This is a genomic window from Pseudomonas shirazensis (assembly GCF_014268785.2).
Lineage (GTDB): Bacteria > Pseudomonadota > Gammaproteobacteria > Pseudomonadales > Pseudomonadaceae > Aquipseudomonas > Aquipseudomonas shirazensis.
Genome location: NZ_JABWRD020000003.1, coordinates 227,654 through 455,950 on the forward strand (window position 1 = coordinate 227,654; position 228,297 = coordinate 455,950).

The 228,297-nt window shown below is 61.1% G+C and carries 211 protein-coding genes, 7 tRNA genes, 3 rRNA genes and 2 pseudogenes (2 of these 223 only partly in view); 141 read left to right on the plus strand and 82 right to left on the minus strand.

The window, feature by feature from the left end; all coding sequences use genetic code 11:
- Positions 1–179, minus strand: the beginning of a protein-coding gene (locus HU736_RS16990) for a lysozyme inhibitor LprI family protein (protein ID WP_371411593.1). Its footprint begins 223 nt before the window's first position; only the first 179 of its 402 coding nucleotides appear in the window; it begins with the start codon at positions 177–179; its stop codon lies beyond the left edge, outside the window.
- A 233-nt stretch (positions 180–412) separates the two neighbouring features.
- Here HU736_RS16990 and HU736_RS16995 point away from each other — a divergent pair, with 233 nt between their 5' ends.
- The 6 genes from HU736_RS16995 to etfB all read left to right on the plus strand — a co-directional run bounded on the left by HU736_RS16995 (position 413) and on the right by etfB (position 8,246).
- Positions 413–1,390 (plus strand): dipeptidase, encoded by a 978-nt coding sequence (locus HU736_RS16995; RefSeq protein ID WP_086976918.1) that lies wholly within the window; start codon positions 413–415, stop codon positions 1,388–1,390.
- 75 nt (positions 1,391–1,465) lie between these two features.
- The gene (locus HU736_RS17000) at positions 1,466–1,996 is read left to right on the plus strand and encodes a DUF5943 domain-containing protein (RefSeq protein ID WP_101322482.1); all 531 of its coding nucleotides are present in this window, start codon (positions 1,466–1,468) and stop codon (positions 1,994–1,996) included.
- Positions 1,997–2,017: 21 nt separating this feature from the next.
- Positions 2,018–4,078, plus strand: coding sequence for a dimethylglycine demethylation protein DgcA (gene dgcA, locus HU736_RS17005; RefSeq protein ID WP_101322481.1), 2,061 nt, complete (start codon positions 2,018–2,020; stop codon positions 4,076–4,078).
- 202 nt (positions 4,079–4,280) lie between these two features.
- Entirely contained in the window at positions 4,281–6,233 is a 1,953-nt protein-coding gene (gene dgcB / locus HU736_RS17010) for a dimethylglycine demethylation protein DgcB (protein ID WP_186700493.1), read from the plus strand.
- On the plus strand, positions 6,233–7,465 hold the full coding sequence (etfA, locus tag HU736_RS17015; RefSeq protein ID WP_186700491.1) for an electron transfer flavoprotein subunit alpha: 1,233 nt from the start codon (positions 6,233–6,235) through the stop codon (positions 7,463–7,465). The genes dgcB and etfA overlap by 1 nt, the downstream gene beginning before the upstream one ends.
- A gap of 10 nt (positions 7,466–7,475) precedes the next feature.
- On the plus strand, positions 7,476–8,246 hold the full coding sequence (etfB, locus tag HU736_RS17020; RefSeq protein ID WP_103435266.1) for an electron transfer flavoprotein subunit beta: 771 nt from the start codon (positions 7,476–7,478) through the stop codon (positions 8,244–8,246).
- A 687-nt stretch (positions 8,247–8,933) separates the two neighbouring features.
- On the opposite strand, the gene gbca is transcribed toward etfB, so the two are convergent.
- Positions 8,934–10,226, minus strand: coding sequence for a glycine betaine monooxygenase oxygenase subunit (gbca, locus tag HU736_RS17025; protein WP_103435265.1), 1,293 nt, complete (start codon positions 10,224–10,226; stop codon positions 8,934–8,936).
- A 293-nt stretch (positions 10,227–10,519) separates the two neighbouring features.
- Between gbca and gbcB the strand changes: the two genes are divergently transcribed.
- Positions 10,520–11,620, plus strand: a complete 1,101-nt coding sequence (gene gbcB / locus HU736_RS17030; protein ID WP_101322475.1) for a glycine betaine monooxygenase reductase subunit — start codon at positions 10,520–10,522, stop codon at positions 11,618–11,620.
- Between the two features lie 30 nt (positions 11,621–11,650).
- Here the strand turns inward: gbcB and HU736_RS17035 are convergent, their stop codons facing one another.
- Positions 11,651–13,276 carry a methyl-accepting chemotaxis protein gene (locus HU736_RS17035; RefSeq protein ID WP_186700489.1) on the minus strand — a complete coding sequence of 542 codons (1,626 nt, stop codon included), beginning with the start codon at positions 13,274–13,276 and terminating at the stop codon, positions 11,651–11,653.
- Positions 13,277–13,558: 282 nt separating this feature from the next.
- Between HU736_RS17035 and HU736_RS17040 the strand changes: the two genes are divergently transcribed.
- From HU736_RS17040 to HU736_RS22285, 4 genes and pseudogenes are all read left to right on the plus strand, one after another.
- A complete protein-coding gene (locus tag HU736_RS17040) occupies positions 13,559–13,789 on the plus strand; it encodes a hypothetical protein (RefSeq protein ID WP_103435263.1) in 231 nt (76 codons plus the stop codon).
- Positions 13,786–14,088 carry a cell division protein ZapA gene (locus HU736_RS17045; protein ID WP_101322472.1) on the plus strand — a complete coding sequence of 101 codons (303 nt, stop codon included), beginning with the start codon at positions 13,786–13,788 and terminating at the stop codon, positions 14,086–14,088. Before HU736_RS17040 ends, HU736_RS17045 begins: the two co-directional genes overlap by 4 nt.
- Positions 14,089–14,292: 204 nt before the next feature.
- Positions 14,293–15,321 (plus strand): annotated as a pseudogene (locus tag HU736_RS22280) (HAMP domain-containing protein); the annotation flags it as partial.
- A gap of 135 nt (positions 15,322–15,456) precedes the next feature.
- Positions 15,457–16,185, plus strand: coding sequence for a methyl-accepting chemotaxis protein (locus HU736_RS22285; protein ID WP_411563164.1), 729 nt, complete (start codon positions 15,457–15,459; stop codon positions 16,183–16,185).
- Positions 16,186–16,352: 167 nt separating this feature from the next.
- Here the strand turns inward: HU736_RS22285 and HU736_RS17055 are convergent, their stop codons facing one another.
- A complete protein-coding gene (locus tag HU736_RS17055; RefSeq protein WP_181089467.1) occupies positions 16,353–17,402 on the minus strand; it encodes a threonine aldolase family protein in 1,050 nt (349 codons plus the stop codon).
- Positions 17,403–17,695: 293 nt separating this feature from the next.
- On the opposite strand from HU736_RS17055, the gene glyA reads away from it, so the two are divergent.
- The 8 genes from glyA (at position 17,696) to HU736_RS17095 (ending at position 27,337) form a co-directional block, all read left to right on the plus strand.
- On the plus strand, positions 17,696–18,949 hold the full coding sequence (gene glyA, locus HU736_RS17060) for a serine hydroxymethyltransferase (RefSeq protein WP_101322469.1): 1,254 nt from the start codon (positions 17,696–17,698) through the stop codon (positions 18,947–18,949).
- Between the two features lie 15 nt (positions 18,950–18,964).
- Positions 18,965–20,215 carry a sarcosine oxidase subunit beta family protein gene (locus HU736_RS17065; protein ID WP_101322468.1) on the plus strand — a complete coding sequence of 417 codons (1,251 nt, stop codon included), beginning with the start codon at positions 18,965–18,967 and terminating at the stop codon, positions 20,213–20,215.
- A gap of 15 nt (positions 20,216–20,230) precedes the next feature.
- Positions 20,231–20,566 (plus strand): sarcosine oxidase subunit delta, encoded by a 336-nt coding sequence (locus HU736_RS17070; protein WP_101322467.1) that lies wholly within the window; start codon positions 20,231–20,233, stop codon positions 20,564–20,566.
- Positions 20,563–23,577, plus strand: coding sequence for a sarcosine oxidase subunit alpha (locus HU736_RS17075; protein ID WP_101322466.1), 3,015 nt, complete (start codon positions 20,563–20,565; stop codon positions 23,575–23,577). Before HU736_RS17070 ends, HU736_RS17075 begins: the two co-directional genes overlap by 4 nt.
- An 81-nt stretch (positions 23,578–23,658) precedes the next feature.
- The gene (locus HU736_RS17080; RefSeq protein WP_186700485.1) at positions 23,659–24,291 is read left to right on the plus strand and encodes a sarcosine oxidase subunit gamma; all 633 of its coding nucleotides are present in this window, start codon (positions 23,659–23,661) and stop codon (positions 24,289–24,291) included.
- A gap of 10 nt (positions 24,292–24,301) precedes the next feature.
- Positions 24,302–25,159 (plus strand): formyltetrahydrofolate deformylase, encoded by an 858-nt coding sequence (gene purU / locus HU736_RS17085; protein ID WP_186700483.1) that lies wholly within the window; start codon positions 24,302–24,304, stop codon positions 25,157–25,159.
- 295 nt (positions 25,160–25,454) lie between these two features.
- The gene (gene fdhA / locus HU736_RS17090; RefSeq protein WP_103435251.1) at positions 25,455–26,654 is read left to right on the plus strand and encodes a formaldehyde dehydrogenase, glutathione-independent; all 1,200 of its coding nucleotides are present in this window, start codon (positions 25,455–25,457) and stop codon (positions 26,652–26,654) included.
- Positions 26,655–26,761: 107 nt separating this feature from the next.
- The gene (locus tag HU736_RS17095; protein ID WP_186700481.1) at positions 26,762–27,337 is read left to right on the plus strand and encodes a DUF2780 domain-containing protein; all 576 of its coding nucleotides are present in this window, start codon (positions 26,762–26,764) and stop codon (positions 27,335–27,337) included.
- 31 nt (positions 27,338–27,368) lie between these two features.
- Here HU736_RS17095 and yihG read toward each other — a convergent pair whose 3' ends face one another.
- A complete protein-coding gene (gene yihG, locus HU736_RS17100) occupies positions 27,369–28,256 on the minus strand; it encodes a 1-acylglycerol-3-phosphate O-acyltransferase, YihG family (protein WP_103435249.1) in 888 nt (295 codons plus the stop codon).
- A 182-nt stretch (positions 28,257–28,438) separates the two neighbouring features.
- Here yihG and rloA2 point away from each other — a divergent pair, with 182 nt between their 5' ends.
- The 4 genes from rloA2 (at position 28,439) to creD (ending at position 32,606) form a co-directional block, all read left to right on the plus strand.
- The gene (rloA2, locus tag HU736_RS17105) at positions 28,439–28,945 is read left to right on the plus strand and encodes a retropepsin-like aspartic peptidase RloA2 (protein ID WP_103435248.1); all 507 of its coding nucleotides are present in this window, start codon (positions 28,439–28,441) and stop codon (positions 28,943–28,945) included.
- Between the two features lie 110 nt (positions 28,946–29,055).
- Positions 29,056–29,736 (plus strand): two-component system response regulator CreB, encoded by a 681-nt coding sequence (creB, locus tag HU736_RS17110; protein ID WP_103435247.1) that lies wholly within the window; start codon positions 29,056–29,058, stop codon positions 29,734–29,736.
- Entirely contained in the window at positions 29,736–31,169 is a 1,434-nt protein-coding gene (creC, locus tag HU736_RS17115; protein ID WP_186700479.1) for a two-component system sensor histidine kinase CreC, read from the plus strand. Before creB ends, creC begins: the two co-directional genes overlap by 1 nt.
- A gap of 108 nt (positions 31,170–31,277) precedes the next feature.
- The gene (gene creD, locus HU736_RS17120; protein WP_186700477.1) at positions 31,278–32,606 is read left to right on the plus strand and encodes a cell envelope integrity protein CreD; all 1,329 of its coding nucleotides are present in this window, start codon (positions 31,278–31,280) and stop codon (positions 32,604–32,606) included.
- A gap of 106 nt (positions 32,607–32,712) precedes the next feature.
- Here creD and HU736_RS17125 read toward each other — a convergent pair whose 3' ends face one another.
- The 5 genes from HU736_RS17125 to aceE all read right to left on the minus strand — a co-directional run bounded on the left by HU736_RS17125 (position 32,713) and on the right by aceE (position 41,354).
- The gene (locus tag HU736_RS17125; RefSeq protein ID WP_186700475.1) at positions 32,713–33,336 is read right to left on the minus strand and encodes a glutathione S-transferase; all 624 of its coding nucleotides are present in this window, start codon (positions 33,334–33,336) and stop codon (positions 32,713–32,715) included.
- A 9-nt stretch (positions 33,337–33,345) separates the two neighbouring features.
- A complete protein-coding gene (gene msrA / locus HU736_RS17130) occupies positions 33,346–34,011 on the minus strand; it encodes a peptide-methionine (S)-S-oxide reductase MsrA (protein ID WP_101322452.1) in 666 nt (221 codons plus the stop codon).
- Positions 34,012–34,108: 97 nt separating this feature from the next.
- On the minus strand, positions 34,109–36,802 hold the full coding sequence (locus HU736_RS17135) for a putative bifunctional diguanylate cyclase/phosphodiesterase (protein WP_103435244.1): 2,694 nt from the start codon (positions 36,800–36,802) through the stop codon (positions 34,109–34,111).
- A gap of 252 nt (positions 36,803–37,054) precedes the next feature.
- Positions 37,055–38,695, minus strand: coding sequence for a dihydrolipoyllysine-residue acetyltransferase (gene aceF / locus HU736_RS17140; protein WP_186700473.1), 1,641 nt, complete (start codon positions 38,693–38,695; stop codon positions 37,055–37,057).
- Between the two features lie 13 nt (positions 38,696–38,708).
- Complete coding sequence (gene aceE / locus HU736_RS17145; RefSeq protein ID WP_103435242.1) at positions 38,709–41,354, minus strand: pyruvate dehydrogenase (acetyl-transferring), homodimeric type; 2,646 nt, start codon at positions 41,352–41,354, stop codon at positions 38,709–38,711.
- Between the two features lie 383 nt (positions 41,355–41,737).
- On the opposite strand from aceE, the gene glnE reads away from it, so the two are divergent.
- From glnE to HU736_RS17185, 8 genes are all read left to right on the plus strand, one after another.
- The gene (glnE, locus tag HU736_RS17150) at positions 41,738–44,671 is read left to right on the plus strand and encodes a bifunctional [glutamate--ammonia ligase]-adenylyl-L-tyrosine phosphorylase/[glutamate--ammonia-ligase] adenylyltransferase (RefSeq protein WP_186700471.1); all 2,934 of its coding nucleotides are present in this window, start codon (positions 41,738–41,740) and stop codon (positions 44,669–44,671) included.
- Positions 44,672–44,867: 196 nt separating this feature from the next.
- Positions 44,868–45,917, plus strand: coding sequence for a lipopolysaccharide heptosyltransferase II (gene waaF, locus HU736_RS17155; RefSeq protein WP_186700469.1), 1,050 nt, complete (start codon positions 44,868–44,870; stop codon positions 45,915–45,917).
- Positions 45,918–46,976: a lipopolysaccharide heptosyltransferase I gene (gene waaC / locus HU736_RS17160; protein WP_150573398.1), complete on the plus strand. Its 1,059-nt coding sequence runs from the start codon at positions 45,918–45,920 to the stop codon at positions 46,974–46,976. It begins immediately after the preceding gene.
- On the plus strand, positions 46,976–48,100 hold the full coding sequence (locus tag HU736_RS17165) for a glycosyltransferase family 4 protein (protein ID WP_103435238.1): 1,125 nt from the start codon (positions 46,976–46,978) through the stop codon (positions 48,098–48,100). The genes waaC and HU736_RS17165 overlap by 1 nt, the downstream gene beginning before the upstream one ends.
- Entirely contained in the window at positions 48,097–48,903 is an 807-nt protein-coding gene (rfaP, locus tag HU736_RS17170) for a lipopolysaccharide core heptose(I) kinase RfaP (RefSeq protein ID WP_103435237.1), read from the plus strand. The genes HU736_RS17165 and rfaP overlap by 4 nt, the downstream gene beginning before the upstream one ends.
- Complete coding sequence (locus HU736_RS17175; protein WP_103435236.1) at positions 48,903–49,637, plus strand: lipopolysaccharide kinase InaA family protein; 735 nt, start codon at positions 48,903–48,905, stop codon at positions 49,635–49,637. The genes rfaP and HU736_RS17175 overlap by 1 nt, the downstream gene beginning before the upstream one ends.
- Positions 49,634–50,386 carry a lipopolysaccharide kinase InaA family protein gene (locus HU736_RS17180; RefSeq protein WP_103435235.1) on the plus strand — a complete coding sequence of 251 codons (753 nt, stop codon included), beginning with the start codon at positions 49,634–49,636 and terminating at the stop codon, positions 50,384–50,386. The genes HU736_RS17175 and HU736_RS17180 overlap by 4 nt, the downstream gene beginning before the upstream one ends.
- A complete protein-coding gene (locus tag HU736_RS17185; RefSeq protein ID WP_186700467.1) occupies positions 50,386–51,828 on the plus strand; it encodes a lipopolysaccharide kinase InaA family protein in 1,443 nt (480 codons plus the stop codon). Before HU736_RS17180 ends, HU736_RS17185 begins: the two co-directional genes overlap by 1 nt.
- Here HU736_RS17185 and HU736_RS17190 read toward each other — a convergent pair.
- From HU736_RS17190 to HU736_RS17225, 8 genes are all read right to left on the minus strand, one after another.
- Entirely contained in the window at positions 51,801–54,611 is a 2,811-nt protein-coding gene (locus HU736_RS17190; RefSeq protein WP_186700465.1) for a dermonecrotic toxin domain-containing protein, read from the minus strand. The two genes, HU736_RS17185 and HU736_RS17190, sit on opposite strands and share 28 nt — an antisense overlap.
- A gap of 71 nt (positions 54,612–54,682) precedes the next feature.
- Positions 54,683–54,862 (minus strand): hypothetical protein, encoded by a 180-nt coding sequence (locus HU736_RS17195; protein ID WP_103435232.1) that lies wholly within the window; start codon positions 54,860–54,862, stop codon positions 54,683–54,685.
- Positions 54,859–55,971: a PepSY-associated TM helix domain-containing protein gene (locus tag HU736_RS17200; RefSeq protein WP_186700463.1), complete on the minus strand. Its 1,113-nt coding sequence runs from the start codon at positions 55,969–55,971 to the stop codon at positions 54,859–54,861. Before HU736_RS17200 ends, HU736_RS17195 begins: the two co-directional genes overlap by 4 nt.
- Positions 55,972–56,085: 114 nt before the next feature.
- Positions 56,086–58,491, minus strand: a complete 2,406-nt coding sequence (locus HU736_RS17205) for a TonB-dependent siderophore receptor (protein WP_186700461.1) — start codon at positions 58,489–58,491, stop codon at positions 56,086–56,088.
- Between the two features lie 106 nt (positions 58,492–58,597).
- A complete protein-coding gene (locus HU736_RS17210; RefSeq protein WP_103435229.1) occupies positions 58,598–59,554 on the minus strand; it encodes a FecR domain-containing protein in 957 nt (318 codons plus the stop codon).
- Positions 59,551–60,069, minus strand: a complete 519-nt coding sequence (locus HU736_RS17215) for an RNA polymerase sigma factor (protein ID WP_186700459.1) — start codon at positions 60,067–60,069, stop codon at positions 59,551–59,553. Before HU736_RS17215 ends, HU736_RS17210 begins: the two co-directional genes overlap by 4 nt.
- A 97-nt stretch (positions 60,070–60,166) precedes the next feature.
- The gene (locus HU736_RS17220; RefSeq protein WP_186700457.1) at positions 60,167–60,880 is read right to left on the minus strand and encodes a 3'-5' exonuclease; all 714 of its coding nucleotides are present in this window, start codon (positions 60,878–60,880) and stop codon (positions 60,167–60,169) included.
- Positions 60,877–62,814, minus strand: a complete 1,938-nt coding sequence (locus tag HU736_RS17225) for a DUF294 nucleotidyltransferase-like domain-containing protein (RefSeq protein ID WP_186700455.1) — start codon at positions 62,812–62,814, stop codon at positions 60,877–60,879. Before HU736_RS17225 ends, HU736_RS17220 begins: the two co-directional genes overlap by 4 nt.
- Before the next feature lie 226 nt (positions 62,815–63,040).
- Between HU736_RS17225 and HU736_RS17230 the strand changes: the two genes are divergently transcribed.
- Complete coding sequence (locus tag HU736_RS17230; RefSeq protein ID WP_103435226.1) at positions 63,041–63,484, plus strand: response regulator; 444 nt, start codon at positions 63,041–63,043, stop codon at positions 63,482–63,484.
- A gap of 36 nt (positions 63,485–63,520) precedes the next feature.
- Here the strand turns inward: HU736_RS17230 and HU736_RS17235 are convergent, their stop codons facing one another.
- The gene (locus HU736_RS17235) at positions 63,521–65,698 is read right to left on the minus strand and encodes a malate synthase G (protein WP_103435225.1); all 2,178 of its coding nucleotides are present in this window, start codon (positions 65,696–65,698) and stop codon (positions 63,521–63,523) included.
- Positions 65,699–66,147: 449 nt separating this feature from the next.
- Here HU736_RS17235 and HU736_RS17240 point away from each other — a divergent pair, with 449 nt between their 5' ends.
- Positions 66,148–66,666 carry a glycine cleavage system transcriptional repressor gene (locus HU736_RS17240; RefSeq protein WP_101322430.1) on the plus strand — a complete coding sequence of 173 codons (519 nt, stop codon included), beginning with the start codon at positions 66,148–66,150 and terminating at the stop codon, positions 66,664–66,666.
- A 363-nt stretch (positions 66,667–67,029) separates the two neighbouring features.
- On the opposite strand, the gene rarD is transcribed toward HU736_RS17240, so the two are convergent.
- The 4 genes from rarD to HU736_RS17260 all read right to left on the minus strand — a co-directional run bounded on the left by rarD (position 67,030) and on the right by HU736_RS17260 (position 70,593).
- Entirely contained in the window at positions 67,030–67,917 is an 888-nt protein-coding gene (gene rarD / locus HU736_RS17245) for an EamA family transporter RarD (RefSeq protein WP_186700453.1), read from the minus strand.
- A 62-nt stretch (positions 67,918–67,979) separates the two neighbouring features.
- Positions 67,980–68,954: a serine/threonine protein kinase gene (locus HU736_RS17250; protein ID WP_186700450.1), complete on the minus strand. Its 975-nt coding sequence runs from the start codon at positions 68,952–68,954 to the stop codon at positions 67,980–67,982.
- A 64-nt stretch (positions 68,955–69,018) separates the two neighbouring features.
- The gene (locus HU736_RS17255) at positions 69,019–69,783 is read right to left on the minus strand and encodes a TOBE domain-containing protein (RefSeq protein ID WP_103435223.1); all 765 of its coding nucleotides are present in this window, start codon (positions 69,781–69,783) and stop codon (positions 69,019–69,021) included.
- Positions 69,784–69,855: 72 nt separating this feature from the next.
- Complete coding sequence (locus HU736_RS17260) at positions 69,856–70,593, minus strand: ComFC family protein (RefSeq protein WP_186700448.1); 738 nt, start codon at positions 70,591–70,593, stop codon at positions 69,856–69,858.
- 89 nt (positions 70,594–70,682) lie between these two features.
- Here HU736_RS17260 and bioB point away from each other — a divergent pair, with 89 nt between their 5' ends.
- From bioB to HU736_RS17305, 9 genes are all read left to right on the plus strand, one after another.
- A complete protein-coding gene (bioB, locus tag HU736_RS17265) occupies positions 70,683–71,741 on the plus strand; it encodes a biotin synthase BioB (RefSeq protein WP_103435221.1) in 1,059 nt (352 codons plus the stop codon).
- 1 nt (position 71,742) lies between these two features.
- The gene (bioF, locus tag HU736_RS17270) at positions 71,743–72,915 is read left to right on the plus strand and encodes an 8-amino-7-oxononanoate synthase (protein WP_186700446.1); all 1,173 of its coding nucleotides are present in this window, start codon (positions 71,743–71,745) and stop codon (positions 72,913–72,915) included.
- A complete protein-coding gene (locus tag HU736_RS17275; protein ID WP_186700444.1) occupies positions 72,908–73,639 on the plus strand; it encodes an alpha/beta fold hydrolase in 732 nt (243 codons plus the stop codon). The genes bioF and HU736_RS17275 overlap by 8 nt, the downstream gene beginning before the upstream one ends.
- Positions 73,632–74,456 carry a malonyl-ACP O-methyltransferase BioC gene (gene bioC / locus HU736_RS17280; RefSeq protein ID WP_186700442.1) on the plus strand — a complete coding sequence of 275 codons (825 nt, stop codon included), beginning with the start codon at positions 73,632–73,634 and terminating at the stop codon, positions 74,454–74,456. The genes HU736_RS17275 and bioC overlap by 8 nt, the downstream gene beginning before the upstream one ends.
- A 1-nt stretch (position 74,457) precedes the next feature.
- Positions 74,458–75,138 carry a dethiobiotin synthase gene (gene bioD / locus HU736_RS17285; protein ID WP_186700440.1) on the plus strand — a complete coding sequence of 227 codons (681 nt, stop codon included), beginning with the start codon at positions 74,458–74,460 and terminating at the stop codon, positions 75,136–75,138.
- Between the two features lie 124 nt (positions 75,139–75,262).
- A complete protein-coding gene (locus HU736_RS17290; protein WP_101322420.1) occupies positions 75,263–75,559 on the plus strand; it encodes a pyrroloquinoline quinone biosynthesis protein PqqE in 297 nt (98 codons plus the stop codon).
- Positions 75,560–75,825: 266 nt separating this feature from the next.
- The gene (locus tag HU736_RS17295; RefSeq protein ID WP_186700438.1) at positions 75,826–77,631 is read left to right on the plus strand and encodes a phenylacyl-CoA dehydrogenase; all 1,806 of its coding nucleotides are present in this window, start codon (positions 75,826–75,828) and stop codon (positions 77,629–77,631) included.
- Between the two features lie 210 nt (positions 77,632–77,841).
- Complete coding sequence (locus tag HU736_RS17300; protein ID WP_103435215.1) at positions 77,842–79,125, plus strand: GGDEF domain-containing protein; 1,284 nt, start codon at positions 77,842–77,844, stop codon at positions 79,123–79,125.
- Positions 79,126–79,261: 136 nt separating this feature from the next.
- Positions 79,262–81,040 (plus strand): acyl-CoA dehydrogenase C-terminal domain-containing protein, encoded by a 1,779-nt coding sequence (locus HU736_RS17305; RefSeq protein WP_186700436.1) that lies wholly within the window; start codon positions 79,262–79,264, stop codon positions 81,038–81,040.
- Between the two features lie 256 nt (positions 81,041–81,296).
- Here HU736_RS17305 and HU736_RS17310 read toward each other — a convergent pair whose 3' ends face one another.
- Positions 81,297–82,220: a LysR family transcriptional regulator gene (locus HU736_RS17310; RefSeq protein ID WP_103435213.1), complete on the minus strand. Its 924-nt coding sequence runs from the start codon at positions 82,218–82,220 to the stop codon at positions 81,297–81,299.
- 167 nt (positions 82,221–82,387) lie between these two features.
- On the opposite strand from HU736_RS17310, the gene HU736_RS17315 reads away from it, so the two are divergent.
- Positions 82,388–83,611 (plus strand): aspartate aminotransferase family protein, encoded by a 1,224-nt coding sequence (locus HU736_RS17315; protein WP_186700434.1) that lies wholly within the window; start codon positions 82,388–82,390, stop codon positions 83,609–83,611.
- A 215-nt stretch (positions 83,612–83,826) separates the two neighbouring features.
- The gene (locus HU736_RS17320) at positions 83,827–83,985 is read left to right on the plus strand and encodes a YqaE/Pmp3 family membrane protein (protein WP_101322414.1); all 159 of its coding nucleotides are present in this window, start codon (positions 83,827–83,829) and stop codon (positions 83,983–83,985) included.
- A 51-nt stretch (positions 83,986–84,036) separates the two neighbouring features.
- Here the strand turns inward: HU736_RS17320 and HU736_RS17325 are convergent, their stop codons facing one another.
- The 10 genes from HU736_RS17325 to HU736_RS17370 form a co-directional block, all read right to left on the minus strand.
- Positions 84,037–85,869, minus strand: coding sequence for an alpha/beta hydrolase family protein (locus HU736_RS17325; RefSeq protein WP_186700432.1), 1,833 nt, complete (start codon positions 85,867–85,869; stop codon positions 84,037–84,039).
- Positions 85,835–86,995, minus strand: a complete 1,161-nt coding sequence (pqqE, locus tag HU736_RS17330; RefSeq protein ID WP_186700430.1) for a pyrroloquinoline quinone biosynthesis protein PqqE — start codon at positions 86,993–86,995, stop codon at positions 85,835–85,837. Before pqqE ends, HU736_RS17325 begins: the two co-directional genes overlap by 35 nt.
- Entirely contained in the window at positions 86,967–87,242 is a 276-nt protein-coding gene (gene pqqD, locus HU736_RS17335; protein ID WP_103435209.1) for a pyrroloquinoline quinone biosynthesis peptide chaperone PqqD, read from the minus strand. The genes pqqE and pqqD overlap by 29 nt, the downstream gene beginning before the upstream one ends.
- Complete coding sequence (pqqC, locus tag HU736_RS17340) at positions 87,239–87,994, minus strand: pyrroloquinoline-quinone synthase PqqC (protein WP_101322410.1); 756 nt, start codon at positions 87,992–87,994, stop codon at positions 87,239–87,241. Before pqqC ends, pqqD begins: the two co-directional genes overlap by 4 nt.
- Before the next feature lie 9 nt (positions 87,995–88,003).
- Positions 88,004–88,915 carry a pyrroloquinoline quinone biosynthesis protein PqqB gene (pqqB, locus tag HU736_RS17345; RefSeq protein WP_186700428.1) on the minus strand — a complete coding sequence of 304 codons (912 nt, stop codon included), beginning with the start codon at positions 88,913–88,915 and terminating at the stop codon, positions 88,004–88,006.
- Positions 88,916–88,994: 79 nt separating this feature from the next.
- Positions 88,995–89,066, minus strand: a complete 72-nt coding sequence (gene pqqA / locus HU736_RS17350; protein WP_003243383.1) for a pyrroloquinoline quinone precursor peptide PqqA — start codon at positions 89,064–89,066, stop codon at positions 88,995–88,997.
- A gap of 166 nt (positions 89,067–89,232) precedes the next feature.
- Entirely contained in the window at positions 89,233–91,557 is a 2,325-nt protein-coding gene (gene pqqF, locus HU736_RS17355; protein WP_186700426.1) for a pyrroloquinoline quinone biosynthesis protein PqqF, read from the minus strand.
- A 41-nt stretch (positions 91,558–91,598) separates the two neighbouring features.
- On the minus strand, positions 91,599–92,387 hold the full coding sequence (locus tag HU736_RS17360) for a carbon-nitrogen hydrolase family protein (protein ID WP_186700424.1): 789 nt from the start codon (positions 92,385–92,387) through the stop codon (positions 91,599–91,601).
- A gap of 12 nt (positions 92,388–92,399) precedes the next feature.
- Positions 92,400–94,079, minus strand: a complete 1,680-nt coding sequence (locus HU736_RS17365; protein ID WP_101322406.1) for a flavin monoamine oxidase family protein — start codon at positions 94,077–94,079, stop codon at positions 92,400–92,402.
- A 173-nt stretch (positions 94,080–94,252) separates the two neighbouring features.
- Positions 94,253–94,714, minus strand: coding sequence for an Lrp/AsnC family transcriptional regulator (locus HU736_RS17370; protein WP_101322405.1), 462 nt, complete (start codon positions 94,712–94,714; stop codon positions 94,253–94,255).
- A gap of 203 nt (positions 94,715–94,917) precedes the next feature.
- Here HU736_RS17370 and HU736_RS17375 point away from each other — a divergent pair, with 203 nt between their 5' ends.
- Positions 94,918–95,601: a glycosyltransferase family 25 protein gene (locus HU736_RS17375; protein ID WP_186700422.1), complete on the plus strand. Its 684-nt coding sequence runs from the start codon at positions 94,918–94,920 to the stop codon at positions 95,599–95,601.
- A gap of 16 nt (positions 95,602–95,617) precedes the next feature.
- Here HU736_RS17375 and HU736_RS17380 read toward each other — a convergent pair whose 3' ends face one another.
- The 6 genes from HU736_RS17380 to rpsU all read right to left on the minus strand — a co-directional run bounded on the left by HU736_RS17380 (position 95,618) and on the right by rpsU (position 105,532).
- The gene (locus HU736_RS17380; protein WP_186700420.1) at positions 95,618–96,760 is read right to left on the minus strand and encodes a Fic family protein; all 1,143 of its coding nucleotides are present in this window, start codon (positions 96,758–96,760) and stop codon (positions 95,618–95,620) included.
- A 341-nt stretch (positions 96,761–97,101) separates the two neighbouring features.
- Positions 97,102–97,178 (minus strand) — tRNA-Ile (locus HU736_RS17385).
- Between the two features lie 21 nt (positions 97,179–97,199).
- Positions 97,200–100,937, minus strand: coding sequence for a bifunctional diguanylate cyclase/phosphodiesterase (locus HU736_RS17390; RefSeq protein WP_186700418.1), 3,738 nt, complete (start codon positions 100,935–100,937; stop codon positions 97,200–97,202).
- Between the two features lie 183 nt (positions 100,938–101,120).
- A complete protein-coding gene (gene rpoD / locus HU736_RS17395; RefSeq protein ID WP_101322402.1) occupies positions 101,121–102,971 on the minus strand; it encodes an RNA polymerase sigma factor RpoD in 1,851 nt (616 codons plus the stop codon).
- A 68-nt stretch (positions 102,972–103,039) separates the two neighbouring features.
- Complete coding sequence (gene dnaG / locus HU736_RS17400; protein ID WP_150571166.1) at positions 103,040–105,019, minus strand: DNA primase; 1,980 nt, start codon at positions 105,017–105,019, stop codon at positions 103,040–103,042.
- A 297-nt stretch (positions 105,020–105,316) separates the two neighbouring features.
- Positions 105,317–105,532: a 30S ribosomal protein S21 gene (gene rpsU / locus HU736_RS17405; RefSeq protein ID WP_002551877.1), complete on the minus strand. Its 216-nt coding sequence runs from the start codon at positions 105,530–105,532 to the stop codon at positions 105,317–105,319.
- 205 nt (positions 105,533–105,737) lie between these two features.
- Between rpsU and tsaD the strand changes: the two genes are divergently transcribed.
- Positions 105,738–106,763 carry a tRNA (adenosine(37)-N6)-threonylcarbamoyltransferase complex transferase subunit TsaD gene (gene tsaD, locus HU736_RS17410; protein WP_186700416.1) on the plus strand — a complete coding sequence of 342 codons (1,026 nt, stop codon included), beginning with the start codon at positions 105,738–105,740 and terminating at the stop codon, positions 106,761–106,763.
- Positions 106,764–106,790: 27 nt separating this feature from the next.
- On the opposite strand, the gene plsY is transcribed toward tsaD, so the two are convergent.
- Entirely contained in the window at positions 106,791–107,360 is a 570-nt protein-coding gene (gene plsY, locus HU736_RS17415; protein WP_103435199.1) for a glycerol-3-phosphate 1-O-acyltransferase PlsY, read from the minus strand.
- 74 nt (positions 107,361–107,434) lie between these two features.
- On the opposite strand from plsY, the gene folB reads away from it, so the two are divergent.
- Both folB and folK read left to right on the plus strand, forming a co-directional pair.
- Positions 107,435–107,791 carry a dihydroneopterin aldolase gene (gene folB / locus HU736_RS17420; RefSeq protein WP_101322398.1) on the plus strand — a complete coding sequence of 119 codons (357 nt, stop codon included), beginning with the start codon at positions 107,435–107,437 and terminating at the stop codon, positions 107,789–107,791.
- Positions 107,782–108,291 (plus strand): 2-amino-4-hydroxy-6-hydroxymethyldihydropteridine diphosphokinase, encoded by a 510-nt coding sequence (gene folK / locus HU736_RS17425; protein WP_186700414.1) that lies wholly within the window; start codon positions 107,782–107,784, stop codon positions 108,289–108,291. The genes folB and folK overlap by 10 nt, the downstream gene beginning before the upstream one ends.
- Positions 108,292–108,310: 19 nt before the next feature.
- On the opposite strand, the gene HU736_RS17430 is transcribed toward folK, so the two are convergent.
- The 11 genes from HU736_RS17430 to HU736_RS17480 form a co-directional block, all read right to left on the minus strand.
- Complete coding sequence (locus HU736_RS17430) at positions 108,311–109,438, minus strand: multifunctional CCA addition/repair protein (protein ID WP_186700412.1); 1,128 nt, start codon at positions 109,436–109,438, stop codon at positions 108,311–108,313.
- A gap of 58 nt (positions 109,439–109,496) precedes the next feature.
- On the minus strand, positions 109,497–111,065 hold the full coding sequence (locus HU736_RS17435; RefSeq protein ID WP_101322395.1) for a SpoVR family protein: 1,569 nt from the start codon (positions 111,063–111,065) through the stop codon (positions 109,497–109,499).
- Positions 111,062–112,336 (minus strand): YeaH/YhbH family protein, encoded by a 1,275-nt coding sequence (locus HU736_RS17440; protein WP_101322394.1) that lies wholly within the window; start codon positions 112,334–112,336, stop codon positions 111,062–111,064. Before HU736_RS17440 ends, HU736_RS17435 begins: the two co-directional genes overlap by 4 nt.
- A 129-nt stretch (positions 112,337–112,465) precedes the next feature.
- Positions 112,466–114,388, minus strand: coding sequence for a PrkA family serine protein kinase (locus HU736_RS17445; RefSeq protein WP_103435196.1), 1,923 nt, complete (start codon positions 114,386–114,388; stop codon positions 112,466–112,468).
- A 280-nt stretch (positions 114,389–114,668) separates the two neighbouring features.
- Positions 114,669–114,998 (minus strand): thiosulfate sulfurtransferase GlpE, encoded by a 330-nt coding sequence (glpE, locus tag HU736_RS17450; RefSeq protein ID WP_101322392.1) that lies wholly within the window; start codon positions 114,996–114,998, stop codon positions 114,669–114,671.
- Positions 114,995–115,876 (minus strand): symmetrical bis(5'-nucleosyl)-tetraphosphatase, encoded by an 882-nt coding sequence (locus HU736_RS17455; RefSeq protein ID WP_103435195.1) that lies wholly within the window; start codon positions 115,874–115,876, stop codon positions 114,995–114,997. The genes glpE and HU736_RS17455 overlap by 4 nt, the downstream gene beginning before the upstream one ends.
- Positions 115,876–116,256 (minus strand): Co2+/Mg2+ efflux facilitator ApaG/CorD, encoded by a 381-nt coding sequence (gene apaG, locus HU736_RS17460; protein ID WP_103435194.1) that lies wholly within the window; start codon positions 116,254–116,256, stop codon positions 115,876–115,878. Before apaG ends, HU736_RS17455 begins: the two co-directional genes overlap by 1 nt.
- 152 nt (positions 116,257–116,408) lie before the next feature.
- Complete coding sequence (rsmA, locus tag HU736_RS17465; protein ID WP_186700410.1) at positions 116,409–117,212, minus strand: 16S rRNA (adenine(1518)-N(6)/adenine(1519)-N(6))-dimethyltransferase RsmA; 804 nt, start codon at positions 117,210–117,212, stop codon at positions 116,409–116,411.
- Positions 117,209–118,198, minus strand: coding sequence for a 4-hydroxythreonine-4-phosphate dehydrogenase PdxA (gene pdxA / locus HU736_RS17470; protein WP_186700408.1), 990 nt, complete (start codon positions 118,196–118,198; stop codon positions 117,209–117,211). The genes rsmA and pdxA overlap by 4 nt, the downstream gene beginning before the upstream one ends.
- Positions 118,195–119,514, minus strand: coding sequence for a peptidylprolyl isomerase SurA (gene surA / locus HU736_RS17475; protein WP_186700406.1), 1,320 nt, complete (start codon positions 119,512–119,514; stop codon positions 118,195–118,197). Before surA ends, pdxA begins: the two co-directional genes overlap by 4 nt.
- On the minus strand, positions 119,495–122,314 hold the full coding sequence (locus HU736_RS17480; RefSeq protein WP_186700404.1) for an LPS-assembly protein LptD: 2,820 nt from the start codon (positions 122,312–122,314) through the stop codon (positions 119,495–119,497). The genes surA and HU736_RS17480 overlap by 20 nt, the downstream gene beginning before the upstream one ends.
- Before the next feature lie 130 nt (positions 122,315–122,444).
- Between HU736_RS17480 and HU736_RS17485 the strand changes: the two genes are divergently transcribed.
- Genes HU736_RS17485 through HU736_RS17495 form a run of 3 tightly spaced genes read left to right on the plus strand, consistent with a single transcriptional unit; the run spans position 122,445 to position 124,892 of the window.
- Entirely contained in the window at positions 122,445–123,458 is a 1,014-nt protein-coding gene (locus HU736_RS17485) for an aminoglycoside phosphotransferase family protein (RefSeq protein WP_186700402.1), read from the plus strand.
- Complete coding sequence (gene murU, locus HU736_RS17490; protein ID WP_186700400.1) at positions 123,455–124,126, plus strand: N-acetylmuramate alpha-1-phosphate uridylyltransferase MurU; 672 nt, start codon at positions 123,455–123,457, stop codon at positions 124,124–124,126. Before HU736_RS17485 ends, murU begins: the two co-directional genes overlap by 4 nt.
- A gap of 1 nt (position 124,127) precedes the next feature.
- Positions 124,128–124,892 (plus strand): TerB family tellurite resistance protein, encoded by a 765-nt coding sequence (locus tag HU736_RS17495; protein WP_101322383.1) that lies wholly within the window; start codon positions 124,128–124,130, stop codon positions 124,890–124,892.
- A gap of 13 nt (positions 124,893–124,905) precedes the next feature.
- Here HU736_RS17495 and HU736_RS17500 read toward each other — a convergent pair whose 3' ends face one another.
- Positions 124,906–125,904 (minus strand): alpha/beta hydrolase family protein, encoded by a 999-nt coding sequence (locus HU736_RS17500; protein WP_186700398.1) that lies wholly within the window; start codon positions 125,902–125,904, stop codon positions 124,906–124,908.
- A 95-nt stretch (positions 125,905–125,999) separates the two neighbouring features.
- Between HU736_RS17500 and HU736_RS17505 the strand changes: the two genes are divergently transcribed.
- The 13 genes from HU736_RS17505 to HU736_RS17565 all read left to right on the plus strand — a co-directional run bounded on the left by HU736_RS17505 (position 126,000) and on the right by HU736_RS17565 (position 140,228).
- The gene (locus HU736_RS17505) at positions 126,000–128,387 is read left to right on the plus strand and encodes a PAS domain-containing sensor histidine kinase (RefSeq protein ID WP_186700396.1); all 2,388 of its coding nucleotides are present in this window, start codon (positions 126,000–126,002) and stop codon (positions 128,385–128,387) included.
- A 9-nt stretch (positions 128,388–128,396) separates the two neighbouring features.
- Positions 128,397–129,026: a response regulator gene (locus HU736_RS17510; protein ID WP_103435186.1), complete on the plus strand. Its 630-nt coding sequence runs from the start codon at positions 128,397–128,399 to the stop codon at positions 129,024–129,026.
- Between the two features lie 282 nt (positions 129,027–129,308).
- Positions 129,309–130,433, plus strand: coding sequence for an ABC transporter ATP-binding protein (locus HU736_RS17515; RefSeq protein WP_101322379.1), 1,125 nt, complete (start codon positions 129,309–129,311; stop codon positions 130,431–130,433).
- A gap of 40 nt (positions 130,434–130,473) precedes the next feature.
- The gene (locus tag HU736_RS17520) at positions 130,474–131,511 is read left to right on the plus strand and encodes an ABC transporter substrate-binding protein (RefSeq protein ID WP_186700394.1); all 1,038 of its coding nucleotides are present in this window, start codon (positions 130,474–130,476) and stop codon (positions 131,509–131,511) included.
- A 63-nt stretch (positions 131,512–131,574) separates the two neighbouring features.
- Positions 131,575–132,822, plus strand: coding sequence for an ABC transporter permease (locus tag HU736_RS17525; protein ID WP_101322377.1), 1,248 nt, complete (start codon positions 131,575–131,577; stop codon positions 132,820–132,822).
- 11 nt (positions 132,823–132,833) lie between these two features.
- Entirely contained in the window at positions 132,834–133,661 is an 828-nt protein-coding gene (locus HU736_RS17530) for an ABC transporter permease (RefSeq protein WP_101322376.1), read from the plus strand.
- A 123-nt stretch (positions 133,662–133,784) separates the two neighbouring features.
- Complete coding sequence (gene rpe, locus HU736_RS17535; protein ID WP_103438663.1) at positions 133,785–134,459, plus strand: ribulose-phosphate 3-epimerase; 675 nt, start codon at positions 133,785–133,787, stop codon at positions 134,457–134,459.
- Positions 134,456–135,274 (plus strand): phosphoglycolate phosphatase, encoded by an 819-nt coding sequence (locus HU736_RS17540; protein ID WP_103435184.1) that lies wholly within the window; start codon positions 134,456–134,458, stop codon positions 135,272–135,274. The genes rpe and HU736_RS17540 overlap by 4 nt, the downstream gene beginning before the upstream one ends.
- A 69-nt stretch (positions 135,275–135,343) precedes the next feature.
- A complete protein-coding gene (gene trpE / locus HU736_RS17545; protein WP_101322373.1) occupies positions 135,344–136,825 on the plus strand; it encodes an anthranilate synthase component I in 1,482 nt (493 codons plus the stop codon).
- A gap of 145 nt (positions 136,826–136,970) precedes the next feature.
- Entirely contained in the window at positions 136,971–137,564 is a 594-nt protein-coding gene (locus HU736_RS17550; RefSeq protein ID WP_103435182.1) for an aminodeoxychorismate/anthranilate synthase component II, read from the plus strand.
- Positions 137,565–137,574: 10 nt separating this feature from the next.
- Positions 137,575–138,624, plus strand: a complete 1,050-nt coding sequence (gene trpD / locus HU736_RS17555; protein ID WP_103435181.1) for an anthranilate phosphoribosyltransferase — start codon at positions 137,575–137,577, stop codon at positions 138,622–138,624.
- On the plus strand, positions 138,621–139,457 hold the full coding sequence (gene trpC / locus HU736_RS17560) for an indole-3-glycerol phosphate synthase TrpC (protein ID WP_186700392.1): 837 nt from the start codon (positions 138,621–138,623) through the stop codon (positions 139,455–139,457). The genes trpD and trpC overlap by 4 nt, the downstream gene beginning before the upstream one ends.
- 66 nt (positions 139,458–139,523) lie before the next feature.
- On the plus strand, positions 139,524–140,228 hold the full coding sequence (locus HU736_RS17565) for a lipoate--protein ligase family protein (RefSeq protein ID WP_103435179.1): 705 nt from the start codon (positions 139,524–139,526) through the stop codon (positions 140,226–140,228).
- On the opposite strand, the gene crp is transcribed toward HU736_RS17565, so the two are convergent.
- Entirely contained in the window at positions 140,225–140,869 is a 645-nt protein-coding gene (gene crp, locus HU736_RS17570; RefSeq protein WP_103435178.1) for a cAMP-activated global transcriptional regulator CRP, read from the minus strand. The genes HU736_RS17565 and crp overlap by 4 nt on opposite strands.
- Before the next feature lie 186 nt (positions 140,870–141,055).
- On the opposite strand from crp, the gene HU736_RS17575 reads away from it, so the two are divergent.
- Positions 141,056–141,478, plus strand: coding sequence for an OsmC family protein (locus HU736_RS17575; protein WP_101322368.1), 423 nt, complete (start codon positions 141,056–141,058; stop codon positions 141,476–141,478).
- On the opposite strand, the gene HU736_RS17580 is transcribed toward HU736_RS17575, so the two are convergent.
- From HU736_RS17580 to hemJ, 6 genes are all read right to left on the minus strand, one after another.
- Positions 141,454–141,885 carry a hypothetical protein gene (locus tag HU736_RS17580; RefSeq protein ID WP_103435177.1) on the minus strand — a complete coding sequence of 144 codons (432 nt, stop codon included), beginning with the start codon at positions 141,883–141,885 and terminating at the stop codon, positions 141,454–141,456. The two genes, HU736_RS17575 and HU736_RS17580, sit on opposite strands and share 25 nt — an antisense overlap.
- Positions 141,885–142,925 (minus strand): DUF2157 domain-containing protein, encoded by a 1,041-nt coding sequence (locus HU736_RS17585; protein ID WP_186700390.1) that lies wholly within the window; start codon positions 142,923–142,925, stop codon positions 141,885–141,887. Before HU736_RS17585 ends, HU736_RS17580 begins: the two co-directional genes overlap by 1 nt.
- Before the next feature lie 10 nt (positions 142,926–142,935).
- A complete protein-coding gene (coq7, locus tag HU736_RS17590) occupies positions 142,936–143,583 on the minus strand; it encodes a 2-polyprenyl-3-methyl-6-methoxy-1,4-benzoquinone monooxygenase (RefSeq protein ID WP_186700388.1) in 648 nt (215 codons plus the stop codon).
- A gap of 66 nt (positions 143,584–143,649) precedes the next feature.
- Positions 143,650–143,988 (minus strand): histidine triad nucleotide-binding protein, encoded by a 339-nt coding sequence (locus HU736_RS17595; protein WP_101322364.1) that lies wholly within the window; start codon positions 143,986–143,988, stop codon positions 143,650–143,652.
- 63 nt (positions 143,989–144,051) lie between these two features.
- Positions 144,052–144,834 (minus strand): SDR family NAD(P)-dependent oxidoreductase, encoded by a 783-nt coding sequence (locus tag HU736_RS17600; RefSeq protein WP_103435174.1) that lies wholly within the window; start codon positions 144,832–144,834, stop codon positions 144,052–144,054.
- A gap of 86 nt (positions 144,835–144,920) precedes the next feature.
- A complete protein-coding gene (hemJ, locus tag HU736_RS17605) occupies positions 144,921–145,346 on the minus strand; it encodes a protoporphyrinogen oxidase HemJ (RefSeq protein WP_101322362.1) in 426 nt (141 codons plus the stop codon).
- Between the two features lie 141 nt (positions 145,347–145,487).
- On the opposite strand from hemJ, the gene argC reads away from it, so the two are divergent.
- Both argC and erpA read left to right on the plus strand, forming a co-directional pair.
- Positions 145,488–146,522, plus strand: coding sequence for an N-acetyl-gamma-glutamyl-phosphate reductase (gene argC, locus HU736_RS17610; RefSeq protein WP_101322361.1), 1,035 nt, complete (start codon positions 145,488–145,490; stop codon positions 146,520–146,522).
- 133 nt (positions 146,523–146,655) lie between these two features.
- Entirely contained in the window at positions 146,656–147,006 is a 351-nt protein-coding gene (erpA, locus tag HU736_RS17615; RefSeq protein ID WP_103435172.1) for an iron-sulfur cluster insertion protein ErpA, read from the plus strand.
- 60 nt (positions 147,007–147,066) lie between these two features.
- Here erpA and HU736_RS17620 read toward each other — a convergent pair whose 3' ends face one another.
- Positions 147,067–148,158 carry an anhydro-N-acetylmuramic acid kinase gene (locus HU736_RS17620; protein WP_186700386.1) on the minus strand — a complete coding sequence of 364 codons (1,092 nt, stop codon included), beginning with the start codon at positions 148,156–148,158 and terminating at the stop codon, positions 147,067–147,069.
- A gap of 3 nt (positions 148,159–148,161) precedes the next feature.
- Positions 148,162–149,571: a peptidoglycan DD-metalloendopeptidase family protein gene (locus tag HU736_RS17625; RefSeq protein ID WP_150571184.1), complete on the minus strand. Its 1,410-nt coding sequence runs from the start codon at positions 149,569–149,571 to the stop codon at positions 148,162–148,164.
- A 223-nt stretch (positions 149,572–149,794) separates the two neighbouring features.
- On the opposite strand from HU736_RS17625, the gene tyrS reads away from it, so the two are divergent.
- The gene (tyrS, locus tag HU736_RS17630) at positions 149,795–150,994 is read left to right on the plus strand and encodes a tyrosine--tRNA ligase (RefSeq protein WP_101322357.1); all 1,200 of its coding nucleotides are present in this window, start codon (positions 149,795–149,797) and stop codon (positions 150,992–150,994) included.
- A gap of 179 nt (positions 150,995–151,173) precedes the next feature.
- Here tyrS and HU736_RS17635 read toward each other — a convergent pair whose 3' ends face one another.
- The gene (locus tag HU736_RS17635; protein ID WP_217862392.1) at positions 151,174–151,530 is read right to left on the minus strand and encodes a hypothetical protein; all 357 of its coding nucleotides are present in this window, start codon (positions 151,528–151,530) and stop codon (positions 151,174–151,176) included.
- 50 nt (positions 151,531–151,580) lie between these two features.
- Here HU736_RS17635 and HU736_RS17640 point away from each other — a divergent pair.
- The 55 genes from HU736_RS17640 (at position 151,581) to bfr (ending at position 193,467) form a co-directional block, all read left to right on the plus strand.
- A 16S ribosomal RNA gene (locus HU736_RS17640) occupies positions 151,581–153,117 on the plus strand.
- 87 nt (positions 153,118–153,204) lie between these two features.
- Positions 153,205–153,281, plus strand: a tRNA-Ile gene (locus tag HU736_RS17645).
- A 12-nt stretch (positions 153,282–153,293) separates the two neighbouring features.
- A tRNA-Ala gene (locus HU736_RS17650) sits at positions 153,294–153,369 on the plus strand.
- A 240-nt stretch (positions 153,370–153,609) separates the two neighbouring features.
- Positions 153,610–156,501, plus strand: a 23S ribosomal RNA gene (locus tag HU736_RS17655).
- A 126-nt stretch (positions 156,502–156,627) separates the two neighbouring features.
- Positions 156,628–156,743 (plus strand): 5S ribosomal RNA (gene rrf / locus HU736_RS17660).
- The 16S, 23S and 5S rRNA genes sit together here with 2 tRNA genes alongside, the layout of an rRNA operon.
- A 224-nt stretch (positions 156,744–156,967) precedes the next feature.
- Positions 156,968–157,927, plus strand: coding sequence for a bifunctional biotin--[acetyl-CoA-carboxylase] ligase/biotin operon repressor BirA (gene birA, locus HU736_RS17665; RefSeq protein ID WP_103438662.1), 960 nt, complete (start codon positions 156,968–156,970; stop codon positions 157,925–157,927).
- Positions 157,917–158,666 (plus strand): pantothenate kinase, encoded by a 750-nt coding sequence (locus HU736_RS17670; protein ID WP_186701595.1) that lies wholly within the window; start codon positions 157,917–157,919, stop codon positions 158,664–158,666. Before birA ends, HU736_RS17670 begins: the two co-directional genes overlap by 11 nt.
- Positions 158,667–158,673: 7 nt before the next feature.
- Positions 158,674–159,099, plus strand: coding sequence for a hypothetical protein (locus tag HU736_RS17675; RefSeq protein WP_101322355.1), 426 nt, complete (start codon positions 158,674–158,676; stop codon positions 159,097–159,099).
- Positions 159,100–159,243: 144 nt separating this feature from the next.
- A tRNA-Tyr gene (locus HU736_RS17680) sits at positions 159,244–159,328 on the plus strand.
- 23 nt (positions 159,329–159,351) lie between these two features.
- A tRNA-Gly gene (locus HU736_RS17685) sits at positions 159,352–159,425 on the plus strand.
- Positions 159,426–159,451: 26 nt separating this feature from the next.
- Positions 159,452–159,527 (plus strand) — tRNA-Thr (locus HU736_RS17690).
- 79 nt (positions 159,528–159,606) lie between these two features.
- Positions 159,607–160,800 carry an elongation factor Tu gene (gene tuf / locus HU736_RS17695; RefSeq protein WP_101322346.1) on the plus strand — a complete coding sequence of 398 codons (1,194 nt, stop codon included), beginning with the start codon at positions 159,607–159,609 and terminating at the stop codon, positions 160,798–160,800.
- Between the two features lie 55 nt (positions 160,801–160,855).
- A tRNA-Trp gene (locus HU736_RS17700) sits at positions 160,856–160,931 on the plus strand.
- Between the two features lie 44 nt (positions 160,932–160,975).
- Positions 160,976–161,344: a preprotein translocase subunit SecE gene (secE, locus tag HU736_RS17705; protein ID WP_186701596.1), complete on the plus strand. Its 369-nt coding sequence runs from the start codon at positions 160,976–160,978 to the stop codon at positions 161,342–161,344.
- A gap of 9 nt (positions 161,345–161,353) precedes the next feature.
- Complete coding sequence (nusG, locus tag HU736_RS17710) at positions 161,354–161,887, plus strand: transcription termination/antitermination protein NusG (protein WP_101322353.1); 534 nt, start codon at positions 161,354–161,356, stop codon at positions 161,885–161,887.
- Positions 161,888–162,006: 119 nt separating this feature from the next.
- A complete protein-coding gene (rplK, locus tag HU736_RS17715) occupies positions 162,007–162,438 on the plus strand; it encodes a 50S ribosomal protein L11 (RefSeq protein ID WP_103435168.1) in 432 nt (143 codons plus the stop codon).
- Positions 162,438–163,133, plus strand: coding sequence for a 50S ribosomal protein L1 (rplA, locus tag HU736_RS17720; protein WP_101322351.1), 696 nt, complete (start codon positions 162,438–162,440; stop codon positions 163,131–163,133). Before rplK ends, rplA begins: the two co-directional genes overlap by 1 nt.
- A gap of 198 nt (positions 163,134–163,331) precedes the next feature.
- On the plus strand, positions 163,332–163,832 hold the full coding sequence (gene rplJ, locus HU736_RS17725; RefSeq protein ID WP_103435167.1) for a 50S ribosomal protein L10: 501 nt from the start codon (positions 163,332–163,334) through the stop codon (positions 163,830–163,832).
- 78 nt (positions 163,833–163,910) lie between these two features.
- Positions 163,911–164,276: a 50S ribosomal protein L7/L12 gene (gene rplL, locus HU736_RS17730; RefSeq protein WP_033703494.1), complete on the plus strand. Its 366-nt coding sequence runs from the start codon at positions 163,911–163,913 to the stop codon at positions 164,274–164,276.
- 217 nt (positions 164,277–164,493) lie between these two features.
- Positions 164,494–168,567 carry a DNA-directed RNA polymerase subunit beta gene (gene rpoB, locus HU736_RS17735; protein ID WP_103435166.1) on the plus strand — a complete coding sequence of 1,358 codons (4,074 nt, stop codon included), beginning with the start codon at positions 164,494–164,496 and terminating at the stop codon, positions 168,565–168,567.
- A 64-nt stretch (positions 168,568–168,631) separates the two neighbouring features.
- A complete protein-coding gene (gene rpoC / locus HU736_RS17740) occupies positions 168,632–172,831 on the plus strand; it encodes a DNA-directed RNA polymerase subunit beta' (RefSeq protein ID WP_181089832.1) in 4,200 nt (1,399 codons plus the stop codon).
- Positions 172,832–173,042: 211 nt separating this feature from the next.
- A complete protein-coding gene (gene rpsL, locus HU736_RS17745; protein WP_003257088.1) occupies positions 173,043–173,414 on the plus strand; it encodes a 30S ribosomal protein S12 in 372 nt (123 codons plus the stop codon).
- A gap of 106 nt (positions 173,415–173,520) precedes the next feature.
- The gene (gene rpsG, locus HU736_RS17750; protein ID WP_008089143.1) at positions 173,521–173,991 is read left to right on the plus strand and encodes a 30S ribosomal protein S7; all 471 of its coding nucleotides are present in this window, start codon (positions 173,521–173,523) and stop codon (positions 173,989–173,991) included.
- A 30-nt stretch (positions 173,992–174,021) separates the two neighbouring features.
- Entirely contained in the window at positions 174,022–176,169 is a 2,148-nt protein-coding gene (gene fusA, locus HU736_RS17755; RefSeq protein WP_103435164.1) for an elongation factor G, read from the plus strand.
- 31 nt (positions 176,170–176,200) lie between these two features.
- The gene (gene tuf, locus HU736_RS17760; protein ID WP_101322346.1) at positions 176,201–177,394 is read left to right on the plus strand and encodes an elongation factor Tu; all 1,194 of its coding nucleotides are present in this window, start codon (positions 176,201–176,203) and stop codon (positions 177,392–177,394) included.
- Between the two features lie 142 nt (positions 177,395–177,536).
- Positions 177,537–177,848 carry a 30S ribosomal protein S10 gene (gene rpsJ, locus HU736_RS17765; protein WP_003186070.1) on the plus strand — a complete coding sequence of 104 codons (312 nt, stop codon included), beginning with the start codon at positions 177,537–177,539 and terminating at the stop codon, positions 177,846–177,848.
- 81 nt (positions 177,849–177,929) lie between these two features.
- Entirely contained in the window at positions 177,930–178,565 is a 636-nt protein-coding gene (rplC, locus tag HU736_RS17770) for a 50S ribosomal protein L3 (protein WP_101322345.1), read from the plus strand.
- Between the two features lie 12 nt (positions 178,566–178,577).
- Entirely contained in the window at positions 178,578–179,180 is a 603-nt protein-coding gene (gene rplD, locus HU736_RS17775; RefSeq protein ID WP_101322344.1) for a 50S ribosomal protein L4, read from the plus strand.
- Positions 179,177–179,476 carry a 50S ribosomal protein L23 gene (gene rplW / locus HU736_RS17780; protein WP_010220306.1) on the plus strand — a complete coding sequence of 100 codons (300 nt, stop codon included), beginning with the start codon at positions 179,177–179,179 and terminating at the stop codon, positions 179,474–179,476. The genes rplD and rplW overlap by 4 nt, the downstream gene beginning before the upstream one ends.
- 14 nt (positions 179,477–179,490) lie before the next feature.
- Positions 179,491–180,315: a 50S ribosomal protein L2 gene (gene rplB / locus HU736_RS17785; protein ID WP_103435163.1), complete on the plus strand. Its 825-nt coding sequence runs from the start codon at positions 179,491–179,493 to the stop codon at positions 180,313–180,315.
- Positions 180,316–180,331: 16 nt separating this feature from the next.
- On the plus strand, positions 180,332–180,607 hold the full coding sequence (gene rpsS / locus HU736_RS17790; protein ID WP_002555486.1) for a 30S ribosomal protein S19: 276 nt from the start codon (positions 180,332–180,334) through the stop codon (positions 180,605–180,607).
- A 10-nt stretch (positions 180,608–180,617) separates the two neighbouring features.
- Complete coding sequence (rplV, locus tag HU736_RS17795) at positions 180,618–180,950, plus strand: 50S ribosomal protein L22 (protein WP_003103908.1); 333 nt, start codon at positions 180,618–180,620, stop codon at positions 180,948–180,950.
- Between the two features lie 13 nt (positions 180,951–180,963).
- On the plus strand, positions 180,964–181,650 hold the full coding sequence (gene rpsC / locus HU736_RS17800) for a 30S ribosomal protein S3 (protein ID WP_003255481.1): 687 nt from the start codon (positions 180,964–180,966) through the stop codon (positions 181,648–181,650).
- 12 nt (positions 181,651–181,662) lie between these two features.
- Positions 181,663–182,076 carry a 50S ribosomal protein L16 gene (gene rplP, locus HU736_RS17805; protein ID WP_009397508.1) on the plus strand — a complete coding sequence of 138 codons (414 nt, stop codon included), beginning with the start codon at positions 181,663–181,665 and terminating at the stop codon, positions 182,074–182,076.
- Positions 182,076–182,267, plus strand: a complete 192-nt coding sequence (gene rpmC, locus HU736_RS17810; RefSeq protein WP_002555481.1) for a 50S ribosomal protein L29 — start codon at positions 182,076–182,078, stop codon at positions 182,265–182,267. The genes rplP and rpmC overlap by 1 nt, the downstream gene beginning before the upstream one ends.
- 2 nt (positions 182,268–182,269) lie before the next feature.
- Positions 182,270–182,536, plus strand: a complete 267-nt coding sequence (gene rpsQ / locus HU736_RS17815) for a 30S ribosomal protein S17 (RefSeq protein ID WP_101322342.1) — start codon at positions 182,270–182,272, stop codon at positions 182,534–182,536.
- 23 nt (positions 182,537–182,559) lie between these two features.
- On the plus strand, positions 182,560–182,928 hold the full coding sequence (gene rplN, locus HU736_RS17820) for a 50S ribosomal protein L14 (protein ID WP_011063774.1): 369 nt from the start codon (positions 182,560–182,562) through the stop codon (positions 182,926–182,928).
- Between the two features lie 11 nt (positions 182,929–182,939).
- Positions 182,940–183,254: a 50S ribosomal protein L24 gene (rplX, locus tag HU736_RS17825; RefSeq protein WP_003255476.1), complete on the plus strand. Its 315-nt coding sequence runs from the start codon at positions 182,940–182,942 to the stop codon at positions 183,252–183,254.
- A gap of 20 nt (positions 183,255–183,274) precedes the next feature.
- Positions 183,275–183,814 (plus strand): 50S ribosomal protein L5, encoded by a 540-nt coding sequence (rplE, locus tag HU736_RS17830; RefSeq protein WP_101322341.1) that lies wholly within the window; start codon positions 183,275–183,277, stop codon positions 183,812–183,814.
- 13 nt (positions 183,815–183,827) lie between these two features.
- Positions 183,828–184,133: a 30S ribosomal protein S14 gene (gene rpsN / locus HU736_RS17835; protein WP_101322340.1), complete on the plus strand. Its 306-nt coding sequence runs from the start codon at positions 183,828–183,830 to the stop codon at positions 184,131–184,133.
- A 203-nt stretch (positions 184,134–184,336) separates the two neighbouring features.
- Entirely contained in the window at positions 184,337–184,729 is a 393-nt protein-coding gene (rpsH, locus tag HU736_RS17840) for a 30S ribosomal protein S8 (RefSeq protein ID WP_101322339.1), read from the plus strand.
- A gap of 12 nt (positions 184,730–184,741) precedes the next feature.
- Positions 184,742–185,275, plus strand: a complete 534-nt coding sequence (gene rplF, locus HU736_RS17845) for a 50S ribosomal protein L6 (RefSeq protein WP_003255469.1) — start codon at positions 184,742–184,744, stop codon at positions 185,273–185,275.
- Positions 185,276–185,285: 10 nt separating this feature from the next.
- Positions 185,286–185,636 carry a 50S ribosomal protein L18 gene (rplR, locus tag HU736_RS17850; RefSeq protein ID WP_029614571.1) on the plus strand — a complete coding sequence of 117 codons (351 nt, stop codon included), beginning with the start codon at positions 185,286–185,288 and terminating at the stop codon, positions 185,634–185,636.
- 3 nt (positions 185,637–185,639) lie between these two features.
- A complete protein-coding gene (rpsE, locus tag HU736_RS17855; protein ID WP_003255465.1) occupies positions 185,640–186,140 on the plus strand; it encodes a 30S ribosomal protein S5 in 501 nt (166 codons plus the stop codon).
- Positions 186,140–186,319 (plus strand): 50S ribosomal protein L30, encoded by a 180-nt coding sequence (gene rpmD, locus HU736_RS17860; RefSeq protein WP_101322338.1) that lies wholly within the window; start codon positions 186,140–186,142, stop codon positions 186,317–186,319. Before rpsE ends, rpmD begins: the two co-directional genes overlap by 1 nt.
- 3 nt (positions 186,320–186,322) lie before the next feature.
- Complete coding sequence (gene rplO / locus HU736_RS17865; protein WP_010220318.1) at positions 186,323–186,757, plus strand: 50S ribosomal protein L15; 435 nt, start codon at positions 186,323–186,325, stop codon at positions 186,755–186,757.
- On the plus strand, positions 186,758–188,089 hold the full coding sequence (gene secY, locus HU736_RS17870; RefSeq protein WP_101322337.1) for a preprotein translocase subunit SecY: 1,332 nt from the start codon (positions 186,758–186,760) through the stop codon (positions 188,087–188,089).
- A gap of 28 nt (positions 188,090–188,117) precedes the next feature.
- The gene (gene rpmJ / locus HU736_RS17875; protein WP_011531897.1) at positions 188,118–188,234 is read left to right on the plus strand and encodes a 50S ribosomal protein L36; all 117 of its coding nucleotides are present in this window, start codon (positions 188,118–188,120) and stop codon (positions 188,232–188,234) included.
- Between the two features lie 131 nt (positions 188,235–188,365).
- Entirely contained in the window at positions 188,366–188,722 is a 357-nt protein-coding gene (gene rpsM / locus HU736_RS17880; protein ID WP_101322336.1) for a 30S ribosomal protein S13, read from the plus strand.
- 30 nt (positions 188,723–188,752) lie between these two features.
- On the plus strand, positions 188,753–189,142 hold the full coding sequence (gene rpsK / locus HU736_RS17885) for a 30S ribosomal protein S11 (RefSeq protein WP_012270237.1): 390 nt from the start codon (positions 188,753–188,755) through the stop codon (positions 189,140–189,142).
- 15 nt (positions 189,143–189,157) lie between these two features.
- Positions 189,158–189,778 (plus strand): 30S ribosomal protein S4, encoded by a 621-nt coding sequence (gene rpsD, locus HU736_RS17890; RefSeq protein WP_101322335.1) that lies wholly within the window; start codon positions 189,158–189,160, stop codon positions 189,776–189,778.
- Between the two features lie 22 nt (positions 189,779–189,800).
- On the plus strand, positions 189,801–190,802 hold the full coding sequence (locus tag HU736_RS17895; protein WP_003255452.1) for a DNA-directed RNA polymerase subunit alpha: 1,002 nt from the start codon (positions 189,801–189,803) through the stop codon (positions 190,800–190,802).
- A gap of 42 nt (positions 190,803–190,844) precedes the next feature.
- Positions 190,845–191,231: a 50S ribosomal protein L17 gene (gene rplQ, locus HU736_RS17900; protein ID WP_003255451.1), complete on the plus strand. Its 387-nt coding sequence runs from the start codon at positions 190,845–190,847 to the stop codon at positions 191,229–191,231.
- Between the two features lie 170 nt (positions 191,232–191,401).
- On the plus strand, positions 191,402–192,841 hold the full coding sequence (locus HU736_RS17905) for a catalase (RefSeq protein ID WP_186701597.1): 1,440 nt from the start codon (positions 191,402–191,404) through the stop codon (positions 192,839–192,841).
- Between the two features lie 161 nt (positions 192,842–193,002).
- On the plus strand, positions 193,003–193,467 hold the full coding sequence (gene bfr / locus HU736_RS17910) for a bacterioferritin (RefSeq protein WP_101322333.1): 465 nt from the start codon (positions 193,003–193,005) through the stop codon (positions 193,465–193,467).
- A 74-nt stretch (positions 193,468–193,541) separates the two neighbouring features.
- Here bfr and uvrA read toward each other — a convergent pair whose 3' ends face one another.
- A complete protein-coding gene (gene uvrA, locus HU736_RS17915) occupies positions 193,542–196,376 on the minus strand; it encodes an excinuclease ABC subunit UvrA (protein WP_181003753.1) in 2,835 nt (944 codons plus the stop codon).
- A gap of 129 nt (positions 196,377–196,505) precedes the next feature.
- Between uvrA and HU736_RS17920 the strand changes: the two genes are divergently transcribed.
- Positions 196,506–197,900, plus strand: a complete 1,395-nt coding sequence (locus HU736_RS17920; protein WP_186701598.1) for an MFS transporter — start codon at positions 196,506–196,508, stop codon at positions 197,898–197,900.
- A gap of 9 nt (positions 197,901–197,909) precedes the next feature.
- Positions 197,910–198,479 (plus strand): single-stranded DNA-binding protein, encoded by a 570-nt coding sequence (locus HU736_RS17925; RefSeq protein WP_103435158.1) that lies wholly within the window; start codon positions 197,910–197,912, stop codon positions 198,477–198,479.
- A 121-nt stretch (positions 198,480–198,600) separates the two neighbouring features.
- Here the strand turns inward: HU736_RS17925 and HU736_RS17930 are convergent, their stop codons facing one another.
- Genes HU736_RS17930 through HU736_RS17950 form a run of 5 tightly spaced genes read right to left on the minus strand, consistent with a single transcriptional unit; the run spans position 198,601 to position 204,036 of the window.
- Positions 198,601–199,803 (minus strand): MFS transporter, encoded by a 1,203-nt coding sequence (locus tag HU736_RS17930; RefSeq protein ID WP_186701599.1) that lies wholly within the window; start codon positions 199,801–199,803, stop codon positions 198,601–198,603.
- Between the two features lie 48 nt (positions 199,804–199,851).
- Positions 199,852–200,238, minus strand: a complete 387-nt coding sequence (locus HU736_RS17935; protein WP_186701600.1) for an ectoine synthase — start codon at positions 200,236–200,238, stop codon at positions 199,852–199,854.
- Positions 200,239–200,278: 40 nt separating this feature from the next.
- A complete protein-coding gene (locus HU736_RS17940) occupies positions 200,279–201,454 on the minus strand; it encodes an acyl-CoA dehydrogenase family protein (protein ID WP_186701601.1) in 1,176 nt (391 codons plus the stop codon).
- A complete protein-coding gene (locus tag HU736_RS17945; RefSeq protein ID WP_186701602.1) occupies positions 201,447–202,478 on the minus strand; it encodes a class I SAM-dependent methyltransferase in 1,032 nt (343 codons plus the stop codon). The genes HU736_RS17940 and HU736_RS17945 overlap by 8 nt, the downstream gene beginning before the upstream one ends.
- A 16-nt stretch (positions 202,479–202,494) precedes the next feature.
- Complete coding sequence (locus tag HU736_RS17950; protein ID WP_186701603.1) at positions 202,495–204,036, minus strand: class I adenylate-forming enzyme family protein; 1,542 nt, start codon at positions 204,034–204,036, stop codon at positions 202,495–202,497.
- A 534-nt stretch (positions 204,037–204,570) separates the two neighbouring features.
- On the opposite strand from HU736_RS17950, the gene HU736_RS17955 reads away from it, so the two are divergent.
- Positions 204,571–205,026 carry a hypothetical protein gene (locus tag HU736_RS17955; RefSeq protein WP_186701604.1) on the plus strand — a complete coding sequence of 152 codons (456 nt, stop codon included), beginning with the start codon at positions 204,571–204,573 and terminating at the stop codon, positions 205,024–205,026.
- A 78-nt stretch (positions 205,027–205,104) separates the two neighbouring features.
- Here the strand turns inward: HU736_RS17955 and HU736_RS17960 are convergent, their stop codons facing one another.
- Positions 205,105–206,094: an asparaginase gene (locus tag HU736_RS17960; protein ID WP_186701605.1), complete on the minus strand. Its 990-nt coding sequence runs from the start codon at positions 206,092–206,094 to the stop codon at positions 205,105–205,107.
- A gap of 71 nt (positions 206,095–206,165) precedes the next feature.
- Positions 206,166–207,608, minus strand: a complete 1,443-nt coding sequence (locus HU736_RS17965; RefSeq protein ID WP_181089829.1) for an alanine/glycine:cation symporter family protein — start codon at positions 207,606–207,608, stop codon at positions 206,166–206,168.
- A gap of 177 nt (positions 207,609–207,785) precedes the next feature.
- On the opposite strand from HU736_RS17965, the gene HU736_RS17970 reads away from it, so the two are divergent.
- Entirely contained in the window at positions 207,786–208,598 is an 813-nt protein-coding gene (locus HU736_RS17970; RefSeq protein ID WP_103435151.1) for a helix-turn-helix domain-containing protein, read from the plus strand.
- A gap of 6 nt (positions 208,599–208,604) precedes the next feature.
- On the opposite strand, the gene HU736_RS17975 is transcribed toward HU736_RS17970, so the two are convergent.
- A complete protein-coding gene (locus HU736_RS17975; RefSeq protein WP_186701606.1) occupies positions 208,605–209,444 on the minus strand; it encodes an alpha/beta hydrolase in 840 nt (279 codons plus the stop codon).
- A 175-nt stretch (positions 209,445–209,619) separates the two neighbouring features.
- Between HU736_RS17975 and HU736_RS17980 the strand changes: the two genes are divergently transcribed.
- Positions 209,620–210,504: a sugar nucleotide-binding protein gene (locus HU736_RS17980; protein ID WP_186701607.1), complete on the plus strand. Its 885-nt coding sequence runs from the start codon at positions 209,620–209,622 to the stop codon at positions 210,502–210,504.
- Complete coding sequence (locus tag HU736_RS17985) at positions 210,497–211,429, plus strand: NAD-dependent epimerase/dehydratase family protein (protein WP_186701608.1); 933 nt, start codon at positions 210,497–210,499, stop codon at positions 211,427–211,429. Before HU736_RS17980 ends, HU736_RS17985 begins: the two co-directional genes overlap by 8 nt.
- A 14-nt stretch (positions 211,430–211,443) precedes the next feature.
- On the opposite strand, the gene HU736_RS17990 is transcribed toward HU736_RS17985, so the two are convergent.
- Positions 211,444–211,911 carry a winged helix-turn-helix transcriptional regulator gene (locus tag HU736_RS17990; RefSeq protein ID WP_103435148.1) on the minus strand — a complete coding sequence of 156 codons (468 nt, stop codon included), beginning with the start codon at positions 211,909–211,911 and terminating at the stop codon, positions 211,444–211,446.
- 100 nt (positions 211,912–212,011) lie between these two features.
- Between HU736_RS17990 and HU736_RS17995 the strand changes: the two genes are divergently transcribed.
- On the plus strand, positions 212,012–213,205 hold the full coding sequence (locus HU736_RS17995; RefSeq protein WP_186701609.1) for an MFS transporter: 1,194 nt from the start codon (positions 212,012–212,014) through the stop codon (positions 213,203–213,205).
- A gap of 49 nt (positions 213,206–213,254) precedes the next feature.
- Here the strand turns inward: HU736_RS17995 and HU736_RS18000 are convergent, their stop codons facing one another.
- From HU736_RS18000 to HU736_RS18020, 5 genes are all read right to left on the minus strand, one after another.
- Positions 213,255–213,938: an OmpW family outer membrane protein gene (locus HU736_RS18000; RefSeq protein WP_101322316.1), complete on the minus strand. Its 684-nt coding sequence runs from the start codon at positions 213,936–213,938 to the stop codon at positions 213,255–213,257.
- A 106-nt stretch (positions 213,939–214,044) separates the two neighbouring features.
- Entirely contained in the window at positions 214,045–214,587 is a 543-nt protein-coding gene (locus tag HU736_RS18005) for a DUF3299 domain-containing protein (RefSeq protein WP_186701610.1), read from the minus strand.
- Between the two features lie 9 nt (positions 214,588–214,596).
- Positions 214,597–215,862, minus strand: a complete 1,266-nt coding sequence (locus HU736_RS18010) for an ABC transporter permease (protein WP_186701611.1) — start codon at positions 215,860–215,862, stop codon at positions 214,597–214,599.
- A complete protein-coding gene (locus tag HU736_RS18015; RefSeq protein WP_186701612.1) occupies positions 215,862–216,572 on the minus strand; it encodes an ATP-binding cassette domain-containing protein in 711 nt (236 codons plus the stop codon). The genes HU736_RS18010 and HU736_RS18015 overlap by 1 nt, the downstream gene beginning before the upstream one ends.
- Entirely contained in the window at positions 216,573–217,136 is a 564-nt protein-coding gene (locus HU736_RS18020; RefSeq protein ID WP_186701613.1) for a DUF2796 domain-containing protein, read from the minus strand.
- Positions 217,137–217,268: 132 nt separating this feature from the next.
- Between HU736_RS18020 and HU736_RS18025 the strand changes: the two genes are divergently transcribed.
- Positions 217,269–217,607 (plus strand): hypothetical protein, encoded by a 339-nt coding sequence (locus HU736_RS18025; RefSeq protein ID WP_186701614.1) that lies wholly within the window; start codon positions 217,269–217,271, stop codon positions 217,605–217,607.
- A 119-nt stretch (positions 217,608–217,726) separates the two neighbouring features.
- Here the strand turns inward: HU736_RS18025 and HU736_RS18030 are convergent, their stop codons facing one another.
- From HU736_RS18030 to HU736_RS18045, 4 genes and pseudogenes are all read right to left on the minus strand, one after another.
- Positions 217,727–218,698 (minus strand): IS110 family RNA-guided transposase, encoded by a 972-nt coding sequence (locus HU736_RS18030; RefSeq protein WP_217862393.1) that lies wholly within the window; start codon positions 218,696–218,698, stop codon positions 217,727–217,729.
- Positions 218,699–218,994: 296 nt separating this feature from the next.
- On the minus strand, positions 218,995–219,882 hold the full coding sequence (gene trxA, locus HU736_RS18035; RefSeq protein ID WP_186701530.1) for a thioredoxin: 888 nt from the start codon (positions 219,880–219,882) through the stop codon (positions 218,995–218,997).
- Positions 219,883–219,913: 31 nt separating this feature from the next.
- A pseudogene (locus HU736_RS18040) lies at positions 219,914–220,573 on the minus strand (class I SAM-dependent methyltransferase).
- Entirely contained in the window at positions 220,574–221,026 is a 453-nt protein-coding gene (locus tag HU736_RS18045; RefSeq protein ID WP_103435141.1) for a YbaY family lipoprotein, read from the minus strand.
- Between the two features lie 105 nt (positions 221,027–221,131).
- Here HU736_RS18045 and nrdR point away from each other — a divergent pair, with 105 nt between their 5' ends.
- From nrdR to ribA, 10 genes are all read left to right on the plus strand, one after another.
- Positions 221,132–221,596 (plus strand): transcriptional regulator NrdR, encoded by a 465-nt coding sequence (gene nrdR, locus HU736_RS18050; protein WP_101323120.1) that lies wholly within the window; start codon positions 221,132–221,134, stop codon positions 221,594–221,596.
- A 2-nt stretch (positions 221,597–221,598) separates the two neighbouring features.
- Complete coding sequence (gene ribD, locus HU736_RS18055; RefSeq protein ID WP_103435140.1) at positions 221,599–222,729, plus strand: bifunctional diaminohydroxyphosphoribosylaminopyrimidine deaminase/5-amino-6-(5-phosphoribosylamino)uracil reductase RibD; 1,131 nt, start codon at positions 221,599–221,601, stop codon at positions 222,727–222,729.
- Between the two features lie 43 nt (positions 222,730–222,772).
- On the plus strand, positions 222,773–223,438 hold the full coding sequence (locus HU736_RS18060) for a riboflavin synthase (RefSeq protein ID WP_103435139.1): 666 nt from the start codon (positions 222,773–222,775) through the stop codon (positions 223,436–223,438).
- Positions 223,439–223,456: 18 nt separating this feature from the next.
- Positions 223,457–224,548, plus strand: coding sequence for a bifunctional 3,4-dihydroxy-2-butanone-4-phosphate synthase/GTP cyclohydrolase II (gene ribBA, locus HU736_RS18065; RefSeq protein WP_101322307.1), 1,092 nt, complete (start codon positions 223,457–223,459; stop codon positions 224,546–224,548).
- A 90-nt stretch (positions 224,549–224,638) separates the two neighbouring features.
- Positions 224,639–225,115 (plus strand): 6,7-dimethyl-8-ribityllumazine synthase, encoded by a 477-nt coding sequence (gene ribH, locus HU736_RS18070; RefSeq protein WP_186701531.1) that lies wholly within the window; start codon positions 224,639–224,641, stop codon positions 225,113–225,115.
- Positions 225,112–225,612 carry a transcription antitermination factor NusB gene (gene nusB, locus HU736_RS18075; protein ID WP_186701532.1) on the plus strand — a complete coding sequence of 167 codons (501 nt, stop codon included), beginning with the start codon at positions 225,112–225,114 and terminating at the stop codon, positions 225,610–225,612. Before ribH ends, nusB begins: the two co-directional genes overlap by 4 nt.
- Before the next feature lie 18 nt (positions 225,613–225,630).
- Positions 225,631–226,596, plus strand: a complete 966-nt coding sequence (thiL, locus tag HU736_RS18080) for a thiamine-phosphate kinase (RefSeq protein WP_103435138.1) — start codon at positions 225,631–225,633, stop codon at positions 226,594–226,596.
- Positions 226,593–227,096, plus strand: coding sequence for a phosphatidylglycerophosphatase A family protein (locus tag HU736_RS18085; RefSeq protein ID WP_103435137.1), 504 nt, complete (start codon positions 226,593–226,595; stop codon positions 227,094–227,096). Before thiL ends, HU736_RS18085 begins: the two co-directional genes overlap by 4 nt.
- Before the next feature lie 14 nt (positions 227,097–227,110).
- The gene (locus HU736_RS18090) at positions 227,111–227,860 is read left to right on the plus strand and encodes a substrate-binding periplasmic protein (RefSeq protein ID WP_186701533.1); all 750 of its coding nucleotides are present in this window, start codon (positions 227,111–227,113) and stop codon (positions 227,858–227,860) included.
- 124 nt (positions 227,861–227,984) lie between these two features.
- Positions 227,985–228,297, plus strand: the 5' portion of a protein-coding gene (ribA, locus tag HU736_RS18095) for a GTP cyclohydrolase II (protein ID WP_103435135.1). 305 nt of this gene lie beyond the right edge of the window; only the first 313 of its 618 coding nucleotides appear in the window; its start codon is at positions 227,985–227,987; the stop codon falls past the right edge of the window.

The following is a 228,297-nucleotide window of genomic DNA, read 5'->3' on the forward strand; positions in this document are numbered from 1 at the left end:
CGCTGGATCAGGTCGTCGAACGCCGCTTGCAGCTCGCGTTCTGCGGTTTGCTTGTTGTAGGCGGCGCAGGCGTAGCCCTGGGCATCGCTGTCGACGTTGTCGCATGGGGTGGACTCATCGTCGGCGGCGAACGCGAACGGCGCGCTCAACAATAAAGTCAGGCCTATCAATGAATTGATCCGCAGCATGTTCACTTCCCATGAAAAAGTCGGGCAATTCTCGCTCAGCGCTGCCCCCTTGAACAGGCTTGAGCGACATTTGTCATGAAGCCAACTGTCGCGATGAGGGCTTTGACGCTTTCGGTATGGCCCTTGTCGTTTTTGCATCCGGCTCGTCGTTCGCGCAGGCATATGCTGGCCCTAAACGCCGACACCTGATTCGGCGCAACCCATATCAAAAAGGGGACAGCCTGATGAGCCCAGCCGAATTACACGCCGACAGCATCGTCATCGATGGCCTGATCATCGCCAAGTGGAACCGCGAGCTGTTCGAGGACATGCGCAAAGGCGGCCTGACCGCAGCCAACTGCACAGTGTCGGTGTGGGAAGGGTTCAAGGCCACCGTCGACCAGATCGCCGCCAGCCAGAAGCTGATCCGCGACAACAGCGACCTGGTGATGCCGGTACGCACCACCGCCGACATCCGCAAGGCCAAGGAGCTGGGCAAGACCGGCATCCTCTTCGGCTTCCAGAACGCCCACGCCTTCGAGGACCAGATCGCCTACGTCGATGTGTTCAAGCAGCTCGGCGTCGGCATCGTGCAGATGTGCTACAACACCCAGAACCTGGTCGGCACCGGTTGCTACGAGCGTGATGGCGGCCTGTCCGGTTTCGGTCGCGAAATCGTCGCCGAGATGAACCGCGTCGGGATCATGTGCGATCTGTCCCATGTCGGCTCGAAAACCTCCGAAGAAGTCATCCTCGAATCGAAGAAGCCGGTGTGCTACTCGCACTGCCTGCCGTCGGGCCTGAAAGAACACCCGCGCAACAAGTCCGATGCCGAACTCAAGTTCATCGCCGACCACGGCGGCTTCGTTGGCGTGACCATGTTTGCGCCGTTCCTGGCCAAGGGCATCGATTCGACCATCGACGATTATGCCGAGGCGATCGAATACACCATGAACATCGTCGGTGAAGATTCCATCGGCATCGGCACCGACTTTACCCAGGGTCACGGCCAGGAGTTCTTCGAATACCTGACCCACGACAAGGGCTATGCCCGCCGTCTGACCAACTTCGGCAAGATCATCAACCCGCTTGGCATCCGCACTGTGGGGGAGTTCCCCAACCTCACCGAAACCCTGCTCAAGCGCGGCCACAGCGAACGCGTGGTGCGCAAGATCATGGGCGAGAACTGGGTCAACGTGCTCAAGGATGTGTGGGGCGAGTAAGCCGCACTCCAAACCGTTCTGCCCAGGCCAAAACAGTCTGGGCCATCTCTCAAAAATTTCTGGAGTTAAGTTTCCATGGCCAAGATCGCCCCGCAATTGCCAATCGAAGTCGACAGCGAGACCGGTGTCTGGACTTCCGACGCGCTGCCGATGCTGTATGTGCCACGCCATTTCTTCGTCAACAACCATATGGGTATCGAAGAAGTACTGGGCGCCGACGCCTACGCCGAGATCCTCTACAAGGCCGGCTACAAGTCGGCCTGGCACTGGTGTGAAAAAGAAGCCGAATGTCATGGCCTGGAAGGTGTGGCGGTGTTCGAACACTACATGAAGCGCCTGTCCCAGCGCGGCTGGGGCCTGTTTGAAATCGAAGCCATCGACCTCGACAAGGGCACCTGCAGCGTCAGGCTCAAGCACTCGGCGTTCGTCTATGTGTACGGCAAGGTTGGCCGCAAGGTCGACTACATGTTCACCGGCTGGTTTGCCGGCGCCATGGACCAGATTCTCGCCGCCCGTGGCAGCTCGCTGCGCACCGTGGCAGAGCAGGTCTACGGCGGGTCGGAAGAGGGCCACGAAGATGGCCTGTTCGTTACAAAGCCGTTGTAAGCCTGAGCCGGAGATAGCGTCATGGCCTTCGAAGCAATGTTCCAGCCGATCCAGATCGGCAAACTGACCATCCGTAACCGTGTGTTGAGTACTGCTCACGCCGAGGTGTATGCCACCGACGGCGGCATGACCACCGACCGTTACGTCAAATACTACGAAGAGAAGGCCAAGGGCGGAATCGGCCTGGCCATCTGTGGTGGCTCGTCGGTGGTCGCCATCGACAGTCCGCAGGAGTGGTGGGCTTCGGTCAACCTGTCGACCGACCGGATCATCCCGCACTTCCAGAACCTTGCCGACGCCATGCACAAGCACGGCGCCAAGATCATGATTCAGATTACCCACATGGGTCGTCGCTCACGTTGGGACGGCTTCAACTGGCCAACCCTGATGTCGCCGTCGGGCGTGCGTGAGCCAGTGCACCGTGCTACCTGCAAGACCATCGAGCCGGAAGAGATCTGGCGGGTGATTGGCAACTATGCGCAAGCTGCGCGCCGGGCCAAGGAAGGTGGCCTGGATGGCGTCGAACTGTCGGCGGTGCACCAGCACATGATCGACCAGTTCTGGAGCCCGCGGGTCAACAAGCGTACCGACGAATGGGGCGGCAGCTTCGAAGGCCGGATGAAGTTCGGCATGGAAGTGCTCAAAGCCGTGCGCGCCGAGGTTGGTGACGATTTCTGCGTGGGCATGCGCATCTGTGGTGACGAGTTCCACCCCGATGGCCTCAGCCACGAAGACATGAAGCAGATCGCCGCGTATTACGATGCGACCGGCATGCTCGATTTCTTTGGTGTGATCGGTTCGGGCTGCGACACCCACAACACCCTGGCCAACGTCATCCCCAACATGAGCTTCCCGCCGGAGCCGTTCCTGCACCTGGCAGCCGGCATCAAGGAAGTGGTCAAGGTCCCGGTGCTGCACGCGCAGAACATCAAGGACCCGAACCAGGCGCAGCGCATCCTCGAAGGCGGCTATGTCGACATGGTCGGCATGACTCGGGCGCACATGGCTGACCCGCACCTGATCGCCAAGATCAAGATGGGCCAGATCGACCAGATCAAACAATGCGTCGGTGCCAACTACTGCATCGACCGCCAGTATCAAGGGCTGGATGTGCTGTGCATCCAGAACGCCGCAACCTCCCGTGAATACATGGGCGTGCCGCACATCATCGAGAAGACTACCGGCGTCAAACGCAAGGTAGTGGTGGTCGGTGCCGGCCCTGCCGGCATGGAAGCGGCGCGGGTTGCCGCCGAGCGTGGCCACGACGTCACCGTGTTCGAGAAGAAAGAGCAGATGGGCGGGCAGATCACCATTGCTGCCAAGGCTCCGCAACGCGACCAGATTGCCGGTATCACCCGCTGGTACCAGCTCGAATTCGCCCGCTTGAAGATCGACCTGCGCCTGGGCACTGCGGCTGACATCGCGACCATCCAGGACCTGCGCCCGGACGTGATCGTGCTGGCGGTCGGTGGCCATCCGTTCGTCGAGCAGAACGAGCATTGGGGCGCTGCCGAAGGCCTGGTGGTCAGCAGTTGGGACGTGCTCGATGGCAAGGTTGCGCCGGGCAAGAATGTGCTGGTGTACGACACCATCTGCGAATTCACCGGTATGTCGACCGCGGACTTCATTGCCGACAAGGGCAGCCAGGTCGAGATCGTCACCGACGACATCAAGCCAGGCGTGGCCATGGGCGGCACCACCTTCCCGACCTACTACCGCAGCATGTACCCGAAAGAAGTGATCATGACCGGCGACCTGATGCTGGAAAAGGTCTACCGCGAAGGCGACAAGCTGATCGCGGTGCTGGAAAACGAATACACCGGCGCCAAGGAAGAGCGGGTGGTTGACCAGGTGGTGATCGAGAACGGTGTGCGTCCTGACGAAGAGCTGTACTACGGGCTCAAAGAGGGGTCGCGCAACAAGGGCCAGATCGATGTGGAGGCGCTGTTTGCCATCAAGCCACAGCCGATCCTCAGCCAGCCGGGCGAAGGCTACTTGCTCTATCGCATCGGTGACTGCGTGGCCCAGCGCAACGTGCACGCGGCGATCTACGACGCCTTGCGCCTGTGCAAGGACTTCTGATCGATCGCACATGAACTGGCCCTCCTGTAGGAGCGGCCTTGTGTCGCGAAAGGGTCGCGAAGCGGCCCCGGCGATCTTGTGACGCTACATAGATCCTGGGGCTGCTTTGCAGCCCTTTCGCCACGCAAGGCCGCTCCTATAGGGGTCCGCGCCGCGCTTGCTTGAGAGCGGCGCACGATTTCAGCTGTTGTGGGAGCCTCCCATGTTGAACACCCTTCTACCCATTCTGCTGTTCGCGGCCCTTGGCCTGGCAGTGCTCGGCGCGTTGCGCCGGGTGCGCATGTGGCGTCGTGGCCGGCCGTCCAAGGTCAACCTGCTCGGCGGTCTGCTGGCCATGCCGCGGCGCTACCTGGTGGATCTGCACCATGTGGTCGAGCGCGACAAGTACATGTCCAACACCCACGTCGCTACTGCGGGCGGCTTTGTGTTGTCGGCAGCGCTGGCGATTCTGGTGCATGGCTTTGGCCTGCAGAGCAAGATCCTTGGCTACGCCCTGCTGGTCGCCACAGTGATCATGTTCAGCGGCGCACTGTTCGTCTTCAAGCGGCGCCTCAATCCGCCTGCGCGGCTGTCCAAAGGGCCGTGGATGCGCTTGCCGAAAAGCCTGTTGGTATTCGCTGCAAGCTTCTTCATTGCGACGCTGCCGGTGGCCGGCATCCTGCCCGCCAATACTGGCGGCTGGGTGATGGTCGCTGTACTGGGTCTTGGCGTGTTGTGGGGCGTGTCCGAGCTGTTCTTCGGCATGACCTGGGGCGGGCCGATGAAGCATGCCTTTGCCGGTGCCCTGCACCTGGCCTGGCACCGCCGCGCCGAACGCTTTGGCGGTGGCCGCTCGACCGGGCTCAAGCCAATCGATCTGGAAGATCCAAACGCACTGCTCGGTGTGGAAAAGCCTGCCGACTTCACCTGGAACCAGCTGCTCGGTTTTGACGCCTGCGTGCAGTGCGGCAAGTGTGAGGCGATGTGCCCGGCGTTTGCCGCCGGCCAGCCGCTGAACCCGAAGAAGCTGATCCAGGACATGGTCATCGGCCTGGCCGGTGGCACCGACGCCAAGTTCGCCGGCAGCCCGTATCCGGGCAAGCCGCTGGGCGAGCATGGCGGCCATCCGCATCAGCCGATCGTCAATGGCCTGGTCGATGCCGACACGCTGTGGTCCTGCACCACCTGCCGTGCCTGCGTCGAGGAATGCCCGATGATGATCGAGCACGTCGATGCCATCGTCGACATGCGCCGTCACCTGACTTTGGAACGCGGCGCCACGCCGAACAAGGGCGCCGAGGTGCTCGACAACCTGATCGCCACCGACAACCCTGGCGGCTTCAACCCGGGTGGGCGCATGAACTGGGCCGCCGACCTCAACCTGCAGCTGCTCAGCGAGGTGAAAACCACCGAGGTGCTGTTCTGGGTCGGTGATGGTGCCTTCGACATGCGCAACCAGCGCACCCTGCGTGCCTTCGTCAAAGTGCTCAAGGCGGCAGGCGTGGACTTTGCCGTGCTGGGACTGGAAGAACGCGACAGCGGCGACGTCGCCCGTCGCCTGGGCGATGAAGCTACCTTCCAGCAACTGGCCAAACGCAATATCCAGACCCTGGCTCAGTACCGCTTCAAACGCATCGTCACCTGCGACCCGCACAGCTTCCATGTGCTGAAGAATGAATACGGCGCGCTCGGTGGTGACTATCAGGTGCTGCACCACAGCACTTATATCGCCGAGCTGATCGCCGCCAGCAAGCTCAACCTCGGCCAGCATAAAGGCGCCAGCGTGACCTATCACGACCCGTGCTACCTGGGCCGCTACAACGGCGAGTACGAGGCGCCGCGCGAAGTGCTCAAGGCGCTGGGCATCGAAGTACGCGAGATGCAGCGCTCGGGCTTCCGTTCACGCTGCTGCGGCGGCGGTGGCGGTGCGCCGATCACCGACATCCCTGGCAAGCAACGGATCCCCGATATGCGTATGGACGACATCCGCGAAACCGAGGCCGAAGTGGTCGCCGTGGGTTGCCCGCAGTGCACCGCGATGCTTGAAGGCGTGGTCGAACCACGGCCACTGATCAAGGACCTCGCCGAGTTGGTCGCCGATGTGCTGATCGAAGCCGATGCTCCAGCTACTGCGAGAGCTGCAGCAGCCAAACGTGAACCTGCGGAGGTGCATTGATGAGCGACATCATCCGCCGCGACCCACGCGCCGAGTGGATCGCCCGTAACCGTCTGCATCCGCTGCACGCAGCGATGCAAACCCAGCAAACCAGCTGGATGGGGCCTAACGGCATCATCCGCAAGAACCCCCACGCAATTGCCGCAGGCTTCATTGCGGCCAGCGGCCTCAAACGCCTGGACCGCAGCGGTGCGCAGCAAGGCACCGCTACCGGGGGCCGGCGTACGGCTGCAGCTGAAGTGCAGTTGCCGCTACATCAGGTGACAGATCCTGCGTTCTACATCGCTGTGGTACCCGATATGGTCGGCGGCCGCCTTGGCCCTCACGACCGCGACTTGCTCGGCCTGGCCCACAGCCTGGCCGGCAAGGATGGCGCGGTGCTGGCGATTGTTTTTGGCGAGCACAAGGAAGGCAATTTCGGCGCCGCCGGTGTCGATCGTCTGCTGGTGATCGAAGGCGAGGCATTCCAGGGTTATGCACCTGAGCAACTGGTGCAGGGCCTGCGCGCTGTGGATAACCAGTTTGCGCCGCAGCACTGGCTGCTGCCGGACAGCCGCACCGGTGGCGGTGAGCTTGGCCGGCGCTTTGCTGCATCACTGGGTGAACGCCCGGCGACGCGGGTCTGGCAGATCAAGGATGGCCAGTGCATCGGCCGTGCTGGCGCGGGCCAACAAGACCTGCAACGGGGCATGGCACGGCTGATTCTGGCCGCTGCCGAGTGCGCCGAGCCGGTCAGTGAAACCCGCCATGAGGCGCTGCCGGTCGAGTTGTCCACAAGCGTTGCGCGCAGCTTGTCGCGCATCGAAGATCTTGGCTCGGTGGCGGTCGACCCGGCCGCCATTGCCATGGCCGAGTCTGAATTCATCGTCTCTGGCGGTAACGGCGTCAAGGACTGGGAGCTGTTCCACCGTGCCACCGCTGCATTGGGCGCCACCGAAGGTGCCTCGCGGGTGGCGGTCGACGACGGCTTCATGCCGCGTACGCGCCAGGTGGGTGCCACCGGTACCTGGGTTACCGCACGGGTGTACGTCGCGGTCGGCATCTCTGGCGCGATCCAGCACCTGCAGGGCATTGGTGCCTGTGACAAGGTGGTGGCGGTGAACATGGACCCTGGCTGCGACATGATCAAACGGGCCGACCTGTCAGTGATTGGCGACAGCGCGGCGATTCTTCAGGCTCTGATCGAAGCTGTGGATAACTACCGCAGCGGCGGCCAGCGCGACGCGGCATAAGGGTTCCAACATGAGTACAAAGGTCATTAGCCTGGTTTCCATTGGTGCTCATCCCGGCTCTGGCCGTAGTCGCCGGGCCGAGCAGGATGCCCGTGCGGTCGAGCTGGGGTTGCAGCTGGCTGGCGATAACTTGCAGGTGGTGCATGCTGGCGATCACCGCCAGGAGGCGCTGCGCGCTTATCTGGGCATGGGCCTGGATCATCTGGATGTACTTGAGCAACCGGAAGGGGCTGACGTGCTCGAGGTGCTTGGCAACTATCTACGTGATGCTGGCGCCCAGTTGGTGTTGACCGGCAGCCAGGCCGAGACCGGCGAGGGTTCCGGCATGTTGCCGTTCTTGCTCGCCGAGAAGCTGGGTTGGCCATTGATTGTCGGGCTGGCCGAGGTCGAGTCGATCGAGAATGGCACCGCCCAGGTATTGCAGGCGCTGCCGCGTGGTCAGCGGCGCCGGTTGAAAGTGCGCTTGCCATTGCTGGCCACTGTGGATAACGCAGCGCCCAAGCCACGTCAAAGCGCGTTCGGACCTGCGCGGCGTGGCGTGCTGGCAGCGCGTGATGTGGCGATTGTCGAAGATGAGCTGCTGGCGGATGCCGAGCTGCAACCGGCCCGGCCCCGGCCCAAGCGGCTCAAGGTGATCAAGGCCAAGAGCGGCGCGGATCGGATGAAGGCTGCAACAGCCAAGGCCAGCGGTGGTGGCGGCAAGGTGCTGAAGGATGTTTCCCCCCAGGAAGGCGCCGAGGCCATCCTCAAGTTGCTGGTAGAGGAAGGAGTGCTGCGCTAATAGCGGCCTCCCGACTCATGTGGGTACGGCGGTGGCGCGCCGGTACCTGTAGAGCGGCCTTGTGTCGCGAAAGGCCCGCAGAGCGGGCCCAACGATGTCAGCGGTGAAGTTGAAAATGTAGGGCCGCTTCGCAGCCCTTTCGCGACACAAGGCCGCTCCTATAGAGGGCAGTGGTGTTACGCACATTTGCTGTTAGCCAGGCTGTGGATAAAGTGTTCGCTCATGGCTGCAGCCCTTTGAATTCGCGGCGTATAGCCCGCTGTACAATAATTGATCAGCCTAAGCCATGGATTTTCATGGCTTTTTTGCGTGTTCAAGCTTTAAAGTTGCCCACAATCGCTGTTAACCGGCCTGTGGATAAACTGTTCGGCTAACTCGCTAGGCCACGTATTCCGTGGCTTACCTGGAGTTGATTAAAATTCGATCAATCATCGTCAGAACATGCCCAGATGCCTGAGATTCAGGGCTCTCGATAGCTTATCCACATGGGGAGCGAACGTTGTTCACAAAGTCTGTTGGCGCTTCTGTGGACAACATGTTCGGAATCCTCTGCAAGCCACGTATTTAAAGGGCTGCATGGAATTGATCGATAATTGATCAGGAGGGAGTGGGGCGAGGTCTAAAGATGCTGCCGGGTGCCTGTGGACAACTTGCCGGGCACACCCATAGGCATGCCCGGCAGGTTAATTACTGCGTAACGACTTCTTTCAGATAAGGCGCAGGTTCCGCCCCGAGGTTTTCCAGCACGCGTTGGCTGTACCAGTCGATGAAGTTGACCACACCAAACTCGTAAGTCTTGGAGTACGGCCCAGGCTGATAAGCAGTGGAGTTGATCCCGCGCTGGTTCTCTTCAGCCAGACGGCGGTCCTGGTCGTTGGTCGCGTCCCACACTTTGCGCATCTGCTCTGGGTCGTAATCAACGCCTTCAACAGCGTCCTTGTGGACCAGCCACTTGGTGCTGACCAGGGTCTCCTGAGCACTGATCGGCCACACCGTGAAGACAATCATATGATCGCCCATGCAGTGGTTCCAAGAGTGCGGCAGGTGCAGGATGCGCATCGAGCCCAGGTCCGGGTTCTGGATGCGGCCCATGAGCTTCTTGCTCGCCTGCTTGCCGTCCATGGTCATCGACACGGTGCCCTTGAGCAGCGGCATGCGCACGATGCGGTTACGCAGGCCGTGGCTCTTGTGCAGGTAAGGGATCTTCTCTGCTTCCCAGGCCGTAGCGCAGGCGGCGACGTGGTCCTTGAACGACTGATCGGCACGCGGGTCGTTGGTGTCGTCCCACTCGAGCAGGGTCTTGAGCAGCTCTGGGTGCGAGCCCGAGCAGTGGTAGCACTCGCGGTTGTTCTCCAGCACCAGCTTCCAGTTGGCTTTCTCCAGCAAGGTGGTTTGCACCGCCACCTTGGTGTTCTCCATGTCGTACGGTTCCATGTAGTGGTCGAGCGTAGCCAGGAACTCGTCGATCGCCGGCGGGTTCTGCGCCAGGCTGATGAAGATGTAGCCACCAGCGACCTTGACGTTGACCGGCTTGAGGCCGTACTCCTTCATGTCGAAGTCATCGCCCATTTCGGTGCCGGCAAACAGCAGGCGACCGTCAAGCTCGTAGGTCCACTGGTGGTAATGGCAGACCAGCTTGGCGACCTTGCCCTTCTCGCTGGTGCACAGCCGCGAACCGCGGTGGCGGCAGACGTTGTGGAATGCATGCACCTTGCCTTCGGCGCCGCGGATGACAATGATCGGGTTTTTGCCGACTTGCAGGGTGAGGAAGTTGCCCTTGGTCGGGATCTCGCAGGTCATGCCCGCGATCAGCCATTCCTTCTGGAAAATTTCCTGCATGTCGATCTGAAACAGACGCTCGTCAGTGTAGAACGGCTGGGGCAGCGAGTAGGTGCGCTCGCGGGTCTGCAGCATCTCGGCGGTGGCCTTGCGTGCAGCTTCCAGTGGATCGCCCAGGCTCAGGGTTGCGGTGACGTCCATCGTTGTAATCCTCAAGGCCGATAAAGGCCGGCGAAAGGTGGCTAATCGTTGTTTTAGTGCCGCAAGGCAGGTGCAGAAAACATCAGGTCTATTTGCCGTGGAGTGTGCGATCAAGGGCGCCTCGAGCCGTATCCATGGGCGACATGGCCGAATCGAATTCCGACGCGCCAGCCCTTGTCGTGCGGGGCTGGTCGCGATAAGCACGCCGATGTCGCTGATGGGAATGTGCCGGGCCACGGCCTTGAGCATTATCGGAGCCATAAAAGGCCGGTAGTCGGCCGCTGGAGAACAACATGTCCGAAACATTCCTCAACCCGGTCAGCACCCAGACCTGGGCCAACGGCCGCCACATCGTGCGCTGCGTCAAGGTCATCCAGGAAACCTGGGATGTGCGCACCTTCTGCTTCATGGCCGACCAGCCGATCATGTTCTTCTTCAAGCCCGGCCAGTTCGTCACCCTGGAGCTTGAAATCGAAGGCAAGCAGGTGATGCGCTCGTACACCATCTCCAGTTCGCCGTCGGTGCCGTACAGCTTCTCGATCACGGTCAAGCGGGTACCGGGTGGGCATGTTTCCAACTACCTGCACGACACCATGCACGAAGGCGCCGAACTGCCGGTGCACGGCCCGGTCGGCTTGTTCAACGCCATTGATTTCCCGGCGCCGAAGGTGCTCTACCTCAGTGGTGGCGTGGGCATTACCCCGGTGATGTCGATGGCGCGCTGGTTCTACGACACCAACGCCAATGTCGACATGGTGTTCGTCCACAGCGCGCGTTCACCGAAGGACATCATCTACCACCGCGAGCTCGAACAGATGGCCTCGCGCATCCCCAACTTCAGCCTGCACATCATTTGTGAAAAGCACGGGCTGGGCGAGCCGTGGGCAGGCTACCGGGGTTATCTGAACCAGCGTCTGATGGAGTTGATCGCCCCGGATTACATGGAGCGCGTGGTGTTCTGCTGCGGGCCTACGCCGTACATGAGCGCGGTCAAACGCATGCTCGAGGCGGTCGGCTTCGACATGAAGAACTACCACGAGGAGTCGTTTGGCGCGACCCCGGCGGAGGCCAAGGCCGACGCTGTCGAGCACGCCGAACAGGCAGCCGATGCACCGGAAGTGGATCTGTCCGATCTGAACCTGGTGGAGTTCGTCGGCAGCGAGAAGAGCATCCGCGTGGCCCCGGGCGAGACCGTGCATGCGGCGGCGGCCAAGGTTGGCCTGATGATCCCGAAAGCCTGCGGCATGGGCATCTGCGGTACCTGCAAGGTGCTCAAGCTGGGCGGCGAAGTGGACATGGAGCACAACGGCGGCATCACTGAAGAGGATGAAGCCGAGGGCTACATCCTCTCCTGCTGCAGCGTGCCGCGCGGCGACGTTCGTATCGAGTACTAAGTCGAGGCCGCCGCAGCCCAGCGGCCTGGATTAGACGCGGAAGCGTGCAACCAGGCTGCTGAGATCAACGGCCAGGCGGGACAGCTCGGCACTCGCCGCGCTGGTCTGGTGTGCACCCGTGGCGCTTTGCACCGACAGGTCGTTGATGTTGACCAGATTGCGGTCAACTTCGCGGGCGACCTGAGCCTGTTCTTCGGCCGCACTGGCGATGACCAGGTTACGCTCGTTGATGTGTGCTACGGCCGTGGCGATGGTGTCCAGCGCCAAACCCGCGCCGCGGGCGATGTTCAGGGTCGATTCGGCGCGTTCGGTGCTGGTGCGCATCGACTCGACCGCCTGGCCGGTGCCGCCCTGGATGGTGCCGATCATGCGCTCGATCTCGCTGGTCGACTGCTGGGTGCGATGCGCCAGTGCACGCACTTCGTCAGCCACCACGGCAAAGCCACGCCCGGCCTCACCGGCCCGCGCTGCCTCGATGGCGGCGTTGAGGGCGAGCAGGTTGGTCTGATCGGCCAGGCCGCGAATCACGTCGAGTACCTTGCCGATATCACGCGACTGTTCGGCCAGGTGAGTGATCAGCTTGGCAGTACCCTGCACGTCACCGCTCATGCGCTCGATGGCGCTGACAGTTTCCAGTACCAGGTCACGGCCATCGCTGGTGGAACGGCTGGCTTCAGCCGAAGCCTCCGAGGTGCTGACGGCATTGCGCGCCACTTCTTCGACCGCGCTGGTCATTTCGGTAACGGCAGTGGCGGCCTGTTCGATTTCGGCGTTCTGCTGCTGCAGGCCGCGCGCGCTCTCGTCGGTCACGCTGTTGAGCTCTTCGGCCGCCGAGGCCAGCTGGGTAGAGGAGCCGGCGATCAGGTGCAGGGTGTCGCGCAGCTTTTCCTGCATGCGGGCCATGGCGCGCTGCAGGCGCGCTGCTTCGTCGCGGCCTTCGGCGCGAATGGTGTGGGTGAGGTCGCCGTCGGCTACCTGTTCAGCTGCCTGCAAGGCTTCTTCGATCGGCTTGACGATGCTGCGGGTCAGCAGCAATGCGCAGATCAGGGTCAGCACGGTGGCGGCGATGAGCAGGCCGATCACCAGGGTGAACGCCGTGCTGTACTGGTTGGCGGCGGTGGCGTTGGCGTTGCGCGCCTGCTCGGTGTTCATTTCCAGCAAGGTGTTCATGACCTTGTTGATCTGCTCGGAGTTGGTCAGCAGGTCGCGGTTGAGCAGGTCGGCCAGTTCGTCGATACGGTTGGCCTGGCTCAGGTTGCGCATGCGGGTTTCCAGCTGGCGGTACTGGGTCAGTAACTGGCCGTACTGGTCGAACGCGTCTTGTTCTTCGGCGGCGACGATAAACGTCTGGTAACGGCTCTGGGCCTTGTCGATTTGCGCGTTGCGCTCGTCCAGCAGGCGCAGGGTGTCTTGCTGAGTGGCCGGGTCACGATTGACCAGCAGACGATAGGACAGCGTGCGCAAGCGCAGGCTCAGCGCGGTCAGCTCATCGAGGGTTTTGATGCTCGGCACGTTGATGCTTTCGATGGCGACACCCGCCTGGCGAATCTTGCCCATCTGGACCAGCGAAAATACGCCAAGGCCAAGCATCAATGCGCCGATCAAGGCAAACCCGAGCAAGGCGCGCGGGGCGATATTCATATTGCGTAGGGACATGATTTGGACAATCCAGGCAAGGTAAGGTGGCGCGCAATCCTTGCGTCGAGATAAGACCTGTATGGCTATCGGTCATGACCGGCCAGTCTTGAGTTCGATGAGCAAAAGCCCGAGCTGGCCGCGACAAATCCTGACCGGCGGTTGACCCAGGCCGGAACAAGGTGGCCGATCCTCTGTCAATCTGGCCTGGCTGAAGCCTTTTGACCCGATATTTAATGGCGGGGGCGCGTGCTTTTCTTTATCGTGTGCGCCCTCTGCAACAACCCGAGATAGACATACCCCATGTTGGAAACTTCCCTGAATCAACTCGAGCAGCTGGTCAACGACCTGATGCAGAAAAACACCCAGCTGAGCGAGCAGAACGCTGCCATCGCTCAGGAACTGGCCCAGGCCAAGGAAGACAACGACAGCCTGCAGCTGTCGCTGATGGAGCAGGAAGAGAAACACGGCGCCGCTGCTGCGCGTATCCAGGCGCTGGTTGAGCGCGCCAGCGCAGGTGTCGTCAACGCATGAAACTGCAAGCGCAGCCGATCAATGTCGTGTCGATTCTGGGTATCGACTATTCGATCAAGGCCCCTGAAGGCCAGGAAGAGACCCTCTCGCAGGCTGTGCGGATGCTCAACACCGCCCTCAACGAAACCAAGCGCCAGTACCCGACCCTGATCGGTGACAAGCTGCTGGTGCTGGCGGCGCTGAATCTGTGCTCGCGGCAGATCGAACTGCAAAAAGAGCATCAAGTGACGCTCGCCCGCACTCAGGCGCAGATCGATGCCACGGTAGATGCCATCGCACGCACCATCGGCGAGCAGTAAAGCACCAGCCAACGGCAAATTTCGAGCGGGGAACAGCCATGCGGTGACGCGTGGCTGTTCCCCGTTTTTGCGCTCAGCGTTTGTCGATGATTTGCTGGATTGAATGGATACGTAAGTGTATACAATCTCCCAAAACAAGAATCCTGGGGAGGAAAACGTATGCGTATCTGGCGGCGAAGTATCCAGTTGCAGTTGATCGCAGGCATGGGCGCGGCCCTGTTGGTGAGCATCCTGGTGGTGGTTGCGATCTATACCGTGGCGGTCAATCGCCTGACCGAGCGCTATTTGCTCGACACCGCTCTGCCGGCCAGCATCGAGGCCATTCGCAACGATATCGAGCGCATGCTTAGCCAGCCGCTGGTGGCGGCCGCCGATATTGCTGGCAATACCCTGCTGCGTGACTGGCTCGCTGCCGGTGAGAATCCCGCCGAGGCGGCGCGCTTCATCGAATACCTGGACGCTGCCAAGCAGCGCAACCATGCGTTTACCGCGTTGTTCGCCGCCACTGCGAGCGGCCACTACTACAACGAGAAAGGCCTGGATCGCACCCTTAGCCGGCAGAACCCCAAGGACCAGTGGTTCTATGGCTACATCGACAGTGGTGCCGAGCGGCTGATCAATATCGACGTGGATGGCGCCACCGGCGAGGTGGCGCTGTTCATCGACTACCGCATCGAAAAGGCCGGGCAGCTGGTCGGCATCGCCGGCATGGGCTTGCGCCTGACCGAGTTGTCCAAGCTGATCCACGACTTCAGCTTTGGCGAGCAGGGCAGGGTCATGCTGGTGCGCAACGACGGCCTGATCCAGGTCCACCCGGACAACCAATACAGCGCCAAACGCACGCTCGCCGAACAGGTCGGTGGCGACGCCGCCAAGCTTTTACTGGGGCAGGGCGCCGGCCTGCAGCGTAGCCAGTTCGAACGTGACGGCGAGCAGTATCTGGCCCTGAGCCTGCCGCTGCGTGATCTCAACTGGACGCTGGTAGCCGAAGTGCCGCAGGCGCAGATCTACGCGCAGATGCACCAGGCGGTGTGGCTGACCAGCTTGATTGGTGGGGCAGTAGCCTTGCTCTCGTTGCTGCTGGTGGTGCTGCTGGCGCGCGGGTTGGTGCGCCCGATCCGTCAGGTGACCACGGCGCTGGTGCAGATTGGTGGCGGCGCCGGCGACCTGAGCCATCGCCTGGATGATTCCCGCGAGGATGAACTGGGTGACCTGGCTCGCGGGTTCAACCGCTTTCTCGACAGCCAGAGGGCGCTGATCGCTGAGGTGCTGAGCACTACCGAGCGCCTGCACCGTTCGGTCGAACAGGTGACGCAGGTAGTCGGTAACACCGCCGACCGCTCGGAGCGTCAGCAACAGATGACCGAGATGGTTGCCACCGCCGTGCACCAGATGGGCCTGACTGTGCAGGACGTTGCGCAAAACGCAGGGCATGCGGCGTACGCCTCGCAGTCGGCACGTGACGAAGCGGTGCAGGCGCGCGAGCAGGTGCGCCAGTCGGTACAGGGCATCCACGGCATGTCCGGTGAAATCAGCCGGGCCGCCGAGGCGGTGGGCCAATTGGCGCAGGAAGTGGCCTCGATCGATGAGGTGCTGGCGGTGATTCGCAGCGTTTCCGAGCAGACCAACCTGCTCGCCCTCAATGCGGCCATCGAGGCGGCCCGCGCTGGTGAAATGGGCCGCGGTTTTGCCGTGGTCGCCGATGAAGTGCGCACCCTGGCCCGGCGCACGCAGCTGTCGACCGATCAGGTGCAACAGATGATTCAGCGCCTCAAGCAGGGCGCCGGAGTGGCTGTGACGTCAATGCAGGCGGGCCAGTTGGCCACCGGTAGCGGGGTTGAAGCAAGCCAGCGCACCGGCGCCTCGCTGGGGGCGATCACCGATCAGGTCGAGCGCATCAGTGACATGAACCAGCAGGTGGCCACCGCGACCGAGCAGCAGTCAGCGGTGACTGAAGAGATCAATCGCAACGTGCAGGGGATTTCCGACCTGGCTCGGCAGACCGCCGCCGAGGTGCTTGATTGTCGCGAGGAATGCCAGACACTGCGCCGCTTGGCCGATGACCTGGCGCGGCAGATGGGTGGTTTCAGGCTTTGAAATGCAGTAGCCGGTGTTGCCGCGCCCTCCGTAGGAGCGGCCTTGCCGGGGCGCCGGACCGGTCGGAAAGGGCTGCGTAGCGGCCCCAACATTTTGTGGCGCTGCACAAATCCTAGGGCCGCTGCGCGACCCTTTCGCGACACAAGGCCGCTCCTACAGGGATGGCTCTACAGAGGGGTGACTGCCACGACGGCGCGGATATCCGCCGCCAGCTCACGCACGCGCGTGAGTTCGGTGTCCCACGAGCACATGAAGCGTGCGCCGCCGCTGCCAATGAAGGTGTAGAAACGCCAGCCCTTGTTGCGCAGCGCCTCGAGCGCCGGCTCCGGCATTTGCAGGAACACCCCGTTGGCCTCCACCGGGAACATCAGCTTCACCTGCGGCAGGTCGCTGACCAGCGAGGCCAGTAACTGCGCGCAGTGGTTGGCGTGGTTGCCGTGGCGCAGCCAGGCGCCGTCCTCCAGCAGGCCCACCCAAGGCGCGGAGAGGAAACGCATCTTCGATGCCAGCTGGCCAGCCTGCTTGCAACGGTAGTCGAAGTCTTCGGCCAGCTCGCGGTTGAAGAACAGGATCGCCTCGCCCACGGCCATGCCGTTCTTGGTGCCGCCAAAGCACAGCACATCGACGCCGGCCTTCCAGGTCAGCTCGGCCGGCGAGCAGCCGAGGAACGAGCAGGCATTGGTGAAGCGCGCGCCATCCATATGCAGGTTGAGGCCCAGCTCCTTGCAGGTGGCGCTGATCGCCTTGAGCTCGTCGGGGCGGTACACGGTGCCGACTTCGGTGGCCTGGGTGAGGGTCACCACGCGTGGTTTCGGATAGTGGATGTCCTGGCGTTTGAGCGCCACTTCGCGGATCGACTCAGGCGTCAACTTGCCGTTGACGCTGGGCGCGGTGAGCAGCTTGGAGCCGTTCGAGAAAAACTCCGGAGCGCCGCATTCGTCGGTCTCGACGTGGGCGGTCTCCGAGCAGATCACGCTGTGGTAGCTCTGGCACAAGGAGGCCAGGGCCAACGAGTTGGCTGCGGTGCCGTTGAAGGCGAAGAACACTTCGCAGTCGGTTTCGAAGATCTTGCGAAAGTACGCCGCCGCACGCTCGGTCCACTGATCGTCGCCGTAGGCGCGCTCGTGGCCCTGATTGGCCTTGGCCATCGCCGCCCAGGCTTCGGGGCAGATGCCGGAATAGTTGTCGCTGGCGAATTGCTGGCTGTTATCTGTCATGACACGGTCCTGTGAACGACGCAGAGTTGCACTCTAAACGATCATTTACCCGGTTGCCTATACAACCGTGCAGGGCGCAATTGCCCGGCCCGCCGGCGGCTCAAGCACGCGGGCGCAGGCCGATGGCTGATTTTGGCAAGCATGCCCGCGCGCGACAGCCCACCGGCGAATGTCGTAAACGCGCCATTGCAAGGCGTGCGCAGGCATCTGACCCACCCGCCGCAGTCATACCATCGGCACAAAGGGGCACTGAACCCTACTGACAAAAAATGATCGCTGCCGGGAGACACATGATGTTCAGCAAGCAAGACCAGATCCAGGGTTACGACGACGCGCTGCTGGCGGCGATGAATGCCGAAGAACAACGTCAGGAAGATCATATCGAGCTGATCGCTTCGGAAAACTACACCAGCAAGCGCGTGATGCAGGCCCAGGGCAGCGGCCTCACCAACAAATACGCCGAAGGTTATCCGGGCAAGCGTTACTACGGCGGTTGCGAGCACGTCGACAAAGTCGAGGCGCTGGCCATCGAGCGCGCCAAGCAGCTGTTCGGTGCCGACTACGCCAACGTCCAGCCGCACTCCGGTTCGTCGGCCAACAGCGCCGTTTACCTGGCCCTGCTGCAGGCCGGTGACACCATTCTGGGGATGAGCCTGGCCCACGGCGGTCACCTCACTCATGGTGCCAAGGTGTCGTCCTCGGGCAAGCTGTACAACGCGGTGCAATACGGCATCAACACCGACACCGGCCTGATCGACTACGACGAAGTCGAGCGCCTGGCGGTCGAGCATCAGCCGAAGATGATCGTTGCTGGTTTCTCCGCATACTCCAAGACCCTCGACTTCCCGCGCTTCCGCGCCATTGCCGACAAGGTAGGTGCACTGCTGTTCGTCGACATGGCCCACGTTGCCGGCCTGGTTGCCGCTGGCCTGTACCCGAACCCGCTGCCGTATGCCGACGTGGTCACCACCACTACTCACAAGACCCTGCGCGGTCCACGTGGCGGCCTGATCCTGGCCAAGGCCAACCCGGACATCGAGAAAAAGCTCAACGCGGCGGTATTCCCCGGCGCCCAGGGCGGCCCGCTGATGCACGTCATCGCCGGCAAGGCAGTGTGCTTCAAGGAAGCTCAGGAGCCTGGCTTCAAGCAGTACCAGCAGCAGGTCATCGACAACGCCCAGGCCATGGCCGAAGTGTTCATCAAGCGCGGTTATGACGTGGTGTCCGGCGGTACCGACAACCACCTGTTCCTGGTCAGCCTGATCCGTCAGGGCCTGACCGGCAAGGACGCTGACGCAGCCCTGGGCCGCGCGCACATCACCGTCAACAAGAACGCCGTGCCCAACGACCCGCAGTCGCCTTTCGTTACCTCGGGCCTGCGCATCGGCACCCCGGCGGTCACAACCCGCGGTTTCAAGGTGGCTCAGTGCGTGGCACTGGCCGGCTGGATCTGCGATGTCCTCGACAACCTGGGCGACGCCGACGTCGAAGCCGACGTTGCCAAGCAGGTCGCCGCACTGTGCGCCGACTTCCCGGTTTACCGCTGAGTGGAGTAACAGACAATGGAACGCTATTCGGGCTTCGGCCTTTTCAAACACTCCCTCAGCCACCACGAAAACTGGCAGCGCATGTGGCGCACGCCGACCCCGAAAAAGGTCTATGACGTGGTGATTGTAGGCGGCGGCGGGCATGGCCTGGCGACCGCCTACTACCTGGCCAAGGTGCACGGCATCACCAACGTTGCCGTGGTTGAAAAAGGCTGGCTGGGCGGCGGCAACACCGCGCGCAACACCACCATCGTGCGCTCCAACTACCTGTGGGACGAGTCGGCCAAGCTCTACGAGCACGCCATGAAACTGTGGGAAGGCCTGTCGCAGGACATCAACTACAACGTGATGTTCTCCCAGCGCGGCGTCTACAACCTCTGCCACACCCTGCAGGACATCCGTGATTCGGAGCGTCGAGTCAGCGCCAACCGCCTCAACGGCGTCGACGGCGAGCTGCTCAATACCGACCAGGTCGCGGCCGAGATCCCGTACCTGGACTGCTCGAAGAACACCCGCTACCCGATCCTCGGTGCAACCGTTCAGCGCCGTGGTGGTGTGGCCCGTCACGATGCAGTGGCATGGGGCTTTGCCCGCGCTGCCGACGCGCTCGGCGTCGACCTGATTCAACAGACCGAAGTGACCGGTTTCCGCAAGGAAAACGGCGCGGTGATCGGTGTCGAGACCAACAAGGGCTTCATCGGCGCCAAGCGCGTCGGCGTGGTCACTGCCGGTAACTCCGGGCACATGGCGCGCCTGGCTGGCTTCCGCCTGCCGCTTGAGTCGCACCCGCTGCAGGCGCTGGTTTCCGAGCCGATCAAGCCAATCATCGACAGCGTGATCATGTCCAACGCGGTACACGGCTACATCAGCCAGTCGGACAAAGGCGACCTGGTCATCGGTGCCGGTATCGATAGCTGGGTCGGCTACGGCCAGCGCGGTTCTTACCCGGTGATCGAGCACACCCTGCAGGCGATCGTCGAGATGTTCCCGATTCTCTCGCGGGTACGCATGAACCGCCAATGGGGCGGCATCGTCGACACCTGCCCGGACGCCTGCCCGATCATCTCCAAGACCCCGGTGAAGAACCTGTTCTTCAACTGCGGTTGGGGCACCGGCGGCTTCAAGGCCACCCCAGGCTCAGGCAACGTGTTTGCCGCAAGCCTGGCCAAAGGCGAAATGCACCCACTGGCTGCGCCATTCTCCATCGACCGCTTCTACAACGGTGCGCTGATCGATGAACACGGCGCTGCGGCCGTCGCCCACTAATCGGAGACAATCGTCATGTTGCATATTTTCTGTCCCCACTGCGGCGAGCTGCGCTCCGAAGAAGAGTTTCACGCCTCAGGCCAGGCCCATATTGCCCGCCCGCTCGATCCGGCGGCCTGCTCCGACGAGGAGTGGGGTACCTACATGTTCTTCCGCGACAACCCGCGTGGCATTCACCACGAACTGTGGGATCACGTCGCCGGTTGCCGCCAGTATTTCAACGTCACCCGCGACACCGTGACCTACGAAATTCTGGAAACCTACAAGATCGGCGAGAAGCCGCAGATCACTGCCGCCAGCAAGGCTAGCGCCGCGCCGTCGACCGTCAAAGGCCTGGGGGAAAAAGTATGAGCCAGAGTTATCGCCTTGCCAGCGGCGGCCGTGTCAACCGCGGCAAAGTCCTCAATTTCAGCTTCAACGGCAAGACCTATCAGGGTTACGAAGGTGACAGCCTGGCTGCCGCGTTGCTCGCCAACGGCGTCGACGTCGTCGGCCGCAGCTTCAAGTATTCGCGGCCTCGCGGGATCATTGCAGCCGGCACCGAAGAGCCGAATGCGATCCTGCAGATCGGTTCCAGCGAAGCCACCCAGATCCCCAACGTGCGCGCCACTCAGCAGCCGCTGTATGCCGGCCTGGTCGCGACCAGCACCAACGGCTGGCCGAACGTCAACAACGACGTGATGGGCATCCTCGGCAAGGTCGGTGGCAGCATGATGCCGCCGGGCTTCTACTACAAAACCTTCATGTACCCGAAATCGTTCTGGATGACTTACGAGAAGTACATCCGCAAAGCCGCCGGCCTCGGTCGCGCGCCGCTGCAGAACGATCCGGACAGCTACGACTACATGAACCACCACTGCGACGTGCTGATCGTCGGTGCTGGCCCTGCCGGCCTGGCCGCAGCGCTGGCCGCTGGCCGCAGCGGTGCGCGGGTGATCATCGCCGATGAGCAGGAAGAGTTCGGCGGCAGCCTGCTCGACAGCCGTGAGACTCTCGATGGCAAGCCTGCCACCGACTGGGTCGCGGCTACCGTGGCCGAGCTGCAAGGCATGGCCGAAGTGCTGGTACTGCCACGCGCTACCGTCAACGGTTACCACGACCATAACTTCCTGACCATCCACGAGCGCCTGACCGACCACCTCGGTGACCGCGCGCCGATTGGCCAGGTGCGTCATCGCGTCCACCGCGTGCGTGCCAAGCAAGTTGTGCTGGCGGCTGGCGCCCACGAGCGTCCGCTGGTGTACGGCAACAACGATGTGCCGGGCAACATGCTCGCCGGCGCTGTCTCCACCTACGTGCGTCGCTACGGCGTGGCGCCTGGGCGCAAGCTGGTGCTGTCGACCAACAACGACCACGCCTATCGCGTGGCGCTGGACTGGCACGATGCCGGCCTGCAAGTGGTTGCGATCGCCGATGCACGGCACAATCCACGCGGTTCGCTGGTAGAAGAAGCACGCGCCAAGGGCATTCGCATCCTCACTTCCAGCGCTGTGGTTGAGGCGGCTGGCAGCAAGCATGTGACCGGTGCGCGGGTTGCCGCCATCGACGCCCAGGCGTTCACCGTGACCAGCCCTGGCGAAACCCTGGCCTGCGACCTGATCGCGACCTCCGGCGGCTACAGCCCGATCGTTCACCTGGCCTCGCACCTTGGCGGGCGTCCGGTATGGCGTGAAGACATCCTCGGTTTCGTCCCGGGTGATGCGCCGCAAAAGCGCGTCTGTGTTGGCGGCATGAATGGCGTCTACCCGCTCGGTGATGTCCTGGCCGATGGTTTTGAAGGTGGCGTGCGCGCCGCTACCGAAGCCGGCTTCAAGGCCGTGGTCGGTACCCTGCCCAAAGCCGTCCAGCGTACCGAGGAGCCTACCCTGGCTTTGTTCCAGGTGCCGCATGACAAAGGCACTCGTGGGCCGAAGCAGTTCGTTGATCAGCAGAACGACGTCACCGCTGCCGGCATCGAGCTGGCGACCCGTGAAGGCTTCGAGTCGGTCGAACACGTCAAGCGCTACACCGCGCTGGGCTTTGGTACCGACCAGGGCAAGCTGGGCAACATCAACGGCCTGGCCATCGCCGCCCGTTCGCTGGGTATCAGCATTGCGCAGATGGGCACCACCATGTTCCGCCCCAACTACACGCCGGTTACCTTCGGTGCGGTAGCGGGCCGTCACTGTGGTCACCTGTTCGAGCCGGTACGCTTCACCGCGCTGCATTCCTGGCACGTTAAAAACGGCGCCGAGTTCGAGGATGTCGGCCAGTGGAAACGTCCGTGGTATTTCCCAAAACCCGGTGAAGACATCCACGCTGCTGTTGAGCGTGAGTGCAAGGCAGTGCGCGACAGCGTCGGCCTGCTGGACGCCTCGACCCTCGGCAAGATCGACATTCAAGGCCCGGATGCGCGTGAGTTCCTCAACCGTATCTACACCAACGCCTGGACCAAGCTCGATGTGGGCAAGGCCCGTTATGGCCTGATGTGCAAGGAAGACGGCATGGTCTTCGACGACGGCGTGACCGCCTGCGTCGGCGACAACCACTTCATCATGACCACCACGACCGGTGGCGCAGCGCGCGTGCTGGGCTGGATGGAGCTGTACCTGCAGACCGAATGGCCGGAACTGAAGGTGTACTTCACCTCGGTCACCGACCACTGGGCAACCATGACCTTGTCTGGCCCCAACAGCCGCAAGCTGCTGGCCGAGATCAGCGACATCGACCTGGACAAGGACGCCTTCCCGTTCATGACCTGGAAGGAAGGCACCGTTGGCGGCGTGCCGGCGCGGGTGTTCCGCATCTCGTTCACCGGTGAGCTGTCGTACGAAGTCAACGTCCAGGCCAACTACGCCATGGGTGTGCTGGAGAAGATCGTTGCTGCTGGCAAACAGTACAACCTGACCCCGTATGGCACCGAGACCATGCACGTGCTGCGTGCCGAGAAGGGCTTCATCATCGTTGGCCAGGATACCGATGGCTCGATGAACGCCGACGACCTCAACATGAGCTGGTGTGTCGGACGCAACAAGCCGTATTCGTGGATCGGCCTGCGTGGCATGAACCGCGAAGACTGCCTGCGCGAAGACCGCAAGCAACTGGTCGGGCTGAAGCCGATCAACCCTAAACAGTGGCTGCCGGAAGGCGCTCAGCTGGTGTTCGATCCGAAGCAGCCGATCCCGATGGACATGGTCGGTCACGTCACCTCCAGCTATGCCTCCAACTCCCTCGGCTATTCGTTCGCCATGGGTGTGGTCAAGGGTGGTCTCAAGCGCATGGGTGAGCGGGTGTATTCGCCGCAGGCCGATGGCAGCGTGATCGAAGCAGAGATTGTGTCTTCGGTGTTCTTCGATCCGAAGGGTGAGCGGCAGAACGTCTGACACCAGACCGATGCTCAACTCTCGTGGCCGCGGCCGAGCGCCGCTGCCACGCCTGAACACAAGAATTCAAGGCAGGTAACAATGAGCGCTATCAACGTCTTCCAGCAAAACCCCGGCGCCGAGGCCAAGGCCCAGACGCCGCTGCACCATGCAGACCTCGCCAGCCTGGTGGGCAAGGGCCGCAACAACGCAGGCGTGACCCTGCGCGAGAAAAAACTGCTCGGTCATCTGACCTTGCGTGGCGACGGCCATGATCCGGCCTTTGCCAGCGGTGTACACAAGGCACTCGGCCTGGAGCTGCCGGTAGCCCTGACCGTGGTCGCCAAGGGCGAGACCTCGCTGCAATGGGTTGGCCCGGATGAGTGGCTGCTGATCGTCCCGGGCGGGCAGGAGTTTGCGGTCGAGCAGCAACTGCGCAACGCCCTCGCGGGCTTGCACATTCAGGTGGTCAACGTCAGCGGCGGGCAGACCCTGCTCGAGCTGCAGGGCGCCAACGTGCGCGACGTGCTGATGAAATCCACCAGCTATGATGTACATCCAAACAACTTCCCGGTGGGCAAGGCGGTCGGCACGGTGTTCGCCAAGTCGCAGTTGGTGATCCGCCGCACCGGTGAAGACACCTGGGAACTGGTGATTCGCCGCAGCTTCGCCGATTACTGGTGGATGTGGCTGCAGGACGCCTCGGCTGAATACGGCCTGAGCATCGAAGCCTAAGGAGAGTTACATGAGTCGGGCACCGGATACCTGGATTCTCACCGCCGACTGCCCGAGCATGCTCGGCACTGTCGATGTGGTGACGCGGTTTCTCTACGAGCAGCGTTGCTATGTCACCGAGCACCACTCCTTCGATGATCGGCTGTCGGGGCGCTTCTTCATTCGCGTCGAGTTCCGCCAGCCAGGTGATTTCGATGAGGCGGGTTTTCGTGATGGCCTGGCCGAGCGCAGCGATGCGTTTGGCATGACCTTCGAGCTGACCGCACCCAATCACCGGCCCAAGGTGGTGATCATGGTGTCCAAGGCCGATCACTGCCTCAACGACTTGCTGTATCGCCAGCGCATCGGCCAGCTGGGCATGGAGGTGGTCGCGGTGATCTCCAACCACCCCGATCTCGAACCGCTGGCGCAGTGGCACAAGATCCCTTACTACCACTTCGCCCTCGACCCCAACGACAAACCGGCGCAAGAGCGCAAGGTGCTCAAGGTGATCGAAGACAGTGGTGCCGAGCTGGTGATCCTGGCGCGCTACATGCAGGTGCTGTCGCCTGAGCTGTGCCGGCGTCTGGATGGCTGGGCGATCAATATTCATCACTCGCTGCTGCCAGGTTTCAAGGGCGCCAAGCCTTATCACCAGGCGTACAACAAGGGCGTGAAGATGGTCGGTGCCACCGCGCACTACATCAACAACGACCTTGATGAAGGGCCGATCATTGCCCAGGGCGTTGAGGTGGTGGACCACAGCCACTACCCTGAAGACCTGATTGCCAAAGGCCGCGATATCGAAGGGCTGACCTTGGCCCGGGCGGTGGGTTATCACATCGAGCGGCGGGTGTTTCTCAACGCCAATCGGACGGTAGTGCTCTGAGATTGCTGGGGCTGCTGCGCAGCCCTTTCGCGACACAAGGCCGCTCCTACAAAGGACCGCATAGCCTGGGCCGACGCGGTCCCCTGTAGAGCGGCCTTGTGTCGCGAAAGGGGCGCAAAGCGCCCCCAGCTATCTCAACCCCTACCTGGCGCCCGCTGACAAGCCACTGTCGTTTCCAGTCACAACCGCCGGCGCCCACAAGCCCACAATTCCCTCATTCCAGTAGTACATGCCGCCCATGGATGGCGGCGCTTCAACCAACGCTGCATAAGTACAAATCAAGCGAGGTAAGAGCATGTCTGGTAACCGTGGAGTGGTGTATCTCGGTGGCGGCAAAGTCGAGGTGCGAAACATTGACTACCCAAAAATGCAGGACCCGCGCGGCAAGAAAATCGAGCACGGCGTGATCCTCAAGGTGGTCTCCACCAACATCTGCGGCTCAGACCAGCACATGGTTCGTGGCCGCACCACCGCCCAGGTGGGCCTGGTACTCGGCCATGAAATCACCGGCGAAATCATCGAGATGGGTAGTGATGTCGAGCGCATGAAGATCGGCGACCTGGTCTCGGTTCCGTTCAACGTCGCGTGCGGACGCTGCCGTTCCTGCAAGGAAATGCACACCGGTGTATGCCTGACCGTCAACCCGGCACGTGCCGGCGGCGCCTACGGTTATGTCGACATGGGTGACTGGACCGGCGGCCAGGCGGAGTACGTGCTGGTGCCCTACGCCGACTTCAACCTGCTGAAACTGCCCGATCGCGACAAGGCCATGGAGAAGATCCGTGACCTGACCTGCCTGTCGGACATTCTGCCCACCGGCTACCACGGTGCAGTCACCGCCGGCGTCGGCCCGGGCAGTACTGTCTACGTGGCAGGCGCCGGCCCGGTCGGTCTGGCCGCTGCAGCGTCGGCACGCCTGCTGGGCGCCGCCTGCGTAATCGTCGGCGACTTGAACCCGCTACGCCTGGCTCATGCCAAGTCACAGGGCTTCGAGGTGGTCGATCTGTCCAAGGACACCCCGCTGCACGAACAGATCATCGACATCCTTGGCGAGCCGGAAGTGGACTGTGCCGTCGATGCGGTAGGTTTCGAGGCGCGCGGTCACGGCCATGAAGGGGCCAAGCACGAAGCACCGGCGACAGTCCTCAACTCGCTGATGCAGGTTACCCGTGTCGCAGGCAGCATCGGTATCCCCGGCCTGTACGTCACCGAAGATCCGGGTGCAGTGGACGCAGCGGCCAAGATCGGCGCACTGAGCATCCGCTTTGGCCTGGGCTGGGCCAAGTCGCACAGCTTCCACACCGGCCAGACCCCTACCATGAAGTACAACCGCCAGTTGATGCAGGCGATCATGTGGGACCGGATCAACATCGCCGAGGTGGTGGGGGTGCAGGTGATCAGCCTGGACCAGGCGCCGGAAGGATACGGCGAGTTCGATGCTGGCGTGCCGAAGAAATTCGTCATCGACCCGCACAAGACCTTTAGCGCTGCGTGATTCTTTGGGGCCGCTCTGCGGCCCCGATTTCCACCCAGGAACAAACCCCAAAAACCCCAGTCCAATGCCTCGTTTCCCAGGCCATCCCGGCCGACGAGGTCCCCCCGATGAAAGCGCTCACCCTGGCAACCTTGATGACCCTGGCTGCAAGCCCGGCGTTCGCCTTCAACCTCAATGACGCCGCCAACGCCGTGTCTGCCATGCAGGCTCCCACTCAACAGGGCAAGGTACAGGCCCCCGCCGAATCGGCCAACCTGCTCAACACCCTCGGCAACCAACTGAACATCACCCCCGAACAAGCCATCGGCGGCGCAGGAGCAATGCTGGGCCTGGCCCGCAACAACCTCAGCACTGCCGACTACGGCCAGTTGACTCAGGCTGTACCCGGATTGGATCTGCTCGCCGGGGCTAACGCACTTGGCGGTCTGGGTGGTTTGGGCGGCCTGCTGGGCAACGGTGGCGACAATCAATCCGGCCTGAACAACGCTCTGGGCGGCAACGTCGAGAACCGCAACGACCTCAATGACGCCTTCAAGGCGCTGGGTATGGATACCGGCATGATCGGCCAGTTTGCCCCGCTGATCCTGCAGTACCTCGGCCAGCAAGGCCTGGCCGGCTCGCTGCTGCAGAACCTGGGCAGCCTGTGGGGCTCGCCTGCGGTGGCCACCCCACCGTCGATCTGAACCGCAATCGGCCCCGGCAAGTGCGCCGGGGTCAGGCCAGCTCGGCGCGCAGTTGCTCGATGCGCTGGTCCTTGTCCAGCCACAGCTGATTGACCCAAGCCTGCACGCGCTGGCGGAACAGCGGGTCGTTCTCGTAGTCGCCATCCCACAGGCTCGGGTCCAGCTCGTGCACCTGAATGTGGATGATCACCCGGCTGACGCTGCCGTTGAGCAAGTCCCAGAAGCCCGGTGCCTTGTTGCCGGGGTAGACGATGGTCACGTCCAGCAGCGCATCGAGCTGCTCACCCAGCGCTGCCAGCACAAACGCCACGCCGCCGGCTTTGGGCTTGAGCAGGTGCTTGAACGGCGATTGCTGTTCGCGGCGCTTGGCTTCGGTGAAACGGGTGCCTTCGAGGTAGTTGACCACGGTCACCGGCTGACGCTTGAACAGTTCGCAGGCGGCCTTGGTAATTTCCAGATCCTTGCCTTTGAGCTCCGGGTGCTTCTCCAGAAACGCCTTGCTGTAACGCTTCATGAACGGGTAGTCCAGACCCCACCAGGCCAGGCCCAGCAGTGGCACCCAGATCAGCTCCTTTTTCAGGAAAAACTTGAAGAACGGCACGCGCCGGTTAAGGCTTTCGATCAACGCCGGGATGTCCACCCAGCTCTGGTGGTTGCTGACGCACAGGTAGGAGGTGTCGGTGCGCAGGGTATCGACTCCACGTACGTCCCACTGGGTCGGCACGCACAGGGCAAAGATTGCCTTGTCGATGGCCGACCAGCTTTCGGCGAACCACATCACGGCGGCCGAGGCGTAGTCGCGGCCGCGCCCGGGCAGTACCAGCTTGAGCAGGGCGAACACCATCAATGGGCAGATCATCACCACCGTGTTGAGCAGGAGCAAAAGGCCGGTAACGATCCCGGTCAGCAGGCGACGCATAAAAACACTCTTGTTGTATGAAATTGGCAGGCTGCAATGATAAATGCGCTAAACGCCTACGCCAAACTTCCTAGATCAGCAGGGCCAGACAAATGTTTCACATTATGTTGAGTAAGCTCGGGCAACGAACCTATCCCGTTGTTGCAGTCTAAGCACTGTCTTGTATTTAGGATGCCTGCCCTGTGAAATCGATGCTTGCCCTGTTGTCGTTGCTCGCCCTGCCGGTCATGGCCGCCGAGCCGACCCTTTATGGCCGTTACGAGTACATCTCGCTGCCGGAAATCGGCGGCCAGACGTTGAAGGCGAAGATGGACACCGGTGCCCTGACCGCGTCGCTGTCGGCCAAGGATATCGAGCGGTTTACCCGCGACGGCGAAGACTGGGTGCGCTTCCGCCTGGCGACCAAGGATGCCGATGGCAAGGTCTACGAGCACAAGGTCGCGCGCATCAGCAAGATCAAGGCGCGTGCCGACGAAGACGAAGAAGAGGGCGAAACTGCTGAGGCCGCCAAGCGCCCGGTAGTCGATCTGGAGCTGTGCCTGGGCGGCGAGAAGCGCACCGTCGAGGTCAACCTGACCGACCGCAGCAGCTTCAACTATCCGCTGTTGATCGGTGCCAAGGCGTTGCGTGAGTTCAAGGCGGCGGTCAACCCGGCGCGTAGATACACCGCAGGCAAGCCTGGCTGCTGAGGCGCCGCCCACGGCCAGGCAAAGGCAAGCTGCAAGTGCGAGCGGATCGGTGTAAGTTCACGCCATCCGCTTCGTCTTGAAGCTCACCGCTTGAGGCTTGCAGCCAGACCGTGGCCCACATTCTTATTGTTGAAGACGAATCGGCGATTGCCGATACCCTGATCTATGCCCTGCAGGCCGATGGCCACAGCACCGAGTGGGTTTCGCTCGGCAGCGCTGCGGTCGAGCGCCAGCGCCTGCTGCCAGCAGACCTGGTAATTCTGGACATCGGCCTGCCCGATATCAGTGGCTTTGAAACCTGTCGCCAGTTACGCCGTTTCAGCGAAGTGCCGGTGATGTTCCTGAGTGCCCGTGACGCTGAAATAGACCGCGTGCTGGGCCTGGAAATCGGTGCCGACGACTACGTGGTCAAGCCGTTCAGCCCGCGGGAAGTGGCGGCGCGGGTGCGGGCGATCCTCAAGCGCATGGCGCCGCGCAGCGAAACGCCCGCTGTGGCGACGCTGTTTCAGGTCGACACGCTGCGCATGCAGATCGTTTACCGTGGTTTCAGCCTGGCCCTGACCCGTCACGAGTTTCGCCTGCTGCAGTGCTTGCTTGAGCAGCCGCAGCGGGTGTTCAGCCGCGAGCAGTTGCTCGACGCGCTGGGGGTAGCGGGGGACGCTGGCTACGAGCGCACCATCGACAGTCATATCAAGAGCCTGCGCGCCAAGCTGCGCCAGGTCGCCGCTGACGCCGAGCCGATCCAGACCCACCGCGGCCTGGGCTACAGCTACAGCCCGGAACACGCCTGATGCGCCTGGGTATTCGGATCTTTCTGGTGTACTTCCTGTTTGTCGGGCTGGCTGGCTATTTTCTGCTCAATACCGTGCGTGAGCAGATCCGCCCGGTGGTGCGCCAGGCTTCCGAAGAAACTCTGGTCGACACTGCCAACCTGCTGGCGGAGATCCTCCACGACGACGTCAAGGCCGGGACCCTTGGCCAGAGCCGCTTGCCGCAGTTGCTTGAATCATACGGCCAACGCCGCCCCGGTGCGCAGATCTGGGGGCTGGCGAAGAATCAGGTCAGCCACCGCATCTACGTGACCGACGCCAATGGCATCGTCCTGCTCGACTCGGCCGGGGTCGATCTGGGCAAGGATTACTCACGCTGGAACGACGTCTACCTGACTTTGCACGGGCAATACGGTGCGCGCTCTTCACGCAGCGATCCGGATGACGAAAGCACCTCGGTGATGCACGTCGCGGCGCCGATCATGGATGCCGGCAAGATCATCGGCGTGGTCACCGTGGCCAAGCCCAACAGCTCGCTGCAGCCGTACATCGACCGCGCCGAGCGGCGCCTGCTCAATCTTGGCCTGGGCTTGATTATCCTCGGCCTGCTGGTCGGTGCGCTGTTGTCGTGGTGGCTGGCGCGCTCGCTGCGCAGGCTCACCCACTACGCCCAGGCGGTCAGCGAGGGTCAGCGCGCGGCGTTGCCGCATTACAAGGGCGGCGAGCTCGAGCAACTCGCCACCGCAGTCGAGCGGATGCGCACCGAGCTTGCCGGCAAGGCCTATGTCGAGCGCTATGTGCATACCCTGACCCACGAGCTGAAAAGCCCGCTGGCGGCGATTCGTGGCGCCTCCGAGCTGCTGCAGGGCGACATGCCCGCCGAGCAGCGGCTGCGTTTTGCCAGCAATATCGAACGTGAGAGCGGGCGCTTGCAGCAGATGATCGAACGCTTGCTGAATCTCGCCCAGGTCGAGCAGATGCAGGCTCTGGAGGATGAGCAGGAGGTGGCGCTGGCGGCGCTGGTCGACGAGTTGCTGCTGGCCCACGCAGCGCGTATCGACAGCGCTGGCTTGCAGGTGCGCCAGCGCGTGCCGGCGGCGGTGCGGTTGCGTTGTGATCCGTACCTGATGCGCCAGGCGTTGGCCAACCTGCTCGAGAATGCACTGGACTTCACCCCGGCGGGTGGGGCGTTGCTGTTCGAGCTGGAGCAGGGCGGCGAACGCGTCGCGTTGAGCCTGTTCAACCAGGGTGAGGCAATTCCGCAATACGCGATAGGGCGCGTCAGCGAGCGCTTCTATTCGCTGCCGCGACCCGGCAGTGGGCGCAAGAGCAGCGGTCTGGGGCTGAATTTTGTCGCAGAGGTGATGCAGCTGCATGGTGGCGAGTTGGCGGTGGATAACGTCGAGGGCGGCGTGCGGGTGAGGTTGTTGCTGCCGCTGCGGCGCATCTGTTGAATTACCGAGGCGCTCACCACAGTATCTCCACGCAATCTCCACATTGGCTCCCTGCTGGCTCCACAGGCGCGGCACAGACTGTGCCCATCGCCAACGGAGCCCCCACCCATGAACAAGACCCTGAGTTTCAAGCTCGGCATGATCGCCTTGCTGATGTTGCTGCTGTTGATACCGCTGCTGATGATCGGTGGCCTGATCGAGGACCGGCAGAACCTGCGCGACAATGTGCTGGCCGACATCGCTCAGAGCTCCAGCTTCGATCAGCTGATCTCCGGCCCATTGCTGGTGGTGCCGTACCGCAAGTACGAGCGGCGCTGGATCGATAAGGACGGCCAGAGCGTACAGGAGACGGTCACCGTTAACGGACAGCTGTACTTCCTGCCGGAGACGTTCGACGCTGACATCAACATCGATACCGAACTGCGCGCCCGCGGCATCTATCAGGCGCGGCTGTTCCACGCCAAGAGCCAGATAGCCGGGCGGTTCAAGCTGCCCCAGCGTTGGGGCATCGACAAGGACTATGAGGACTACCGTTTCGACAAGCCGTTCCTGGTGGTCGGCATCAGCGACATCCGCGGCATCGAGAGCAACCTGGAACTGCAGCTGGATGATCAACGCCTGCCTTTCGCTGCAGGTACTGGTCTGGACTGGATGCGTGGCGGTGTGCACGTGCCGTTGCCGCAGTTCGATGGCCAGCAGGCGCGTGAGTTCACCTATGGCTTCGAGCTTGCCCTGCAAGGCACCGGGCAGCTGTACGTGCTGCCGATCGGGCGCAGCAGCAGTGTCGACATGCAGGCCAACTGGCCGCACCCAAGCTTTGTCGGCAGTTACTTGCCAAGCCGGCGCGAGATCAGCGGTGAGGGCTTCAAGGCCCACTGGCAGACCTCGTTCTTTGCCACCAACCTGGAAGATGCCCTGCGCCAGTGTGCGACGGTCGCCGACTGTAGCGAGTACAAGCAGCGCACCTTTGGCGTGAGCTTTGTCGACCCGGTCGACCAGTACCTCAAGAGCGAGCGGGCGATCAAATATGCGCTGCTGTTCATTGCTCTGACCTTTGCCGGATTCTTCCTCTTCGAGGTGCTGAAAAACCTCAGCGTGCACCCGGTGCAGTACGTGCTGGTAGGCGTGGCGTTGGCGTTCTTCTACCTGCTGTTGCTGTCACTGTCCGAGCACCTGGGCTTTGGCGCTGCCTATGGTTTGTCGGCGTCGGCTTGTGTGCTGCTGATCGGCTTCTACCTCAGCCACGTGCTGCGCAGTGTCTGGCGCGGGCTGGGCTTCGCTGGCGGGTTGGCGGTGCTCTACGCGATGTTGTTCGCGCTGCTCAGCGCCGAGGACTACGCGCTGTTGATGGGCTCGCTGCTGTGCTTTGGCTTGCTCGGCGTATTCATGGTCCTGACCCGGCGCCTGGACTGGTCGCGGGTGGGGAGGTCGGCATGAGGGAGGAACGTGAGCTGGGGCGCCGGCTGGCGCTGCAGATCGGCCTGCTGTTTGCGCCAGGCCAGCGCTGAAAGAGGGGCCGCATTGCGGCCCCTTTTGCCGTCAGTCAGGCAACTGGCGCAGTGGCGCGCAGCGAAGGCCGCTGCGACACTTCGGCGTACCAGGCCGCCAGCCCGGGCTGGCGCTCACGCCAGCCGAACTCAGGCTGGCGCAGGTCCAGATAACCCAGCGCGCAGGCGACGCCGATGGCGACCATGTCGAACCCGGAGATCAGCTCGGCGAGATGCTCCTGCTCCAGGTTGGCCAGGCTGCGGCGGATCTTTTCGCTCTGCGCTTCGAGCCAGCCATCCCAGCGCTTGTCCTGCGGGCGCAGGAAGCTCTCGTAGCGGCTCGATACCGCCGCATCCATGATCGCGTCGGCCTGCGCCGCCAGGGTCAGCCGGCGCCAGCGGGCCGAGCCCTCACGCGGGATCAACGGGGTGCCGACGTGCTGGCTGTCGAGGTACTCGCAGATCACCCGGCTGTCATGCAGCACAGTGCCGTCTTCCAGGCGCAGGGCCGGAATCTTGCCGATCGGGTTGTCCTGGTTGAGTTGCTCGTCGCCAGCCACCGGGCTGATATTCACTGCCTGCAACTGTACCCGCGGCAGTTGCCCGGTTTCGTGCAGCACCACCATGACCTTGCGCACGAACGGCGACAGCGGCGAGTGGAACAGGGTCATCGTGCTCATGGCCGGGCCTCAGTTGCCTTGCAGGCTGGGCGGCAGGCACACGCCGGTGCCAGCGATGCCGCAGTAGCCGTTGGGGTTCTTGGCCAGATATTGCTGGTGGTAGGCCTCGGCGAAGTACACCGTTGGCGCCTGCTCGATCTCGGTGGTGATCGGGCCAAAGCCGGCCTTGTCCAGCTCAGCCTGGTAAGCCGCTTTGCTCGCGTTGGCTTGCTCGAGCTGCTCGGGGCTGGTGCAGAAGATCGCCGAACGGTACTGGGTGCCGACGTCGTTGCCCTGACGCATGCCCTGGGTCGGATTGTGCAGCTCCCAGAACATCGCCAGCAGCTCCTGATAGCTGACCTTGTCCTTGTCGAACACGACCAGCACCACTTCGGTGTGGCCGGTCAGGCCCGAGCAGACTTCTTCGTAGGTTGGGTTCGGGGTGAAGCCGCCGGCATAGCCGACCACCGTGCTGACCACGCCTTCGCGCTGCCAGAAGCGGCGCTCTGCGCCCCAGAAGCAACCCAGGCCAAAGATGGCGAAATCGACGTTCTGAAAGAACGGCCCAAGCAGCGGCGTCTCGTTGAAGACGTAATGCATCTCGGGCAGGCTCATCGGCGTCTCGCGGCCAGGCAGGGCCTGTTCCGCAGTAGGCAGGACGTTTTTGTTCACCAGGATTTCCGAACGCAGGACCATGGCCGCTCCTCTGTATATTCAGTAGATGTAGGCAGGGGCCGTCAGCGCGCTGCTGCGGCCCGAATGACTTGTATAGTGCCCGAGACTGAGCGCGCTGTCAGGCCACTGGTCCGCGCGGGTAGCGCTTGAGGCGCTCAACCAGTTCGCGGCCGGGGATTGGTCGATCGAACAGGTAGCCCTGGCCGACGTCACAACGATGGCGGCGCAGGAAAGCCAGCTGCGCAGGGGTCTCGATACCCTCGGCAACTACCTTGAGCTTGAGGTTGTGAGCCATGGCCACCACCGCCGAGGTGATTTCCATGTCGTCCTGGTTGTCCGGGATTTCGTTGATGAAGCTGCGGTCGATCTTGATGATGTCGATCGGGAATTTCTTCAGGTAGCTCAGCGACGAATAGCCGGTACCAAAGTCATCCATCGCCAGGGTCAGTCCCAACGCCTTCAGTTCGATCAGCTGGCGGTGGGTGTCTTCGGTCGCCTCAAGCAGCAAGCCTTCGGTCAGCTCCAGTTCCAGCAAGTGCGAAGGCAGGCCTTCTTCCCTGATGATCGAGCCGATCGAGCTGACCAGCTCCGGGTCGGAAAACTGCTTGGGCGAAAGGTTGATGGCGACGTGCAGGTCACCCAGGCCAGCGGCGCTCAGTTCAAGGCTCATGCGGCACGACTGGCGCACCACCCACTTGCCGATAGGGATGATCAGGCCGGTTTCTTCGGCCACGCTGATGAACTGATCCGGGCGGATCATGCCGCGCTCCGGGTGGTTCCAGCGCAGCAGCGCCTCCAGCCCGAGCAGGCGCCCGCTGCGCAGGCACAGCTTGGGCTGGTAGAACACCTCCAGCTCGTTCTGGGTCAGGGCGCGGCGCAGGTTGTTCTCGACGAACAGCTTGTAGCTGGCTTCGGCGTTGAGCACTTCGGTGAACACCTGCACCTGATGCTTGCCGTTGGCCTTGGCCTTGTGCAGGGCGAGGCCGGCGTTTTTCATCAGGGTCTGCGGGTCGCTGCCGTGCAGCGGCGCGCAGGCCAGGCCGACCGAGGCGGTGACGTTGATCAGCTGGTTGTCGACGAACATCGGCTTGTCGAGGGTGCGCAGCAGTTGCAGGGCAATGCTCTGGCCGCCCTCCAGGCTGGTGTGGTCGAGCAGCACGGCAAATTCGTTACTGGCAAAGCGCGCAAGGATGCCGCCGACGGTCAGACTGTTGCGCAGGCGTCGGGCCAGGCTCACCAGCAGCTTGTCGCCGGTCTGGTGGCCAAGGCTGTCGTTGATCCGCTTGAAGTTGTCGATGTCGACCAGCAGCAGGCACAGCGAACTGGCGCTGTCGCGGCTGAAGCGCTCATCGAGGTTGCGAATGAACGCCGGGCGGTTGCCCAGGTTGGTCAAGTTGTCGGTGTAGGCCAGGCGCTCGATGCGCTGCTGAGCCAGCTTGCTCTGGGTGACGTCTTCGTAGATGCCGATGTAGTGGGTCAACTCGCGGTTGTCGCCGTACACCTTGGAAATCGACAGCTGACCCCAGTAGGGTTCGAGGTTCTTGCGCCGGCTCTTGAATTCGCCCTGCCAGCTGTTGCCCATGTCCAGGCTCGACGGCGAATCGAACAGCAGCTCGCTGAGGTTTTCCAGGGCCGGCAGTTCGGACAGGCGATGGCCCTGGACCTCATCGGTGCTGTACTGGGTGATCGCGGTGAAACTTGGGTTGACGTACTCGACCACGCCGTCGCGGTTGACCAGCAAAAAGGCGCTGGCGCTCTGCTCGACCGCGCGCTGGAACAGGTGCAACGCGCTGGCAGCGGTACGGCGGTTGTGGTTGGTGATGACCTGGGCGAACTGGTCGGCGAGCTCGCCGGCAAAAGCGATTTCATCCGACTGCCAGGCCCGCGGCATGCCGGTCTGCTCCAGGCACAGCACGCCGACTACCTGGCCGTCGACGCGGATACTGGCGTCGAGCATGGCGTTGTCGGAGGCCGGGAACAGGCTCTGCGCCATGTCGCGGGTGCGCGGGTCGTGGCTGGCGTTGTGCGCGTCGATGGCGCGGCTGGCATGCAGCGCTTCGATGTAGTCGGGGAACTGGCTGGCGTCGATCGGGGCCGGTAGGCGATGCTCCTGGTCAAGCCGGTACCAAGCGGTAATCGGCTCCAGCTGCTGGTCATGCAGGTACCAAATGCTCGAGCAGTCGACGTTGTAGATCTCACAGGCGCTGCGGGTGATCAGCTCGGCGGCTTCGAGCAGCGAGTTGTCGGCGCTGTAGCGCTGCCGCGCCAGGCGCAGAATCAAGTCTTGCTGGGCCCGTACCCGCTCCAGATGCTCGAGCTGTTCCTGCTGTGCACGCTGGTTCAGCTGTAGGGCGATCTGCAGGCGGTTGTTGCGGGTTTCCAGGTCGCTGGCGGTCATGTTGATGCTGTCTTCGGCGTGATCATCGAGCACTGTCAGGTACCCGCGCAGCAGCTGCCGGCCATGCTGCTTGTAGACTTCGCCGCATTCGAGCAAACGCAATGGCGCCGGGCCAACGTGCAGGGTGTAGCGCACCCGGTAATGACCACGGCGCGACAGCTGCAGCTGGATCTCGTCATGCAGGCGATAGCGTGCTTCGGGCTCCATCAGGCTGGCATATGGCGAGCTGACCAACGCGCACAGCTCAGCAGCAGGCAGGCCGAATTGGCGGTCGCAGTTGGGGTCCAGGTAGAGCATCGCCCAGTTGGCTTCGTTGAGCCTTTCGAAACGCAGCATGCCCAGCCGCGAGGGCACGGGTAGCTGGGTCACGACCTCGGCCGCCACTCGGGTCGCGGCATCGGGTTGGCTTTTCATCGAAGACTCGCTTGAAGAGGGTGACAGGGCCTGGCAGGCAGCGCATCTGGCAAGGTTGCATCATGTCCCGAAGGCTGGCAAGCGGCCATGTCGGGCTATTGGCAGTTTATCGGCAGGGGCGTGAGTTTCTGCAGCCGGCTGCAGTTTTGCGGGCAAAAAAAAGCCCCGCCAGGGGCGGGGTTGAGGTACGAGCGTGGCAGCTCGAAAATGGTGCCTGCTGCCCCGGCATGTACCGGGGCAGCAGTTGCAGCATTACAGCAGGATGGTGCGGATATCACCCAGCAAGTCGCTCAGACGCTTGGTGAAACGCGCAGCAGCGGCGCCGTTGATCACACGGTGATCGTACGACAGCGACAGCGGCAGCATCAGCTTGGGCTGGAAGGCCTTGCCATCCCAGACTGGCTGGATGGTTGCCTTGGATACACCCAAGATCGCCACTTCCGGCGCGTTGACGATCGGCGTGAAGCCAGTGCCGCCAATGTGACCGAGGCTGGAGATGGTGAAGCAGGCGCCCTGCATCTCGTCGGCCGAAAGCTTTTTGGTACGGGCTTTTTCAGCCAGTGCCGCAGCTTCGCCAGCCAGTTGCAGCAGGCTCTTCTGGTCAACGTTCTTGATGACCGGGACCAGCAGACCATCCGGGGTGTCGACGGCGAAACCGACGTTGACGTACTTCTTGCGGATGATTGCCTTGCCGCTTGGTGCCAGCGAACTGTTGAAGTCCGGCAGCTCCTTGAGCAGGTGGGCGCAGGCCTTGAGCAGCAGCGGCAGTACGGTCAGCTTGACGCCGGCCTTTTCCGCTACCGCTTTTTGCGCGACACGGAAGGCTTCCAGCTCGGTGATGTCAGCCGAATCGAACTGAGTCACGTGCGGCACGTTGAGCCAGCTGCGGTGCAGGTTGGCAGCGCCGACCTGCATCAGGCGGGTCATGGCCACTTCTTCGACTTCACCGAACTTGCTGAAGTCGATCACCGGGATCGGCGGGATACCAGCACCACCGGTTGCACCGGCGGCGGCCGGAGCTTCCTTGGCCTTCTGCATCATCGCCTTGACGTAGACCTGCACGTCTTCCTTGAGGATGCGACCGTGCGGACCAGTAGCCGAAACAGCGCCCAGCTCGACACCGAATTCACGGGCCAGCTGACGTACCGCAGGGCCGGCATGGACCTTGGCGTTGCTGGCAGCAGCCGGGGCAGCAGCCTGGGCCGGTGCAGCAGCTGGAGCCGGTGCGGCGGCAGGTGCGGCAGCCGGAGCAGCCTCAGCCTTGGCCGGTGCGGCAGCAGCTTGGGCAGGGGCCGCAGCAGGTGCGGCGCCAGCGATCTTCAACTTGAGGATCAGGTCACCGGTGCCGACTTCGTCGTCCAGCTTGGCGATCACTTCTTCAACCACGCCAGCGGCAGGCGAAGGGATCTCCATGGAGGCCTTGTCGGACTCCAGGGTGATCAGCGACTGGTCAGCTTCGACGGTGTCGCCGGCCTTGACCAGGACTTCGATGATCTTGGCCTTGCCCGACGAGCCGATGTCCGGCACGTGGATGTCCTGCACGGTGGCAGCAGCAGGAGCTGCGGCCGGCGCAGGAGCAGCCTCGGCGGCTGGCGCAGGCGCGGCAGCCGGTTGTTCGGCGGCAGGCGCAGCAGCGGCCGGAGCCTCGGACGCCGCAGCGCCCTCGGCTTCCAGAACCAGCAGTTCGTCGCCTTCTTTCAGGCGATCGCCCAGCTTGACCTTGAGCTCTTTGACGATGCCGGCTTTAGGCGCCGGAATCTCCATGGAGGCCTTGTCGGACTCCAGGGTCAGCAGGCTCTGGTCAGCCTCGATGCGGTCGCCAACCTTGACGAACAGCTCGATGATTTCACCTTCACCGCTGCCGATGTCAGGTACGCGAATGAGTTCGCTCACTTAAAAATACTCCTCAGCAGTCCAGTGGGTTGCGCTTGTCCGGGTCGATGCCGAACTTGACGATGGCATCAGCTACCACCTTCGGTTCGATCTCGCCACGGTCAGCCAAGGCTTCCAGGGCGGCCAGCACCACGAAGTGACGGTCAACTTCGAAGAAGTGACGCAGCTTCTTGCGGCTGTCGCTGCGACCGAAACCATCGGTACCCAGGACTTTGAACTCTTTGCTCGGCACCCACTGACGGATCTGCTCGGCAAAAATCTTCATGTAGTCGGTCGATGCGATAACCGGGCCTTTGCGACCGGTCAGGCACTGCTCGACGTAAGTCTGCTGTGGCTTCTGGCCAGGCTTGAGGCGGTTGGCGCGTTCTACGGCGAGGCCGTCGCGACGCAGTTCGTTGAAGCTGGTAACGCTCCACACGTCGGCACCGACGTTGAACTCTTCGCGCAGGATCTTCGCAGCTTCACGGACTTCACGCAGGATGGTGCCGGAGCCCATCAGCTGAACGTGGTGTGCCGCGTCGCGGGTGTCTTCTTCGAGCAGGTACATGCCCTTGACGATACCTTCCTCGACACCGGCCGGGATTGCCGGCTGCTGGTAGGATTCGTTCATCACGGTGATGTAGTAGAAGATGTCCTGTTGCTCTTCGGTCATCTTCTTCATGCCGTCCTGAATGATCACCGCCAGCTCATAGCCGTAGGTTGGATCGTAGGTGCGGCAGTTCGGGATGGTCCCGGCCAGCAGGTGGCTATGACCGTCTTCGTGCTGCAGGCCTTCACCGTTGAGGGTGGTACGGCCGGCGGTACCGCCGATCAGGAAGCCACGGGTGCGGCTGTCGCCAGCGGCCCAGGCCAGGTCACCGATACGCTGGAAGCCGAACATCGAGTAGAAGATGTAGAACGGCAGCATCGGCTGGTTGTGGTTCGAGTACGAAGTACCGGCAGCGATGAACGACGACATGGCGCCGGCTTCGTTGATGCCTTCTTCGAGAATCTGACCTTTCTTGTCTTCGCGGTAGAACATCACCTGGTCTTTGTCGACTGGCTCGTAGAGCTGGCCGACCGACGAGTAGATACCCAGCTGGCGGAACATGCCTTCCATACCGAAGGTACGGGCTTCGTCCGGGATGATCGGAACGATGCGCTGGCCAATCTCTTTGTCCTTGACCAGCTGCGCGAGGATCCGCACGAAGGCCATGGTGGTTGAGATTTCACGGTCGCCCGAACCGTCCAGGATAGCCTTGAGGGTTTCCAGGGGCGGGGTCGGGATGCTCATGCTCTTGGCGCGGCGCTGTGGTACGAAGCCACCCAGGGCGGAGCGACGCTCGGCCAGGTAACGGGCCTCGGCGCTGCCTTCTTCTGGTTTGAAGAACGGCAGGTTCTCCAGCTCGTCGTCCTTGACCGGGATGTCGAAACGATCACGGAAGTGACGCAGGCTGTCGACGTCGACCTTCTTGGTGTTGTGCGCGGTGTTCTTGGCTTCGCCAGCACCGGTACCGTAACCCTTGATGGTCTTGGCCAGGATGACGGTCGGCTGATCCTTGTGGTTCACAGCCTGGTGGTACGCCGCGTAGACCTTGTACGGGTCGTGGCCGCCACGGTTGAGCTTCCAGATCTCGTCATCGGACAGGTCTTCGACCATGGCCTTGAGCTCTGGAGTGTTGAAGAAGTGCTGACGGACGTACGCGCCGTCCTTGGCCTTGTAGTTCTGGTACTCGCCGTCGATGACTTCGTCCATGCGACGTTGCAGGATACCGTCGACGTCCTTGGCCAGCAGTGGGTCCCAGAAACGGCCCCAGACCACTTTGTTGACGTTCCAGCCACCGCCACGGAACACGCCTTCGAGTTCCTGGATGATCTTGCCGTTACCGCGCACTGGGCCGTCGAGGCGCTGCAGGTTGCAGTTGATGACGAAGATCAGGTTGTCCAGCTTCTCGCGGCCAGCCAGGGAGATCGCGCCCAGGGATTCCGGCTCGTCGCACTCGCCGTCGCCCATGAAGCACCAGACCTTTTGCTTGCCGGCCGGGATGTAGCCGCGGGCTTCGAGGTACTTCATGAAGCGCGCCTGGTAGATCGCCTGGATCGGGCCCAGACCCATCGAAACGGTCGGGAACTGCCAGAAGTCAGGCATCAGCCATGGGTGCGGGTAGGACGACAGGCCTTTGCCATCGACTTCCTGACGGAAGTTGTTCATCTGCTCTTCGCTGATCCGGCCTTCCATGAAGGCACGAGCGTAGACGCCAGGCGAGGCGTGGCCCTGGAAGAAGATCAGGTCGCCGCCGTGTTCGTCGGTCGGGGCCTGGAAGAAGTAGTTGAAGCCGATGTCATACAGGGTGGCACTGGAGGCAAAGCTCGAGATGTGTCCGCCCAGGTCCGAATCCTTCAGGTTGGTGCGCATGACCATGGCCAGTGCGTTCCAACGTACCAACGAGCGAATGCGGCGTTCCATGAACAGGTCGCCAGGCATGCGTGCTTCGTGGGTGACAGGGATGGTATTGCGGTATGGCGTGGTGATGGCATACGGCAGCTGGGAACCACTGCGGGTGGCCAGCTCGCCCATACGGGTCATCAGGTAATGAGCGCGGTCTTCGCCTTCTTTGTCGAGGACCGACTCCAGGGCATCCAGCCATTCCTGGGTTTCGATTGGATCGAGGTCTTGCATGGCTTGCTCCAGGGCGGAAAGGCAACCAGAATCGGCTGCCTGAGTTTGCGACTGGCCTTATGGGCAGACGTCGTGAATTCTTGGATTACCGGAGTGTGACCCGGCGCCGTGTAGTTTTACTACAAAAGCTTTCGCATTTCATGCTTTTACACGGTCGGGGTAGTAGTAATACTACAGAAATGCGACGTTTGGTCGCACCCTGGCTTGTGGGGAAAAACGTTCATGTTGGTTGGCGATGTAGCTGAGGCGGGTGGATCTTGATGTTTAATGCCAATGATTCGTTAATTTCAGCTATTTACAACTTTTGTATGACACTTCAACCGTGGTCCCGCTTCCCCGTAGCCAATTACACCCCTCTCTTTGTTGCCGATCAAGGATAGCCCATGCGTTTGCCTTTGCCTCTCGATCTGCCCGCTGGCTTGCAACCACTGGTCGCCCGTAATCAACAGCTGCTGAGCGAGGCGCTGAGCAATCAGGTCGATCCAGGCCTGACTACGTTGAGCGCCGAGCACCGGCATCAGTTCGAGCAGGTGGCCGCAGCCAGCGAGTTCATCTTCGATCAGGCTCAGCGCGAGCCAGGTGTGTTGCTCGAGCTGCTGGCCAGCGGTGATCTGGAGCAGGCCTATGCGCCGGGCGAGATGACCGCGCGGATTGCCGCAGTGGCCCAGGCGGCGCAGAGCGAAGAAGAGCTGGCGCGCAACCTGCGCCGGGCCCGCAACCGTCAGCAGATGCGCATCATCTGGCGCGACATTACCCGCCAGGCCGCGCTGGGAGAAACCTGCCGCGACCTGTCAGATATGGCCGACGCCTGCATAGATCAGGCTTACCAGTGGCTGTACCCGCGGCATTGCCAGCAGTTCGGCACGCCGATCGGCAACCGCAGTGGCGAGGCGCAGCACATGGTCGTGCTGGGCATGGGCAAGCTGGGTGCGGTCGAGCTGAACCTGTCTTCGGACATCGACCTGATCTTCGCCTTTGCCGAGGGCGGCGAGACCGAGGGGGTCAAGCGCTCGCTGGACAACCAGGAGTTTTTCACCCGTCTCGGCCAGCGCCTGATCAAGGCACTCGATCCGGTCACCGTCGATGGCTTTGTGTTCCGCGTCGACATGCGCCTGCGTCCCTACGGCTCGGCCGGCGCGCTGGTGCTGTCGTTCAATGCACTGGAGCAGTATTACCAGGACCAGGGCCGCGACTGGGAACGCTACGCCATGATCAAGGCGCGGGTAGTCGCCGGAGATCAGGCTGCCGGCGCCCAGTTGCAGGAGATGCTGCGGCCGTTCGTCTACCGGCGCTACCTGGACTTCTCGGCAATCGAAGCGCTCCGCACCATGAAGCAGCTGATTCAGCAGGAAGTGCGGCGCAAGGGCATGGCCGACAACATCAAGCTGGGCGCCGGTGGCATTCGCGAGGTCGAGTTCATCGCCCAGGCTTTCCAGCTGATCCATGGCGGGCGCGACCTGAGCCTGCAGCAGCGGCCACTGCTGAAGGTGCTGGCCACCCTTGAAGGGCAGGGCTATTTACCGCCTGCAGTGATTACCGAGCTGCGCGAAGGCTATGAATTCCTGCGCTATACCGAACACGCCATCCAGGCCATTGCCGACCGGCAGACGCAGATGTTGCCCGACAGCGACATCGATCGGGCGCGGGTGGCGTTTATCCTCGGCTTTGCCGACTGGGACAGCTTCCATGCCCAATTGATGTACTGGCGCGGGCGCATCGACTGGCACTTCCGCCAGGTCATCGCTGACCCGGATGAAGACGAGGCCGAGGGCGAACTGGTGGTGGGTGGCGAATGGTCGCCGCTGTGGGAGCAGGCCCAGGATGAAGAGGCCGCCTGCCGCCAGCTTGAAGAAGCCGGCTTCGGCCAGCCAGCCGATGCCTTGCGCCGCCTGACCGGGCTGCGCGCCAGCCCGCAGCTGCGCTCGATGCAGCGCCTGGGCCGCGAACGTCTGGATGCGTTTATCCCGCGCCTGCTGGCTCAGGCCGTTGAACACGACAATCCCGACTTGGTATTGGAGCGGGTACTGCCGCTGGTCGAGGCGGTGGCGCGGCGCTCGGCGTATCTGGTGTTGCTGACTGAGAACCCAAGTGCCCTGCGCCGCCTGCTGACGCTGTGCGCAGCCAGCCCGTGGATCGCCGAACAGATTGCCCGCTATCCGCTGCTGCTCGATGAGCTGCTCAATGAGGGCCGGCTGTTCAGCCCGCCGTTGGCGCCGGAATTGGCCAGCGAGCTACGCGAGCGGCTGACCCGCATACCCGAAGACGACCTTGAGCAGCAGATGGAAGCCCTGCGCCACTTCAAGCTGGCGCACAGCCTGCGCGTGGCTGCCTCGGAAATCAGCGGCAACCTGCCATTGATGAAGGTCAGTGACTACCTGACCTGGCTGGCCGAGGCGATTCTTGATCAGGTGCTGGCCCTGGCCTGGCGCCAGACCGTGGCCCGTCACGGGCAGCCCAAACGCAGCGATGGCAGCCTGTGTGATCCAGGTTTCATCATCGTCGGTTACGGCAAGGTCGGCGGTATCGAGCTGGGCCACGGCTCTGATCTCGACCTGGTGTTCATCCACGACGGCGACCCGCAGGCTGAAACCGACGGCGCCAAGCCGATCGACAGCGCGCAGTTCTACACCCGTCTGGGCCAGCGCATCATTCACCTGCTGACCACCCAGACCAACTCCGGCCAGCTGTATGACGTCGACATGCGCCTGCGTCCCTCGGGCGCTGCCGGTTTGCTGGTCAGCTCGCTCGGTGCGTTCGAGCGTTACCAGCAAGGGGAAGCCTGGACCTGGGAGCATCAGGCGCTGGTACGGGCGCGGGTGCTGGTTGGCTGCAAGGACGTGGCGAGCGCGTTTGAAGCGGTGCGGGCGAAGGTGCTCGGTCAGCCACGTGATCTGGACAAGCTGCGCGCCGAGGTCAGCGAGATGCGCGCCAAGATGCGCGGCAGCCTGGGCACCAAGCAGACTGCGGCAGGCACCGCCAGCAATGCCTTCGAGGCTGGCGTGCCGTTCGATATCAAACAGGACGCCGGCGGCATCGTCGATATCGAGTTCATGGTCCAGTACGCGGCGCTGGCCTGGTCGCACGCGCACCCGGCATTGCTGCGCTGGACCGACAACATCCGCATCCTCGAAGAACTGGAACAGGCCGGGCTGGTGCCGGCCAGCGATGCAATATTGCTGCGAGAAGTGTACAAGGCGTTTCGCTCGGCCTCGCACCGCCAGGCCCTGCAGAAGCAGGCCGGGGTAATCGACGCCGCGCAGTTCGCCAATGAGCGCGCCGAAGTGCGGCGGATCTGGGCGCAGCTGGGCCTTAGCTGAACTGCCGGCACTGCCAGCGTGGCCCTTCGCGGGCAAGCCCGCTCCCACAGGGTTATGAGCTGCTGAGGTCGTGCTCTTTGCGTAATTAGGCGCTAAAAGCCTTGCTCAATCACCAGTGGTACACTGTACCCCACCTAGCCTGAATATAAAGAGGGGAGACCGTGCTGCACTTTCCCCCAGCGTTCCTGGACAAAGCATGAGAATACTGATCATTGGCCCCAGCTGGGTCGGCGACATGGTAATGGCGCAGACCTTGTTCCAGTGCCTGAAGCAGCAGCACCCTGAGTGTGAGATCGACGTGCTGGCGCCCGAATGGAGCCGGCCGCTGCTCGAACGCATGCCCGAAGTGCGCCAGGCCTTGAGCTTCCCGCTCGGCCACGGCGCGCTTGAGCTGGCCACGCGCCGGCGGATCGGCAAGTCGCTGGCGGGCCAGTACGACCAGGCGATCCTGTTGCCCAATTCGTTGAAGTCGGCGCTGGTGCCGTACTTTGCCGGCATCCCCAAACGCACCGGTTGGCGCGGCGAGATGCGCTACCTACTGCTCAACGACGTGCGCAAGCTGGACAAGGCGCGTTACCCGCTGATGATCGAGCGCTTCATGGCCCTGGCCTATGCGCCCGGCGCCGAGCTGCCGCAGCCGTATCCGCGGCCAAGCCTGCAGATCGAGGCGCCGAGCCGCGACGCCGCGCTGGCCAAGTTCGGCCTGGCGCTGGACCGGCCGGTCCTGGCCTTGTGCCCGGGCGCCGAGTTTGGCGAGTCCAAGCGCTGGCCGGCCGAGCATTACGCCGAAGTCGCCGATGCCATGATCCGCCAGGGCTGGCAGGTCTGGCTGTTTGGCTCGAAGAAAGACCACCCGGTTGGCGAAGCCATCCGCGAGCGGTTGATCCCCGGCCTGCGCGAAGAGTCTTACAACCTTTCCGGCGAAACCTCGCTGGCCGAAGCCATCGACCTGATGTCCTGCGCCGATGCGGTGGTTTCCAACGACTCTGGGTTGATGCACGTCGCTGCGGCGCTTAACCGCCCGCTGGTGGCCGTGTACGGCTCGACCTCGCCGGGCTTCACCCCGCCCTTGGCCGAACAGGTCGAAGTGGTTCGCCTGGGCCTGGAATGCAGCCCGTGCTTCGACCGCACCTGCCGCTTTGGTCATTACAACTGCCTGCGTCTGCTCGAGCCGGGCAAGGTCATCGCCGCGCTGCACAATCTTGCCGGGCCGAACCGTATCGCTGTTCTGGCTGAGGTCGACTGAGTGCGGGTTCTGATCATCAAGACGTCTTCGTTGGGAGACGTGATTCATACCTTGCCGGCGCTGACCGATGCCGCTCACGCCATCCCCGGCATCCGTTTCGACTGGGTGGTGGAAGAGGGCTTTGCCGAGATCCCGAGCTGGCACCCAGCGGTAGACCGGGTGATCCCGGTGGCAATCCGGCGCTGGCGCAAGAACATCTGGCAGACCCTCAAGAGCGGTGAATGGAAAGCCTTCAAACAGCGCCTGCGCGAGCGCCAGTATGACCTGGTGATCGACGCCCAGGGCCTGGTCAAATCGGCCTGGCTGACCCGTTATGTCAAGGCGCCGGTGGCTGGGCTAGATCGCTTCTCGGCGCGCGAAGGCCTGTCCAGCCGCTTCTATGACCGGCCGTTGTCGGTTGCGGTCGGCCAGCATGCGGTGGAGCGCCTGCGCCAGCTGTTTGCCCTGGCGCTGGCTTACGACCTGCCTGAAGGCATCGGCAACTACGGCCTGGACCTCGACCGTCTGCAATTGCCACCCACGGCGCCGTTCGTGGTGTTCCTGCATGGCACGACCTGGGCAACCAAGCATTGGCCTGAGGCCTACTGGCGCGAGTTGGCCGAACGCATGGGCCGGCGCAACCTGCAGGTCTGCCTGCCGTGGGGCAATCAGGCCGAAAAAGACCGTGCCGAGCGCATCGCCCAGGGCTTGAGTAATTGCCAGGTACTGCCCAAATTGAATCTGGTAGGGGTGGCTCGCGTGTTGGCCGCAGCCAAGGCCTGCGTGGCGGTGGATACCGGCCTGGGTCATCTGGCCGCAGCACTGGATGTACCGACCATTTCCCTGTTTGGACCCACCAACCCTGGTTTGACCGGCGCCTACGGACGTGTCCAGGTCCACCAGGCCAGCGACTTCCCTTGCGCGCCCTGCCTGCAAAAGAAGTGCACCTATAAACCGAGCGCCGAGGATCTGCGCCGGTTCGATATCAAACGCGAGTGGCCATTGTGCTTCACTCGCCTGAATCCCGAGCATGTGGCGAGCCGCTTGAGCGCGTTGCTGCTGGCTGAGGATGTTCGTTAATGCAACTGGCTTTCGTACTGTACAAATACTTCCCGTTTGGCGGGCTGCAGCGTGACTTCATGCGCATTGCCCTGGAGTGCCAGCAGCGTGGTCATCAGATCCGCGTCTATACGCTGATCTGGGAGGGCGAGGTTCCGCCTGGCTTCGAAGTGCTGGTGGCGCCGGTCAAGGCGATCTTCAACCATCGCCGCAACGAGAAGCTCAGCGCCTGGATGGCGGCTGACCTGGCCAAACGCCCGGTCGACCGCCTGATCGGCTTCAACAAGATGCCCGGACTGGACGTCTACTACGCTGCCGACGGCTGCTTCGAAGACAAGGCGCAGACCCTGCGCGGCAGCCTGTACCGGCGCTGGGGCCGTTACCGCCACTTCGCCGAATACGAGCGTGCGGTGTTCGCCAGGGATGCCCGCACCGAGATCCTGATGATCTCCGAAGTGCAGCAGCCGTTGTTCATCAAGCACTACGGCACACCGGTGGAGCGTTTTCATCTGCTGCCACCAGGTATTTCCCAGGACCGTCGGGCACCGGCCAACGCCGCTGAAATCCGTGCGCAGTTCCGTCAGGAGTTCAAGCTTGCTGACGATGACCTGCTGCTGGTGCAGATCGGCTCCGGCTTCAAGACCAAGGGCGTCGACCGCAGCCTCAAGGCGCTGGCTGCGCTGCCGACGGCGTTGCGCAAGCGCACCCGGCTGATGGTCATCGGCCAGGACGACCCCAAGGTGTTCCAGTTGCAAAGTGCCGCGCTGGGCCTGGGCGAGCAGGTGCAGTTTCTCAAGGGGCGCAGCGATATCCCGCGTTTCCTTTTGGGTGCTGACCTGCTGATCCACCCGGCCTACAACGAAAACACCGGCACCGTGCTGCTCGAAGCGCTGGTCGCCGGCTTGCCGGTGCTGGTCTCGAAAGTATGCGGTTATGCCCATTACATCGCCGAGGCCGACAGCGGCCTGGTGCTCGATGAGCCGTTCGCGCAGGAGCAGCTCGACCGCTACCTGCAACGCATGCTCGAAGACGGCGAGGCCCGTGCGGCCTGGTCGCGCAATGGCCTGGCGTTTGCCGACAGCGCCGACCTCTACAGCATGCCGCAGCATGCCGCCGATGTGATCCTCAACCAGGAGCGCGCATGAAGCTGATATTGGCGCAGCCGTTCAAACGGCTGTGGGCCGGGCGCGATGCCTTCGAGGCCGCCGAGCAACTGCAGGGCGAAGTGTTCCGCGAACTGGAAGGCCGGCGCACGCTGCGCACCGAGGTCGAGGGCGCAGGTTACTTCGTCAAGATTCACCGTGGCATCGGCTGGGGCGAGATCTTCAAGAACCTGTTCAGCGCCAAGCTGCCGGTACTCGGTGCCGGCCAGGAATGGCGCGCCATCCAGCGCCTGCATGAAGTCGGCGTGCCGACCATGACCGCAGTCGCCTACGGCGAGCGCGGCAGCAATCCGGCGCAACAGCACTCGTTCATAATCACCGAAGAGCTGGCGCCGACCATCAGCCTGGAAGACTTCAGTATCGACTGGGTCAAGCAGCCGCCGCTGCCGCGCCTCAAGCACGCGCTGATCGCCGAAGTGGCGAAGATGACCGGCGGCATGCACCGCGCCGGGGTCAACCACCGCGACTGCTACATCTGCCATTTCCTTCTGCATACTGATCGCCCGGTGAGTGCCGATGACTTCAAACTGTCGGTAATCGACCTGCACCGCGCCCAGACCCGCAGCAGCATCAGCCGCCGCTGGCGCGACAAGGACCTGGCCGCGCTGTACTTCTCGGCGCTGGATATCGGCCTGACCCGGCGCGACAAACTGCGCTTCCTGCGCGGTTACTTCCAGCAGCCGCTGCGTCAGATCCTCACCGAGGAGGCGCGCCTGCTGGCCTGGCTCGAAGGCAAGGCGCAGAAACTGTACGCGCGCAAACAACGCTACGGGGATGCACTCTGATGGCGGGTTGGACGCTGCTGCCGGAGTATCAACACCTGGCAGCAGATTTCGGCAGCCTCGAGGCAGTGTTCGCCATCGACGGCGAGCGCCTGACCCGCGACCCGCTCAGCGAAGTGGTGCGGATCCAGCGCGATGGCGTGTACTACTACGTCAAACGCTATACCGGCGCCGGCAAGCACCTGCGCCGCTACCTGGGTCGGCCGCGGATCAAGGCCGAGTGGCAGAACCTCAAGCAGTTCGCCAAGTGGGGCATTCCCACCGCCGAAGTGATCGGCTGGGGCCTGGAGCGCAATGGCCTGGCCTTTGGTCGTGGGGCGATGATCACCCGCGAGCTGCCGCGGACCGAAGATCTGTCCGAACTGGCCAAGCGCAATGATCCGCGCCTGGCCGACCGCGCCTGGGTCGACCACGTCAGCCGCCAGTTGGCCCGGCATACGCGGGTCATGCACGACAACCACTTCACCCATAACGATCTGAAGTGGCGCAACCTGCTGGTGGACGATCAGGGCACGCTATTCTTCATCGATTGCCCGACCGGCGATTTCTGGCGCGGATTCATGCTCCGCCACCGCGTCATCAAGGACCTGGCCTGCCTGGACAAGGTCGCCAAGTATCACCTGTCGGCGACTCAGCGCCTGCGCTTCTATCTGCAGTACCGCGGGCACCAGCGGTTGAATGCCAGCGATAAACAGCGGGTACGCGAAGTGGTGCGCTTTTTCGAGGGAAGGGAATGACCGACTATCTGGCCAGCAGCGAGCTTGCCCTGCTGCAACGCCACGGCTTGAACGATTTCGAAGCGCTGTGGGCGCTGCAACTCGATGCAGTGGACGAACCCAACACCGGCCGTGGCGGCTGGAGCAGCGTGTTTCGCCTGGAGCTCGAGGGCAAGGGCTATTACCTCAAGCGCCAGCTCAACTACCTCACTCGCACCCTGCATCGGCCCTTCGGTGAGCCGACATTTGCCCGCGAGTTTCGCAATATCACGCGCTACCAGAAGCTGAAGATCCCGGCCTTGCAGGCGGTGTTTTACGGTGAGCGCAAGAGCAACGGCGAGCACCGCGCGATGCTCATGACCCGCGCCCTGGATGAGTGGAACGACCTCGACAGCCTGCTGGCGCAGTGGCCGCAGCTGGCCGCCGAAAAACGCCTGGGCATCCTCCAGGCCTGCGGCCAACTGGGGCGTACCTTGCACGCCGCCGGCCAGGTGCACGGTTGCTTCTATCCCAAGCACATCTTCCTGCGCGAGCGCCGCGAAGGCTGGCAGGCGCAACTGATCGACCTGGAAAAGACCCGGCCGCTGCTGCTTGGCATGCGCGACCGGCTGAAAGACCTGGAACCTTTGCTGCGCCGTGCCCGCGCCTGGAGCGAAGGCGATGTGCGCAGCTTGCTGGCGGCCTATCTGCAGCAACCGGCCGACAGCCCGCTGGTGACTACCTGGCTGCAGCGGCTGGTGCGCCGCCAGCATGAAAAAGAGGCCCGTTGATGCGTTTGTCTGAACTCAAGGCGGCTGGGCGCACGCCGAGCTTGCCGCTGAACATTGCCCTTGCCGATGCAGCGGGCAGCGCCGATCTGCAGCTGCTCAGCCTGCTGCGGGTGTTGCCTGGTCAGCGCTATGTCGGCGCCGGGATCTGGCGCGGCAAGCCGGTGCTGGCCAAGCTGCTGGTTGGCAGCAATGCTGCACGGCATTTTCAGCGCGAGCTGGATGGCGTCAAGCTGATTGCCGCGCAAGGCTTGACCACTGCGCAACTGCTGGCTGACGGTCTGCAAGAGGGCGAGGGCGGCTGGCTGCTGTTCGAGTACCTGGAAAACGCCCAGAGCCTTGGCGCTGCCTGGGCTGAGGTCGAGGCGCTGGCGCCGCTGGCCGAACAGCAGCAACAAGTGCTCGGCGAGGCGCTCGGCGCGGTTGCGCAGATGCATGCCAAGGGGCTGTGGCAGGCCGATCTGCACCTGGACAACCTGCTCCGCCACAACGGCCAGTTGTACCTGATCGATGGCGCCGGCATCAAAGCCGAGACACCTGGCCAATGCCTGTCACGCCCGCGTGTTCTGGAAAATCTCGGCGTGTTCTTCGCGCAGTTGCCCAAGCGCCTGGAGCCGTTCACCGAGGAGTTGCTGGTGCATTACCTGCTGGCCAACGGCGAGCATGCGCTGCCGCTCGAAGCCTTGCAGAAGCAGGTCGACAAGGTGCGCGCCTGGCGCCTCAAGGATTACCTCGACAAAGCCGGTCGCGAGTGCAGCCTGTTCAGCGTCGAGCGCAGCCTGTCTGGCCTGCGTGCAATCGATCGCAAAGAAGTCGCCGCTATGCAGCCGGTGCTGGAACAAGCCGATAGCCTGATCGACCAAGGGCACCTGTACAAGACCGGCGGCGCCGCCAGCGTCGCCCGCGTCGAAGTTGGTGGCCGCCAGTTGGTGCTCAAGCGCTACAACATCAAAAACACCGCGCATTGGCTCAAGCGCTTCTGGCGGCCGAGCCGGGCCTGGCATTCGTGGATCGAAGGGCAGCGCCTGCGCTTTCTCGACATCGCCACGCCAAAGCCGCTGGCGGTGCTTGAACAGCGGGTCATGGGCCTGCGCAGCCGTGCCTATCTGGTCACCGAATACGCCGATGGACCGGATCTGCTCGAGTGTTTTGCGCCCTTCGTCGCCAGTGGCGATGCGCCCGACGAGCAGCTGCAGGCCTTGCTGAGGTTGATGCAGCAGTTGATCCGCGAGCGCATCAGCCATGGCGATATGAAAGGCCATAATTTGTTCTGGCAGGACGGCCAATGGTCGTTGATCGACCTCGACGCCATGTGCCAGCACGCCACTCAACTCAGCTTCGCGGCTGCCTATGCCCGTGACCGCGCGCGCATGCTGCGAAACTGGCCGAGTGACAGCGCCTTGCACAAGCGGATTGATCAGCTGTTGCCGCGGCTCGCCGAATAGGCTTCGGGCAGCGCCAGCCAGTCGCTGCTGCGGCCCGACTGGCGCACCCGGATGCGCCATTCGTCCGCCTGCCAGCGCAGCACCGCCCAAGGCTTGACGCCTGTCTGCTCAGCCGGGGGAATCAGCAGGTGGTACTGGTCTGCCAGCAAATGCTTGCGCAGGCCCAGTTGCCCGCTGCGGGTCTGCAGGTACAGCTGCGGGCCATCAGCGTGCAAGCCCGCTGCGCTGCTCAAAGGGGTGCCGGACCGGGCTGGCGTGAGCAGGCAGTCATGACACAACGCTGCCAGATCTGGCAGGCCGTCATACCAGAGCACAGGTGAATCGATCACCCACTCGCCGCTGCGCAGGCGTTTGATCGGCTGCTGTAGATAGGCATCCGGTTGCTCAGGGTCGATAACCCGCCAGCGTTCGCCATCGAAGCTGACTTTGTAATGACTGCCGTGGTTGTCCCTGACGAAGTACAACGACAAGCCTCCAAACGCCGAAACCTGCTCGTATACGCCGATGTCATGCACACCATCGATGCGATAGCGCAACGAGCTGGTGTCGACATTGACTTGGTAGCGGGCCGGCAATGGCAGTGGCGGTTGCTTGGGCAAGCCGCGCAGCGCTCGGCGCAGGGCGCTGGTAGCGAAGAAGCTGCCGCCCGCATCCGTGGCATGGCTGATGGTGTTGTAGAGATGGCGCAACACGCCTTCCATATCGCCTCGCTGGTGTGCCTGGATGCCATCGCAGATGTCTAGGATCATTCGCCCGATCGATAACGCCATCAGGGCCTTGGCAGGCAGTACCAGGCTTATCAGGTCCAGCAACCGCCAGGACAGGTCGATGACTGACTGAAGATTGACCTCGCGGGTCGTCCGGCTGCTGGTGTCGACTGCTGCAAGTTGGGCGCGGACCTCTGCCATATACAATGCGAAGAACAGATCGTCGTTAATGGCTGGCAGGCGTAGAGAACTGCCCAGGCCCCCTTTGAGCAACAGCCGTTGCAGCTCGCTCTCCTCGACCTGTGGTAGCCGAGCGGCCAGGTACTGGCGCAGCGCCGGTTTGTCGCGCAGGGTGCGCAGCAATTGCCGGGTGCTGGAAAACTCGCGCCAGTTGCGTCGGTCTGGCGCGTCTGGGGTGTACATGAGAAACGACGGCACACTGCCTTGTTCAGTGTTTATCAGTAGCACCCCCTGCACCGTATGGCCCTGGATCAGTAGCTGCCGCACCACGACCGTATGGCCATCTACCGGCGGGCGGAGCGCGTTGTGGGGTTGGTCCAGTACCGCCGTTGCCCAGCGGTAACCACGCTCGGCGCGATGTTCGGCGAAGTGCCCGGCATACCGGGCCTTGACCGCTTCGGCACGCATTCGGGCGCGGTTGATTCGAGTATGGGCCAGCAGGCGCCAGCGGCCCGTGCGCGAGTCGACCAGTTGGGTGTAGAGAAAATCTGCATAGCGCCCGCCGGCATTGAGGCTGCGCACCAGTGTCTTCACGTAGGCCGGCGTCAGCTCCGGGGGCAGCGTGCGTGCCTCGGTATGGCTGACACGGGCGGTCAACCAGTAGTCGTAATTGAACCAGGCGAGGTTGACCAAGGCCAGATCGTCCAGTGGCAAGCGCTCGGTGACCATCTCAATGGTTTCATTGCCGACCTGTTTGAGGCCTTGCCAGGTAACGAACAGGGATGGGTTGAACGGGTAGGGCTGCGGCCCGACCTGGCGGGCGCGCGTGATGCTCACCGTTATGTCCTGTGGTAGCAGTTGCAGGCCGAAATCATTGAGCAGGCGCTCTTGCAGGCGGGCTCGCGTCCATGTCCTGAGATCGTTCTGCTGAATAAACTGCGCTTGGGTGGGGATGCCTGGAGCCGCGGCTCTTTCACTGGCCACCACCAGTTCCTGCATGGTCTGCATGATGTGACTGAGGCTTTGCGTGTCAGCTTCGCGCAGCCATGCCGGCATGTGTTTTTCCAGTAACCGCGAATAGCGCGTGTTCAGCGTTGCCTTGCTACCAAGATCATCCTCGAGCCTGAGTGCCGCCATGACCTGCGCGTGTCGCGTGGTGGTCGATGACGGCTGGTCGTCGCCCCATAGCGACGGCAGGTTCAGGCGCTGGCGCTGGGTGTCGATCAGTTGCTGTACCTGCGCTTCGATCGGATCATCGGCATACCACTCATAACGCAGACGCTCAGCCAGACGCGCCTGCTCGGCGGATTGCGGGTCGGCGTACAGGTGCAGCAACGTGCTGCTGAGTAGAGGGTCGTCCAGCCGTTCGCACAGTTCGTCATGCAAGGCCTTGAGGGAGGGAAACACCTCGATGCCTTGTGACAGGCAGCACAGCAGTGCCTCGCCGGTTTGGCTGTCGGCGTCGAGCAGCGTGCCCTCAGGGGTGCCCGCGACGATGACCATCACCCCCGGCAGGTAGCTGCGCCAGTTGGGCTGCAGGTTCACCAGCAGGGGCCGGTAGACCTGAGGTCGGTGTGCTGCCGCTATCTGCTGGCGTTGCCAGGCGCGCGGTTGCTCGATGCAGGTGCGCAGCGGTGCGGCCTGATCGGCGCTCAGCGTGTCGTCAGTGATGCGTAGGTCGATTTCGGCCAGCAGGTAAATCTGGCGCAGGGCGATCAGCGACTGCTTGCGGTTCAAGCCTTGAGTATTGAGTTCTGACCAGTAGCTGGCCAGGTCGCTGTGGAGCTTGCGTCGCGTCTGCAGATCATTGTGCAGCGGCTGCTCGATGACCGGCAGGGGTTCGAGCAGCGCATTGATCTGGCTGGTGAGTGTTTGGATAAGTTTGAGAGGTTGCATGGCCCGCTCCTTGTCATGGGGGACCCTGCATCCTAGGTACGGCAAACCTGCTGTGGTTGTAGCCAGATAACTCAACTGCGCCTGATCAGTGCCCGCACGCCGAGCACGCCAGGAATGCCCAGGCCGACCCAGGCCAGAATATCCCAACCATCGTCACCAAGCAGCGCGGCGAACAGCCCCCCTGCACCCAGCAGCGCGATCAGCACAGGCCAGGTAAAGATCCGCCAGGTGGATTGCGAGCGATGGCTCATGGCTTGGCCTTCGCGCCGGTACGGCGCTTGCCCCACCAGAGATAAACGCCACTGGCGAGCACGACGATGGTCAGCACGTCGAGCAGTGCCCAGAGGATCTGCATCGGCCGCCCGCCGTAGTCGCCAAAGTGCAGCGGTTGCGACAGGCCCATCGCGTCCATGTACCAGGGCCGCTCGCCGACTGCTGTGACGGCGAGGGTGGTGGCGTCGATCAGGACTGGGGTGAACAGGTGCGAGGTCAGATGCGTGGCGCCGTTCATGAACACGGCATAGTGGTGCTCACTGGAGAAGCGTGTGCCGGGGAATGCGATGAAGTCTGCACGCATCCCCGGTGCAGCGGCAGTTGCGATCGGCAGCAGCTGGCTGGCCGACGCACGCTCGGTCAGCGGCGGCGCGTCGCGGTAGGGTGCAACCATTGCTGCCAGGCTGTCGTTGCGCCAGGCAGCGATGACCAGGTCAGCACAGGCACTGATCACCCCGGTGACGCCAACCACCAGCGCCCAGGTCAGGGTCACGATCCCGATCAGGTTGTGCAGGTCGAGCCAGCGCAGGCGCGGCGATCTGTCCTGGCGCACGGTGGCGAACGGCAAGCGGCGCATGAACGGCGCATACAGCACAGTGCCGGAGATGATCGCGACGACGAACAACAGGCCCATGAACGCCAGCCATAGTTTGCCGGCCAGGCCGGCGAACATGTCCACGTGCAGGCGCAGGATGGTCATCATCAAGCCGCCGTTGGCAGCCGGCATGGGCACGGCTTCGCCGGTGCGCGCATCGAGCATGAAGGTGTGCGAGTCGTTGGGGTCGCTGTCGGCAGTGGCGGCCGTGATGGCGACGACGCCGTTGGGTTGGTCCTCATCGTAGCCAAAATACTGCATGACCTCGCCGGGGCGATGCTGCTCGGCCTTAAGCACCAGTTGCTGCAGATCCAGGTGCGGGGTGCCGGCAGGCATCTGCCGTAGTTCGGGGGCGTCGCCGAGCAGATGTTCCAGTTCGTGATGGAAGATCAGCGGCAGGCCGGTGATTGCCAGCAGGAGCAGGAACAGTGTGCAGATCAGGCTGCTCCAGGTATGGACCGTGGACCAGCGGCGCAGGGTTAGGCTTTTCATCGCGTTTCCGGGTTGCCAGGGGGGCGTCGGGAGCGGCGCCAGAGGTGGGGGGGCGCAATACCTGCAGGAGCGGGCTTGCCCGCGAACGGGCCGCAAAGCGGCCCCGGGCGCGACTCAGAACTTGTAATTGACGCTGGCTACGACGTTGCGTTCGTCGCCGTAATAGCACCAGAAACCGTCGCAGTTCGCCAAGTAGTCCTTGTTGAACAGGTTCTTCGCTTCGACCGCTACGCTCAGGCCTTTCATGCTGTTGTCCAGCCGGCCGAGGTCATAGTGCGCCGAGGCGTCATAGACCGTATAGGAACTGACATGCGCCACGCTGGTGTTGGCGGTGTTGCCGTAGGTATCGCCTACATAGCGCACGCCACCACCGACACCGAAACCGTCAAGCAGGCCGTTGTGCCAGGTGTAGTCAGCCCAAAGGGTTGCCTGGTTGCGCGGAATCAATGCCATGCGGTTGCCGACGTCGGTGGCAAGACCCTTGGTGATCTCGGTATCGGTGTAGGTGTAGGAGGCTATCGCCTTGAAGTTGTCGGTCAACTGCGTGGACGCCTCCAGCTCCAGGCCACGAACCTGCAATTCGCCGACCTGGCGGGTGATGCTGCCTTCGGTTACACGCACGTTTTGCTGGGTCAGGTCATACACGGCGGCGGTCAGCAAGGTCTGGCTGCCAACCGGCTGGTATTTCACGCCGACCTCGTACTGACGGCCCTCGGTCGGTGCGAACGACTGCGCTGCTCGGGCATCGGCACCCATGGTGGGCTGGAACGACTCGGTATAGGAGATATACGGCGTGACGCCATTATCGAACACATAGCTCAAGCCTACGTTGCCGCTGAAGGCCTTGTCACGCTGGGTGCTGGTGGCATCGTTGACGTTGAATCGAGTCCCGGTGTGCACCCAGTCCTCGCGCCCGCCGAGGGTCAGGCGCCAGTTATCCAGTGACATTTGATCTTGCACATACACACCCGTCTGCTGAGTCTTCTGGTTGAAATCTTGCAGGGTAATGTAGCTAACCCCGGACATGTCAGCGCCATACACCGGCCGATTGACGTTGATCGGCGGCACACCCAGGCCATACAACCATTGGTAGTTGGTATTGGCGCGTTGGTGGTCGAGGCCCAGCAGAAGCGTGTGGCTGACGGCACCGGTGTCGAAGTCAGCCTGGAAGTTGTTATCCACCGCAAACTGGCTGATGTCTTCGTTGATGATGCCTGACTCGCGGTTGACGTTGCCGTCGGCGTCAACGGTGTTAACGGTACCAACGTTGACGGCCTGGAACGACAGATCGTTTTTGGTGTAGCGCAGATTCTGGCGGAACTGCCAGGTATCGTTCAGTCGATGTTCGAAGGCGTAGCCAAGGGCGTAGTAGGTGCGGTCGTAGAAGTCCCAGTCGGGTTCGCCAAGATTCTTGTGGTGAGAGATCTTGCCTGCCGCAGATGGCAACTTGGTGCCTTGCAGCGGCAGGAACTGCCCGGTAATGCCGGTATCGTCGCGGGTGTACTGGCTGATGAAGGTCAGCTTGGTGTCTTCGTCAACGTTCCAGGTCAGGCTCGGAGCGATGTTGTAGCGTTTGTCCGGGATGTGATCGATGGGTGAATTGCTGTCACGCACCACGCCGCTGACGCGGTACAGAAAGCGGCCTTCGTCGTCGATCTTGCCGGTGCTGTCGAAGTTGATCTGCTTGTGTTCGTTGCTGCCGGCCTGGGCTTCGATCTGATGAGCGCTCTCTGCCTGCGGGCGGCGGCTGACCATGTCGAGCATACCGCCCGGCGGTGTCTGGCCATAAACCGATGAGGCAGGGCCACGCAGTACGGTAATGCGCTCAAGGTTCCATGGCTCGACCTTGGGGTTGGCGAACGAGCCTTTGGGCAGCGCCAGGCCATCAAGGAACTGCGTCGGGTCGAAACCGCGCACACGCAGCCAATCGGCGCGCGAGTCGGAGCCATAGCCGCTGCTCTGCACGCCAGCGGTGTAGCGCAGGGCGTCATTCAGGTTGAGAACCTGGCGGTCGTCCAGCTGCTGGCGGGTAATCACCGACAGCGAGCGGGCAGTCTCGACAATCGGCGTATCGGTCTTGGTGCCCGCAGCGGTGCGCGTAGCGACGTAGCCGGGGCTGGCACCCCATGCGCTCTCATACTCGCCGGCCGCATTGATACTTGTCTCCGGCAACGCCAGGCTGCCTTCCGGCGTGGCCACCAGGCTGTAACTGCCGACGCTGCTCTGCTGCAGTTGCAGGCCGCTGCCGCGCAGGGCAGCCTGCAGTGCGCCGAGGGCATCGTACTGGCCTTTGACCGGCGCCGCGGTGCGCCCGCTGACCAGAGCTGGGTCGATCGCCAGGGCGATACCCGCCTGGCTAGCGATCTGATTCAGGGTCGTCGCCAGTGGCGCGCTGGGCAGGTCATAGGCGAGTTGCGATTGCTCGGCAGCATGCAGAGCAGGGCTGGCCAGTGGGATAGACAGGGCAATCGCCAGAGCCATCAGGCTGGGGCGCAGGATACGATCAACGGCACGGGACATGCAGCGGCTCCTCGACGGATAAGTGCTTTGTGCTTCCTTGCCGAGCGAGAATTGAAAAGTGACAGGGGCCTGTCGAAATAAATTTATCGGCGCTGCCGCTAGCGGCTCATTGCGCGACGACCTTGACCCACCATGGCGTGCGCTGCTCGACCTTTACCGGCAATGCAGGGGTCAGTGAGGCCAGTGCCAGGTCGATATCGGTCAGCGGGAAGCTGCCGGTCACGCGCAGGTCGGCTACCTCGGGCGCGACGCCCAGATGACCGCTGCGGTAGCGGCCCAGCTCAGCGACCAGGTCGGCCAGGCGCACGTTGTCCACCACCAGCATGCCGCGGGTCCAGGCATCGGCACCGGGCGCAACCGGGCTGATCTGGCTGAGGCCATTGGCTGTCATCATGACTTGCTGGCCTGCTGCCAGAACCTGCTCATCTACTCGGTTGGACGGCATTGCCGCGACCTGCGACTGGAGCACTTCAAGACGCGTGCCTTGCGCTTCGCGCTTGACCAGGAAGCGTGTGCCCAGTGGGCGCAGGCGACCGTCATCGGTACGCACCAGCAGCGGCCGCAGGTCGTCATGGCCGGTTTCAACCGAGATTTCGCCCTGATGCAGAACGATCACGCGCTGGCTGCCTTCGAAGTCGATATCCACGGCGCTATGGGTATTGAGGCTGAGCAACGTGCCGTCTTCCAGGCGCAGGGTGCGCAATTCGCCGGTGGCGGTGCGCTGATCGGCCAGCCAGTAACCCGGCGACAGCGACGGTGCATCGAGTTGCAGGACCAGCGCGGCGACCAGTAGCACGCTGGCGAGCCCGCCGCCGAGGGTACCAACCCGCCGGCGCAAGCTGACCCGCGACTGCAGCAGTGCCTTGCGCGCTGGGCCGACTGCGGCGCTGAAACGCTGGTCGAGCATGCCCAGTTGGCGCCAGGCGCGAGCGTGCTCTTCGCTGGCAGCGTGCCAACGCAGAAACTCACTACGCTGCTCTGGCACGCCGGGGCTGTCGTCCAGGCACAGCTTCCAGGCGATTGCAGCGTCCAGTACCTTGTTCGAGACCGGGCTGGTGCTCACGTCGGCTCGCCATACAGAGCGATGTAGCATTGGCGCATCCCCTGGGCCAGATACTGACGCACACGGGAGACGGAAACGCCCAGACGCTCGGCGATTTCGGCATGGCCCATGCCATCCAGGCGGTTGTGCAGGAACGCAGCGCGGGCTTTGCTCGACAGTTTGCCAAGCAAGCGGTCGATGGCCTTGAGGTCTTCGAGAATCAGCAGTTGCAGTTCCGGCGAGGGCTGTTCGGTTTCGGGCATCTGCGCCAGTTCAGCCAGGTAAGCCTGCTCCAGCGCAACCCGGCGGAAATGATCGAACAGCAAACCCTTGGCCACTGCAGCAAGAAACGCCCTTGGCTCACGCGGCACCGGCAACTGGTCACGCCCGAGCAAGCGCACGAAGGTGTCCTGACTCAGGTCTTCGGCGCGTTGCTGGCAGCGCGTGCTGCGTTGCAGCCATGCCAGCAGCCAGCTGCGGTGGTCGCGATAAAGCGCACCGATCAGATCAGCATGTGGACTGTGCGCAGACGGCAAGAGCGTTCCCCGGAAAGAATGCGTTAACTAACGATAATTATTCGCGATTGTTACAGAGGCGGGTGGCCGCACGCAATCGACGTCTATCGGATAGCTATTACCAACTGTGACTCTGAGCCTTGCGCCGGCGCCATTGCTGCAGGCGCGTGCTCAGTTGCAGGGGGCTGTCGAGCTGCTGCCGGCGGGCCTGGCTGAACAGGATCAGGGCCAACTCGGCGGTGACCTGGGCGTCGGCACTGGCATGATGGCGCTCATCCACCTGCAGGCCGAAGTGGCCGATCCAGTCGTCCAGGCCGGCCTCGCGCATTACCGTGTCGGGGTTGAGCATCGGCGCGATTTCGGCCACGTCGTAAAAGCTGTGCTGCAAGCGATGGCCGAGGCTGTCTTTCAAGGCGCGGCCGAGCATGTGCTGATCGAACGGCGCGTGGAACGCCAGCAGTGGGCTGTCGCCGATGAACTCGAGCAGCTCCAGCAGCGCCGTTGCCGGTGCTGAGCCGGCGGCCAGGGCATCCGGGCCGAGGCCGTGGATCAACACGCTGGGGTTGGTCTTCTGCGCCGGGCGGTGCAAGGTGCGCTCGAACTGCTGGCTGAAATCGATGGCACCGTCTTCGATCGCCACCGCACCGATCGACAGCACCTGATCACGGTTTAGGTTGAGCCCGCTGGTTTCCAGGTCGATGACCACCCAGCGCTGCTCGCGCAGCGGATGCACGCCTGGCGGCGCTGGCTTGGGCAATTGCGCCAGGCGCTGGCGCATCGCCGGGTCGACGGCGGCAGGCAGGGAAGGGCGTAGCCAGGTAAACAGACTCATAGCTGGTACCGCAGGGCCAGGCTGCTTTGCAGGCGTTGAGCCTGGCGCAGCGACTCACGCAGGATCCGTCGATCGAGCTGGTTGAGGCTGTCCGGGTCGAGCCGGTTGGAGTAGGCCTGGTTGGCGCGGCTCTGGCGTTGATGCTGCTGCATGCGAGTCTGCTGGATGAAGTGGTATGCCTCTTCGAAGGCGGCGCCGTCCAGGGCATCGATGACTTCTCTGGCGACCAGCTGACGCAGGCGTTCGAGGGTGTTGCAGGCGCCAATGCCGTTGGCCAGGGCGAGCAGACGGGCGCCGTCGACAAACGGCGTCAGGCCCTGCACCTTGAGGTCGAGGGTGGCGGCCTTGTCGGTGCCTTGGCGGGTCAGTACGAAGTCGCGCAGACGCCCCACTGGTGGCCGCTGGCGCAAGGCATTGTCGGCCATCATGCGCTGGAAAATGCGGTTGTCGCGGACCTGGGCAAGCATGCCCTGGCGCAATTGTTCGACCGCCTGCTCATCGCCCCAGACCGCGCGCAGGTCAAAGTAGATGGAAGAGCCGAGCAGGTTTTCCGGGCTGGCCTCGCGGACGAACCCGGCAAAGCGCCGCGCCCACTCGCTGCGCGACAGGCACAGGTCGGGGTTGCCGGCCATGATATTGCCTTGGCACAAGCTGAAACCACACTGCGCCAGGCACTGGTTGATGTACTGCGCCAACGGCAGCAGGGCGCGCCGATGGGCGTCGGCCTGGGCAGTATCGTCGGCCTCGAACAGGATGCCGTTGTCCTGATCGGTGAACAGGGTTTGTTCACCGCGGCCTTCACTGCCAAAACACAACCAGCTGAACGCTACGCCGGGATCGCCACGCTCGGCCAGGGCCAGCTCGATCACCCGGCACACGGTGTGGTCGTTGAGCAGGGTGATGATCTGGGTGATCTGCGTCGACGAAGCTCCGTGGGCGAGCATGCGCTCGACCAGCTGGCTGATCTCGCCGCGCAGCGACACCAAGGTGTCCAGCCGTGGCGCATGGCGGATGGTGCGCGCCAGATGGACCAGGTCGACCCGCTGCAAGGAGAACAGATCACGCTCCGACACCACCCCGCACAGGCGCCGCTCATGCACCAGGCAGACGTGGGCAATATGCCGCTCGGTCATCGCCATGGCCGCATCGAACGCAGTCGCATCCGGCGCCAGGTAAAACGGCGCGGCGGTCATGTGCAGGGCAATCGGCGCGCTCAGTTCGGCGCTGGCATCGGCCACTACCTGACGCAGGTCGCGCAGGGTAAAGATCCCGATCGGAAAGCGCTGCGGGTCGATGATCACGATGCTGCCGACCTGCTGTTCGTGCATCAGGCGCACCGCTTCGCGCAAGGGCATATCCGGAGTGCACACCACCGGGTGACGCATGGCCAGCTCGCCCAGCGGTGTATTCAGGGAATATTGGCTGCCGAGGGTTTCTACCGCACGGTGGCGCACCTGCTGATTGACCTGATCGAGGAGACTGCTGACGCCGCGCAGCGCAAAATCACGAAACACATCCGACATCGAGAACAGGCGAATGAACGCGGCTTTGTTCAGCTGCAGGCAGAAGGTGTCCTCGCCGGCAACGTGCTCGGTGCGGGTCGCACGCTCGCCAAGCAAGGCCGCCAGCGGGAAGCATTCGCCGCTGGTGATCTCGAAGGTGGTTTCCACCCCGGCCTGGCTGACGTGCTGGCGCTCACCGACCACGCGCCCTTGCTTGACGATGTAGAAGTGCTCGACCGGGCCATCGGCGGGCTTGATGATGCTTTCGCCGCTGGCGTGGAAGCGCAGTTGGCACTGCTCCACCAGAAAGGCCAGATGGCTGTGTTCCATCTGCTTGAACGGCGGGAAGCGCTGCAGGAACTGCAATGTGCCCTGGATGTTCTGCAACACCGCGGTTCTGCCGGCTTGGCTGTAGGCGTCCTTTTTACTCATGAGCTGACCGTATCGCTGTGCCGATCTATATATATCTGACTATATATAGTGAAGTCGGCCTTGTTGTTCTCGGTCCCCATGGTCGGCTGGCGGCCGGTTCGTGCCCATTGGACGTAAGTCTATGAGGGCATAACGCCCGTTCGGCGACGTAGGCTGCACGGGCGGATAGCACATTCGGCGAATTTGTGGTCATACGCTGTGCAGACGATATTTCAACGGGAAGACCATGGCTGAGCATGACGACATTCTGAGTGACGCCGAGCGCGAGGCGTTGGCCTTGGTCAGCGCGCCACCACCGCAACTGCCGGTGGTGCTGGTGGTGGACGACGACATCCTCAGCCGTAGGGCCCTGGCCTGGTATCTGAATCGCAAAGGTATCCGCTGCATCAGTGCGTCGAGCGCATTGGCTGCGTTGCGGGCACTCAGGCGTGAACCGCGTATTGGCATGATGATCACCGATCTGCGCATGGGGCCAGTGGATGGGCTTGAACTGATCAAGCAGATTCGCAGTTCGGTGCGGGCAGATCTGCCCATTGTAGTGGTGTCGGGGGAATCGCAGGTGCCAGAGGCCGTCAAGGCGATGCACCTTGGGGTGCTGGACTTCATGGTCAAGCCGCCGGATCTGGACAAGCTGTTGCGGCTGGTGAGGAAGGAATTGCGGATCGAGTGAAGCTGGGGGCCGCTGTGCGGCCCCAGCATTCTCCACTTACAACCCGTTGCGCGCCTTGAACTCGCGGCGGCGACGGTGCAGCACCGGCTCGGTATAGCCGTTCGGCTGCTTGGCACCTTCGAGCACCAACTCCAGCGCTGCCTGGAAGGCAACGTTGTCGTCGAAGTTCGGCGCCATTGGCCGGTACGAGCTGTCGGCAGCGTTCTGCTGATCGACCACTGCCGCCATGCGCTTGAGGCTTTCCAGCACCTGCTCTTCGCGCACGATGCCGTGGCGCAGCCAGTTGGCGAGCAATTGTGCGGAGATACGCAGGGTGGCGCGGTCTTCCATCAGGCCGACGTTGTTGATGTCCGGCACCTTCGAACAGCCCACACCGTGGTCAATCCAGCGCACGACATAGCCGAGGATGCCCTGGGCGTTGTTGTCCAGCTCGTTGCGAATTTCTTCGTCGGACCAGTTGGTGTCGGCTGCCAGCGGGATGGTCAGAATGTCATCGACCGAGGCCGGCGCGCGCTTGGCCAGTTCCGCCTGACGCGCCTGCACATCAACCTGGTGGTAGTGCAGGGCGTGCAGTACCGCGGCGGTCGGTGACGGCACCCAGGCGGTGTTGGCACCGGCCAATGGGTGAGCGATCTTCTGTTCGAGCATGGCCGCCATCAGGTCAGGCATGGCCCACATGCCCTTGCCGATCTGGGCACGGCCTTGCAGGCCAGTGGCGAGGCCGACATCGACGTTGTTGTTCTCGTAGGCGCCGATCCACTTCTCGTTCTTCATGGCGCCCTTGCGCACAACGGCGCCGGCTTCCATCGAGGTATGGATTTCGTCGCCGGTACGGTCAAGGAAGCCGGTGTTGATGAACACCACGCGCTCGGCCGCAGCCTTGATGCACGACTTGAGGTTGACCGTGGTACGGCGCTCCTCGTCCATGATGCCGACCTTCATGGTGTTGCGCGGCATCTGCAGCACGTCTTCGACGCGGCTGAAGATTTCTGCGGCAAACGCCACTTCTTCCGGACCGTGCATTTTAGGTTTGACGATATAGACGCTGCCGGTGCGGCTGTTCTTGCGGGTGGTGGTGCCCTTGAGGTTGTGCAAGGCGATCAGACCGGTGAACAGGCCATCCTGGATGCCTTCCGGGATCTCATTGCCCTGCGCGTCGAGGATCGCCGGGTTGGTCATCAGGTGACCAACGTTGCGCACGAACAGCAGCGAGCGACCGTGCAGGCTGACGCTGCCGCCGTTCGGTGCGGTGTACTCGCGGTCCGGATTCATGGTCCGGGTGAAGGTCTTGCCGCCCTTGCTGACGCTTTCCGACAGGTCGCCTTTCATCAGGCCCAGCCAGTTGCGGTAAACCACTACCTTGTCGTCGGCATCGACTGCGGCAACCGAGTCTTCGCAGTCCATGATGGTGGTCAGGGCCGATTCCATCAGGATGTCTTTGACTGCGGCGGCATCAGTGCTGCCGACCGGGGTGCTGGCGTCGACCTGGATTTCGAAGTGCAGGCCGTTGTGCTTGAGCAGGACTGCGGTTGGCGCGCAGGCCTCGCCACGGTAGCCGATCAACTGTGCATCGTCGCGCAGGCCGCTGTTGCTGCCGCCCTTGAGCGCGACCACGAGCTTGCCGGCATCGATGCGGTAGCCGGTGGAGTCAACGTGCGAGCCGGCAGCCAGAGGCGCGGCCTGATCGAGGAAGGCGCGGCCGAAGGCGATGACCTTGTCACCACGGACCTTGTTGTAGCTCTGGCCTTTTTCGGCGCCACCTTCTTCGCTGATAGCGTCGGTGCCATACAGCGCGTCATACAGCGAACCCCAGCGCGCGTTGGCGGCGTTGAGGGCGAAACGCGCGTTCATCACCGGTACTACCAGCTGTGGGCCGGCCATGCGGGCGATTTCTTCGTCGACGTTTTGCGTGGTTGCCTGGAAGTCTTCTGCTGCTGGCAGCAGGTAACCGATTTCCTGGAGGAATGCCTTGTAGGCTGCGGCGTCGTGAGCCTGGCCTTGACGCGCCTGGTGCCAGGCGTCGATCTGGGCTTGCAGCTGGTCGCGTTTGGCGAGCAGGTCTTTATTCTTCGGAGCGAGGTCGTTGATGATCTTTTCCGCACCGAGCCAGAAATCCTTGGCGACGATGCCGGTGCCTGGGATGGCTTCGTTGTTGACGAAGTCGTACAGCACCTTGGCGACCTGAAGGCCACCGACTTGAACGTGTTCAGTCATTGCTTGCCTCACTCTGCTCAGCTATTTCGCTCATCGTATTAAGCCTGTAGCGCTTCTTCAAACACGCACCAGTACATGCCCGCAGGCGGCTGGGTGCGGCCTGCCAGACGCGCTGGCGGGCGGTTTGCGTATTTTCACAGGCGCCATCGGCAGACATCCAGTCGACGTTTTGTAGTCCGCGTCGGGGCATACTACATGAAGCAGCAGGCGGGTGAACATCAGACTAAAAGCGTCGCTGTGCGACCATTTGGTCGCATAGGGTCACGCTGGGAAGCCGCATGTTCGCAAAAAACAGGTAGATTGTTCCAGATAAATCTTGAAACAGTACACGATTAGTCATTCGGACTGCCCTGCGGCAGGTTGCCACAGCTTGCCTATACTCACTCGATTGCCAGCCTTTGCGCCGTGTTCGGCCTGGCTGAAACCTTGGCAGGGCAGAGGAGTACGCAGTGGACCACCTAGTATTGACCGTGATCGCCCCTGACCAGGCCGGGCAGGTAGAACGGATTGCCCAGTGCATCGCCAGCCACAACGGCAACTGGCTGGAAAGCCGCATGTCGCGCATGGCCGGGCAGTTTGCCGGGATCCTGCGGGTGGCGGTGCCGACTGAGTCCCACGCTGAATTGGTCAAAGCGCTGGAGCAACTGATCAGCCACAACATCCGCGTGCTGATCGCCGAGAGCGGCGCTGAGCCTGCGGCTAACTGGAAGCCAATCAGTATGGAACTGGTGGGCAATGACCGCCCAGGTATCGTTCGCGACATTACCCGATTGCTGGCAGACAAGGGGGTAAATCTGGAGCGCTTCACCACTGAAGTGCGCCCGGCGCCGATGAGCAGCGAGCCACTGTTCCACGCCAACGCGCTGCTGGCGTTGCCGATGGCGCTTTCGTTGGAGGATCTGCAGCAGAGCCTGGAAGCGCTGGCCGATGATTTGATGGTCGAACTTGAGCTGCGCGCAGAGGAGTAGGTGGGTGCATTGGGGCTGCTTTGCAGCCCTTTCGCGACACGAGGCCGCTCCTACAAAAATCCGCGCCAACCAGTCGTACGCGGTCCCTGTAGGAGCGGCTTGTGTCGCGAAGGGGCGCATAGCGCCCCCAGCAGTGCTACGAGGCAATGCGGTTATCCCTGATTTACGGGGACGTCCCTGTGGATAACCTGGGGGCGTACCGCTTCAGCCCAATGCCCACGCCGCTTGCCGAGGATTGAGCAAAAAACGCTCAGTAATCAGGTGCTTGTGCACAAAGCGCGGGGATCAGCATGTGGATAACCTCTGGAGAGGTTGCTGCAGGCCACGCCAGCTGTGGCCTGCAGGCTTTTGGTCATTTATTGATCAGGTGCGCTTGCGCACTTTAAGCCAGGCATCCACGCTGTACAGCGCCAAACCGGCCCAGATGAACATGAATGCGACCAGCGTGCTCGACGACAGGTGCTCGTCAAACAGCAGCACCGCCTGCAACAGCACCAGGCTCGGTGCCAGGTACTGCAGGAAGCCCAAGGTGGTATAGGGCAGGTGTCGCGCGGCTGCGTTGAAGCACACCAACGGGATCAGCGTGACCGGCCCGGCGGCAATCAGCCAGAGCGCTTCAGTGCTGCTGAAGAAATCCCCCTGCGTGCTGCTGGCAGCCGGGTGCAGCAACAGCCAGCCTGCGGCTAGCGGTACCAGCATCCAGGTTTCCACCACCAGCCCGGGCAGTGCCGCGACGGGTGCCTGCTTGCGAATCAGCCCATAGAAGCCAAAGGTCAGCGCCAGCACCAGCGACACCCACGGCAGGCTGCCAACCTGCCACACCTGCTGCGCGACCCCGACCGCTGCCAGGCCGACCGCCAGCCACTGCAGCCGCCGCAAACGCTCGCCGAGCAGGAGCATGCCCAGCAGCACGTTGATCAATGGGTTGATGTAATAGCCGAGGCTGGCTTCGAGCATGCGCCCGTTGTTTACCGCCCAAACATAGGTCAGCCAGTTGCCGGCGATCAGCGTACCGCTCAGGGCGAGGATTGCCAGGCGCTTGGGGTGGTCGCGCAACTCGCGCCACCAGCCGGGGTGCTTCCACACCAGCAGTAACAGCGAACCGAACAACGCCGACCAGAGCACCCGGTGGACGATGATCTCGACCGCCGGCACGCTCTGAATGGCTTTGAAGTACAGCGGGAACAGGCCCCAGATGATGTAGGCCGTCAGGCCGAGAATATACCCGCGACGCGGGTTTGCAGCGTGCATGCCGAATCCTTGCTTAGGTAGCTAAATAACAGCACCTATTGTAGACAGACCTGCACCTGCTCCTAGAACAATTTCAGCGGCGCTTCGTCCAGCGCCGAGATCTGCTCACGCAACGCCAGGATCTGATCGCCCCAGTAGCGCGGCTGGCCAAACCAGGGGAAGCTGCGCGGGAACGCCGGGTCGTCCCAGCGCCGCGCCAGCCAGGCGCTGTAGTGCAACTGGCGCAAGGCCCGCAGCGGCTCGATCAGCGGCAGCTCGCGCGGGTCGAAGTCGTGGAACTCGTTGTAGCCGTCGATCAGCTCGGCCAACTGGCCCAGGCGTTCTTCGCGGCTGCCGGCGAGCATCATCCACAGGTCCTGCACTGCCGGGCCCGTCCGGCAGTCGTCCAGATCGACCAAATGGTAGGCGTCTTCGCGGTGCATGATGTTGCCTGGGTGGCAGTCGCCGTGCAGGCGGATGGCCTGGTGCGGGGTGCGCGCGTAGATCGCTTCAACCCGTTTGAGCAGATCGCGAGCGACCGATTCATAAGCTGGTAGCAGTTCCTTGGGCACGTAGTTGCCGTCGAGCAAGGTCTGCAGCGAGGCATGCCCGAAGTTATCCACAGCGAGCGACTCACGGTGCACGAACGGCCGCGTGGCGCTGACTTTGTGCAGGCGCCCGAGCAACTGGCCTAGGGTATACAGCTGGTCGAGATTGCCCGGCTCTGGCGCCCGGCCGCCGCGGCGTGGGAACAAGGCAAAGCGAAAGCCCTGATGTTCGAACAGGCTCTGGCCTTCATGGCTGATTGGCGCCACGACCGGCACTTCGCAGTCGGCAAGCTCGGCGGTAAAGGCATGTTCTTCGTGGATCTGTGCGTCGGTCCAACGCCCCGGCCGATAGAACTTGGCGATCAGCGGCTGCTGGTCTTCGATGCCTACCTGATAGACCCGGTTCTCGTAACTGTTGAGCGCCAGCACGCGGGCATCGCTGAGAAAGCCCAGGCTTTCTACCGCATCAAGGACCAGGTCGGGGGTGAGGGTATCGAAAGGGTGGGACATTGGAGCTCCGCAGGGCGACATCGTGAGCACCATGGTACTCCATTACCCCTCGCACCGGAGGTCGCTAGGCCGGCACGCCCAGCAGTACATAAGCGGGATGGAACTGCGCACGTAGTTCGCTGCCGGTGGTCACCCCATGAGCTGTCAGCCACTGGCTCTCGGCAAAAGCGCAGAGGGTCTGGCCATTACTCAGTTGTAGGCGCACTTCGCAGCTGGCCTCTTCTTCAGCGAGCACTTCTGCGACCGTGGCGCCGAGCGTGTTGCTGCCTGGTTCTGCGGTGTCCTCCGGGCCGAGCAAGTGCACCCAGCCGGCCTTGAGCAAGGCCACTACCTTGCTGCCTGGCGCCAGTTCCAGCCGCTCGGTGCTGTCGCGGGTGATCAGCGCTTGAATCTGCAGCCCGCCACTCAGCGCCAGGGTCACCCGGTCATGCCGACCTTCGCTGCTCACTGCGCTGACCTCACCCTGCAACTGATTGCGCGCGCTGGTGCGCAGCATCAGCCGGCCGAGCAGGTCAAGGTCGCTACTGTGTTCGGCGGCCTCGAGCACTTGCGCCTGCAGCGCTTGCAGGCGCAAGTAAAGGCGCAGCACGCGCTGGCCCTCTGTAGACAACTGCGCGCCGCCACCACCACGGCCGCCGGTGCTGCGCACGACCAAGGGCTGCGCGGCAAGGTTGTTGAGCTCGTCGATGGCGTCCCAGGCGGACTTGTAACTGATCCCGGCAGCCTTCGCCGCGCGGGTGATCGAGCCCTGCTCGGCGATGTGCTGCAGCAAGGCGATGCGCTGCGGGCGGCGGGCGATGTGTTGGGTGAGCTGGGTGGGCAGAGACATGCGCTTGAGCCAGGCGGTGTGAGACTGGCGAAGTTGCCTCCCGTAGCGTCATCAGTCAACCCCGGCGCCCGCTCAGGCCTGGCCAGGTTTGGCCGTCCGCGCCAGGCAATAGACATCGACCCGCTGGGCGCCAGCCTTGCGCAGCAGCTTGGCAATGGCCTGGGCAGTGGCGCCGGTGGTCAGCACGTCGTCGACCACTGCCAGGTGCCGCCCTTCGACATCAACGCCAGGCGCCAGGGTAAACGCCTCACGCAGATTGCGCCGGCGCGCCCTGGCGCCGAGTTTTTGCTGGGCCGGGGTGTCGCGGCTACGCAGCAGCCAGCGCTCGTTGCAGGCGATGCCCAGTTGGCCTGACAGCCAGCGCGCAAGCATACCGGCCTGATTGAAGCCGCGCTGGCGCAGCCGACGCGCCGCCAAAGGCACTGGCAACAAGTATTCCGGCCTGGGCAAGCCTTCGGCGTAGCGATGCGCCAAGGCATCCCCGAGCAAGCCCGCCAGCAAACGACCGAGGGGCCACTGCCCGCGATGCTTGAAGCGACTGATCAGGCTGTCCAGCGGGAAGCCGAAATGCCACGGCGCAATCACCTGGCTGAAGGCCGGTGGCCTGCGGTGGCAGGGGCTGCAATGCAGGCCGGCGATGGCCAGCGGTAACGCACAGCGCAGGCATTGCTCCTCCAGCCAGGGCAATTCCTGCTCGCAGACGCTGCACAGTGGGTAGGGCTGATAAGTGGGTTCATCACACAGCAAACACATTTGATTAATATTTGTACATTTGTAAACCAGCCATCTGAGTATTGGTTGACAGTCCATGGCCCTTCCGTAAATATTGCGCCTATCCGTGATGCGCTGGCGGCTTTCTTGGCCTGCGCGCCAGTCAGAGCCTAGATAAGGAAACGCCGATGAGCGCCAGCACAATTGCTACAACACGTCACGACTGGGGCCTGGCCGAGGTCAAGGCGCTGTTCCAGCAGCCCTTTAATGATTTGTTGTTCCAGGCGCAAAGCGTGCACCGCGCGCATTTCGATCCCAACCGTGTGCAGGTCTCGACCCTGCTGTCGATCAAGACCGGCGCCTGCCCGGAAGACTGCAAATACTGTCCGCAGTCCGGCCACTACAACACCGGGCTGGAAAAGCAAAAGCTGATGGAAGTGCAAAAGGTGCTGGAAGAGGCCGCCCGCGCCAAAGCCATCGGCTCGACGCGCTTCTGCATGGGCGCGGCCTGGAAGCATCCGTCGGCCAAAGACATGCCTTACGTGCTGGAGATGGTCAAAGGGGTCAAGGCATTGGGCCTGGAAACCTGCATGACCCTCGGCAAGCTAGACCAGGACCAGACCGCCGCGCTGGCCCAGGCTGGCCTGGACTACTACAACCACAACCTCGACACCTCGCCTGAGTTCTACGCCAGCATCATCACCACCCGCACCTACAGCGAGCGCCTGCAGACCCTGGCCTATGTGCGTGACGCCGGCATGAAGATCTGCTCCGGCGGCATCCTCGGCATGGGTGAGTCGCTGGACGACCGCGCCGGGCTGCTGATTCAGCTGGCCAACCTGCCCGAGCATCCTGAGTCGGTACCGATCAACATGCTGGTCAAGGTTGCCGGCACGCCGCTGGCTGAAGAAGCCGACGTCGACCCGTTCGATTTCATCCGTATGCTCGCGGTCGCACGGATTCTCATGCCCAAGTCGCACGTACGGCTGTCAGCCGGGCGTGAGCAGATGAACGAGCAGATGCAGGCGCTGGCCTTCATGGCCGGGGCCAACTCGATCTTCTACGGGGAAAAACTGCTGACCACGGCCAACCCACAAGCCGACAAGGACATGCAGCTGTTCGCCCGCCTCGGGATCAAGCCGGAAGCGCGCGAAGAGCACGCTGACGAAGTGCATCAGGCAGCCATCGAGCAGGCCCTGGTCGAGCAGCGCAGCAGCGAGATGTTCTACGACGCAGCGTCGGCCTGAAATGGCCTTTGACCTCACCGCGCGCCTGGCCGAACGGCGTGCGGCCGATCTGTATCGGCAACGGCCGCTGCTGCAGACCGCGCAGGGGCCGCAGGTGGTGGTCGACGGCCAGCCGCTGCTGGCCTTCTGCAACAACGATTACCTCGGCCTGGCCAATCATCCTGAGGTGATCGCTGCCTGGCGCGCCGGCGCCGAGCGCTGGGGTGTTGGTGGCGGTGCTTCGCATCTGGTCATCGGCCACAGCACCCCGCATCACCAGCTTGAAGAAGCCCTGGCCGAGCTGACCGGGCGGCCGCGTGCGCTGCTGTTTTCCACCGGCTACATGGCCAACCTCGGTGCCATCACCGCGTTGGTCGGACAGGGCGACACGGTGCTGCAAGACCGCCTCAACCACGCTTCGCTGCTCGATGGCGGCCTGCTCAGCGGTGCGCGCTTCAATCGTTATCTGCACAACGATGTGCAGAGCCTGGCCAGCCGCCTGCAGCGGGCGACCGGCAATACCCTGGTGGTTACCGATGGCGTGTTCAGCATGGATGGCGATCTCGCCGACCTGCCCGCACTGGCCGCGACCGCCCGCGCAGCGAATGCCTGGCTGATGGTCGATGATGCCCACGGCCTCGGCACCCTGGGCGCCAACGGCGGCGGAATTGTCGAGCACTTCGGCCTTGGTCTGGAGCAGGTGCCCGTGTTGATCGGCACCCTCGGCAAAGCCTGCGGCACCGCAGGTGCGTTTGTTGCCGGCAGTGATGATTTGATCGAGGCACTGGTGCAGTTCGCTCGGCCCTACATCTACACCACCAGCCAACCGCCGGCGCTGGCCTGCGCCACGCTCAAGAGCCTGCAGCTGCTGCGTGACGAAAGCTGGCGGCGCGAGCAGTTGGCGGCGTTGATCCGCCAGTTCCGCGAGGGGGCAGAGCAGATCGGCCTGCAACTGATGGACAGTCAGACGCCGATTCAGCCGATCCTGATCGGCGACAGCGGCCGTGCTGTGCGCCTGTCGCAGATGCTGCGCGAACGCGGCTTGCTGGTGACCGCTATCCGCCCGCCGACAGTACCAGCCGGCAGTGCGCGGCTGCGGGTGACCTTGAGCGCGGCGCACACCGAGGCGCAGGTGCAGCTATTGTTGAATGCATTGGCAGACTGTTATCCACAACTGGAGCGCGCCGATGCGTAATCGCCTGATTCTCTTGCCCGGCTGGGGGCTGGGTACTGCTGCACTGCATCCATTGGCGGCAAGCCTGCGCGCGCAGGATTCGCGCTTGCAGGTCGACCTGCTGCCGCTGCCGGAATTGCCCGACGGCGATGTCCAGGCCTGGGTCGAGCATCTTGATCGCACCCTGCCCCAGGATACCTGGCTGGGCGGGTGGTCACTGGGCGGGATGCTTGCCAGCGAACTGGCGCGCAAGCGCGGTGATCGCTGCTGCGGCCTGCTGACCCTGGCCAGTAATCCTAGTTTCGTAAGCCGCGCCGACTGGCCGCACGGCATGCCGGCAGACACCTTCAGCACCTTTGTCGACGGCTGTCGCAGCCATCTGCAGGTCACCCTGAAGCGCTTTCGCTCGTTGTGTACCCAGGGCGCGCCGGATCAACTGGCCGTGCTCAAGCAACTCAATGTCGGCCTGCCGAGCACTGATCCGCTGTACCTGATGAGCGGCCTGAAGGTGCTGGGCAAGCTGGATACCCGCGACGCCTTGGTGGAGTACACCGGGCCGCAGTTGCACCTGTTTGCCGGCAGCGATGTGCTGGTCCCGGCAGAGGCAGCCAAGGCGCTGTGCGAGCTGGTCCCGGACGTCGAGGTCGGTCTGGTTGAAAACACCTCGCATGCCTTCCTGCTGGAATATCCGCAGGATCTGGCGGCGGGCATCAAGAATTTTTTGCACGAGAGCGGCGATGACTGATCTGTCCCATCCGACCCTGCCGGGCGGCTTGCCTGACAAACGCCAGGTGGCGGCGTCGTTTTCTCGCGCTGCTGCCAGTTATGACAGCGTTGCCGCGTTGCAGCGCGCCGTCGGTGTGGCTTTGCTCGAGCAGTTGCCGGCTGATCTGACCCCAAGCCGCTGGCTCGACCTGGGCAGCGGCACCGGTCACTTCAGCCGCGTGCTGGCCGAGCGCTTTGCCGGCGCTGTCGGCGTGGCCGTGGACATTGCCGAAGGCATGCTGGGTCACGCTCGGCAGCAAGGTGGCGCGCAGTTTCACGTGGTCGGCGATGCCGAACGCCTGCCGCTGCAGGACGCCAGTGTCGATTTGATTTTCAGTAGCCTGGCCGTGCAGTGGTGCAGCCAGTTCGCCAGCGTGCTCAGCGAAGCACAGCGGGTGTTGCGCGCTGGTGGAGTGCTGGCGCTCAGCAGCCTGTGCGTAGGCACTCTGGAAGAGTTGCGCGCCAGTTGGCAGGCAGTAGACGGCATGATCCACGTCAACCGCTTCCGCCGGTTTGACGATTACCAGCGGCTATGTGCCGGCAGCGGCCTGCAGCTGCTCGATCTGCAACAGCGTGCGCAGGTGCTGCACTACCCCGATGTACGCAGCCTGACCCATGAATTGAAGGCGCTGGGTGCGCATAACCTCAATCCCGGCCGGCCGGCTGGCCTAACGGGGCGGGCGCGCATGCAGGGTTTGCTGCAGGCCTACGAACACTGGCGCCAGCCGTCCGGCCTGCCGGCCACCTATCAGGTGGTGTATGCCGTGCTGCGCAAGCCGCTGCAGGCTGGGGAATGACATGAGCCAAGCGTATTTCATTGCCGGTACCGACACAGACGTGGGCAAGACCACCATCGCTGCCGGCTTGCTCCATGCGGCCCGCCTGCAAGGCTTGAGCACCCTTGCGGCCAAGCCAGTCGCGTCGGGGTGCGCGGTGACCAGCAAGGGCCTGCGCAATGCCGATGCGCTTGCCCTGATCGATCAAAGCACACTCCAGTTGCCTTATGACCGGGTCAATCCGTTCGCTTTCGAGCCAGCGATCGCCCCGCACCTGGCTGCGCGCGAAGCGGGCGTGGCGCTGGCGGTGCCCGCTTTGCTCAAGGCGATGCAGGGGATTCTGGCAGAGGGCGCCGACTTCACCTTGATCGAAGGTGCCGGCGGTTGGCGGGTGCCGTTGTCGGACCATGCCAACCTGTCCGATCTGGCGATCGCGCTGAAGCTACCGGTGATCCTGGTGGTCGGCGTCCGCCTGGGCTGCATCAATCACGCGCTGTTAAGTGCCGAAGCAATTGCCCGCGATGGCCTGCAGCTGGCCGGCTGGGTGGCCAATGTGATTGAGCCGCGCACCTCGCGGCTGGAAGAAAACCTGGCCAGCCTCGCCGAACGCCTACCCGCGCCGTGCCTGGGGCGGGTGCCCAAACTCAAGCAAGCCAGCGCCGATGCCGTGGCCGAACATCTGCAGCTTGATCTGCTTGATTAAGCTCCGTCCGCATACCCTCGGTCTATCAGCTGGCACTAGGCTATTAGCGATTTAAACGGGCCTTTTCGGCGTTGGCCTGCTTTAATGAAGTTTGTCCGTTATCCAGCGTCATCGGAGTTTTGACATGGAAATCACCGGTAGCTCTGCCTACTACGCAGGTCTTGGCGCCATTCAGGCGGGCCAGAACCGCGTTGATCAGGCCGCCAGCCAGATCGCCAACGGCACCGTCGAACGTGCCGCCACCAGCCAGTCCAGCGACTATCAGGCCGAGCGCTTGCGCGCTGTCGACCGCAGCCAGCAAATGGACATGGCCACCAGCACGGTGCAGTTGGCGCTGGGCAAGACTGAAGTCGAGCTTGGTGTGAAAGTCGCCAAGGCTTCCGACGAACTGCTCGGCCGCTTCATCGACACCTACGCCTGATTGCTAATCTCGCTGAAACCTCTGCGGGCCTGACTGCGATGGCGCTGACCAGACAACACCGTTGTCTGCTCGGTTGCCCTCTGCAGTCAGGCCCGCAGTTGCATTTACGGGTGCATGGCAGATACGCCATGTTTCGCGACATAAATGGCACCATAGTCCCTTCTTGACTTTGTTTGCACCTAAACGTAAGTTTCAAACAACTGTTTGATCGAGTGCCGGTTGCTGTCGGCGCTCACTCCACCGGACTCCTCAAGAGGTTCATCGCAATGCCTGAATACAAAGCCCCTCTGCGTGATATTCGCTTCGTTCGCGACGAACTGCTCGGCTATGAAGCGCACTACCAGAGCCTGCCGGGTTGCGAGGAAGCCACGCCCGACATGGTCGCTGCGATCCTTGAGGAAGGTGCCAAGTTCTGCGAGAACGTGCTGGCGCCGCTGAACCGCGTTGGCGACCTTGAAGGCTGCAAGTGGAGCGAGTCGGGTGTGCAGACCCCGACTGGCTTCAAGGAAGCCTACAAACAGTTCGTCGAAGGCGGCTGGCCGAGCCTGGCCCATGATGTTGCTCACGGCGGCCAGGGCCTGCCTGAGTCGCTGGGCCTGGCGGTCAGCGAGATGGTCGGTGAAGCCAACTGGTCTTGGGGCATGTACCCAGGCCTGTCCCATGGCGCGATGAACACCATTTCCGAGCACGGCACCGCCGAGCAGCAGGACACCTACCTGAGCAAACTGGTCACCGGTGAATGGACCGGCACCATGTGCCTGACCGAGCCGCACTGCGGCACTGACCTGGGCATGCTGCGGACCAAGGCTGAGCCGCAGGCGGATGGCTCTTACAAGGTTTCCGGGACCAAGATCTTCATCTCGGCCGGTGAGCACGACATGGCCGACAACATCGTCCACATCGTGTTGGCGCGGCTGCCGGATGCCCCTGCTGGCACCAAAGGTATTTCGCTGTTCATCGTGCCCAAGTTCCTGCCGAGCGCCGATGGCGCCATCGGCGAGCGCAACGGCGTCAGCTGCGGCTCGCTCGAGCACAAGATGGGCATCCACGGTAACGCCACCTGCGTGATGAACTTCGACGGCGCTACCGGTTACCTGATTGGCCCGGCCAACAAAGGCCTGAACTGCATGTTCACCTTCATGAACACCGCTCGCCTGGGTACCGCGCTGCAAGGCCTGGCCCACGCTGAAGTGGCATTCCAGGGTGGCCTTAAATACGCCCGCGACCGTCTGCAGATGCGCTCGCTGACCGGCCCCAAGGCACCTGAAAAGGCCGCTGACCCGATCATCGTCCACCCTGATGTACGGCGCATGCTGCTGACCATGAAGGCCTTTGCCGAAGGCAACCGGGCGATGGTCTACTTCACCGCGCAGCAGGTCGATATCGTCAAGTACAGCAAGGACGAAGAAGCCCGCAAGAAGGCCGATGCATTGCTGGCCTTCATGACCCCGATCGCCAAGGCGTTCATGACCGAGGTCGGTTTCGAAGCCGCCAACCATGGCGTGCAGATCTACGGCGGCCATGGCTTCATCGCCGAGTGGGGCATGGAGCAGAACGTGCGCGACAGCCGCATCTCGATGCTCTACGAGGGTACCACCGGCATCCAGGCCCTCGACCTGCTCGGGCGTAAAGTGCTGATGACCCAGGGCGAAGCGCTCAAGGGCTTCACCAAGATCGTGCACAAGTTCTGCCAGGCTCAGGAAGGCAACGAAGCGGTCAAGGAATTCGTCGAGCCGTTGGCGGCGATCAACAAGGAGTGGGGCGAACTGACGATGAAAGTCGGCATGGCCGCCATGAAAGACCGTGAAGAGGTCGGTGCCGCGTCGGTCGATTACCTGATGTACTCGGGCTACGCTTGCTTGGCCTACTTCTGGGCTGATATCGCCCGTCTGGCAGCTGAAAAACTCGCCGCCGGCACCAGCGAAGAAGCGTTCTACACCGCCAAGCTGCAGACCGCACGCTTCTACTTCCAGCGTATCCTGCCGCGTACCCGAACCCATGCAGCGACCATGCTGTCCGGTGCCGGTAACCTGATGGCGATGAAAGAAGAAGACTTCGGCCTGGCCATCTAAGCCGCGCTGGCAACATCAAAAACCGCCTGCCCTCACCGGCAGGCGGTTTTTTTGTGAACGCTCGTCCGTGCCGCGTAGCCCCCTGCACAGAAAAAGCTAAGCCTGGCTCCACGCCTGCCGTTAAACATCTGGTGTACTCATCTATTCATGTGCGTTGCCGATGAAGTAAAGGCACAATGCCATTATTGATCTGCCGGGTTGGAGATACCCTTGTTTCAGTTATCCGCTGTACGCGTAAGCCATTTCCTGCCGTCACTGGTGTTACTGGTGTCGGGGCTGGCGGCGGCCTATGTGAGAGACCTCAGCGTCTTCTTCACGTCTTTGTTCAATGTGCTGCCAACCATGGTGCTGCTGCTCGGCGGCGCCTATTGCGCGGTGTATCGCCGGCAGCGTGAGCTGTTTCTGATGGTCACGGTGTATATCGCTTACTACCTGCTCGACACCCAGACTGACTTCTATCGCGACAACGGCCGCGTGCGTGAAGACGCTGCAGTAATCTTCCATCTGGTCTGCCTGCTGCTACCTGCGTTGTTCGGCCTGTTCGCCGCCTGGCAGGAACGCACCCATCTGGCCCAGGACATGCTCGCCCGCTTTGCCGTACTGTTTGCCGTCGGCAGCGTGGCGGTGGCCTTGCAGCAGAGCTTTCCGGAGGCGCTGCTGGGCTGGCTGGCGGAGATCCGCTGGCCGTCGCTGCACGGTCAGTGGATGAGCCTGATCCAGCTGGCGTACCCGGTCTTCGTCATCGTCTTCATCCTGCTGGCGGTGCAGTACCTGCGCCAGCCGCGACCGCTGCATGCGGCGCAGATCATCGGCTTGCTGGGCCTGCTTTGGATGTTGCCGAAAACCTTCATCCTGCCGTTCACCCTGAACATCATGTGCAGCCAGGTCATGCTGATGATTGCCGCAGCGGTCGCCCACGAGGCCTATCAGATGGCCTTCCGCGACGAGCTCACCGGCTTGCCCGGCAGGCGTGCGCTGAACGAGCGTATGCAGCGCTTGGGGCGCAACTACGTGATTGCCATGACCGACGTTGACCACTTCAAGAAATTCAACGATACCCACGGCCACGACGTCGGTGATCAGGTGCTGCGGCTGGTTGCCAGCCGGCTGTCGAAAGTGACGGGGGGCGGTCGGGCTTACCGCTATGGCGGCGAAGAGTTCGCCCTGGTGTTTGCCGGCAAGACTGCCGAAGAATGTCTGCCGCACCTGGAAGCGGTACGCGAGATGATTGCCAACTACGCCATCCAGCTGCGCGACCAGAACAGCCGCCCGCAGGACGATAGCGCCGGCCGGCAACGGCGCAGCGGCTCGGCCAGCGCTACCGTATCGGTCACCATCAGCATCGGCGTGGCCGAACGCTTGATCGACCACCGCAACCCCGAGGCAGTGCTCAAATCTGCCGACGAGGCGCTGTACAGCGCCAAGGCTGCCGGGCGTAACTGTGTAGTGATGTTCGGCCACCAATCACGCCGCGGCGCTGTGCGAATGGCATAACTTAGGTTGACTAAGGTTGACTGTAGGGTCACGTGATGACCCTATGTCTCGCAAAAGTTGTTCGGTTACACTGATTTCACTCCAGTGCCGCGGTCCTCGCCAGGACCGCCCCGACCCGACTAGTGAGAGGTTGTCCATGGCTGACTATAAAGCGCCCCTGCGTGATATGCGCTTCGTTCTCAATGAAGTCTTCGACGTGGCCACCCTGTGGGCACAGCTGCCCGAGCTGGCCGAGGCGGTCGACCAGGACACCGCTCTGGCGGTGCTGGAAGAAGCCGGCAAGGTCACCGCCCGCAGCATCGCGCCGCTCAACCGCGCCAGCGATGAAGAGGGCTGCCACTGGGACAACGGCAGCGTACGCACCCCGGCCGGTTTCATCGAGGCTTACCAGACCTACGCCGAAGGCGGCTGGGTCGGTGTTGGCGGTGATCCGCAGTTTGGCGGCATGGGCATGCCCAAGGCGATCTCGGCTCAGGTCGAAGAAATGATCAACGCCTCGAGCCTGTCGTTTGGGCTGTATCCGATGCTCACCGCAGGGGCCTGCCTGTCGATCAACGCCCATGCCAGCGAAGTGCTCAAGCACAAATACCTGCCGAACATGTACAGCGGCGTCTGGGCCGGCTCGATGTGCCTGACCGAGGCCCATGCCGGCACCGACCTGGGCATCATCCGTACCAAGGCCGAGCCGCAGGCGGATGGCAGTTACAAGGTCAGTGGGACCAAGATATTCATCACCGGTGGCGAGCACGACCTGACCGAAAACATCATTCACCTGGTGCTGGCCAAGCTGCCGGACGCACCCGCGGGGCCCAAGGGCATTTCCCTGCTGCTGGTGCCCAAGTTCCTGGTCAACGACGACGGCAGCCTGGGTGAGCGCAACTCGGCCCACTGCGGCTCGATCGAGCACAAGATGGGCATTCAGGGCTCGGCGACCTGCGTGATGAACTTCGACGGCGCGGTCGGCTACCTGGTCGGCGAGCCGAACAAGGGCCTGGCGGCCATGTTCACCATGATGAACTACGAGCGCCTGGGCGTCGGTATTCAAGGCCTGGCCTCGGCCGAGCGCTCTTATCAGAACGCCGTCGAGTACGCCCGCGATCGCCTGCAAAGCCGCTCGCCAATCGGCGCACAGGCAAAAGACAAAGTCGCCGACCCGATCATCGTCCACCCGGATGTGCGGCGCATGCTGCTGACCATGAAAGCCTTGATCGAAGGCGGTCGAGCATTCTCCACCTACGTTGCCCTGCAACTGGACAACGCCAAGTACAGCGAAGATCCGACCATGCGCAAGCGCAGCGAGGACCTGGTGGCATTGCTGACCCCGGTGGCCAAGGCGTTCATGACCGACACCGGGCTTGAATGCACCGTGCATGGCCAGCAGGTGTTTGGCGGCCACGGTTACATCCGTGAGTGGGGCCAGGAGCAACTGGTGCGCGACGCGCGCATCACCCAGATCTACGAGGGCACCAACGGTATTCAGGCGCTGGACCTGATGGGCCGCAAGGTGGTCGCCAGCGGTGGCGCGTTGTACCAGGTGTTTGCCGACGAAATTCGCCAGTTCGTGGCTGGTGCCGATAGCGAGCTGGGCGAATTTACCCTGCCATTGGCCACTGCCCTGGATCAATTGGATGGGCTGACCGAGTGGGTTATCGAACAGGCCAAGCTCAACCCGAACGAGATCGGTGCAGCTTCGGTTGAGTACCTGCACGCGTTCGGCTATGTCGCATACGCGTATATGTGGGCGCGCATGGCCCAGGCAGCCAAGGCAGGCGAGGGCGATGCGGCCTTCTATCAGGGCAAGCTGGGCACGGCGCGGTTCTACTTCGCGCGGTTGCTGCCGCGGGTGGATTCGCTGGTGGCTTCGGTGAAGGCGGGTAGCGAGTCGCTGTATCTGCTGGATGCCGCGCAGTTCTGATCGCCGGCGTTGCATGCCGTAACAAAGCTGGGGTGATCTGTAAGCCTTTTCCTACACGACGTGGTGACTTTTCGCCTCTATCTTCAGATTGGATCCACAGCTAATATTTCTCACATGGACGGAACGCAGGAAGCGTAAAGGACAGAACAGGGACACGAAGGAATCTCGCCAGGATGGTGAGGCGATAGGGATGTCAGGGAAACAGTCTGGAAAACCCCGCTTAGGCGGGGTTTTCTTTGTTGCGTGGTTTTTGCCGTCAGCCCAGTACGTCCAGCGGCGACACGCCCAGCGGGCGACCGTCGGTTTCTTCTTCGAGCAATGTGCGCAACAGCTCCAGCGAAGCCTGTTGGCGCTGCGCATCGCGAAACACCAGGCCAACCTTGAGTGGTACGCGGGGTTCGCTGAGGGGCTTCCACAGTAGCCCCTGATCATCCTCGGCCGCCGCCTTGGCGCGCCCTGGCAGGATGGTTGCCAGCGAGGTGTGCGCCAGGCTGTCGAGGATTCCCGCCATGTTGTTCATTTCGGCCTGTACCTGCGGCCTGCGGCCCTGGCTGGCCAGCTGCTCCTTCCAGATCTGGCGGATCTGAAACTCTTCACCCAGCATAAGCAGCGGCAATTCGGCCGCCTGCCTGATCGAGACCTTCTTGAAGTCCTTCAACTGATGAGTGTTGGGGATGACCAGTTGCAGCTCATCTTCATACAGCATCAGCCCGTGCAGGCCTGCCTGGCGCGGCGGCAGATAGCTGATGCCGATATCCAGATTGCCATTGAGCAGACGCCGCTCGATCTCCAGCCCCGACAGCTCGTAGATCTGCACCACCAAATGCGGCTGCGCCCGGCGCACGCGCTCCAGCAACTGCGGCACCAGCCCGGGGCGGACGGTCTGCAGGACACCGATGGCGAGGGTACGCAGTGCCTGGCCTTTGAAGCTGCGCATAGCCTCATGGGCGCGCTGTAAACCGTCGAGCAAGGGCTGGGCATGGTTGTACAAGGTGTGCGCGGCCAGGGTCGGCAGCAGGCGCTTGTTGCTGCGCTCGAACAGGCTCAGGTCGAGGCTGTGTTCCAGTTGCCGAATCTGCTGGGACAAGGCCGGTTGCGACAGTGACAGGCGTTCGGCAGCACGGCCGACGTGGCCTTCTTCATAGACCGCGACGAAATAACGCAGTTGGCGAAAATCCATAAGCAACACTTATCGAAAAAGCTGGGAAATCGAAATGGCCAGGGTGCCCGGTTGTGCCTAGTCTAGCGGCGTTTTCAAGCATTTACCTGCTGTTGCAGCGACCGATTGTTGCAGTCGCTGAAAAACACTTTTGATAGGCCACGCTGAAAGATCGGTCTGGAGTTCTGATGAATCTGTTCAAGCTGCGTCGGCCAGCTGTCGCGGTGGTCGAACCTGTACCAGCAGCACCGGCAGCTGCCGCGTCGCTATCGAGCGAATGGCTGATGGCGTCCGCCGCGCTGCCTGCGCCGATTTTTGTGCGTGGGCAGGGCTCGTGGTTATGGGACAACGACGGTCGGGCTTATCTGGACTTCACTCAAGGCAGTGCAGGCAACAGTCTCGGCCATTGCCCACAAGTGGTGAGCGAAGCGCTGAGTGCTCAGGCCCAGACATTGCTTAACTGCGGCGGGCAGCTAACCAACCACAACCAGTTGCTGCTGGCGCAGAAGCTTTGCCAGAGCACCGGCAGTGACCAGGCATACCTGCTCAACAGCGGTGCCGAAGCGTGCGCAACGGCGATCCGCCTGGCGCGTAAATGGGGCCAACTGCATCGCAGCGGCGCCGATCATGTCATTACGGCCAGCCAGGCTTGCCACGGGCGCGGTCTGGATACGTCGGGCTTCAGCCAGGTGCCGTTCAACGACCTGAGCGCACTGCACGCCGCCGTCGACTCGCGCACGGTCGCGATCATGCTCGAACCGATCCAGGGCGAGGCCGGCGTTATCCCGGCCAGCCGCGAGTATCTCCAGGGTGTCGAACGGCTGTGCCGCGAGCTGGGCATTCTGCTGATTTTCGACGAAGTACTGACCGGCATCGGCCGCTGCGGTGCGTTGTTGGCCGAACAGCGATATGACGTGCGTGCCGACATCATCGCCCTTGGCACAGGCCTGGGGGGTGGCGTGCCGGTCGCCGCGCTGCTGGCCCGCGGCAGCGCCTGCTGCGCCGAGCCTGGCGAGTTGCAAGGCAGCCAGCACGGCAATGCACTGATGTGCACAGCCGGCCTGGCGGTACTGGAGAGCGTGCTCGCGCCTGGCTTCTTCGAGCAGATCAAGGACCGCGGCCGCCACCTGCGCGAAGGCTTGAGCAGGTTGTCTGGGCGTTATGGTCATGGCGTGGTGCGCGGGCAGGGTCTGCTGTGGGCGCTGCAGTTACACGATGAGGTGGCGCCAGCGTTGGTGCAGGCGGCATTGCAGGAGGGCTTGTTGCTGCAGGCGCCCCAGCCCGATGTAGTCCGCTTTGCCCCGGCGCTGACGATTAGCCGCGGGCTTGTCGACGAGATGCTGCTGAAGCTGGCCAGAGCCTTTGCCCGGCTGCACGGGCAACAGCACAACCGTCGCGAGATGCGCGCCTGATCGGCAATAGCGCTCACTTATTTCAACGAACCGTCTGGCGTTTCTGCGCATCGCCCCTGGCCTGTCTTATTCGGCCCGGGGCGTTTTTTTGTGCACGCTGTAGGAGCGGATTACGCTCATTCGGCAAACCCTACCCGCGAGCGCAATACCGCCGCCTGCGGAACCTCTGCGCAAGCGCGCGAGTCTGTGTAGTAACCACTGACGGAGAGACATGCATGGACTTCATTCGCATCATTATCGCGATCCTTCTGCCGCCGCTTGGCGTGTTCCTGCAGGTCGGCTTTGCCGGTGCGTTCTGGCTGAACATCCTGTTGACGTTGCTGGGTTATATCCCCGGCATCATCCACGCGGTGTATATCATCGCCAAGCGCTGACGTGACGAGGGCCGCGCTGCGGCCCTCTGTTGCAATTGCGGGGTACTCGGCTCAACGGTCGAGAACCCGGCAATAGAACTTCCATTCTTCCTCGAGTGCATGCGCAAGGTTCTCGGCCTTGCGCAAACCATGCCGCTCACCGGCATAAAAATGCCCTTCAGCCTCGATCCCGTTAGCTTTCAGCGCCGCCAGCATGACGCGGGTCTGCTCGGGGACTACTACGGCATCCAGTTCGCCCTGGAAGAAGATCATCGGCACCTTGATTTGCTCGGCGTGCAGCAGCGGTGTGCGTTGGCGGTAGCGCTCGGCGTCTCGTTCAGGATCGCCAATCAGCCAGTCCAGATAATCCCCTTCGAACTTATGCGTCGCCCGTGCCAGCGCCAGCGGGTCGCTGACGCCATAGAGGCTGGCGCCGGCGCGAAATACATCGGCGAATGCCAGCGCGCACAGGGTAGTGTAGCCGCCAGCACTGCCGCCGCGAATGAACGCCTGCTGCGGGTCGATCAGGCCAAGCCCCGCCAGGTAACTGACTGCAGCGCAGGCGTCTTCGACGTCGACTTCGCCCCAGCGCAAGTGCAGCGCTTGCCGATAGGCGCGGCCATAACCGCTGCTGCCGCGGTAGTTGAGGTCGGCCACGGCAAAGCCGCGTTGGGTCCAGTACTGGATGCGTGGGTCGAGTACCGGGTAGCAGGCCGAGGTCGGCCCGCCGTGGATGAACAGCACCAGCGGCGCGGCGCCTTGCGGCTGGTTGGCCGCAGGGTAGAAGAAGCCATGCGCATGGGCGTCGCCGCTGGGATAGCGGATCGGCTGCGGGCGACTGACCCGCTCGGCGGGCAGCGGCAGGCCACCGCCGCTAAGCACGCTGGTCTGGCCGCTGACACGCTCGATGGCGATGACTGCGGCTGGGCTGATCGGCGAGGCGGCGATGGCGTAGATATGGCGGTCGTCCAGAGCCAGACTGCGAAAGCGGGTGTACTCGCTGGCGAAGCGCTGAACCTGATCACCGCTGTGCAGGCCAAGCTGGGCAAAACCGTCTTCGAACCAACTGGCCAGATAGCTATCATGGGCGATTGCCAGCCAACTGCTGGCACCCAGTTGCCAGGGCGCGGCGGCGTGGTCGGCGGCGACTGCTGGTAGTGCTTTCCAATCGCCCTCGATCTCGCCCCATGGCTGCCAGAAACCGTTGCGATCAGACAGGCAATACAGCCTGCCTTGCCCGTCGAAGCGGGGTTGCTGCAAGGACTGCTCTGGGTCGATATCGCCGGCCCGGCATAGTGCGGCAGTCCACTCGCCGTGTCTGTCGCGCTGGCGACACATCAATCGAGTGCGGGTCCAGGGCTGTGCCGGGCGGTCCCATTCGATCCAGGCCAGGCGCTGGCCGTCTTCGCTCAGGGTCGGTGCCGAATAGAAGTCGGCGCCTTCGGCCAGCACTTGACGGCCCTCATCGGCGAAGCAGACCAAGCGATGCACAACGCTGTCAGCGTGCTGCTCTTCGACAGCGAGCACTGAGCCGGCATGCCACAGCACATCTCCATAGCGGCAGTCGGCGGCAGCGGTCAGGGCGCGTGGCGCAGAGCCATCGAGGCCTTGCAGGTAGATCTGCTGATCGGACTCGTTGACGAATACCAGCACCTCCTCGCCCAGGCAGAAGCTACCGCCGCCGTATTCGTAGACACGGCTGCGTGCGCTGAAACCGTCCGGGGTCAGGCAATGGGGTTGCTGCTCGCGCCAGTGCCACAGGCGGCAAGCGCCGTCGGCAGGGCGGAATTCGTTCCAGAACAGCCCGGCCGCGCCGACCTTGAGGTCGGCGAAGTCGGTGCCGGCGGCGACGGCCTGGGCGGCGCTGAACTCAGTTGCGGGCGATGACTCGGGAGTTTCGTTCATTGCGGAATGTCAGCTCTTCTATGGCCTGATGGGCGTGCTCGGCTTCCTCACGTGCCTGGAGGATGATGCCATGCTCGGCCGACTTGGCGCACACCGGGTCGGCGTTGCTGGCATCGCCGGTAAGCATGAACGCCTGGCAGCGGCAGCCGCCGAAGTCCTTTTCCTTCTCGTCGCACGAGCGGCAGGGTTCAGGCATCCAGTCGAAGCCGCGGTAGCGGTTGAAGCCGAACGAGTCATACCAGATGTGCCGAAGGTCGTGCTCGCGCACATTGGGGAATTGCACCGGCAACTGCCGCGCGCCATGGCAGGGCAGTGCGGTGCCGTCGGGGGTGACGGTAAGAAAGATACTGCCCCAGCCATTCATGCAGCCCTTGGGTCGCTCTTCATAGTAGTCAGGGGTGACGAAAATCAGCTTGCATGGGTTGCCAGCTGCCTTGAGCCGCTCGCGGTACTCGTTGGTGATGCGTTCGGCCCGCTCCAGCTGCGCACGGGTTGGCAACAGCCCGGCGCGGTTGTGCTGCGCCCAGCCATAGAACTGGCAGGTGGCAAGCTCGACGAAGTCGGCCTCAAGCGCCACGCACAGCTCGATGATACGGTCGATCTTGTCGATGTTGTGCCGGTGGGTGACGAAGTTGAGCACCATCGGGTAACCGTGGGCTTTGACGGCGCGGGCCATTTCGAGCTTTTGCGCGAAGGCTTTTCTCGAGCCGGCGAGCAGGTTGTTGACCTGCTCGTCACTGGCCTGGAAGCTGATCTGGATGTGATCCAGCCCGGCGGTCTTGAACTCGGCGATGCGCTTTTCGGTAAGGCCGATGCCGGAGGTGATCAGGTTGGTGTAGAAGCCCAGCCGGCGGGCCTCGCCGATCAGCTCGGCAAGGTCTTGGCGCACCAGCGGCTCGCCGCCAGAGAAACCCAACTGTGCCGCGCCCATCTCGCGCGCTTCGGCCATGACCTTGAACCACTGTGCCGTGGTCAGCTCCTGGCCTTGCTCGGCAAAATCGAGCGGATTGGAGCAGTACGGGCATTGCAGCGGGCAGCGGTAGGTCAGCTCGGCGAGCAGCCACAGCGGCAGGCCAACGCCGGGTTTGCCGGCTGTTTCAGGCGAGGACGATCCAGTGTTCGGCACGGGCCACCTCCATGAATTGCTCGATGTCGTCAGCGACCTCGGGCACATCGGGGAACTGCTGGGAAAGCTCGGCGATGATCACCGCGACCGAGCGCTGGCCATTGATCAGGCCGCCAATCAGCGCGGCACTTTCGTTGAGTTTGATCATGCCCTCCGGGTACAGCAAGACGTGGCCTTGCTGCGCCGGCTCATACTGGTAGCGGTAGCCTGGGCGCCAGCTGGGCACCTGTTGACGGTCAAGACTCATAGTGTGATCCCCTTGTGCCAGACCCGCTCGCGGGTGACGGAGTGGTAGGGAGGGCGGTCCAGCTCATAGGCCATGCTCATGGCGTCGAGCATGCTCCAGAGAATATCCAGCTTGAACTGGAGGATTTCCAGCATGCGCTCCTGGCTGGCGCGGGTGGTGTAGTGCTGCAAGGTGATCGCCAGGCCGTGCTCAACGTCGCGCCGGGCTTGGCCAAGACGGGTGCGGAAGTACTCGTAGCCAGCCGGATCGATCCACGGGTAATGCTGTGGCCAGCTGTCGAGCCGCGACTGGTGAATCTGCGGCGCGAACAGCTCGGTCAACGAGCTGCTGGCGGCTTCCTGCCAGCTGGCGCGGCGGGCGAAGTTGACGTAGGCGTCGACCGCGAAGCGCACGCCGGGCAGCACCAGCTCTTGCGAGCGCAGTTGCTCCGGGTCCAGGCCGACCGCCTGACCCAAGCGCAGCCAGGCTTCGATACCACCGTCTTCACCGGGCGCACCGTCGTGGTCGAGCAGGCGCTGGATCCACTCGCGGCGAATCTCTCGATCCGGGCAGTTGGCGAGGATCGCGGCGTCCTTCAGTGGAATATTCACCTGATAGTAGAAGCGGTTGGCGACCCAGCCCTGAATCTGCTCGCGGCTGGCGCGGCCGTCATACATTGCCACGTGATAGGGGTGATGGATGTGGTAGTAGGCGCCCTTGGCGCGCAGAGCCTGCTCGAATTCGGCAGGCGACATCGGCGTTGCGTCGCTCATGTGCGGCTCCTACAGCTCGATGCTCATGCCGTCGTAGGCGACTTCGACGCCGCGGCGTTCGACTTCGGCGCGCTCGGGCGAGTCTTCATCGAGGATCGGGTTGGTGTTGTTGATGTGGATAAGGACCTTGCGCTGGCTGGCGAAACCGTCCAGCACTTCAAGCATGCCGCCTGGGCCGCTCTGCGCCAGATGGCCCATCTCGCGACCGGTGCGGGTACCGACGCCACGCTGCCGCATTTCATCATCACGCCACAGCGTGCCATCGACCAGCAGGCAGTCGGCACCCTGCATCATTTCCAGCAGGGAGTTGTCGACCTGACCGAGACCTGGGGCGTAGAACAGCTTGCCGCCTGTGCGCAGGTCTTCGACCAGCAGGCCGAGGTTGTCGCCTGGATGCGGGTCGAAGCGGTGCGGCGAATACGGCGGCGCGGCGCTGCGCAGCGGGAACGGGGTGAACTTGAGGTTGGGGCAGGCCGGGATGACGAAGCTGCCTTCGAGTTCGATACGGTTCCAGGCCAGGCCGCCGTTCCAGTGGCTGAGCATGTTGAACAACGGAAAACCGCTGGTCAGGTCCTGATGGACCATTTCGGTGCACCAGACTTGATGCGGGCAGCCTTCACGCAGGCTGAGCAGGCCGGTGGTGTGGTCGATCTGACTGTCGAGCAGGACGATCGCGTCGATGCCGCTGTCGCGCAGTGCACGGGCCGGCTGCATCGGTGCAAACGCCTGCAATTGCGCGCGGATATCTGGCGAAGCGTTGCACAGGACCCAGTGCTCGCCGTCGTCGGACAGCGCGATCGATGACTGGGTGCGCGCCTGCGCGCGCAGCGAGCCATCCCTGAAACCCTTGCAGTTGACGCAGTTGCAGTTCCACTGCGGAAATCCGCCACCGGCAGCTGAACCAAGAATCTGGACGTACATGGCCACCCTCTATGCAAAATGCTGTAGGCAAAAACAACAACGCCCCGGCGGGACCGAGGCGTCTAACCGCAAGCCAGGCTTAGCGGTTGGCGAAGTACATGGTCACTTCAAAGCCAATACGCAGATCAGTGTAAGCAGGTTTTGTCCACATGGGATTACTCCTTCGGGATGGGGCTTGAGGGTTGTCAGCTACTTATTTGGTACCCCCCTGAAGCAGGAGGTTCCATTTGCTGAGGTTGCGCTATCTTACAAGATAATTATGTACCAGAAGGTTCATTTTGCGAGAAGGGTTGTTGCGTGGCGAGTAACAATCTCGGTCAGTGCGAGTCAGGCGCTGGGCTGTTGGCCAGGCATAGCCAGCCGTGCTGGGCCTTAATCAGGGCTGTCAGCAAGGCGTCCAGACTAGTTTGATCGGTGTCCAGAATAGCTGCTTGCAGCAACCCGAGATCGGCCGCTGCACCGGCCAGGTGGCTTTGCCATGCCCACTGCGCGACCTCGGCGTCGGGCATCGCTGCCTCGTCGAAGCTATCAGCCAAAGCTTGCCGAACGGCGGTGTCGAGGGTCACGCCTGCGCTGAACACCTCAAGCAGATGTGCGAGGATCTGCGCCGGCCGGACGTGGGGCGATTGCACGCCAAACAGCAGGCCGCCGATGCCGTCGGTCTGGCGGAAGGCGCTGAACACTACGTAGCCCAATTGCAGTTCGACCCGCAGGCGCTGGTACACCGGGCCCTGCAGCAGTTGTGCAAGCAGCCGTCCGGCGCCTTGTAGCTGCGCCGGCAGCGGACAGAAAAGTAACAGCGCGTGTTCGCTGCCTGTTACGTCGGCATATAGCCAGCGTTTGCCCGACACAGTGCTGGCATCGAGCGACTGCTCTTGGTCGGCTGCCTCGTCCCACATCGTGCGGGTGACTGCCGAGCCCAATGCTGCCAGTTCAGGGTCGCCGAAGCCGACCGCCAGGCCTCGGCAGCGAGTGCTCCGCCAGACCTGGTCGAGGATTGCCTGATCCAGCACTCCGGCAGTTTCTGGCTGAGCGGTGGGCGCAATCGCTACCTCGTCGGGCCAACGCTTGAGCAGCGCCCTGATCGGAATCAACGCAGGTTCGTCCGCTACGGGTGCTTGCCAGCAGTCAGCTGCAGGTTGGTTCAACATTGTCAGCGCCTTTTCAACCAACCGCACCACGGCCGCGGGGAGCCCGGCGCAGCGTAACTGCCAGTACTCGCCGCTGCTGCTGAAGTCCATGTGCAGCGAGGCCTGCTCGGCGCGCTCGGTCAGCGGCCGTAGGGCGTTGACCAGCACAGCGTGCAGGCGCTGGCGCAGAGGTGTTGCGATCCTCCAGCGCAGATACAGCGCGGCGTATTGGCGCGAGCTGGGCAGGCAGGTACTGACGCTCAGGGCGGCTGGTAGCGCTGCCGTCGGGTTGGGCAAGCTCGCGAGCAGCAGAGGATCGGCGGGCGGCAGTTGCCAGCTTGCGTATGCCTGCAGCGGCAGGCCATCCAATACTGCAGTCAGGGTCTGGAGCGATCGCGCATCGAGTGCTTGCAGCGGGTTTTCACGGCTGTCTCGCTGCGCCAGCTCCAATGCGCTGGCGGACATCGCCCGGCGCTGTTGCAGATGAGCATAGGCTGCGTTCAACGCGTCGAAGTCTGCTTGCCTGATGAACTGCAACCAGCCGTGCAGCAGCGCTCTTACCTCATCGACCTGCGCGGTGTCGGTCAAGCGCAGACGTATCGTCCAGAGCAACTGGCCGGCGAAGGCATACAACAGCTTTGGCTGGCATTCACGCACCCAGCCGCGTTGGCGCAGTGTGTCCAGCCAAGTGCCTTCGCGGCTGTCGCTGATGCACCCCAGCAGCAATTCCATGGCCTGCTGCGCACCCGCCGGCAATCCATCGTGGGCAAACAGCAGGTCGAGTTGGCCGTGCTTGGGCGCTGGCGGCACCAGCGGTTGTTCTTGCAAAGCCGGTGGCAGCGCCTGCAGCACTCGCTGGCCGCTGGCGAAAACGCTGGCGTAGCGCTCGCCCATGGCTTGCAGCTGGTCAAGCGACTGCGGCCCGCACAGGCTGAGGACCATTTGCCCGCCCTGGTAGAAGCGTTGGTGAAAGCCCCTGAGCTCGCGCTGAAACTGCGGGTTGTGCAGGTTCAGGCTGTATCGGTTGCCCGCATGAAAGGCGCGCAGCGGATGACCCGCCGCTAGCCGCTGGAGTAGCGCGAACTGGTCCTGCGCTTCACGATTGCGCGACCAGGCGATGAACTCGGCGTGGATCACCTCGCGCTCACTGACTTGCCGCGCCAGGCTCAGGTCAGGCCCGGCGAGCATCTGGCATAGGCGCTCGAGGCCACCGGCCAGTGCAGCGGGCGGCACTTCGAAGAAAAAGTCAGTGGTACGTTCGCGAGTGCTCGCGTTGACCTGGCCGCCAACGCCCTGAACGTAGCGCATCAGGCCGTCGTCCAGCGGAAAGCGCTCGGTGCCGAGGAAAAACAGATGCTCGAGAAAGTGCGCCAAGCCAGGCCAGCGCGTCGCTGCATCATGGCTGCCCGCATGCACGCGCAAGGCCGCCGCCGCACGCTTGAGGCGCGGCGCGTGACGCAAGGTAAGGTGCAGGCCGTTGGCCAGGGTCAGATGGCGAGTGGCGTCAGACATGAGTTCTCCAAGGGCGAATGCGCATGCTAGCGCATTCACGCTCAGCGCTGGTGCAGGTCGCGCCGCAGGTCCTGCAAGTACGGGAATGCCTGGCGCCCGGCCACGACCTGTTGCCTGTCCAGCTCCGCGTGCAGCTGGCATTCATCTTCGCCAGCCAGCGCCAGCACAGCGCCGTCCGGGCCGATGATGCTGCTCTGCCCGCAATAATGGATATCGCCTTCCGCGCCACAGTAATTGGCGTAGAGCAGGTAGCACTGGTTTTCCTGAGCGCGTGCGCGCACCGTCACCTGGCAGACGAAGTCGTATGGCTTCATGTTCGCCGTCGGCACCAGAATCAGCTCGGCGCCATCCAGCGCCAGACGCCGGGCGTTCTCGGCAAACTCGATGTCGTAGCAGATCAGCATGCCGACCTTCCACCCATTCAGCTCGACCACCGGGAAGTGATTGCTGCCGGCATCGAACATGGCCCGGTCCAGCTCACCGAACAGGTGCGTCTTGCGGTAGTTGGCCAGGCTGCGGCCATGGCTGTCGATCAACTGCACGCTGTTGTAGATGGCCCCGTCTTCGCAGCGCTCGGGGTAACCATAGACAATGGCAATCCCGAGCGCCTGGGCGATCTCGACCACGGCCATGGCCGAGGGCCCGTCCGACGCTTCAGCCAGCTGCTCGACCTGTTCACTGCCGATGTTGTAGCCGGTCAGGAACATCTCCGGGCACACCAGCAACTGCGCGCCGCTGGCGGCTGCCTGGTGCGCCTGCTGCTGCAGGCGTTCGAGGTTGCCAGGCAGGTCGAGGGGGCCGGGCTGGCCTTGATACAGAGCGATGCGCATGCCGCCTCCTGGTCAGTCGGGCAGGGCGATCGGCCCAAGCTCGTCGAATACGTCGCCTGGGCCGGGGTTGTCCGGGTGGGTCTTGCCGCCGAAGTGGTTGATGATACCCCACACCGCGTTCAGCGAAGTCTGCACCGCGCCTTCGACCCAGGCCGGGGTCCACGACACATCGTCACCGGCGATGAAGATGCCGCGTTGCGCGCTTGGCAGGTGGTCCTGCATGAAGTGCGCGTACATCCGCTGGTTGTAGCGGTAGTGGCCCGGCAGCGCACCTTTGAAGGCGCCGAGGAAGTACGGGTCGGCCTCCCATGAGATGGTGATCGGGTCGCCGATGATATGCCCTGCAATGTCGGTGTTCGGGTAGATCCGGTGCAGGGCGTCCAGTGCCAGCTGCACGCGTTTTTCCACCGGGTGCGGGAGCATCTTCAGGGCGTCGCTCATCCACGCGTAGGACAGGCAGATCACCCCCGGCTTGTCGTCGCCGTTGTCGAACAGATAGGTGCCACGGGTCAGGCGGTCGGTGAGGGTCATGCTCATCAGATCGCGGCCGGTTTCCGGGTCCTTGTCCTTCCAGAACGGCCGATCGACCATGACGAAGGTCTTCGACGATTGCATGTAGCGGGTGCGGTCCAGAGCCATCCACATCTTCTGCGAGAACAGCGACTCTTCGCAGTCGATCTGGGTGGTCAACAGCCAGCTCTGGCAGGTGGTCAGCACAGCGGCGTAGTGGCGGCAGCCGCCCCAGGTATCGGTGACCGCCAGTTGGCCATCGCTGGCACGGGCAATCCGTTTGACCCCGGTGCGCGGCGCGCCGCCATGCAGCGAGCTGAGGCTGGTGCCTGCCGGCCAGTGCGCGCAACGCTCCGGCACATGGCGCCAGATGCCTTGAGGCACCTGCTCGACACCGCCGACGATCAAGTGCTGGTGATCGTCGCAGTTGGTCATTACCACGCGGAAGATTTCCAGCATCGAGTTGGGGAAGTCCGAGTCCCAGCCGCCGGTACCGAAGCCAACCTGACCAAATACTTCGCGGTGCTGGAAGCTGAGCTTGGCAAAGGCCTTGGAAGTGGCGACGAAGTCATAGAACGTGCGGTCGTCCCACAGCGGTACCAGAGTGTTCCACAGCTCCTTCAGGCGCGGCACATCGCGGTCGCGGATGGCCTGCTGGATATCACCAAAGCGCGCGCCGCTTTCCAGCGCGTCCGCCCAGGCGTCGGCGACTTCCTGGAACAGGGCTGGCAAATCCGCCGCGCTTTCGGCGTAGTAGGTCTGGCCTTCGAGGTCGATGACGGTACTTGGCGAAGCTGGCGTCAACGGGTTGGGAAACGGTTTGGTTTCCAGGCCCAGCTTGTCGACGTAATGGTAGAACGCCGTCGACGACACCGGAAAGCGCATTCCGCCCAGCTCGGCGATGATCCCATCGGTGCCGTTGAAAGCTTGCGAGCGCAGGCGGCCGCCCATCTTCGACGCTTCATACACCACTGGTTTGAGGCCAAGCTTCATCAGTTCGTAGGCCGCTACCAAACCGGCAATACCCGCACCGATAATCGCTACTTCTTCGCCCTGTCGATCCAGCGGAATACTACCCAGGCCGGCCGGATGCTCTAGCCAGTCGTCAAAAGCGAAGGGGAAGTCCGGGCCAAAAATCGTGATTGGTTTCTTGCCGTCGGCGGGGTGGCGATTGTTGTTCATGTAATGACCTTGCCAGGAGCTGCGCGGAGGGCGAAGCGTGAGTATTGAAAATGCCTGGGGTCATTCTAGGGTGTGCGCAGTTCGTTATTAAGATCTATGCTGACGTCGTTTTAACCTATATGTCGTCATTCTGATGTTAATGGTGTCGTTATGACGACAGCAGTAACTGGCTGTCAGATCGGCTGGCCGCGGTCTATCTTGCTGCTGAGGATGATCGACGTGGTGGTTTTTTCCACACCGTCCAGGCTGCCGATCTGGTCGAGCAACTGGTCCAGCTGTTCCGGCGATTCGCTGTGCAGCCACGCCACGTAGTCGAATTCGCCACTCACGGCACAAAGTTGTTGCACCTGGCCCATGGCCGTCATCCGCCGCACCACCTCCTTGCCCGCGCGCGGTTGGACCTTGATCCCGACATAAGCTTGCAGCCCACCGCCGATCAGGCGCTGGCCCAGGCGTACGCCGTAGCCCGCGATGACTTTGCTGTTTTCCAGGCGCTCCAGGCGTGAATTGACCGTAGTGCGGGCAATGCCCAGCTGCCGGGCGAGGTTGGCGACGCTTTCGCGGGCGTTGATCTGAAGCAGGGCGATCAGCTGGCGATCGATTTCGTCGAGGATGATTTGACGCGGTTGCGACATGTCGGCTCTCTGCAGCTGGAACTTGAGTGAAGACACTTATAACGCAGATAAACCCACTGCGGCACAGTCGCGGGCAGACTGGCGCAGTTGATCTATACTTTTGAAATCAATCGCAGTTCACACGCCAGTGGGTGTCAGGCCAACCGGGACGTAATGCCTGGCGATAACCCTTGAAGTCTTTAACAGTTCCAGAGATGGGAAGGATGACCAGATCCAAGGACCTTACACAGCTGCAGGTCGATGGCATTTTTTGCATCAGCTTGCGTGATCGCGCCGATCGCCGCCTGCTGCTGCAATACGAGTTCGCAGACAGCGGGCTAAAGATCGAATTTGTGCTGGTCGAGCGCGATCAACACAGCCCTGAACGGGGCTGTTTCGATTCCCATGTTCAATGCGCGCGCATTGCCTTGGAGCGCGGCTGTCGGCGCGTGTTGATTCTCGAGGACGACGCCACGCTGGTAGCGTTCGAGCCGTTTCAGGTCGAGCAGGTCAACCGCTTTCTGCAGAGCGCCGATCCAGAGCTGTTCTACCTGGGCGCAAACCTGGGCAAGGTATGGCTAACTTGGCGCCGTGGTATCGCCCGGGTGCGTGCCCGTGGCAGCCATGCTTATCTGCTGTCGAACCGCGGCTGTCAGCGCCTGCTGGAGCAAGGCGGTTACGCGGGCACTGCTCTGGACAAGGTCTTGGCGCAGCACTATCGCGGTTACATGGCCTTCCCCATGTTGAGCCAGCAACAGCCCGAAGAAATCGCCGCCAGCGATATCGTCCGCGCCCGCTCCACCGACGGCACCGCCGCCGATGCGGCGTTCTGGCGCGATAACTGGCGCCGGCAGTACAGCCAGGTGCTGCGTAATGTGGGTAAGACGCTGTTGTTGCGGGACTTGTAAGGGGCGATGCCATTGATCAGCGGTGGCAGAGATTGATCTGATAGCGAGTACTGCGTCCGCCGCCGGGCAGGCGTACCAGGCAACCTTTCTCGATCAGGTCGCTGAGGTGGCGAGTTGCAGTGGCTTTCGATACCTTTGCCACTGCTTGATACTGACCTGCGTTGATCCCATCAGCAAACCCCCCACGTTCATTGAACAGATCGCCATCGAGCAGGCGGTTGAGTACTTTGATCTGTTCGGCTGAAAGTGCCTGCTGGCCATGCTCCTGCCAGAATCGGGCCTTGCCCAGCACTCTGTCGATCCGTGCCTTTGCCTGCTCAAGGCTGCGCAGCAAGGTTTGCAGGAACCATGTCAGCCACGGGGTTATGTCCAGGCTCCCTTTCTGGCTGGCCTCAAGAATCTCGTAATAGCCTTTGCGATCCTCGAGAATGCTCGCGGACATGGCGTAGAAGCGAATCGCCTGCGGTTCTCCCTGAGCCAACGCCAGGTCGGTGATTGCCCGTGTCAGGCGGCCATTGCCGTCGTCAAAAGGGTGCAGCGTGACAAACCAGAAGTGCGCAATGCCGGCGCGCAGGAATGGATCGAGGTTGGGGGCGTTGCGGGTGGCGGCGAACCAGTCCAGGAACGCTGACAACTGTTCATCCAGCCCTTGCCGAGGCGGTGCCTCGAAATGCACCTTGGGCCTGTCGAGCCGACCCGATACCACCTGCATCGGCTCCTCACCCCGCAAGCTGCCCACCCGTACAGGTGCCGATAGCCGCTGCTCGTCCGCCGGAAACAACAAATGATGCCAGCGCAGTAAACGCTCCTGCGTCAATGGAGCAGCCTGCTCGCGAGTGGCATCGAGCATCAACTCCGCCAGGCCCTCACTGCGCGGGCTGGCGCGGCCCTCGGCGTCCAGCCCCAACCGACGCGCCAGAGAGGAGCGTACCGACTCGACATTGAGCTGTTCGCCCTCGATGGCCGAGCTGGTGATGATGTTCTGTAGCAGCGCGTCGAGCGTGTTACGAGCCTGGTCGGTGTTGCTGACCACACCGGCCATCCCAACCAGACGACCTTGTGCCAGAGCGCAGGCACGCAGCAACGGTGCGAGCGGCTCTTCTTGCCAGGTAAACTTTGGCCAATCGGCGTGTTGCCAGATCCAGAACGGGAGAGTCATGTGGGGAGGGCCTCAGGGTGTGAGCCGATTATAGGTCTTATTCGGCTCACTTTGTGAGCCGAATAGCGTTGCTAATCGGCTCACCCACGGCACTGCGTTCCCTAGAGGCCATTGCGGCGTAAACGTATGACGCCGCCCCAGTTGTTACCTTAAACGGCAGATGCAAATGCATCTTGCAGCCCTGAGGCTACAAGAAACCGAGTTTTTTGGAGGTTTTTAGCCTCAGGGCTACAAATCGGCGGGCTGTCATTACGGCATCAGTTAATGGACCAGCTTGGATTTCCGCTGACACTGAGTATCCAGCAGAAACGAAAAAGCCGCGCAATGCGCGGCTTTGGAGTTGGTGGGCCCACACGGACTCGAACCGTGGACCAAAGGATTATGAGTCCTCTGCTCTAACCAACTGAGCTATAGGCCCCAGAGGTGGCGGGGATTATAGCTAGGGTTTTGAATGGGTGCCATCCGAAAGATCCGATAGTGCTAAACCCAGGAAGCCTGCCGCGAATTCTTCCGGCGGCAGTGGCAGGCTGACGATGTAGCCCTGGATCTGTTCGCAGCCTTCAGCGGCGAGGAAATGCTGCTGCGCCTGGTTCTCTACCCCTTCGGCAATGATGGTCAGCTGCATGCTCCGGCCGAGGGCGATGATCGCGCGAGTGATCGCAGCGTCGTGCGGGTCGTCGGGCAGGCCGCGGATGAATGACTGGTCGATCTTGAGGATGTCCAGCGGCAGGCGCTTGAGGTAGCTCAGGGATGAATAGCCGGTGCCGAAGTCGTCGATCGCCAGTTGCACGCCGAGCTGCTTGAGCTGATGGAGCACGCTGAGGGCTTCCTCGGCCTGGCTCATGATGAAGTTTTCGGTGATCTCCAGCTGCAGGTCGCCGGCCTTGAGCTGGTAGGTCTTGAGCAGTTGCTCGATGCGCTTGGCCAGGTGGGGCTGGCGCATCTGAGCGCCGGCGAGGTTGATCGACAGCGGGCCGAACGGCTGATAGCGCTTTTGCCACTGGTGCATCTGCCGGCAGGCTTGTTCCAGTACCCAGTCGCCAAGCTGGAGGATTGTGCCGTTCTCTTCAGCGAGGTGGATGAAATGCTCTGGGGAAACGTCGCCGAAGGTTGGGTGGTTCCAGCGGATCAGGGCCTCTGCGCCGACCAGGTTTTGTGTCTTGAGGCTGAGCTTGGGCTGGTAGCACAGGCTCAGCTCGTTGCGTTCGATGGCGCGGCGCAGTTCGTTTTCCAGGGCCACTCGCACGCTGGCCTGGGCCGTGAGGTCACGGGTGTAGGCTTCGACCCGGTTGCGGCCTTTGGCCTTGGAGCGGTACATCGCGGCGTCGGCGTTGCGGATCAGGCTGGCGACGTCGCTGCCGTCTTGTGGGTAGAGGCTGATGCCGATACTGGCGCTGGTGAAGAACTCGTGTTCGCCGGCCTGGAACGGCGCGCTGAAGCAGGCCAGCAGTTTGTTGGCGATGGCACTGGCGTCACTTGGCTTGTGCAGACCAGGCAGCAGAATGATGAATTCGTCGCCGCCCAGCCGCGCCACGGTGTCGACGTCGCGCACCTGTTCCTTGAGGCGCTGGGCAATGCCTTTGAGCAGCAGGTCACCAACCGGGTGGCCGAGGCTGTCGTTGATGTGCTTGAAGCGATCGAGATCGAGGAACAGCACCGCGCCCTGGCGGTTGGACACCTGCGAGCACTGCAGCGCGGCATGCAGGCGGTTTTCAAACAGGGCGCGGTTGGGCAGGCCGGTCAGTGGGTCGTGATGCGCCTGGTAATCCAGTTTCGCCTGGGCGTGCTTGAGGCTGGAGATGTCGGCAAACACCGCCACGAAGTGAGTGATCTCGCGCTCGCTGTTACGCACCGCGCTGATGGTCAGCCAACTCGGGTACAGCTCGCTGTTCTTGCGCTTGTTGAAGATCTCGCCTTGCCAGTGGCCTTCGGCAGTCAGCTGGTGCCACATGGCAACGTAGAAGGCGCTGTCGTGCTGGCCGGAGGCGAGCAGGCGCGGGGTTTGGCCCAGGGCTTCGATTTCGCTGTAGCCGGTGATTTCGCTGAATGCCCGGTTGACTGCACTGATGCGCTGATCGGTGTCGGTGATCAACACACCTTCGGCAGTGTTTTCAAACACAGTGGCGGCCAGTTGCAGTTTTTCCTGCATCAGGTGGCGTTCGGTGATGTCGCGGGCGATGGTCAGCATGCAGTCGGCGCCGGCAATCGGCAGCGGTCTGGCTGACAGTTCGCAGAGGCGAATCTGACCATCGCTGCGGCGAATGTGGCAGCTGAAATCACGCACGAAGCCGTCTTTCTTGAGTTTGCTCAGCAGCAGCTTGCGTTCGTTGAGGTCGACCCAGATGCCCAGGTCCAGTGAGGTTTGATCAATGCGAGGGTCAAGGTTGTAGCCGGTCAGGCGGCAGAAGCCTTCGTTGACTTCAAGCAGCAGGCCGTCACTTTGCCTGGACAGCAACAAGCCGTCGGGCGAGGCGTGGAAGGCCTTGGCAAATTTCTCTTCGGAGATCTGCAGGCGCTGCTGGGTTTCCTTCAGCTGGCTGATGTCGCGTACGGCCACGACCAGCGCCCGGGTACCGTCGAGGTCGAAGGTCTCGGCCGAGGTGAGGCCGGTGAACAACTCGCCGTTGCTGCGCCGGAAGCTCATCTCGAGGTTGCGAATACCGCCCAGGTGCAAGCGTTCCAGTACGCTCGGGCCGCTGCCGCTGACGCCCCACAGACCAAGCTCGGTAGCGGTGCGGCCGATCACCTGATTGGGGCCGAGACCGATCTGCTCCTCGAATGCTTCGTTGACCTCAAGCAGGCAGCCGTCACTGTGCCGAGCAATCAGCAGGATGTCCGGGCATTGCTGAAACACCGAGGCGAACTTCTGCTCGGACAGGCGCAAGGCATGCTCGGTGCGCTTGGTCTCGCTGATATCGATCATCAGGCCGCGCATCACCGAGCGCTGGCCCTGTTCGATCATGCTGACGATGTCGCGCACCCACAGCGTATGGCCATCGGCGCGGATCACGCGGTAGTCGAGGCTGTGATCGCGGCCGGCGGCAGTTTCGCTGTCGCAGTAAGCCTTGGCCCAGAGCGCGTCCTCGGGATGCACGATGCTGCTCCAGAAACCGGGTCTGAGCCAGTCTCCCAGGCTGTAACCGAGCAGGTCTTCGGCGTGGGGCGAGACGTAGCTGTAGGTGAAATCGTTGGCGTCGGCTTCCCATGCGACCGCCGACAGGCTTTCGACCAGGCTGCGGTAATGGTATTCGCTGCTGCGCAGTTCCTGTTCAAGCGCTATGCGCCGGGATATTTCCGAGCTGAGCCGGCGGTTGATGCGGATGACGGCAGCGAGAACCAGCATCAGCAGCACAACTGTCGGCAGGCCATAGAGCAGCATGTCGTGCCAGAAACTGCGCTGATCGACGACGTTACCGACCCAGCGCTGCTGGATGTCATTGACTTCATCGCTGCTCATATCGGCGATGACTTTGTCGAGGATGGCCACCAGTTGCTTGTTGTCCCGGGGTACGCCCATTGCCAACTGGTAGCGGTAGGGTGTTTCGCCGCTGACGTAGAGCCCATCGAGCTTGAGCTCGCGCAGGCTCCAGATACTCGAAGCAAGGTCACCTACCACGGCGTCCACTTCGTCGGTCGCCAAGGCTTGCAGGGCCGAGCTGACATTGGGCAGGGCGACCAGATTGAGGTCGGGGTGGTGGGTGCGCAGCAGTTCATGGGGCGCGTAGTTTTCTACCACCGCGATCTTCAGCCCGTACAGATCCTTGAGCGTGCGCGGTTGCGGGCCGCCTTCATGGGCCAGGATAACGATCGGGAAGTCTAGGTATGGGCGGGTGAAGGACAGGTAGTTTTGCCGTTCTGGGGTCGACATCACGCCCGGCAGTAAATCGAGCTGATTGTTGCGGGCGAGCTCAAGCACCTCGCCCCAGGTCTTCGGCTCGGTCGGCTTGAGAGTGACGCCAAGACGCTCCTGGATCACATTGATGTAATCGGCGGCCAGTCCCTGGTAGAGGCCCTCCTGATCGCGAAACTCGAACGGGGGCCAGGATGCGTCCACGCCCAGGCGCAGCTGTGGATGGGCGCTGAGCCAGGCTTGCTCGTCTTCGGTCAGGGTCAGGGCGCCGGCCGTTGCGCTCCAGTAAAACAGGATCAGCAACAGTAGGACCGGCATTTTCGGCATAGCAGCCTCTAGGCAGATAGTCTGAATTCGAGTGTAGCCGTGCATTGCTGCGGGGTGTGAGGGTAAGACGATTAACTTCGGCAGGAATTCAACAGCTGGCGGGATTGGCCCGACAACTGCACGGTCAGTGCTGGCACTTTTTCGATGGCCAAGAAAAACCCCGGCCTGGGCCGGGGTTTGTCATCACTCGTCGAGGAAGGAGCGTAGATGCTCGCTTCTGGTCGGGTGGCGCAACTTGCGCAGCGCCTTGGCTTCAATCTGACGAATCCGCTCACGGGTTACGTCGAATTGTTTGCCGACCTCTTCAAGGGTGTGGTCGGTGTTCATGTCGATACCGAAACGCATGCGCAGCACTTTGGCTTCACGTGCGGTCAGGCCGCCCAGAACATCACGAGTCGCTTCCTTGAGGCTTTCGACCGTAGCTACATCGATTGGCGACTGCATTGTCGAGTCTTCGATGAAGTCACCCAGGTGCGAATCTTCGTCATCACCAATCGGCGTCTCCATGGAGATTGGCTCTTTGGCGATTTTCAGCACCTTGCGGATCTTGTCCTCAGGCATCTCCATACGCTCGCCAAGCTCTTCCGGGGTCGGTTCGCGACCCATTTCCTGCAACATCTGCCGGGAAATACGGTTGAGCTTGTTGATCGTCTCGATCATGTGCACCGGAATACGGATGGTGCGCGCCTGGTCGGCGATCGAGCGGGTGATGGCCTGACGAATCCACCAGGTGGCGTACGTCGAAAACTTGTAACCACGACGGTATTCGAACTTGTCGACCGCCTTCATCAAGCCGATGTTACCTTCCTGGATCAGGTCGAGGAATTGCAGGCCACGGTTGGTGTACTTCTTGGCGATCGAAATCACCAGACGCAGGTTGGCCTCGACCATCTCTTTCTTGGCGCGACGGGCCTTGGCCTCGCCGATCGACATGCGACGGTTGATGTCCTTGATTTCGGCAACGGTCAGACCGGTTTCGTTTTCAAGGTCTACCAGCTTCTGCTGGCAGGCAACGATGGCATCGTTCTTTTCGCCCAGCGCTGCAGCCCACTTGGTGCTGCGCTTGGAGAGGTCACCGCTCCAGGTCTGGTCGACTTCATTGCCCGGGAACAGGCGCAGGAAGTCGGCACGCGGCATACGCGCGTCACGTACGCACAGCTGCATGATTGCGCGTTCTTGCTGACGCAGACGGTCCAAGGCACCACGAACGCGCTCGACGAGCACCTCGAACTGCTTGGGCACCAGCTTGATCGGCATGAACAGCTCGGCCAGAACCTGCATCGCGCCAATGCTTTCGGCATGGCTGCGACCGTGCTTCTTGAGCACTTTGAGGGTAATCGCGAGCTGGTCGGACACGGCGCCGAAGCGCTGCTGGGCGAGGACTGGGTCGGGACCGCTTTCGGTCTCTTCCTCTTCCTCGCTGTCGTCTTTCTCTTCGTCCTCTTCCTCGTCGTCCTTGGCAGCAGCGGCGTTTTTGGCGCCTAGCTGCGGAGCTTCTTCGGACGGCGTGGCGATATTGTCGTCAGGGTCGATGTAACCGCTGAATACGTCGGACAGGCGACCACCTTCGGTGGTGACGCGGGTGTATTCGCCGAGGATGTAGTCGACAGTACCCGGGAAATGGGAGATAGCCCCCATGACCTCACGAATGCCTTCCTCGATCCGCTTGGCGATTTCGATCTCGCCTTCGCGGGTCAGCAGCTCGACAGTACCCATTTCGCGCATGTACATGCGCACCGGGTCGGTCGTGCGGCCGATATCGGTCTCGACAGCAGCCAGTGCTGCGGCGGCTTCTTCGGCTGCGGCCTCATCAGTGTCGGCTTCCGCCAACAACAGGGCATCCGCATCCGGAGCAGTCTCGAATACGTTGATCCCCATGTCGTTGATCATGCGGATGATGTCTTCCACCTGCTCTGGATCTGAAATATCCTCAGGCAGATGGTCGTTGACCTCCGCGTAAGTCAGGTAGCCCTGCTCACGACCGCGGGTGATCAACTCTTTGATACGAGATTGCTGTTGCGCTTTTCCGGACATAACACCCTATCCACTGAAGGTCTTGGCGGGCAAAAAAACAAGCCGAGGATTATACCCGAATAAGGGCCTCACGCGCCAGATGAGGTCGGGTTTTGTGCAGGAACTTTGCGGCTCAGCAGGGCCAAAAGCTGAGATTTTTCCTCTGGACTCAAGTCACTTTGACGCGCTTTGCGCATCAGATGTTCCAGGCTGCGCTCGCGTTGGCGGGCGGATAAGCTAGTAATGGTGTCGAAAAACTGTTGTTCAAGGTTATCGGCATCGATCAGCCATTCCTTTTCTGCCAGGGCGCGCAATAAACGGCCCTGGTCAGTGCCGTGCCAGCGTGCAATCAGTTGCATTGAGCTTAGCTTAGGATTCTTCTGTGCAGCTTCGATCAGCGAAATCAACAGCTGGTTGTACACATGCTCTTCATCGGCGAAGTGGCTGGCGTCTTCGACCTTGCCAGCCAGCAGCGGGTAATGCAGCAGGGTGCGCAAGGCCGACAGCGTTGGCGGTTCGACCGGCGCCGGCACCCTTGGCGGCGCCTCGCGCTGGCCATCCCGTTGCCAGGGTTTGCCGCCTTTCTTGTCCCAGGGTTTTTTCTCCCACTGCTTCTTGCCGGCGCCCTTGTTCGGCGTCCATGGCCGCTGCTCTTGCTGCGCGCCGTAGTCGGGCTGGTGCGCGTCGGCATAGTCGGGGGTGTAGCTGGCCATGGCGTCGTAGTCGAAGCCTGGGTCGTAATCGGGCACGCTGGCCGCCGGCGCGTTCTGCGTCAGTTGCTCGACCTGCTGAGTATCCAGCCCGGTGATTTCCTTGAGGCGGTTGCGCATCAATTGGCGCAGGTTCGCGCCGGGGACTTTTTCGATCAACGGTGCAGCCAGGGTCGCCATATGCGCCTTGCCTTCCAGTGAGCGAGGATCGGCTTCGTTGCTCAATTGCTCGAAAAAGTAATCCGCCAACGGTTGCGCGTGCTGAATGATGCGCGCGCGGAACGCGTCGGTGCCTTCGGCGCGGACCAGGCTGTCCGGGTCTTCGCCTTCGGGCAGGAACAGAAAGCGCGCGCGGCGACCGTCCTGCAGGCTCGACAGCGTCGACTCCAGTGCACGCCAGGCTGCCTTGCGACCGGCCTGATCGCCGTCAAAGCAGAACAGTACGCTCGGCACGACCCGGAACAGGCGCTTGAGGTGCTCTTCGCTGGTGGCAGTGCCGAGGGTCGCTACGGCATTGCGCAGGCCTTGCTGAGCCAGGGCGATGACGTCCATGTAGCCTTCGACGACGATGATTTCGTCGAGGCTGCGGTTGTGCTTGCGCGCTTCATACAGGCCGTACAGCTCCTGGCCTTTGTGAAATACCGGGGTCTCCGGCGAGTTCAGGTACTTGGGCTTGTCGTCACCCAGCACGCGGCCGCCAAAGGCGATGATCCGGCCACGGCTGTCGCGGATCGGGAACATCACCCGGTCGCGGAAACGGTCGTAGCGCTTGCCACTTTCGGCGTTCTCGATCAGCAGGCCGGCATCGATCATGACCTTTTGCTGCAGGCTGTCGGCACCCAGGTGCTTCATCAGGTTGTCCCAGCCGGGCGGGGCGAAGCCCAGGCTGAAATCACGGGCGATTTCGCCGGACAGGCCGCGGCCCTTGAGGTAGTCAACGGCCGCCTTGCGCGTCTGATGGCTGCGCAGCGCCTGGCGGTAGTATTCGGCGGCAGCTTCCAGCAAAGGGTACAGCGGCGAGTCGGTCGGTTGACGGGGCTTGTTGCCACGCCGGCCTTCTTCGCGCGGAACTTCCATGCCGGCACTGCGGGCGAGGTCTTCGACGGCCTGGGGGAAGTCCAGGTTGTCGTGGTCCATGACGAAGCCGAGCGCGTTACCGCCGGCGCCGCAACCGAAGCAGTAATAGAACTGCTTGTCGGGGCTGACCGTGAACGACGGCGATTTTTCTTTGTGGAACGGGCAGCAGGCGGAGTAGTTCTTGCCGGTTTTTTTCAGCTGGACGCGCGAACTCACCACGTCGACTATGTCGGTGCGGTTAAGCAGATCGTCAATGAAGCTCTGGGGAATCAGCCCGGCCATGGCAGTCTCGTCATCGTGCAGTCGGCAAGTCTAATCGCTAACGCAAGGGTGCGGGAATGATGGGTGCGGTGCGATGCAGTGAGGGTCAAGCGGGGGGAGTGTGCGCGTCGCCAGCCACAAGGGCTCGTCAGACAGGGACGGCACGCCTGGTCGCGAGGACCAGTTCTGACGTGTGTTACGGTTGCCGGCTGCTCTAGGTAGCTGGCGCCTCGGGCTCGCGCCTGAGGTTTGAAGCTGCTGCTGCCGACTGCCCGGGGTTAGCCGGGCAGGGCAGAAGCTTTGCGACGAACGTCTGTATTAGTACAGGCGAACGGCGCGGCGCTGTTCGCGCTGCACTTTCTTCGCGTGACGCTTGACTGCAGCAGCAGCCTTGCGCTTACGCTCGGAAGTTGGCTTTTCGTAAAACTCGCGGCTACGCACTTCAGCCAGTACACCGGCTTTTTCGCAGGAGCGCTTAAAACGACGCAGAGCTACGTCGAAGGGTTCGTTCTCTTTTACTTTGACGGCTGGCATCCAGGGCTACCTTCGTTCGTTACCGGGGTAGACGTGCTCCTGACAAAAATAAAGATGCGCTGGAGAACGTCGGTTTTCAAGGGTTGCGGATGTTAACGCTAAGCTGACCGGAATGCAAAGCCTCTGATCGAAAACCGCTGGTCGGCACTGGGCACGGGGACTATCATGCGCGCCTTCGAATTCAGCCTAAACAAGGCACAGACCCATGCTAGTACTGGGATTGGAAACATCCTGCGATGAAACCGGCGTCGCATTATACGACAGTGAACGCGGTTTGCTCGCTGATGCACTGTTCAGTCAAATCGACCTGCACCGCGCCTACGGCGGCGTTGTGCCCGAGCTCGCCTCGCGCGATCACGTCAAGCGCATGCTGCCGTTGATCCGCGAAGTGCTGGCGGATGCCGGCGCAGTGGCCAGCGATATCGACGCAATCGCCTACACCGCAGGCCCGGGCCTGGTCGGTGCGCTGCTGGTGGGCGCCTCCTGCGCTCAGTCGATGGCATTTGCCTGGGATATCCCGGCAATCGGCGTGCATCACATGGAAGGCCACCTGCTCGCGCCGATGCTTGAAGAGCAGCCGCCGCAGTTCCCGTTCGTCGCTTTGTTGGTGTCTGGCGGCCATACGCAGCTGGTTCGGGTCGATGGTATCGGCCAGTACCAGTTGCTCGGCGAGAGCCTGGACGACGCCGCCGGCGAGGCCTTCGACAAGACTGCCAAGCTGATCGGTCTGAATTACCCCGGCGGCCCGGAAATCGCCCGCCTGGCCGAGCAGGGTGTGCCGGGGCGCTTCACGTTCCCACGGCCGATGACCGACCGCCCTGGGCTGGAATTCAGCTTCAGTGGCCTCAAGACCTCAGCGCTGAACACCTGGAACAAGTGCCGTGATGCCGGTGACGACACCGAGCAAACCCGTTGCGACGTGTCGCTGGCGTTCCAGCAGGCGGTAGTCGACACTCTGACCATCAAGTGCAAGCGCGCCCTGCAGCAGACCGGCCTCAAGCGCCTGGTGATTGCCGGCGGGGTCAGTGCCAATACCGCGTTGCGCGCATCGCTCGAAGGCATGCTCGCCTCGATCAAGGGCAGTGTTTACTACGCGCGTCCGCGCTTTTGCACCGACAACGGCGCGATGATCGCCTATGCCGGTTGTCAGCGTTTGCTGGCCGGGCAGCAGCAGGATCTGGCGATCAGCGTGCAGGCGCGCTGGCCGATGGAGCAGTTGCCGCCGATCTGATCGGTTTTTTAAAGGGTTGGGGCGGCGTCAGAAATGCCGTTCGCGGCCAGCGAACAGGTCGCGCAGGTTGCGTCGATGGCGCCAGACGATGAGTAGCGTCAGCACACTCATCGGCAGCAGCGCCGCCGGCTCGCGCCAGGCCAGCAATGGCAGGGTCAGCGGAGTGGCGATCAATGCGGCTAGTGAGCTGGTGCGGGTCAGGTAGAAGGTCACTAGCCAGGCCGTGATAGCCAGCAAGGCAGCTGGAATGTACAGCGCCAGGAGCACGCCGGCGGCAGTGGCTACGCCCTTGCCGCCACGGAAGCGAAAGTACACCGGGAACAGGTGGCCGATGACCGCGCACAGGCCGATCCAGGCTTGCTGTTGCAGGCCCAGCCCGGCTTGCTCGGCCAGCAGCACGGGCACGATGCCCTTGCACAGGTCGCCCAGCAGGGTCAGGATCGCCATCTTGCGCCCAGCCAGGCGCAGCATGTTGGTCGCCCCGGCATTGCCCGAACCGCTTGAGCGAGGGTCGGGGTTGCCGCTGAGGCGGCTCAGAACAATGGCAAAGGACAGCGAGCCAAGCAGGTAGGCGAGCATCGCCAATAACCAAAACATGCTAACTATTCCGGGCGAGGACGCCTTGATTCTAACGGCGCCAGTCGCCCTTGTCGTGCTGTGGAGAGAAGTGCTTGGACAGAGTGTTCATCGAAGGCCTGGAAGTCGATACGGTAATCGGCGCCTACGACTGGGAGCGGGAGATTCGCCAGTGCCTGCGCCTGGACCTGAGTCTGGCGTGGGACAACCGCCCTGCGGCCGCCACTGACGACCTCAACCTGGCCCTGTGCTACGCCACCATCACGGCGCGCATTCAGGCCTTTGCCGAACAGGCGCGGTTCGAACTGGTAGAAACCTTCGCCGAGCGCCTGGTCGCGCTGTTGATGGCCGAATTCAATATCCCCTGGATACGCCTGAAGCTGACCAAGCCGGGCGCGGTGCCGGCGGCCCGTGGTGGTGTTGGCGTGGAGATCGAGCGCGGATGTCTCTGAGCACGGTATATCTGGGGCTGGGCAGCAATGTCGAGCGCGAGCGGCACTTGTGTGCAGGCCTCGACGCGCTGGCCAGCTTTCTCGGCGACATGCGTTGCTCGGCAGTATTCGAAAGCCAGGCGGTGGGGATCAAGAGTGGTCCGTTCTACAACCTGGTGGTGACCGGGCAAACCGACCTGCCGCTGCTCGAGCTGGGCCGTCGGCTGAAGTTGATCGAGGCGGAAAACGGCCGCTACGCGCCTGAGCGCAAGGGCTTGCCGCTGGATATCGATGTGCTGATGTATGACGATCTGCACGGTAGCTTTGATGGCCTGGAATTGCCGCGGGCGGAGATTCTGAAAAACGCCTTTGTGCTGCTGCCGTTGTCGCAGATCGCGCCGCAGCTGGTCCATCCCGGTGAGGGCAAGCGCATGGCCCAGCTATGGCAGGACGCCAACATCGATCAGATATTGGCACCTGTGCCGTTCGAATGGCGCGGCTTGCAGTTGACCCGGACCTGAACTGCAGTCACAACGGCATTCAGCGCTGGGTATAGGCTTCGAGTGCCGACAATCGCTGGGCTTTGACCGCCTCGCCCAGCGCTTGCCCGGTCAGGCCTTGCTGGACCAGGTCTTTTACTTCTACGGCTTTCGCGGCTGCAGCTGCCCCGCGCAGGTAGGCACTCTGCGAGCAGTCATGCAACGAGTGTCCATGGGCAATCATCTCGCAGACTGCCATGAAGTCTTCCAGGCGCTGCGGGCGGCGATAGATGTCGAACTTCTGCAAAATATCGAACAACGTGCTGGCATCCAGCGCTGCTGCCTGCTGGTACTGATGCTGCCATTCGCCCACCAGGGTGGCGAGTTCCTGGCACTCGCGGGGTGCCTTGAAGCGTTGGTTGACGGCTTTGATGGCTGCACCCAGATCATGGGTCAGGCAGGCCCAGCGTACGTGCAGTGGCTGGTCATGGGCTGCGGCGTGGGCCAACACGGCCAAGGTGGTCTGGCCGCGTTCACCTGGCGTGGCAAACAGCGAATCCAGCTCGGGTAGCAGCTCTTTGAGCGCGCCGCAGGCCAGCAGCACTTCAATGAATACCTGTGGCTGATCTTCCATCAGGGCCCGTTCGATCTCCTTCCAGCTGCGTTCGGCAGTCAGCGCCTGCAGTTCACCGGACTCGGTGATCTGGCGCATCAACTCAAGCGTCTGGGCGGCCACCGTGAAGCCCAAAGCGGCATAGCGCGCAGCGAACCGCGCAACCCGCAGCACGCGCAGGGGATCTTCGGCGAACGCCGGGGATAGATGGCGCAGGATGCGCTGTTCGAGGTCACTCTGGCCGTTGTAGGGATCGTATAGGTTGCCCTGCAGGTCTTCGGCCATGGCATTGATGGTCAGATCGCGGCGGATCAGATCTTCTTCGAGGGTAACGTCGGGGCTGGCGTGAAAGGTAAAGCCGCCATAGCCGCATCCGCTCTTGCGTTCGGTGCGCGCAAGTGCGTACTCCTCGCCGGTTTTCGGGTGGATGAAGACCGGGAAATCAGCACCGACCGGGCGATAGCCCAGCGCTTGCATCTGCTCGACCGTTGCACCCACTACCAGCCAGTCGACATCGCTTACCGGCAAGCCCAGCAGGCGGTCGCGCACGGCGCCGCCGACTTTGTAAATCTGCATGTAGAACCTCCATAGCTGGCGACAGGATACCCTGTCGACAGCAATGGCGGTGGCTGGGCTAGAGGTGGTGGATCACCGCCAGGTCCATCCGGCCATAGTCGCCGGGGTCGCCGTGCTCACCGCGTGGCGGCATGTGATGGGTCTTCATGATCTGGTCACCTTGCACGGTCTCCAGATGGATATCGAAGCCCCACAAACGGTGCAGGTGCTTGAGGACTTCTTCGGTGGAGTCGCCCAGTGGTTTGCGGTTGTGCTGCTGGTGGCGCAGGGTCAGCGAGCGGTCACCGCGACGGTCGATGCTCCAGATCTGCACGTTCGGTTCGCGGTTGCCGAGGTTGTACTGCGATGCCAGTTGTTCGCGGATGGTGCGGTAGCCGTCTTCGTCGTGGATTGCAGGCACCAGCAGGTCATCACGCTGGTCGTCGTCAAGGATGCTGAATAGCTTCAGGTCGCGGATTACCTTGGGTGACAGGTACTGCAGAATGAAGCTCTCATCCTTGAAACTGCTCATGGCGAACTTGATGGTAGACAACCAATCGCTGCCGGCAATTTCAGGGAACCAGCGGCGATCTTCATCGGTTGGGTGTTCACACATACGCCGGATGTCGACGTACATGGCGAAGCCCAGAGCATAGGGGTTGATGCCGCTGTAATACGGGCTGTCGAAGCCGGGCTGGAACACCACACTGGTGTGCGACTGCAAAAACTCCATCATGAAGCCTTCGGTGACCAGGCCTTCGTCGTACAAGTCATTCATCAAGGTGTAATGCCAGAAGGTTGCCCAGCCTTCGTTCATCACCTGGGTTTGGCGCTGTGGATAGAAGTACTGGGCAATCTTGCGCACGATGCGCACCACTTCACGCTGCCAAGGCTCGAGCAATGGGGCGTGTTTCTCGATGAAATAAAGGATGTTCTCCTGCGGTTCGGCCGGGAAGCGCGCGTCGTCGCGGTCGTTGCCCTTGTCGGCGCCTTTGGGGATGGTCCGCCACAGGTCGTTGATCTGGCGTTGCAGGTGCTCTTCACGATCCTTTTGCCGGCGGCGCTCTTCCTCGGCGGAAATCGGGTAGGGACGTTTGTAGCGGTCCACACCGTAGTTCATCAAGGCGTGACAGGAGTCGATCAGGTCTTCCACCGCGTCGATGCCATGGCGCTCTTCACACTGGGCGATGTACTGCTTGGCGAACACCAGGTAATCGATGATCGAGCTGGCATCGGTCCAGGTGCGGAACAGGTAGTTGCCCTTGAAGAAGCTGTTGTGGCCGTAGCAGGCGTGAGCAATCACCAGTGCCTGCATGCACATGGTGTTTTCTTCCATCAGGTAGGCGATGCATGGGTCGGAGTTGATCACGATCTCGTAAGCGAGGCCCATCTGGCCCCGACTGTAGGACTTCTCGGTGCTGAGGAACTGCTTGCCGTAGGACCAGTGGTGGTAACCGAGCGGCATGCCGATCGAGGCATAGGCATCCATCATCTGTTCGGCAGTGATGACCTCGATCTGGTTGGGGTAAGTGTCCAGCGCGTAACGCTCGGCCAGCCGACCGATTTCACGGTCGTAGGTCTGGATCAGGTCGAACGTCCACTCGGACCCGGTGGAAATCGGTTGGCGTCTCTGTGCTCTGGCGGTCATGTGGCTAACCTGCGCTGGAAGAGTTCACGGAAGACCGGATAGATATCACCGGCCGAGACCAACTGCTGCTGGGCAAAGGTATCCGGGAACGAATCGCCGATGCGCTCGTACTCGTACCACAGCGCCTGGTGCTCACGTGGGGTAATTTCAACGTAAGTGTAGTACTGCACATGCGGCATGATCTGCTTGGAGAGGATCTCGCGGCAGATCGGCGAATCGTCGTTCCAGTTGTCCCCGTCCGAAGCTTGCGCGGCGTAGATATTCCAGTCGTTGGTCGGATACCGTTCGGCCATGATCTCCTGCATCAGTTTGAGCGCACTGGAGACGATGGTGCCGCCGGTTTCGCGCGAATAGAAAAACTCTTCTTCGTCGACTTCGCGGGCACTGGTGTGGTGACGGATGAACACCACGTCGATGCGGTCGTAGTTCCGCTTGAGGAACAGATACAACAGGATGAAGAAGCGTTTGGCGATGTCCTTGGTGGCCTGGGTCATCGAGCCGGACACGTCCATCAGGCAGAACATCACCGCCTTGGAGCTGGGGCTGGGCTGCTTGACCAGCAGGTTGTACTTGAGGTCGAAGGTGTCGAGGAAGGGCAGGCGGTTGATCCGCGCGCTCAAACGCTGGATCTCGGCTTCGACTGCCTGGATATCGGTGAAATTGTCCGGCTCTTCGACTTTCAGTCGTGCCAGCTCCGCCTTGGCCTCGCGCAACAGGGCGCGGCTGCTGCCGGTCAGGGCGATGCGCCGGGCATGAGCCGAGCGCAGGGTGCGGATGATGTTGATGCGTGCCGGGTTGCCTTCGTTGCTGATCCCGGCGCGGACGGTCTTGTAAGTCTCGGTGCCGGTCAGCTGGCGTTTGACCAGGTTGGGCAGCTCGAGATCCTCGAACATGAACTCGAGAAACTCTTCCTGAGTGATCTGGAATACGAAGTCGTCCATGCCATCGCCGGAATTACCCGCTTTGCCACGTCCGCCGCCACCGCCGGCGCCGCCTTGCGGCCGCGCGATGTGTTCACCGGCGGTGAATTCCTTGTTGCCTGGATGGACCACGGTCTGCTTGCCGCCGCGGCCATGATGAAGCACCGGTTCGTCGATATCACGCCCGGGGATGCTGATTTGTTCGCCGTGCTCCATGTCCATGATGGAACGACGACTCACCGCCTCTTCGACGGCCTTCTTGATGTGGTCACGATACCGGCGCAGAAAACGCTGGCGGTTGACCGTGCTCTTGTTCTTGCCGTTCAGGCGTCGGTCGATTACGTAGCTCATGGTCTCTCCGCTGACAACAGCTGCAGGCTTGAAGCTGCACGAAACAGCCACCACCAGTACCGCAGGCTGTGGCGCAGCGTCGAAACGGTGCGCTGCACAGCGTGCGGTCTGGGCCGTCTAGCTAGCCGCTTACTGCGATTTCCTGACCCGCAGGTACCATTCCGAAAGCAGGCGCACCTGCTTGTCGGTGTAGCCACGCTCCACCATCCGAGTGACGAAGTCGTTGTGCTTCTGCTGGTCCTCTTTGCTGGCCTTGGCGTTGAAGCTGATGACCGGCAGCAGGTCCTCGGTGTTGGAGAACATTTTTTTCTCGATCACCACCCGCAGTTTTTCGTAGCTGAGCCAGGTTGGGTTCTTGCCGTTGTTGTTGGCGCGGGCACGCAACACGAAGTTGACGATCTCGTTGCGGAAGTCCTTCGGATTGCTGATGCCGGCCGGTTTCTCGATCTTTTCCAGCTCCTCGTTGAGGGCAATCCGGTTGAGGATTTCGCCGGTTTCCGGGTCGCGATACTCCTGGTCCTGAATCCAGAAGTCTGCATACAGCACATAACGGTCGAAGATGTTCTGGCCGTACTCGCTGTAGGACTCGAGGTAGGCGGTCTGGATTTCCTTGCCGATGAACTCGATGTAGCGCGGTGCCAGGTACTCTTTGAGGAAGCGCAGATAGCGTTCACGCACCTCGGCCGGGAATTGCTCCTGCTCGATCTGCTGCTCCAGTACATACAGCAGGTGCACCGGGTTGGCCGCTACCTCGTGGGCGTCGAAGTTGAACACCTTGGACAGGATCTTGAACGCGAAGCGGGTCGACAGACCGTTCATGCCCTCGTCGACACCGGCCGAATCGCGGTACTCCTGGATCGACTTGGCTTTCGGATCGGTGTCCTTGAGGTTCTCGCCGTCGTAGACGCGCATCTTCGAGTAGATGTTGGAGTTTTCCGGCTCCTTGAGGCGCGACAGCACAGTGAACTGGGCCAGCATCTTCAAGGTATCGGGCGCGCAATGCGCCTTGGCCAGCGAGCTGTTGAACAGCAGCTTGTCGTAGATCTTGATCTCGTCACTGACGCGCAGGCAGTACGGCACCTTGACGATGTAGATCCGGTCGATGAACGCTTCGTTGTTCTTGTTGTTACGGAAGGTGTGCCACTCCGATTCGTTGGAGTGAGCCAGCAGGATGCCGGAGTAGGGGATCGCCCCCAGTCCTTCGGTACTGTTGTAGTTACCTTCCTGAGTAGCTGTCAGCAGTGGGTGGAGGACCTTGATCGGCGCCTTGAACATCTCGACGAATTCCATCAGACCCTGGTTGGCCCGGCACAATGCGCCCGAGTAGCTGTAGGCGTCGGCGTCGTTCTGCGGGAACTCTTCGAGCTTGCGGATATCGACCTTGCCGACCAGTGCCGAGATGTCCTGGTTGTTCTCGTCACCGGGTTCGGTCTTGGCCACGGCGATCTGATTGAGGATCGACGGGTACAGCTTGACCACCTTGAACTGGCTGATGTCGCCCCCGAACTCAGCCAGTCGCTTGGTCGCCCAGGGCGACATGATGGTGTTCAAATAACGCCGTGGGATGCCGAAGTCTTCTTCGAGAATGGCGCCGTCTTCTGTCGCATTGAACAGACCCAGCGGCGACTCGAAGACCGGCGAGCCCTTGATCGCATAGAACGGTACTTTTTCGATCAGTTGCTTGAGCTTCTCGGCCAGCGACGACTTACCGCCACCTACCGGGCCGAGCAAATAAAGGATCTGTTTCTTCTCTTCCAGGCCCTGCGCAGCATGGCGGAAGTAGGAAACGATCTGGTCGATGCACTCTTCCATGCCATGGAAGTCGGCAAAGGCCGGATAGCGCCGGATCACCTTGTTGGAAAAGATGCGCGACAGCCGTGAGTTGGTGGAAGTATCGATCACCTCCGGTTCACCGATGGCCAGCAACAGCCGTTCGGCCGCCGAGGCGTACGCGCTGCGGTCCTGCTTGCACAGCTCCAGGTATTCCTGCAGCGACAGTTCTTCCTGACGGGTTGACTCGAAACGTTGTTGGAAGTGGCTAAAAATACTCATGACGTCACCTCGCTCGATACGTGGAGCCGACGCCGGATCAATCAGTTGATGCTGGCAGCTGCCGGATTTCGCCGGCCGCTGTGTACCCCCCAGAACACCCTTGAAGCGCTACCGATGACCCGCACGCCGGTGTACCGGCTCTCCCCTTTTTGGATGGCCTGAGCTTAAGAGTAGTTGGTTCTGCGCAAGGGCAAGGGCGCTAGGCCGAGAAGTTTGCCGCGACCGTTCGTCAGGTCTGGCGCAGCCCGCACGGGGCGCGGGCTGCAGGCTAAGTGAAAATTTATTCGGCGGAGCTGGTAGCGGTCTCGGCGGGGTAGGTGTTGCGCCACAGTTCAAAGCCGCCATCAAGGCTGTAGACGTCGGAAAAACCTTGGCCAATCAGGTACGCGGCAGCGCTCTGGCTGGAGTTGCCGTGGTAGCAGACCACCACGGTAGGCTTGTCCAGATCGGCGGCGCGAATGAAGTCGCTGATCGAGTGGTTGTCCAGGTGCTGAGCGCCATCGATGTGGCCAGCGGCGTAGGCTTGCGGGTCACGGATGTCGACCACGACTGCACCTTGCTCGCGCAGGGCCTGGGCCTGCTCGGGAGGGATGCGCTTGAATTCGCTCATGGCGAGGTTCCTTCTGGGCTGATCGTTGAGTTTAGCTGACTGACCGGCGGGCGCGGGGTCCCGTCGTCGGCGCAGTCACAGCGGTGCATTTCGCCACTGTCGACGTTGTACAGGGTCATCGCGCCGCCCCACACGCAGCCGGTGTCCAGCGCTACTACGCCAGGGGCGTCGGCTTGCCCTTCGAGGGCGGCCCAGTGGCCGAAGATGATCTGCACATGCCGGGAGCGGCGGTCTTTGTGCGCGAACCAGGGCTTGTAGCCCTTGGGTGCAGTGTCCAGGCCTTCTTTGCTTTTCAGGTCTAGTTTGCCTGCGGCGGTGCAGAAGCGCATGCGGGTGAAGTAGTTGGTGATCACGCGCAGGCGATCGACCCCGCTGAGGTCCTTGCTCCACTTGTTCGGCTCGTTGCCGTACATGCCGTCCAGATAGAGTTTGAGTCGGGTGTCGTCGCGCAGTACCTGCTCTACCTCGGCAGCCAGTTCAAGGGCTTTGCCCAGGGTCCATTGAGGTGGGATACCGGCATGCACCAGGGCAACGCCGCGCTGCTCGTCGTAATGCAGCAGTTTTTGCCGGCGCAGCCAGTCGAGCAACTGATCGGCATCTGGCGCTTCGAGAATCTCGCGCAGGGTGTCGCTTTTTTTCAGGCGCTCGACGTTGTGCCAGGCCGCCAGCAGGTGCAGGTCATGGTTACCCAGCACGCACACCAGCGAATCGCGCATGGCGTACAGGTAACGCAGTGTTTCCAGCGATTCGGGGCCGCGGTTGACCAGGTCACCGACCAGCCACAGGCGGTCGACAGCTGGATTGAAGCGCACACGTTCGAGCAGGCACTTGAGCGGCTGCAGGCAGCCTTGCAGATCACCGACGGCGTACACAGCCATCAGTGCAGCGACCCAGGTACAGCCAGGCGGAAGGGGGCAATGGCGGCATCGAAGCGCTTACCGTCTTCGGCGAACATCTGGTAGCTGCCCTGCATGGCACCGACGCGGGTGCTGATCACCGCACCGCTGCTGTAGGTGTGGCTCTGCCCAGGCGCGATCAGCGGTTGCTGGCCCACCACACCGGCCCCGCGCACTTCTTCGACTTCGCCGTTGCCATTGGTGATCAGCCAGTGCCGTGACATCAGCTTGGCTGCGACCGTGCCGCTGTTCTGCACGGTAATGGTGTAGGCGAACGCAAAGCGCTCGTTGTCGGGGTCGGACTGTTCTTTGAGGTAGCGGGTGACGACGTTAACGTCGATCAGGTATCGAGGGTCGGACATGCAATGGCCTTGAGCAAACACGCGATTACGGCAATGCATGCAGTCTAGGCTATCGGCGGGGCGGGAGGCCAGTCGTGTCGCAGCGGAGGTGATTCAGCGGGTGTAGCGGCCTGGGCGCAAATGGCTACACCCAGGCCAGGCCGGTACCGTTGTTACGCGGCGCTCTGTTCGGCCAGCTTGTCGGCCAGACGCACGAACGCAGCCAGGTCGAGCTGCTCGGGGCGCAGGCTGCCATCGACGCCGGCGGCTTCGATCTGTTCATTGCTGAGCAAGGCCTTGAGCGTGTTGCGCAGTGTCTTGCGGCGCTGGTTGAAGGCTTCGCGCACGACGCGCTCGAGCAGCAGGTGATCCTTGGCCGGGTGCGGCAGGACTTCATGCGGGACCAGGCGCACGATCGCCGAGTCGACCTTCGGCGGCGGGTTGAACGCGCCAGGGCCGACGTTGAACAGATGTTCGACCCGGCAGTGGTATTGCACCATGATCGACAGCCGGCCCCAATCGCCGCCGCCAGGCCCTGCGGCCATGCGCTCGACCACTTCCTTTTGCAGCATGAAGTGCATGTCGCGGATCAGTCCGGCGTGGCTGAGCAGGTGGAAGATCAGCGGCGTAGAGATGTTGTACGGCAGGTTGCCGACCACTTTCAGGCTGCCGGCTGGAACACCCAGCTGGTTGAAGTCGAACTTCAGCGCATCGCCTTGATGTAGACGGAAATTGTCGTAGCCGGCGAACTTGTGTTGCAGGATCGGCACCAGGTCCTTGTCCAGCTCGACGACGTCCAGTTGCGCGCCGCTGCTCAGCAGGCCTTCGGTGAGGGCGCCCTGGCCTGGGCCGATTTCCAGCAGGTGCTCGCCGGGCTTGGCGTGGATGGCGCGCAGGATGCGGTGGATAACACCGGCGTCATGCAAGAAGTTCTGGCCGAAGCGCTTGCGCGCGCGGTGTTGGTATTGCTCGTTCATGTGCGGTTCTCGGCCATCTGATAGGCGGTGTGTAGCGCGACGCGCAGGCTGCCGGTGTCGACCTGGCCGCTGCCGGCGAGGTCCAGGGCGGTGCCGTGATCGACCGAGGTGCGGATGATCGGCAAGCCCAGGGTGACGTTGACCGCTGCGCCAAAGCCCTTGTACTTGAGTACAGGCAGGCCTTGGTCGTGGTACATCGCCAGCACCGCGTCGCAGTGCTGCAGATATTTTGGGGTAAACAGGGTATCGGCCGGCAGCGGGCCGCGCAGGTCCATGCCTTCGTTGCGCAGGCGCTGCAGTGCAGGCTCGATGATGTCGATTTCTTCGCGGCCCAGGTGGCCGCCTTCGCCGGCATGCGGGTTGAGGCCGCAGACCAGGATGCGCGGGTTGGCGATGCCGAACTTGTCGCGCAGGTCGGCATGCAGGATGCGCGTAACCCGCTCGAGGCGTTCAGCGGTGATTGCGTCGGCAATCTCGCGCAGCGGCAGATGGGTGGTTACCAGGGCAACGCGCAGGTCGCCGGTGGCAAGCATCATCACCACTTGTGCGGTGTGGGTCAGCTCGGCGAGAAACTCGGTATGCCCGGAGAATGGGATACCGCTCTCGTTGATCACGCCCTTGTGCACCGGCGCGGTGATCATCCCGGCAAAGCTGCCATCAAGGCAGCCGTTGCCGGCGCGGGTCAGGGTCTGCAGCACGAATGCGGCGTTGGCCTGATCGAGCTGGCCGGCCACAGCCGCTGTCGCCAGCGGTGTATCCCAGACATACAGGCTGCCGGCCGGTGCTGGTTGCTCGGGCCAGTTGCCCGGCGCGACTGTCAACAGGTCGACAGCCAACCCCAGCTGGGTGGCCCGCTCGGCGAGCAGGTCACGGCTGGTGATGGCAATCAGGGGGTGGGGCTGGGCTTCGCTGGCGAGCAGCAGGCACAGGTCGGGACCTATGCCGGCCGGCTCGCCGGGAGTAACGGCGAAGCGCAGGGGCTTCACTGGGCGGCCTGGTCGGCGCCAGGCAGCTTGATCTCAACGTAGGCTTCGTCGCGGATCTGGCGCAGCCAGGTTTGCAGCTCTTCGTCGTATTTACGGTTGCGCAGCACGCTCAGGGCTTGCTGTTCACGGGCCTGGTCGGTGCTGTCAGTGGCGCGGCGGCCCATGACTTCAAGCACATGCCAGCCGTACTGGGTACGGAACGGACGGGTCACTTCACCCTGTTGGGCGCGGGCCATTTCTTCGCGGAACTCAGGCACCAGGCTGTTCGGGTCGACCCAGTTGAGGTCGCCGCCGTTGAGCGCCGAGCCCGGGTCTTCCGAGAAGCTCTTGGCCAGGGTGGCGAAGTCTTCACCGTTCTTGATCCGCTCGTAGAGCTTCTCGGCCAGTTGCTCGGTGGCCGCGTCGCTGCGGATCTCGCTTGGCTTGATCAGAATATGGCGCACGTGCACTTCATCACGCAGGACGTTTTCGCTGCCACCGCGCTTCTCTTCCATTTTCAGGATGAGAAAGCCGTTGGGGATGCGAATCGGCTGGGCGATCTCGCCGTTGCTGAGGCCGCTGAGCATCTTGGCGAACTCAGGTGGCAGTTGACCGGCTTTACGCCAGCCCATGTCGCCGCCTTCGAGGGCGTTTTCGCTGGCCGAACGGGCGATGGCCATCTGCGCGAAATCTGCGCCTTGCTTGAGCTGCTGGTAGACCTGGCCGGCTTGCTGAGCGGCCGCCTGGATCGCTGCCGAGTTGGCGCCTTCCGGTGTCGGGATGAGGATGTTGGAGAGGTGGAACTCTTCCGACAGCTGCATCTTGCCCTGGTCGGAGGCGAGGAAGTTTTTCACTTCCTGCTCGGACACCTGAATCCGCTCGGCAACCCGGCGCTGGCGCACGCGGCTGATGACCATCTCGCGCTTGACCTGCTCGCGAGCATCGTCGAACGACAGGCCGTCACGACGCAGCGCTGCCTGGAACTGCTCCAGCGACATGCCATTGCGCTGGGCAATGGTGCCGATGGCCTGGTTCAGCTCTTCGTCGGTGATGCGGATGCCCGAGCGTTCGCCAATCTGCAGTTGCAGGTTTTCGACGATCAGGCGTTCCAGTACCTGTTGGTCCAGCGCGCCAGGCGGCGGCATGCCGCCGCCACGCTTGGCGATGGTCTGTTCGACCTCACGTACACGTTGGTCCAGTTGGCTCTTCATGACCACGTCGTTGTCGACGATAGCCACCACGCTGTCCAGCGGTTGTGGCGCAGCATGCGCCACGCCGGTCAGCAGTGCGGCGCCCAGCATCAGCGGGCGCAGACGATCAATAAGCTTGGTCTTCACGAGTACGATAACCTTGAATGCCTTGGTCGAGGAAAGATTCGACCTTGTTGCCCACGACGCCACCGAGCCCTTTCAGGACGATTTGCAGGAAGATGCCGTGGTCGCCTTTTTCGTTCTGCGGAATTGCCTGGCTGAAGTCGTCGTAGTCGATCCAGTAACGGTTGATCAGACGCAGCTTCCAGCAGCAGTTGTCGTACTCGAACCCGCCCATGGCTTCCAGGGTGCGGTTCTGGTTGTAGTCATGCTGCCAGCGCGCAATGGCGTTCCATTGCGGCACGATCGGCCAGATCACCGAGAAGTCATGCTGCTTGATCTTGTAGTAGTCCTTGACGTAGTTCGGCTGGCCTGGGGTGCCGTAGTCGCCGCCGCCCACTTGCCACAAGCCGGTCAGCGAGTCGTAGCGGACCAGGTCGTTGCGGTAGCGGTAGCCAGCGTTGATGATCTTGTTCGGATTATCTTCCGGCTGGTAGTGGAACATCGCGCTACCCGAACGTGGGCTGCGGGTGTCCGGATCCCAGTTGTAGTCGGCATTCAGGCGCCAGTCGCGGTTGAAGGCGAACATGTATTCGAATGCGTACGGCGAGACGTTCGACTGCGAGTCCTGACGGGTGCGCCAGTCGATGCCTGGCATCTGCACCTTGCGATCGGCGAAGTACAGGGCCTGGCCAACGCTGACGCGCTGACGCTCGAAGCCGTTTTCTTCGATCCAGCGGTTGGTCAAACCGAGCGACAGCTTGTTCTCGTCGCCGATCCGGTCCGAGCCGCCGAAGCGGTTGTCGCGGAACAGCGAGGAGTAGTTGAAGTAGCTCTCACCGGTGTCGAAGATCGGGATGTCTTTCTGATCTTCATACGGAACGTAGAGATAGAACAGACGCGGCTCGAGGGTCTGGCGATAGTCTTTGCCGAACCACTGGGTGTTGCGGTCGAAGTACAGGCCGCTATCGACACTGAAGACCGGCACGTTGCGGTCCTGGCTGCTGGAGAACTCGCCACGCAGGTTGCGCGTTGCATCAGAGGCGTTAGCCAGGTCAGTCTTGCCCTTGCCATCCAAGTCCAGGTCATAACGGGTGTAGACGTATTTGAGCTTCGGCTTCACGTAGCCATAGCTGGCCTCCACCGGCAGGCTGATCGCCGGTGCGAAGTTCAGGCGAGTGCCGTTGGCACGGGCCAGACCGAAGACGTTTTCATCAAGGCGTCGACCCGGAGTGCCACCGGCTGAAGTGTCAAGATTACCGTCCTTGTCGCGCACAGTGTCGTTCTTCAAATCACGATCGAAGCGTACAGCTTCGCTCTGATAGGTGAAGTCGAGACCGCCCGGGTGGTAAGGCAGCATGCCGTTAAGGGTCAGCTGCGGCAGCTTGTCGTACGGAGTGATGCGCGAAATTGTCGCCATCTCGTACGCCTGCGCGTTCAGACGCGCAACGTAGCTGTCTCCACGGTAAGTCAGTGCGCCTTGCTGGTTGACCACTTCCGAGGTCTCAACGCCGATCTGCTCCGACTCCAAGTCTTGGTAGTAGAACGGATCGCTGATCTTGGTGTAATCGACTTCCGCCATCAGGCGATCATCGAGGCCACCGCGGTGCTGCCAGTTGATCATGTAGCGATCTTTCTGGTAGTCGGTCTGCTTCTCGCGATCGTTGCTTTCGTCGTTCAGGTAGGCGCCGCCGAACTGACCTTCGCTGGACTTGGTCAGGTAGCGGAATTCGCCTTCGACCATCATGCCGCGTTTGGCCATGTAGCGCGGGTACAACGTGGCGTCGTAGTTCGGCGCCAGGTTGAAGTAGTACGGCGTGACCAGCATGAAGCCGGTGTCGCTGCTGGAACTGAACGACGGCGGCAGGAAGCCGGACTGGCGACGGTCATCGATCGGGAAGTAGATGTACGGTGTGTAGAACACCGGGAAATCCTTGACCCGCAGGGTGACGTTGGTCGCAGTACCGAAGCCCGTGGCCGGGTTCAAGGTAATGTTGTTGCCCTTCAGCTGCCAGGCGTTGCTGTTCGGCTCACAGGTGGTATAGGTACCGTCCTTGAGGCGAATGATGGCGTTTTCGGCGCGTTTGGCGTACAGGGCGTTACCGCGAATGCGCGATTTGTGCATCACGTATTCGGCGTTGTCGACCTGGGCTTCACCGGTGTCGAGCTGGATCTGCCCGGCATCACCGACTACCAGCGCCCCGTTGTCACGGATCTTGACGTTGCCCTTGAGCTCGCCACGGTTTTCGGCCTGGTAAAGGTTGGCTTCATCAGCCTCGACCTGCATGCTGCCCTGGCGCATGACCACGTCACCGGCGAGGGTAGCGATCTGCTGCTCCTGCTGGTACTTGGAGACCTTGGCATTGATGTAGGTCGGCGACTCGTCCTTGGGCGTGGTGTCATCCATGCCAGGGCGGGTCGGCTCGATGTAGGCACCGGCGCAGTACGGACCGGTCTCGGCCAGTTGGGCAGCCGTGAGCTTGTCGCGCGGGACCCAGTCGAGGTGACTGTAGTCTTCGCTGCGCGTTTTCAGGCCGCGGCCCTTGCTCTCGGTAACCAGCATTGGCGCGGGTTCGCCGTCGACGGTGGCTTGTTCAGCCTTACCTTCGCCGGTCGAACTGAGCGCTGCGCCATCATGCACAGGGCGTGGTGGCAGGCTGTTGGCTGGTGTCTTGGGCTTGCAGTCCCAACCACCGGAGGCGGACACTTGGCAGTCAAACTGCTCGGCTGCCACCACGTACGAGGTGGCCAGTGGTTGCAGTACCAGCAAACTGCCTGTTACCAGCAACGGAAACTTTCTACGAAACGTGGGGGATTTCAATGCCATCTTATTAGTCCGGGCTTCCTGCGTGCCATCTGCCCGCGTGTGGGGCCGCACGCCTCTCGATGGTCTGAAAAAGATGCTGGATAATAAAGCATGACCCGCTTGACGGCTAGGGCCGTCGGAGACCCTTGTAATGCCCGAACACGATCTTCGTCTAGAACTGCTCCAGGCCTGGCTCCAGGAACAACTGCTCAACCTGTTTCAACGCAACGGCTGGGGCGACGTGCCAGCAGGTACGCTGACCGCCGCCAGCAGTGACGCGAGCTTCCGCCGCTACTTCCGCTGGCAGGCCGGCGAGCGCAGTTTCGTGGTCATGGATGCGCCGCCGCCGCAGGAAAATTGCGCGCCGTTCGTTGCCATCGATCATTTGTTGGCCAGTGCCGGCGTGCACGTGCCGACCATTCATGCGCAAGACTTGGCGCGAGGCTTCCTGCTGCTGGGCGATCTGGGCCACCAGACATACCTGGACATTATTAACCCGGACAACGCCGACGGCCTGTTCGCCGACGCCATCGACGCCCTGCTGGCCTTGCAGCGGCTGCCGTTGGACGCAGCGCTGCCGAGCTACGACGACGCCTTGCTGCGCCGTGAGCTTGAGCTGTTTCCTGAGTGGTATGTGGGCCGCGAGCTGGGCGTCAGCCTGAGTGCCGAGCAGCAGGCCAGCTGGCAGCGTGTCAGCCAGCTGTTGATCGACAGCGCGCTGGCCCAGCCAAAAGTGCTGGTGCACCGCGACTACATGCCGCGCAACCTGATGCACAGTGCGCCCAACCCTGGCGTGCTGGATTTTCAGGATGCGGTCTATGGCCCGGTCACCTATGACATCACCTGCCTGTTCAAGGACGCCTTCCTCAGCTGGCCGCAAGCGCGGGTTGAAGGCTGGTTGGGTGATTACTGGGAGAAGGCGCGGGTTGCCGGCATCCCGGTGCAGGCTGAGTTCGAGGCGTTCCACCGCGCCAGTGACCTGATGGGCGTGCAGCGCCACCTTAAGGTCATCGGTATTTTCGCGCGCATCTGCCACCGCGACGGCAAGCCGCGCTACCTCAGTGACGTACCACGCTTCTTTGCTTATATAGACGAAGTGATCGCGCGCCGGCCGGAGCTGGCAGAACTGGGCAGCTTGATCGCACAACTGCAGGCGGGCCGATGAAGGCGATGATTCTGGCCGCAGGCAAGGGCGAGCGCATGCGCCCGCTGACCCTGCACACCCCGAAACCGCTGGTGCCGGTCGCCGGCCAGCCGCTGATTGAGTATCACCTGCGCACGCTGGCGGCTGCCGGTGTGACCGAGGTGGTAATCAATCATGCGTGGCTCGGCCAGCAGATCGAAGACCACCTCGGCGATGGCAGCCAGTTCGGCCTGAGCATTCGCTACTCGGCCGAGGGCGAGCCATTGGAAACCGGCGGCGGTATCTTCAAGGCGCTGCCGCTGCTCGGTGATGCGCCGTTCATTCTGGTCAACGGCGATGTCTGGACCGATTTCGACTTTAGCCGTTTGCGCGCGCCGAGCAAGGCGTTGGCGCATCTGGTGCTGGTGGATAACCCCGGGCACCACGGCCGTGGCGATTTCCGCCTGCAAGGTGAGCGGGTGATCGATGGCGACGATACTCCAGGCACGCTGACTTTCAGTGGGGTGTCAGTACTGGACCCAGCGTTGTTCACAGGTTGCCAGGCGGGCGCGTTCAAGCTTGCGCCGCTGCTGCGTGCGGCGATGGCGCAGGGCCAGGTCAGCGGCGAGCACCATCAGGGCCATTGGGTCGATGTCGGTACGCTCGAGCGGCTCGCCGAAGTCGAGCGCCTGATCGGCGAGCGCGCCTGACATGTGGTGGCCGAGCACAGTGATTGGTGCCGGGGCAGGCTTTGCAGTGGCCAGTATTCCTGGTGCACTGCTGGGAGCCTTGCTGGGTCAGGCCATGGACCGGCGTTTGCGTCTGCAGGGTTGGGCGGACTGTCGCGAGCGCCTGAGCGGGCGCCCGCCGTTGCGTGATGATGAGCTGTTGTTTGTGTTGCTTGGGCGTTTGGCCAAAAGCGACGGCCGGGTGGCGCCTGGGCATATTCAGCAGGCGCGTCAGGAGATGGCCCGCTTGGCGCTGGCCGAGCCGGCGCGGTTGCGGGCGATTGCCGCGTTCAATCGCGGCAAGGCTGGCAAGGACCGCTTCAGCCATCACCTGCAACGCATCAAGCAACAGCCGCACGCTGCCGAAGGCACCTTGCGCGCCTGTTGGCGGATGGTCTGGGCCGATGGCCGGGCCGGCGCCAATGAGCGTGATCTGGTGCTGGCCTGGGGGCAACAGCTGGGCCTGAGCCGGCGCGAGGCGCAGGCGCTTTCGCTTGAGTACGAGCCGCGTAAAACCGGGGTCGAGGGCAGCACGCTGACCTACGCAGGCGCGCTGCGTTTGCTCGGCGTAGCCGCCGATACCGAGGCCGATCAGGTCAAGCAGGCCTACCGGCGCCTGCTCAGCCGCCATCACCCGGACAAACTGGTTGGCAACGGCGCCAGCGAGGCGCAGGTGCGCCAGGCAACCGAGACCACCCGCGAGCTGCACCAGGCCTACGCACTGGTGCGCAAGCGCCGTGGTTTGTAGCCACGGCCAGGGTTTATTCCTGCGGACTGAGCCAGCCGCGCACGCGGCGGAACAGTTGCTCCTGCTCTGCTGCCTTGTTGCCGGGCATGGCGATCAGCGACAGCTGCCGATACTGGCTGCCTGGCTGACGCTTGCTGGCCTGCAGGCGCAACTGCGCGGCGCGCTGGTCTGCGCTGCGGGTGGCAAAATACAGGTCGGCAACCGGCACCTTCAGCGTGGGCGTCAGGCTGAGCAGATCATGCTCGACCCGCGCCGGCGTCTGCGCCGCCACCATCACTAGTTTCTGCACCTGCGGCGGCTGCTTTTCGCTGAGGTAACGCGCTGCCCAGTAGGCGCCACTGCCGTTGCCGAGCAGGACGATGCTGCGCGCTTTCTGGCTTTGGGCGTAGGCCACGGCGGCGTCCAGGCGGGCGAAGATACGCTCGGCGTCGGCCTGATCGTTCTGTTCGCTGGCGTCGACCGCATCGGTGCTCTGCGCGGTATCGGGGTCGGCTGCGGTGGCCTGGGCGACGTTGGCGTTGGCATCGACCGGGGTGTCCTGCACTGCAGCAACCTCGCCGTTGGCTTTCTCGGCGGGCGCCGCTGGTGTTGCCTCGACCCGCGCCTGCGGGCTGTCGGCAAGCAGGTCAGGCAAGCTGATGCTCAGGCTGTGCCAGCCAGCATCGGGGAATTTGCTGCGCAGCGGGCCGACCGTATTGGGCCAGTCAGCGTTCTCGCCGGCGCCGGGGAGGATGATCAGCGCGCCTTGCGGATTGCTGTCGTTGGCCGGCTTCCACAGGGCCAGAAAGCTGTCGCTGCCCGCCTGTAGCATCTGCTGCTCGGCCTTGGGCACGCGCCGTTCGAGTGCTTGCGCGTCTTCCTGGCTGCGTTCGAGCAACACCGGGCGCACAATCGGCGCGGCGGCGGCTGCATCGGCCGGAGCGGCAGGTTCGGCAGCGGTCGCCTGGGCTGCCAGCGGCAGGAGTGAGCTGAGGCAGATCATTGCCAGCTGCGTGCGATAAAGTGTCAACATGAATCAACCCAAAGCCAGAATGATACCGGCAGCCTAATAGTATTTGTCCGCGACGGCCACGGCTGGTGGTCGCGCTTGCCAAGTCGAGCGTATAGATGAAGCGAATGCGTCGCCTGTTGGTTATCGGCTGCCTGTGCCTGCCCTTGATCGCCCTGGCACGGCCCGCTGCGGTGCCGACGGTGGCGCTGGAGCCGGTTCAGCAACAATGGCTGGAGGAGCACCGCAGCCTGCGCGTGGGCCTGGTGCTGCAGGCGCCTTATGCGCAGTTCGACCGGCGCCTGCAGCAGCTGTATGGGGCCAACGTCGAACTGGTCAGCTGGCTGGCGCAGGCGCTCGGGCTGGACCTGACCTGGCGCAATTTCGCTGACCAGGCAGCGCTTGAACATGCCCTCAAGGCTGGTGAGATCGACTTCGCCCCAGGCCTCACGCAGACCCCGGCCAGCCTGCGCCTGTGGCTGTTCAGCGACCCGTACATGCGCGTGCCGCAGCTGGTGGTCGGGCCGCGCAGCGGCGCGGTGGCGGTCGAACTGGAAAAGCTTGAGCCCAGCGAACGGATAGTGGTGCGCATGCCCAGCCCGCTGGCCGAATACCTGCGCAGTAACTACACCCACCTCAACCTGCAAGGCGTGCCCAACGAGCGGCAGGCGTTGCAAGCCCTGCTCGGGGCGCAGGCGAGCTTTGCTGTGGTCGACGAAGCGCAGCTCAGCCGCCTGTCGCGCGAAAGCGAGTTCAGCGATCTCGTCGTGGTCGGTGACATCGGCTTGCCGCAACTGCTGCGGATCGGTTCGCGGCGTGACTGGCCGCTGTTGGCCGATGTGCTCGAGCGCGGGCTACAAGCGATGCCGGCCAAGCAGCTGGAGCAATTGCACCAGCGCTGGCTGCAGCCCAAGTACCCGCGCTTGAGCGAGAGCGCGGGTTTCTGGCAGAACCTGGCGCTGTTGTTTGGGCTGCTGTTGCTGTGTGCCATCGCCACCTTGCTCTGGCAGCGCCGTGAGCAGCGCCAGCTGGAACGCAGCTTGTTGCAGGCGCGCGAAGCGTTGGCCGAGCGCCACGGCCGCGAACAGGCACTGCGCCTGAGCCAGTTTTCCATCGACCACAGCACCGTCGGTATCCTCTGGATCAACTGGGACAGCCATGTGCGCTACGCCAACCACGCGGCCGAGGGCATGCTTGGCTACGCCGAAGGGCAACTGCTGGACCGGCCGCTGCGTGACTTCGAGCCCAACCTGGACATGGACCGTTGGCTGGAGCTGTGGCGCCGGGTGCGGGCTGGCAACGGCGGCGCCGAGCAATTCGAGAGTCAGTGCCGGTGTGCCGATGGCAGCGTGTTGCCGGTCGATCTGTCGCTGAGTTTTTTGCGCTTTCGCGATGCTGAATACCTGGTGATGTTTCTCACCGATGTCACCGAGCGCCGGCGCACCGTGGCGGCCCTGCGCGAAAGCGAAGCGCAGCTCAAGGGCATTGCCGGCAACGTACCGGGGCTGGTGTTTCGGCTCGAACGCAACCCTGCTGCCGGCGAGCTGGAATTCCCCTATATCAGCGAGGGTAGCGAAGCCCTGGTTGGCTACACTCCGGCAGCCATCCAGCATCCGCAGATGGGCTTGCGCAACCTGGTCCATCCGGATGACCGCAGTGATTATCACCGGGTCCAGGACCTGGCTCTGGCCAACAATCAGGACTGGTCGTGGCAGGGGCGCATCGTCACCCGCCAGGGCGATCAGCGCTGGGCTGACATCAAGGCCAGTACCCGGCGCCTGGCCGACGGGCGCGTGGTTTGGGATGGCGTGGTCTGGGACATCAGCCAGAGCAAACGCGCCGAGCTGGCCCTGGCCCGCTCCGAGGGGCAGTTGCGCGAGTTGTCTGCCCACCTTGAGAGCGTGCGCGAAGAAGAAAAGGCCCGCATTGCCCGCGAAGTGCATGATGAACTGGGGCAGATGCTGACCGTGCTCAAGCTCGAAGTGTCGATGTGCGAGCTGGCCTATGCCGAGCTCGACCCCGGCCTGCACGAGCGCCTGGCGAGCATGAAGCGCTTGATAGCGCAGTTGTTCCAGCTGGTGCGTGATGTCGCCACTGCCCTGCGCCCGCCGATCCTTGATGCCGGCATCGCCTCGGCCATTGAATGGCAGGCGCGCCGCTTCGAAGCGCGCACGCAGATACCGTGTCTGGTGCAGGTGCCGGATAATCTGCCAGCATTGAGTGATGCCAAGGCCACCGGGCTGTTTCGGATACTGCAGGAGGCGCTGACCAACGTGATGCGCCATGCCCAGGCGCACACCGTGCAGATCGAGCTGCTGCGCACTGGCAGCACCCTGCGCCTGAGTGTGATCGATGACGGTGTCGGTTTTTGCCCAGATCAACCCAGGCCGACCTCGTTTGGCCTGGTCGGTATGCGTGAGCGGGTATTGATGCTGGGTGGCAGCATGACCCTGGACAGTGAACCCGGCGAGGGCAGCAGCCTGAGCGTCAGTATCCCTCTGGATTAGGAGACAAGCGTGATTCGAGTGCTGGTGGCAGAAGACCACACCATTGTCCGCGAGGGCATCAAGCAACTGATCGGTCTGGCCAAGGACATGCAGGTGGTGGCCGAGGCGGGCAATGGCGAGCAGTTGCTGGATGCATTGCGCCACACCCCGTGCGAAGTGGTTTTGCTGGATATTTCCATGCCGGGGGTCAATGGCCTAGAGGCGATCCCGCGCATCCGCGCACTGAACAACCCGCCGGCAATTCTCATGCTGTCGATGCATGACGAGGCGCAAATGGCTGCGCGGGCGTTGAAGGCAGGCGCCGCCGGCTACGCGACCAAGGACAGCGACCCGGCGCTGTTGTTGACGGCCATCCGCAGAGTGGCGGGAGGAGGGCGCTACATCGACCCGGCGCTGGCTGACCGGATGGTGTTCGAGGTCGGCCTGACCGACACCCGGCCGCTGCATACGCTGCTGTCGGAGCGCGAGTTTTCGGTGTTCGAGCGCCTTGCCCAGGGCGCCAACGTCAATGACATCGCGCTGCAGCTGGCGCTGTCGAGCAAGACCATCAGCACCCACAAAGCGCGGCTGATGCAGAAGCTCAAGGTCAACTCCTTGGCCGAGCTGGTGAAGTACGCCATGGAGCACAAGCTGGTGTAACTGTTCTGCCGACGACGTCGGCAGTCACCCGCGCACCTGACACTGCGAGCAGCGCATGCGGCACGTGCCGCGCTCAAGGACGCGGCTGCCTGGTACTCACGACCTCCCTGGCGCAGTCGCACAGCTACCGAAATGCCTATCTAATAACGCCATCCGTGTAGGGCGATCCCTACAGGCAATCTTCCAAGGGGATGATGGCATTCTCTCAGCGGCCCCGATTTGCCGGCAATTGCGCCTTGTCTAAGCTTCTCTCACGCAGTCATCCAACAAAAAGGTGCAGGCATGAGCGAGGCGAATTCGAACACTGCCAGCGGCGACACGCTGGTCAGTTTCCGTGGTGTGCAGAAGAGCTACGACGGCGAGTCGTTGATCGTCAAAGACCTCAATCTGGACATCCGCAAGGGCGAGTTCCTGACCTTGCTCGGCCCGTCCGGCTCGGGCAAGACCACCAGCCTGATGATGCTGGCCGGTTTTGAAACCCCCACCGCCGGCGAAATCCTCCTCGGTGGGCGCTCGATCAACAACGTGCCACCGCATAAGCGCGATATCGGCATGGTGTTCCAGAACTACGCATTGTTCCCGCACATGACCGTCGCCGAGAACCTTGCCTTCCCCCTGAGCGTGCGCAACCTGAGCAAGACCGACATCAGCGAGCGGGTCAAGCGCGTGCTTGGCATGGTTCAGCTCGACGCCTTCGCCCAGCGCTACCCCGGTCAGCTCTCCGGCGGCCAGCAGCAACGGGTGGCATTGGCTCGTGCTCTGGTTTTCGAGCCGCAGCTGGTGCTGATGGACGAACCGCTCGGGGCGCTGGACAAACAACTGCGTGAGCACATGCAGATGGAGATCAAGCACATTCACCAGCGCCTGGGTGTGACCGTGGTCTACGTCACCCACGACCAGAGCGAAGCACTGACCATGTCTGACCGGGTGGCAGTGTTCCATCAGGGCGAAATTCAGCAGATCGCCGACCCGCGCACCCTCTATGAAGAGCCGCGCAATACCTTCGTCGCCAACTTCATCGGTGAAAACAACCGCCTCAGCGGCACCTTGCTGGCGCGCAATGGCGAGCGCTGCCAGGTGCAGCTGGCGCGGGGCGAGAAGGTCGAGGCGTTGGCGGTGAATGTCGGCCAGGCGGGCGATCCGGTGACCTTGTCGATCCGCCCCGAGAGGGTCCGCCTCAATGGCCACAGCGAGCACTGCGCCAACCGATTCTCCGGCCGCGTGGCCGAGTTCATCTATCTGGGCGACCACGTACGGGTGCGTCTGGAAGTCTGCGGCAAGGGCGACTTCTTCGTGAAGCAGCCGATTGCCGAACTCGACCCGGCCCTGGCCGTGGGCGATGTGGTACCGCTGGGCTGGGAAGTCGAACACGCCCGCGCGCTCGATCCGATTGCCGAAGCCCATTGAAGGCTCGCTTAACCAACCCTGTACTGTGGAGAGAATAATAATGCGCAAGCAGTTGAAACTGACCGCCGTGGCCCTCGGCCTGTTCGCCGCCAGCCAGGCCATGGCCGCCGCAGACCTGACCGTGGTGTCGTTCGGTGGTGCCAACAAGGCCGCCCAGGTCAAAGCCTTCTACGAGCCGTGGGAAAAGGCCGGCAAGGGCAAGATCATCGCCGGGGAGTACAACGGTGAAATGGCCAAGGTCAAAGCCATGGTCGATACCAAGAGCGTGTCGTGGAACCTGGTCGAAGTCGAATCGCCGGAGCTAGCCCGTGGTTGCGACGAGGGCCTGTTCGAGGAAATCGATCCCGCTCAGTTCGGTAACGAGGCGGACTACGTCAAAGGCGCTATTCAGCCTTGCGGTGTCGGCTTCTTCGTCTGGTCCACGGTGCTGGCCTACAACGCCGACAAACTCAAGACCGCACCAACCAGCTGGGCTGATTTCTGGGATACCAAGCAGTTCCCGGGCAAGCGCGGCCTGCGCAAAGGTGCCAAGTACACCCTTGAGTTCGCGTTGATGGCCGACGGTGTTGCGCCCAAGGACGTCTACAAGGAACTGGCGACCAAAGCCGGTCAGGATCGCGCCTTCAAAAAGCTCGATCAGCTCAAACCGAGCATTCAGTGGTGGGAAGCCGGCGCCCAGCCGCCGCAGTACCTTGCCTCTGGCGACGTAGTGATGAGCTCGGCCTACAACGGTCGCATCGCTGCCGTGCAGAAAGAAAGCAACCTCAAGGTGGTATGGAACGGCGGCATCTACGACTTTGACGCCTGGGCCATTCCTAAAGGCGCGAAGAACAGCAAAGAGGCGAAGGACTTCATCGCCTTCAGCGTTGCGCCCGAGCAGCAGAAGACCTATTCGCAAAACATTGCCTACGGTCCGGCCAATTCCAAGGCGGTCGCGCTGCTGGCGGATGACGTGAAGAAAGACATGCCGACCACGCCTGAAAACATCGCCAACCAGGTGCAGATCGACGTGGCCTTCTGGGCTGACAACAGCGAGCAGCTGGAGCAACGCTTCAACGCCTGGGCGGCGAAGAAGTAACTGCGCCCTCGGAGCGCCGGGTATCTCCGGCGCTCCCCGTTTTCCAGATTTTCGGAGTTCGCCATGGCCATTGCAGTGCCCCTGAACGAAGGCGCAGGTAAAAGCCTCAAACAGCGCCTCAAGCATGCCGAGCGGGTCAACCGCTGGAAGGCCCAGGCGTTGATCGCGCCGCTGGCGCTGTTTCTTCTGCTGGTGTTCCTGGTGCCGATTGCGGCGCTGTTGTTCAAGAGCGTGGCCAACCCCGAGGTGGTCGCCGGCCTGCCGCGCACCGTCGAGGCGGTCCAGCAGTGGGATGGCAAGAGCCTGCCTGGCGAACCGGTGTATCAGGCGCTGAGCCAGGACCTGGCCGAGGCGCGCAAGAACCAGACCCTCGGTGACCTTTCCAAGCGTTTGAACATGGAGCTGGCCGGTTACCGCAGCCTGCTGTCGAAGACTGCCCGGGCGCTGCCGTTCGCGAGCGAACCGGCTTCCTATAAGGAAGCACTGCAAAACCTGGATGAGCGTTGGGGCGATCCTGCCTACTGGCAGGCGATCCGCCGCAATACCAGCACCGTCACCCCCTATTACCTGCTGGCCTCGGTCGATCACCGCATCGATGACCTCGGTGAGATAGCCAAGGCCACGCCGGACCAGGCGATCTACCTGGATATCTTCACCCGCACCCTGTGGATGGGTGTGGTCATCACCGTGATCTGCCTGCTGCTGGCTTACCCGTTGGCCTATCTGCTAGCCAACCTGCCAACCCGGCAGAGCAACCTGTTGATGATTCTCGTGCTGTTGCCGTTCTGGACCTCGATTCTGGTGCGGGTCGCTGCCTGGATCGTGCTGTTGCAGTCGGGCGGGTTGATCAACAGTGCGCTGATGGCGATGGGTATCATCGACGAGCCGTTGGAATTGGTGTTCAACCGCACCGGGGTGTACATCTCGATGGTGCATATCCTCCTGCCATTCATGATCCTGCCGTTGTACAGCGTCATGAAGGGCATCTCGCCGAGCTATATGCGCGCAGCGATTTCGCTGGGCTGCCATCCGTTCGCCAGTTTCTGGCGGGTGTACTTCCCGCAGACCTACGCAGGTATTGGCGCAGGTTGCCTGCTGGTGTTCATTCTGGCGATCGGCTACTACATCACCCCGGCGCTGCTCGGCAGCCCGAACGATCAAATGGTCAGCTACTTCGTGGCCTTCTACACCAACACCAGCATCAACTGGGGCATGGCCACCGCACTGGGCGGGCTGTTGCTGCTGGCAACCGTGCTGCTGTACCTGATCTATAGCTGGCTGGTCGGCGCCAGCCGCCTGCGTCTGAGCTGAGGAGCCTTGTCATGCTGAGCCCCTATATGTCACCCATCGAGCGGGTGTGGTTCTACAGCCTGCGGATCCTCTGCGGCCTGATCCTGTTGTTCCTGGTGCTGCCGATACTGGTGATCATCCCGCTGTCGTTCAACAGCGGCAGCTTTCTGGTGTACCCGCTGCAGGGCTTTTCGCTGCACTGGTATCAGGACTTCTTCGCTTCGGCGGAGTGGATGCGCGCCCTGCGCAACAGCATCATCGTCGCCCCTGCGGCGACTGTGCTGGCAATGGTGTTCGGCACCCTGGCCGCGATTGGCCTGACCCGCGGCGACTTCCCCGGCAAGTCGTTGGTGATGGCCCTGGTGATCTCGCCGATGGTGGTGCCAGTGGTGATCATCGGTGTCGCGAGCTATTTGTTCTTTGCCCCGCTGGGCTTGGGCAACAGCTTCATCTCGTTGATCCTGGTGCACGCGGTGCTGGGCGTACCGTTTGTGATCATCACCGTGTCGGCCACCCTGCAGGGCTTCAACTACAACCTGGTGCGGGCCGCGGCCAGCCTCGGTGCCTCGCCGCTGACCGCGTTCCGTCGGGTGACCTTGCCGCTGATTGCCCCTGGGGTGATCTCGGGGGCATTGTTTGCCTTCGCCACCTCGTTCGATGAAGTGGTGGTCACGCTGTTTCTCGCCGGGCCTGAACAGGCAACCCTGCCGCGGCAGATGTTCAGCGGTATTCGCGAGAACCTGAGCCCGACCATCGCTGCGGCAGCGACCTTGCTCATCGCTTTCTCAGTGGTGCTGTTGCTGACCCTGGAATGGCTGCGTGGGCGCAGCGAAAAACTGCGTACACAACAGCCAGAGTAACCTGCTGGCGCCAGCCCCCACCCTCGGGCTGGCGCGCTGCAGCAGGATTGACACCAATCAGCCCCCATCCCGCGGGGCTGAGGTACAATGCGCGCCACCGTGATTTCTGCCTACAGGTGCGCCATGCAGCCCTACGCTATTGCCCCGTCCATTCTTTCTGCCGATTTCGCCCGCCTGGGTGAAGACGTCGACAAGGTACTGGCCGCCGGCGCCGACATCGTCCACTTCGATGTAATGGACAACCACTATGTCCCCAACCTGACCATCGGCCCGATGGTGTGCAGCGCACTGCGCAAATACGGCGTCACCGCGCCGATCGATGTGCACCTGATGGTCAGCCCGGTCGACCGCATCATCGGCGACTTCATCGAAGCCGGCGCTACCTACATCACCTTCCACCCGGACGCGACCACGCACATCGACCGCTCGCTGCAGTTGATTCGTGACGGCGGCTGCAAGGCTGGCCTGGTGTTCAACCCGGCTGCCGGTCTGGAGACCCTGAAGTACGTGATGGACAAGGTCGACATGATCTTGCTGATGAGCGTCAACCCAGGCTTCGGCGGGCAGAAGTTCATCCCTGGCACCCTCGACAAGCTGCGTGAAGCACGCGCGCTGATCGATGCCAGCGGGCGTGACATCCGCCTGGAGATCGACGGCGGCGTCAACGTCAACAATATCCGCGAGATCACCGCTGCTGGCGCCGACACCTTTGTCGCCGGCTCGGCGATCTTCAATGCGCCGGACTACCAGGAAGTGATCGCCAAGATGCGCGCCGAAATGGCCCTGGCCCGCCCATGAGCGGCTTCGAGCAGCTGTTCCCGGGGACGCTGCCCAAGTTGGTGATGTTCGATCTGGATGGCACGCTGATCGACTCTGTCCCCGACCTGGCTGCAGCGGTAGACCGCATGCTGCTCGAACTCGGTCGCCCGCCGGCCGGCCTTGAGGCGGTTCGCCACTGGGTCGGCAATGGCGCACCGGTACTGGTGCGCCGGGCACTGGCGGGAGGCCTTGACCACGGCACGGTTGACGACGCGCTGGCCGAGCATGGCCTGGCCCTGTTCATGGAGGCCTATGCCGAAAGCCATGAGCTCACCGTGGTCTACCCGGGCGTGCGCGACACCTTGCGCTGGCTGCACAAGCAAGGCGTGGAGATGGCGCTGATCACCAACAAGCCGGAGCGCTTTGTCGCGCCGCTGCTGGATCAGATGAAGATCGGTCGCTATTTCCGCTGGATCATTGGCGGCGACACCCTGCCACAGAAAAAACCTGACCCGGCGGCGTTGCTGTTCGTGATGAAAATGGCCGGGGTCAGCCCGGCGCAGGCGGTGTTCGTCGGCGATTCGCGCAGCGATGTGCTCGCTGCCAAAGCCGCCGGGGTGCAGTCGGTTGGCCTCAGCTATGGCTACAACCACGGCCGGCCAATCGAGGAAGAATCGCCCAGCCTGGTGATCAGTGATCTGCGCATCCTGTTGCCTGGTTGCGTAGTCACCGACACTGGGATAACGTTGGCCGACCTTCCAGCCTCCAAAGACAGAGAGTCCATCGTGGCGGTTATCGGCAAATACTGGATGAAAGTCATCAAGGCCCTGGCCCGTTGGCGTTGGCGCGCCTGACTTCTGCTCGCCGGCAGCTGCCGGCCCGTCCGTTTGCCTGACCCCATTGCTCTTGCTCCGAGGCTACTCATGACCCGCGAAGAATTCCTGCGTCTGGCCGCTGCTGGCTACAACCGCATTCCTTTGGCCTGCGAAACCCTGGCCGACTTCGACACGCCGTTGTCGATCTACCTGAAGCTGGCTGATCAGGCCAACTCGTACCTGCTCGAATCCGTTCAGGGCGGCGAGAAGTGGGGCCGTTACTCGATGATCGGCCTGCCATCGCGCACGGTGCTGCGCGTGCACGGCTATCAGGTGAGCATCCTTGAAGACGGTGTCGAGGTAGAAAGCCACGAGGTGGAAGACCCGCTGGCCTTCGTCGAAGCGTTCAAAGAGCGTTACAAGGTTGCCGATATCGCCGGCCTGCCGCGCTTCAATGGCGGCCTGGTCGGCTACTTCGGTTACGACTGCGTGCGTTATGTGGAAAAACGCCTGGGAGCCTGCCCGAACCCGGACCCACTGGGTGTGCCGGACATTCTGCTGATGGTCTCGGACGCAGTAGTGGTGTTCGACAACCTGGCCGGCAAGATGCACGCGATCGTGCTGGTCGACCCGTCTGCCGAAGACGCCCTCGAACAGGGCCAGGCGCGCCTGCAGGCGCTGCTGGCCAAGCTGCGCGAGCCGATCACGCCACGTCGCGGCCTTGACCTGAGCGGGCCGATGGCTGCCGAACCGGCATTCCGTTCAAGCTTCACCCAGGATGATTACGAACGTGCGGTCGATACGGTCAAGGAGTACATCCTCGCCGGCGACTGCATGCAGGTGGTGCCGTCGCAGCGCATGTCGATCGACTTCAAGGCCGCGCCCATTGACCTTTATCGCGCGCTGCGCTGCTTCAACCCGACGCCTTATATGTACTTCTTCAACTTCGGTGACTTCCATGTCGTCGGCAGTTCGCCGGAAGTGCTGGTGCGGGTCGAAGACAACCTGGTCACCGTGCGCCCAATCGCCGGCACCCGCCCACGCGGTGCCAACGAAGAAGCCGACCGCGCGCTGGAAGACGACCTGCTGTCCGACGCCAAGGAAATCGCCGAGCACCTGATGCTGATCGATCTGGGCCGCAACGATGTCGGCCGCGTTTCGGCAACTGGCAGCGTGCGCCTGACCGAGAAGATGGTGATCGAGCGCTATTCCAACGTCATGCACATCGTCTCCAACGTCACCGGCCAACTGGCCGAGGGCTTGACCGCAATGGATGCACTGCGGGCGATCCTGCCGGCCGGCACCTTGTCCGGCGCGCCGAAGATCCGTGCCATGGAAATCATCGACGAGCTCGAGCCGGTCAAGCGTGGCGTGTATGGCGGTGCAGTCGGTTACTTTGCCTGGAACGGCAACATGGACACCGCGATCGCCATTCGCACCGCGGTGATCAAGGATGGCGAACTGCATGTTCAGGCCGGTGGCGGTATCGTTGCTGATTCGGTGCCTGCACTGGAGTGGGAAGAAACCATCAACAAGCGCCGCGCGATGTTCCGCGCCGTAGCCCTGGCGGAACAGACCCCGTCGCGTTGATGTGTTGAGTTGGCTGGCCGCCACGCGGCCTCGCTCCATCTGCCTGCCTTGTGCTTGACCCAGCGCCCCGTGCGGGATGACCCGCGCCTGGAGGCGCAAGCGCAAGGTTCGAATCAGAAGTCAGTCTTCTAGAGGTTTGCCGCACATGTTACTGATGATCGACAACTATGACTCCTTCACCTACAACGTCGTCCAGTACTTTGGCGAGTTGGGGGCCGAGGTCAAGGTCATCCGCAATGACGAGATGACCATCGCCCAGATCGAAGCACTCAACCCCGAGCGCATCGTGGTCTCACCAGGCCCGTGCACCCCGAGCGAAGCCGGTGTGTCGATCGAGGCCATTCTGCATTTTGCCGGCAAGCTGCCGATCCTTGGCGTTTGCCTTGGCCACCAGTCGATCGGCCAGGCCTTTGGCGGCGACGTAGTCCGCGCCCGCCAGGTGATGCATGGCAAGACCAGCCCGGTCCATCATCGCGACCTTGGGGTGTTTGCCGAACTGAACAATCCGCTCACGGTGACCCGTTACCATTCGTTGGTGGTCAAGCGCGAGACGCTGCCCGAGTGCCTTGAGGTGACCGCCTGGACTGCCCACGACGATGGCTCGGTGGATGAAATCATGGGCCTGCGCCACAAGACCTTGAACATCGAAGGGGTGCAGTTCCACCCCGAGTCGATTCTTACCGAGCAGGGCCACGAGCTGTTCGCCAACTTCCTCAAGCAGACCGGCGGCCGCCGTTAAGGATTCGAGCATGGATATCAAAAGCGCGTTGAGCCGTATCGTTGGCCACCTGGACCTGTCGACTGCAGAAATGAGCGACGTCATGCGCCAGATCATGACCGGCCAGTGCAGCGAGGCGCAGATCGGTGCCTTCCTGATGGGCATGCGCATGAAGAGCGAGAGCATCGACGAAATCGTCGGCGCGGTCTCGGTGATGCGTGAGCTGGCAGACAAGGTCGAGCTGGAAAGCCTCGACGGCGTGGTCGACGTGGTCGGTACCGGCGGTGACGGTGCGAACATCTTCAACGTGTCCACGGCGGCGTCGTTTGTGCTCGCCGCGGCTGGCTGCAAAGTGGCCAAACACGGCAACCGCGCAGTCTCGGGCAAAAGTGGCAGTGCCGACCTGCTCGAGGCGGCCGGGATTTACCTGAACCTGACGCCAGTGCAGGTTGCCCGCTGCATCGACAGCCTGGGCATCGGCTTCATGTTCGCGCAGAGTCACCACAAAGCCATGAAGTACGCCGCGGGCCCGCGTCGCGAGCTGGGCCTGCGCACTTTGTTCAACATGCTTGGCCCGCTTACGAATCCGGCCGGAGTGCAACACCAGGTGGTTGGCGTGTTCGCCCAGACCTTGTGCCGGCCGCTGGCCGAGGTGCTGCAGCGCCTGGGCAGCAAGCACGTGTTGGTGGTGCACTCCAAGGATGGCCTGGATGAGTTCAGCCTGGCAGCGCCGACCTTTGTTGCCGAGCTGAAAAAAGGTGAGATCAGCGAGTATTGGGTCGAGCCCGAAGACCTCGGCATGAAGAGCCAGAGCCTGCATGGCCTGGCTGTGGAAAACCCGCAGGCCTCGTATGAACTGATCCGCGATGCCTTGGGCCGGCGCAAGACCGAAAACGGCCAGAAGGCCGCCGAGATGATCGTGCTCAATGCGGGCGCCGCGCTGTACGCAGCAGACCACGCAATGACCCTGGCCCAGGGCGTAGAGCTTGCCAGCGATGTATTGCACACCGGCCTGGCCTGGGAAAAACTCCAGGAACTGGGCGCCTTTACCGCCGTATTCAAGCAGGAGAACGAAGCATGAGCGTGCCGACCGTGCTGGAAAACATCCTCGCCCGCAAGGTCGAGGAAGTCGCCGAGCGCCGTGCCCGGATCAGCCTGGCCGAGCTCGAGCAACTGGCCAAGGCTGCTGATGCGCCGCGTGGCTTCGCCAATGCGCTGATCGAACAGGCCAAGCGCAAGCAGCCTGCGGTGATTGCCGAAATCAAGAAGGCCTCACCGAGCAAGGGCGTGATCCGCGAAAACTTCGTCCCGGCCGACATCGCCGTCAGTTACGAGAGGGGCGGCGCGACCTGCCTGTCGGTGCTGACCGACATCGATTATTTCCAGGGCGCCGATGCCTACCTGCAGCAGGCCCGCGCGGCCTGCAAGCTGCCGGTGATTCGCAAGGACTTCATGATCGATCCGTACCAGATCGTCGAAGCCCGTGCGTTGGGCGCCGATTGCGTGCTGCTGATTGTCTCTGCGCTGGATGATGTGCGCATGGCCGAACTGGCCGCTGTGGCCAAGTCGGTCGGCCTGGATGTGCTGGTCGAAGTGCATGACGGCGATGAGCTGGAGCGGGCCTTGAACACCCTCGACACACCATTGGTCGGGGTCAACAACCGTAACCTGCACACCTTTGACGTCAGCCTGGAAACCACCCTCGACCTGCTGCCACGAATTCCGCGTGAGCGGCTGGCGATCACCGAGAGCGGGATCTTCAACCGGGCCGATGTCGAGCTGATGGAAATCAACGGGGTGTACTCGTTCCTGGTTGGCGAAGCGTTCATGCGTGCTGAGCAACCGGGGCAGGAATTGCAGCGGCTGTTCTTCCCGCAGCGGCCGGTACAGAACGTGGTTCAGGAACTGGACTGATTGACCTTGAAGCCGGCCATTGCCGGCTTCGTTGTTTCTAGAAGGTGGCTAAAAGGTGGCATCCCGATGAGCGAACAACCTCTGGCCCTGACCGTCGCGCAGGGCCTGCAAGCCGAGCAGGACCTGCTCGCCGCCGTGTGCCGCGGCGATGCCGAGGCCGGCGTGCTGTTCTGGCGCCCGACCGATCAGGCGCTGGTGATGCCGCGGCGGCTGAGCCGGCAGGACAACTTCGAGGTTGCCTGCGCCGAGCTGGCCATCGCTGGCTGGCCGGTGCTGCTACGCGAGACTGGCGGCGAACCGGTGCCGCAATCGCATGCAACGGTCAACGTCGCGCTGGTGTATGTTGCCCCGCGTAGCGAAGGCGACCATGGCCGTATCGAGAACGCTTATGAGCGTTTGTGTCAGCCGCTGTGTGAGGTTCTGCGCGAGTGGGGCGGGGTGGCTTCGCTGGGCGAGATCGATGGCGCCTTCTGCGACGGACGTTACAACGTCAACCTCAACGGGCGCAAGCTGGTCGGCACTGCTCAGCGCTGGCGCCAGGGCCTGGGCGGCAAGCGCCCGGTAGTGCTGGTGCATGGCGCCCTGCTGCTGGATAACCAGCGCGAGTCGATGGTGGCGGCGGTCAACCGCTTCAATCAGTGCTGCGGCATCGATCAGCACTGCCGCGCCGACAGTCATATCGCCCTGCATGAAGTGGCGCCGGCAGTGCCCTGGTTCGAGCGCCTGTCTGCCGCCTATGCTGAGGTGATCGCAGGTCTGCCCCAAGATTAACGGGTGCCGTACACCACCATGGTTTTGCCCTTGACCTGAACCAGGCTGCGCTCCTCCAGATCCTTGAGGACGCGGCCGACCATCTCCCGTGAACAACCCACGATCCGCCCGATCTCCTGGCGGGTGATCTTGATCTGCATGCCGTCCGGATGAGTCATGGCATCGGGCTGCTTGCACAAGTCGAGCAGGCAACGGGCGACGCGCCCGGTGACATCGAAGAACGCCAGGTCGCCGACCTTGCGCGTGGTGTTGCGCAGGCGCTGGGCCATCTGGCTGCCCAAGGCGTAGAGAATCTCAGGGTCGAGGCGGGCGACCTCGCGGAATCTCTCGTAGCTGATCTCGGCTACTTCGCATTCGGTCTTGGCCCGCACCCAGGCGCTGCGATACTGCTCCTTGCCGACTGGCTCGAACAAGCCCAGCTCACCGAAGAAATCGCCATCGTTGAGGTAGGCGATGATCATCTCGCGGTCCTGGTCATCTTCGATGATCACGGTGACCGAGCCTTTGATGATGAACGACAAGGTTTCAGCCCGGTCGCCGGCACAGAGGATATCGCTCTTGGCGGCAAACCGGCGGCGCTGGCAGTGCGCCAGCAATTTGTCGATGTTCTTGATCTTGGCGGAGAGGGCGGACACAACCATCAGGACATCCTGTTCGATGCGATACAGAGGCTTTTCGGATCGGCTGGCAGGCCGCGCCAGTCATTTGGCGCCAGCTTATCAGGCGCTGCCCAGTGTATCGGCAGCGATGCGTGTTGAGTTGAGCTTTTCCGACGGGCTTACAAGGCTTAAGCTGGCACCCTTTCTACGTATCTGGAGTCGACAAGCATGAAGGCACGCATCCAATGGGCCGGTGAAGCCATGTTCCTCGGTGAATCGGGTAGCGGCCATGTCGTGGTCATGGACGGTCCGCCCGAAGCCGGTGGGCGCAACCTTGGCGTGCGGCCGATGGAGATGCTCCTGCTCGGCCTCGGTGGCTGCAGCAACTTCGACGTGGTCAGCATTCTGAAGAAATCGCGCCAGGCAGTGGAGAGCTGCGAAGCATTCCTCGAAGCCGAGCGCGCTGACGAAGATCCGAAGGTGTTCACCAAGATCCACCTCAACTTCGTGGTCAAGGGTCGCGGCCTCAAGGAAGCGCAGGTCAAGCGCGCTGTCGAGCTGTCAGCAGAGAAGTACTGCTCGGCGTCGATCATGCTCGGCCGCGCAGGTGTGGAAATCACCCACAGCTATGAGATCGTCGAACTCGGCTGAGTTGTTTCCGTGTTGTAGAGCAAGGCCAGCCCAGGCAGCAGCGCCAGCAGCAGTGCTGGTGCATTGCTGGCCAGCAGGATGAAAGTCTCGGCGGTGCTCCACGTGGTGCCGAAGCATTGGGCAAACACCAGGCACTGCAACAGTGCCGTGATGCTGGCGGCCAGCAAGAAGACGCCAAGCAGCAGTCGGCGTCTGTGGGTAAAGCAGCCCGCCAGCACAAACAGTAACTGCCCCGGCAGGCTCAACAGCAGCAGTTCAAGTGCACTATTGCTGTCGGGTTCGCCCAGGCTGGGTAGCGTGAGACTGAAGCTCGCTTGCCGGATTTGCGCGGTCATCAGGCATATGAACAGGTAGGCCATCAACGGCAAGCCCAGACTTTGCAGCAGGCGCCGGGCAACTCTCGACATTATCGACGCAGCCCGGGTAACAGCGCGAGCAGGCGTTCAGGCAAGTTGCCGCGTAAGCTGGCACTGAGCTTTTCACGATGCTTTTGGTAGACAAGGCCCAGACCGATCACGCCGAGGCCGATCAAGGTCAGCAGCAGCGGGAACAACAGCGAGTCGGCAAACACCTGATAGGACAGGTAGCCCAGGTAGGCCGCCACGCCGACGGCGCCGAACACCATGAAGATCGGCCGTCGCAGCAGCACCGCCAGGCCCATCAGGCCCAGGTTGATCAAGCCATACATGGCTTTGCCCCATTCGCTGCCGCTGTCGAGCAGGGTCAACCCGCCCCAGAACGCTGCCAGGCCAGCCAGGTAACCCCAGAAGGCGTAGTCCTTGCGCGTGCGTCCATCGACCACGATGCTCAGCAGCAGCACGCCCAGGCCGAACCAGACCGAGACCAGGCGCCGCTGCTCCCAGCTGAACGGCGCGCCGTATATCCACTCGGTCAGGTCCATCGACATGAACCACAGCGCCACTGCGATCGGCATGACGATGAACGGGAAGGCAATCAGGCGCAGCATCAGCAGGCCAGCGAGCACCGTCGCCGCCTCCATCAGCAGCCAGCCGGCTTGCACGTTGGTGTAGTACTGATGGAAGTCGACCTGAGTGTCGTCCAGCGGCCACCAGCCCAGCAAGCGCTGTAGAGCAAACACGCTCAGCGGCACAATGCTCACCGCCACTGCGCCGAGCACGCCGGCAGGCACAAGCTGCTGGCGCCGTTGCAGGGCCAGGGCTGATGTGGTCAATACGGCGATATACAGCAGGGCGATAGCCAGCAGTGCTGAATCACCGATGCTCATCCAGGCTTCGGTCAGCAGCCAGCCCATGGCGGCCATGATCAGCAGGCCGCCGAGGTAGAACGCTACATGCGCCAGTTGGAAGCTGGCTTGAGCAGCCGGTTGGCGCCGCAGGAAATTCAGCAGCGCCTGATCCTGGCCGGGTTGCAGAATACTGGCGTCGACCGCACGCGCCAGATCCTTGGCATCGAAACGTTCGGTCATCTGTGTATTCCTAGATGCGGTAGGTGCTTTTGGTCATGACCTTGGCCATCAGGCTCATGCCAAAGCGCACGGGCGCCGGGAAGCGATAGCCGCCGGCTTCCAGTGCCGCGTCGGCATGGTGCTCTTCATCGATCCGCATCTGCTCGAGAATGGCCCGGGATTTTTCATCTTCGCTGGGCAACTGCTCGAGATGTTCATCCAGATGCTTGCAGACCTGATGCTCGGTTGCCGCAACGAAGCCAAGGCTGACCTTGTCGCTGACCAGCCCGGCGATTGCGCCGATGCCGAACGACATGCCGTAGAACAATGGGTTGAGCACACTGGGATGGCTGCCGAGTTGGCGAATACGCTGCTCGCACCAGGCCAGATGGTCGATCTCTTCTTCGGCTGCATGCTCCATCGCCTTGCGCACCTGAGGCAGGCGGGCGGTCAGCGATTGCCCCTGGTACAGCGCCTGGGCGCAGACTTCACCCGTGTGGTTGATGCGCATCAAGCCGGCGACGTGGCGCGTTTGCGCGTCGTCCAGGTCAGCGTCGGGCTGGATGATTGCAGGAGAAGGGCGGCTAGGTTGGCCGCTGAAAGGCAGCAAGGTGCGCATGGCGGTATCGGCCTGCAGCAACAAGCGGTCGAGCGGCGAATAGTGACGTTCGGTAGCCATCGGGCACCTCCGCAAGAGTGATGCCCGACAGTTTACCGCAAACCCCTGGCCGGGGCTTGCCTTGGATCAGCCCGGTGGCCAGTGCATCTGGCGCTGGCCGAGCACGTGCATGTGAATATGGTAGACCGTCTGGCCGCCCAGTTCGTTGCAGTTCATGACTACGCGGAAACCGTCTTCGCAACCCAGCTCCTTGGCCAGACGCTGCGCGGTGAAGAGGATATGGCCGGCGACGGCCTTGTCATCTTCGGTCAGGTCGTTTAGGGTGCGGATCGGCTTTTTCGGGATAACCAGAAAATGTACCGGCGCCTGCGGGGCGATATCGTGGAAGGCCAGAACCTGGTCATCCTCGTAGATGATCTTGGCCGGGATTTCCCGGTTGATGATCTTGGTGAAGAGAGTCTCCACAGCACTTGCTCCATGGTCAGGGTCCGAGCTGAGTGTACCCAGCACGGCGCTGCGCGCACAGTGCTATTGCGCTTCCAGCGGGCAGTAACGGCGATTGATCAAGCCGGCCAGCTTGCGCGTCAACCAACGCGGCAGGAGGCGTGGCAGTCTCGCCAGCCAGCGATTGCGCCGACCGGGCATGATCAGCGGGCGGTTCTTGTCCAGTGCGCGGACGGTATACAACGCCACTTCTTCGGCGCTCAGGCAGCGCTGGCCGTTGTCCAGCCTGGGGATCTTGCGCAGTGCCGAGCGTACTGGGCCTGGACACAGCACCGAGACCTTGATGCCGGTACGGCCAAGCTCTTCGCGCAGGGCTTCGGAAAAGCTCAGCACATAAGCCTTGCTCGCGGCGTAGCAGGCCATCCACGGGCCGGGGGCCACAGCTGCCAGCGAAGCAACGTTGAGAATCTGCCCACCGCCCTGGATCGCCATCAGGTTGCCAATGGCGTGGCACAGGCGGGTCAGGGCGAGGATGTTGACCTCGAGCAGGTCTTGTTCGTCAGCCCACTCGTGGGCCAGAAACGGGCCATACGTGCGGTGCCCGGCGCAGTTGACCAGCAGGTCAATGCGCCGCTCGCCTTCTTCCAGCTCAAGTACAAAGCTCGACAAACGCAGCGGCTGGCTGAGGTCGCAGGCACGCAGCAGCACCTCGACGCCAAAGCGCTGAGCCAGCTCGATTGCCAGCGGTTCGAGGGTCTCGCGATGGCGCGCCACCAGGATCAGGCTACGGCCACGCCGCGCCAGGGCTTCCGCCAGGGCCAGGCCCAGGCCGCTGGAAGCACCGGTGATCATGGCGTAACGGGTCATGCGCGGCTCCTGGGGCGACGGAAAGGGGCGCTAGTGTACAGCGTGGCCAACAGAGGTGTTGCCTTTTGCTACAGCGCCCCAGTGGGTCAGAACGGTTTGACCACTACCAGAATGACAATCGCCAACAGCAGGAGTACCGGTACCTCGTTGAACCAGCGGTAGAACACATGGCTGCGCTTGTTGGTGCCAGCAGCGAAGCGTTTGCGCTGAGCGCCGCACATGTGATGGTAGCCGGTCAGCAGGATTACCAGAGTCAGCTTGGCATGCATCCAGCCCTGGCTGAGCCAGCCTGGGGTCAGGTAGAGCATCCAGATGCCGAACACGAAGGTGGCGATCATCGCCGGATTCATGATGCCGCGATACAGCTTGCGCTCCATCACGGTGAAGCGCTCCTGGCTGGTGCTGTCCTCGCTTTGCGCGTGATAAACGAACAGCCGTGGCAGGTAAAACAGGCCGGCGAACCAGCAGACCACGCTGACGATGTGCAGCGCTTTGATCCATAGGTAAAGCATGGAGGGTGTTCCTTCAGGTTTTCACGGTGGTCGGATAGTAGTGGTGAAGCACCTGCGGCGCATCCCAAGAGTTGTTACAGGCGGCTGGCAGCCCTATCATCGTGCGCTTTCCAGTCGCATCGTTGATAAGGGGCAAGCGTTATGATCAAGGTCGGTATCGTCGGCGGCACGGGTTACACCGGGGTCGAACTGTTGCGTCTGCTGGCGCAGCATCCTCAGGCCGAAGTCGCGGTCATCACCTCGCGCTCGGAAGCCGGTGTGGCAGTGGCCGATATGTACCCGAACCTGCGTGGTCATTACGACGGCCTGGCCTTCAGCGTGCCCGACAGCAAGGCCCTGGCGGCCTGTGACGTGGTGTTCTTTGCCACCCCGCACGGCGTTGCCCACGCCCTGGCTGGCGAGTTGCTGGCGGCCGGTACCCGAGTTATCGACCTGTCGGCTGACTTCCGCCTGCAGGACGCGGTCGAGTGGGGCAAGTGGTACGGCCAGCCGCACGGTGCGCCGGAGCTGCTCAAGGATGCGGTCTATGGTTTGCCTGAGGTGAACCGCGAGAAGATCCGTCAGGCACGTCTGATCGCTGTGCCGGGCTGCTATCCAACCGCTACCCAGCTTGGCCTGTTGCCGTTGCTCGAAGCTGGCCTGGCCGATCCATCGCGCTTGATCGCCGACTGCAAGTCCGGGGTCAGCGGTGCGGGGCGTGGGGCTGCGGTCGGTTCGCTGTTCTGCGAATCCGGCGAAAGCATGAAGGCCTATGCGGTCAAAGGGCACCGCCACCTGCCAGAAATCAGCCAGGGCCTGCGTCTGGCGGCTGGCCAGGACATCGGCCTGACCTTCGTCCCGCACCTGACACCGATGATCCGCGGTATTCACGCCACGCTGTACGCAAATGTCGTCGACAAGTCGGTCGACCTGCAGGCCTTGTTCGAAAAACGCTACGCCGATGAACCGTTCGTCGATGTAATGCCGGCTGGCAGCCACCCGGAAACCCGCAGTGTGCGCGGCGCCAACGTCTGCCGTATCGCCGTACACCGGCCGCAAGGTGGTGACCTGGTGGTGGTGCTGTCGGTGATCGACAACCTGGTCAAGGGCGCATCAGGGCAGGCGGTACAGAACCTCAACATCCTGTTCGGCCTGGACGAGCGCATGGGCTTGTCCCACGCCGGCTTGCTACCTTGATCGCGGCGACCCGCCTTTTGCTGCGGCGTAAGGCGGGTCGACTGCTGCTTACGTATTGTTGACCATTTTTCTCGGAGAAGCGGATAATAGCCGCCATCGAGTTTTATGGCGGCACTGCGCCGGGAGAGTCAACATGAGCGTCGAATCCTTCACCCCCACGGCTTTGGAGTTCACCCAAGGTGCTGCAAGCAAGGTGAAGAACCTGGTCAGCGAAGAGGGCAATGCTCGTCTGAAGTTGCGCGTGTTCGTGACGGGCGGCGGCTGTTCGGGCTTCCAGTACGGCTTCACCTTCGATGAAGAAGTGGCGGACGACGACACCATCGTCGAGCGCGAAGGCGTTGCGCTGGTGGTCGATCCAATGAGCTACCAATACCTGGCTGGCGCCGAAGTCGATTACCAGGAAGGTCTGGAAGGCTCGCGTTTCGTGATCAAGAACCCTAACGCCACCACCACCTGTGGCTGCGGTTCTTCGTTCTCGATCTGAAGCAGGGCTGATTGGCAAAACGCCGCGCAATTGCGCGGCGTTTTGCATTCTGCGGGGGCGTTAAGCGGGGTAGACAGCGCCGAGCACGCGCAGGCCTTTGGCGGCGGTGACGCTGGGGCGATTGGCGGGGATGCCCTGCAGGCAGCAATGTGCCAGCCAGGCGAAGGCCATTGCCTCGACCCAGTCCGGGTCGACGCCATAGGCTGCGGTACTGGAGACCTCAGCGTCTGGCAACAGCTGCGCCAGGCGCTGCATCAAGGCGCCATTGCGCGCACCGCCGCCACACACCAGCAGGGCCTCGGTGGCGGTTTGGGCATTGCTCAGTGAGTCGATGATGCTGCGGGCAGTCAGCTCGAGCAGCGTGGCCTGCACGTCTTCGTCGCGGTAGGCGGGCAATGCTGCCAGATGGGCTTGCAGCCATGGCAGGTTGAATACCTCGCGACCGGTGCTTTTCGGGCCGCTGCCGGCGAAGAACGGGTCACTCAGCAGGCGTTTCAACAGCGGCTCCATGATCACGCCGCTTGCCGCCCAATTGCCATCAGCGTCATATGCCTGGCCGCGCTTGCGCTCGATCCAGGCATCCATCAGCACGTTGCCGGGGCCGCAGTCGAAGCCGTGCACTGGCGTGTTCTGCTCGATCAGGCTGAGGTTGCTGAAGCCGCCGACATTGAGTACTGCCAGGCGCTGACCAAGGTGGCCGAACAGCGATTCATGGAAAGCTGGCACCAGTGGCGCGCCTTGGCCACCGGCGGCAACATCGCGCCGACGAAAGTCTGCTACTACGCAAATCTCGGTCAGCTCGGCCAGTAACGCCGGGTTGCCAATCTGCACGGTGAAGCCGCGTGCAGGCTCGTGACGGATGGTCTGGCCGTGGCTGCCGATAGCGCGAATGTCATCAGCTTGCAGGCCTTGTGTGGCCAGCAGTTGCGCGATGCCCTCGGCGGCGAGGGTGGCCCAGCTGTTCTCGGCCAGGCAGGCGCGGGCTATTTCATCATGGCCGCTGGCGCACAGGCTCAGCAACTGCTGGCGCAGATCGGCGGGCATCGGGGTGTAGTGGGTGGCAAGCAGCCGCAGCTGCTCACCTTGTTCGATCAAGGCGATGTCCAGGCCGTCGAGGCTGGTCCCGGACATCACTCCCAGATAGAGCGCCATGACTCAGCGCTTGTTCGCGGCGAGCAGGGTGGCCTTTTCCTGGTCCATGCGGGCAACCAATGGCTGACTTTGCTGGAGGAAGCGCTGGCGCTCGGACTTGGCGATCGGATCAGCCATCGGCACCTTCTGGCTCAGCGGGTCGACGTGGACACCACCTACCTGGAACTCGTAGTGCAAGTGTGGGCCGGTCGACAGGCCGGTAGTACCGATATAGCCGATGATCTGCCCTTGCTTGACCGTGCTGCCGGTCTTGACGCCTTTGGCGAAGCCTTGCATGTGGCCGTAGAGGGTCTTGTAACGGTTGCCGTGGGCAATGATCACAGTGTTGCCGTAACCACCACGACGGCCTGCCAGTTCGACACGACCATCGCCTGCAGCCTTGATGGGCGTACCGCGAGGGGCCGCGTAGTCGACACCCTTGTGTGCGCGAATCTTGTTCAGGATTGGATGCTTGCGGCCATTGGAGAAGCGCGAGCTGATGCGGGCGAAATCTACCGGAGTACGGATGAACGCCTTGCGCAGGCTGTTGCCGTCAGCGGTGTAGTAGTTGGTGTTGCCTTGTTTGTTGGTGTAGCGCACTGCGGTGTAGGTCTTGCCGCGGTTGGTGAAGCGGGCCGAGAGGATATTGCCGGTGCCGACCACCTTGCCGTCCATGACCTTCTGCTCGTAGACCACGTCGAATTCGTCACCAGGGCGGATGTCCTGTGCGAAGTCGATGTCGTAGCCCAGTACACGGGCCATGTCCATGGTCATGCTGTGCGACAGCCCGGCACGCTGGGCCGAGGCCGACAGTGAGCTCTTGATCACGCCGTGGGCATAGGCAGTGCGCACGACCGGTTTGCTGACTTCGCGCTCGAAGCTGTAACCCTTGTCGGTCTTGCTCAGGCGAATGGTTTCGAGGTTGCTGACCTTACTGTGCAGGGTGGTCAACTGGCCGTCTTTATCCAGTTCGAACTGCAGTACCTGGCCATGCTTGAGCTGGCTGAACTGCTTGGCTTGCTTGCCGCTGGCGAGCACGTCGTGGACCACGTTGGACGGCAGGCCGACCTTGGCGAACAGGGTCGACAGGGTGTCGCCGCGGGCGACGGTCACTTCACGATGGCCTGGCGCCTTGGGTGCTTCAACCGGTGCTTCGGTCTTGGCGGTGTTCTCGGCCGGGGTAGCGGCGTTGTCGATCTGGGCAAATGGCGAGGCTTGCTCGGCAGGTGCCTGCAGCATGGGTGCTGCGTTGGCTTCGTCTTTGAGCTGCTCGGCGGGTGTTTCCAGCTCGAGATTGAGGGTGGTTTTCTTGGCTTCGACTTCGCTTGAAGGGAATACCAGCAAGGCCAGGCTGAGGAGGGCGGCAATGCCGCTCGCGGCCACCAGATGGCTTTTCGGATAAAGCGGCGGCGCTTTAGGCGTTTCTTTAGGCATAGGAAGGTGACTTTGAAAAGGTGAATGAAAAAAGTGAAATAGAAAAGATGAATGACATGATGAAGATGAAATAACTGTATAAAATATAACCAAAAGCAGTTTCGCGCAAGGGCGCATAGACGTCAACAGCGCCCGTTCGGGTCACATCTCGTTGCCAAACTTGTATTTGATGGCCGATCTTGTATGGTTGGCTGCCTTTGAATCTGAGCCTTGCGGGTTTTCTATGAAGTCGGTTGAAGAGCAGCTGGCGCTTATCAAGCGCGGTGCGGAAGAGGTATTGGTCGAGTCGGAGCTGGTCGAAAAGCTCAAGCGCGGTCAGCCGCTGCGTATCAAGGCGGGCTTTGACCCGACCGCGCCGGATCTGCACCTGGGGCACACGGTCCTGATCAACAAGCTGCGCCAGTTCCAGGAGCTGGGGCATCAGGTGATCTTCCTGATTGGCGATTTCACTGGCATGATCGGTGATCCAAGCGGCAAGAGCACCACCCGCCCGCCGCTGACCCGCGAGCAGGTCCTCGACAATGCCGAGACCTATAAACAGCAGGTGTTCAAGATTCTCGACCCGGCCAAGACCGAAGTCGCGTTCAACTCCACCTGGATGGACCAGCTGAGCCCCGCCGATTTCATTCGCCTGTCGTCGCAGTACACCGTGGCGCGGATGCTCGAGCGTGACGACTTCGACAAGCGTTACACCAGCAACCAGCCGATCGCGATCCACGAATTCCTCTACCCGCTGGTGCAGGGCTACGACTCGGTAGCGCTGAAATCCGACGTCGAACTGGGCGGTACCGATCAGAAATTCAACCTGCTGATGGGGCGTGAGCTGCAGCGTGCCTACGGCCAGGAAGCACAGAGCATCGTTACCATGCCGCTGCTCGAGGGCCTGGACGGCGTCAAGAAGATGTCCAAGTCGCTGGGTAACTATGTCGGTATCCAGGAAGCGCCGGGAGTGATGTACAGCAAGCTGGTGTCTATCCCGGATTCGCTGATGTGGCGTTACTTCGAGCTGCTGAGCTTCCGCTCCATGGAAGAGATCGAGCAGTTCCGCGCCGATGTCGAGCAGGGCGCCAACCCGCGCGACATCAAGATCAAACTGGCGGAAGAAATCGTCGCTCGCTTCCATGGTGAGGAGGCTGCGGCCAATGCGCACCGCGCTGCCGGTAACCGGATGAAGGATGGCGAGCTGCCGGAGGACATCCCTGAGGTGACGGTCGCTGCTGTCGAGTCGATGCCGATTGCTGCAATCCTGAACAAGGCTGGCCTGGTCAAGAACTCGGCTGCAGCGCGGGACTTGCTGGCTGCGGGTAGCGTGAAGGTTGATGGCGAAGTGGTTGATCGCAGCTTTGTGTTTGCCTTGGGTGCGACCCATGTGTGTCAGGCAGGCAAGAAAGCCTTTGCGCGGGTTTCGCTGAAGGCAGAGTGATGTTTGCTTCTATATAGAGTGCTTGGCTGTATAGAGAGAGCGGGGAGGCCGAAAGGCCTCCCCGCTTTTGTTTGTGCGGGCCAAATGCAAAAAGCTGAAATTAACGGTTGACTGGGTTTCATATGCGCTTATAATGCGCCCCACTTCCAGCGTAGTTGGAGCGGAAAACTCCTAGAGTTTCAAAGAGTTAGAAGTTTCATTAGTGCTGCAAGGGCTTCGATCGAAAGATCGCCAGCGGTGAAAAAGGCAGTTGACAGCAGGTTGTAACGCTGTAGAATTCGCCTCCCGCTACGAGAGATCGCAAGCGAGTCAAGTGTTTGAAGTTGAACGAGTTTCTCGCAAAATACTTCGAAATAAACGCTTGACAGACACAGAGGAAAGCGTAGAATGCGCGCCTCGGTTGAGACGAAACGCTCAACCAACCGCTCTTTAACAAATTGAATCAAGCAATTCGTGTGGGTGCTTGTGAGTATGGTTTGATAGTCGCCAAGATTATCAGCATCACAAGTGGCCACATGAGAAATCATAGTAGTCATTTGAGATTGCTGAGCCAAGTTTAGGGTTTCTTAAAAACCCAAGCAGTATTGAACTGAAGAGTTTGATCATGGCTCAGATTGAACGCTGGCGGCAGGCCTAACACATGCAAGTCGAGCGGATGAGAAGAGCTTGCTCTTCGATTCAGCGGCGGACGGGTGAGTAATGCCTAGGAATCTGCCTGGTAGTGGGGGACAACGTTTCGAAAGGAACGCTAATACCGCATACGTCCTACGGGAGAAAGCAGGGGACCTTCGGGCCTTGCGCTATCAGATGAGCCTAGGTCGGATTAGCTAGTTGGTGAGGTAATGGCTCACCAAGGCGACGATCCGTAACTGGTCTGAGAGGATGATCAGTCACACTGGAACTGAGACACGGTCCAGACTCCTACGGGAGGCAGCAGTGGGGAATATTGGACAATGGGCGAAAGCCTGATCCAGCCATGCCGCGTGTGTGAAGAAGGTCTTCGGATTGTAAAGCACTTTAAGTTGGGAGGAAGGGCAGTAAGCGAATACCTTGCTGTTTTGACGTTACCGACAGAATAAGCACCGGCTAACTCTGTGCCAGCAGCCGCGGTAATACAGAGGGTGCAAGCGTTAATCGGAATTACTGGGCGTAAAGCGCGCGTAGGTGGTTTGTTAAGTTGGATGTGAAAGCCCCGGGCTCAACCTGGGAACTGCATCCAAAACTGGCAAGCTAGAGTACAGTAGAGGGTGGTGGAATTTCCTGTGTAGCGGTGAAATGCGTAGATATAGGAAGGAACACCAGTGGCGAAGGCGACCACCTGGACTGATACTGACACTGAGGTGCGAAAGCGTGGGGAGCAAACAGGATTAGATACCCTGGTAGTCCACGCCGTAAACGATGTCAACTAGCCGTTGGAATCCTTGAGATTTTAGTGGCGCAGCTAACGCATTAAGTTGACCGCCTGGGGAGTACGGCCGCAAGGTTAAAACTCAAATGAATTGACGGGGGCCCGCACAAGCGGTGGAGCATGTGGTTTAATTCGAAGCAACGCGAAGAACCTTACCAGGCCTTGACATGCAGAGAACTTTCCAGAGATGGATTGGTGCCTTCGGGAACTCTGACACAGGTGCTGCATGGCTGTCGTCAGCTCGTGTCGTGAGATGTTGGGTTAAGTCCCGTAACGAGCGCAACCCTTGTCCTTAGTTACCAGCACGTTATGGTGGGCACTCTAAGGAGACTGCCGGTGACAAACCGGAGGAAGGTGGGGATGACGTCAAGTCATCATGGCCCTTACGGCCTGGGCTACACACGTGCTACAATGGTCGGTACAGAGGGTCGCCAAGCCGCGAGGTGGAGCTAATCTCACAAAACCGATCGTAGTCCGGATCGCAGTCTGCAACTCGACTGCGTGAAGTCGGAATCGCTAGTAATCGCGAATCAGAATGTCGCGGTGAATACGTTCCCGGGCCTTGTACACACCGCCCGTCACACCATGGGAGTGGGTTGCACCAGAAGTAGCTAGTCTAACCTTCGGGAGGACGGTTACCACGGTGTGATTCATGACTGGGGTGAAGTCGTAACAAGGTAGCCGTAGGGGAACCTGCGGCTGGATCACCTCCTTAATCGAAGACATCAGCCTGCTGATGAGCTCCCACACGAATTGCTTGATTCACTTGTATAAAGACGATGCTGTAACGTGACCCTGTTATAGGTCTGTAGCTCAGTTGGTTAGAGCGCACCCCTGATAAGGGTGAGGTCGGCAGTTCAAATCTGCCCAGACCTACCATTGCAGATACACGGGGCCATAGCTCAGCTGGGAGAGCGCCTGCCTTGCACGCAGGAGGTCAGCGGTTCGATCCCGCTTGGCTCCACCATTTTGCTTCACGCAGCACAGCGCGTCAGAACTTAGAAATGAACATTCGTTGATGAATGTTGATTTCTGACTTTTGTCAGATCGTTCTTTAAAAATTCGGATATGTGATAGAAATAGACTGACATGCACTTTCACTGGTGTGTGATCAGGCTAAGGTAAAATTTGTGAATGCTCGAAAGGGCAGTACGAATTTTCGGCGAATGTCGTCTTCACAGTATAACCAGATTGCTTGGGGTTATATGGTCAAGTGAAGAAGCGCATACGGTGGATGCCTTGGCAGTCAGAGGCGATGAAAGACGTGGTAGCCTGCGATAAGCTTTGGGGAGTCGGCAAACAGACTGTGATCCAGAGATCTCTGAATGGGGGAACCCACTCAGCATAAGCTGAGTATCTTGTACTGAATACATAGGTGCAAGAGGCGAACCAGGGGAACTGAAACATCTAAGTACCCTGAGGAAAAGAAATCAACCGAGATTCCCTTAGTAGTGGCGAGCGAACGGGGACCAGCCCTTAAGTTGGTTTGAGATTAGTGGAACGCTCTGGAAAGTGCGGCCGTAGTGGGTGATAGCCCCGTACACGAAAATCTCTTATCAATGAAATCGAGTAGGACGGAGCACGAGAAACTTTGTCTGAACATGGGGGGACCATCCTCCAAGGCTAAATACTACTGACTGACCGATAGTGAACCAGTACCGTGAGGGAAAGGCGAAAAGAACCCCGGAGAGGGGAGTGAAATAGATCCTGAAACCGTATGCGTACAAGCAGTGGGAGCCTACTTGTTAGGTGACTGCGTACCTTTTGTATAATGGGTCAGCGACTTATATTCAGTGGCGAGCTTAACCGAATAGGGGAGGCGTAGCGAAAGCGAGTCTTAATAGGGCGTTTAGTCGCTGGGTATAGACCCGAAACCGGGCGATCTATCCATGGGCAGGTTGAAGGTTGGGTAACACTAACTGGAGGACCGAACCGACTACCGTTGAAAAGTTAGCGGATGACCTGTGGATCGGAGTGAAAGGCTAATCAAGCTCGGAGATAGCTGGTTCTCCTCGAAAGCTATTTAGGTAGCGCCTCATGTATCACTGTAGGGGGTAGAGCACTGTTTCGGCTAGGGGGTCATCCCGACTTACCAAACCGATGCAAACTCCGAATACCTACAAGTGCCGAGCATGGGAGACACACGGCGGGTGCTAACGTCCGTCGTGAAAAGGGAAACAACCCAGACCGTCAGCTAAGGTCCCAAAGTCATGGTTAAGTGGGAAACGATGTGGGAAGGCTTAGACAGCTAGGAGGTTGGCTTAGAAGCAGCCACCCTTTAAAGAAAGCGTAATAGCTCACTAGTCGAGTCGGCCTGCGCGGAAGATGTAACGGGGCTCAAACCATGCACCGAAGCTACGGGTATCACCTTTTGGTGATGCGGTAGAGGAGCGTTCTGTAAGCCTGTGAAGGTGAGTTGAGAAGCTTGCTGGAGGTATCAGAAGTGCGAATGCTGACATGAGTAACGACAATGCGAGTGAAAAACTTGCACGCCGAAAGACCAAGGTTTCCTGCGCAACGTTAATCGACGCAGGGTTAGTCGGTCCCTAAGGCGAGGCTGAAAAGCGTAGTCGATGGAAAACAGGTTAATATTCCTGTACTTCCGATTGTTGCGATGGAGGGACGGAGAAGGCTAGGCCAGCTTGGCGTTGGTAGTCCAAGTTTAAGGTGGTAGGCTGAGATCTTAGGCAAATCCGGGATCTCAAGGCCGAGAGCTGATGACGAGTTGCCTTTAGGCGACGAAGTGGTTGATGCCATGCTTCCAAGAAAAGCTCCTAAGCTTCAGACAATCGGGAACCGTACCCCAAACCGACACAGGTGGTTAGGTAGAGAATACCAAGGCGCTTGAGAGAACTCGGGTGAAGGAACTAGGCAAAATGGCACCGTAACTTCGGGAGAAGGTGCGCCGGCGAAGGTGAAGGGTTTACCCCGTAAGCTTTTGCCGGTCGAAGATACCAGGCCGCTGCGACTGTTTATTAAAAACACAGCACTCTGCAAACACGAAAGTGGACGTATAGGGTGTGACGCCTGCCCGGTGCCGGAAGGTTAATTGATGGGGTTAGCGCAAGCGAAGCTCTTGATCGAAGCCCCGGTAAACGGCGGCCGTAACTATAACGGTCCTAAGGTAGCGAAATTCCTTGTCGGGTAAGTTCCGACCTGCACGAATGGCGTAACGATGGCGGCGCTGTCTCCACCCGAGACTCAGTGAAATTGAAATCGCTGTGAAGATGCAGTGTATCCGCGGCTAGACGGAAAGACCCCGTGAACCTTTACTATAGCTTTGCACTGGACTTTGAATTTGCTTGTGTAGGATAGGTGGGAGGCTTTGAAGTGGGGACGCCAGTTCTCATGGAGCCACTCTTGAAATACCACCCTGGCAACTTTGAGGTTCTAACTCAGGTCCGTTATCCGGATCGAGGACAGTGTATGGTGGGTAGTTTGACTGGGGCGGTCTCCTCCCAAAGAGTAACGGAGGAGTACGAAGGTGCGCTCAGACCGGTCGGAAATCGGTCGTAGAGTATAAAGGCAAAAGCGCGCTTGACTGCGAGACCCACACGTCGAGCAGGTACGAAAGTAGGTCTTAGTGATCCGGTGGTTCTGTATGGAAGGGCCATCGCTCAACGGATAAAAGGTACTCCGGGGATAACAGGCTGATACCGCCCAAGAGTTCATATCGACGGCGGTGTTTGGCACCTCGATGTCGGCTCATCACATCCTGGGGCTGAAGCCGGTCCCAAGGGTATGGCTGTTCGCCATTTAAAGTGGTACGCGAGCTGGGTTTAGAACGTCGTGAGACAGTTCGGTCCCTATCTGCCGTGGACGTTTGAGATTTGAGAGGGGCTGCTCCTAGTACGAGAGGACCGGAGTGGACGAACCTCTGGTGTTCCGGTTGTCACGCCAGTGGCATTGCCGGGTAGCTATGTTCGGAAGAGATAACCGCTGAAAGCATCTAAGCGGGAAACTTGCCTCAAGATGAGATCTCACTGGGATCTAGAATCCCCTGAAGGGCCGTCGAAGACTACGACGTTGATAGGTTGGGTGTGTAAGCGCTGTGAGGCGTTGAGCTAACCAATACTAATTGCCCGTGAGGCTTGACCATATAACACCCAAGCAATTTGCTCATGCAGGTTGCGGTGGTGAAGACGAAACGCCGAAGATTCGTACACAAACATCACATATCCGAATTTGCTGGGCCGTTCATCTGGACGTTCTGGCTACAGAATTTCTTGACGACAATAGAGCATTGGAACCACCTGATCCCATCCCGAACTCAGTAGTGAAACGATGCATCGCCGATGGTAGTGTGGGGTCTCCCCATGTGAGAGTAGGTCATCGTCAAGATTCATTTCGCAAAACCCCTATCTGCGCGAGCAGGTAGGGGTTTTGTCTTTTCCGCGATCCGGATATCTGGGGTCGCAAAGCGGCACTAGCTCTCCATCTGACTGCCTGGCACTCTCAGGGCGCCGCGAACATTTCGCTCTATAGCTAGGCCCTGGGTCGCGTTTTCCTATGCAAGCCAGCAGGCCATGGCTATCATTCCAGCCTTATTCAAAGTCGAGACTGGCATGCTGAAGTTGTTGAATCTCCTCAAGGATGGCCGGTTTCATTCCGGGCAGGCTCTAGGGGAAGCTCTCGGAGTGAGCCGCAGCGCCGTCTGGAAGCAGCTGCAGCATCTGGAATCCGAATTGAATCTGTCTATCCACAAGGTGCGCGGTCGCGGCTACCAGTTGGCAGCGCCGTTGGCACTGCTTGATGCCGGCGTCATCGCTGCGCAATCCGAAGGTGAACTGTGGCCGCTGTACATCCATGACGCTATCGACTCGACCAATGCCGAGGCCCTTAGAGCAGTAGGGCAGGGCCAGGCCGCCCCCTTTGTGGTGCTGGCCGAGCGGCAAAGTGCTGGTCGGGGCAGGCGCGGCCGGCAGTGGGTGAGCCCATTTGCCGAAAACCTGTATTACAGTCTGGTGCTCCGGATCGAAGGCGGCATGCGTCAGCTCGAAGGCCTGAGCCTGGTCGTAGGGTTGGCTGTCATGCGCACCTTGCACGGGTTTGGTGTAGAGCAGGCTGGCCTGAAATGGCCCAATGACGTGCTGGTTGCCGAGCAAAAGATCGCTGGCATCCTGCTTGAGCTGGTGGGCGACCCGGCCGATGTCTGCCATGTGGTAATAGGTGTCGGGATCAACGTCAACATGCAGACCAACGACCAGGTCGATCAGCAATGGACGTCAATGAAGCGTGAAGCCGGCGCGCCGATCGATCGCAATCTGCTTGTTGCGCGACTCAATGTGCAGCTGCAGCATGAGTTGGCTCGCCATCGTCGTTATGGCTTTGCCGCGTTCCAGGAAGAATGGGAGCAGGCGCATGTCTGGCAGGGGCGCAAAGTCGCGCTGATCGCTGGTACGAGCCATACCCATGGCATCGTCCGTGGGGTAGATGGGCAGGGTGGATTGCGGCTTGAGGTTGACGGTGTGGAAAAGAGCTTCAGCGGTGGTGAGCTCAGTCTGAGGTTGCGTGATGATTCTTGAGCTCGATTGCGGTAACAGCTTTATCAAGTGGCGCGTCATTCATGCCAGTGACGCCACTATTGTTGGCGGTGGGATTGTCGACTCGGATCAGGCCCTGCTTTTCGCTGTTCTGGGCTTACCTTCGTTGCACCTGCAAGGCTGCCGAATCGTCAGCGTGCGCAGTGAGGAAGAAACCGCGGCGTTGCGCGCCGTTCTGTTTGCCGAGTTTGCCATAGATGCCCAGGTAGCCTTGCCAGCGCAGGCCATGGCCGGTGTGCGCAATGGCTATGAAGATTACCAGCGGCTGGGCATGGATCGCTGGTTGGCCGTGTTGGGTGCTTATCATCTGGCCAAAGGCGCATGCCTGGTGATCGATCTCGGGACCGCAGCGAAGGCTGACTTCGTTGCTGCAGATGGCGAGCATCTAGGTGGCTACATCTGCCCAGGGATGCCGCTGATGCGTAGCCAGTTGCGCACGCATACCCGGCGCATTCGTTATGACGATGCCTCGGCGGAGCGGGCGCTGAACACGCTCGCCCCCGGCCGTTCTACAGTCGAAGCGGTCGAACGCGGTTGCGTGCTCATGCTGCAAGGGTTTGCTCGAACCCAGATCGAGCAGGCGCGGGCGTTGTGGGGCGACAGCTTTACCGTATTCCTCACGGGTGGTGATGCGCCGCTTGTTCGCGATGCGGCTCCGCAGGCGCGAATCGTGCCGGATCTGGTATTTGTCGGCTTGGCCATGGCTTGTCCACTGGATTGAGGTGCCTATGCGTTGGTTGTTTCTGTTGCTGTTGGTGCTTAACGTCGTTTTTTACGTGTGGCATCAGCAGGAGGCGCCGTTGAGAGTCAAAGAGGTCGCGCCGCTCTCTCTTTATAAAGGTAATCAGCAGGAGATCCGCTTGCTGCGCGAAACAGGTGCCGCGGCGCCGGCGCGCCGCCGCGATGAATGCCTGGTAGTGGGTGGCCTGCCCAGCAAGGAGCAGATCGATGCGCTGCGCCAGCGGCTGCTGAGCTTGGACATTGACACGCAGCTCGTGGCTGGCCAACTGCCGGGAGCTGACGGCCAGTGGCTAAAGGTTGCAGTTGAAAGCGAGCGTTTGCTGGACCAATCAATGGTCGAGAGTCTTTCCAAGGATTTCAAAGACTTAAAACGTAAAATTATTTTCTGCGGGGGTATTGCAACTGCTGAATAGCTTGATAGAATGGCGCCCGCTTCGCAGGGAACACCACTCAGGTGGTAGGACCGGAAGTTGTTGTCAAAGCAGCTAACTTCAAGATTTAATTGAAAAAAAGCTTGACAGCAGGACGGCAAAAGCTGAAAATGCCGCCCACGCTCAGGAGGGGTTCCCGAGCGGCCAAAGGGAGCAGACTGTAAATCTGCCGTCTTCGACTTCGAAGGTTCGAATCCTTCCCCCTCCACCATTTTAGCGAGAGCCGCAAGCTCCGCGGGTATAGTTTAGTGGTAGAACCTCAGCCTTCCAAGCTGATGATGCGGGTTCGATTCCCGCTACCCGCTCCAAGTTTGCTGTTATTGCACATTGTTTCGCTCTTGTAGCTCAGTTGGTAGAGCACACCCTTGGTAAGGGTGAGGTCAGCGGTTCAAGTCCGCTCAAGAGCTCCATATAACAAGGCAGATATGAAAATATCTGCCTTTGTTTTATCGGTAGTAGTGACTATTTTCTTCTGCGGAGGACTGTTCGATGGCTAAGGAAAAGTTTGATCGTTCCCTACCACACGTAAACGTTGGCACTATCGGCCACGTTGACCATGGTAAAACCACTCTGACCGCAGCTCTGACTCGCGTCTGCTCCGAGGTGTTTGGTTCGGCAGTCGTCGACTTCGACAAGATCGACAGTGCTCCAGAAGAGAAAGCGCGTGGTATCACCATCAACACCGCGCACGTCGAGTACAACTCGAAGATCCGTCACTACGCTCACGTCGACTGCCCAGGTCATGCTGACTATGTGAAGAACATGATCACCGGTGCTGCGCAGATGGACGGCGCTATCCTGGTTTGCTCGGCCGCCGATGGTCCGATGCCACAAACCCGTGAGCACATCCTGCTGTCCCGTCAGGTTGGCGTTCCGTACATCGTGGTCTTCCTGAACAAGGCTGACCTGGTAGACGACGCTGAGCTGCTGGAACTGGTCGAGATGGAAGTTCGCGACCTGCTGTCCACCTATGACTTCCCAGGCGACGACACTCCGATCATCATCGGTTCGGCTCGTATGGCTCTGGAAGGCAAAGACGACAACGAGATGGGCACCACTGCCGTCAAGAAACTGGTAGAAACTCTGGACAGCTACATCCCAGAGCCAGAGCGCGCTATCGACAAGCCGTTCCTGATGCCAATCGAAGACGTATTCTCGATCTCGGGTCGTGGTACCGTTGTTACCGGTCGTATCGAGCGTGGCATCGTCCGTGTTCAAGACGCACTGGAAATCGTTGGTCTGCGTGACACCACCACCACCACCTGCACCGGTGTTGAAATGTTCCGCAAGCTGCTCGACGAAGGTCGTGCTGGCGAGAACTGTGGCGTTCTGCTGCGTGGTACCAAGCGTGACGACGTTGAGCGTGGCCAGGTTCTGGTCAAGCCAGGTTCGGTCAAGCCGCACACCAAGTTCACTGCAGAAGTTTACGTTCTGTCGAAAGAAGAAGGCGGTCGTCACACTCCGTTCTTCAAAGGCTACCGTCCTCAGTTCTACTTCCGTACTACTGACGTGACCGGTAACTGCCAGCTGCCGGAAGGCGTTGAGATGGTAATGCCAGGTGACAACATCCAGATGGAAGTCACTCTGATCAAGACCATCGCAATGGAAGACGGTCTGCGCTTCGCTATCCGTGAAGGCGGTCGTACCGTCGGTGCCGGCGTCGTAGCAAAAATTATTGAATAAGTAGTTGATTTCATAAGATCAGGTCGGCATAATGGCCGGCCTGGTACAGTGTTAAAGGTCAGTAGCTCAATTGGCAGAGCGACGGTCTCCAAAACCGTAGGTTGGGGGTTCGATTCCCTCCTGACCTGCCATTCACCTCGGTGTGATTGGCTTTCTTCTCACAGGATCCTCCTCGATGACTCCCAAAACTGAAGCCCAAGATTCGCGTTTTGATCTTTTCAAGTGGCTCGCTGTTGTTGTACTGGTAGTCGTTGGTGTCGTGGGTAATCAGTATTACTCCGCCTCTCCGATTCTGTACCGCGTACTCGCACTTCTAGCTCTGGCTGCTGCTGCTGGCTTCGTTGCCTTGCAGACTGCAAAGGGCAAGTCGTTCTTTGCGTTGGCGAAGGAAGCTCGTACCGAGATCCGTAAAGTCGTGTGGCCGACCCGCCAAGAAACCATGCAAACCACGCTTATCGTTGTGGTCGTTGTATTGGTTATGGCGCTGCTGCTGTGGGGTCTCGACTCCCTGCTCGGCTGGGCGGTTTCCTTGATTGTTGGCTAAGGGTGTCCCGTGGCTAAGCGTTGGTACGTTGTGCATGCTTACTCGGGTTACGAGAAGCATGTGATGCGCTCTTTGACTGAGCGTGTCAAGCTGGCTGGCATGGAAGACGGTTTCGGCGAAATTCTGGTTCCGACCGAAGAAGTCGTCGAAATGCGTAATGGCCAGAAGCGCAAGAGCGAGCGTAAGTTCTTCCCTGGCTATGTATTGGTCCAGATGGAAATGAACGAAGGTACTTGGCACCTTGTCAAGGATACCCCTCGTGTAATGGGCTTCATTGGTGGTACTGCAGACAAGCCTGCACCGATCACCGATAAAGAAGCTGAGGCTATTCTGCGTCGCGTTGCCGACGGCAGCGACAAGCCGAAGCCAAAAACGCTCTTTGAGCCAGGTGAAGTGGTTCGTGTTGTTGACGGTCCCTTTGCTGATTTCAACGGTACCGTTGAAGAAGTTAACTACGAGAAGAGCCGGCTCCAGGTGGCGGTGCTCATTTTCGGTCGTTCCACTCCGGTGGAGCTCGAGTTCGGCCAGGTCGAGAAGGTCTAGGCGAACGACGCATCCCATACCCCGCAGCCCTATGTGCTGCGGGGTTTTGTCGTCACTGGGATAAAACGCACGTAATCCGGGGAGCCTTCAGGCGTTCGTACCCGATATTGGAGTAGCTCATGGCTAAGAAGATTCAGGCTTACATCAAGCTGCAAGTAAAGGCCGGCCAGGCCAACCCTAGCCCACCCGTTGGTCCAGCACTGGGTCAACACGGTGTGAACATCATGGAATTCTGCAAGGCCTTCAACGCCCGTACTCAGGGTCAAGAAGCCGGCCTGCCGACTCCTGTGATCATCACTGTTTACAGTGACCGTAGCTTCACCTTCGAAACCAAAAGCACCCCTGCTTCGGTTCTGCTGAAAAAAGCAGCTGGCCTGACCAGCGGCTCCGCGCGTCCTAACACCGTCAAGGTGGGTACTGTGACCCGTGCTCAGCTGGAAGAGATCGCCAAGACCAAAGAGGCTGATCTGACTGCCGCTGACCTGGATGCAGCCGTGCGTACCATCGCCGGTTCTGCTCGCAGCATGGGCCTCAACGTGGAGGGTGTGTAATGGCTAAGCTGACCAAGCGCCAAAAGGCTATTGCTTCGAAAATCGAAGCTGGCAAAGTCTACAACTTCGAAGACGCAGCAGTGCTGCTGGCCGAACTCTCCACCGTGAAGTTCAGCGAATCCTTCGACGTTGCCGTCAACCTCGGTGTTGACCCGCGTAAATCCGACCAGGTCGTTCGTAGCGCTACTGTGCTGCCACACGGCACTGGCAAGACCGTACGCGTTGCCGTGTTCACCCAGGGTCCTGCTGCTGAAGCCGCTCTGGCTGCCGGCGCTGACCGCGTAGGCATGGACGATCTGGCTGCCGAAATGAAAGCCGGCGATCTGAACTACGACGTAGTCATCGCATCCCCGGATGCCATGCGCGTTGTTGGTCAACTCGGCCAGGTTCTCGGTCCTCGTGGCCTGATGCCTAACCCGAAGGTTGGTACCGTGACTCCAGACGTAGCTACCGCGGTTAAAAACGCCAAAGCTGGTCAGGTTCGCTACCGCACCGACAAAAACGGTATCATCCACACCTCCGTCGGCAAGGTTGGCTTCGAAGCCGGCAAGCTGAAGGAAAACGTTGAAGCCCTGATCGCTGATCTGAAGCGTATCAAGCCGGCTTCCTCGAAAGGTATCTACGTCAAGCGCGTTACCCTGAGCACCACTATGGGCCCAGGTCTGGTCATCGACCAGAGCTCGCTGGACGCGTAAGACAAAGCCGGCGTGCTCAGGCACGCCAGCTGCAAAAATTGGGGTCCCTGCCTGGCGGGGGCTATCCAAGACCGTAGGCGGCGCAAGCCTTAAACACCCAGCCTACGCAGATGGTGCTCCCGGTTCCTTACCGAATCAGACACCAAAACGACATCCGGCTTCGGCCAGATGAAACGGTAACAAGCAGGAGTTTTACCCGTGGCAATTAAACTCGAAGACAAGAAGGCCATCGTCGCTGAAGTCAACGAGGCTGCCAAAGTCGCTCTGTCCGCTGTCGTGGCTGATGCCCGTGGTGTGACTGTAGGCGCAATGACCGGACTCCGTAAAGAGGCTCGTGAAGCTGGCGTATACGTACGTGTTGTACGTAACACCCTGCTCAAGCGCGCTGTTGCTGATACTGACTTCAGTGTCCTCAACGACGCCTTCACAGGCCCGACCCTGATCGCTTTCTCCAACGAACACCCGGGCGCTGCTGCTCGTCTGTTCAAAGAGTTCGCCAAGGGTCAGGACAAGTTCGAGATCAAGGCAGCTGCGTTTGACGGCAAGTTCATTGCAGCGAACGAAATCGACGTGTTGGCTACCCTGCCGACCCGCGACGAAGCCATCGCAAGGCTGATGAGCGTTATCCAAGGCGCTACCAGCAAGCTGGCTCGTACCCTGGCAGCCATTCGCGACCAGAAAGAAGCTACCGCTGCCTAAGGCAACGAAGCGCTTTCAAAATCATACGTTTAATTTGATGGCTGCGTAGGCCTTCACCCCAATACAGGATTTAAGTCAATGTCCCTGACTAACGAACAAATCATCGAAGCAATCGGCCAGAAAACCGTTCTGGAAGTTGTTGAACTGATCAAAGCAATGGAAGAAACCTTCGGCGTGACCGCCGCTGTTGCCGCTGCTGGCCCAGCTGCTGCTGCCGCCGTTGTTGAAGAGCAGACCGAATTCAACGTCGTTCTGCTGGAAGCTGGCGAGAAGAAAGTAAACGTGATCAAGGCAGTTCGTGAACTGACCGGTCTCGGCCTGAAAGAAGCCAAAGAGAAAGTCGATGGCGCTCCTCAGGTTGTAGCTGAAGGCGTTTCGAAAGAAGCCGCTGAAGACGCTAAGAAGAAGCTGGAAGAAGCAGGCGCTAAAGTCGAACTGAAGTAATTTCGACTTTGCGACTCCAGCCGGAGCGTTGAGCTAAGGCTGACGGCTGGTGGCTTTTGCCACCGGCCTTTTTCCGTTATTGGCGGCCGACCAGGTCGGCCCCGATAACGTGCTGTAGCCACCTAGAGGGTGGAGCAAACCATGGGGTTTGCACGATTTTCTGGTTGCTCCCGCCGGGAGACGCCAAACAAGCAGGTGACCAAGCTGGGGAACGCTGATGGCTTACTCATACACTGAGAAAAAACGTATCCGCAAGGACTTTAGCAAGTTGCCGGACGTGATGGATGTGCCTTACCTCCTGGCCATCCAGCTGGATTCGTATCGCGAATTCCTGCAAGCGGGAGCATCCAAGGATCAGTTCCGCGACGTCGGTCTGCATGCTGCCTTCAAGTCGGTCTTCCCGATCATCAGCTACTCCGGCAACGCTGCCCTGGAGTACGTTGGCTATCGTCTGGGCGAACCGGCTTTCGACGTCAAGGAATGCGTCCTGCGCGGCGTGACCTTCGCCGTACCGCTGCGGGTCAAGGTCCGTCTGATCATCTTCGACAAAGAGTCGTCGAACAAAGCGATCAAGGACATCAAAGAGCAAGAAGTCTACATGGGTGAAATTCCCCTGATGACTGAGAACGGTACCTTCGTTATCAACGGTACCGAGCGTGTGATCGTTTCCCAGCTGCACCGTTCGCCGGGTGTGTTCTTCGACCACGACCGTGGCAAGACGCACAGCTCGGGCAAACTGCTGTACTCGGCTCGTATCATTCCTTACCGCGGCTCCTGGTTGGACTTCGAGTTCGACCCGAAAGACTGCGTGTTCGTGCGTATCGACCGTCGCCGCAAACTGCCGGCCTCGGTACTGCTGCGCGCGCTGGGCTACAGCACCGAAGAGGTTCTGAACGCCTTCTACAGCACCAACGTGTTCCACGTTACCGGTGAAAGCCTGAGCCTGGAGCTGGTACCTCAGCGCCTGCGCGGTGAAGTTGCGGTCATGGACATCCATGACGAAAATGGCAAAGTCATCGTCGAGCAAGGCCGTCGTATCACTGCACGCCACATCAATCAGCTCGAGAAGGCTGGCGTCAAGCAGCTGGACGTGCCGATGGAGTACGTACTGGGTCGCACCACTGCCAAGGCAATCGTGCATCCGGCTACCGGCGAGATCCTGGCTGAGTGCAACACCGAGCTGACCACCGAGCTGCTGATCAAGATCGCCAAGGCTCAGGTTGTTCGCCTCGAGACGCTGTACACCAACGACATCGACTGCGGTCCGTTCATTTCGGACACCCTGAAGATCGACACCACCAGCAACCAACTGGAAGCGCTGGTCGAGATCTACCGGATGATGCGTCCAGGCGAGCCGCCAACCAAGGATGCCGCCGAGACCCTGTTCAATAACCTGTTCTTCAGCGCCGAGCGGTACGATCTGTCCGCTGTTGGCCGTATGAAGTTCAACCGTCGTATCGGTCGCTCCGAGATCGAAGGTTCGGGCGTGTTGAGCAAGGAAGACATCGTTGACGTACTGAAGACTCTGGTCGACATCCGTAACGGTAAAGGCATCGTCGACGACATCGACCACCTCGGCAACCGCCGTGTGCGTTGTGTTGGCGAGATGGCCGAGAACCAGTTCCGGGTTGGCCTGGTGCGCGTTGAGCGTGCGGTCAAAGAGCGTCTGTCCATGGCAGAAAGCGAAGGCCTGATGCCGCAAGACCTGATCAACGCCAAGCCGGTTGCGGCGGCGGTGAAAGAGTTCTTCGGTTCCAGCCAGCTCTCGCAGTTCATGGACCAGAACAACCCGCTCTCGGAAATTACCCACAAGCGTCGTGTCTCTGCACTCGGCCCTGGCGGTCTGACCCGTGAGCGCGCTGGCTTTGAAGTCCGTGACGTACACCCGACCCACTACGGCCGTGTGTGCCCGATCGAGACCCCTGAAGGTCCGAACATCGGTCTGATCAACTCCCTGGCGGCGTATGCCCGCACCAACCAGTACGGCTTCCTCGAGAGCCCGTACCGCGTGGTGAAAGAGGGTGTGGTTTCCGACGACATCGTGTTCCTGTCGGCGATCGAAGAAGCTGATCACGTCATCGCCCAGGCTTCGGCCACCATGAGCGAAGACAAGCGTCTGATCGACGAACTGGTAGCAGTACGTCACCTGAACGAATTCACCGTCAAGGCGCCGGAAGACGTCACCCTGATGGACGTTTCGCCGAAGCAGGTAGTTTCGGTTGCAGCGTCGCTGATTCCGTTCCTCGAGCACGACGACGCCAACCGTGCGTTGATGGGTTCGAACATGCAGCGTCAGGCTGTACCAACCCTGCGCGCCGACAAGCCGCTGGTAGGTACCGGCATGGAGCGCAACGTTGCCCGTGACTCCGGCGTCTGCGTCGTGGCTCGCCGTGGCGGCGTTATCGACTCGGTCGATGCCAGCCGTATCGTGGTTCGCGTTGCAGATGACGAAGTTGAAACCGGTGAAGCCGGTGTCGACATCTACAACCTGACCAAGTACACCCGCTCGAACCAGAACACCTGCATCAACCAGCGTCCGCTGGTCAGCAAGGGTGATGTGGTCAAGCGTCATGACATCATGGCTGACGGTCCGTCCACCGATATGGGTGAGCTGGCTCTGGGTCAGAACATGCGCATCGCGTTCATGGCGTGGAACGGCTTCAACTTCGAAGACTCCATCTGTCTGTCGGAGCGCGTGGTTCAGGAAGATCGCTTCACCACTATCCACATTCAGGAACTGACCTGTGTGGCGCGTGACACCAAGCTTGGGCCTGAGGAAATCACTGCAGACATCCCGAACGTGGGTGAAGCTGCACTGAACAAACTGGACGAAGCCGGTATCGTTTACGTGGGTGCTGAAGTCGGCGCTGGCGACATCCTGGTCGGCAAGGTCACTCCGAAAGGCGAGACCCAACTGACTCCGGAAGAAAAACTGCTGCGTGCAATCTTCGGTGAAAAAGCCAGCGACGTTAAAGACACCTCCCTGCGCGTGCCAACCGGCACCAAAGGTACTGTCATCGACGTGCAGGTCTTCACTCGTGACGGCGTTGAGCGCGACAGCCGCGCCCTGTCCATCGAGAAGACCCAGCTGGACGAGATCCGCAAGGATCTGAACGAAGAGTTCCGCATCGTTGAAGGCGCAACCTTCGAGCGTCTGCGTTCGGCGCTGAACGGCCAGGTTGTCGACGGTGGCGCGGGCCTGAAAAAAGGCACCGTGGTCAGCGATGAAGTCCTCGACGGTCTGGAGCACGGCCAGTGGTTCAAACTGCGCATGGCCGAAGACGCGCTGAACGATCAGCTCGAGAAGGCCCAGGCCTACATCGTCGATCGTCGCCGTCTGCTCGACGACAAGTTCGAAGACAAGAAACGCAAGCTGCAGCAGGGCGATGACCTGGCACCGGGCGTACTGAAGATCGTCAAGGTCTACCTGGCTATCCGCCGCCGCATTCAGCCGGGCGACAAGATGGCCGGCCGTCACGGTAACAAAGGTGTGGTCTCGGTGATCATGCCGGTCGAAGACATGCCGCACGACGCCAACGGTACTCCGGTAGACGTCGTACTGAACCCGCTGGGCGTACCATCGCGTATGAACGTCGGGCAGATCCTCGAAACCCACCTCGGCCTCGCGGCCAAAGGTCTGGGCGAGAAGATCGACCGGATGATCGAAGAGCAGCGCAAAGCCACTGAGCTGCGCAGCTTCCTCACCGAGATCTACAACGAGATCGGCGGTCGTCAGGAAAGCCTGGAAGACTTCACCGACGCTGAGATCCTTGCTCTGGCGCACAACCTGAAGAAAGGTGTGCCTATGGCTACTCCGGTCTTCGACGGTGCCAAGGAAAGCGAAATCAAGGCCATGCTGAAACTGGCTGACATGCCAGAAAGCGGCCAGATGGTGCTGTTCGACGGCCGTACCGGCAACAAGTTCGAGCGTCCGGTGACCGTTGGTTACATGTACATGCTCAAGCTGAACCACTTGGTGGACGACAAGATGCACGCGCGTTCCACTGGTTCGTACAGCCTGGTTACCCAGCAGCCGCTGGGTGGTAAGGCGCAGTTCGGTGGTCAGCGTTTCGGGGAGATGGAAGTCTGGGCGCTGGAAGCATACGGCGCGGCGTACACTCTCCAAGAAATGCTCACAGTAAAGTCGGACGACGTGAACGGCCGTACCAAGATGTACAAAAACATCGTGGATGGCGATCACCGTATGGAGCCGGGCATGCCCGAGTCCTTCAACGTGTTGATCAAAGAGATCCGTTCGCTCGGTATCGATATCGATCTGGAAACCGAATAACACGTGACGCGAATGGGAGCGGGGCTGTAACAGCCCGCTCCTTGCTCCGCCAGGAGGAAAGGCCTTGAAAGACCTACTGAATTTGCTGAAAAACCAGGGTCAAGTCGAAGAGTTCGATGCCATTCGCATCGGCCTCGCGTCGCCTGAGATGATCCGTTCGTGGTCGTTCGGTGAAGTTAAAAAACCGGAAACCATCAACTACCGTACGTTCAAACCTGAGCGTGACGGCCTGTTCTGCGCCAAGATCTTTGGCCCAGTCAAGGACTACGAGTGCCTGTGCGGTAAGTACAAGCGCCTGAAACACCGTGGTGTGATCTGCGAGAAGTGCGGCGTTGAAGTCGCCCTGGCCAAGGTTCGTCGTGAGCGCATGGCGCACATCGAACTGGCCTCGCCGGTCGCCCACATCTGGTTCCTGAAGTCGCTGCCGTCCCGTATCGGCCTGCTGATGGACATGACCCTGCGTGATATCGAGCGCGTTCTCTACTTCGAGAGCTACGTCGTTATCGACCCGGGCATGACCACCCTGGAGAAGGGTCAGCTGCTCAACGACGAGCAGTACTTCGAAGCGCTGGAAGAGTTCGGTGATGACTTCGACGCCCGCATGGGTGCCGAGGCTGTTCGCGAGCTGCTGCACGCTATCGACCTGGAGCACGAGATTGGCCGCCTGCGCGAAGAAATTCCGCAAACCAACTCGGAAACCAAGATCAAGAAGCTGTCCAAGCGCCTGAAGCTGATGGAAGCTTTCCAAGGGTCGGGCAACCTGCCTGAGTGGATGGTCCTGACCGTTCTGCCAGTACTGCCGCCGGACCTGCGTCCGCTGGTACCACTGGATGGTGGCCGCTTCGCGACCTCCGACCTGAACGACCTGTACCGCCGCGTGATCAACCGGAACAACCGTCTCAAGCGTCTGCTTGACCTGTCGGCTCCGGACATCATCGTGCGCAACGAAAAGCGCATGCTGCAGGAAGCGGTCGACGCCCTGCTCGACAACGGCCGTCGCGGTCGCGCCATCACTGGCTCGAACAAGCGTCCGCTGAAGTCGCTGGCTGACATGATCAAAGGTAAGCAAGGTCGCTTCCGTCAGAACTTGCTCGGCAAGCGCGTGGACTACTCTGGCCGTTCGGTAATTACCGTAGGCCCGACCCTGCGTCTGCACCAGTGCGGTCTGCCGAAGAAGATGGCTCTCGAGCTGTTCAAGCCGTTCATTTTCGGCAAGCTGGAAATGCGTGGTCTGGCGACCACCATCAAGGCTGCCAAGAAGATGGTCGAGCGCGAGCTGCCAGAGGTCTGGGACGTGCTCGCCGAGGTGATCCGCGAACACCCCGTACTGCTCAACCGTGCACCGACCCTTCACCGTCTCGGCATCCAGGCGTTTGAACCGGTACTGATCGAAGGTAAGGCTATCCAGCTGCACCCGCTGGTCTGTGCTGCGTACAACGCCGACTTCGACGGTGACCAGATGGCCGTGCACGTGCCGCTGACGCTGGAAGCCCAGCTCGAAGCGCGCGCGCTGATGATGTCCACCAACAACATTCTGTCGCCAGCCAACGGTGAGCCAATCATCGTTCCGTCGCAGGACGTCGTACTGGGTCTGTACTACATGACCCGGGAAGCCATCAATGCCAAAGGCGAAGGTCGCGTCTTCGCTGACCTGCAGGAAGTCGACCGGGTATTCCGCGCCGGCGAAGCTGCACTGCACGCCAAGATCAAGGTTCGTATCAACGAAACCGTGAACGACCGTGATGGCGGCAGCGTCAAGAACACCCGTATCGTCGACACCACTGTCGGCCGTGCACTGCTGTTCCAGGTTGTGCCACCAGGTCTGTCGTACGACGTGGTCAACCAGCCAATGAAGAAAAAGGCGATCTCCAAGCTGATCAACCAGTGCTATCGCGTGGTTGGTCTGAAAGAGACCGTTATCTTCGCTGACCAGCTGATGTACACCGGCTTTGCCTACTCGACCATTTCCGGCGTTTCGATCGGTGTTAACGACTTCGTTATCCCGGACGAAAAAGCCCGCATCATCGGTGCTGCCACCGAAGAAGTGAAGGAAATCGAGAGCCAGTACGCCTCCGGCCTGGTAACCCAGGGCGAGAAGTACAACAAGGTCATCGACTTGTGGTCCAAGGCGAACGACGAAGTCTCCAAGGCGATGATGGCCAACCTCTCGAAAGAGAAAGTCATCGACCGCAATGGCGACGAAGTCGACCAAGAGTCCTTCAACTCGATGTACATGATGGCTGACTCCGGTGCTCGGGGTTCGGCAGCTCAGATTCGTCAGTTGGCCGGTATGCGTGGTCTGATGGCCAAGCCGGACGGCTCGATCATCGAGACGCCGATCACCGCGAACTTCCGTGAAGGTCTGAGCGTTCTGCAGTACTTTATCTCGACGCACGGTGCTCGTAAGGGTCTTGCGGATACCGCCTTGAAGACTGCGAACTCGGGTTACCTGACTCGTCGTCTGGTCGACGTGGCGCAAGATCTGGTGGTTACCGAGATCGATTGCGGCACTGATCACGGCCTGCTGATGACTCCGCACATCGAAGGCGGTGACGTGGTTGAGCCATTGGGTGAGCGCGTACTGGGTCGAGTAATCGCCCGTGACGTGTTCAAGCCTGGCACCGACGATGTCATCGTTCCGGCCGGTACCCTGGTCGACGAGAAGTGGGTCGAGTTCATCGAGCTCAACAGCATCGACGAAGTTATCGTGCGTTCGCCGATCAGCTGTGAAACTCGCTTCGGTATCTGCGCCAAGTGCTACGGTCGTGACCTGGCTCGCGGTCACCAGGTGAACATCGGTGAAGCGGTCGGCGTAATCGCTGCCCAGTCCATCGGTGAGCCGGGTACCCAGCTGACCATGCGTACGTTCCACATCGGTGGTGCTGCCAGCCGGACCTCGGCTGCCGACAGCGTCCAAGTGAAGAACGGCGGTATGGTTCGTCTGCATAACCTCAAGCAGGTAGAGCGTGCTGACGGCAACCTGGTTGCTGTATCGCGTTCCGGCGAGCTGGCCATTGCCGACGAATTCGGTCGTGAGCGTGAGCGCTACAAGCTGCCTTACGGCGCCGTGATTTCGGTCAAGGAAGGTGACAAGGTCGACGCAGGCGCAATCGTCGCCAAGTGGGACCCGCACACCCACCCGATCGTTACCGAGCTGAAAGGTACCGTGACCTTCGTGGGCATGGAAGAAAACATCACCATCAAGCGTCAGACTGACGAGTTGACTGGTTTGACCAACATTGAAGTCCTGGACGCCAAGGATCGCCCTGCCGCTGGCAAGGAAATCCGTCCGGCCATCAAGATGGTCGACGCCAATGGCAAGGATTTGATGCTGCCAGGTACCGACGTACCTGCTCAGTACTTCCTGCCGGCCAACGCCTTGGTAGGTGTAGCTGACGGTGCCCAGATCGGTGTTGGTGACGTTATCGCGCGGATCCCGCAAGAAACGTCGAAGACCCGTGACATCACCGGTGGTCTGCCACGTGTTGCCGACTTGTTCGAAGCACGTCGTCCGAAAGAAGCGTCGATCCTGGCGGAAGTCAGCGGTACCATCGCGTTCGGTAAAGAGACCAAAGGCAAGCGTCGTCTGGTCATCACTCCGACCGACGGTAGCGATCCATACGAAGAGCTGATTCCGAAGTGGCGCCACCTGAACGTCTTCGAAGGCGAACAGGTTAACCGCGGCGAAGTTATCTCCGACGGTCCAAGCGATCCGCATGATATCCTGCGTCTGCTGGGTGTCAGCGCGCTGGCGAAGTACATCGTCAACGAGATCCAGGACGTTTACCGTCTGCAAGGCGTTAAGATCAACGACAAGCACATCGAGACCATCCTGCGTCAGATGCTGCGTAAGGTCGAGATTGCCGAGTCGGGCGATTCCAGCTTCATCAAGGGCGACCAGATGGAACTGACTCACGTGCTGGTCGAGAACGAGCGTCTCGCAGCCGATGACAAGTTCATCTCCAAGTTCACCCGTGTGCTGCTGGGTATCACCAAGGCCTCGCTGTCCACCGAATCGTTCATCTCGGCGGCTTCCTTCCAGGAAACCACCCGTGTACTGACCGAAGCGGCGGTAACCGGCAAGCGCGATTACCTGCGCGGCCTGAAAGAGAACGTGGTCGTCGGCCGTCTGATCCCGGCCGGTACCGGTCTGGCTTACCACAGCGAGCGCAAGCGTCGCCGTGATGCCGACAAACCGCTGCGCGTAAGTGCCAGTGAGGTGGAAGCCGCACTGACCGAAGCGTTGAATTCCAGCGGTAATTAAGTAACAGAGCGGGGCCCCGGCCCCTCTCCGCGGTGCTTGGTGACATGCAATGTTACCGATCACCGGGCGGGGAGGGCCGGGGCCTTGTCTTGACTGGGTGCAAGAACCTCTTTAGACTTTTGTACCCTTAAATTTGGTGAGGCTCCGTCTCGTCAATTTTAGGCTTTCTTGCAAGACAATAGCGTCGCAAGACAATCAGTGGAGCTAGTAGATGGCAACTATCAACCAGCTGGTACGTCAGCCGCGTAAGCGTACCGTCGAGAAATCCGACGTACCTGCGCTGCAGAACTGCCCGCAACGTCGTGGCGTGTGCACCCGTGTGTACACCACCACGCCGAAAAAACCTAACTCGGCACTGCGTAAAGTATGCCGTGTGCGTCTGACCAACGGTTTCGAGGTTTCCTCGTACATCGGCGGTGAAGGCCACAACCTGCAAGAGCACAGCGTCGTCTTGATCCGTGGCGGCCGTGTAAAAGACTTGCCAGGTGTTCGTTACCACACCGTTCGCGGCTCCCTGGATACCTCCGGCGTCAAAGGTCGTAACCAAGGTCGTTCGAAGTACGGTACCAAGCGTCCGAAGTAATCGGCCGTTTGCACATAATCAATTTTTTCAGTCGATAAGAGTAAGGTCGGGCGGGGGTCGTAGACCCAGGTCCCGGGCTAACCTGAAGACCGTTTGAGGGCTTATCATGCCAAGACGTCGTGTAGCAGCAAAACGTGAGATTCTGGACGATCCAAAATACGGATCGCAAATCCTCGCGAAGTTCATGAACCACGTGATGGAAAGCGGCAAGAAGGCCGTTGCCGAGCGTATCGTTTACGGTGCGCTGGACAAGGTCAAAGAACGCAAGAACAGCGATCCCCTGGAAATCTTCGAGAAAGCTCTCGACGCCATCGCTCCGCTGGTCGAAGTAAAGTCCCGCCGTGTCGGCGGTGCCACTTACCAGGTTCCGGTCGAAGTTCGTCCATCCCGTCGTAACGCTCTGGCAATGCGCTGGCTCGTAGACTACGCCCGCAAGCGCGGCGAGAAGTCCATGGCTCTGCGCTTGGCTGGCGAGCTGCTGGATGCTGCTGAAGGCAAAGGTGCTGCAGTCAAGAAGCGTGAAGACGTGCACCGTATGGCTGAAGCCAACAAAGCATTCTCGCACTACCGCTTCTAATTCAAGCATCAATCATTTTGCGAGGGCTTTATGGCTCGTACTACAGCAATTAACCGCTACCGCAACATTGGTATTTGCGCGCACGTCGATGCGGGCAAAACTACCACTACCGAGCGGATCCTGTTCTACACAGGCCTGAGCCACAAGATGGGCGAGGTGCATGACGGCGCCGCGACCACCGACTGGATGGTGCAGGAGCAGGAGCGGGGTATTACCATTACCTCCGCTGCCGTTACCACCTTCTGGAAGGGTTCTACCGGTCAGTACGACAACTACCGCGTAAACGTCATCGATACCCCTGGCCACGTTGACTTCACCATTGAAGTTGAGCGTTCGCTGCGTGTACTCGACGGCGCGGTCGTTGTGTTCTGCGGTACTTCCGGCGTTGAGCCACAGTCCGAAACCGTATGGCGTCAAGCCAACAAGTACGGCGTTCCACGTGTTGTCTACGTGAACAAGATGGACCGTGCAGGCGCTGACTTCCTGCGCGTTATCGGCCAGATCAAGAACCGCCTGGGTCACACCCCGGTTCCGATCCAGCTGGCAATCGGTTCGGAAGACAACTTCCAGGGTCAGATCGATCTGATCAAGATGAAAGCTGTCTACTGGAACGACGACGACAAGGGTACTTCGCCGCGCGAGGAAGAAATTCCTGCGGACATGCTCGAGTTGGCTCAAGAGTGGCGCTCCAACATGGTTGAAGCGGCTGCCGAGTCCAGCGAAGAGCTGATGAACAAGTACCTGGAAGGCGAAGAGCTGACCATCGACGAAATCAAAGCCGGTCTGCGCGCGCGCACCCTGGCCAGCGAAATCGTCCCAGCGGTCTGCGGTTCGTCGTTCAAGAACAAGGGTGTTCCCCTGGTTCTCGACGCCGTGATCGACTTCCTGCCTGCTCCTACCGAAATCCCGGCGATCAAAGGTATTCACCCTGATCTGATCGAGAAGTCGAAAGAAGAGCTGGTCGACGCCGACTACGACGAGCGTCACGCTTCCGATGAAGAACCGTTCTCTGCTCTGGCGTTCAAGATTGCCACCGACCCGTTCGTTGGTACTCTGACTTTCGTGCGCGTCTACTCGGGCTTCCTGACCTCGGGCGACTCCGTGATCAACTCGGTCAAGGGCAAGAAAGAGCGCGTTGGTCGTATGGTGCAGATGCACGCCAACCAGCGTGAAGAGATCAAAGAAGTGCGCGCAGGCGACATCGCTGCTCTGATCGGCATGAAGGACGTCACCACTGGTGACACCCTGTGCAACGCCGACAAGCCGATCATCCTCGAGCGTATGGACTTCCCGGAGCCTGTAATTTCGGTTGCTGTTGAGCCGAAAACCAAGCAGGACCAGGAAAAGATGGGTATCGCACTGGGCAAGCTCGCTCAGGAAGACCCGTCGTTCCGCGTCAAGACCGATGAAGAAACCGGCCAGACCATCATCTCGGGTATGGGTGAGCTTCACCTGGACATCCTCGTTGACCGCATGAAGCGCGAGTTCAACGTCGAAGCCAACATCGGTAAGCCGCAGGTTTCGTATCGCGAGCGTATCACCAAGTCCAACGTCGAAATCGAAGGCAAATTCGTTCGTCAGTCGGGTGGTCGTGGTCAGTTCGGTCACTGCTGGATCCGTTTCTCGGAGCCGGACGTGGACGACAAAGGCAACATCACCGAAGGTCTGGTGTTCAGCAACGAAGTGGTTGGTGGTGTAATTCCTAAGGAATTCATCGCTCCGATCCAGAAGGGTATCGAAGAGCAGATGAAGAACGGCGTTGTTGCCGGTTATCCTCTGATCGGCCTCAAGGCCACGGTATTCGACGGTTCGTACCATGACGTCGACTCCAACGAGATGGCGTTCAAGGTTGCAGCTTCGATGGCAACCAAACAGCTGGCCCAAAAGGGCGGTGGTCAGGTTCTCGAGCCGATCATGAAGGTTGAGGTTGTAACCCCTGAGGACTACATGGGTGACGTGATGGGTGACCTGAACCGTCGTCGTGGTCTTATCCAGGGTATGGATGATTCGGTCTCCGGCAGGGTTATCCGTGCTGAAGTGCCGCTCGGGGAAATGTTCGGTTATGCGACCGACGTTCGTTCCATGTCTCAGGGTCGCGCGAGCTACTCCATGGAATTCTCCAAATACGCCGAAGCTCCGTCGAACATCGTCGAAGCTCTCGTTAAAAAACAAGGCTGATTCAGCCCCTTTAGGCTAGGAGTTCACTGTCGTGGCTAAAGAAAAATTTGATCGTTCCCTTCCGCACGTCAACGTTGGCACCATCGGTCACGTCGACCACGGTAAAACCACTCTGACTGCTGCTCTGACTCGCGTCTGCTCCGAAGTTTTCGGTTCGGCTGTTGTTGACTTCGACAAGATCGACTCGGCTCCAGAAGAGAAAGCGCGTGGTATCACCATCAACACCGCGCACGTCGAGTACAACTCGAAGATCCGTCACTACGCTCACGTCGACTGCCCAGGTCACGCTGACTATGTGAAGAACATGATCACCGGTGCTGCGCAGATGGACGGCGCTATCCTGGTTTGCTCGGCCGCCGATGGTCCGATGCCACAAACCCGTGAGCACATCCTGCTGTCCCGTCAGGTTGGCGTTCCGTACATCGTGGTCTTCCTGAACAAGGCTGACCTGGTAGACGACGCTGAGCTGCTGGAACTGGTCGAGATGGAAGTTCGCGACCTGCTGTCCACCTATGACTTCCCAGGCGACGACACTCCGATCATCATCGGTTCGGCTCGTATGGCTCTGGAAGGCAAAGACGACAACGAGATGGGCACCACTGCCGTCAAGAAACTGGTAGAAACTCTGGACAGCTACATCCCAGAGCCAGAGCGCGCTATCGACAAGCCGTTCCTGATGCCAATCGAAGACGTATTCTCGATCTCGGGTCGTGGTACCGTTGTTACCGGTCGTATCGAGCGTGGCATCGTCCGTGTTCAAGACGCACTGGAAATCGTTGGTCTGCGTGACACCACCACCACCACCTGCACCGGTGTTGAAATGTTCCGCAAGCTGCTCGACGAAGGTCGTGCTGGCGAGAACTGTGGCGTTCTGCTGCGTGGTACCAAGCGTGACGACGTTGAGCGTGGCCAGGTTCTGGTCAAGCCAGGTTCGGTCAAGCCGCACACCAAGTTCACTGCAGAAGTTTACGTTCTGTCGAAAGAAGAAGGCGGTCGTCACACTCCGTTCTTCAAAGGCTACCGTCCTCAGTTCTACTTCCGTACTACTGACGTGACCGGTAACTGCCAGCTGCCGGAAGGCGTTGAGATGGTAATGCCAGGTGACAACATCCAGATGGAAGTCACTCTGATCAAGACCATCGCAATGGAAGACGGTCTGCGCTTCGCTATCCGTGAAGGCGGTCGTACCGTCGGCGCCGGCGTCGTAGCCAAAATCATCGAGTAATCACTCGATCGGTTGAAAAAGGCCTCCGCTCAGCGGGGGCCTTTTTTATTGGGTTGACACAAAATGAGGCCGTCTATAGAATCACGCCTCCTTTTAGCGGGCGTAGTGCGTCCGTTGGGAACAGCCTGGAGTCTGAAATCCAATGCAAAATCAGCAAATCCGTATCAGGTTGAAGGCTTTCGACCATCGCCTGATCGACCAATCCACCCAGGAAATCGTGGAAACCGCGAAACGTACTGGTGCACAAGTGCGTGGTCCGATTCCACTGCCTACTCGCAAAGAGCGTTTCACCGTTCTGGTCTCCCCGCACGTCAACAAAGACGCGCGTGACCAGTACGAGATCCGCACTCATAAGCGCGTTCTGGACATCGTCCAGCCAACGGATAAAACCGTTGATGCGCTGATGAAGCTGGACCTTGCGGCAGGTGTGGAAGTACAGATCAGCCTCGGCTAAGACTTCGGTCTTAACCGTGTAACGCTCTGAAATGGGCGGCCATAGCGGGTGAAAGCCCCGTACACTCATGAGGTTCACAACATGACTATTGGTGTAGTCGGTCGTAAATGCGGTATGACCCGTATTTTCACCGAAGAAGGTGTCTCCATTCCGGTCACGGTCGTTGAGATCGAGCCGAATCGCGTCACCCAGTTCAAAACCGAAGAAACTGATGGCTACCGTGCAGTGCAAATCACTGTAGGCGAGCGTCGTGCTTCGCGTGTGACTGCTGCTCAAGCAGGTCACTTCGCAAAGGCGAACGTTGCCGCTGGTCGCGGTGTTTGGGAGTTCCGTCTTGAAGAAGGCGATTTCCAGGCTGGCGATCTGATCAAAGCTGAACTCTTTACTGCAGGCCAGCTGGTAGACGTCACCGGTCAGTCGAAAGGTAAAGGCTTCGCCGGTACCATCAAGCGCTGGAATTTCCGTGGCCAAGATAACACCCACGGTAACTCCGTATCGCACCGTGTTCCGGGTTCCATCGGCCAGTGCCAGACTCCTGGTCGTGTGTTCAAGGGCAAGAAAATGTCCGGTCACATGGGCGCCGAGCGCGTTACTGTGCAGTCCCTGGAAGTAGTTCGCGTCGACGCTGAACGCAACCTGCTGCTGATCAAGGGTGCCGTTCCTGGCGCTACTGGCGGCGACGTGGTTGTACGTCCAGCTGTCAAGGCTCGCGGTTAAGGGGAAACTGACATGCAACTTAACGTAAATGACGCTCAGGCGATCGAAGTTTCCGAACTGACCTTCGGTGGCGAATTCAACGAGACGCTGGTTCACCAAGCAGTCGTGGCCTACATGGCCGGCGGCCGTCAGGGCACCAAGCAGCAGAAGACCCGTTCCGACGTATCCGGTGGCGGTAAGCGCCCATGGCGTCAGAAGGGTACTGGTCGTGCTCGTGCTGGTACCATCCGTAGCCCGATCTGGCGCGGCGGTGGCACCACCTTCGCAGCTCGTCCACAGGACCACTCGCAGAAGCTCAACAAGAAGATGTACCGCGCAGCAATGCGTTCCATCCTCGCTGAGCTGGTGCGTACCGACCGTCTGGTCGTTGTCCAGGACTTCGCTGTTGAAGCGCCAAAGACCAAAGATCTGCTGAACAAGCTGAATGGCATGGGCCTGACTGACGTCCTGATCGTATCGGACGCCGTTGATCAGAACCTGTACCTGGCTGCTCGCAACCTGCCGCACGTCGACGTTCGTGACGTACAGGGTTCCGATCCGGTCAGTCTGATCGCCTATGACAAAGTGTTGATCACTGTGTCGGCCGTGAAGAAATTCGAGGAGCTGCTGGGATGAACCAGGAACGCGTATTTAAAGTCCTCCTTGGCCCGCACGTTTCCGAGAAGGCTACCGTTCTGGCTGAGAAGAAAGGCCAGTTCGTATTCAAGGTTGCTACCGATGCAACCAAGCTGGAAATCAAGAAAGCTGTCGAAGGCCTGTTCGGCGTAAAAGTCGAAAACGTGTCGACTGTTAACGTATTGGGTAAAACCAAGCGTACCGCACGTGGTCTGGGCAAGCGTAATGACTGGAAGAAGGCGATCGTCTCCCTTCAGCCAGGCCAAGATCTCGATTTCAGCAGCAGTGCTGAGTAAGGAAGGGGTGCATCATGGCAATCGTTAAATGCAAACCGACTTCCCCTGGCCGCCGTTTCGTGGTCAAGGTGGTCAACAAGGAGCTGCATAAAGGCGCTCCTCACGCACCGCTGCTCGAGAAGAAATCGAAGTCTGGTGGTCGTAACAACAATGGCCGTATTACCACGCGTCACATTGGTGGTGGTCATAAGCAGCATTACCGTATGGTCGACTTCCGTCGCAATGACAAAGATGGCATTCCAGCCACTGTCGAGCGTATCGAATACGATCCAAACCGTACTGCTCACATCGCCCTGCTGTGCTACGCAGACGGTGAGCGTCGCTACATCATCGCCCCTAAAGGCGTGAGTGCTGGCGATCAGCTGATCGCAGGTTCGCTGGCCCCAATCAAGGCCGGTAACTCCCTGCAGCTGCGCAACATCCCAGTAGGTAGCACCATTCACGGCATCGAACTGAAGCCGGGTAAAGGTGCACAGATCGCTCGTTCCGCTGGTGCTTCGGCTCAGCTGATCGCTCGCGAAGGTGTCTACGTGACCCTGCGTCTGCGCTCTGGTGAAATGCGTAAAGTTCTGGCTGAGTGCCGTGCGACCCTGGGCGAAGTCTCGAACTCCGAGCACAGCCTGCGTTCGCTGGGTAAAGCTGGTGCCAAACGCTGGCGTGGCGTTCGCCCAACCGTTCGTGGTGTTGCCATGAACCCGGTTGACCACCCGCATGGTGGTGGTGAAGGTCGTACCTCCGGTGGTCGTCATCCGGTATCGCCATGGGGCTTCCCAACCAAGGGTGCGAAGACTCGTGGTAATAAGCGTACCGACAAAATGATCGTCCGTCGTCGCAAGTAAATAGAGGGATACGACAGTGCCACGTTCTCTGAAAAAAGGTCCTTTTATCGATCTTCACCTACTGAAGAAGATCGAAGTGGCGGCGGAAAAGAACGATCGCAAACCGGTGAAAACCTGGTCGCGTCGTTCGATGATCCTGCCACAAATGGTCGGTCTGACCATCGCGGTTCATAACGGTCGTCAACATGTCCCAGTTCTCGTGAACGAAGACATGGTCGGTCATAAACTGGGCGAGTTTGCCGGTACCCGCACTTATCGTGGGCACGTGGCTGACAAGAAAGCCAAGCGTTAAGGGGTAGGAAATGGAAGTAGCCGCTAAGTTGTCGGGCGCTCGAATCTCCGCCCAGAAAGCCCGCTTGGTCGCCGACCAGATCCGCGGGAAGAAGGTGGGCGAAGCGCTCAACCTGTTGGCCTTCAGCAGCAAAAAAGCCGCTGAAATCATGAAGAAAGTCCTCGAGTCGGCCGTTGCCAACGCCGAACACAACGAAGGCGCAGACGTTGATGACCTGAAGGTCTCCACCGTTTTCGTCAACGAAGGGCGTTCGCTGAAGCGCATCATGCCGCGTGCCAAAGGCCGCGCTGATCGCATCGTCAAGCGGTCTTGCCATATCACTGTCAAGGTTGCGGACAAGTAACGGAGTCGATCAGATGGGTCAGAAAGTACATCCCACTGGCATTCGCCTGGGAATCGTCAAGGAGCACACGTCCGTCTGGTATGCAGATGGCGCGACTTACGCAGATTACCTGTTGAAGGATCTGAAAACTCGTGAGTACCTCCAAGACAAATTAAAAAGCGCGTCCGTAAGCCGTATCGATATCCATCGTCCGGCCCAAACTGCACGCATCACCATCCACACCGCTCGTCCAGGTATCGTTATCGGGAAGAAAGGTGAAGATGTTGAGAAGCTGCGTCAGGACCTGACCAAGCAGATGGGTGTGCCTGTGCACATCAACATCGAAGAGATCCGCAAGCCGGAACTCGACGCCATGCTGGTTGCGCAAAGCGTAGCTCAGCAGCTGGAGCGCCGCGTAATGTTCCGTCGTGCTATGAAGCGCGCCGTGCAGAACGCCATGCGTATTGGTGCCAAGGGCATCAAGATCCAGGTGAGCGGTCGTCTCGGCGGTGCCGAGATTGCTCGTACCGAGTGGTATCGCGAAGGTCGTGTGCCGTTGCACACCCTGCGTGCTGATATCGACTACAACACCTACGAAGCTCACACCACTTATGGTGTGATCGGTGTGAAGGTTTGGATCTTCAAAGGCGAAGTAATTGGTGGTCGCCAAGAAGAGCTGAAACCACAAGCACCAGCGCCTCGTAAAAAAGCTGCTAAGTAAGGGGTACGCCAAATGTTGCAACCTAAGCGTACAAAATTCCGCAAGCAGATGACCGGCCACAACCGTGGTCTGGCACTGCGCGGTAGCAAGGTCAGCTTCGGCGAATTCGCCTTGAAAGCTGTCGCCCGCGGTCGCCTCACCGCTCGCCAGATCGAGTCTGCACGTCGTGCTTTGACTCGTCACGTTAAGCGTGGCGGCAAGATCTGGATCCGTGTGTTCCCGGACAAGCCGGTTACCAAGAAGCCTCTTGAAGTGCGGATGGGTAAAGGTAAGGGTTCCGTGGAATACTGGGTTGCCCAGATCCAGCCAGGCAAAGTCCTGTATGAGATCGAGGGTGTTTCTGAAGAGCTGGCGCGCGAAGCATTCGCCTTGGCTGCTGCAAAGCTGCCACTCGCCACCTCCTTTGTTAAGCGGACGGTGATGTGATGAAAGCGAATGAACTTCGTGAAAAATCGGCACAGCAGCTGAACGAGCAACTGCTCGGCCTGCTGCGCGACCAGTTCAATCTGCGTATGCAGAAAGCAACTGGCCAGTTGGGGCAGTCGCACCTGCTCTCGCAAGTTAAGCGTGACATCGCTCGCGTGAAAACTGTGCTCAACCAGCAGGCAGGTAAGTGATCATGGCTGAAGCTGAAAAAACCGTCCGTACGCTGACTGGCCGTGTCGTCAGCGACAAAATGGACAAGACCATCACCGTTCTGATCGAGCGTCGCGTAAAGCACCCGATCTACGGTAAATACGTTAAGCGTTCGACTAAGCTGCACGCGCACGACGAAACCAATCAGTGCAAAATCGGCGACAAAGTTTCCATTAGCGAAACTCGTCCGCTGGCCAAGACCAAGTCTTGGGCACTGGTTGAAGTCCTCGAACGCGCTGTTGAAGTCTAAGGGCTAGGGGTCGGAGAAATTTTATGATTCAGACTCAATCCATGCTCGATGTGGCCGATAACAGCGGCGCTCGTCGCGTCATGTGCATCAAGGTGCTCGGCGGTTCCCACCGTCGTTACGCCGGCATCGGTGACATCATCAAAGTAACCGTCAAGGAAGCAATTCCGCGCGGTAAGGTCAAAAAAGGCCAGGTGATGACCGCCGTAGTCGTACGTACCCGTCATGGTGTACGTCGCGCTGACGGTTCCATCATTCGTTTCGACGGTAACGCTGCTGTTCTGCTGAACAACAAGCAAGAGCCGATCGGCACTCGCATCTTCGGGCCAGTGACCCGTGAACTTCGCAACGAGAAGTTCATGAAGATCGTCTCGCTCGCCCCTGAAGTGCTCTAAGGAGATCCGACATGCAAAAGATTCGTCGTGACGACGAGATCATCGTGATCGCCGGCAAAGACAAAGGTAAGCGCGGTAAGGTGCTGAAGGTTCTCGCTGACGACCGTCTGGTCATCGGTGGTGTAAACCTGGTCAAGCGCCATACCAAGCCTAACCCGATGGCGGGCGTACAGGGCGGTATCGTCGAGAAAGAAGCGCCTCTGCACGCTTCCAACGTTGCCATTTTCAATGGTGAAACCAACAAGGCTGACCGCGTTGGCTTCAAGGTTGAAGACGGCAAGAAAATTCGTGTCTTCAAGTCGACCCAGAAAGCGGTTGATGCTTGAACACTGCTAGGTAGAAGACAATGGCACGACTCAAAGAGATTTACCGGAACGAAATCGCTCCCAAGCTTAAGGAAGAACTTAAGCTCGCGAACGTGATGGAAGTTCCACGCGTAACCAAGATCACCCTGAACATGGGTCTGGGCGAAGCTGTCGGTGACAAAAAAGTCATCGAAAACGCTGTAGCCGACCTGGAAAAGATCACCGGTCAAAAGCCGGTCGTGACTTTCGCTCGCAAGTCGATTGCGGGTTTCAAGGTTCGTGAAGGTTGGCCGATCGGCGTTAAAGTTACTCTGCGCCGTGACCGTATGTACGAGTTCCTGGACCGCCTGCTGGCGATCTCCCTGCCTCGGGTTCGCGACTTCCGCGGCCTGAATGCCAAGTCCTTCGATGGTCGTGGCAACTACAGCATGGGCGTGAAAGAGCAGATCATCTTCCCGGAAATCGACTACGACAAGATCGATGCTCTGCGCGGTCTGGACATTACCCTGACCACCACTGCTCGTTCGGATGACGAAGGCCGCGCTCTGCTGCGTGCATTCAAATTCCCGTTCCGCAACTGATTGGAGTAGGAAAATGGCCAAGAAGAGCATGAAAAACCGCGAGCTGAAGCGTCAGCTCACGGTAGCCAAGTACGCCAAAAAGCGTGCCGAGCTGAAAGCGACCATCGTCAACCTGAACGCATCGCCAGAAGAGCGTTATGCCGCCGTCGTCGCACTGCAAAAGCAGCCGCGTGACGCCAGCGCCGCTCGTCTGCGCAACCGTTGCCGCCTGACCGGCCGTCCTCACGGTGTATACCGTAAGTTTGGTCTGGGCCGTAACATGCTGCGTCAAGCTGCAATGCGTGGTGACGTACCAGGTCTGGTTAAAGCCAGCTGGTAAGCACCAGGGTTCTGGCGGAAGGGGAGCAATCTTCCGACCGCCGGTGACCTCGCTTCTAAACAAGCCCCTATATGGGGCTTGTTTCGTTTCTAGGTTGTGTCTAGAATGATCGGCTCACCCGAGCCCGGGTCTTTTGTCCTGGGTGCTTGGGTGGTTGTGATAGCCGAGAGGCTAATAATTCTTGTATCAGGAGCATCTAGCCCATGAGTATGCAGGACCCGTTAGCGGACATGCTAACTCGCATCCGTAATGCCCAGATGGCTGAAAAGTCCGTCGTAAGCATGCCTTCTTCGACTCTGAAGGTTGCGGTTGCCCAAGTTCTGAAGGACGAAGGTTACATCGCTGGTTACCAGGTAAGCAGCGAAGTCAAACCCTCCCTGTCGATCGAGCTGAAGTACTTCGAAGGCCGTCCGGTCATCGAAGAGCTGAAGCGCGCCAGCCGACCAGGCCTGCGTCAGTACAAGGCCGTTACAGATCTGCCGAAAGTTCGTGGCGGTCTGGGCGTGTCTATCGTCTCCACCAACAAAGGTGTGATGACGGATCGTGCTGCACGTGCCGCCGGTGTTGGTGGCGAAGTTCTGTGCACAGTGTTCTAAGGGGGGATAAGCATGTCTCGCGTCGCTAAGAACCCCGTAAAGCTGCCGTCCGGTGTCGAAGTCAAATTCGCCGGCCAACAGCTTTCGGTGAAGGGTGCCAAGGGCACTCTCGAACTGAACGTTCATTCGTCTGTTGAAGTTACCGAAGAGTCTGGTGAGCTGCGTTTTGTCGCTCGCAATGGTGACCAGCAAGCTCGCGCCATGGCCGGTACTACCCGCGCTCTGGTGAACAACATGGTCCAAGGCGTAAGCCAAGGCTTCGAGCGCAAGCTCCAGCTGGTCGGTGTTGGTTACAAGGCTCAGGCCAAAGGCACCGTCCTGAACCTGGCTCTGGGCTTCTCTCACCCAGTAGACTACGAGCTTCCAGCCGGCATCACCGCTGAAACGCCTAGCCAGACCGATATCCTGATCAAGGGCATCGACAAGCAGCTGGTAGGTCAGGTGGCCGCTGAAATCCGCGACTTCCGTCCACCAGAGCCGTACAAAGGCAAAGGTGTGCGTTACGCGGACGAAGTCGTCCGTCGTAAAGAAGCCAAGAAGAAGTAGGGCCTAGCAAATGACCGACAAAAAAGTTACTCGACTGCGTCGCGCTCGCAAAGCACGCCTGAAAATGCACGAGCTCGAAGCCGTGCGTTTGTGCGTGTTCCGCTCCTCGCAGCACATTTATGCCCAAGTCATCTCGGCCGACGGCAGCAAGGTTCTGGCAAGCGCCTCTACCTTGGACAAAGACCTGCGTGATGGCGCCACCGGCAACATCGACGCGGCCACTAAGGTTGGCAAGCTGGTAGCTGAGCGCGCGAAAGCCGCCGGTGTATCTCAAGTTGCCTTTGACCGTTCCGGCTTCAAGTACCATGGCCGCGTCAAAGCGCTGGCTGATGCTGCTCGTGAAGGCGGGCTGGAGTTCTAAGTTATGGCAAATAACGATCAAAAGCGCGACGAAGGCTACATCGAGAAGCTGGTTCAAGTTAACCGCGTAGCCAAGACCGTCAAAGGCGGCCGTATCTTCACCTTCACCGCGTTGACCGTGGTTGGTGATGGTAAGGGCCGTGTAGGCTTCGGCCGTGGCAAATCGCGCGAAGTACCAGCCGCGATCCAGAAAGCCATGGAAGCTGCCCGTCGCAACATGATTCAGGTTGACCTGAAAGGCACCACTCTGCAGTACGCCACCAAGGCCGCCCACGGCGCCTCGAAGGTTTACATGCAGCCTGCCTCCGAAGGTACCGGTATCATCGCTGGCGGCGCTATGCGTGCTGTCCTGGAAGTTGCTGGTGTCCAGAACGTTCTGGCCAAGTGCTACGGTTCGACCAACCCAGTGAACGTGGTTTACGCCACCTTCAAGGGTCTGAAGGCCATGCAATCTCCTGAATCCATTGCTGCCAAGCGCGGCAAGAGCGTTGAGGAGATCTTCTAATGGCTGCCACCGTTAAAGTCACGCTGATCAAAAGCACCGCCGGCCGTCTGCCTAACCACAAACTGTGTGTTAAAGGCCTGGGTCTGCGTCGCATTGGTCACACCGTAGAAGTACTTGATACTCCCGAGAATCGCGGGATGATCAACAAGGCTTACTACATGCTGCGCGTCGAGGGTTAATCGATGAAACTCAATGATCTGAGTCCAGCGCCGGGTTCCCGTCGCGAGAAGCATCGTCCGGGTCGTGGTATCGGTAGCGGTTTGGGTAAGACTGGTGGCCGCGGCCACAAAGGTCAGACCTCCCGTTCCGGTGGCACCATCGCTCCGGGCTTCGAAGGCGGTCAACAGCCGCTGCACCGTCGTCTGCCGAAATTCGGCTTCGTTTCGCTGAAAGCCATGGACCGCGCAGAAGTGCGTCTGTCCGAGCTGGCCAAAGTGGAAGGCGATGTTGTCACCGTGCAATCCTTGAAGGATGCCAACGTGATCAACCAGAACGTACAGCGTGTGAAAATCATGCTGTCTGGCGAAGTCACTCGCGCAGTTACCATCAAGGGCATCGCAGCCACCAAAGGTGCGCGTGCGGCTATCGAAGCAGCTGGCGGCAAATTCGAGGAATAAATGGCTAAGCAAGGTGCTCTCTCTTCGCTCGGTAAGGGCGGGATGTCGGAACTCTGGGCTCGTCTGCGCTTTCTGTTCATGGCGATCATCGTCTATCGAATAGGTGCGCATATCCCGGTGCCTGGCATCAACCCGGACCGTCTGGCGGATCTGTTTCGACAGAATGAGGGGACCATTCTTAGCTTGTTCAACATGTTTTCCGGTGGTGCGCTTGAGCGCATGAGCATCTTTGCACTGGGGATCATGCCGTACATCTCGGCATCGATCATCATGCAGCTCATGACCGCTGTCAGCCCACAGCTGGAGCAGTTGAAGAAGGAAGGTGAAGCTGGCCGTCGCAAGATCAGCCAGTACACCCGCTACCTCACTGTAATCCTGGCATTGGTTCAAGCGATTGGCATGTCCATTGGCTTGGCCAACCAGGGCGTGGCGTTCTCTGCAAGCCTTGGCTTCCATGTGGTTGCCGTCTCCACCTTCGTGGCAGGCGCAATGTTCATGATGTGGCTGGGTGAGCAGATTACCGAGCGCGGTGTGGGCAACGGTATCTCGATGTTGATTTTCGCGGGTATCGTTGCCGGTCTTCCGAGAGCAATCGGGCAGTCTTTCGAGTCTGCGCGCACAGGCGATATCAACATTTTCGCCCTGGTCGCTATCGGTTTGCTGGCAGTAGCGATTATCGGTTTTGTGGTGTTCATTGAGCGTGGTCAGCGTCGAATCGCCGTTCACTACGCCAAGCGTCAGCAGGGCCGCAAGGTCTTTGCTGCGCAGACCAGCCACTTGCCGCTCAAGGTGAACATGGCAGGGGTAATCCCGGCTATTTTCGCCAGCAGCATTCTGCTGTTCCCGGCTTCGCTGGGTGCCTGGTTCGGTCAGTCTGAAGGTATGGGCTGGCTGCAAGACATCTCGCAGTCGATCGCTCCTGGTCAGCCGTTGAACATTTTGCTGTTTAGTGCAGGGATCATTTTCTTCTGCTTCTTCTACACAGCGTTGATGTTCAACCCGAAAGACGTAGCGGAAAACCTGAAGAAGTCCGGTGCCTTTATTCCGGGTATCCGTCCTGGTGAGCAGTCGGCGCGCTACATTGATGGCGTTCTGACTCGTCTGACCATGTTCGGTGCTCTTTACATGATGGCCGTATGCCTTCTGCCCCAGTTCCTTGTGGTGGCTGCAAACGTGCCGTTCTATCTCGGCGGGACGTCGTTGTTGATCGTGGTAGTGGTTGTGATGGACTTCATGTCCCAAGTACAATCCCACCTCGTTTCGCACCAGTACGAATCCCTGATGAAGAAAGCCAACCTGAAAGGCTATGGCGGCAGCAGCTTGCTGCGCTGACAGGCCCCTAAGGTTCGAGGAGTTGGTCATGAAAGTTCGTGCATCGGTGAAAAAGCTGTGCCGTAACTGCAAGATTATTCGCCGCGAAGGTATCGTGCGAGTAATTTGCAGCGCGGAACCGCGTCACAAGCAGCGCCAAGGCTGAGTGTGATCCGCGCTACAAGCCCAGCAGCTAGTGCGCTGCTGGGTTGATTAATTGTTTCTACAGCGATATTATCTCGCGCCCTATTTCTTGGCTTCCGGGGCGTAGGTAGCTGTCAATTGGAGTCCCACTGAATGGCCCGTATTGCAGGCGTCAACATTCCAGATAACAAGCACACTGTTATCTCGCTGACCTACATCTATGGTGTCGGTCGCACAACTGCACAGAAGATTTGTGCAGACACTGGGGTTAACCCAGCCGCAAAGATCAAGGATCTGAGCGACGAGCAGATTGAAACGCTGCGTAGCGAAGTCGCCAAGTTCACCACTGAAGGTGATCTGCGCCGTGACATCAACATGAAGATCAAACGCTTGATGGACCTGGGCTGCTACCGCGGTCTGCGCCATCGTAAAGGTCTGCCGGTTCGCGGTCAGCGCACCAAGACCAATGCACGCACCCGTAAGGGCCCGCGTAAGCCGATCCGCAAGTAATCGCACCAGCGAATCGACAGGAAAATAGACATGGCAAAACCTGCTGCTCGTCCTCGTAAAAAAATCAAAAAGACAGTGGTTGATGGCATCGCCCACATCCACGCGTCTTTCAACAACACCATCGTGACCATCACCGACCGTCAGGGCAATGCTTTGTCCTGGGCAACGTCCGGTGGTTCGGGTTTCCGTGGTTCGCGCAAATCCACCCCGTTTGCAGCTCAGATTGCTGCTGAACGAGCTGGTCAAGCTGCGCTGGAATACGGTCTGAAAAACCTCGACGTAAACGTCAAGGGTCCAGGTCCAGGTCGTGAGTCCGCCGTTCGTGCTTTGAACAGCTGCGGCTACAAGATCGCCAGCATCACCGACGTGACGCCAATCCCGCATAACGGGTGCCGTCCGCCGAAGAAGCGTCGCGTGTAATCAGGAGACAGATAAATGGCACGTTACATTGGTCCAAAATGCAAACTGTCTCGCCGTGAAGGCACTGACCTTTTCCTGAAGAGCGGCGTTCGCGCTCTGGAATCGAAGTGCAACATCGAAGCAGCCCCAGGTATCCACGGCCAGCGCCGTGGCCGTCAGTCCGACTACGGTACCCAGCTGCGCGAGAAACAAAAAGTCCGTCGTATCTACGGTGTTCTGGAGCGTCAGTTCCGCGGTTACTACCAAGCTGCAGCCTCGAAAAAAGGCGCAACTGGTGAGAACCTGCTGCAACTGCTCGAGTGCCGTCTGGATAACGTCGTTTACCGTATGGGCTTCGGCTCGACTCGTTCCGAGTCGCGTCAGCTGGTTTCGCACAAAGCGATCAGCGTCAACGGTAAGACTGTAAACATTCCATCTTACCAAGTTCGTCCGGGTGACGTGGTCTCGGTTCGTGAGAAATCGCTGAACCAGCTGCGCATTGTTCAAGCCCTTGAACTGTGCTCTCAGCGCGGCCGCGTTGAGTGGGTAGACGTGGATGCTGCTAAAAAGTCGGGCGTTTTCAAGAACGTTCCTGCTCGCAGCGACCTGTCTGCCGACATCAACGAAAACCTGATTGTCGAGCTCTACTCCAAGTAAGGGCTAGAAAATAGGTGCATCCATGCAGATTTCGGTAAATGAGTTCCTGACTCCCCGCCACATTGATGTGCAGGTAGTCAGTCCGACCCGCGCCAAGATTACGCTCGAGCCTCTCGAGCGTGGTTTCGGCCATACCCTGGGCAACGCGCTGCGCCGCATCCTGTTGTCCTCCATGCCTGGCTGTGCAGTAGTCGAGGCCGAGATCGATGGCGTACTCCATGAGTACTCCGCGATCGAAGGTGTACAGGAAGACGTAATTGAAATCCTGTTGAACCTGAAAGGCCTGGCTATCAAACTGCACGGTCGTGACGAAGTTACGCTGACCTTGTCGAAAAAGGGTTCGGGGGTGGTTACCGCTGCCGATATTCAGCTGGATCACGATGTCGAGATCGTCAACCCCGATCACGTAATCGCGAACCTGGCGTCCAACGGCGCCCTGAACATGAAGCTCACTGTAGCTCGTGGTCGCGGTTACGAGCCGGCCGACTCTCGTCAGACTGACGAAGATGAAAGCCGCAGCATTGGCCGTCTTCAGCTGGACGCTTCGTTCAGCCCGGTGCGTCGTATCGCCTATGTGGTCGAAAACGCCCGTGTTGAGCAGCGTACCAACCTGGACAAGCTGGTCATTGATCTGGAAACCAACGGTACTCTGGACCCAGAAGAGGCAATCCGTCGTGCCGCGACCATCCTGCAACAGCAGCTGGCCGCGTTCGTGGATCTCAAAGGTGACAGTGAGCCGGTAGTGGTCGAGCAGGAAGACGAGATCGATCCGATCCTGCTGCGTCCGGTTGACGACCTGGAACTGACCGTACGGTCTGCCAACTGCCTCAAGGCGGAGAACATCTACTACATCGGCGACCTGATTCAGCGCACCGAAGTAGAGCTGTTGAAAACTCCTAACCTGGGCAAGAAGTCCCTGACTGAAATCAAGGACGTTTTGGCTTCCCGTGGTCTGTCCCTCGGCATGCGCCTCGACAACTGGCCGCCTGCAAGTCTTAAGAAGGACGACAAGGCGACTGCCTGATCGTCGTAATCACCGAACGTAGTGTTTGGTAAGGAATGAATCATGCGTCATCGTAAAAGTGGACGTCACCTGAGCCGTACCAGCTCTCACCGCAAGGCTATGTTCCAGAACATGGCAGTGTCGTTGATCGAGCACGAGCTGATCAAAACTACTCTGCCAAAAGCCAAGGAACTGCGCCGCGTTGCCGAGCCGCTGATCACCCTGGCCAAGGAAGATAGCGTAGCCAACCGTCGTCTGGCTTTCGACCGTACCCGTTCGAAATCCGCTGTTGGCAAGCTCTTCAACGATCTGGGCAAGCGCTACGCCACCCGTCAGGGCGGCTACCTGCGTATCCTGAAGTGCGGTTTCCGCGCTGGCGACAACGCGCCTATGGCGTACGTCGAGCTGGTTGATCGTCCAGTCGGTGGTGCTGTAGAAGCTGCCGAGTAAGACGTTCTGTCTGCTACAAAAAACCGGGCCTAGTGCCCGGTTTTTTGTGTCTGTAATTATTGTTAATTCCTATCGCCGCTACTCGATCAATGAATTAGCTCTTGTCATGCCGCTCCCCGATACTGTCCGCAAGCCGACAAACGGCAGATCAAGACCGTCAAGGAGAGCCCATGAGCAAGATTCTTACCACCGCCAGCGGTGCACCTGTAGCTGACAACCAGAATTCCCGTTCGGCCGGCCCTCGCGGCCCGCTGCTTCTCGACGACTTCCACCTGCTGGAAAAACTCGCCCACTTCAACCGCGAGAACATCCCTGAGCGCCGTGTGCACGCCAAGGGCTCTGGCGCCTACGGTACCTTCACCGTAACCCGCGATATCACCCGCTACACCTGCGCCAAACTGTTCGACAAGGTTGGCAAGCAAACCGAGACCTTTTTGCGGTTCTCCACCGTAGGTGGCGAGCGCGGCTCGGCTGACACCGAGCGTGACCCGCGTGGCTTCGCGCTCAAGTTCTACACCGAAGAAGGCAATTGGGACATCGTGGGCAACAACACCCCGGTGTTTTTCATCCGCGACCCGCTGAAGTTTCCTGACTTCATCCACACGCAGAAGCGCCATCCGCAGAGCAACCTGAAGAACGCCCAGATGATGTGGGACTTCTGGTCGCATTCGCCTGAGGCGCTGCACCAGGTCACGATCCTGTTCTCTGATCGGGGTATCCCGGACGGCTACCGTCACATGCACGGCTTCGGCAGCCATACCTACAGCCTGATCAGCGCGAGCGGTGAGCGCACGTGGGTCAAATGGCACTACAAGACTCAGCAGGGCATCAAGAACCTGGCACCGGCCGAAGCAGCGCGTCTGGCGGGTACTGACCCTGATTACGCCCAGCGTGACCTGTTCGAGGCGATTGAACGCGGTGACTATCCGCGCTGGACTGTGTGCATTCAGGTCATGAGCGAGGAGCAGGCAGCCAATCGGGCGGAGAATCCTTTCGATGTGACCAAGACCTGGTCGCAGAAGGAATTCCCGTTGATCGAGGTTGGCGTGCTTGAGCTCAACCGCAACCCGCTCAACTACTTTGCCGAAGTCGAACAAGCCACCTTCGGCCCGAGCAATATGGTTCCAGGTGTCGGCCTGTCGCCAGACCGGATGCTGCAGGGGCGTGTGTTTGCCTATGCCGATGCGCACCGCTACCGCGTAGGCACCAATCACCAGCATCTGCCGGTCAACGCCGCTCGCAGCCCGGTGAACAGCTATCAGCGCGATGGCGCGATGGCTTCCGGTAGCTATGGCAGTGCGCCCAACTACGAGCCGAACAGCTACAGCGACGCGCCCAAGCAGTCGCCGCAGCATGCCGAGCCGGCGCTTGCCTTGAACGGCGCAGCCGATCGTCACGACCACCGTGAGGACGGCGATTACTACAGCCACGCCGGCGCCTTGTTCCGCTTGATGAGCCCTGAGCAGCAAACACTGCTGATCAACAACATTGCCGGCACCATGGCGGGTGTCAGCGCAGTTGTGGTGATGCGCCAGTTGCAGCACTTCTCCAAGGCAGATCCAGCCTACGGCGAAGGAGTTGCGAAGGCGTTGGGGCTGAATCTCGCCTGACTCGGAATGATAAGTAGAACCGCCCTCATTTGGGCGGTTTTTCAATGAATATCACTACTGTTTAGGCGTTTTTTTGCATGTTATTGCGCGTTTTTCAGTGACCTTGCAGCAGTCCTGGTTCACACTATGCACATAGCGCTTTCACATGGAGAACCAGGGCGATGCAAGGTCACCCGGACGTAATCGATTACCTCAACACGTTGCTCACCGGCGAGCTGGCAGCACGTGATCAGTATTTCATTCATTCGCGCATGTACGAAGACTGGGGCTTGTCCAAGCTCTACGAGCGCATCAACCATGAAATGGAAGAAGAGGCGCAACACGCCGACGCCCTGATGCGCCGCATTCTCATGCTGGAAGGCACCCCGCGCATGCGTCCGGATGATCTGGACGTGGGCACCACTGTGCCGGAAATGCTCGCAGCCGACTTGCGCCTCGAGTACAAGGTGCGCGCAGCGTTGTGCAAAGGCATTGAGTTGTGCGAAACGCACAAGGATTACATCAGCCGCGACATCCTGCGTCAGCAGTTGGCAGATACCGAAGAAGATCACACTTATTGGCTGGAAAAGCAGCAGGGTCTGATCAAGGTCATCGGCCTGCAGAACTACCTGCAATCGCAGATGTAATCAGCTTGCCGTAAGGGCTGCACGGTTGTAAAAAAGCCCCCGGTAGCGCGCTACCGGGGGCTTTTTTTGTAGGCTTACGCCCGGTCACGCTCCAGCAACGGCTTGAGGTAGTGGCCGGTATACGACTGCTTCATCTTGGTCACCTCTTCAGGCGTACCCACCGCGATGATCTGGCCGCCCTTGGAGCCGCCCTCCGGGCCGAGGTCGACCAGCCAGTCGGCGGTCTTGATCACGTCCAGATTGTGCTCGATCACCACTACGGTGTTGCCGTGATCGCGCAAGCGGTGCAGTACATCGAGCAACTGCTGGATATCGGCGAAGTGCAGGCCGGTAGTCGGTTCATCGAGGATGTACAGCGTCTTGCCGGTATCGCGCTTGGACAGCTCGCGTGACAGCTTGACCCGCTGCGCCTCGCCCCCGGAGAGGGTCGTGGCCGACTGACCAAGCTTGATGTACGACAGGCCGACATCCACCAGCGTCTGCAGCTTGCGCGCCAGCGCCGGCACTGCATCGAAGAATGCGCGGGCATCCTCGATGGTCATTTCCAGCACCTCGTGGATGTTCTTTCCTTTGTACTTGATCTCCAGCGTCTCGCGGTTGTAGCGCTTGCTCTTGCACACGTCGCAGGGCACGTAGATGTCCGGCAGGAAGTGCATCTCGACCTTGATCAGGCCATCGCCCTGACACGCTTCGCAGCGGCCGCCCTTGACGTTGAACGAGAACCGTCCCGGACCATAACCGCGCGCACGCGACTCGGGCACCCCTGCAAACAGCTCGCGCACCGGCGTGAAGATGCCGGTATAGGTCGCCGGGTTGGAGCGTGGGGTGCGGCCAATCGGGCTCTGGTCGATGTCGACCACTTTGTCCAGATGCTGCAGGCCGTCCATGCTGCTGTGCGCGGCGGCCTCATGGCTGGTAGCGCCGTTCAGCGCAGTCGCCGCCAGCGGGAACAGCGTGTTGTTGATCAGCGTCGACTTGCCCGACCCGGAGACACCGGTCACGCAAGTCAGCAAGCCTATCGGGATTTCCAGATCGACGTTCTGCAGGTTGTTGCCACGCGCGCCTTTGAGCTTGAGCGACAGCTTCTTGTCACGGGGGGTGCGCTTGGCCGGCACAGCGATCTTCTTGCGCCCGGACAAGTAGGCACCGGTCAGCGAATCAGGGTGGTCCATGACCTCCTGTGGCGTGCCCTCGGCAACGATCTGGCCACCGTGTACACCAGCGCCCGGGCCGATGTCGACAACGTAGTCAGCCAGGCGAATGGCGTCCTCGTCGTGCTCCACCACGATCACCGTGTTGCCCAGGTCGCGCAAGTGATTGAGCGTGCCGAGCAAGCGGTCGTTATCGCGCTGATGCAAGCCAATCGAAGGCTCGTCGAGGATATACATGACGCCGACCAGGCCCGCGCCAATTTGGCTGGCCAGGCGAATACGCTGCGCCTCGCCGCCAGAGAGGGTGTCGGCACTGCGATCCAGGGTCAGGTAATCAAGGCCGACGTTGACCAGAAACTGCAGACGCTCGCAAATCTCCTTGAGAATCTTCGAAGCGATCTCGCCGCGGCGACCGGTCAGGGTCAGCTCGCTGAAGTAGGTACTGGCATCGCCAATCGGCAGGTTGGTCACCGCCGGCAGGGTTTTCTCGCCAACCCATACATGCCGCGACTCACGGCGCAGGCGGGTGCCACGACAGTCCGGGCATGGCTGCGTACCGAGGAACTTGGCCAGCTCTTCACGTACCGTGGCCGACTCGGTCTCGCGGTAACGTCGCTCCAGATTCGGCACGATGCCTTCAAACGGGTGCGAGCGCTTGACGATATCGCCACGGTCATTCAGGTATTTGAAGTCGACGTTCTGCTTACCGCTGCCCTGCAGAATGATCTTTTGATCCTCTGCTGCCAGTTCAGCGAACGGTTGTTCCAGGCTGAAGCCAAAATGCGCGGCAAGCGAGCCAAGCATCTGGAAGTAGTACACGTTGCGCCGGTCCCAGCCACGGATCGCGCCCTCGGCCAGGGTCAGCTCGGTGTTGACCAGGCGCTTGGTGTCGAAGTACTGCTTCACGCCCAGGCCATCGCAGGTCGGGCACGCGCCAGCCGGGTTGTTGAAGGAGAACAACTTGGGTTCCAGCTCGCTGATCGCATGGCCGCAGACCGGGCAGGCGAAGCGCGCAGAGAAGATGATTTCTTCGCCGGGCTCGTCGTCCATCGGCGCTACCAGGGCAATCCCGTCAGCCAGTTTCAGCGCGGTCTCGAACGACTCGGCCAGGCGCTGCTGCAGGTCGCTACGGACCTTGAAGCGGTCGACCACGACATCGATGCTGTGTTTTTTCTGTTTCTCGAGGGTCGGCAGCTCGTCCATCTCGTACAGCTTGCCGTTGACCCGCACGCGCACAAAGCCCTGCGCGCGCAGCTCGTCGAACACCGCCAGGTGCTCGCCCTTGCGCTCGCGGATGACCGGCGCCAGCAGCATCAGCTTGCTGCCTTCAGGTTGATCGAGCACCAGGTCGACCATCTGGCTGACCGTTTGCGCTTCCAGCGGGATGTCATGGTCCGGGCAGCGCGGGGTACCTACCCGTGCATACAGCAGACGCAGGTAGTCGTAGATTTCGGTAATAGTGCCGACCGTCGAGCGCGGGTTGTGCGAGGTCGATTTCTGCTCGATCGAGATTGCCGGAGAAAGCCCCTCGATGGTGTCGACGTCGGGCTTTTCCATCATCGACAGGAATTGCCGGGCGTAAGCCGACAACGACTCGACATAACGGCGTTGACCCTCAGCGTAGAGGGTGTCGAAAGCCAGCGATGACTTGCCGGAACCGGACAAACCGGTGATCACGATCAACTTGTCCCGGGGCAGGGTCAGGTCGATGTTCTTCAGGTTATGGGTACGTGCCCCACGAATCAGAATCTTGTCCACTGCGGCCTCGCTTGGCGGGCATAAACATAGAAGTATACGGCGCGCTGCCATTACGCGGCAAAGCGTCGCGTATATGCCGTCAAGGCGTGGGACTGATAGAATCGCCGCCGGTTCACACGAGGTTTATCCATGCACGACACCCACAACGAGCGCATGAGTGGTAGCGAGACTCGCGCCGCCGGTGGCCTGGCCCTGGTCTTTGCCTTTCGTATGCTGGGCATGTTCATGGTGCTGCCGGTACTTGCCACCTACGGCATGGACCTGGCCGGCGCCACGCCTGCGCTGATCGGCCTGGCCATCGGTGCCTACGGCCTGACCCAGGCGGTGCTGCAGATCCCGTTCGGGATGATCTCCGACCGCATCGGCCGGCGCCCGGTGATCTACCTTGGGCTGATCATTTTCGCCCTCGGCAGTGTGCTGGCAGCCCAGGCCGACTCGATCTGGGGCGTTATCGCCGGGCGCATTCTGCAGGGCGCCGGGGCGATCTCGGCAGCGGTCATGGCGCTGCTCTCCGACCTGACCCGAGAACAGCACCGGACCAAGGCCATGGCCATGATCGGCATGAGCATCGGTTTGTCGTTTGCCGTGGCAATGGTTGTGGGGCCATTGTTGACGCGGGCCTTTGGTTTGTCGGGATTGTTCCTCGCGACTGCAGGACTTGCCCTGGTCGGCATCCTGCTGGTGGCCTTCCTCGTGCCGCGTGCGCACAGCACTCTGCAGCACCGCGAGTCGGGGGTGGCGCGCAAGGCCATTGGCCCAACCCTGCGCCATCCGGACCTTCTGCGCCTGGACGTGGGTATTTTCGTCCTGCATGCGATCCTCATGGCCAGCTTCGTTGCGCTGCCCTTGGCCTTTGTCGAGCGCGGCGGCCTGCCCAAGGAAGAGCACTGGTGGGTATACCTGACCGCGTTGTTCGTCTCATTTTTTGCAATGGTGCCGTTCATTATCTACGGCGAAAAAAAGCGCAAGATGAAGCGTGTGTTGCTCGGCGCGGTGGGCGTTCTGCTGCTGGTCGAGGTGTTCTTCTGGCAGTGGGCTGACAACTTGCACGGACTGGTGATCGGCACCGTGATATTCTTTACTGCCTTCAACCTGCTGGAGGCATCCTTGCCTTCGCTGGTCAGCAAGGTGTCGCCCGCCGGCGGCAAGGGAACGGCCATGGGGGTTTATTCCACCAGCCAGTTCCTCGGTGCCGCGCTGGGAGGAATCATCGGTGGCTGGTTGTTCCAGCATGGTGGTCTGGGCATGGTGTTCGTCGGTTGTGCGCTGCTGTGTGCTGTGTGGTTGGTCGTCGCCTTGAGCATGAACGAGCCGCCCTATGTGACCAGCCTGCGCATGCCACTGACGCCTGAGGCGGTCCGGGAATCCGGGTTGACCGAACGCCTGATGGCCGTGCCGGGTGTGACCGACGCCGTGGTGGTGGCAGAAGAAGCCGCCATCTATATCAAACTGGATACGAAAATTTTGGACCGTGCGACCCTCGAGCGTCTGGTAAATCCAGCCTCATCGGCGTGCGAAGCCTAGGAGAACGTTATGGCCCGTGGGGTTAACAAAGTCATTCTGGTCGGTACCTGTGGTCAGGATCCCGAAGTCCGCTACCTGCCCAACGGTAACGCCGTGACCAACCTGAGCCTGGCCACCAGCGAGCAGTGGACCGACAAGCAGTCCGGTCAGAAGGTCGAGCGTACCGAGTGGCACCGTGTGTCGATGTTCGGCAAGGTTGCCGAAATCGCCGGTGAATACCTGCGCAAGGGTTCCCAGGTTTACATCGAGGGCAAGCTGCAGACCCGCGAGTGGGAAAAAGACGGCATCAAGCGCTACACCACTGAAATCATCGTCGACATGCAGGGCACTATGCAGCTGCTCGGCGGCCGTCCGCAGAACCAACAAGGCGGCGGTGATCAGTACAACCAGGGTGGTGGTAACAACTACAACCAGGGCGGTGGTCAGCCACAGCAGTACAATCAGCAGCAGCCACAGCAGCAGGCACCGCGTCAGCAGGCACCACGCCCGCAGCAGTCCCAGCAGCGCCCGGCGCCGCAACAGCCAGCGCCACAGCCGGCTGCTGACTTCGACAGCTTTGATGACGATATTCCGTTTTAATTCGGTTCAGAACTTAGTGTAGATTTTCTTAGAAACCCCGGGCTTAGCGGCTTCGGGGTTTTTTATGCCAAACAATTAAACGCTAAGGCACGTTTTTATGTTCCGCTTTCTTGGTCAGCCATTAAGAATGGGGGGGCGGTAAAGGGCGGGCCGCCTTTGCGAACCTCCACATAGCAAATGCCCCAAGAAGAGAAGTTACCACGGCCAGAATCAGGACCACCTTCTGTACGCCAAGGGACGAAGCGAACAAAGCCACAACTAAACCTGCTAGAGGCTGGGAAATGTTATTCAGCAGCGTGATCATGCCTACCGTCTTCCCGAAGTCTTTAGGCGGTATCACCCGCTGCCGGATGCTGCGCATGTAGACGTTGAACATTTTGTCGAAGCCGACGATCAACAAAAAACCCAGCACATAGCAGAGCAGGTTTGGGCTAAGGGCGCTAATGAACGCCCCAGTTGCGATCATTGAATATCCGACACCTCCTAAGATTCTTAGAGGCAATGCTGTACGAGCAAGAAGGAACAGAATCGCGATTGTTGTCACCGCCCCGGCCGCTTGCAATGCAGCATAGTTATCCTTGCCAGCACTGTACTGGCCAATGACCATGGCTGCCGAGGTAGCCAATGTCACGCCGACAATCAGGTTTACTCCTATCGCCAGTGTGATGATCTTTTGCAATTCCGGCAGGCTACAGATATGGCCAAAAGCGATCTTTAAAGGCTGCAGCAAGATATCTTGATCCTGCTCGAACACCTTTGGGCTACTGCGGCTAAGACGCTGCCAAGCCAGCGTGCTCAGGTCAGCCAATAGGAATAATCCGGCTATCCAAATTACTACCCAATGCCAAGGCCATACTTCGAGCATCAGCGCCGCTGCCAGAGGCCCGAGTACCAGTCCTGTTTGATCGGCGATCTGGGAGTAGGACAAAGTCTTGGTGTAGCTGTAATGCTGGAAGATATTCGGCATCAGCACTTCGCGTGCCATGATGCCTTGCGTGGTTAGCACGCCGCACAGTGCAGAAAGCACTACGACCCAGCCGATGCCTCCAAAGACTCCGTATAGCGCCATAGCTAGTACACAGAGCAATGCCCGACAGGCCTGGCTGATACGTAGGATCTTAATCGGCAAGTATTTGTCACACAGGGCGCCGCACAACGGGAAAGCGAGGAATCGTGGCAGCGATTCGACGAAAAACGCTAATCCTGCCCAAGAGGCGCTGTTGGTGGTCTGGAACACCACCAGCGGCACGATAAACAACAGGATTTGATCCGCCAGCCTCGATAGAAAAAGAGAGAAAAAAAACGCGAGGTACTCTTTACGCACAAGTGACTCCCTTGAGGAGGCGACGTGGTATAGCGGTCAGAAAAAACATCAGTAAGCGGATCCCAAGCTGTCATTGAGATTATGTCGCTCATCACCACGCAGAGGAGGGTTGAAGACACTGACTAGAATCAGGTCCTGTTCCTTGCCTCCGCGCAGAAAATGCCGATCATGTTGGTCGAGCACATAGATGTCACCAGGTCGGATCGGAAATACGTTGCCATGCATGTCTTCGACTTCACCTTCTCCCGCGATGCAGTAGCATGCCTCTAGGTGATTTCGATAATGCAAGAGTGACTCTGTGCCCGCGCGGACAACGGTGTGGCACAAAGTAAAGCCCATGGCGTCGCGTTCAGTGAGTAGACGGTGACTGGTCCCGGCCCCCCATTCAACGTAGTAAGGGGTTTTCTCTACATCGGATTTGTTTCGAACGAACATGTGAAACCTTTTTGAGATAGCTGATTGGAAAAAACAGTTCTTAGGGGGCATCGTTAGTGGAGGGCTGGAGAAGGGCTTCGCCGCTTACTTGCATCGCTTCGCTCCAGGCCACGTCTCGGTGCGCGGCCATCGCTTGGATATCACGCCAGTGGCGCTGAAGCGGGTTGCTTGCCACCAAGAACGACGCACCGAGCTTTTCCACTAGACGATGTACAGCCTGCACGCACTGGCTTGCCAAATAGGCGCGATCGCGCTTGAGCTGTGATAGTTGTTGCGTGTCTAGGGCCCGGTCATTGGCACCCGCCTCGTGCAGCCGAGTGATTAACGAATCGTACAAAAGCTGCGCGCTATGTAGCTGCGCCGCTGAGTGGGCGGCCTGTTCGGCTACCCGAGAATCATTTGCCGGTAACGAGCCGCCGAAAGCACTTACGAACTCGGCAAGGGCGCCCTCGGCACAACCCAGTATCGGGCCAATGATTGAGGTTGTGAGGTAGGGAGTTAGGGGCACTCTATCGATGTAGTCGCAGGCAAGCGCATTTGGATTCTGGGCGAGCATCTCATGCAGCGCGAAGACGCGATCATGAGGCACCAGCAACCCGCGAGGGAGCACATCGTGAGATCCCGTTGCCGCCATACCGCAACTATCCCAACTCGTAATTGTTTCAACTTCGCTGACAGCGATCAGTACTAGAAAACGCGGGGTGTCGGCATTGCCCGGGTGCGTAGGACAAGGGGCGTTGAGCATTAACCAGGTAGCATCCTCGATGCCTGAACTGAAGCGCCATCGGCCGTCAACCCGCACACCTTCGGGTTCAAAAGACAGCAGACTATCGACACTGGTCGAGGCCGAAGCGAACAGCTGCCGTGGACCATCGTGGTACAGCTGATTTATGCAGGCAGAGGAGAGCCGTCGTGCAATGGAGCTATGACCTCCCACTAACGCCAGCATCCAGCCTGTGGACGGACACGCCCGAGCAGCAGTACGCGCGTTTTCTACCAAAATCGGCCAGTTACCGGTAGATGTGAACGGCGCGCGTGGCGATAGTAGATCTAGCCAGCCTTCGGTGAATAAATCGTTGAACGTGTCGCGACTCAGTCGGCGTTTTTTTTCCGCTACGGCGGCCCGATCGCGCCACATAGGCAGATAGTGGGCTGCTCGATGACCTAGCGAAGATAGTTGGTTGAGCTGCAAATCGTGCTCGGCAGGATCAAGCATCGCTTGGCTCCTTGCCACCGCTTGATGACGGAGCCATGGAGCCAATACGTGTAGCTTCAAAGCAAAACTCCGAGGGCTGAACTACAGGGCCCAGTAGATCCACAAACTGCTTGATCTGCTCTGGATCGTCCGAAGCAACAAGTTCGCAGAAATTACTGCTGCTCCAGAGAAGCTGCACGGTCTTAAAACGAGAGGAAAGTGCGCCTACCAGCTCGTCTAATGTGACCTGCCCGTTCTGCATGTGCTCGAGCATCTGTTGACGTTTCCAGTGGATCTCCTCTTCGCTAAAGTATCGAGTCTTGAATTCCTCATCTTTGATCCGTTCCCTCCGCAGGTATTCACTTGGATCGGGGTGATTAAGCTTTTCTAGGAAAAACACCAGCCCGCCCGGCTTCAAAAACTGCTTGATATGGGAGATCTGCCGGGCTCGGTCGCGGGTGTAGAACTGGAATGCGGCCATCTCGTAAATGAAGTCGAACCCCTCTCTGAATTGTTCAAGTTCGGGGGACTGCAGAAGAGCGGGTGTAAGCTTGAACACTGACTGTGGGAGGAACAGCGAAAGCGCTGGGTCCGCATACTGGTCAAAGGCGAATTGATTGGCCTGGTTTGGAGAGCACGTCAAACTGCGGATCAGTCCGTGCGAATGGCCGGTAAGAGCACGGCCATTGCTCCCATCAAAGGCGTCCACTTCAAACAGACTAAAGGTCTGGCAGGTGTCATTCCTATTAGCGTGAGCCAAGCGGGTCAGAGCCACGCCAACTCTGGCGAGTTCCTCGAGGATGTATGGCACGCTCGCTAGGAAATGAGAGAATAATGGTCCCGCACCAGCGATTAAGCGGTCATGGTAGTCAAGGACCTGAGCGTCTTGGATCTCGGAGCGCAGGTGACTGTCCAGGGACTGGAGAGGCACTTGACTCGCACCTGTGGCTAGACTGTGGAAGTGCCCTTCGAGCTTGATCATCGCGCTGTGTTGCAGGTCACGGTCGAGAGTGTTGGCATCTATGGGCTGGAGTGTCGTTTTCATGGCATGGCCCCTACTGTCAGATCAGTCCTCTGGCGTTAAACTTGCCAGAATCTGTTTTTGGGAGAGCCTCGAGAAATACGCACTGGGTCGGGACCATGTGCCAGTCCAGGTGCTCCTTGCAGTAATCGATTAGCTCCTGCCCGTTCGTTTGCTGATGATCAATATCAAGCACGATATATGCCTTTGGCACATGCCCGGCCGATTCGTCAGTGATTGGTACCACCAACACTGCTGCGACTGCAGGGTGAGAGGCCAGGCATTGCTCAACCTCTCTTGGATTTACACTCCAAATATTGCGCGCAAATACATCGTCCTTCCGAGCGATGTAGTAGAGGTTGCCCTCGGTGTCCTTCTTGAACAGGTCACCAGTTCGGAACAGGCGTGAGTGACCGAAGGCATTGTGGACAAAGGCTTTGGCATTCGCTTCAGGCATGTTCCAGTACTCAAGCATCAGGTAGTCGCTTGTCACCAGCAGCTCACCAACCTGGCCGGCATGATCGATAACACGGTCCTGCTCGTCCACCAGGTAGATGCTGACACCGGGCAGAGGCTTGCCAACGGAAGTTGGGCGAAGGTCAATTTCATCGGGAGACAGATAACTCACGCGCTTACACTCAGTGAGCCCGTAATTGGAAAATATTTGCACCTGAGGCAGCGCTTGGCGAATCCGCTGGATGTGGCGGCTATGTAGAGCCTGCCCGCTGCTAGAGATATAACGCAAGCTGGATACCCGCGCCTGCCACCTCGGACTTGCATTAGCAAGTAGGAAGAGCACAGGCGGAAACATGTGCATTGCGGTGACCGCCTCACGCTCGACTAGCGAAAGTACGTCTTCTGCGCTGGCAGCAGGCCGACTCTCGATGACACTGGTGGCTCCAGCATATAGCGGCATTAACACATTGTAGACGCCGTAGTCTGAGGCCAATGTCGAGTAACTAAGGATACGGTCGTCAGGGGTGTTCCGCAGATATGCGGTGACTCTGCTGCAGGCTGCCAGCATGATGCGGTGATTGACGAGCACACCTTTCGGGTTAAGGGTTGAGCCCGAGGTGAAGAATATCGACGTGGGGCATTCAGGGTCATTAGTCTGTTGTGAGAACATCGTACTCGACTCATCGCAGTTCGCTGCAATGGCATCGGCGAGTTGAACCACACCAGGTATCGTCCCCCGAAGTGGGGCGGTGAGCAAAACGAGCTCAAGGCCAGCATCAACGATCAAGCTAGGCAGGTCATCAGTACAGTCAGTGATGAGCACCCTGGCGCCAGAATGTCTGAGTTGATGAATCAGCTTGGTGCGACCGAGGGTGTGATGCGTCGCAGCGGTGATCGCTCCGATTTGCAGTAGGCCCAGATAGCTGCCGATCACGTCAATTGAGATCGGCGCGTATAGGCCTACACGGTCGCCTGGGGCGATGCCCAGCGTTCGCAGGACCGACGCTGTTTTATCTACCTGTTTTTGCAGTGCCTGATATGAAGTGGCTTGACCATCCAGAATAATCGCCGATTTGTAGGGTTGCTGACGCGCATTACTTGCAATCACCTGATGTAATAGTTGCATGGTCAATGTCCTATAAGCGGGAAATCAAATACTCCGTCCTGATGCGCATGCGATGATGTATGGCACTTCTGCAATCTATATGAGATGCCTTTCAATTGGAGTGTTCAATCTCTCCGGTCGGGTGAAGGAGAGCCTAATGGCTAACAATAAGTTGGCTTTCAAGGATTGTTTCAATTGGCCAAGTAGTTGGCTGCGAAGGGGTGATGGCGTTAGTGCTATTTCCGCTAAAATAAGTAGTGCAACCGTCGCGGGCGGTAAGTGGCAGCGCGGTCAAATGTTTCCATCTGATCGGTTTTCCTGTCAAGCTGAATAAAGTCACCGAAGTCAGCAGTTTTGTCACCCGCTGTCACCGCCCCTGCGGAACAGCTCTTCTAGTGTCGACGAGGATTTCAGTTTTTAGATGTTGCAATGGTAATGGTTGAGTAATGATTGAGGCGAAAAATAATAAAATCGTGTAGGAAACTTCTGAATCTTTTGATCGTGAGATTTTCCACGCTCTTAATTGCTTAGTATTCCTTTTTAAGGGAACGACTCATGCAAACAGGTAAATCAAGCCAAGCTAAACAATTGATCGTGTTGAGAAGCGACAAGGAAGACTACGTGATACCCGGTTTTTCCGAAGCCTATCAGGCGGCGGTCGCGGCCAAGATAATGGGGCGGTTCTGCGGAGTTTTGCTGATGATCATTGGGTTGATCGCTGTCGTGGTGGTGTTCTCGACGTTAGCATTCGCACCATCACCGTCTGCTCATATTTGGTATGGGGAGAAGACGCTGTTGATGAGCATTCGACCTTATGTAGGCGTCATAGGGGTGTTAGGAGGGCTGTGCCTGGTAATGGGAGGTAGGCAGCATGCGAGTGCAAGCATCTCCGAGGACGCATTCTTGCTGGATCACTACGATTTGGACTGGGAGGGTGAAGCTGACAAGGTGACCGTGCAATTGCGCCATGTAAATGGCGACCACTTCCATATTACAAGCAAAGCGTCCTGAGTTTTTAGAGGCTGGCTCACTCTGTAATACATCGGCACTACTCAAAGCTGCCGATGTATGGGTCAGGTCAACAGGCTTTCAAGCCCGCTCACCACACAGATCCAGCGCAAACCAATGCTCCGTCGCCTGCGCATCCAGCCCCGCCCCAAGCAAGCCAAACAACTTGCCCAGCGCCGCTTCGCGGGTCATGCCGCCGCCGCTGATCAGGCCAGTGTCACGCAGCCGGCTACCGGCGGCATAGGTGTCAAATACCACCGAGCCGACCGGGCACTGGCTGATCGCAACGATCACCACGCCGCCTTGGTGGGCGTCATGCAGCACATCCAGCAGGGCCTGGTCGTCGGACGGCCCGGTGCCGCTGCCGTAGCACTCCAGCACCAACCCTTGCACGCCGCTGTCGAGCAGGCCGCGCAGGTGTTCTGCCTGCAGGCCGGGGAATACCGGCAATACCGCCAGCTTTACCGGCTGGCGCGCCTGACGATAGTCGAGCACAGCCGGGATGGCTGGCGCGCGCTCGCTGTCGCGATGACGGGGCAGGGCGGCGAAGGCGTCGAACGCCTCGCTGCGCAGCTTGGAGGCGCGGCAGCCGTGCAGCAGCTGCTCGTGGAAGTACAGCTGCACGCCGTCCTCGGTGCCGCTTTCGAGCAGGCGCAGGGCGCCGATCAGGTTGTCCCAGGCGTCGCTGTCTGGCGCGCCGGCAGGCAACATCGAACCGGTCAGCAGCACCGGCACCGGCAAGCCGAGAAGCACGAACGACAAGGCTGCGCCGGTGTAGGCCAGCGTATCGGTACCGTGCAGCACCAGCACGCCGTCGTGGCCGTCGCGTTCCACCGCTTCGACAATCGCGTCACGCATGGCCAGCCAGTTGGCTTGCTGCATGTTGGCGCTGTCCAGCAGCGGGTTCATTTCACGCAGTGTCCACTGTATCTGCGGAGCATCGTCAAGTTGCGCCAGATGCTCGCGCATGCGCAAGTCGAAGCCGCCCGCCGGGGCCAGGCCCTGGGGTGTTTCGAGCATGCCGATGGTGCCACCGGTATAGAGGACGAGAAGATTCTTGACTGCACGCATGGCGCATTCCGTAACGATGAGCGGAGAGAGAAGCAGCCGCCCGCGAACGGGGCGGCTGGCAGGGGAGGATATCAGCGCTGGGTCTGAACCTGACCGACGGTGTTGTCAGCGGTTGTTTCAGCGGCTGCCGGCACTGGCCAGGCGTTGCGGTCCAGGTCCAGGTCAGGGAACTTGCTCGAATCGAACACTGGCTGCTTGATGCCAGCCTTGCGCTGCACATCGTAGTCACGCATTACCCGCAGGCCGATGTTGAACAGCAGTGTCAGGGCGATCAGGTTGACGAAGGCCAGACAGGTCATGGTGATGTCGGCGAAGGCGAACACGGTCGACAGGTCTTGCGCCGAACCCCATACGATAAGCGCCAGGACCAGGCCGCGGTAGCCCATCAGCACCGAACGCTTGCGGGTCAGGAACTGCAGGCTGGTTTCGCCCAGGTAGTAGTTGTAGAGGATGCAGGTGAAGACGAACAGCGACAGCGCGACGCTGACGAACAGACGACCCCAGTCACCGACTACAGCGGCCAGCGAGTTCTGGGTCAGGACGATGCCGTCACCTTCGAAGCCTGGGGTGTAGAAGCCCGACAGCAGGATCAGCAGTGCGGTGCAGGTGCAGATCACGAAGGTGTCGAGGAACACGCTGAACGCCTGCACCACGCCTTGTGCGCCAGGGTGCTTGACCGCAGCCACGGCAGCAACGTTGGGCGCACTGCCCAGGCCCGCTTCGTTGGCGAACACGCCACGCTTGACGCCCATCACGATCGCGCTGCCGAGCAGGCCGCCGAACGCAGGGTCAAGGCCGAAGGCGCTTTTGAAGATGGTTTCCAGCATCGCTGGGACGTGCTCGATCTGGCTGCCGATCACATACAGGGTGACGCCGATGTAGGCCAGAGTCTTGACCGGTACCAGCAGGTCGGACACCGAGGCAATACGCTTGATACCACCGAGAAAGACGATCGCCAGCAGCACTGCCAGGGCAATACCGGTCTGCTGCGGCGGGAAGCCGAAGGCATTTTGCAGCGAGTGGGTCACGGTGTACGACTGCAGGCCGTTGAAGGCGAAGCCGTAGGTCACCAGCAACAGCAGCGAGAACACCACCGCCATGCGCTTGAATTTCAAGCCATGCAAGATGTAGTACGCCGGGCCGCCACGGTACAGGCCATCGCCATCGGCGCGCTTGTACACCTGGGCCAGGGTACATTCGAAGAAGCTGCTGGACATGCCAACCAGCGCGGTCACCCACATCCAGAACACAGCGCCTGGGCCGCCGAGGGTCACAGCGATGCCGACACCGGCGATGTTACCAGCGCCAACGCGGCCGGCCAGGCTCAGCATCAGTGCCTGGAACGAGCTCAGCTGGCCAGCCTGGCCACGCAGGGATTCTTTGAACACACCGAACATGTGGCCGAAGTGACGGAACTGGACGAACCGCGAGCGGATGGTGAAGTAGCTACCAAGTCCGACGATAAGGACGATGAGCAGCTTCCCCGAAAGGAAATCGTTGAGTACTTCGAGCATGGCAAATGACCTCGATTCTTATTCTTCGCGTGGAATGACCAGCGGCGGCAACGACGCGCCGCTTTTCGTTGGGCGCATGGTTGGCTATGACAAGAGTCGTTACAATTTCGCGGGTTGCTCTCAGTTGGCGCGACTTGATGCTATGATTGCATCACTCGCATCAGCTGGACCTCGTACATGAGCGATCATTTCGCTAGCAACCTGAAATTGGCCTGTAGCCACTACCGCTCTATCTCCGAGGTTTGCCGGCAGCTGTCGATCAACCGCGCCCAATTCAACAAGTATTTGAGCGGGCAGAGCCGTCCGACGGCCTACAACCTCAAGCGCATCGGCGATTTCTTCGGTGTCGAGGATTACGAGCTGAATTTGCCGCCCGAGCAGTTCGCGCGTTTAATCGGCGCGCGCATTCCGTCGGAGCAGAATGGGCCGCTGAACGACCCGATCAGCGAGCTGTTCAAGCCCTTGCACGCGCATGCGGGCAACCTCTCGCGCTACTGCGGCTATTACTTCGAGTACTCCAACTGCATGTCGGTGCCGGGGGCCATTCTGGTGTCGCTGGTGCACTTGCGAGAGGAGCGCGGCAGCTTTCTGTTCGAGCGCCAGGAACGCCAGGAGCGCAGCAGCGCCACCGACCTGCATGCCGAAGTGCGCTGCCGCTACCTCGGCGCGGCGTTCCAGCTGCAGGACCGCATGTTCCTGATCGACTACGAATCACTGACCCTCAACGAGATGAGCCAGACCATCCTCATCCCCAGCTTCAAGAGCCGCATTACCCGCTTGAACGGGCTCAAGACCGGAGTCTCCAGCGGCGACCGGCGCAACCCGGCCTGTACCCGCGTGGTCTGGGAGTTTCTTGGCGAGGAGATCAACCGCATCAATGCCTACCGGCAGGTCAAGCTGTACCGCCCGGATGATCCGCGCATCGACGATGACGTGCGCGAGCGCCTCAGCGTCGGCCCGCTGAGCAACGGCCTGTTCGAGATCGAGTAGGCCGCCTCAACCGCGAATGAACGCTGCGGTCACCTCTGCCACCTGGTCGGCGACCTGCGGATTGTCCCGTAGGTGAGCGGCGATGCCGTGGTCGCAGTCGGTCAGCAGCAGGCACTCGACATGTGGCGCCGGCACTGAGCGCAGCAGGGTATGGGTGACTTCTTCCGGGATCGGGCTGTAGCGCTGCACCCCAGACACCCAGCGCGTCCCCGCCGAGGTCCCCGCGCCTTGGCCATAAGCACGCGAATTAAGCCCGTCATACTCACCGATCACCAGCAATACCTGGCCGGTAAAGGTGCGCAAGAATTCATAGCTGTCACATTGCAGAAAGGCGAACGGCTGGCGAATCGCTGCGGTGAACGCCGGGCCAAACGGCGCCTGGTGCGCCGCGTCCGGGTAAACCGCCGGGCAGATCAGCACCAGTTTGGAAATGCTTGGCAACTGCGCGGCCATCTTCAGCGCAATGGCTGCGCCAAGGCTATGGCCGATCAGGGTATGGCACTGTTCGGCGATATGCTGATGAAAGCTCAATGCCTCGTGCAGGTTGGTGTGCAGCGACGGCGCGGCGGCGCCTGGTTGGCTGGCCAGGCTGTGGCCGGACAGGTTACCGCTAAGCGAGCCGATGCCCTGCGCCTGCAGGCGATATAGCAGCGGGTTGAGACGGGTGAAGTCCGAGCGTGCGCCACCGACGATAAAGGCGGGCGGGGCGTGTGCAACATCGGGCACCAGCAGGCGTCCCTGCTGGCGATAGCCGTCGAATGACTGTTCGATGAACCGCTCTGCGCCGGGCGCTGCCTCGTCGTACTGCCAGGTCGAACGGTGTGCAGCGATGGATTCGGTGGGCATGTAGACCTTCACGCTGAGCAGGGGATGGCGCGCTCAGTATAGGTCGATAACAGCCTCGCAAAGTGCGCTACCGCAGTGCCGAGCAACGTCGCAATCCAGCAGGCGTTGGACTTCCCCTGTCGGAAACCGCAAAATGCTTTTTTCTTCCAACGATCTGAGCGGACTTTTTTACCCTATGCGTATGCGCCTGATGCTGTTGGGTGGTGGCAATGCCCTCGGGCAAGCGCTGATTCGTCTCGGGGCCGAGGAAGACATCGGATTCCTGGCGCCGCGTCCGCCGGACAACGGCTGGGATCCGGCCAGCCTGACCCTGCTACTGGACGAACAACGCCCCAACGTGGTGATCAACCTCGCCTATTACTTCGACTGGTTCCAGGCCGAGGCGGTCAGCGAACAGCGCCTCGCCCAGCAAGAGCGCGCAGTCGAGCGCTTGGCCGAGCTGTGCCAGCACCACGAAATGATCCTCGTGCAACCTTCCAGCTATCGCGTGTTCGATGGCTCGCGGGCCACTGCCTACAGCGAAAAGGACGAGCCGGTGCCCCTGGGCAGCCGCGGCCAGGCGCTGTGGCGGGTCGAGCAGAGCGTGCGCGCAACTTGCCCGCAGCATGTGCTGCTGCGCTTTGGCTGGGTGCTGGACGAGAGCATCGATGGCACCCTCGGGCGCTTCCTGACCCGCGCCGAGCAGCCGCAGGAATTGCTCCTGGCGGACGATCGCCGCGGCAATCCGACGCCAGTGGACGATGCTGCCCGGGTCATCCTCTCGGTGCTCAAGCAACTCGACTGCGCCGCGCCGCTGTGGGGCACCTATCACTACGCTGGCAACGAGGCGACCACGCCGCTGGCGCTGGGCCAGGCGATCCTTGCCGAAGCACAGCAATGGCGCCAGCTCGCAGTGCAGGCACCCACCGCCCAGGCTCACGCCGCGCGGCCGGACGCCAGCGAAGAGCCGCAGAACGCGGTGTTGGCCTGCAAGAAGATCCTTCATACCTTCGGCATCAAGCCGCGCGCCTGGCGCTCGGGCCTGGCGCCTTTACTGGACCGATTCTACCGACATGGCTGACGCCCCTATTCTGATCACCGGCGGCGCGGGCTTCATCGGCTCGCACCTGTCCGACGCCTTGCTGGGCAAAGGCTATGCGGTGCGTGTCCTTGACGACCTGTCCACCGGCAAGCGCGCCAACCTGCAGTTGCAGCATCCCGGTCTGGAGCTGATCGAAGGCGATGTCGCCGACGCCGCTCTGGTCGCCCGTGCTGCCGCTGGCTGCCGCGCCGTTGTGCATCTGGCTGCAGTGGCCTCGGTGCAGGCCTCGGTGGATGACCCGGTGAAAACCCACCAGAGCAATTTCATCGGCACGCTGAATGTCTGCGAAGCCATGCGCCTGAATGGTGTGGGTCGGGTGCTGTTTGCGTCCAGCGCCGCGGTGTACGGCAACAACGGCGAAGGCCAGTCGATTGCCGAAGACACCCCCAAGGCGCCGCTGACGCCTTACGCAGTGGACAAACTCGCCAGCGAGCAGTACCTGGATTTCTACCGCCGCCAGCATGGCCTGGAGCCGGTGATCTTCCGCTTCTTCAACATCTTCGGCCCGCGCCAGGATCCGTCCTCGCCGTATTCCGGAGTGATCAGCATCTTCAGCGAGCGCGCTACCCAAGGCTTGCCGATCAAGGTATTTGGCGACGGCGAGCAGACCCGCGACTTCCTCTATGTTGGTGATCTGGTCCAGGTCATGGTCCAGGCCCTCGAGCAACCGCAGGTGGAAGAGGGCGCAGTGAACATCGGCCTGAACCAGGCCACCTCGCTGAATCAGCTACTGGCCGCGCTGCGCGACGTCATTGGCAGCCTGCCGGAAATCAGCTACGGCGAGGCCCGCTCGGGCGACATCCGCCACTCCCGCGCCGACAACGCGCGCTTGCTGGCACGCTTCGACTTCCCTCAACCAACGCCGATGGTCGAAGGTTTGGCCAAGCTGTTGGGCAGGGGCTAAGCATCGCGCGCGGGTCAGCTTGACCCGCGACCTGGCTTCACCCCATGCCGCACCACCTGCCGCAGGCAATCGTCCGGCCCCACCACGCGGCCATCCCCGGCTTGCACCTGCAGTGTCTGCAAAGGTTGGCCGTGGGCACTGTCGAGCAGTTGCGAGCGGGTTTCGCCGGCTTCGAATAGAAATTGCTCGCCCCACTGGCGCAGGCCAATCACGATGGGAAACACCGCGCGGCCCTTGTCGGTCAGTGCATATTCCTTGTACGCGCTGCCATCCGAGGCGGGTTGCAGGGTCAGCAGGCCGGTTTCTACCAGCAGCTTGAGGCGCGAGGAGAGAATGTTCTTCGCGAGGCCGAGGCTCTTCTGCAACTCGCTGAAGCGGCGCAGGCCATCGAACGCATCACGCAGAATCATCAGCGCCCAGCGATCACCGAGCACCAGCAGCGCGCGTGCCACGGGGCATTGGTCGTTAATCGGGTCCAGCATGGCGACAACCTCACTCGTTGATCTGGTTGCAGATTAAAACCACATTTGCTAAAAAGCCAGCAAGTGGTTTCAATATGAAACCAGTTGTCGAGTTTCTGCCATGACCGCGTTCAGCCCTGCACCACTTTCCCGCTCACTCACTCTGTTGCTTGCCGTGACCTGTGCACTGGCTGTGGCCTCGGTGTATTTCGCTCAACCGTTGCTCGAGTCGATGGCGACCAGCCTGGGGGTGGCAACGGGCAAGGTCGGGCTGGTTGTCGGCGCGACTCAGGCCGGTTATGCGATTGGCCTGTTGCTGGTCGTGCCATTGGGCGATCTGTTCGAGCGCAAGCGCTTGATCGTCTGTCAACTGCTGCTCTCGGCCGCGGCACTGCTGGCGGTCGGGCTGGCGCAGGACTGGGCCGTATTGCTGCTGGCGATGAGCCTGGTCGGGCTGCTGGCAGTCGTGGTGCAGGTAGTGGTGGCGCATGCCGCGACCTTGGCGACAGCGCAGGAGCAAGGGCGCGTGGTCGGCCAGGTCACCAGCGGGGTGGTGCTGGGCATCTTGCTGGCGCGGCTGGTGGCTGGTGCATTCGCCGACGTTGCCGGCTGGCGCAGCGTCTATTTTGTTGCTGCCGGGTTGGCGCTGTTGATGGCTTTGCTGCTCTGGCGCAAGTTGCCGAGCGCGCAGCCAGGCGCCCGCAGCGCCAGCTATCGGCAATTGCTGGCGTCGGTTGTCGGTCTGTATCGACACGATCGACTGTTGCGCCAGCGTGGGCTGTTGGCCTTGCTGACCTTCGCCGCTTTCAGCGTGCTGTGGAGTGCAATGGTACTGCCGCTGAGCGCACCAGCGCTGGCGCTGAGCCATACCCAGATCGGCCTGTTTGGCCTGGCCGGAATAGCCGGTGCGATGGCAGCGTCACGTGCCGGGCGTCTGGCTGATCAGGGTCACGCGCAGCGAACCACCGGCGTGGCCTTGCTGCTGTTGCTGCTGTCGTGGGTAGCCACGGCCTTTCTTGAATACTCATTGCTGGCGCTGGTGCTGGGCGTAGTAATGCTCGATTTTGCCGTCCAGGCGGTGCACGTCACCAACCAGACATTGCTGCTGAAAGGGCGCAGTGAGATGGCCAGCCGCCTGATCGGGGCCTATATGTGCTGCTATTCGCTGGGCAGCGGGGTGGGGGCAGTGGCGGCGAGCTGGGTCTATGCGCGCTGGGGCTGGATGGCCGTGTGCGGAGTGGGCGCGGGGTTCAGCGCACTGGCCTTGATTTATTGGCTGTATCTGCGCTGGCAAACAGGCAATGGCCAGCGCTGACAGCAAAAAGCCGCTGCCTGATGGCAACGGCTTTGTCATGCAGCAACGATCAGAACTTGTAGCCGATACCGACCATGTACACCCATGGATCGACTTCAACGTCGACCTTGGTCTTGCTGTAGCCCAGTGCGGCAGGGCCGTCGACGGTGGCTTTGGTGTCGATGTCGACGTACCAGACCGAGGCGTTGACCAGCACGTTGTCGGTGATCATGTAGTCCATGCCGACCTGGCCGGCGATGCCGATCGAGTCCTGCATCTTCAAGTTGCTGAAGCCTTGCTGCTTGCGCGCGCTGCTCAGGTCTTCATCGAAGAACAGGGTGTAGTTGATGCCCACGCCCACGTACGGCTGGAACTTGGAGGCTGGGTCCATCGGGAAGTACTGCAGCGACAGGGTCGGTGGCAGTTGCTTGATGTCGGCCAGCTTGCCATCCAGGCCGCCGCCCAGGCCCTTGACGCCAACGGTGTGCTGGAACGGCGTGGCCGCCAGCAGCTCAACGCCGATGTGATCGCTGAGCATGTAAGCGAAGGTCAGGCCCAGCTGCGTGTCGCTGGTCAGGGTTGCCTTGGTGCCGGCTACCTTGTTGCCGTCGAAGCGCAAGTCGCCGCTGCTTTCATTGGGCGCGGTAGTGATGGCGCCGGCGCGGACAATGAAATCACCCGGCTGGTGAGCGTGGGCAGCAGGCGCAACGAGGGCCAGGGCGACGAGCGAGGCGCCGAGCAAGGACTTGTTCATGGAAGCTCCGAAAGGACATTGGTAATCAATGGCCTAATGGTACGGAGGCGCTTAAACCAAATGTTTGACCCAGCTCAACGAAGCGCGGCATAGCCGTCCTGCGGGATTATTTCAGCTCGTAGGCGTAGATTTTTTCGGCTTCCATCTGGTAACCGGTGTCAGCCAGCTCGCTGCTGCTGGCTTTGACCTGCATGCGCCCTTCGATCCAGTACGGCTGGTACAGATCTTCGACGCGTACGCCCATCTCGCTGAAAATATGCACGATCTGATTCGACGGCGGTGGCGGCACGTGAATGCAGGCGCCGTAATACGGCACCAGCAAAAACTCGGTGGTACGGCCTTCTTCACTGACTTCCAGCGGCACGATATAGCCCGGCAGCTTGACCTGCTGATTGTCCAGCGCCTGCACCACCGGAGCATTGGCAGACTGCTGTGGTGCTGGCGGTGCGGACTCGGCCGCCAGCGCGTTGCCGATCTGCGACAGGTCGTGCAGCGGCGCCAGCTGCGGGGCTTGCACTGGCGCGCCTTCGGGGATCAATGCCGGCCAATCCAGCTCACGCGGCTCAGCCGCCCACACCGGCGAGCCGAAGAGCAGCACCAGTAGCATGAGGCAGCGCGGGAACTGAGCGCGAAGGCGGGGCAGACGCATGGTAATCACTCACAAATGAATCGACAGGCCATCAGCCAATGACTGCCGATAGGCACGCCAGGCCGGCACGCTGCCCATCAGCAACGCTGCGCCGAGGATGATAGCCAGTAGCGTCCATTCATGGCTACTCGGCCAGGCCAGTGGCAGGTACAAGCCATAGTTGGCCTGCACGTAGCCCTGAGCCAGAGCGATGCCGGCATACAGCAGGCCAAGCCCGGCGACGATACCGGCTACCGCCAACGCCAGCGCCTCGAGGACCAGCAGGCCGGCGATATGCCACGGCCGAGCACCCACGGAGCGCAGAATGGCCATCTCCCGGCGGCGCTCGTTGAGGCTGGTCAGAATCGCCGTGAGCATGCCGATCAAGCCGGTCAGCACGACAAACAACGACACCACGAACAGGGCTTGCTCGGCGGTACCCATCAGGCTCCACAGCTCCTGCAGGGCCACACCCGGGAGAATCGCCAGCAACGGCTCGTTGACGTACTGATTGATCTCGCGCTGCACGCTGAAAGTGGCGATCTTGTTGTTCAGGCCAAGCATGAAGGCGGTGATCGCAGTCGGTTGCAGGTCCATGCCGCGCGCTTGCTCGGCACTGATGCGGCCGGCGCCGCGAGCCGGTACGCCGTTGTGCCAGTCGACGTGAATGGCCTCCATGCCGGCCAGGCTGATGTGCAGGGTGCGGTCAACCGGGGTGCCGGTGCGCTTGAGTACGCCGACCACAGTAAACGGCTTGTCATCGTGCTTGACCAGGCTGATCGCCGCTACGCCATGGGCCAGCACCAGCTTGTCGCCGAGTTTGTAGTGCAGTGCCTCGGCGACTTCAGCGCCGAGCACCACGTCGAACGGGTTATCGGCAAACGGCCGGCCTTGGCTGAGTTCCAGGTGCTGGCGACGGCCGTACTGGTAGTGGCTGAAGTAGTCGGTACTGGTGCCCATCACCCGATAGCCGCGATGCGAGTCGCCCAGCGAAATCGGGATCGCCCACTTCACCCGCGGGTCGCCGGCGTAGTGCTGATAACTGTCCCAGTGGATGTTGTTGGTGGCATTGCCGATGCGAAACACCGAGTACAGCAGCAGGTTGACCGAGCCCGAGCGGGCGCCGACGATCAGGTCGGTGCCACTGATGGTGCTGGCAAAGCTGGCGCGGGCTTCGGTGCGGACCCGTTCCACGGCCAACAGCAGGCAGACCGACAGGGCAATCGCGAAGGCGGTAAGAAAGGCCGTGAAGCGCCGGTTGGCGAGGCTGGCCAGAGCAAGGCGGAGCAGGTACATCAGGCCTCCCGGGGCGCGGCGGCGCGATTGAGTTCGGCCAGTGACAGGTGTCGATCGAACAGCGGCGCTAGGCTCTGGTCGTGGCTGACGAACAACAGGCTGGAGCCGGCAGCGCGGCATTCATCGAACAGCAGCCGGATAAAGGCTTCGCGGGTGTCAGCATCGAGCGCCGAGGTTGGCTCGTCGGCGATCACCAGCTCCGGCTGGCCGATCAGCGCCCGGGCCGCGGCTACTCGTTGCTGCTGGCCGATCGACAGGCTATCGGCGCGCCGCGCGAGCATTGCCGGGTCAGCCAGGCCCAGGTGTGCGAGCAGTTGCGTGGCGGCCTGATCGACGCTGCCATGGCGCTGGCGGGCACGCTTGGCGCGGCTGGCAGAAAAACGACAAGGCAGTTCGACGTTTTCCCGCACCGACAGAAACGGCAGCAGGTTGAACTGCTGAAAAATGTAGCCGGTGTGATCGACACGGAAGCGATCGCGCGCGCCCTGGCCCAGCTCGGCCAAGGTCTGACCGAGCAGGCGCACGCTGCCCTGCGCCGGCAGGTTCACACCGCCGAGCAGGCCGAGCAGGGTGGTCTTGCCGCTGCCGCTGGGGCCCTTGAGAAACAGCGCTTCGCCCGCTTCCAGGCGAAACTGCGGGATATCCAGCAGCGGCGCCTGGCCGGGCCAGGCGAACAGCAGATCACGCAGTTCGATCAACGCCTGGCTCATTCAGAACGCGACCGTCGCGGTGGTCGGCGTTGCTTCAAGGCCTTTTTGGCCATTAGGGCCGATCAACTGCACGTTGATCTTCTGCATCGCCGGGTAAGCCTTGAACAGCGGCGCGAGGTCGATGCTGGCGAGTTTGCCCGGGTTGCTGCAGGTGAACTGATAGTGCGCTTCGATATCGCTGTGGGCGTGTTTCTCGGTTTTGCCGGCAGCGGCTGCTGGTGCGTCGAACAGCGGGCTTTGCAGCTCCTGCGCGTCGATGCTGCAGCCAGCGTCCTTGGCCAGACCCAACAGCTGCAGCGGCTGCTCCAGTTGCTGGCGTACGCTGGCTACCTTGGCCTTGTCGGCATCGCTGCTGGCGGCGTGTTCAAAGCCCACCAGGTTCATCGCCGGGCTGTCCAGGCCAAGCTCGAGGGTCTTGCCATCCAGCACTACGTCGAGTTTGGCCACGCCGTGTTCATGGGCGCCCAGCGCGGTGTGGTCGTGATCGTGGTCATGCTCATCGTGGGCATGCGCCACGGCCAGGGGCAGCAGGGCGAAGGGCAGTGCAAGCAACAGACGGCGCATGAACAACTCCAGAGAGCAGGGCGAATGATTTAGTAATGTTATAACAATTTTTCTAGCGAATGCCAGCCGCTTGGCGAAGGTTTCATGTCGTGGGAGCATGGGCGCCATGCAATCGTGATCGAGGAAGTCAGCGTGAGAATACGAGGAACGATCGGCGAATGGCCGGTGGACCTGACCATCGAGCTGGAGCCGGCGGAATGGGCGCAGCTTGGGCATCAGGTGGAGTTGGCTGCGCCGGCGGAAAAGGCCACGCCGGCACCGGCGGTGCGGCAGACCGATGACCAGTGGCAAGCTGCGCGCGAAGCCTTGCGCGTGGCCGGACAGATGACTGGGCCAGAATTACTTGAGCAACTGGAGCAGTTGACCGGCAGCACGGCGGCGGGCAAGCGGCTGCTGGTGCGCTTGCGTCACAGTGCAGAAGTGAAAGTGGAAAGTGCGGGGGATGCACCGGTCTATTACTGGCTGGGTTGAGTTGAGCCAGGCCGCGAGTTTGGCGGCATCGCATGCATCGCTGGGCCAGCTGCGCTGGCCTTTCGCGACACAAGGCCGCTCCTACAGGACTCGGTCGCCTGTAGATACCGTCTTGACCCTCACCCCGCAAGGGCGATTTGGGGGTCAAACGGTTTTCCCGACTTCACCACCCCGTAAACCAGATGCAGCAGCTTGCGCATTGCCGCACACACGATCTGCTTGTAGGCCTTGTGTCGGCTGCTCAAACGCTCTGCCAGTGCCTTTACGACTGGGTTATGCCTGATCGAGACGGTGCCCGACATCCACAGGCCCGCTCGCAACCTTGAGGCGCCTGTGCGCGAAATGGTGCTCTGGCCTGTGAACTCGCCCGACTGTTGCATCACGGGGTTCAGGCCTGAGAAGGCGACAATTGCAGATGGGCTTTGGTATTTCAGGGGATCGCCCAGCTCGGCCAACAGCAACGCGGCGGTGGTCTCGCCCAGACCGTCGATCGAGGTAATCAGGTCGCGCCGCCCGCGCAGATCTGGATCGTCATCGATCGTCTGCTCAATGGCTTTTCTGGTCTTTTCCAGCTCTTTGATGATGTGCCCGATCACGTCTTGAATCGATTGCTTCACCGCATCTTGTGCGACATCCAAGCGATTCTGCTCCATCTGGCGCATTTCCTTGAGGTCGTCCAGTCGGCGCACCAAAGCACGCAAGCGGCGCTGTGCTGGCGGCTCAGGCTCCCACTGGCGAAGCGAGTCGGCGTTCTGTTGGCTGTAGGCAGCAATCACCTTCGCGTCAGCCCTATCGGTTTTGACGCGACGAAGCTCCACATCAGCGAATTTCGCAATCACCGCCGGGTTCAGAATGCACACCCGATAGCCTTGGTCGTGGCAGTGCTCGGCAAGCGCTTCGTGATAGGTGCCCGTGGCCTCCATGACAATCCAGGTTCCGGGTCCTGCATGACGCTCAAGCCAGTCGCTGAACTGGGCAAACCCTGCGGAATCATTGGGAAGCTTTGCCTTGGTGCGCTTCTTCCCGTTGGGCAGCGTGGTGGCAATGTCGAAAGATCTTTTGGCAACATCAACGCCAACAAAAATGGACATGATCCTCTCCTTCAAACTACGAAAGTCGATCACCCAGCACTCTGTTCAACCTTGTGAATGCGTGCTCACGCCGGAGGCGGGCACTAGATACCGTTCGGACTTGTCGAGTGGGGTTGGAAGGTCAGAGCGCCATCTACAATGCGGGCTCGATGCCCTAGGAGCGGCTCGGCTTCATGACCTTCCCTCGATGATCAGTCGAGAACTTTCGCTTCTTTGGAAGCGAAAGTCGAGATACAAGGAGCGGCCTTGTGTCGCGAAAGGGCTGCAAAGCAGCCCCATGATTTATGCAACGCAGATCAATACATCAAGGCAAACAGCTTGCGCCGGTACGCGGTGACCAGCGGATGCTCATTGCCAAGCAGCTCGAACACCTGCAGCAGCGCCTTGTGCGGCAGGCCGCTTTCGTAGCCGCGATTACGCTGGAACAGTTTCATCAACCCATCCAGCGCCGCTTCGTACTGCTGGCGCGCCAACTGCTGAATGCACAGCTGATAAGCGGCTTCGTCGTCGTCAGGGTTCTGCGCCAGACGGCTCTTCAACTCGGCGGCTTCCGGCAGGCTGGCGGCCTGGCGCAAGAAGGTCAACTGCGCCTTGGCGCCGGCCAACGCTGCCTTGTGCTCATCGCTCTTGACCGCACCCAGCACGGCTTCAGCTTCACTCAGGTCGCCACGCTCGGCCAGGCAACGGCCGTACAGGATCAACGCCTCGGCATTGCTGTTGTCTTCGCCCAGCAACAGCTTGAGGGTCGCTTCGGCCTCGGCAAAGCGGCTTTCGGCAAACAGCGCCTTGGCTTCTTCCAGTGGCGAGGCAGTCGGCGCGGCAGGCATCTGCACGTGCGGCTCGAGCAGGGCACGAATCGCCGATTCGGGCTGCGCACCGGCAAAGCCGTCGACCGGTTGGCCGTCCTTGAACAGCACCACGGTTGGCAGGCTGCGGATACCGAACTGGGCAACCACCTGCTGCTCGACGTCGCAGTTGATCTTGGCCAGCAACAGCTCGCCCTGATAACCCTCGGCTATCTTGGCCAGCAACGGCATCAGCGCCTTGCATGGCGCACACCACTCGGCCCAGAAATCCACCAGCACCGGTTTGTGGAAGGAGTTCTCGATGACCAACTGCTGAAAGTTGGCGTCGGTAGCATCGAAAATGTACGGCAGGGCGTTGGTATCGGGGGCTTGGCTCATCGCAACTCTCGCAAATCTCTGAATGACGCCACTATAAAGGCTCGCGGCTGGCGTGGTACAGGCTGACCCGGCGGAATTCGTGCGGTTCGGCCAGGTCGGGCAGGGTCACGCCTTCGAGCACGTCCAACTGACGGTACAGCGGGTGGCTGAAATTGCGCACCCGCGAGTCGGCCACCAGCACCTGGCGGCCACGGCTGAGAAAACCATCGAGCAACGGCAGGTTGGCCGGGTCGTACAACACATCAGCCACCAGAATCAGATCGAAGCGGTCGGCCTCGGCAAAAAAATCACTGCTGTAACCGAGCTCGACCTGGTTCAGCGCAGCATTGGCTTGGCACGCAGCCAAGGCCAGCGGATCAAGGTCGCAGGCAACCACCTCGACAGCACCCGCCCGCGCTGCCGCGATCCCGGCAATGCCCGAACCGGCGCCAAAGTCGAGCACGCGCTTGCCCTCGACCCACTGTGGATTGGCCGCCAGGTAGCGGGCCATGGCCAGGCCGCTGGCCCAGCAGAAGCCCCAGTACGGCGGCTCATCGAGAATGCGCTGGGTCTCTTCGCGGGTGAATGCGCGGTGCATGTTGTCGGCGCCGAGCAGCTACAGTTTCAGCGCGCACTCCGGCAGCGCAGTGGCAACCAGCTGTGCTTCGCCGATCAGGCCGCTGAGCGCATGCTGCAACTGCATTGGCGCCATTTACGGGGCTTTCTCGAAGCGCAGCGGGCCGGTGGCCTGGCTCGTGGCCTGGACGATGCGCTGTGGCGGCAGGTGCATGATCAACTGACCCGAGCGGCTGGCGCGACCGCGCAACTCGACGCGGGCACCAGCCGGGAATGCTTCTGGGTTGAAGCGCAGTTGGTAGGGCAGGTCCTGACCGGTACCGGTCAGGGTGCTGCTGGCCAGCAGCCGCTGCGGGCGATCACGTTCGTCGATCACCAGCAATGCCAGTTCGACCTCGGCACCCGCTGGCACGTCTTGCAGGCTGCCGCTGATTTCCCGTTGATAAGCCGGCAGCGGGCCGAGCGCCGGGGCCTTTTTCACCGTTTTCGGCGCCGGCGTTGCGGGCACCGGTTCGTTTTTAGGTTTATCGCTGCTGCAGGCCGTCATCAGGCCAGCGAGGCAGAGCACGACGAGCGCTCGAAAGTGCATGGAGAAGTCCTTCAGGGGCAGATTTGAGTGGATGGTAACCCCTTTGGCTTGTCTTGCCAGTCGGATGCGCTACCATGGCCCTCCCTTTTTTTGTTGCCTGCCACCATGCACTGTCCCTTTTGCGGTGCCAACGACACCAAGGTCATCGATTCGCGCCTGGTCGCCGAGGGCGAACAAGTGCGTCGCCGGCGCGAATGCGTCGCCTGCGGCGAGCGTTTCACCACCTTCGAAACCGCCGAACTGGTACTGCCGCGGCTGATCAAGCAAGACGGCACCCGCCAGCCATTCGACGAAGACAAGCTGAGAGCCGGCATGCAGCGCGCGCTGGAAAAGCGCCCGGTAAGCGTCGAGCGCCTGGAAGCGGCGCTGGCGCAGATCAAGCACAAGCTGCGCGCCACCGGCGAGCGCGAGGTCAAGTCGCTGGTGGTCGGTGAGCTGGTCATGGAAGCGCTGCGTCAACTCGACGAAGTCGCCTACATTCGGTTTGCCTCGGTCTACCGGCGTTTCCAGGACCTTGACGAATTCCGCGAAGAAATCGACCGCCTGGCGCGCCAGCCGGGCAAAGAGTAAGCATGCCCAGCCCGACCGCAATTCTCGACGCCCACTACATGGCCCTGGCCGTGCAACTGGCCCGCAAAGGCCAGTACAGCACCCATCCCAATCCGCGCGTTGGCTGCGTCATCGTGCGTGATGGCGAGGTGGTCGGCGAGGGCTGGCATGTGCGCGCCGGCGAGCCGCACGCCGAAGTGCATGCCCTGCGCCAAGCCGGCGAGCGCGCCGAGGGCGCCTGCGCCTATGTCACCCTTGAACCGTGCAGCCACCACGGGCGCACCCCGCCGTGTGCCGAAGCGCTGGTCAACGCGGGCGTATCCCGGGTGGTCGCAGCCATGCAGGACCCTAACCCGCAAGTTGCCGGGCAAGGCCTGCGGCGCCTGGCTGAGGCCGGTATCGAAGTTGCCAGTGGCGTGCTCGAGCAAGAAGCGCGCGCGCTCAATCCCGGCTTCCTGAAGCGCATGGAGCATGGCCTGCCGTTCGTCCGCGCCAAGCTGGCGATGAGCCTGGACGGGCGCACCGCCATGGCCAGTGGTGAAAGCCAGTGGATTACCGGCCCGGCTGCCCGTGCAGCGGTGCAACGCTTGCGCGCGCGTTCCAGCGTGGTGCTGACCAGCGCCAGCAGCGTGCTGGCCGACAATGCGCGGATGACCGTGCGCGGCGGCGAGCTGGGCCTGGACCCTGATACCACCGCCCTGGCCTTGTCGCGGCCACCGCTGCGGGTACTGATCGACAGCCGCCTGCGCCTGCCGCTGACTGCGCCTTTGTTCCAGGCCGGGCCGGTACTGGTGGTCACCGGCGCTGCCGCTGACCCACGCTACGCCGAGGCCGGCCATGAGCTGCTGCAGTTGCCCGGCGCCGATGGCCGGGTGGATCTGCCCGCCCTGCTCAGCGCCCTGGCGGCGCGCGGGGTCAACGAGATTCTGCTGGAGGCGGGCGCTGGCCTGGTCGGCGCGTTTGCCCAGCTCGGTTTGATCGACGAATACCAATTATTTGTCGCCGGCACCTTCCTCGGCTCCCAGGCCCGGCCACTGCTGGACTGGCCGCTGGCGAAGATGAGCGAAGCGCCGCGACTGAAAATCACCGAAATGCGCGCGGTGGGCGATGACTGGCGAGTCACAGCCATCCCCCAGCCGGCCACCGGCGTATAATGCCCGGCTGGCCCAACGCCGCCCAGTTTCCGAGGAGAACCCAATGTTCACCGGCATCATCGAATCGATCGGCACCATCCGCAGCTTGACCCCCAAGGGCGGCGACGTGCGCGTCTACGTCCAGACCGGCAAGCTCGACCTGGGTGACGTCAAACTGGGCGACAGCATTGCCGTCAATGGCGTCTGCCTGACTGCGGTGGAACTGCCTGGCGACGGCTTCTGGGCTGACGTCAGCCGCGAAACCCTCGACTGCACCGCGTTCAATGATTTGAAAAGCGGCAGCCCGGTCAACCTGGAAAAAGCCCTGACCCCGACCACCCGCCTGGGCGGTCACCTGGTCAGCGGCCATGTCGACGGCGTCGGCGAAATCATCTCGCGCAGCGATAACGCTCGTGCGATCCAGTTCCGCGTGCGCGCACCCAAGGAGCTGGCCAAGTACATTGCCCACAAGGGCTCGATCACCGTCGACGGCACCAGCCTGACGGTCAATGAGGTCGATGGCGCCGAATTCGAGCTGACCATCGTGCCGCATACCCTGTCCGAAACCATCATGGCCGACTACCGCAGCGGGCGTCGGGTGAACCTTGAGGTCGACCTGCTGGCCCGTTACCTGGAGCGTCTGCTGCTGGGTGACAAGGCTGCTGAACCGAGCAAGGGCAGTAGCATCACCGAAAGCTTCCTGGCCGCCAACGGCTACCTGAAATCCTGATCGAGAAGGGGGTGCCGCGTGGCGCTCAACAGTATTGAAGAGCTGGTCGAAGACATCCGCCAAGGCAAGATGGTCATCCTCATGGATGACGAAGACCGCGAGAACGAAGGCGACATCATCATGGCCGCGGAGTGCTGCCAGCCCGAGCACATCAACTTCATGGCCAAGCACGCCCGTGGCCTGATCTGCATGCCGATGAGCCGCGAGCGCTGCGAAACCCTCAAGCTGCCGCTGATGGCGCCACGCAATGGCTCGGGCTTCGGCACCAAGTTCACCGTCTCGATCGAAGCCGCCGAAGGCGTCACCACCGGGATCTCCGCAGCCGACCGTGCGCGCACCGTGCAGGCCGCGGCAGCCAAGGATGCCAAGGCCGACGATATCGTCAGCCCTGGCCATATCTTCCCGCTGATGGCCCAGCCTGGCGGCACCCTGGCCCGCGCCGGCCACACCGAAGCGGCCTGTGACCTGGCGCGCATGGCCGGGTTCGAGCCGAGCGGGGTGATCTGCGAAGTAATGAACGACGACGGCACCATGTCGCGTCGCGCCGAGCTGGAAGTGTTCGCCGCCGAGCACGGCCTGAAGATCGGCACCATCGCCGACCTGATCCACTATCGCATGATCCACGAACGTACCGTTCAGCGGGTCACCGAGCAGCCACTGGACAGCGAACTGGGCCAGTTCAACCTCGTCACCTACCGTGATTCGGTCGAAGGCGATGTGCACATGGCACTGACCCTGGGCAAGATCTGCGCCGAAGAACCGACCCTGGTGCGAGTGCACAACATGGACCCGCTGCGCGACCTTTTGATGGTCAAACAGCCCGGCCGCTGGAGCCTGCGCGCCGCCATGAGCGCCGTGGCCGAGGCTGGTAGCGGCGTGGTGCTGCTGCTCGGTCACCCGCTCGATGGCGACGTGGTGCTGGCGCATATCCGCGAAAGCGCCGGCGAAACCCAGGTCAAGACACCGAGCACCTACAGCACGGTCGGCGCCGGTTCGCAGATCCTGCGTGACCTCGGTGTGCGCAAGATGCGCCTGATGAGCTCGCCGATGAAGTTCAATGCGATATCCGGATTCGATCTGGAAGTTGTAGAATACGTGCCCTCTGAGTGACACAGGCGCGCCAATCGCCCTGGCGCTCGTGTCCAAACCCTCCTGCAGGCCGCCTAGGGCGGCCTCGCTCTTTAAAATGAGAACACCGCAATGACCCTGAAGACCATCGAAGGTACCTTCATCGCCCCCAAAGGTCGCTATGCTTTGGTGGTTGGCCGTTTCAACAGCTTCGTCGTCGAAAGCCTGGTGAGCGGTGCCGTTGATGCGCTGGTACGCCATGGCGTCAGCGAAAGCGACATCACCATCATCCGTGCTCCTGGCGCCTTCGAAATCCCGCTGGTTGCACAGAAAGTCGCCCAGCAAAGCGCTTACGACGCGATCATCGCCCTGGGCGCCGTGATCCGTGGTGGTACTCCGCACTTCGAATACGTTGCGGGCGAATGCACCAAGGGCCTGGCCCAGGTGTCGATGGAGTTCGGTGTGCCAGTCGCGTTCGGCGTACTGACCGTCGACTCGATCGAGCAGGCCATCGAACGTTCCGGCACCAAAGCCGGCAACAAAGGCGCTGAAGCTGCCCTGTCCGCCTTGGAAATGGTCAGCCTGCTGGCGCAGTTGGAGGCCAAGTGATTAGCGACGAAAGCGATCGTTTCAACCCGCGCGATCCAAAACCTGCGGATGCTGGCAAACCATCGAAAAGCGCCAAGCGTCGCGAAGCACGCAAGCTCGCGACCCAGGCGCTGTATCAGTGGCACATGGCCAAGCAATCGCTGAACGAAATCGAGGCGCAGTTCCGCGTCGACAACGATTTCTCCGACATCGACGGCGCTTATTTCCGCGAGATCCTGCACGGGGTTCCGGCGAAGAAAGACGACATCGATGCCGCGCTCAAGCCTTGCCTGGACACCCCGCTGGAAGAGCTCGACCCGGTTGAACTGGCGGTTCTGCGCCTGTCCACCTGGGAGTTCCTGATGCGCGTTGACGTGCCTTACCGGGTCGTGATCAACGAAGGCGTCGAGCTGGCCAAGATCTTCGGCGCCACCGACGGCCACAAGTTCGTCAATGGTGTACTCGACAAGCTGGCGCCGCTGGTCCGTGAAGCGGAAGTCAAGGCGTTCAAGCGCTGATTACGGCGCTGACCAGCCATGGGTGAGTTCGAGCTGATCCGTCATTACTTCGCCGCCGCGCCCTGTGCGCAGGGCGGCGCAGGTGTTGCGTTGGGGATCGGCGACGACTGTGCCCTGCTTGACCTGCCGGCTGCCGCGCAGCTGGCAGTGTCTACCGATACCTTGGTCGCCGGCGTGCATTTTCCGCACGCCTGCGACCCCTCGCTACTGGGCCAGCGCTCGCTGGCCGTAGCAGCCAGTGACCTGGCAGCCATGGGCGCCACGCCCGTCGGCTTTACCCTGGCGCTGACCTTGCCCGAGGTCAGCGAACAGTGGCTCAAGGCGTATGCCGAAGGCCTCGATCGCATGGCGCGGCATTGCTGCCTGAGCCTGATTGGCGGCGACACCACCCGCGGCCCACTGAGTATCACCATGACTGTGTTTGGCCGGGTTCCGGCCGGGCAGGCCCTGCTGCGCTCGGGCGCGCAGGTGGGTGACTTGCTCTGTGTGGGCGGCGAGCTGGGCAATGCCGCCGGCGCCTTGCCGTTGGTGCTGGGCGAGCGCGAAGCGGCGGCCGAGATCAGTGCGCCGCTGCTGGCACAGTACTGGTCACCTTCGCCGCAGTTTGCCCTGGGCCGCGCTCTGCGCGGCAAGGCCACCGCGGCGCTGGATATCTCCGATGGCTTGTTGGCCGACTGCGGCCATATCGCCAAGGCGTCCCGGCTGGCGCTCGAGGTGAACCTGGCCCAGGTGCCAGTGTCACCTGCTCTAGTGGCTTTTTCAGGGCCAGCGGCAGCCCGCCAGGCGGCGCTGACCGGTGGCGACGATTATGTCCTGGTGTTCACCTTGCCCGCGCAGCACCTGCCCGCGTTGCGTGACGCTGGCCTGGCGGTGCATGTCATCGGCCGGGCAGTGGCTGGCGAAGGCGTGGTTTTACGCGACGAACACGGCCAGGACATCACCCCGCGACAACGCGGCTATCAACATTTTAGGGAGACACCGTGACCGACCACCCCAATCAGGTGCCTGCGGAGTTCGTTCCGCCTTCGGTCTGGCGCAACCCGTGGCACTTCATCGCCTTTGGCTTCGGTTCCGGCACTTTGCCCAAGGCCCCCGGCACCTGGGGCTCGCTGGTAGCGCTGCCGTTCATTCCGCTGTGGCAGATGTTGCCCGACTGGGGCTACTGGCTACTGCTGGGCGTGACCATGCTGTTCGGCTTCTGGCTGTGCGGCAAGGTCGCCACCGACTTGCGCGTTCACGACCATGAAGGCATTGTCTGGGACGAAATGGTCGGCATGTGGATCACCCTCTGGCTGGTGCCGGAGGGCTGGCAGTGGTTGCTGGCCGGGTTCCTCATGTTCCGCTTCTTCGACATCCTCAAGCCGTGGCCGATTCGCTGGATCGACAAACACGTGCATGGCGGGTTCGGGATCATGCTTGACGATATCCTCGCCGGCGTCTTCGCCTGGCTGAGCATGCAGGTTCTGGTCTGGGCAGTCGCCTGATACGGGAGTGGCAGATGGGTTTACGGACGGCGGTGCTGCTGTTGCTGATGCTGCTTGGCGGCGCTGTTGCCAACGCCAGCGACAAGCCTCAGTTGGGCCAGATCCATCTGGTCAGTGAAGACTGGCTCGACTACACCAACGCCGACGGCACAGGTCTGGCGTGGGACGTGTTGCGCCAGGTGTTCGAACCCGCCGGGGTCAAGGTGTCCATCCAGAGCGCGCCCTACAGCCGTGCCATTGGCCTGGTCAAACGTGGCGAGGCGGATGCCTGGGTTGGCTCCTACAAGCAGGAGAGCGACGACAACCTCTACCCGCGCTGGCACTTCGATGTCGATCATATCTATGCGCTGGGTCTGACCAGCAAGCCAGTGCCGATCCCCGCCAATATCGGCGACTATCGCCTGGCCTGGGTGCGCGGCTACGACTACGGCAGTTACTTGCCGAATGTGCATAAGTTCAGGGAAATCCAGCGCCGCGAAGGGATTCTGCCGATGCTCGAGCATAACCGGGTCGACTTCTATGTCGATTCACTCACAGAAGTCGAGTACGTCCAGGCCCAGGCGCCCAAGCCGGACAGCTTTCGCCGCACTCATGTAGCAGAATTGCCGCTCTATCTTGCCTTTGCTCGCAATGAGCAAGGCAAGGCGCTGAGTGAGCTGTTTGACCAACGCATGCAGCAACTGGTGCGCAGCGGCGAGCTGGAAGCGGTCTTCAAGAAGTGGAAGCAGCCCTATCCGTTCACTGCCGACAGCCAGCCTCGCTGAGCATATCCTCGCTAAGCATCGAACCTTTCGATCTTAACTGACGGTATTCACCGTGCGCACGCTCGTCAGCCTGCTGATACAATCGGCCCACGTGAAATTCCAAGTTACTAATCAGGAGCACAACGTGCCCGTCGTCTTTGTTGCCGCCTCGAAACTTCCGACTCCTTTTGCGACCTTCACCATGCATGGCTTTCTTGACGAAGCCACGGGCCGCGAGCACGTCGTGCTCAGCCTGGGTGATATCGCTGATGGTGAGCCGGTGCTCGGGCGTCTGCACTCCGAGTGCTTGACTGGGGATGCGCTGTTCAGCCAGCGTTGCGACTGCGGTTCGCAGCTTGAAGCTGCGCTGCAGGCGATTGCCCGCGAAGGCCGCGGCGTGCTGTTGTATTTGCGTCAGGAAGGCCGCGGTATCGGCTTGTTGAACAAGATTCGCGCCT

Bases quoted from the DNA above. Each gene is read 5' to 3' on its own strand.
- HU736_RS16995 (WP_086976918.1), top strand. From the start codon at position 413: ATGAGCCCAGCCGAATTACACGCCGACAGCATCGTCATCGATGGCCTG.
- HU736_RS17000 (WP_101322482.1), top strand. From the start codon at position 1,466: ATGGCCAAGATCGCCCCGCAATTGCCAATCGAAGTCGACAGCGAGACC.
- dgcA (WP_101322481.1), top strand. From the start codon at position 2,018: ATGGCCTTCGAAGCAATGTTCCAGCCGATCCAGATCGGCAAACTGACC.
- dgcB (WP_186700493.1), top strand. From the start codon at position 4,281: ATGTTGAACACCCTTCTACCCATTCTGCTGTTCGCGGCCCTTGGCCTG.
- etfA (WP_186700491.1), top strand. From the start codon at position 6,233: ATGAGCGACATCATCCGCCGCGACCCACGCGCCGAGTGGATCGCCCGT.
- etfB (WP_103435266.1), top strand. From the start codon at position 7,476: ATGAGTACAAAGGTCATTAGCCTGGTTTCCATTGGTGCTCATCCCGGC.
- gbca (WP_103435265.1), bottom strand. From the start codon at position 10,226: ATGGACGTCACCGCAACCCTGAGCCTGGGCGATCCACTGGAAGCTGCA.
- gbcB (WP_101322475.1), top strand. From the start codon at position 10,520: ATGTCCGAAACATTCCTCAACCCGGTCAGCACCCAGACCTGGGCCAAC.
- HU736_RS17035 (WP_186700489.1), bottom strand. From the start codon at position 13,276: ATGTCCCTACGCAATATGAATATCGCCCCGCGCGCCTTGCTCGGGTTT.
- HU736_RS17040 (WP_103435263.1), top strand. From the start codon at position 13,559: ATGTTGGAAACTTCCCTGAATCAACTCGAGCAGCTGGTCAACGACCTG.
- HU736_RS17045 (WP_101322472.1), top strand. From the start codon at position 13,786: ATGAAACTGCAAGCGCAGCCGATCAATGTCGTGTCGATTCTGGGTATC.
- HU736_RS22285 (WP_411563164.1), top strand. From the start codon at position 15,457: ATGGTTGCCACCGCCGTGCACCAGATGGGCCTGACTGTGCAGGACGTT.
- HU736_RS17055 (WP_181089467.1), bottom strand. From the start codon at position 17,402: ATGACAGATAACAGCCAGCAATTCGCCAGCGACAACTATTCCGGCATC.
- glyA (WP_101322469.1), top strand. From the start codon at position 17,696: ATGTTCAGCAAGCAAGACCAGATCCAGGGTTACGACGACGCGCTGCTG.
- HU736_RS17065 (WP_101322468.1), top strand. From the start codon at position 18,965: ATGGAACGCTATTCGGGCTTCGGCCTTTTCAAACACTCCCTCAGCCAC.
- HU736_RS17070 (WP_101322467.1), top strand. From the start codon at position 20,231: ATGTTGCATATTTTCTGTCCCCACTGCGGCGAGCTGCGCTCCGAAGAA.
- HU736_RS17075 (WP_101322466.1), top strand. From the start codon at position 20,563: ATGAGCCAGAGTTATCGCCTTGCCAGCGGCGGCCGTGTCAACCGCGGC.
- HU736_RS17080 (WP_186700485.1), top strand. From the start codon at position 23,659: ATGAGCGCTATCAACGTCTTCCAGCAAAACCCCGGCGCCGAGGCCAAG.
- purU (WP_186700483.1), top strand. From the start codon at position 24,302: ATGAGTCGGGCACCGGATACCTGGATTCTCACCGCCGACTGCCCGAGC.
- fdhA (WP_103435251.1), top strand. From the start codon at position 25,455: ATGTCTGGTAACCGTGGAGTGGTGTATCTCGGTGGCGGCAAAGTCGAG.
- HU736_RS17095 (WP_186700481.1), top strand. From the start codon at position 26,762: ATGAAAGCGCTCACCCTGGCAACCTTGATGACCCTGGCTGCAAGCCCG.
- yihG (WP_103435249.1), bottom strand. From the start codon at position 28,256: ATGCGTCGCCTGCTGACCGGGATCGTTACCGGCCTTTTGCTCCTGCTC.
- creC (WP_186700479.1), top strand. From the start codon at position 29,736: ATGCGCCTGGGTATTCGGATCTTTCTGGTGTACTTCCTGTTTGTCGGG.
- creD (WP_186700477.1), top strand. From the start codon at position 31,278: ATGAACAAGACCCTGAGTTTCAAGCTCGGCATGATCGCCTTGCTGATG.
- HU736_RS17125 (WP_186700475.1), bottom strand. From the start codon at position 33,336: ATGAGCACGATGACCCTGTTCCACTCGCCGCTGTCGCCGTTCGTGCGC.
- msrA (WP_101322452.1), bottom strand. From the start codon at position 34,011: ATGGTCCTGCGTTCGGAAATCCTGGTGAACAAAAACGTCCTGCCTACT.
- HU736_RS17135 (WP_103435244.1), bottom strand. From the start codon at position 36,802: ATGAAAAGCCAACCCGATGCCGCGACCCGAGTGGCGGCCGAGGTCGTG.
- aceE (WP_103435242.1), bottom strand. From the start codon at position 41,354: ATGCAAGACCTCGATCCAATCGAAACCCAGGAATGGCTGGATGCCCTG.
- glnE (WP_186700471.1), top strand. From the start codon at position 41,738: ATGCGTTTGCCTTTGCCTCTCGATCTGCCCGCTGGCTTGCAACCACTG.
- waaF (WP_186700469.1), top strand. From the start codon at position 44,868: ATGAGAATACTGATCATTGGCCCCAGCTGGGTCGGCGACATGGTAATG.
- HU736_RS17165 (WP_103435238.1), top strand. From the start codon at position 46,976: ATGCAACTGGCTTTCGTACTGTACAAATACTTCCCGTTTGGCGGGCTG.
- rfaP (WP_103435237.1), top strand. From the start codon at position 48,097: ATGAAGCTGATATTGGCGCAGCCGTTCAAACGGCTGTGGGCCGGGCGC.
- HU736_RS17175 (WP_103435236.1), top strand. From the start codon at position 48,903: ATGGCGGGTTGGACGCTGCTGCCGGAGTATCAACACCTGGCAGCAGAT.
- HU736_RS17180 (WP_103435235.1), top strand. From the start codon at position 49,634: ATGACCGACTATCTGGCCAGCAGCGAGCTTGCCCTGCTGCAACGCCAC.
- HU736_RS17185 (WP_186700467.1), top strand. From the start codon at position 50,386: ATGCGTTTGTCTGAACTCAAGGCGGCTGGGCGCACGCCGAGCTTGCCG.
- HU736_RS17190 (WP_186700465.1), bottom strand. From the start codon at position 54,611: ATGCAACCTCTCAAACTTATCCAAACACTCACCAGCCAGATCAATGCG.
- HU736_RS17195 (WP_103435232.1), bottom strand. From the start codon at position 54,862: ATGAGCCATCGCTCGCAATCCACCTGGCGGATCTTTACCTGGCCTGTG.
- HU736_RS17200 (WP_186700463.1), bottom strand. From the start codon at position 55,971: ATGAAAAGCCTAACCCTGCGCCGCTGGTCCACGGTCCATACCTGGAGC.
- HU736_RS17205 (WP_186700461.1), bottom strand. From the start codon at position 58,491: ATGTCCCGTGCCGTTGATCGTATCCTGCGCCCCAGCCTGATGGCTCTG.
- HU736_RS17220 (WP_186700457.1), bottom strand. From the start codon at position 60,880: ATGAGTCTGTTTACCTGGCTACGCCCTTCCCTGCCTGCCGCCGTCGAC.
- HU736_RS17225 (WP_186700455.1), bottom strand. From the start codon at position 62,814: ATGAGTAAAAAGGACGCCTACAGCCAAGCCGGCAGAACCGCGGTGTTG.
- HU736_RS17230 (WP_103435226.1), top strand. From the start codon at position 63,041: ATGGCTGAGCATGACGACATTCTGAGTGACGCCGAGCGCGAGGCGTTG.
- HU736_RS17235 (WP_103435225.1), bottom strand. From the start codon at position 65,698: ATGACTGAACACGTTCAAGTCGGTGGCCTTCAGGTCGCCAAGGTGCTG.
- rarD (WP_186700453.1), bottom strand. From the start codon at position 67,917: ATGCACGCTGCAAACCCGCGTCGCGGGTATATTCTCGGCCTGACGGCC.
- HU736_RS17250 (WP_186700450.1), bottom strand. From the start codon at position 68,954: ATGTCCCACCCTTTCGATACCCTCACCCCCGACCTGGTCCTTGATGCG.
- HU736_RS17255 (WP_103435223.1), bottom strand. From the start codon at position 69,783: ATGTCTCTGCCCACCCAGCTCACCCAACACATCGCCCGCCGCCCGCAG.
- HU736_RS17260 (WP_186700448.1), bottom strand. From the start codon at position 70,593: ATGGACTGTCAACCAATACTCAGATGGCTGGTTTACAAATGTACAAAT.
- bioB (WP_103435221.1), top strand. From the start codon at position 70,683: ATGAGCGCCAGCACAATTGCTACAACACGTCACGACTGGGGCCTGGCC.
- bioF (WP_186700446.1), top strand. From the start codon at position 71,743: ATGGCCTTTGACCTCACCGCGCGCCTGGCCGAACGGCGTGCGGCCGAT.
- HU736_RS17275 (WP_186700444.1), top strand. From the start codon at position 72,908: ATGCGTAATCGCCTGATTCTCTTGCCCGGCTGGGGGCTGGGTACTGCT.
- bioC (WP_186700442.1), top strand. From the start codon at position 73,632: ATGACTGATCTGTCCCATCCGACCCTGCCGGGCGGCTTGCCTGACAAA.
- bioD (WP_186700440.1), top strand. From the start codon at position 74,458: ATGAGCCAAGCGTATTTCATTGCCGGTACCGACACAGACGTGGGCAAG.
- HU736_RS17290 (WP_101322420.1), top strand. From the start codon at position 75,263: ATGGAAATCACCGGTAGCTCTGCCTACTACGCAGGTCTTGGCGCCATT.
- HU736_RS17295 (WP_186700438.1), top strand. From the start codon at position 75,826: ATGCCTGAATACAAAGCCCCTCTGCGTGATATTCGCTTCGTTCGCGAC.
- HU736_RS17305 (WP_186700436.1), top strand. From the start codon at position 79,262: ATGGCTGACTATAAAGCGCCCCTGCGTGATATGCGCTTCGTTCTCAAT.
- HU736_RS17310 (WP_103435213.1), bottom strand. From the start codon at position 82,220: ATGGATTTTCGCCAACTGCGTTATTTCGTCGCGGTCTATGAAGAAGGC.
- HU736_RS17315 (WP_186700434.1), top strand. From the start codon at position 82,388: ATGAATCTGTTCAAGCTGCGTCGGCCAGCTGTCGCGGTGGTCGAACCT.
- HU736_RS17320 (WP_101322414.1), top strand. From the start codon at position 83,827: ATGGACTTCATTCGCATCATTATCGCGATCCTTCTGCCGCCGCTTGGC.
- HU736_RS17325 (WP_186700432.1), bottom strand. From the start codon at position 85,869: ATGAACGAAACTCCCGAGTCATCGCCCGCAACTGAGTTCAGCGCCGCC.
- pqqD (WP_103435209.1), bottom strand. From the start codon at position 87,242: ATGAGTCTTGACCGTCAACAGGTGCCCAGCTGGCGCCCAGGCTACCGC.
- pqqC (WP_101322410.1), bottom strand. From the start codon at position 87,994: ATGAGCGACGCAACGCCGATGTCGCCTGCCGAATTCGAGCAGGCTCTG.
- pqqB (WP_186700428.1), bottom strand. From the start codon at position 88,915: ATGTACGTCCAGATTCTTGGTTCAGCTGCCGGTGGCGGATTTCCGCAG.
- pqqF (WP_186700426.1), bottom strand. From the start codon at position 91,557: ATGTCTGACGCCACTCGCCATCTGACCCTGGCCAACGGCCTGCACCTT.
- HU736_RS17360 (WP_186700424.1), bottom strand. From the start codon at position 92,387: ATGCGCATCGCTCTGTATCAAGGCCAGCCCGGCCCCCTCGACCTGCCT.
- HU736_RS17365 (WP_101322406.1), bottom strand. From the start codon at position 94,079: ATGAACAACAATCGCCACCCCGCCGACGGCAAGAAACCAATCACGATT.
- HU736_RS17370 (WP_101322405.1), bottom strand. From the start codon at position 94,714: ATGTCGCAACCGCGTCAAATCATCCTCGACGAAATCGATCGCCAGCTG.
- HU736_RS17375 (WP_186700422.1), top strand. From the start codon at position 94,918: ATGACCAGATCCAAGGACCTTACACAGCTGCAGGTCGATGGCATTTTT.
- HU736_RS17380 (WP_186700420.1), bottom strand. From the start codon at position 96,760: ATGACTCTCCCGTTCTGGATCTGGCAACACGCCGATTGGCCAAAGTTT.
- HU736_RS17390 (WP_186700418.1), bottom strand. From the start codon at position 100,937: ATGCCGAAAATGCCGGTCCTACTGTTGCTGATCCTGTTTTACTGGAGC.
- rpoD (WP_101322402.1), bottom strand. From the start codon at position 102,971: ATGTCCGGAAAAGCGCAACAGCAATCTCGTATCAAAGAGTTGATCACC.
- dnaG (WP_150571166.1), bottom strand. From the start codon at position 105,019: ATGGCCGGGCTGATTCCCCAGAGCTTCATTGACGATCTGCTTAACCGC.
- rpsU (WP_002551877.1), bottom strand. From the start codon at position 105,532: ATGCCAGCCGTCAAAGTAAAAGAGAACGAACCCTTCGACGTAGCTCTG.
- tsaD (WP_186700416.1), top strand. From the start codon at position 105,738: ATGCTAGTACTGGGATTGGAAACATCCTGCGATGAAACCGGCGTCGCA.
- plsY (WP_103435199.1), bottom strand. From the start codon at position 107,360: ATGTTTTGGTTATTGGCGATGCTCGCCTACCTGCTTGGCTCGCTGTCC.
- folK (WP_186700414.1), top strand. From the start codon at position 107,782: ATGTCTCTGAGCACGGTATATCTGGGGCTGGGCAGCAATGTCGAGCGC.
- HU736_RS17430 (WP_186700412.1), bottom strand. From the start codon at position 109,438: ATGCAGATTTACAAAGTCGGCGGCGCCGTGCGCGACCGCCTGCTGGGC.
- HU736_RS17435 (WP_101322395.1), bottom strand. From the start codon at position 111,065: ATGACCGCCAGAGCACAGAGACGCCAACCGATTTCCACCGGGTCCGAG.
- HU736_RS17440 (WP_101322394.1), bottom strand. From the start codon at position 112,336: ATGAGCTACGTAATCGACCGACGCCTGAACGGCAAGAACAAGAGCACG.
- HU736_RS17445 (WP_103435196.1), bottom strand. From the start codon at position 114,388: ATGAGTATTTTTAGCCACTTCCAACAACGTTTCGAGTCAACCCGTCAG.
- glpE (WP_101322392.1), bottom strand. From the start codon at position 114,998: ATGAGCGAATTCAAGCGCATCCCTCCCGAGCAGGCCCAGGCCCTGCGC.
- HU736_RS17455 (WP_103435195.1), bottom strand. From the start codon at position 115,876: ATGGCTGTGTACGCCGTCGGTGATCTGCAAGGCTGCCTGCAGCCGCTC.
- apaG (WP_103435194.1), bottom strand. From the start codon at position 116,256: ATGTCCGACCCTCGATACCTGATCGACGTTAACGTCGTCACCCGCTAC.
- rsmA (WP_186700410.1), bottom strand. From the start codon at position 117,212: ATGAACGAGCAATACCAACACCGCGCGCGCAAGCGCTTCGGCCAGAAC.
- HU736_RS17480 (WP_186700404.1), bottom strand. From the start codon at position 122,314: ATGGCATTGAAATCCCCCACGTTTCGTAGAAAGTTTCCGTTGCTGGTA.
- HU736_RS17485 (WP_186700402.1), top strand. From the start codon at position 122,445: ATGCCCGAACACGATCTTCGTCTAGAACTGCTCCAGGCCTGGCTCCAG.
- murU (WP_186700400.1), top strand. From the start codon at position 123,455: ATGAAGGCGATGATTCTGGCCGCAGGCAAGGGCGAGCGCATGCGCCCG.
- HU736_RS17495 (WP_101322383.1), top strand. From the start codon at position 124,128: ATGTGGTGGCCGAGCACAGTGATTGGTGCCGGGGCAGGCTTTGCAGTG.
- HU736_RS17500 (WP_186700398.1), bottom strand. From the start codon at position 125,904: ATGTTGACACTTTATCGCACGCAGCTGGCAATGATCTGCCTCAGCTCA.
- HU736_RS17505 (WP_186700396.1), top strand. From the start codon at position 126,000: ATGAAGCGAATGCGTCGCCTGTTGGTTATCGGCTGCCTGTGCCTGCCC.
- HU736_RS17515 (WP_101322379.1), top strand. From the start codon at position 129,309: ATGAGCGAGGCGAATTCGAACACTGCCAGCGGCGACACGCTGGTCAGT.
- HU736_RS17520 (WP_186700394.1), top strand. From the start codon at position 130,474: ATGCGCAAGCAGTTGAAACTGACCGCCGTGGCCCTCGGCCTGTTCGCC.
- HU736_RS17525 (WP_101322377.1), top strand. From the start codon at position 131,575: ATGGCCATTGCAGTGCCCCTGAACGAAGGCGCAGGTAAAAGCCTCAAA.
- HU736_RS17530 (WP_101322376.1), top strand. From the start codon at position 132,834: ATGCTGAGCCCCTATATGTCACCCATCGAGCGGGTGTGGTTCTACAGC.
- rpe (WP_103438663.1), top strand. From the start codon at position 133,785: ATGCAGCCCTACGCTATTGCCCCGTCCATTCTTTCTGCCGATTTCGCC.
- HU736_RS17540 (WP_103435184.1), top strand. From the start codon at position 134,456: ATGAGCGGCTTCGAGCAGCTGTTCCCGGGGACGCTGCCCAAGTTGGTG.
- trpE (WP_101322373.1), top strand. From the start codon at position 135,344: ATGACCCGCGAAGAATTCCTGCGTCTGGCCGCTGCTGGCTACAACCGC.
- HU736_RS17550 (WP_103435182.1), top strand. From the start codon at position 136,971: ATGTTACTGATGATCGACAACTATGACTCCTTCACCTACAACGTCGTC.
- trpD (WP_103435181.1), top strand. From the start codon at position 137,575: ATGGATATCAAAAGCGCGTTGAGCCGTATCGTTGGCCACCTGGACCTG.
- trpC (WP_186700392.1), top strand. From the start codon at position 138,621: ATGAGCGTGCCGACCGTGCTGGAAAACATCCTCGCCCGCAAGGTCGAG.
- HU736_RS17565 (WP_103435179.1), top strand. From the start codon at position 139,524: ATGAGCGAACAACCTCTGGCCCTGACCGTCGCGCAGGGCCTGCAAGCC.
- crp (WP_103435178.1), bottom strand. From the start codon at position 140,869: ATGGTTGTGTCCGCCCTCTCCGCCAAGATCAAGAACATCGACAAATTG.
- HU736_RS17575 (WP_101322368.1), top strand. From the start codon at position 141,056: ATGAAGGCACGCATCCAATGGGCCGGTGAAGCCATGTTCCTCGGTGAA.
- HU736_RS17580 (WP_103435177.1), bottom strand. From the start codon at position 141,885: ATGTCGAGAGTTGCCCGGCGCCTGCTGCAAAGTCTGGGCTTGCCGTTG.
- HU736_RS17585 (WP_186700390.1), bottom strand. From the start codon at position 142,925: ATGACCGAACGTTTCGATGCCAAGGATCTGGCGCGTGCGGTCGACGCC.
- coq7 (WP_186700388.1), bottom strand. From the start codon at position 143,583: ATGGCTACCGAACGTCACTATTCGCCGCTCGACCGCTTGTTGCTGCAG.
- HU736_RS17600 (WP_103435174.1), bottom strand. From the start codon at position 144,834: ATGACCCGTTACGCCATGATCACCGGTGCTTCCAGCGGCCTGGGCCTG.
- hemJ (WP_101322362.1), bottom strand. From the start codon at position 145,346: ATGCTTTACCTATGGATCAAAGCGCTGCACATCGTCAGCGTGGTCTGC.
- argC (WP_101322361.1), top strand. From the start codon at position 145,488: ATGATCAAGGTCGGTATCGTCGGCGGCACGGGTTACACCGGGGTCGAA.
- erpA (WP_103435172.1), top strand. From the start codon at position 146,656: ATGAGCGTCGAATCCTTCACCCCCACGGCTTTGGAGTTCACCCAAGGT.
- HU736_RS17620 (WP_186700386.1), bottom strand. From the start codon at position 148,158: ATGGCGCTCTATCTGGGAGTGATGTCCGGGACCAGCCTCGACGGCCTG.
- HU736_RS17625 (WP_150571184.1), bottom strand. From the start codon at position 149,571: ATGCCTAAAGAAACGCCTAAAGCGCCGCCGCTTTATCCGAAAAGCCAT.
- tyrS (WP_101322357.1), top strand. From the start codon at position 149,795: ATGAAGTCGGTTGAAGAGCAGCTGGCGCTTATCAAGCGCGGTGCGGAA.
- HU736_RS17635 (WP_217862392.1), bottom strand. From the start codon at position 151,530: ATGACTACTATGATTTCTCATGTGGCCACTTGTGATGCTGATAATCTT.
- birA (WP_103438662.1), top strand. From the start codon at position 156,968: ATGCTGAAGTTGTTGAATCTCCTCAAGGATGGCCGGTTTCATTCCGGG.
- HU736_RS17670 (WP_186701595.1), top strand. From the start codon at position 157,917: ATGATTCTTGAGCTCGATTGCGGTAACAGCTTTATCAAGTGGCGCGTC.
- HU736_RS17675 (WP_101322355.1), top strand. From the start codon at position 158,674: ATGCGTTGGTTGTTTCTGTTGCTGTTGGTGCTTAACGTCGTTTTTTAC.
- tuf (WP_101322346.1), top strand. From the start codon at position 159,607: ATGGCTAAGGAAAAGTTTGATCGTTCCCTACCACACGTAAACGTTGGC.
- secE (WP_186701596.1), top strand. From the start codon at position 160,976: ATGACTCCCAAAACTGAAGCCCAAGATTCGCGTTTTGATCTTTTCAAG.
- rplK (WP_103435168.1), top strand. From the start codon at position 162,007: ATGGCTAAGAAGATTCAGGCTTACATCAAGCTGCAAGTAAAGGCCGGC.
- rplA (WP_101322351.1), top strand. From the start codon at position 162,438: ATGGCTAAGCTGACCAAGCGCCAAAAGGCTATTGCTTCGAAAATCGAA.
- rplL (WP_033703494.1), top strand. From the start codon at position 163,911: ATGTCCCTGACTAACGAACAAATCATCGAAGCAATCGGCCAGAAAACC.
- rpoB (WP_103435166.1), top strand. From the start codon at position 164,494: ATGGCTTACTCATACACTGAGAAAAAACGTATCCGCAAGGACTTTAGC.
- rpsL (WP_003257088.1), top strand. From the start codon at position 173,043: ATGGCAACTATCAACCAGCTGGTACGTCAGCCGCGTAAGCGTACCGTC.
- rpsG (WP_008089143.1), top strand. From the start codon at position 173,521: ATGCCAAGACGTCGTGTAGCAGCAAAACGTGAGATTCTGGACGATCCA.
- fusA (WP_103435164.1), top strand. From the start codon at position 174,022: ATGGCTCGTACTACAGCAATTAACCGCTACCGCAACATTGGTATTTGC.
- rpsJ (WP_003186070.1), top strand. From the start codon at position 177,537: ATGCAAAATCAGCAAATCCGTATCAGGTTGAAGGCTTTCGACCATCGC.
- rplC (WP_101322345.1), top strand. From the start codon at position 177,930: ATGACTATTGGTGTAGTCGGTCGTAAATGCGGTATGACCCGTATTTTC.
- rplD (WP_101322344.1), top strand. From the start codon at position 178,578: ATGCAACTTAACGTAAATGACGCTCAGGCGATCGAAGTTTCCGAACTG.
- rplW (WP_010220306.1), top strand. From the start codon at position 179,177: ATGAACCAGGAACGCGTATTTAAAGTCCTCCTTGGCCCGCACGTTTCC.
- rplB (WP_103435163.1), top strand. From the start codon at position 179,491: ATGGCAATCGTTAAATGCAAACCGACTTCCCCTGGCCGCCGTTTCGTG.
- rplV (WP_003103908.1), top strand. From the start codon at position 180,618: ATGGAAGTAGCCGCTAAGTTGTCGGGCGCTCGAATCTCCGCCCAGAAA.
- rpsC (WP_003255481.1), top strand. From the start codon at position 180,964: ATGGGTCAGAAAGTACATCCCACTGGCATTCGCCTGGGAATCGTCAAG.
- rplP (WP_009397508.1), top strand. From the start codon at position 181,663: ATGTTGCAACCTAAGCGTACAAAATTCCGCAAGCAGATGACCGGCCAC.
- rpmC (WP_002555481.1), top strand. From the start codon at position 182,076: ATGAAAGCGAATGAACTTCGTGAAAAATCGGCACAGCAGCTGAACGAG.
- rpsQ (WP_101322342.1), top strand. From the start codon at position 182,270: ATGGCTGAAGCTGAAAAAACCGTCCGTACGCTGACTGGCCGTGTCGTC.
- rplN (WP_011063774.1), top strand. From the start codon at position 182,560: ATGATTCAGACTCAATCCATGCTCGATGTGGCCGATAACAGCGGCGCT.
- rplX (WP_003255476.1), top strand. From the start codon at position 182,940: ATGCAAAAGATTCGTCGTGACGACGAGATCATCGTGATCGCCGGCAAA.
- rplE (WP_101322341.1), top strand. From the start codon at position 183,275: ATGGCACGACTCAAAGAGATTTACCGGAACGAAATCGCTCCCAAGCTT.
- rpsN (WP_101322340.1), top strand. From the start codon at position 183,828: ATGGCCAAGAAGAGCATGAAAAACCGCGAGCTGAAGCGTCAGCTCACG.
- rpsH (WP_101322339.1), top strand. From the start codon at position 184,337: ATGAGTATGCAGGACCCGTTAGCGGACATGCTAACTCGCATCCGTAAT.
- rplF (WP_003255469.1), top strand. From the start codon at position 184,742: ATGTCTCGCGTCGCTAAGAACCCCGTAAAGCTGCCGTCCGGTGTCGAA.
- rplR (WP_029614571.1), top strand. From the start codon at position 185,286: ATGACCGACAAAAAAGTTACTCGACTGCGTCGCGCTCGCAAAGCACGC.
- rpsE (WP_003255465.1), top strand. From the start codon at position 185,640: ATGGCAAATAACGATCAAAAGCGCGACGAAGGCTACATCGAGAAGCTG.
- rpmD (WP_101322338.1), top strand. From the start codon at position 186,140: ATGGCTGCCACCGTTAAAGTCACGCTGATCAAAAGCACCGCCGGCCGT.
- rplO (WP_010220318.1), top strand. From the start codon at position 186,323: ATGAAACTCAATGATCTGAGTCCAGCGCCGGGTTCCCGTCGCGAGAAG.
- secY (WP_101322337.1), top strand. From the start codon at position 186,758: ATGGCTAAGCAAGGTGCTCTCTCTTCGCTCGGTAAGGGCGGGATGTCG.
- rpmJ (WP_011531897.1), top strand. From the start codon at position 188,118: ATGAAAGTTCGTGCATCGGTGAAAAAGCTGTGCCGTAACTGCAAGATT.
- rpsM (WP_101322336.1), top strand. From the start codon at position 188,366: ATGGCCCGTATTGCAGGCGTCAACATTCCAGATAACAAGCACACTGTT.
- rpsK (WP_012270237.1), top strand. From the start codon at position 188,753: ATGGCAAAACCTGCTGCTCGTCCTCGTAAAAAAATCAAAAAGACAGTG.
- rpsD (WP_101322335.1), top strand. From the start codon at position 189,158: ATGGCACGTTACATTGGTCCAAAATGCAAACTGTCTCGCCGTGAAGGC.
- HU736_RS17895 (WP_003255452.1), top strand. From the start codon at position 189,801: ATGCAGATTTCGGTAAATGAGTTCCTGACTCCCCGCCACATTGATGTG.
- rplQ (WP_003255451.1), top strand. From the start codon at position 190,845: ATGCGTCATCGTAAAAGTGGACGTCACCTGAGCCGTACCAGCTCTCAC.
- HU736_RS17905 (WP_186701597.1), top strand. From the start codon at position 191,402: ATGAGCAAGATTCTTACCACCGCCAGCGGTGCACCTGTAGCTGACAAC.
- bfr (WP_101322333.1), top strand. From the start codon at position 193,003: ATGCAAGGTCACCCGGACGTAATCGATTACCTCAACACGTTGCTCACC.
- HU736_RS17920 (WP_186701598.1), top strand. From the start codon at position 196,506: ATGCACGACACCCACAACGAGCGCATGAGTGGTAGCGAGACTCGCGCC.
- HU736_RS17925 (WP_103435158.1), top strand. From the start codon at position 197,910: ATGGCCCGTGGGGTTAACAAAGTCATTCTGGTCGGTACCTGTGGTCAG.
- HU736_RS17935 (WP_186701600.1), bottom strand. From the start codon at position 200,238: ATGTTCGTTCGAAACAAATCCGATGTAGAGAAAACCCCTTACTACGTT.
- HU736_RS17940 (WP_186701601.1), bottom strand. From the start codon at position 201,454: ATGCTTGATCCTGCCGAGCACGATTTGCAGCTCAACCAACTATCTTCG.
- HU736_RS17945 (WP_186701602.1), bottom strand. From the start codon at position 202,478: ATGAAAACGACACTCCAGCCCATAGATGCCAACACTCTCGACCGTGAC.
- HU736_RS17950 (WP_186701603.1), bottom strand. From the start codon at position 204,036: ATGCAACTATTACATCAGGTGATTGCAAGTAATGCGCGTCAGCAACCC.
- HU736_RS17955 (WP_186701604.1), top strand. From the start codon at position 204,571: ATGCAAACAGGTAAATCAAGCCAAGCTAAACAATTGATCGTGTTGAGA.
- HU736_RS17960 (WP_186701605.1), bottom strand. From the start codon at position 206,094: ATGCGTGCAGTCAAGAATCTTCTCGTCCTCTATACCGGTGGCACCATC.
- HU736_RS17965 (WP_181089829.1), bottom strand. From the start codon at position 207,608: ATGCTCGAAGTACTCAACGATTTCCTTTCGGGGAAGCTGCTCATCGTC.
- HU736_RS17970 (WP_103435151.1), top strand. From the start codon at position 207,786: ATGAGCGATCATTTCGCTAGCAACCTGAAATTGGCCTGTAGCCACTAC.
- HU736_RS17975 (WP_186701606.1), bottom strand. From the start codon at position 209,444: ATGCCCACCGAATCCATCGCTGCACACCGTTCGACCTGGCAGTACGAC.
- HU736_RS17980 (WP_186701607.1), top strand. From the start codon at position 209,620: ATGCGTATGCGCCTGATGCTGTTGGGTGGTGGCAATGCCCTCGGGCAA.
- HU736_RS17985 (WP_186701608.1), top strand. From the start codon at position 210,497: ATGGCTGACGCCCCTATTCTGATCACCGGCGGCGCGGGCTTCATCGGC.
- HU736_RS17990 (WP_103435148.1), bottom strand. From the start codon at position 211,911: ATGCTGGACCCGATTAACGACCAATGCCCCGTGGCACGCGCGCTGCTG.
- HU736_RS17995 (WP_186701609.1), top strand. From the start codon at position 212,012: ATGACCGCGTTCAGCCCTGCACCACTTTCCCGCTCACTCACTCTGTTG.
- HU736_RS18000 (WP_101322316.1), bottom strand. From the start codon at position 213,938: ATGAACAAGTCCTTGCTCGGCGCCTCGCTCGTCGCCCTGGCCCTCGTT.
- HU736_RS18005 (WP_186701610.1), bottom strand. From the start codon at position 214,587: ATGCGTCTGCCCCGCCTTCGCGCTCAGTTCCCGCGCTGCCTCATGCTA.
- HU736_RS18010 (WP_186701611.1), bottom strand. From the start codon at position 215,862: ATGTACCTGCTCCGCCTTGCTCTGGCCAGCCTCGCCAACCGGCGCTTC.
- HU736_RS18015 (WP_186701612.1), bottom strand. From the start codon at position 216,572: ATGAGCCAGGCGTTGATCGAACTGCGTGATCTGCTGTTCGCCTGGCCC.
- HU736_RS18020 (WP_186701613.1), bottom strand. From the start codon at position 217,136: ATGCGCCGTCTGTTGCTTGCACTGCCCTTCGCCCTGCTGCCCCTGGCC.
- HU736_RS18030 (WP_217862393.1), bottom strand. From the start codon at position 218,698: ATGTCCATTTTTGTTGGCGTTGATGTTGCCAAAAGATCTTTCGACATT.
- trxA (WP_186701530.1), bottom strand. From the start codon at position 219,882: ATGAGCCAAGCCCCCGATACCAACGCCCTGCCGTACATTTTCGATGCT.
- HU736_RS18045 (WP_103435141.1), bottom strand. From the start codon at position 221,026: ATGCACTTTCGAGCGCTCGTCGTGCTCTGCCTCGCTGGCCTGATGACG.
- nrdR (WP_101323120.1), top strand. From the start codon at position 221,132: ATGCACTGTCCCTTTTGCGGTGCCAACGACACCAAGGTCATCGATTCG.
- ribD (WP_103435140.1), top strand. From the start codon at position 221,599: ATGCCCAGCCCGACCGCAATTCTCGACGCCCACTACATGGCCCTGGCC.
- HU736_RS18060 (WP_103435139.1), top strand. From the start codon at position 222,773: ATGTTCACCGGCATCATCGAATCGATCGGCACCATCCGCAGCTTGACC.
- ribH (WP_186701531.1), top strand. From the start codon at position 224,639: ATGACCCTGAAGACCATCGAAGGTACCTTCATCGCCCCCAAAGGTCGC.
- thiL (WP_103435138.1), top strand. From the start codon at position 225,631: ATGGGTGAGTTCGAGCTGATCCGTCATTACTTCGCCGCCGCGCCCTGT.
- HU736_RS18090 (WP_186701533.1), top strand. From the start codon at position 227,111: ATGGGTTTACGGACGGCGGTGCTGCTGTTGCTGATGCTGCTTGGCGGC.